This is a genomic window from Massilia sp. Leaf139, from assembly GCF_001424165.1.
Classification (GTDB): Bacteria; Pseudomonadota; Gammaproteobacteria; order Burkholderiales; family Burkholderiaceae_D; genus Telluria.
Window position 1 is genome coordinate 57,672 of sequence record NZ_LMOJ01000025.1, and the last position, 230,038, is coordinate 287,709.

195 protein-coding genes, 5 tRNA genes, 2 pseudogenes and 1 riboswitch (2 of these 203 only partly in view) are annotated in these 230,038 nt (G+C 65.1%); of the genes and pseudogenes, 120 read left to right on the forward strand and 82 right to left on the reverse strand.

The annotated features are described in order from the left end of the window. Positions 1–103 carry the end of a N(5)-(carboxyethyl)ornithine synthase gene (locus ASF77_RS18040; protein ID WP_056342445.1) on the forward strand. It extends 887 nt beyond the left edge of the window, so 103 of the gene's 990 nt are visible here — the last part of the coding sequence; the start codon falls outside the window, past its left edge; its stop codon occupies positions 101–103. 4 nt (positions 104–107) lie between these two features. Here ASF77_RS18040 and ASF77_RS18045 read toward each other — a convergent pair whose 3' ends face one another. From ASF77_RS18045 to ASF77_RS18110, 14 genes are all read right to left on the reverse strand, one after another. Beyond that, entirely contained in the window at positions 108–1,352 is a 1,245-nt protein-coding gene (locus ASF77_RS18045) for a glycosyltransferase (protein ID WP_056342447.1), read from the reverse strand. Between the two features lie 19 nt (positions 1,353–1,371). Then, entirely contained in the window at positions 1,372–2,460 is a 1,089-nt protein-coding gene (locus tag ASF77_RS18050) for a polysaccharide deacetylase family protein (RefSeq protein WP_229445485.1), read from the reverse strand. Positions 2,461–2,634: 174 nt separating this feature from the next. Next, entirely contained in the window at positions 2,635–3,993 is a 1,359-nt protein-coding gene (locus tag ASF77_RS18055; RefSeq protein ID WP_056342452.1) for a putative O-glycosylation ligase, exosortase A system-associated, read from the reverse strand. A 139-nt stretch (positions 3,994–4,132) separates the two neighbouring features. Continuing rightward, positions 4,133–5,311 (reverse strand): glycosyltransferase family 4 protein, encoded by a 1,179-nt coding sequence (locus ASF77_RS18060; RefSeq protein WP_056342455.1) that lies wholly within the window; start codon positions 5,309–5,311, stop codon positions 4,133–4,135. After that, a complete protein-coding gene (locus ASF77_RS18065; RefSeq protein ID WP_056342458.1) occupies positions 5,308–6,525 on the reverse strand; it encodes a TIGR04063 family PEP-CTERM/XrtA system glycosyltransferase in 1,218 nt (405 codons plus the stop codon). Before ASF77_RS18065 ends, ASF77_RS18060 begins: the two co-directional genes overlap by 4 nt. A gap of 25 nt (positions 6,526–6,550) precedes the next feature. Then, the gene (locus ASF77_RS18070) at positions 6,551–8,500 is read right to left on the reverse strand and encodes an XrtA/PEP-CTERM system amidotransferase (RefSeq protein ID WP_056342460.1); all 1,950 of its coding nucleotides are present in this window, start codon (positions 8,498–8,500) and stop codon (positions 6,551–6,553) included. Beyond that, positions 8,485–9,681, reverse strand: a complete 1,197-nt coding sequence (locus ASF77_RS18075) for a TIGR03088 family PEP-CTERM/XrtA system glycosyltransferase (RefSeq protein WP_056342463.1) — start codon at positions 9,679–9,681, stop codon at positions 8,485–8,487. Before ASF77_RS18075 ends, ASF77_RS18070 begins: the two co-directional genes overlap by 16 nt. A gap of 3 nt (positions 9,682–9,684) precedes the next feature. Next, complete coding sequence (xrtA, locus tag ASF77_RS18080) at positions 9,685–11,217, reverse strand: exosortase A (protein WP_229445486.1); 1,533 nt, start codon at positions 11,215–11,217, stop codon at positions 9,685–9,687. Further along, a complete protein-coding gene (locus tag ASF77_RS18085; protein WP_082493880.1) occupies positions 11,217–12,476 on the reverse strand; it encodes a TIGR03087 family PEP-CTERM/XrtA system glycosyltransferase in 1,260 nt (419 codons plus the stop codon). Before ASF77_RS18085 ends, xrtA begins: the two co-directional genes overlap by 1 nt. Further along, the gene (locus tag ASF77_RS18090) at positions 12,473–13,357 is read right to left on the reverse strand and encodes an XrtA system polysaccharide deacetylase (protein ID WP_056342469.1); all 885 of its coding nucleotides are present in this window, start codon (positions 13,355–13,357) and stop codon (positions 12,473–12,475) included. Before ASF77_RS18090 ends, ASF77_RS18085 begins: the two co-directional genes overlap by 4 nt. Then, the gene (locus tag ASF77_RS18095) at positions 13,354–14,400 is read right to left on the reverse strand and encodes an XrtA/PEP-CTERM system-associated ATPase (protein WP_056342472.1); all 1,047 of its coding nucleotides are present in this window, start codon (positions 14,398–14,400) and stop codon (positions 13,354–13,356) included. Before ASF77_RS18095 ends, ASF77_RS18090 begins: the two co-directional genes overlap by 4 nt. Positions 14,401–14,413: 13 nt before the next feature. Then, positions 14,414–15,967 carry a TIGR03016 family PEP-CTERM system-associated outer membrane protein gene (locus tag ASF77_RS18100; RefSeq protein ID WP_056342475.1) on the reverse strand — a complete coding sequence of 518 codons (1,554 nt, stop codon included), beginning with the start codon at positions 15,965–15,967 and terminating at the stop codon, positions 14,414–14,416. Next, complete coding sequence (locus ASF77_RS18105; RefSeq protein WP_056342478.1) at positions 15,948–17,000, reverse strand: XrtA-associated tyrosine autokinase; 1,053 nt, start codon at positions 16,998–17,000, stop codon at positions 15,948–15,950. The genes ASF77_RS18100 and ASF77_RS18105 overlap by 20 nt, the downstream gene beginning before the upstream one ends. A 47-nt stretch (positions 17,001–17,047) precedes the next feature. After that, on the reverse strand, positions 17,048–18,559 hold the full coding sequence (locus tag ASF77_RS18110; RefSeq protein WP_056342480.1) for an XrtA system polysaccharide chain length determinant: 1,512 nt from the start codon (positions 18,557–18,559) through the stop codon (positions 17,048–17,050). Positions 18,560–18,946: 387 nt separating this feature from the next. Between ASF77_RS18110 and ASF77_RS18115 the strand changes: the two genes are divergently transcribed. From ASF77_RS18115 to pepA, 7 genes are all read left to right on the forward strand, one after another. Next, on the forward strand, positions 18,947–19,729 hold the full coding sequence (locus ASF77_RS18115; RefSeq protein ID WP_056342484.1) for a serine protease: 783 nt from the start codon (positions 18,947–18,949) through the stop codon (positions 19,727–19,729). 130 nt (positions 19,730–19,859) lie between these two features. Further along, a complete protein-coding gene (locus ASF77_RS18120; RefSeq protein ID WP_082493882.1) occupies positions 19,860–20,507 on the forward strand; it encodes an XrtA/PEP-CTERM system exopolysaccharide export protein in 648 nt (215 codons plus the stop codon). A gap of 205 nt (positions 20,508–20,712) precedes the next feature. Next, the gene (locus tag ASF77_RS18125) at positions 20,713–21,342 is read left to right on the forward strand and encodes a hypothetical protein (RefSeq protein WP_156648937.1); all 630 of its coding nucleotides are present in this window, start codon (positions 20,713–20,715) and stop codon (positions 21,340–21,342) included. Between the two features lie 33 nt (positions 21,343–21,375). Continuing rightward, positions 21,376–21,693: an HPr-rel-A system PqqD family peptide chaperone gene (locus ASF77_RS18130; RefSeq protein ID WP_056342491.1), complete on the forward strand. Its 318-nt coding sequence runs from the start codon at positions 21,376–21,378 to the stop codon at positions 21,691–21,693. Further along, on the forward strand, positions 21,687–22,604 hold the full coding sequence (locus ASF77_RS18135; protein ID WP_056342494.1) for an HprK-related kinase A: 918 nt from the start codon (positions 21,687–21,689) through the stop codon (positions 22,602–22,604). The genes ASF77_RS18130 and ASF77_RS18135 overlap by 7 nt, the downstream gene beginning before the upstream one ends. Then, the gene (locus ASF77_RS18140) at positions 22,601–23,689 is read left to right on the forward strand and encodes a nucleotidyltransferase family protein (protein ID WP_056342496.1); all 1,089 of its coding nucleotides are present in this window, start codon (positions 22,601–22,603) and stop codon (positions 23,687–23,689) included. The genes ASF77_RS18135 and ASF77_RS18140 overlap by 4 nt, the downstream gene beginning before the upstream one ends. 201 nt (positions 23,690–23,890) lie before the next feature. Further along, positions 23,891–24,745: a flocculation-associated PEP-CTERM protein PepA gene (gene pepA / locus ASF77_RS18145; protein WP_082493883.1), complete on the forward strand. Its 855-nt coding sequence runs from the start codon at positions 23,891–23,893 to the stop codon at positions 24,743–24,745. 215 nt (positions 24,746–24,960) lie between these two features. Here the strand turns inward: pepA and ASF77_RS18150 are convergent, their stop codons facing one another. From ASF77_RS18150 to ASF77_RS18175, 6 genes are all read right to left on the reverse strand, one after another. After that, a complete protein-coding gene (locus ASF77_RS18150) occupies positions 24,961–26,040 on the reverse strand; it encodes a nitroreductase family protein (protein WP_056342500.1) in 1,080 nt (359 codons plus the stop codon). Then, on the reverse strand, positions 26,037–26,924 hold the full coding sequence (locus tag ASF77_RS18155; RefSeq protein WP_056342503.1) for a ThiF family adenylyltransferase: 888 nt from the start codon (positions 26,922–26,924) through the stop codon (positions 26,037–26,039). The genes ASF77_RS18150 and ASF77_RS18155 overlap by 4 nt, the downstream gene beginning before the upstream one ends. Before the next feature lie 133 nt (positions 26,925–27,057). Further along, positions 27,058–27,831 carry an N-acetyltransferase gene (locus ASF77_RS18160; protein WP_229445487.1) on the reverse strand — a complete coding sequence of 258 codons (774 nt, stop codon included), beginning with the start codon at positions 27,829–27,831 and terminating at the stop codon, positions 27,058–27,060. A 128-nt stretch (positions 27,832–27,959) separates the two neighbouring features. Further along, positions 27,960–30,728, reverse strand: a complete 2,769-nt coding sequence (gene prsT / locus ASF77_RS18165) for an XrtA/PEP-CTERM system TPR-repeat protein PrsT (RefSeq protein ID WP_056342507.1) — start codon at positions 30,726–30,728, stop codon at positions 27,960–27,962. A gap of 258 nt (positions 30,729–30,986) precedes the next feature. Then, positions 30,987–31,295: a hypothetical protein gene (locus tag ASF77_RS18170; RefSeq protein ID WP_056342510.1), complete on the reverse strand. Its 309-nt coding sequence runs from the start codon at positions 31,293–31,295 to the stop codon at positions 30,987–30,989. A 98-nt stretch (positions 31,296–31,393) separates the two neighbouring features. Beyond that, entirely contained in the window at positions 31,394–33,871 is a 2,478-nt protein-coding gene (locus tag ASF77_RS18175) for a TonB-dependent siderophore receptor (protein WP_229445488.1), read from the reverse strand. Positions 33,872–34,110: 239 nt separating this feature from the next. On the opposite strand from ASF77_RS18175, the gene ASF77_RS18180 reads away from it, so the two are divergent. The 5 genes from ASF77_RS18180 (at position 34,111) to ASF77_RS18200 (ending at position 40,740) form a co-directional block, all read left to right on the forward strand. Continuing rightward, positions 34,111–35,121, forward strand: coding sequence for a LacI family DNA-binding transcriptional regulator (locus ASF77_RS18180; RefSeq protein ID WP_056342516.1), 1,011 nt, complete (start codon positions 34,111–34,113; stop codon positions 35,119–35,121). Between the two features lie 99 nt (positions 35,122–35,220). Continuing rightward, on the forward strand, positions 35,221–37,563 hold the full coding sequence (locus ASF77_RS18185) for a glycoside hydrolase family 65 protein (RefSeq protein WP_056342519.1): 2,343 nt from the start codon (positions 35,221–35,223) through the stop codon (positions 37,561–37,563). Then, complete coding sequence (gene pgmB / locus ASF77_RS18190) at positions 37,560–38,201, forward strand: beta-phosphoglucomutase (RefSeq protein WP_056342520.1); 642 nt, start codon at positions 37,560–37,562, stop codon at positions 38,199–38,201. Before ASF77_RS18185 ends, pgmB begins: the two co-directional genes overlap by 4 nt. Before the next feature lie 32 nt (positions 38,202–38,233). Then, positions 38,234–39,484 (forward strand): sugar MFS transporter, encoded by a 1,251-nt coding sequence (locus tag ASF77_RS18195; protein WP_056342524.1) that lies wholly within the window; start codon positions 38,234–38,236, stop codon positions 39,482–39,484. A gap of 56 nt (positions 39,485–39,540) precedes the next feature. Further along, the gene (locus ASF77_RS18200; protein ID WP_229445489.1) at positions 39,541–40,740 is read left to right on the forward strand and encodes an NAD(P)/FAD-dependent oxidoreductase; all 1,200 of its coding nucleotides are present in this window, start codon (positions 39,541–39,543) and stop codon (positions 40,738–40,740) included. A gap of 30 nt (positions 40,741–40,770) precedes the next feature. Here ASF77_RS18200 and icmF read toward each other — a convergent pair whose 3' ends face one another. The 3 genes from icmF to ASF77_RS18215 all read right to left on the reverse strand — a co-directional run bounded on the left by icmF (position 40,771) and on the right by ASF77_RS18215 (position 48,935). After that, positions 40,771–44,067 carry a fused isobutyryl-CoA mutase/GTPase IcmF gene (gene icmF / locus ASF77_RS18205; protein ID WP_056342529.1) on the reverse strand — a complete coding sequence of 1,099 codons (3,297 nt, stop codon included), beginning with the start codon at positions 44,065–44,067 and terminating at the stop codon, positions 40,771–40,773. A gap of 199 nt (positions 44,068–44,266) precedes the next feature. Beyond that, positions 44,267–47,824, reverse strand: coding sequence for an indolepyruvate ferredoxin oxidoreductase family protein (locus ASF77_RS18210; protein WP_056344081.1), 3,558 nt, complete (start codon positions 47,822–47,824; stop codon positions 44,267–44,269). Between the two features lie 178 nt (positions 47,825–48,002). Further along, positions 48,003–48,935 carry a LysR substrate-binding domain-containing protein gene (locus ASF77_RS18215; protein WP_056342532.1) on the reverse strand — a complete coding sequence of 311 codons (933 nt, stop codon included), beginning with the start codon at positions 48,933–48,935 and terminating at the stop codon, positions 48,003–48,005. 123 nt (positions 48,936–49,058) lie between these two features. Between ASF77_RS18215 and ASF77_RS18220 the strand changes: the two genes are divergently transcribed. After that, entirely contained in the window at positions 49,059–50,279 is a 1,221-nt protein-coding gene (locus ASF77_RS18220) for an HD-GYP domain-containing protein (protein WP_056342535.1), read from the forward strand. Positions 50,280–50,283: 4 nt separating this feature from the next. Here ASF77_RS18220 and ASF77_RS18225 read toward each other — a convergent pair whose 3' ends face one another. Further along, positions 50,284–51,324, reverse strand: a complete 1,041-nt coding sequence (locus tag ASF77_RS18225) for a GGDEF domain-containing protein (protein ID WP_056342541.1) — start codon at positions 51,322–51,324, stop codon at positions 50,284–50,286. A 351-nt stretch (positions 51,325–51,675) separates the two neighbouring features. Between ASF77_RS18225 and ASF77_RS18230 the strand changes: the two genes are divergently transcribed. From ASF77_RS18230 to ASF77_RS18285, 12 genes are all read left to right on the forward strand, one after another. Beyond that, on the forward strand, positions 51,676–51,864 hold the full coding sequence (locus tag ASF77_RS18230; RefSeq protein WP_056344084.1) for a Flp family type IVb pilin: 189 nt from the start codon (positions 51,676–51,678) through the stop codon (positions 51,862–51,864). A gap of 54 nt (positions 51,865–51,918) precedes the next feature. After that, entirely contained in the window at positions 51,919–52,449 is a 531-nt protein-coding gene (locus tag ASF77_RS18235; RefSeq protein WP_056342544.1) for a prepilin peptidase, read from the forward strand. 102 nt (positions 52,450–52,551) lie between these two features. Then, on the forward strand, positions 52,552–53,982 hold the full coding sequence (locus ASF77_RS18240; RefSeq protein WP_056342547.1) for an ATP-binding protein: 1,431 nt from the start codon (positions 52,552–52,554) through the stop codon (positions 53,980–53,982). Next, the gene (gene cpaB / locus ASF77_RS18245; RefSeq protein WP_056342549.1) at positions 53,979–54,836 is read left to right on the forward strand and encodes a Flp pilus assembly protein CpaB; all 858 of its coding nucleotides are present in this window, start codon (positions 53,979–53,981) and stop codon (positions 54,834–54,836) included. Before ASF77_RS18240 ends, cpaB begins: the two co-directional genes overlap by 4 nt. A 24-nt stretch (positions 54,837–54,860) precedes the next feature. Then, a complete protein-coding gene (locus ASF77_RS18250; RefSeq protein ID WP_082493884.1) occupies positions 54,861–56,408 on the forward strand; it encodes a type II and III secretion system protein family protein in 1,548 nt (515 codons plus the stop codon). A 9-nt stretch (positions 56,409–56,417) separates the two neighbouring features. Continuing rightward, positions 56,418–56,690, forward strand: coding sequence for a hypothetical protein (locus ASF77_RS18255; RefSeq protein ID WP_056342552.1), 273 nt, complete (start codon positions 56,418–56,420; stop codon positions 56,688–56,690). A gap of 65 nt (positions 56,691–56,755) precedes the next feature. After that, positions 56,756–57,931 carry an AAA family ATPase gene (locus tag ASF77_RS18260; protein WP_056342555.1) on the forward strand — a complete coding sequence of 392 codons (1,176 nt, stop codon included), beginning with the start codon at positions 56,756–56,758 and terminating at the stop codon, positions 57,929–57,931. Positions 57,932–57,948: 17 nt separating this feature from the next. Continuing rightward, positions 57,949–59,295 (forward strand): CpaF family protein, encoded by a 1,347-nt coding sequence (locus tag ASF77_RS18265; RefSeq protein WP_056342557.1) that lies wholly within the window; start codon positions 57,949–57,951, stop codon positions 59,293–59,295. 33 nt (positions 59,296–59,328) lie between these two features. Beyond that, on the forward strand, positions 59,329–60,306 hold the full coding sequence (locus tag ASF77_RS18270; RefSeq protein ID WP_056342560.1) for a type II secretion system F family protein: 978 nt from the start codon (positions 59,329–59,331) through the stop codon (positions 60,304–60,306). 9 nt (positions 60,307–60,315) lie between these two features. After that, the gene (locus ASF77_RS18275; protein WP_056342564.1) at positions 60,316–61,254 is read left to right on the forward strand and encodes a type II secretion system F family protein; all 939 of its coding nucleotides are present in this window, start codon (positions 60,316–60,318) and stop codon (positions 61,252–61,254) included. Between the two features lie 16 nt (positions 61,255–61,270). Next, positions 61,271–62,401, forward strand: coding sequence for a tetratricopeptide repeat protein (locus tag ASF77_RS18280; RefSeq protein ID WP_056342567.1), 1,131 nt, complete (start codon positions 61,271–61,273; stop codon positions 62,399–62,401). 97 nt (positions 62,402–62,498) lie between these two features. Further along, positions 62,499–62,810: a BON domain-containing protein gene (locus ASF77_RS18285; protein ID WP_056342571.1), complete on the forward strand. Its 312-nt coding sequence runs from the start codon at positions 62,499–62,501 to the stop codon at positions 62,808–62,810. Positions 62,811–62,823: 13 nt separating this feature from the next. On the opposite strand, the gene ASF77_RS18290 is transcribed toward ASF77_RS18285, so the two are convergent. The 8 genes from ASF77_RS18290 to petA all read right to left on the reverse strand — a co-directional run bounded on the left by ASF77_RS18290 (position 62,824) and on the right by petA (position 68,557). Next, a complete protein-coding gene (locus ASF77_RS18290) occupies positions 62,824–63,591 on the reverse strand; it encodes a GIN domain-containing protein (RefSeq protein WP_056342574.1) in 768 nt (255 codons plus the stop codon). Positions 63,592–63,730: 139 nt separating this feature from the next. After that, positions 63,731–63,937: a hypothetical protein gene (locus tag ASF77_RS18295; RefSeq protein WP_056342576.1), complete on the reverse strand. Its 207-nt coding sequence runs from the start codon at positions 63,935–63,937 to the stop codon at positions 63,731–63,733. A gap of 275 nt (positions 63,938–64,212) precedes the next feature. Beyond that, positions 64,213–64,288: transfer RNA gene (locus ASF77_RS18300), tRNA-Thr, on the reverse strand. 27 nt (positions 64,289–64,315) lie between these two features. After that, positions 64,316–64,801: a ClpXP protease specificity-enhancing factor gene (locus ASF77_RS18305; protein WP_056342580.1), complete on the reverse strand. Its 486-nt coding sequence runs from the start codon at positions 64,799–64,801 to the stop codon at positions 64,316–64,318. Between the two features lie 225 nt (positions 64,802–65,026). Then, positions 65,027–65,638 (reverse strand): glutathione S-transferase N-terminal domain-containing protein, encoded by a 612-nt coding sequence (locus tag ASF77_RS18310; RefSeq protein WP_056342583.1) that lies wholly within the window; start codon positions 65,636–65,638, stop codon positions 65,027–65,029. A gap of 98 nt (positions 65,639–65,736) precedes the next feature. Then, complete coding sequence (locus ASF77_RS18315) at positions 65,737–66,498, reverse strand: cytochrome c1 (protein ID WP_056342587.1); 762 nt, start codon at positions 66,496–66,498, stop codon at positions 65,737–65,739. Positions 66,499–66,525: 27 nt separating this feature from the next. Continuing rightward, positions 66,526–67,941: a cytochrome bc complex cytochrome b subunit gene (locus tag ASF77_RS18320; protein ID WP_056342590.1), complete on the reverse strand. Its 1,416-nt coding sequence runs from the start codon at positions 67,939–67,941 to the stop codon at positions 66,526–66,528. A gap of 1 nt (position 67,942) precedes the next feature. Further along, positions 67,943–68,557: a ubiquinol-cytochrome c reductase iron-sulfur subunit gene (gene petA, locus ASF77_RS18325; RefSeq protein WP_056342593.1), complete on the reverse strand. Its 615-nt coding sequence runs from the start codon at positions 68,555–68,557 to the stop codon at positions 67,943–67,945. Positions 68,558–68,876: 319 nt separating this feature from the next. Between petA and mscL the strand changes: the two genes are divergently transcribed. Genes mscL through ASF77_RS18345 form a run of 4 tightly spaced genes read left to right on the forward strand, consistent with a single transcriptional unit; the run spans position 68,877 to position 71,600 of the window. After that, positions 68,877–69,311 (forward strand): large conductance mechanosensitive channel protein MscL, encoded by a 435-nt coding sequence (gene mscL / locus ASF77_RS18330; protein ID WP_056342596.1) that lies wholly within the window; start codon positions 68,877–68,879, stop codon positions 69,309–69,311. 35 nt (positions 69,312–69,346) lie between these two features. After that, positions 69,347–70,495 (forward strand): Do family serine endopeptidase, encoded by a 1,149-nt coding sequence (locus ASF77_RS18335; RefSeq protein ID WP_056344089.1) that lies wholly within the window; start codon positions 69,347–69,349, stop codon positions 70,493–70,495. A 20-nt stretch (positions 70,496–70,515) separates the two neighbouring features. After that, positions 70,516–71,208 (forward strand): DUF2461 domain-containing protein, encoded by a 693-nt coding sequence (locus ASF77_RS18340; protein ID WP_056342599.1) that lies wholly within the window; start codon positions 70,516–70,518, stop codon positions 71,206–71,208. Positions 71,209–71,219: 11 nt separating this feature from the next. Further along, positions 71,220–71,600 carry a hypothetical protein gene (locus ASF77_RS18345; RefSeq protein WP_056342602.1) on the forward strand — a complete coding sequence of 127 codons (381 nt, stop codon included), beginning with the start codon at positions 71,220–71,222 and terminating at the stop codon, positions 71,598–71,600. A gap of 40 nt (positions 71,601–71,640) precedes the next feature. On the opposite strand, the gene ASF77_RS18350 is transcribed toward ASF77_RS18345, so the two are convergent. The 5 genes from ASF77_RS18350 to ASF77_RS18370 form a co-directional block, all read right to left on the reverse strand. Beyond that, positions 71,641–72,654, reverse strand: coding sequence for an NAD(P)H-dependent glycerol-3-phosphate dehydrogenase (locus ASF77_RS18350; protein WP_229445490.1), 1,014 nt, complete (start codon positions 72,652–72,654; stop codon positions 71,641–71,643). 26 nt (positions 72,655–72,680) lie between these two features. Further along, the gene (locus ASF77_RS18355; RefSeq protein WP_056342610.1) at positions 72,681–73,124 is read right to left on the reverse strand and encodes an SH3 domain-containing protein; all 444 of its coding nucleotides are present in this window, start codon (positions 73,122–73,124) and stop codon (positions 72,681–72,683) included. A gap of 141 nt (positions 73,125–73,265) precedes the next feature. Continuing rightward, positions 73,266–73,727, reverse strand: a complete 462-nt coding sequence (secB, locus tag ASF77_RS18360; protein ID WP_056342613.1) for a protein-export chaperone SecB — start codon at positions 73,725–73,727, stop codon at positions 73,266–73,268. 145 nt (positions 73,728–73,872) lie between these two features. Further along, on the reverse strand, positions 73,873–74,136 hold the full coding sequence (grxC, locus tag ASF77_RS18365) for a glutaredoxin 3 (RefSeq protein WP_056342617.1): 264 nt from the start codon (positions 74,134–74,136) through the stop codon (positions 73,873–73,875). Between the two features lie 32 nt (positions 74,137–74,168). Further along, positions 74,169–74,579, reverse strand: a complete 411-nt coding sequence (locus ASF77_RS18370) for a rhodanese-like domain-containing protein (protein ID WP_056342620.1) — start codon at positions 74,577–74,579, stop codon at positions 74,169–74,171. Positions 74,580–74,706: 127 nt separating this feature from the next. Between ASF77_RS18370 and gpmA the strand changes: the two genes are divergently transcribed. The 16 genes from gpmA (at position 74,707) to ASF77_RS18450 (ending at position 90,801) form a co-directional block, all read left to right on the forward strand. Beyond that, the gene (gpmA, locus tag ASF77_RS18375) at positions 74,707–75,453 is read left to right on the forward strand and encodes a 2,3-diphosphoglycerate-dependent phosphoglycerate mutase (RefSeq protein ID WP_056342623.1); all 747 of its coding nucleotides are present in this window, start codon (positions 74,707–74,709) and stop codon (positions 75,451–75,453) included. A 3-nt stretch (positions 75,454–75,456) separates the two neighbouring features. Further along, positions 75,457–76,884 (forward strand): murein hydrolase activator EnvC, encoded by a 1,428-nt coding sequence (locus tag ASF77_RS18380; RefSeq protein WP_373961937.1) that lies wholly within the window; start codon positions 75,457–75,459, stop codon positions 76,882–76,884. A gap of 8 nt (positions 76,885–76,892) precedes the next feature. Continuing rightward, positions 76,893–78,371, forward strand: coding sequence for a S41 family peptidase (locus tag ASF77_RS18385; RefSeq protein ID WP_056342626.1), 1,479 nt, complete (start codon positions 76,893–76,895; stop codon positions 78,369–78,371). Between the two features lie 181 nt (positions 78,372–78,552). Next, positions 78,553–79,314: a molybdopterin-synthase adenylyltransferase MoeB gene (locus tag ASF77_RS18390; RefSeq protein ID WP_056342629.1), complete on the forward strand. Its 762-nt coding sequence runs from the start codon at positions 78,553–78,555 to the stop codon at positions 79,312–79,314. Between the two features lie 172 nt (positions 79,315–79,486). Further along, on the forward strand, positions 79,487–79,939 hold the full coding sequence (gene gspG / locus ASF77_RS18395; protein WP_056342632.1) for a type II secretion system major pseudopilin GspG: 453 nt from the start codon (positions 79,487–79,489) through the stop codon (positions 79,937–79,939). 8 nt (positions 79,940–79,947) lie between these two features. Further along, a complete protein-coding gene (locus tag ASF77_RS18400; protein ID WP_056342635.1) occupies positions 79,948–80,457 on the forward strand; it encodes a GspH/FimT family pseudopilin in 510 nt (169 codons plus the stop codon). After that, a complete protein-coding gene (gene gspI / locus ASF77_RS18405) occupies positions 80,454–80,834 on the forward strand; it encodes a type II secretion system minor pseudopilin GspI (RefSeq protein WP_229445491.1) in 381 nt (126 codons plus the stop codon). The genes ASF77_RS18400 and gspI overlap by 4 nt, the downstream gene beginning before the upstream one ends. Further along, positions 80,831–81,436 (forward strand): type II secretion system protein J, encoded by a 606-nt coding sequence (locus tag ASF77_RS18410; RefSeq protein ID WP_056342638.1) that lies wholly within the window; start codon positions 80,831–80,833, stop codon positions 81,434–81,436. The genes gspI and ASF77_RS18410 overlap by 4 nt, the downstream gene beginning before the upstream one ends. Further along, positions 81,436–82,614, forward strand: coding sequence for a type II secretion system minor pseudopilin GspK (gspK, locus tag ASF77_RS18415; protein WP_082493885.1), 1,179 nt, complete (start codon positions 81,436–81,438; stop codon positions 82,612–82,614). The genes ASF77_RS18410 and gspK overlap by 1 nt, the downstream gene beginning before the upstream one ends. Positions 82,615–82,631: 17 nt before the next feature. Continuing rightward, complete coding sequence (gspL, locus tag ASF77_RS18420) at positions 82,632–83,837, forward strand: type II secretion system protein GspL (RefSeq protein WP_082493886.1); 1,206 nt, start codon at positions 82,632–82,634, stop codon at positions 83,835–83,837. Beyond that, positions 83,834–84,355 carry a type II secretion system protein GspM gene (gene gspM, locus ASF77_RS18425; protein WP_056342641.1) on the forward strand — a complete coding sequence of 174 codons (522 nt, stop codon included), beginning with the start codon at positions 83,834–83,836 and terminating at the stop codon, positions 84,353–84,355. Before gspL ends, gspM begins: the two co-directional genes overlap by 4 nt. Beyond that, on the forward strand, positions 84,352–85,125 hold the full coding sequence (gene gspN / locus ASF77_RS18430) for a type II secretion system protein N (protein ID WP_056342644.1): 774 nt from the start codon (positions 84,352–84,354) through the stop codon (positions 85,123–85,125). Before gspM ends, gspN begins: the two co-directional genes overlap by 4 nt. Further along, positions 85,125–87,443, forward strand: coding sequence for a type II secretion system secretin GspD (gspD, locus tag ASF77_RS18435; protein WP_082493887.1), 2,319 nt, complete (start codon positions 85,125–85,127; stop codon positions 87,441–87,443). The genes gspN and gspD overlap by 1 nt, the downstream gene beginning before the upstream one ends. A gap of 7 nt (positions 87,444–87,450) precedes the next feature. Beyond that, entirely contained in the window at positions 87,451–88,872 is a 1,422-nt protein-coding gene (gspE, locus tag ASF77_RS18440) for a type II secretion system ATPase GspE (RefSeq protein ID WP_056342647.1), read from the forward strand. A 13-nt stretch (positions 88,873–88,885) separates the two neighbouring features. Beyond that, the gene (gspF, locus tag ASF77_RS18445; RefSeq protein WP_056342650.1) at positions 88,886–90,106 is read left to right on the forward strand and encodes a type II secretion system inner membrane protein GspF; all 1,221 of its coding nucleotides are present in this window, start codon (positions 88,886–88,888) and stop codon (positions 90,104–90,106) included. 11 nt (positions 90,107–90,117) lie between these two features. Further along, positions 90,118–90,801 carry a type II secretion system protein N gene (locus ASF77_RS18450; RefSeq protein WP_056342652.1) on the forward strand — a complete coding sequence of 228 codons (684 nt, stop codon included), beginning with the start codon at positions 90,118–90,120 and terminating at the stop codon, positions 90,799–90,801. 39 nt (positions 90,802–90,840) lie between these two features. Here the strand turns inward: ASF77_RS18450 and ASF77_RS18455 are convergent, their stop codons facing one another. Then, positions 90,841–91,572 (reverse strand): helix-turn-helix domain-containing protein, encoded by a 732-nt coding sequence (locus ASF77_RS18455; RefSeq protein WP_056342655.1) that lies wholly within the window; start codon positions 91,570–91,572, stop codon positions 90,841–90,843. Between the two features lie 253 nt (positions 91,573–91,825). Between ASF77_RS18455 and ASF77_RS18460 the strand changes: the two genes are divergently transcribed. Beyond that, a complete protein-coding gene (locus tag ASF77_RS18460) occupies positions 91,826–93,478 on the forward strand; it encodes a hypothetical protein (protein ID WP_156648938.1) in 1,653 nt (550 codons plus the stop codon). Positions 93,479–93,552: 74 nt separating this feature from the next. Here the strand turns inward: ASF77_RS18460 and ASF77_RS18465 are convergent, their stop codons facing one another. The 10 genes from ASF77_RS18465 to ASF77_RS18510 form a co-directional block, all read right to left on the reverse strand. Then, positions 93,553–93,753, reverse strand: a complete 201-nt coding sequence (locus ASF77_RS18465) for a hypothetical protein (RefSeq protein ID WP_056342660.1) — start codon at positions 93,751–93,753, stop codon at positions 93,553–93,555. A gap of 23 nt (positions 93,754–93,776) precedes the next feature. Beyond that, the gene (hslU, locus tag ASF77_RS18470) at positions 93,777–95,114 is read right to left on the reverse strand and encodes an ATP-dependent protease ATPase subunit HslU (RefSeq protein ID WP_200934204.1); all 1,338 of its coding nucleotides are present in this window, start codon (positions 95,112–95,114) and stop codon (positions 93,777–93,779) included. A gap of 15 nt (positions 95,115–95,129) precedes the next feature. Next, the gene (gene hslV, locus ASF77_RS18475; protein ID WP_056342662.1) at positions 95,130–95,666 is read right to left on the reverse strand and encodes an ATP-dependent protease subunit HslV; all 537 of its coding nucleotides are present in this window, start codon (positions 95,664–95,666) and stop codon (positions 95,130–95,132) included. A gap of 132 nt (positions 95,667–95,798) precedes the next feature. Continuing rightward, on the reverse strand, positions 95,799–97,097 hold the full coding sequence (locus ASF77_RS18480) for a hypothetical protein (RefSeq protein ID WP_056342665.1): 1,299 nt from the start codon (positions 97,095–97,097) through the stop codon (positions 95,799–95,801). 235 nt (positions 97,098–97,332) lie between these two features. Next, positions 97,333–97,782 (reverse strand): RNA polymerase-binding protein DksA, encoded by a 450-nt coding sequence (gene dksA, locus ASF77_RS18485; RefSeq protein ID WP_056342667.1) that lies wholly within the window; start codon positions 97,780–97,782, stop codon positions 97,333–97,335. A 206-nt stretch (positions 97,783–97,988) separates the two neighbouring features. After that, positions 97,989–99,053: a GTP-binding protein gene (locus tag ASF77_RS18490; protein WP_056342670.1), complete on the reverse strand. Its 1,065-nt coding sequence runs from the start codon at positions 99,051–99,053 to the stop codon at positions 97,989–97,991. 119 nt (positions 99,054–99,172) lie between these two features. Further along, complete coding sequence (gene xerC / locus ASF77_RS18495) at positions 99,173–100,102, reverse strand: tyrosine recombinase XerC (protein WP_056342680.1); 930 nt, start codon at positions 100,100–100,102, stop codon at positions 99,173–99,175. Between the two features lie 11 nt (positions 100,103–100,113). After that, entirely contained in the window at positions 100,114–100,776 is a 663-nt protein-coding gene (locus tag ASF77_RS18500; RefSeq protein ID WP_056342684.1) for a DUF484 family protein, read from the reverse strand. A 111-nt stretch (positions 100,777–100,887) separates the two neighbouring features. Further along, entirely contained in the window at positions 100,888–102,165 is a 1,278-nt protein-coding gene (locus ASF77_RS18505) for a porin (RefSeq protein ID WP_056342687.1), read from the reverse strand. Positions 102,166–102,419: 254 nt separating this feature from the next. Further along, complete coding sequence (locus ASF77_RS18510; protein WP_056342690.1) at positions 102,420–103,475, reverse strand: porin; 1,056 nt, start codon at positions 103,473–103,475, stop codon at positions 102,420–102,422. A 467-nt stretch (positions 103,476–103,942) separates the two neighbouring features. On the opposite strand from ASF77_RS18510, the gene ASF77_RS18515 reads away from it, so the two are divergent. Next, positions 103,943–105,643: a tetratricopeptide repeat protein gene (locus tag ASF77_RS18515; protein ID WP_082493888.1), complete on the forward strand. Its 1,701-nt coding sequence runs from the start codon at positions 103,943–103,945 to the stop codon at positions 105,641–105,643. 210 nt (positions 105,644–105,853) lie between these two features. Here the strand turns inward: ASF77_RS18515 and dapF are convergent, their stop codons facing one another. The 3 genes from dapF to ASF77_RS18530 are packed head-to-tail and all read right to left on the reverse strand — an operon-like array spanning position 105,854 to position 108,675. After that, positions 105,854–106,717, reverse strand: coding sequence for a diaminopimelate epimerase (dapF, locus tag ASF77_RS18520; protein WP_056342693.1), 864 nt, complete (start codon positions 106,715–106,717; stop codon positions 105,854–105,856). A 9-nt stretch (positions 106,718–106,726) separates the two neighbouring features. Next, positions 106,727–107,590, reverse strand: a complete 864-nt coding sequence (locus ASF77_RS18525) for a lipid A biosynthesis acyltransferase (RefSeq protein WP_056342696.1) — start codon at positions 107,588–107,590, stop codon at positions 106,727–106,729. Then, entirely contained in the window at positions 107,587–108,675 is a 1,089-nt protein-coding gene (locus tag ASF77_RS18530) for a lysophospholipid acyltransferase family protein (RefSeq protein WP_267875210.1), read from the reverse strand. The genes ASF77_RS18525 and ASF77_RS18530 overlap by 4 nt, the downstream gene beginning before the upstream one ends. Here ASF77_RS18530 and metK point away from each other — a divergent pair. From metK to metF, 4 genes are all read left to right on the forward strand, one after another. Continuing rightward, positions 108,628–109,794 carry a methionine adenosyltransferase gene (metK, locus tag ASF77_RS18535; protein ID WP_056342701.1) on the forward strand — a complete coding sequence of 389 codons (1,167 nt, stop codon included), beginning with the start codon at positions 108,628–108,630 and terminating at the stop codon, positions 109,792–109,794. The genes ASF77_RS18530 and metK overlap by 48 nt on opposite strands. A 274-nt stretch (positions 109,795–110,068) precedes the next feature. Further along, positions 110,069–110,142: riboswitch (S-adenosyl-L-homocysteine riboswitch) on the forward strand. A gap of 28 nt (positions 110,143–110,170) precedes the next feature. Then, positions 110,171–111,598: an adenosylhomocysteinase gene (gene ahcY, locus ASF77_RS18540; protein ID WP_056342703.1), complete on the forward strand. Its 1,428-nt coding sequence runs from the start codon at positions 110,171–110,173 to the stop codon at positions 111,596–111,598. A 90-nt stretch (positions 111,599–111,688) separates the two neighbouring features. Continuing rightward, on the forward strand, positions 111,689–112,042 hold the full coding sequence (locus ASF77_RS18545) for a phage holin family protein (RefSeq protein WP_056342707.1): 354 nt from the start codon (positions 111,689–111,691) through the stop codon (positions 112,040–112,042). Next, entirely contained in the window at positions 112,029–112,856 is an 828-nt protein-coding gene (gene metF, locus ASF77_RS18550) for a methylenetetrahydrofolate reductase [NAD(P)H] (RefSeq protein WP_056342710.1), read from the forward strand. The genes ASF77_RS18545 and metF overlap by 14 nt, the downstream gene beginning before the upstream one ends. A 66-nt stretch (positions 112,857–112,922) precedes the next feature. On the opposite strand, the gene ASF77_RS18555 is transcribed toward metF, so the two are convergent. After that, on the reverse strand, positions 112,923–113,669 hold the full coding sequence (locus ASF77_RS18555) for a hypothetical protein (protein ID WP_056342713.1): 747 nt from the start codon (positions 113,667–113,669) through the stop codon (positions 112,923–112,925). A gap of 165 nt (positions 113,670–113,834) precedes the next feature. Next, positions 113,835–114,425 carry a 5-formyltetrahydrofolate cyclo-ligase gene (locus ASF77_RS18560; protein ID WP_307181844.1) on the reverse strand — a complete coding sequence of 197 codons (591 nt, stop codon included), beginning with the start codon at positions 114,423–114,425 and terminating at the stop codon, positions 113,835–113,837. Between the two features lie 195 nt (positions 114,426–114,620). On the opposite strand from ASF77_RS18560, the gene ASF77_RS18565 reads away from it, so the two are divergent. The 6 genes from ASF77_RS18565 (at position 114,621) to ASF77_RS18590 (ending at position 122,073) form a co-directional block, all read left to right on the forward strand. Continuing rightward, positions 114,621–116,663: a lytic transglycosylase domain-containing protein gene (locus ASF77_RS18565; RefSeq protein WP_082493890.1), complete on the forward strand. Its 2,043-nt coding sequence runs from the start codon at positions 114,621–114,623 to the stop codon at positions 116,661–116,663. A gap of 22 nt (positions 116,664–116,685) precedes the next feature. Then, a complete protein-coding gene (locus ASF77_RS18570; protein WP_056342720.1) occupies positions 116,686–117,648 on the forward strand; it encodes a complex I NDUFA9 subunit family protein in 963 nt (320 codons plus the stop codon). 23 nt (positions 117,649–117,671) lie between these two features. Beyond that, positions 117,672–118,391: a glutathione S-transferase family protein gene (locus ASF77_RS18575; RefSeq protein ID WP_056342723.1), complete on the forward strand. Its 720-nt coding sequence runs from the start codon at positions 117,672–117,674 to the stop codon at positions 118,389–118,391. Between the two features lie 2 nt (positions 118,392–118,393). Continuing rightward, on the forward strand, positions 118,394–119,668 hold the full coding sequence (locus ASF77_RS18580; protein ID WP_056342727.1) for a multifunctional CCA addition/repair protein: 1,275 nt from the start codon (positions 118,394–118,396) through the stop codon (positions 119,666–119,668). Positions 119,669–119,745: 77 nt separating this feature from the next. Beyond that, positions 119,746–121,323 (forward strand): DAHL domain-containing protein, encoded by a 1,578-nt coding sequence (locus ASF77_RS18585; protein WP_056342730.1) that lies wholly within the window; start codon positions 119,746–119,748, stop codon positions 121,321–121,323. 90 nt (positions 121,324–121,413) lie between these two features. Then, positions 121,414–122,073, forward strand: a complete 660-nt coding sequence (locus ASF77_RS18590) for a GNAT family N-acetyltransferase (protein WP_056342733.1) — start codon at positions 121,414–121,416, stop codon at positions 122,071–122,073. 138 nt (positions 122,074–122,211) lie between these two features. On the opposite strand, the gene ASF77_RS18595 is transcribed toward ASF77_RS18590, so the two are convergent. Further along, complete coding sequence (locus ASF77_RS18595; RefSeq protein WP_056342738.1) at positions 122,212–122,724, reverse strand: Lrp/AsnC family transcriptional regulator; 513 nt, start codon at positions 122,722–122,724, stop codon at positions 122,212–122,214. Between the two features lie 184 nt (positions 122,725–122,908). On the opposite strand from ASF77_RS18595, the gene ASF77_RS18600 reads away from it, so the two are divergent. From ASF77_RS18600 to ASF77_RS18610, 3 genes are all read left to right on the forward strand, one after another. After that, a complete protein-coding gene (locus ASF77_RS18600) occupies positions 122,909–126,469 on the forward strand; it encodes an indolepyruvate ferredoxin oxidoreductase family protein (protein ID WP_056342740.1) in 3,561 nt (1,186 codons plus the stop codon). A 178-nt stretch (positions 126,470–126,647) separates the two neighbouring features. Continuing rightward, the gene (locus ASF77_RS18605; protein WP_056342744.1) at positions 126,648–128,249 is read left to right on the forward strand and encodes a S41 family peptidase; all 1,602 of its coding nucleotides are present in this window, start codon (positions 126,648–126,650) and stop codon (positions 128,247–128,249) included. 125 nt (positions 128,250–128,374) lie between these two features. Further along, positions 128,375–130,147 (forward strand): M14 family metallopeptidase, encoded by a 1,773-nt coding sequence (locus tag ASF77_RS18610; RefSeq protein WP_056342746.1) that lies wholly within the window; start codon positions 128,375–128,377, stop codon positions 130,145–130,147. Positions 130,148–130,265: 118 nt separating this feature from the next. Here the strand turns inward: ASF77_RS18610 and ASF77_RS18615 are convergent, their stop codons facing one another. Together ASF77_RS18615 and ASF77_RS18620 are read right to left on the reverse strand one after the other, a co-directional pair. Then, the gene (locus ASF77_RS18615) at positions 130,266–131,024 is read right to left on the reverse strand and encodes a LytTR family DNA-binding domain-containing protein (protein WP_056342748.1); all 759 of its coding nucleotides are present in this window, start codon (positions 131,022–131,024) and stop codon (positions 130,266–130,268) included. Then, positions 131,024–132,130, reverse strand: a complete 1,107-nt coding sequence (locus tag ASF77_RS18620; RefSeq protein WP_056342751.1) for a sensor histidine kinase — start codon at positions 132,128–132,130, stop codon at positions 131,024–131,026. The genes ASF77_RS18615 and ASF77_RS18620 overlap by 1 nt, the downstream gene beginning before the upstream one ends. A 144-nt stretch (positions 132,131–132,274) precedes the next feature. On the opposite strand from ASF77_RS18620, the gene ASF77_RS18625 reads away from it, so the two are divergent. Continuing rightward, on the forward strand, positions 132,275–134,365 hold the full coding sequence (locus ASF77_RS18625; RefSeq protein WP_056342755.1) for a TonB-dependent siderophore receptor: 2,091 nt from the start codon (positions 132,275–132,277) through the stop codon (positions 134,363–134,365). A gap of 18 nt (positions 134,366–134,383) precedes the next feature. Here ASF77_RS18625 and ASF77_RS18630 read toward each other — a convergent pair whose 3' ends face one another. Then, complete coding sequence (locus ASF77_RS18630) at positions 134,384–134,905, reverse strand: histidine phosphatase family protein (protein WP_056342758.1); 522 nt, start codon at positions 134,903–134,905, stop codon at positions 134,384–134,386. A gap of 19 nt (positions 134,906–134,924) precedes the next feature. On the opposite strand from ASF77_RS18630, the gene ASF77_RS18635 reads away from it, so the two are divergent. Next, a complete protein-coding gene (locus ASF77_RS18635) occupies positions 134,925–135,557 on the forward strand; it encodes a GNAT family N-acetyltransferase (RefSeq protein ID WP_229445493.1) in 633 nt (210 codons plus the stop codon). 53 nt (positions 135,558–135,610) lie between these two features. Here ASF77_RS18635 and ttcA read toward each other — a convergent pair whose 3' ends face one another. The 3 genes from ttcA to ASF77_RS18650 are packed head-to-tail and all read right to left on the reverse strand — an operon-like array spanning position 135,611 to position 137,749. Beyond that, a complete protein-coding gene (gene ttcA, locus ASF77_RS18640) occupies positions 135,611–136,534 on the reverse strand; it encodes a tRNA 2-thiocytidine(32) synthetase TtcA (RefSeq protein WP_056342761.1) in 924 nt (307 codons plus the stop codon). Then, positions 136,531–136,929: a dihydroneopterin aldolase gene (locus ASF77_RS18645; RefSeq protein ID WP_056342764.1), complete on the reverse strand. Its 399-nt coding sequence runs from the start codon at positions 136,927–136,929 to the stop codon at positions 136,531–136,533. Before ASF77_RS18645 ends, ttcA begins: the two co-directional genes overlap by 4 nt. A gap of 31 nt (positions 136,930–136,960) precedes the next feature. After that, the gene (locus tag ASF77_RS18650; RefSeq protein WP_229445494.1) at positions 136,961–137,749 is read right to left on the reverse strand and encodes an SDR family oxidoreductase; all 789 of its coding nucleotides are present in this window, start codon (positions 137,747–137,749) and stop codon (positions 136,961–136,963) included. A gap of 55 nt (positions 137,750–137,804) precedes the next feature. Here ASF77_RS18650 and ASF77_RS18655 point away from each other — a divergent pair, with 55 nt between their 5' ends. The 4 genes from ASF77_RS18655 (at position 137,805) to ASF77_RS18670 (ending at position 143,396) form a co-directional block, all read left to right on the forward strand. Continuing rightward, complete coding sequence (locus ASF77_RS18655) at positions 137,805–138,953, forward strand: class I SAM-dependent methyltransferase (protein WP_056342766.1); 1,149 nt, start codon at positions 137,805–137,807, stop codon at positions 138,951–138,953. Between the two features lie 114 nt (positions 138,954–139,067). Next, a complete protein-coding gene (locus ASF77_RS18660; RefSeq protein ID WP_056342768.1) occupies positions 139,068–139,991 on the forward strand; it encodes a J domain-containing protein in 924 nt (307 codons plus the stop codon). A 167-nt stretch (positions 139,992–140,158) separates the two neighbouring features. Continuing rightward, positions 140,159–141,781, forward strand: a complete 1,623-nt coding sequence (locus ASF77_RS18665) for a response regulator (RefSeq protein WP_056342771.1) — start codon at positions 140,159–140,161, stop codon at positions 141,779–141,781. Positions 141,782–141,812: 31 nt separating this feature from the next. Then, on the forward strand, positions 141,813–143,396 hold the full coding sequence (locus tag ASF77_RS18670) for an HDOD domain-containing protein (protein WP_056342774.1): 1,584 nt from the start codon (positions 141,813–141,815) through the stop codon (positions 143,394–143,396). Here the strand turns inward: ASF77_RS18670 and ASF77_RS18675 are convergent. Further along, positions 143,359–146,613: an EAL domain-containing protein gene (locus ASF77_RS18675; protein WP_056342778.1), complete on the reverse strand. Its 3,255-nt coding sequence runs from the start codon at positions 146,611–146,613 to the stop codon at positions 143,359–143,361. The two genes, ASF77_RS18670 and ASF77_RS18675, sit on opposite strands and share 38 nt — an antisense overlap. Positions 146,614–146,835: 222 nt before the next feature. Between ASF77_RS18675 and ASF77_RS18680 the strand changes: the two genes are divergently transcribed. The 21 genes and pseudogenes from ASF77_RS18680 to sodC all read left to right on the forward strand — a co-directional run bounded on the left by ASF77_RS18680 (position 146,836) and on the right by sodC (position 164,709). Further along, a tRNA-Tyr gene (locus tag ASF77_RS18680) sits at positions 146,836–146,920 on the forward strand. A gap of 38 nt (positions 146,921–146,958) precedes the next feature. Continuing rightward, positions 146,959–147,032: transfer RNA gene (locus ASF77_RS18685), tRNA-Gly, on the forward strand. 36 nt (positions 147,033–147,068) lie between these two features. Further along, positions 147,069–147,143 (forward strand) — tRNA-Thr (locus tag ASF77_RS18690). 77 nt (positions 147,144–147,220) lie between these two features. Next, positions 147,221–147,340, forward strand: a 120-nt coding sequence (locus ASF77_RS18695; RefSeq protein ID WP_017452634.1) for a GTP-binding protein, incomplete at its 3' end; no start/stop codon positions are given. A 33-nt stretch (positions 147,341–147,373) separates the two neighbouring features. Then, the coding region (locus ASF77_RS24995; RefSeq protein ID WP_229445527.1) for a GTP-binding protein at positions 147,374–147,708 on the forward strand (335 nt) is incomplete at its 3' end. A 2-nt stretch (positions 147,709–147,710) separates the two neighbouring features. After that, a pseudogene (locus ASF77_RS18700) lies at positions 147,711–148,461 on the forward strand (elongation factor Tu); the annotation flags it as partial. Position 148,462: 1 nt separating this feature from the next. Then, a pseudogene (locus ASF77_RS24710) lies at positions 148,463–148,702 on the forward strand (elongation factor Tu); the annotation flags it as partial. 111 nt (positions 148,703–148,813) lie between these two features. Then, positions 148,814–148,889: transfer RNA gene (locus ASF77_RS18705), tRNA-Trp, on the forward strand. 36 nt (positions 148,890–148,925) lie between these two features. Beyond that, complete coding sequence (gene secE, locus ASF77_RS18710) at positions 148,926–149,315, forward strand: preprotein translocase subunit SecE (protein ID WP_056342782.1); 390 nt, start codon at positions 148,926–148,928, stop codon at positions 149,313–149,315. Continuing rightward, positions 149,315–149,944, forward strand: a complete 630-nt coding sequence (gene nusG, locus ASF77_RS18715; RefSeq protein WP_056342785.1) for a transcription termination/antitermination protein NusG — start codon at positions 149,315–149,317, stop codon at positions 149,942–149,944. Before secE ends, nusG begins: the two co-directional genes overlap by 1 nt. Before the next feature lie 115 nt (positions 149,945–150,059). Then, positions 150,060–150,491, forward strand: a complete 432-nt coding sequence (gene rplK, locus ASF77_RS18720; RefSeq protein WP_056342788.1) for a 50S ribosomal protein L11 — start codon at positions 150,060–150,062, stop codon at positions 150,489–150,491. Further along, positions 150,491–151,186 (forward strand): 50S ribosomal protein L1, encoded by a 696-nt coding sequence (gene rplA, locus ASF77_RS18725; RefSeq protein WP_056342791.1) that lies wholly within the window; start codon positions 150,491–150,493, stop codon positions 151,184–151,186. The genes rplK and rplA overlap by 1 nt, the downstream gene beginning before the upstream one ends. A 278-nt stretch (positions 151,187–151,464) precedes the next feature. Further along, complete coding sequence (rplJ, locus tag ASF77_RS18730) at positions 151,465–151,989, forward strand: 50S ribosomal protein L10 (protein ID WP_056342793.1); 525 nt, start codon at positions 151,465–151,467, stop codon at positions 151,987–151,989. A gap of 69 nt (positions 151,990–152,058) precedes the next feature. Then, positions 152,059–152,433, forward strand: coding sequence for a 50S ribosomal protein L7/L12 (gene rplL / locus ASF77_RS18735; RefSeq protein WP_056342796.1), 375 nt, complete (start codon positions 152,059–152,061; stop codon positions 152,431–152,433). Positions 152,434–152,719: 286 nt separating this feature from the next. Beyond that, positions 152,720–156,829, forward strand: coding sequence for a DNA-directed RNA polymerase subunit beta (gene rpoB, locus ASF77_RS18740; protein WP_056342799.1), 4,110 nt, complete (start codon positions 152,720–152,722; stop codon positions 156,827–156,829). A gap of 113 nt (positions 156,830–156,942) precedes the next feature. Then, the gene (gene rpoC, locus ASF77_RS18745) at positions 156,943–161,184 is read left to right on the forward strand and encodes a DNA-directed RNA polymerase subunit beta' (RefSeq protein WP_056342802.1); all 4,242 of its coding nucleotides are present in this window, start codon (positions 156,943–156,945) and stop codon (positions 161,182–161,184) included. A gap of 137 nt (positions 161,185–161,321) precedes the next feature. Next, positions 161,322–161,825 (forward strand): arsinothricin resistance N-acetyltransferase ArsN1 family B, encoded by a 504-nt coding sequence (locus ASF77_RS18750; RefSeq protein WP_056342805.1) that lies wholly within the window; start codon positions 161,322–161,324, stop codon positions 161,823–161,825. A gap of 19 nt (positions 161,826–161,844) precedes the next feature. Beyond that, a complete protein-coding gene (locus ASF77_RS18755) occupies positions 161,845–162,408 on the forward strand; it encodes a cysteine hydrolase family protein (protein WP_082493891.1) in 564 nt (187 codons plus the stop codon). Positions 162,409–162,537: 129 nt separating this feature from the next. Further along, a complete protein-coding gene (locus tag ASF77_RS18760; RefSeq protein WP_056342810.1) occupies positions 162,538–162,771 on the forward strand; it encodes a type II toxin-antitoxin system Y4mF family antitoxin in 234 nt (77 codons plus the stop codon). After that, positions 162,771–164,069 carry a type II toxin-antitoxin system HipA family toxin gene (locus ASF77_RS18765; RefSeq protein WP_082493892.1) on the forward strand — a complete coding sequence of 433 codons (1,299 nt, stop codon included), beginning with the start codon at positions 162,771–162,773 and terminating at the stop codon, positions 164,067–164,069. Before ASF77_RS18760 ends, ASF77_RS18765 begins: the two co-directional genes overlap by 1 nt. A 109-nt stretch (positions 164,070–164,178) precedes the next feature. Next, positions 164,179–164,709, forward strand: coding sequence for a superoxide dismutase family protein (gene sodC, locus ASF77_RS18770; protein ID WP_056342816.1), 531 nt, complete (start codon positions 164,179–164,181; stop codon positions 164,707–164,709). A 153-nt stretch (positions 164,710–164,862) separates the two neighbouring features. Here sodC and ASF77_RS18775 read toward each other — a convergent pair whose 3' ends face one another. The 3 genes from ASF77_RS18775 to ASF77_RS18785 form a co-directional block, all read right to left on the reverse strand. Further along, positions 164,863–166,497 carry a M28 family peptidase gene (locus tag ASF77_RS18775; protein WP_056342819.1) on the reverse strand — a complete coding sequence of 545 codons (1,635 nt, stop codon included), beginning with the start codon at positions 166,495–166,497 and terminating at the stop codon, positions 164,863–164,865. Positions 166,498–166,587: 90 nt separating this feature from the next. Next, entirely contained in the window at positions 166,588–168,888 is a 2,301-nt protein-coding gene (locus ASF77_RS18780) for a M28 family peptidase (RefSeq protein WP_082493893.1), read from the reverse strand. 114 nt (positions 168,889–169,002) lie between these two features. Further along, positions 169,003–169,671: an energy transducer TonB gene (locus tag ASF77_RS18785; RefSeq protein WP_156648942.1), complete on the reverse strand. Its 669-nt coding sequence runs from the start codon at positions 169,669–169,671 to the stop codon at positions 169,003–169,005. 309 nt (positions 169,672–169,980) lie between these two features. Between ASF77_RS18785 and ASF77_RS18790 the strand changes: the two genes are divergently transcribed. The 5 genes from ASF77_RS18790 (at position 169,981) to ASF77_RS18810 (ending at position 176,549) form a co-directional block, all read left to right on the forward strand. Next, the gene (locus ASF77_RS18790; RefSeq protein WP_229445495.1) at positions 169,981–170,628 is read left to right on the forward strand and encodes a response regulator transcription factor; all 648 of its coding nucleotides are present in this window, start codon (positions 169,981–169,983) and stop codon (positions 170,626–170,628) included. Continuing rightward, positions 170,628–171,497, forward strand: coding sequence for a hypothetical protein (locus ASF77_RS18795; RefSeq protein ID WP_082493895.1), 870 nt, complete (start codon positions 170,628–170,630; stop codon positions 171,495–171,497). The genes ASF77_RS18790 and ASF77_RS18795 overlap by 1 nt, the downstream gene beginning before the upstream one ends. Before the next feature lie 56 nt (positions 171,498–171,553). Beyond that, the gene (locus ASF77_RS18800) at positions 171,554–173,023 is read left to right on the forward strand and encodes an ATP-binding protein (RefSeq protein WP_229445496.1); all 1,470 of its coding nucleotides are present in this window, start codon (positions 171,554–171,556) and stop codon (positions 173,021–173,023) included. Positions 173,024–173,052: 29 nt separating this feature from the next. Continuing rightward, positions 173,053–174,741 carry a M14 family zinc carboxypeptidase gene (locus ASF77_RS18805; protein ID WP_056342838.1) on the forward strand — a complete coding sequence of 563 codons (1,689 nt, stop codon included), beginning with the start codon at positions 173,053–173,055 and terminating at the stop codon, positions 174,739–174,741. Positions 174,742–174,866: 125 nt separating this feature from the next. Next, positions 174,867–176,549, forward strand: a complete 1,683-nt coding sequence (locus ASF77_RS18810) for a PQQ-dependent sugar dehydrogenase (protein ID WP_056342841.1) — start codon at positions 174,867–174,869, stop codon at positions 176,547–176,549. 172 nt (positions 176,550–176,721) lie between these two features. Here the strand turns inward: ASF77_RS18810 and ASF77_RS18815 are convergent, their stop codons facing one another. The 3 genes from ASF77_RS18815 to ASF77_RS18825 all read right to left on the reverse strand — a co-directional run bounded on the left by ASF77_RS18815 (position 176,722) and on the right by ASF77_RS18825 (position 180,298). Continuing rightward, positions 176,722–178,542, reverse strand: coding sequence for a DUF885 family protein (locus tag ASF77_RS18815; RefSeq protein ID WP_056342844.1), 1,821 nt, complete (start codon positions 178,540–178,542; stop codon positions 176,722–176,724). Positions 178,543–178,554: 12 nt separating this feature from the next. Continuing rightward, complete coding sequence (locus ASF77_RS18820; protein ID WP_056342847.1) at positions 178,555–179,688, reverse strand: branched-chain amino acid ABC transporter substrate-binding protein; 1,134 nt, start codon at positions 179,686–179,688, stop codon at positions 178,555–178,557. Positions 179,689–179,812: 124 nt separating this feature from the next. After that, positions 179,813–180,298 carry an Lrp/AsnC family transcriptional regulator gene (locus ASF77_RS18825; RefSeq protein ID WP_056342850.1) on the reverse strand — a complete coding sequence of 162 codons (486 nt, stop codon included), beginning with the start codon at positions 180,296–180,298 and terminating at the stop codon, positions 179,813–179,815. Between the two features lie 147 nt (positions 180,299–180,445). Here ASF77_RS18825 and ASF77_RS18830 point away from each other — a divergent pair, with 147 nt between their 5' ends. From ASF77_RS18830 to ASF77_RS18845, 4 genes are all read left to right on the forward strand, one after another. Further along, positions 180,446–182,008: an aminotransferase class V-fold PLP-dependent enzyme gene (locus tag ASF77_RS18830; protein WP_056342853.1), complete on the forward strand. Its 1,563-nt coding sequence runs from the start codon at positions 180,446–180,448 to the stop codon at positions 182,006–182,008. A 184-nt stretch (positions 182,009–182,192) separates the two neighbouring features. Continuing rightward, positions 182,193–190,829 carry a GH36-type glycosyl hydrolase domain-containing protein gene (locus ASF77_RS18835; protein WP_229445497.1) on the forward strand — a complete coding sequence of 2,879 codons (8,637 nt, stop codon included), beginning with the start codon at positions 182,193–182,195 and terminating at the stop codon, positions 190,827–190,829. Then, positions 190,829–191,686, forward strand: a complete 858-nt coding sequence (locus ASF77_RS18840) for an outer envelope protein (protein WP_373961967.1) — start codon at positions 190,829–190,831, stop codon at positions 191,684–191,686. The genes ASF77_RS18835 and ASF77_RS18840 overlap by 1 nt, the downstream gene beginning before the upstream one ends. Before the next feature lie 140 nt (positions 191,687–191,826). Continuing rightward, positions 191,827–193,515: a CehA/McbA family metallohydrolase gene (locus ASF77_RS18845; protein WP_162244871.1), complete on the forward strand. Its 1,689-nt coding sequence runs from the start codon at positions 191,827–191,829 to the stop codon at positions 193,513–193,515. Positions 193,516–193,575: 60 nt separating this feature from the next. On the opposite strand, the gene bfr is transcribed toward ASF77_RS18845, so the two are convergent. Then, the gene (gene bfr, locus ASF77_RS18850; protein ID WP_056342858.1) at positions 193,576–194,046 is read right to left on the reverse strand and encodes a bacterioferritin; all 471 of its coding nucleotides are present in this window, start codon (positions 194,044–194,046) and stop codon (positions 193,576–193,578) included. A 90-nt stretch (positions 194,047–194,136) separates the two neighbouring features. Continuing rightward, entirely contained in the window at positions 194,137–194,349 is a 213-nt protein-coding gene (locus ASF77_RS18855) for a bacterioferritin-associated ferredoxin (protein ID WP_056342863.1), read from the reverse strand. Between the two features lie 222 nt (positions 194,350–194,571). On the opposite strand from ASF77_RS18855, the gene ASF77_RS18860 reads away from it, so the two are divergent. The 4 genes from ASF77_RS18860 to ASF77_RS18875 all read left to right on the forward strand — a co-directional run bounded on the left by ASF77_RS18860 (position 194,572) and on the right by ASF77_RS18875 (position 197,637). Then, entirely contained in the window at positions 194,572–194,829 is a 258-nt protein-coding gene (locus ASF77_RS18860; RefSeq protein WP_056342865.1) for a FeoA family protein, read from the forward strand. A gap of 3 nt (positions 194,830–194,832) precedes the next feature. Beyond that, complete coding sequence (locus tag ASF77_RS18865; RefSeq protein ID WP_056342868.1) at positions 194,833–196,710, forward strand: ferrous iron transporter B; 1,878 nt, start codon at positions 194,833–194,835, stop codon at positions 196,708–196,710. A 1-nt stretch (position 196,711) separates the two neighbouring features. After that, entirely contained in the window at positions 196,712–196,969 is a 258-nt protein-coding gene (locus tag ASF77_RS18870; protein WP_056342870.1) for a DUF6587 family protein, read from the forward strand. Positions 196,970–197,097: 128 nt separating this feature from the next. Further along, complete coding sequence (locus ASF77_RS18875; RefSeq protein ID WP_056342874.1) at positions 197,098–197,637, forward strand: transposase; 540 nt, start codon at positions 197,098–197,100, stop codon at positions 197,635–197,637. 56 nt (positions 197,638–197,693) lie between these two features. Here ASF77_RS18875 and ASF77_RS18880 read toward each other — a convergent pair whose 3' ends face one another. Further along, positions 197,694–198,548, reverse strand: coding sequence for a DUF72 domain-containing protein (locus ASF77_RS18880; RefSeq protein ID WP_056342877.1), 855 nt, complete (start codon positions 198,546–198,548; stop codon positions 197,694–197,696). Between the two features lie 64 nt (positions 198,549–198,612). After that, positions 198,613–200,190: a methyl-accepting chemotaxis protein gene (locus ASF77_RS18885; RefSeq protein ID WP_082493896.1), complete on the reverse strand. Its 1,578-nt coding sequence runs from the start codon at positions 200,188–200,190 to the stop codon at positions 198,613–198,615. A gap of 204 nt (positions 200,191–200,394) precedes the next feature. Between ASF77_RS18885 and ASF77_RS18890 the strand changes: the two genes are divergently transcribed. The 3 genes from ASF77_RS18890 to ASF77_RS18900 are packed head-to-tail and all read left to right on the forward strand — an operon-like array spanning position 200,395 to position 202,262. Beyond that, a complete protein-coding gene (locus ASF77_RS18890; protein ID WP_056342883.1) occupies positions 200,395–201,066 on the forward strand; it encodes a glutathione S-transferase in 672 nt (223 codons plus the stop codon). A 6-nt stretch (positions 201,067–201,072) separates the two neighbouring features. Continuing rightward, positions 201,073–201,849, forward strand: coding sequence for a 5'-3' exonuclease H3TH domain-containing protein (locus ASF77_RS18895; RefSeq protein ID WP_056342886.1), 777 nt, complete (start codon positions 201,073–201,075; stop codon positions 201,847–201,849). Between the two features lie 17 nt (positions 201,850–201,866). Further along, entirely contained in the window at positions 201,867–202,262 is a 396-nt protein-coding gene (locus ASF77_RS18900) for an ANTAR domain-containing response regulator (protein WP_056342890.1), read from the forward strand. Here ASF77_RS18900 and ASF77_RS18905 read toward each other — a convergent pair. Beyond that, positions 202,249–202,986: a GAF domain-containing protein gene (locus ASF77_RS18905; protein ID WP_056342893.1), complete on the reverse strand. Its 738-nt coding sequence runs from the start codon at positions 202,984–202,986 to the stop codon at positions 202,249–202,251. The two genes, ASF77_RS18900 and ASF77_RS18905, sit on opposite strands and share 14 nt — an antisense overlap. Before the next feature lie 230 nt (positions 202,987–203,216). Between ASF77_RS18905 and ASF77_RS18910 the strand changes: the two genes are divergently transcribed. Then, the gene (locus ASF77_RS18910; RefSeq protein WP_056342896.1) at positions 203,217–205,031 is read left to right on the forward strand and encodes an EAL domain-containing protein; all 1,815 of its coding nucleotides are present in this window, start codon (positions 203,217–203,219) and stop codon (positions 205,029–205,031) included. 89 nt (positions 205,032–205,120) lie between these two features. Here ASF77_RS18910 and ASF77_RS18915 read toward each other — a convergent pair whose 3' ends face one another. The 3 genes from ASF77_RS18915 to ASF77_RS18925 all read right to left on the reverse strand — a co-directional run bounded on the left by ASF77_RS18915 (position 205,121) and on the right by ASF77_RS18925 (position 208,649). Then, on the reverse strand, positions 205,121–206,812 hold the full coding sequence (locus ASF77_RS18915; protein ID WP_056342900.1) for a methyl-accepting chemotaxis protein: 1,692 nt from the start codon (positions 206,810–206,812) through the stop codon (positions 205,121–205,123). A gap of 225 nt (positions 206,813–207,037) precedes the next feature. After that, on the reverse strand, positions 207,038–208,150 hold the full coding sequence (gene mnmA, locus ASF77_RS18920) for a tRNA 2-thiouridine(34) synthase MnmA (RefSeq protein ID WP_056342903.1): 1,113 nt from the start codon (positions 208,148–208,150) through the stop codon (positions 207,038–207,040). Between the two features lies 1 nt (position 208,151). Continuing rightward, positions 208,152–208,649 (reverse strand): NUDIX hydrolase, encoded by a 498-nt coding sequence (locus ASF77_RS18925; RefSeq protein WP_056342906.1) that lies wholly within the window; start codon positions 208,647–208,649, stop codon positions 208,152–208,154. A 248-nt stretch (positions 208,650–208,897) separates the two neighbouring features. Between ASF77_RS18925 and ASF77_RS18930 the strand changes: the two genes are divergently transcribed. The 3 genes from ASF77_RS18930 to ASF77_RS18940 are packed head-to-tail and all read left to right on the forward strand — an operon-like array spanning position 208,898 to position 211,853. Beyond that, positions 208,898–210,010, forward strand: coding sequence for a Re/Si-specific NAD(P)(+) transhydrogenase subunit alpha (locus tag ASF77_RS18930; RefSeq protein ID WP_056342909.1), 1,113 nt, complete (start codon positions 208,898–208,900; stop codon positions 210,008–210,010). An 11-nt stretch (positions 210,011–210,021) separates the two neighbouring features. Continuing rightward, a complete protein-coding gene (locus ASF77_RS18935; protein WP_056342911.1) occupies positions 210,022–210,381 on the forward strand; it encodes an NAD(P) transhydrogenase subunit alpha in 360 nt (119 codons plus the stop codon). Next, the gene (locus ASF77_RS18940; RefSeq protein WP_056342914.1) at positions 210,378–211,853 is read left to right on the forward strand and encodes an NAD(P)(+) transhydrogenase (Re/Si-specific) subunit beta; all 1,476 of its coding nucleotides are present in this window, start codon (positions 210,378–210,380) and stop codon (positions 211,851–211,853) included. The genes ASF77_RS18935 and ASF77_RS18940 overlap by 4 nt, the downstream gene beginning before the upstream one ends. 170 nt (positions 211,854–212,023) lie before the next feature. Here ASF77_RS18940 and ASF77_RS18945 read toward each other — a convergent pair whose 3' ends face one another. From ASF77_RS18945 to ASF77_RS18960, 4 genes are read right to left on the reverse strand one after another with little or no spacing between them, the layout of a single operon-like run. Beyond that, positions 212,024–213,238 carry an FAD-dependent monooxygenase gene (locus tag ASF77_RS18945; protein WP_056342918.1) on the reverse strand — a complete coding sequence of 405 codons (1,215 nt, stop codon included), beginning with the start codon at positions 213,236–213,238 and terminating at the stop codon, positions 212,024–212,026. After that, complete coding sequence (gene pepP / locus ASF77_RS18950; RefSeq protein WP_082493897.1) at positions 213,238–214,569, reverse strand: Xaa-Pro aminopeptidase; 1,332 nt, start codon at positions 214,567–214,569, stop codon at positions 213,238–213,240. Before pepP ends, ASF77_RS18945 begins: the two co-directional genes overlap by 1 nt. After that, positions 214,566–215,285, reverse strand: a complete 720-nt coding sequence (murU, locus tag ASF77_RS18955) for an N-acetylmuramate alpha-1-phosphate uridylyltransferase MurU (protein ID WP_056342921.1) — start codon at positions 215,283–215,285, stop codon at positions 214,566–214,568. The genes pepP and murU overlap by 4 nt, the downstream gene beginning before the upstream one ends. Positions 215,286–215,302: 17 nt before the next feature. After that, positions 215,303–216,361, reverse strand: a complete 1,059-nt coding sequence (locus tag ASF77_RS18960; RefSeq protein WP_056342926.1) for an aminoglycoside phosphotransferase family protein — start codon at positions 216,359–216,361, stop codon at positions 215,303–215,305. Between the two features lie 95 nt (positions 216,362–216,456). Between ASF77_RS18960 and ASF77_RS18965 the strand changes: the two genes are divergently transcribed. The 5 genes from ASF77_RS18965 to ASF77_RS18985 all read left to right on the forward strand — a co-directional run bounded on the left by ASF77_RS18965 (position 216,457) and on the right by ASF77_RS18985 (position 222,429). Continuing rightward, complete coding sequence (locus ASF77_RS18965; protein ID WP_056342928.1) at positions 216,457–218,679, forward strand: LPS-assembly protein LptD; 2,223 nt, start codon at positions 216,457–216,459, stop codon at positions 218,677–218,679. 45 nt (positions 218,680–218,724) lie between these two features. Beyond that, positions 218,725–220,131, forward strand: coding sequence for a peptidylprolyl isomerase (locus ASF77_RS18970; protein WP_056342931.1), 1,407 nt, complete (start codon positions 218,725–218,727; stop codon positions 220,129–220,131). A gap of 10 nt (positions 220,132–220,141) precedes the next feature. Continuing rightward, entirely contained in the window at positions 220,142–221,224 is a 1,083-nt protein-coding gene (gene pdxA, locus ASF77_RS18975) for a 4-hydroxythreonine-4-phosphate dehydrogenase PdxA (RefSeq protein ID WP_056344127.1), read from the forward strand. Then, positions 221,225–222,001: a 16S rRNA (adenine(1518)-N(6)/adenine(1519)-N(6))-dimethyltransferase RsmA gene (gene rsmA / locus ASF77_RS18980; RefSeq protein ID WP_056342934.1), complete on the forward strand. Its 777-nt coding sequence runs from the start codon at positions 221,225–221,227 to the stop codon at positions 221,999–222,001. It abuts the gene before it with no gap. 236 nt (positions 222,002–222,237) lie between these two features. Next, positions 222,238–222,429: a hypothetical protein gene (locus ASF77_RS18985; protein ID WP_056342937.1), complete on the forward strand. Its 192-nt coding sequence runs from the start codon at positions 222,238–222,240 to the stop codon at positions 222,427–222,429. 171 nt (positions 222,430–222,600) lie between these two features. Here ASF77_RS18985 and ASF77_RS18990 read toward each other — a convergent pair whose 3' ends face one another. Both ASF77_RS18990 and ASF77_RS18995 read right to left on the reverse strand, forming a co-directional pair. Continuing rightward, positions 222,601–223,242, reverse strand: coding sequence for a hypothetical protein (locus ASF77_RS18990; RefSeq protein ID WP_056342940.1), 642 nt, complete (start codon positions 223,240–223,242; stop codon positions 222,601–222,603). Positions 223,243–223,259: 17 nt separating this feature from the next. Further along, positions 223,260–223,853 (reverse strand): hypothetical protein, encoded by a 594-nt coding sequence (locus ASF77_RS18995; protein WP_056342943.1) that lies wholly within the window; start codon positions 223,851–223,853, stop codon positions 223,260–223,262. A 231-nt stretch (positions 223,854–224,084) separates the two neighbouring features. On the opposite strand from ASF77_RS18995, the gene ASF77_RS19000 reads away from it, so the two are divergent. Together ASF77_RS19000 and hrcA are read left to right on the forward strand one after the other, a co-directional pair. Next, positions 224,085–224,801 carry an HAD family hydrolase gene (locus ASF77_RS19000; RefSeq protein WP_056342946.1) on the forward strand — a complete coding sequence of 239 codons (717 nt, stop codon included), beginning with the start codon at positions 224,085–224,087 and terminating at the stop codon, positions 224,799–224,801. A gap of 64 nt (positions 224,802–224,865) precedes the next feature. Continuing rightward, positions 224,866–225,888: a heat-inducible transcriptional repressor HrcA gene (gene hrcA / locus ASF77_RS19005; RefSeq protein WP_200934205.1), complete on the forward strand. Its 1,023-nt coding sequence runs from the start codon at positions 224,866–224,868 to the stop codon at positions 225,886–225,888. Positions 225,889–225,983: 95 nt separating this feature from the next. On the opposite strand, the gene fur is transcribed toward hrcA, so the two are convergent. After that, the gene (gene fur, locus ASF77_RS19010; RefSeq protein ID WP_056342952.1) at positions 225,984–226,415 is read right to left on the reverse strand and encodes a ferric iron uptake transcriptional regulator; all 432 of its coding nucleotides are present in this window, start codon (positions 226,413–226,415) and stop codon (positions 225,984–225,986) included. Between the two features lie 136 nt (positions 226,416–226,551). Between fur and ASF77_RS19015 the strand changes: the two genes are divergently transcribed. From ASF77_RS19015 to leuS, 5 genes are all read left to right on the forward strand, one after another. Further along, the gene (locus ASF77_RS19015; protein WP_082493898.1) at positions 226,552–227,148 is read left to right on the forward strand and encodes an outer membrane protein assembly factor BamE; all 597 of its coding nucleotides are present in this window, start codon (positions 226,552–226,554) and stop codon (positions 227,146–227,148) included. Positions 227,149–227,155: 7 nt separating this feature from the next. Further along, the gene (gene dapB, locus ASF77_RS19020) at positions 227,156–227,965 is read left to right on the forward strand and encodes a 4-hydroxy-tetrahydrodipicolinate reductase (RefSeq protein WP_056342955.1); all 810 of its coding nucleotides are present in this window, start codon (positions 227,156–227,158) and stop codon (positions 227,963–227,965) included. 2 nt (positions 227,966–227,967) lie between these two features. Then, positions 227,968–228,294, forward strand: coding sequence for a barstar family protein (locus ASF77_RS19025; RefSeq protein WP_056342959.1), 327 nt, complete (start codon positions 227,968–227,970; stop codon positions 228,292–228,294). Positions 228,295–228,322: 28 nt separating this feature from the next. Continuing rightward, a complete protein-coding gene (locus ASF77_RS19030) occupies positions 228,323–229,015 on the forward strand; it encodes a transglycosylase domain-containing protein (protein ID WP_056342962.1) in 693 nt (230 codons plus the stop codon). Positions 229,016–229,130: 115 nt separating this feature from the next. Beyond that, positions 229,131–230,038, forward strand: the start of a protein-coding gene (leuS, locus tag ASF77_RS19035) for a leucine--tRNA ligase (protein ID WP_056342964.1). 1,747 nt of this gene lie beyond the right edge of the window; the window shows 908 of its 2,655 coding nt (coding positions 1–908); the start codon lies at positions 229,131–229,133; its stop codon lies off the right edge, out of view.

A 230,038-nucleotide genomic window follows, 5' to 3' on the forward strand; every position in this document is an offset into this window, starting at 1 on the left:
GGTGCTCAAGCCGGCGATCTGCATCCACAACGGCCATATCGTCGACCAGCGCATCAACGCGTGCGAACTTCGGTTCGCACGCCGCTTTTGTTTTCACGTCTAACTAATCAGGCCGCCACGCTGTCGAACACCGCCGCCAGCTGGCGCGCCCGGTGCGCGCGCGAGGAGCGCTCCATCAATTCGGCCGAGGCCACATGCGCCGTGCCCGCGCGCAGGCGCGCCAGGAAGACTTCCAGGCGCGCCGCGATCTCGCCGACGTCGTCGATCGTGGCCATGTCATGAAAGCCGCCGGCGCCCAGCACGCGCGCCGTCTCGCCCTCGTGATCGACCAGCCCGAAGATCGGCTTGCGGGCGCGGAAGTACTCGTAGACCTTGGCCGGAATCTGGTTGTTGAAGGGCGTACCCTGGAACAGCAGCAGGCCGTCGGCGTCCGCCATCTCGGCCAGGGCCTCGCGGTAGGGCACCGGCGCGGCGGAGACCGCGATGTCGGCGACGCCGTACCGTTCGATCATGGCGGCGATCACGGGCACATCGCCGGGTGCGCGCAGCACCACGCGCAGGCTGGCGGCGTCGATGGCGCCGGCGGCCTTCAGGCGCGCCAGCGCGTCGAGGAAGGGCGCCGGGTTGCGCCCGGTGCCGTACAGCACACCGCTGTGCACCAGGGTCAGCGGACGGCCGGCGACCGGCGCCGGCGGCGCACCGAGCTCCAGCGGCCCGAAGGCGTCTTCCTCGTAGCCGTTTTCGATCACGACGAATTTTTCCGGCGCGACCTCGGGGAAGCGCGCACGGTAGGAGTCGAGCGCACCCTGGGTCGTAAACACCGCCCTCTGGCAGCGCAGGATGGTTTGCCGCTCGATCCAGGCGTAGGCGCGGCGCTGGCCCTTGTGGAAGGGATGGGCCGGCTGCACCATCGGGTCGCGGAAATCGGCGACCCAGGGCAGGCCGGTCAGGCGGTGCAGGGCCAGGCCGATCAGGTGCGCGGTGGCGATCGGAAAGGTCGACCAGATCACGCGCGGACGCTGGGCGCGGACCATCGACAGGCCGGCGGGAATCGCGCCCAGGCACCAGGTGATCCAGCGGTCGGGCAGGGCGCTCGCCATCAGGTAGCGGCCGCGCCAGCCCATGTGGCGCTTGGCGTCGAGCGAGAACGCCCGGCGCACCGTCAGTCCGGCGGGAATGCTGGCCAGTTGCGAAGGGTGCTGGGCGTCATAGACGTTGGGCTGCACCGTCAGCACCATCGGTTCCCAGCCGCTGCTGGGCAGATGGCGCGAAAAACTGAGACTGCGCTGGATGCCGCTGCTGCCTGCCTGCGGCGGGAAATGAAATGCGATCAATAACGCACGCTTGTGCATGTTGCTATCCTTGTTGCTTTTATCTTGGTTGCCGGTTGCCGAGCGCCATCCAGCTCAGGAGGCGCAGGCCGAAGCGCAAGGGCGTGCGGTCCCAGGGGCGGCTGCGCGGCAATTGGAACCGGTCCTGGTCGCCGGTGATGGCGCCCACGGCGGTGGTGAAGGCGGCGAAGAAGCCGGCCTGGCGCACCATCTCGACATGGCGGCCGTCGTAGTCCTGCCCGACCTTCCCGTTGGGGTAGGCGAACAGGCGCACCGGCTTGCCGATCAGGGTTTCCAGCTGGGCCTTGCCGGCAACGATCTCGGCGCGTGCGCTGTCGTCGTCGAGGCTGGTGAGGATCGGGTGCGAGATGGTGTGCGCGCCGATCTCCACGCCATTGCCGTCGAGCGCCGTCAGCATGTCCTGGGTCAGCATCAGGGCGTCGTGGTGCATCCCGCTCATGCGGTCGAGGCGCTCGACCAGGCGGTCGCGTTCCACCGGCGGCAGGTATTTGCCGGCCTCGGTCAGGCGCAGCGCGGTCTGCTTGCGTGCTTCCAGCGTATCGAGGGGATAGGATTCGAGGCCGATGTCGGTGAGGTCGAGGGCGCCGTTCGGCAGCGACTGCACCGCGTGAATGATGCGGTCGTTCCACATGTTGCCGGCGTCGGCGCCAATGAAACCGCTGGTCACGAATACCGTGGCCGGCAGCCCGAACTTGCGCAGGATCGGCAAGGCCAGGTCGTGCACGGAACGGTAGCCGTCGTCGAAGGTGATGCAGACGGTGCGCGGCGGCAGGCGGCCTTCGTCGAGCGCGCGCAGCGCATCGTGCAGCGACATGACATTGAAGCAGTCGGCCAGCAACGCCATCTGCCAGTGGAAGGCGGCGACGTCGGGTTCGGTGTCGAGCAGCGGATCGGGCCGGGCCAGCACGCGGTGGTAGTTCACCACCGCCAGGCTGGGCTGGCGCGAGAACAGCCGGATGGCGCTGCCGGTCATGCGCAGCAGTACCGCGCTGAGCCAGTTGTGTCGATTCGGGAAATTCATCGGAGCGGCCGCACTCCCGGCTGCGCCGCCTGCGCGCGCGCGGCCCGGACAGCTGTGCAGCAGCTCGTCGCTCGGTGGGGCAGGCATGGGATGTATGGGTTCATCAAATTCACGGGCTAGCGGTCATGGGTGCCAGGCCGGCGCTGGCCTGCCCGACACGGGGCCGGGATCGTCTCGAACTCAACAGTAATTGCCAATCATACACAGAACGGCGGCCGGGTGGCCATACTCCTGCATATTCGGCGGCGTCGGCGCCTCCCCTCAGGCCACCAGCCGCTGCCCCGGCGCCGGTGCCGCCAGCGGCCGCGAGGCCGTCGCAGCAAGCGGCGCCACGCTGGCCAGCAGCCGCGTTTCCAGCACCACGACCAGGCCGAACAGCGCGAACAGGAGGTCGAAATACGCCAGGCTCAGGGCGGCGCCGCCGACGGCGAAGGCGAAGATACTCAGCTGCACCATGGTCGCCGCCAGCGGCAGCCAGGCCGGCGCACCGGCGCGCCTTGCCTTGCGCGCAACCTTGCCGGCCTTTAGGAAGCCAAGGGTCAGGAAGCTCAGGTACAAGGCCAGGCCGACGAAGCCGTGGTCGCCCATCACCTGGAAATACACGCTGTGCGCGGCGCGCGCGTAGCTCGTGTTGGGCAACTCGGTGCCGGTGTAGAACCAGGAATAATCGAAGAAGCTCTTCGATAGCTCGGTCCAGACCGGGAAATACTCGAGCGACTTGAAGCCGCCGCCGAAGAAGGGGTGCTCCATCGCCATGATGAAGCTCAGCTTCCAGGCCACCACCCGGCCCATGAAGGAGCCGTCCTCGCCTGCCGATGCGATCGAGTCGACACGCGCCACGTAGTCCTCCGAGACATAGAACGAGGCGCCGATGACGAACACGGCGATCAGCACCCCCAGCAGCAGCTTGCGGTCGCTTTTCAGGAACATGTAGGCGCCCAGCGCGAGCATGGCGACCAGGCCCCCGCGCGACTGGGTGCCGATGACGCCCAGGGCGAGCAGGCCCATCGTGCCCAGCAGCGCCAGGTTCAGGATGCGCGACTGCTTGCCGTATTCCATCCACAGGTAGTAGCACAGCGGCAGCGTCATGACGAAGGCCAGCGCCAGTTCGTTGCGGTCGCCCAGCACGTGGCCGGACATGCCGACGATGTTGTGGCCGCCGCCGCTGGCGAGGAATTTCAGCGTTTCCAGGTCGGCATAGAAGCCGACCGACAGCACCACGCACCACAGCACGAAGTCGAAGTGCAGCTTGTCCTTGATGACCAGTACCACGAACACGAACAGCGTCACCACCTTGGCGAAGCGGCTCCAGATTTCCCAGGACAGATCCGGATTGCCGATCGAGGTCATGGTGCTGCCCACCGTCCACAGGAAGAAGGCCAGTACCAGCATGCCGAGCCCGGTGAACTGGATTTTCGGCTTGTGCTTCCAGGCCAGGTAGCCGACGATGGCCACCGCGGCGAACAGCAGGTTGTAGCGCGGGACGGAGGCAATGCCATAGACCCAGGCGTTCGGGAAGAACAGCGCCGTCCAGAGACACATGCCGACGGCGATGAAGGGCCGCTGCGCCATCGCATACAGCATGACGGGCAGGACAACGAGCATGACGAGGTCACGCATCGCCTTGCTTCCCTTCGCGCGCGGCCTTTTCTTTTTGCTTTTCCTGTTTCAGCGCCCACAGGCACAGGAAGCTCACCGCCAGCAGGTCAAGCGCCCACAATAATGATTCCATCGCATCCGTCCATTTTCATCGTCACATTTACGTCAAGCAGGCGACCGCCTTGGCGCGCGCGGCCAGCACGCGCTCGAACAGGCGGATCTGGCCCGCGGTCGTATCGTCCCAGCTGAAGCGCTCGGCATAGCGGCGCGTCGCGCCGCGGTCGGGGTAGTGGGCGCGCAGCGCGTTCACCGCGTCGGCGACACCCTGGTAGGTCCGTTCCGCCATCAGCACACCGGCGTCGGGCGAGGCCACGACCTCGGGCGTGCCGTAGACGCGGCTGGCCACGACCGGGGTGCCGCAGGCCATGGCCTCCAGCAGCACGTTGGCCCAGCCCTCGCGGCTCGAGGACAGCACCAGCGCGTCGGCCGCGCCGTAATGATCGCGCAGCTGCGCCTGCGGCACCGCGCCCAGGAAAGTCACGCGCTCCGTCACCTTCAGGTCGCGCGCCAGCTGTTCGAGCTTGGCGCGATCGGGGCCGTCGCCGGCCAGCACCAGGCGCACGCCCGGCAGCAGGGGCAGGGCGCCGATGATCAGATCCTGCGCCTTGACCGGTACCAGGTGGCCGACCGCGAGCAGGGTGAACATCGCGTTCGGCGTGCGCTCGATCGGGCGGAACAGCTGCAGGTCGACGCCGTTACGCAGCGAGACCACGCGCTCGGCATCGACGCCCAGCGCCACCACCTCGTCGCGCAGCGCGTTGCACACCGTGATCACGGCGTCGGCGCGCTGCGCCGCCCAGGTGATCATCCGGCGCGGCAGCGGGTATTGCGGGAACAGCGTGATGTCCGAACCCCGTGCCGTGATCACCAGCGGCTTGTTGAAGTAGCGCCCCAGCATGGCGGCGGCCACGCCGTCCGGATAGAAATAATGGGCGTCGATCAGGTCGAAGTCGTAGCCTTCGTCGATCATGCGCGCGATCGCCGGCTTCACCGCCTGCGCCAGCAGCAGCGGCGACAGGTTCATGCCGACCTTTGGGATGGTCGGGTAGCGCGGGTGCGCCACTGGAATCCCGTGGCGCACCTCGTGGCGCGGCGCTTTCGCAAAGCGCGCGTAGTTGCCGAAGCGCGGGTTGGTCGAGGGGAACCAGGGCACGGGCGCCACCACGCGCGATTCGACCCGGCCGCTCGCCACCAGGTGGCGCAGGCGGGTTTCGACGAAGATCCCGTGGCCCGGCTTTTCGCTGTTCGGGAACAGGGTACTGAAGGTCAGGATCTTCATGCCGCCTTCAAACCCGTCAGGCGGCCATAGATGTTCTTGTAGCGCGCCACGCTCACCGGCCAGTTGCGCTCGGTCTCCACGTATTCGCGCCCGGCCAGGCGCAGCGCCGGCCACTTGGCCTGGGCGTCGAGCAGGTCACCGACCTTCAGCGCCAGCGCGCTCGGATCGTCCGGCGCGAACAGGATGCCGGTCTTGCCGTCGGTGATCAGCTCGCGGTGGCCGCCGACGCTGGACGCAGCCAGGATGCGGCCCTGCGCCATCGCTTCCAGCGGTTTCAGTGGCGTCACCAGGTCGGTCAGGCGCATCGACAGGCGCGGATACACCAGCACGTCGAGCAGGTCGTAGTATTTCTGCACCTGGTCGTGCGGCACGCGGCCCGTGAACACGACCTTGTCGGCGATGTTCAGGTCTTTCGCCAGCTGGCGCAGCTGGGCATCCTGCGGCCCGCCGCCGACCAGCAGCACGCGCAGGTCGGGCGCGCGGGCGCTGAGGGCCGGCACCGCGCGCAGCAGCACGTCCAGGCCCTCATAGGCATAGAAGGAGCCGATGAAGCCGATCAGGCGGTGCCCCTGCAGGCCGAGCTGGCGTTTCAGATCCTGGTCGGCTTCGCCGCCGACGGCGAACTTGTCGATGTCGACCGCGTTCGGGATCACGGTGACCTTATTCGCCGGAATGCCGCGCTCGACGATGTCGCGGCGCAGGCCTTCGCAGATCGTGGTCACCGCGTCGGCGCGTTTCAGGGCATGGGTTTCCAGCGCGCGCGTCATCTTGTAGCGCAGGCCGTTCTCGGTGCTGGTGCCGTGGTCGACCGCGGCGTCCTCCCAGAAGGCACGCACCTCGTACACGACCGGGATGCCGAACTTGCGGCCCGCGCGGATGGCGGCGATCCCGTTCAGGCAGGGCGAGTGGGCGTGCAGCACATCGGGCTTGATCTGCGGGATGATCTCGCTTAAGCGCTTTTCCAGGCCCTGGATCACTTCCAGCTGGTTCAGCACCGGCAGCTTCGCCAGCGCGCCGGTCGACTTCGCGGTGCGATAAAAGTGCAGGCCGTCGGCCGTTTCTTCGCGCAGGTCGTTGCCGCCCTGGTGCTTGGAGCCGGTGACGTGAAAAGTCTCCCAGCCGAGCGCGCGCTGCTCGCGCAGGATCGAGGCGGTGCGGAAGGTATAGCCGCTGTGCAGCGGGATCGAATGGTCGAGGACGTGAAGGACACGCATGGTATGTTCCGAATTCTGATACTTGTTAAGCGGCGGTGGCGATCAGGGGGCTGGCCTGAGTAACGCGGGTGGCACTGTCGGCGCCGTTCTTGCGCAGGAAGGCTTCGAACATCAGCACGGCCCACAGCGCGGTGCTGTGATCCTTGGTGCCGGCCAGGTGTTCGTCGATCATCTGCTGCATGTAAGCGGGATTGAAAATGCCGGTGTCGAGCAGCACGGGATTGAGCACCGCCGCCTTCATCGAGTCGCGCAGCGGGCCGCGCAGCCAGGACGCGAGCGGAATCGAGAAGCCCATCTTCTTGCGGTACAGGATGTCATCCGACAGGTAAGGCTGCAAGGCCTTCTTGAAGATGTGCTTGCCCTCGCCGTTGCGCAGCTTGCTCGACGACGGCAGGCCGGAGACCCACTCGACGAACTTGTGGTCGAGCAGCGGCACCCGTACTTCCAGCGCGTGCGCCATGCTGGCGCGGTCGACCTTGGTCAGGATGTCGCCCGGCAGGTAGGTCTTCATGTCGATGTACTGAGTGATCGACAGCGGATCGTCGGTCGGCGCGTTGGCCGCGTGGCCGCGCATCACCTCGACGGCGCGATAGCCCTGCAGCTGGCTGCGGAAACCTGGCGAGAACAGCTGGTCGCGCACGCGGTCGACCAGGATCGACACGCCGTGGAAGTAGCCGTCGGTCAGATCGCGCGCCAGCGCTTCGAAGGTGGTCTTGGCGCGGAAGATGCGCGGCGCCCAGTCGGCCTTCGGATAGGCCTTGCCAAGGAAGCCGAACACGGGTTTGCGCAGGGCCAGCGGCAGCATCGAGCGCACCTGCTGCTCGCCCATCGCCATCCGGTAGCGGCGGTAGCCGGCAAAATTCTCGTCGCCGCCGTCGCCCGACAGCGCCACCGTGACGCGCTTTCGCGCCAGTTCGCAGACGCGGTAGGTCGGAATCGCCGAGCTGTCGGCATACGGTTCGTCGTACAGGCCGGCGAGCAGGTCGACCAGGCCGTAGTCGTCCTTGTCAACGGTGTCGCACTGGTGGTTGGTCTTGTACTGCTCGGCCACCTGGCGCGCGTAGGTCGATTCGTCGAAGGCCGGGTCGTTGAAGGCGATCGAGCAGGTGTTCACCGGGCCCTTGTTCAGGCCGGCCATCATGGCCACGATCGCGCTCGAGTCGACGCCGCCGGAGAGGAAGGCGCCGAGCGGCACTTCCGCTTCCAGCTGGCTCTCGACCGCTTCGCGCAGGCGCACGATCAGCTCTTCGCCCATCTGCTGTTCGGACATCGGTGCGTGCGGCGTGAAGGGCACGTCCCACCAGCGTTTCGGTGTCGCGTTCGCCGCATTCGCGCCGACCTTTAGGGTCAGCGAATGGCCCGGTTCGAGTTTGAACGCGTCCTTGAAGATGGTGCGCGGTTCCGGCACGTAGCCGTAGGCGAAATATTCCTCGACGGCGCGCGGTTCGATCACGCGCGGCAGTTCCGGGAAGGACAGCAGGGATTTCAGTTCCGAGCCGAACACGAAGGTGCCGTCCGGGAGGAAGGCGTAATGCAGCGGCTTGATGCCGAGGTGGTCGCGCGCCACAAAAAAGGTTTGCTTGTTGCGGTCCCAGATGGCGAAGGCGAACATGCCGCGCAAGTGCTTGACGCAGTCTTCTCCCCACTCCTCCCAGGCGTGGACGATGGTCTCGGTATCGGATTTAGTCGCGAAGGTGTAGCCGAGGGCGGTCAGCTCTTTGGTCAGTTCGCGGAAGTTGTAGATCTCGCCATTGAACACGGTGACGACCGAGCGGTCTGCGTTGAACAGCGGCTGCTGGCCGGCGGCCAGGTCGATGATCGACAGCCGGCGGTGGCCGAAGCCGACGCCCGGTTCCAGGTAGACGTCGCCCTCGACGGGGCCGCGGTGGAACTGGGTCTGGTTCATCCGCTGGAGGACGGCGCGGTCGAACGAGCGCGCGCCGCGCGGGTCAAAAATGCCTACGATTCCGCACATGGTTGGGTGATTTCTTTAAAAGTTGTCTTGGAATTGCACAGCTGGCCGTACAGGGCCGTATAGGCGCCGACCATGGCTGCAACGCTGTAATGGCGCTCGATCGTTTCGCGCGCGGCGGCGCCATGGGCGGCCACGCGTGCCGCATCGTCCACGTACGCGGCCAGGGCATCGGCCAGTGCCTGCGGGTTGGAGGCCGGCACCAGGGCGCCGTTGACGCCGTCCTGCACCACTTCCGGAATGCCGCCGACCTGCGTCGCCACCACCGGGCGGGCGCAGGCCATGGCCTCCAGCAGGGTTACCGGCGTGCCCTCGGCGATCGAGGACAGGGCGAACAGGTCGAAGCTGCGCATCAGTTCCGGAATGTCGTTGCGCGCGCCCGGGAACCAGACCAGATCCGCCACGCCGGCCTCCTGCGCCTTTTGTTCCAGGCGCGCGCGCAGCGGGCCGTCGCCGACGACCGCCAGGCGCAGGCCGTTGCGGGCTTCCGGACGGCGTGCGCACAGCAGGGCAAAGGCGGCGATCAAGGTCGCCTGATCCTTGACGTCCTGCAGGCGGCCGACGGTGCCGATCACAAATGGGCGAACAGCATCAGTCGCCCACGGCGTCGAGGCGACCGGCAGCTGCGGCGCGTAGCGCACGGTGTCGACGCCGTTCATGATCAGTTCGAGCTTCGGGGCCGGAATGTTGACCACGTTTTGCAACCAGCGCGCCAGGTCGTGCGAGACCGGCACATAGCGGTCGATGAAGGGCACCAGTGCGCGCCGGAGAAAATTGTGCTTGCGGTTCAGGCCCTGCGGGTCGCTGGCGTCGCGTCCGTGCTCGGCGTGGATGCGCACCGGCACCCCGGCGGCCCAGGCCGGCACGGCGTATTCGGCGCAGGCGAAGTTATAGGTGTGCAGGATGGCCGGGCGCAGCTTGCGCAGCAGCTTGAACAACTGGACGTGGATGCCCAGGCCCAGGCCCGGCTGCTTGTGCAGCGCGAACAGCGCCACGCCGGGCCGCGTGATCTTGTCGGCAAAGGCGGTGTAGTCGGTCAGGCAGACGATCGCGTGGCGGTAGCGTTCCGGCGGCATGTGGTTGATGCAGTCGACCAGCAGGGTTTCCAGCCCGCCGAAGTCGAGCCGGTAGATCAGGTGCACGACCAGTGGCGTTTGCACTGGCCGGTTCTTCGTGACAGCCATGGTTCAGTGTTCCCGTGCCGCCTCGAGCGTTGCCTGCAGCGGCGCCAGGTTCGCTGCCAGGAAGGTGCGCAGCGCGGCGCGCGCAGTGTCCGCCTGCTCGCCGACCGGGGTGGCGACCATCAGGGCGGCGCCGTCGTCGCCGTGCATCATCAGCTTGGCTTGCGCCTGGCGCAGTTTGCCGAGGTAATCGTTGGCGATGAACTGGCCGTCGACCCAGGTCCAGTGCCAGACCAGGTAGTTGCCGTCCGGGCCCTTGACGCGGGTTTCGCGCAGCGCCAGCTTCCGGCCGCCGATCTCTTCCAGGCGGCCGCTCGAGCCGACCTGCTGGAACTTGGCGTCGCGGTTGTCGACCCGGTTGACGGAGCTGATCAGGCGCTTGCCCGGGCCCTGGTTGCGGTAGTACAGCACGTTCAGGTGAATCGGTGCGCCGGCGGCCGTGTACCGGCCGCCGAGGGCGGCGTCGGGCGCCAGGAATTCGGGCTTCCAGGCCGCTTCCCCGCTCGGGGTGCTGGCCAGGCGCGCGCCGTCCAGGCGCACCGGCGCCGGATTGTAGGACGCCTTGTCGCTGACGACGCCGAGGGCCGGCCAGAGCGCGGCCACCAGCAGCGCGGCGATGGCCACGCCGGTGATCGGACGCGCCGCCAGCGCACCCGCCGGGCGGCCAGCGACGGCGGCGGCGGCGGGCGCCGCGTCGTCCTCGCGCCAGTAGCTGCCGATCCAGAACATGATGAACATGACCAGGCCGAAGAACAGCCAGCCGTAGATCAGGTGGTCGACGCCGGTCGCCAGCTCCATGCCGCTCATGTGGCCGATCATGACGATCATATAGGCGCGCAGGCCGTTGGCGACGATCGGCACCACGATCGACAGGCCGATGAACAGCGCGCGCCGGGTGGTCGAGCGGTAGCTCAGGTAGGCGTACAGGCAACCCAGCGTGATCGACGAGATCAGGTAGCGCACGCCGCTGCAGGCTTCGACCACCGACCAGTTGCCGGTCGGGAGTTCGAACATGGTGCCGTTGCGCAGCACCGGAATGCCGGTGGCGCGCACCATGGCGATCGTGAAGTCGGCCGTAAAATTGATCAGGGGCTGGACGAACACTTCGCCGAAGGGCACCGCGAACAGCAGGAACAGCAGCGGGAAGGCCAGCGCGCCGGCCAGGCGCCGGCCCAGCACGGCCAGGGCCACGACCGGGAACATGGCGACGAAGGCGTATTGCATGACGACCTGCACCTCGCCCGCGCGCGCCAGCAGCCAGCCGGCGCCGCACAGGGCCAGCACGGCCAGGGCCGGCCAGTAGGGCACGGCCGGGATGCGGCCGAACACTTCGCGCCGGCGCCAGATCAGCCACAGGCTGATCGGCACGATGGCGTAGCCGTGGGCGAAGGTTTCGGAGCTGTTCCAGACCGCGACCATCGAGGCGGCCGTGCTCCAGTACAGCAGCAGCAGCGCCACGCAGGCGGCGACGAGGATGCCGATCTTCGGCACCGACAGGCGGCCGGGCGCTGCGCCGGCCAGGGCCGGATGTTCGTTCATCAGCATTCAAACCTCGCTTCGATCGGGGACAGGTGGGCGGTCCAGCTGTAGCGGCGCTCGACGCTGGCGCGCGCGGCCTGGCCCATGCTCGGGTGGGGAGTGCGCAGCAGCTCGATCACGCGCTCGGCATAGTCGGCGGGCGCGTCGACGACGACCAGCTCGCGGCCATTGACGGCATCGATGCCCTCATAGGCCTGGGGCGACGCGACCACCGGACGGGCCATCGCCATCGCTTCGAGCACCTTGTTCTGGATGCCGCGCGCGATGCGCAGCGGGGCCACCGCGGCGACGCAGTGGGCGAGATACGGCCGCACGTCGGGCACGGTGCCGGTGACGACGATGCCTTCGCCCGCCAGCGCCTGCACTTCCGGCGCCGGACGCGAGCCGACGATGTAGAAGCGCGCGCCCGGCACGGCGGCGCGCACGCGCGGCAGCACGTGCTCGGCGAACCATTTCACCGCATCGATGTTCGGCCAGTAGTCCATCGCGCCGGTGAACACGAGCGCCTGCTCGCCGGCGGCATACGGATTGTCGTAGGCACGCAGCGGGCTGAAATACTCGGTGTCGACGCCGTTGCTGAAGTGGCCGATCTTGCTGCGGCTTTCCGGCGCCAGCGTGCGAAACAGTTCGGCCTCGGGGCCCGAGACGAACAGGGACGCGTCGAATTCATTGGCGACCTTGCGCTCGTAGTCGAGCAGGCTCTTCGCCTCGTGGCGGTACACCCAGCTCATCGGCCACTTCTTCTTTTCGGCGTACTGGCGCCATTTGTCGGAGTCGACGTCGCAGAAGTCGATCACGCGGCGCGCGGCCGGGAAGTCATCGGCGTACTGGGCCATCACCGAGCAGAAGGTCATCACGCGCGCGATGCCCTGCTGGCGCATGGTGCGCGCCACCCAGCGTTTCATGCCGGCGTCGCGATAGTATTCGAGCGACAGCGATTTGCCCGTCGCCAGCGCCTTCACGCTGCGCAGCTTGCCCTTGAGCGGATCGAGCTTGACGAAATGGCTGCTGGCGCACAGCGCCTCGACCGCCGGCACGTGCTGCCAGTCGTCGGCATCGTCCACAAAGGTCGCCAGGTGCACCCGGTACTTCGTCGCCAGGTGCTTGAGCAGGTTGTACGAGCGGATCTTGTCGCCCTTGTTCGGCGGGTAGGGGATGCGGTGCACCAGCAGCAGCAGATCCGGCTTGGCCGCCTCGGCTTCCTCGGCCTGATCTGCGGCCAGCTTGCGCTGCAACGCGCCCTCGATGATCGAATTCATGGCTTGTTCAGGAAAATGCGATCCATCCGGTCCCACGCGAAATCGCGGGCGAGGGCGGCGATTCGCCCTTCCGTGCGCGCGATATTGATGTAGTGGCGGAAGCGCGCCTTGGCGCCCAGACCCTCCGGACGCGGCTGGCCCGGGTCGACTTCCCACGGATGGAAGTAGAACAGGGCCGGCTCGTTGTCCATCTCGTTGACACGCTTGACCATCCAGCGCGACAGCGCATACGGCAGCAGGCGGAAGTAGCCGCCGCCGCCGGCCGGCAGTTTACGGTTGCCCAGCATGGCCGTCGTGATCGGCACTTCCAGCAGGCCGTCGGGGCCGTTCGGATAGAAGGCGAAGCGCGGCGCGTCCGGCATGCCGTAGTGGTCGTGGGCGATCGGGTAGATGCTCGAGCTGTAGCGGTAACCCGCTTCGGTGAGGGCGTCGAGCGCCCATAGGTTGCCTTCTCCGATCGAGAAACTCGGGGCGCGATAGCCGAGCACCTGCTGGCCGCCGATGTCTTCCAGCAGGGCCTTGGCGCTGCGGATGTCGTTGTCGAATTCGGCGCGGCTCTGGTCCGAGGCGCGCAGGTGGCCGTAGCCGTGGCTGGCCAGTTCGTGGCCGGCGGCGACGATGCGGCGCACCATCTGCGGATAGCGTTCGGCGATCCAGCCGAGGGTGAAGAAGGTGCCCTTGACGTCGTTCTTCTCGAACAGGGCCAGGATGCGCTCGATATTCGCCTCGACGCGGCATTCGCGCGTCGGCCAGCTCTCGCGGCTGATGTAGGGCGCAAACGCCGAGACCTGGAAATAGTCCTCGACGTCGCAGGTCATGGCGTTGCGAATGCGCTCGCCCGGCTGGCGCTGCGGCCGGGCTGCGGGAGTCTGCATCTTCATTCCGGGGTATCCGCGTGGTGGGTCGCCTGCACGCCGTTCTGCGGGTTGGCGACGATTTTCTTCAGGATCGACAGTACCGAGACGATCGATTTTTCGAGGCGCATCATGCGTTCGTCGAGCACTTCGGCGCTGGCGCGGCGTTCCGGCATGCCGCCCATGCCGTCGGCGAGGAGCTGTCCATCCAGACCTGCGCCGATGCCGGCGGCCGGGGTGCCCATCACTTCGGGCAGCTGGAACTCTTCGCTGAGGTCGGCGATCACGGTCTGGATGTGGCCCTCGTTGAACTCGTGCAGTTCTTCCAGGTAGCCCATCAGCAGCACGCGGTCGAGCAGGGTATTGGTCTTGCGCGGGATTCCGCCGGTGTAGGCGTAGATGGCGGCGTGGGCGCCGTCGTCGAACGCCGGGTCGCCGTTCCAGCCGACCGTGTGCAGGCGGTGCTCGATGTAGGCGCGCGTTTCCGGCGCATCCATCGGGCCCAGGTGGTAGCTGGCGATGACGCGCTGGCGCAGTTGCTGCATGCTCGGGCTGTGCAGGGTGCCGCGGAACTCGGGCTGGCCGAGCAGGAAGGTCTGCAGCAGCGACTTGTCGTCGGTCTGGAAGTTCGACAGCATGCGCAGTTCCTCGACCGTCTTCGGGTTCAGGTTCTGCGCCTCGTCGATGACGAGCAGGGCGCGCTTGCCCTGGCGGTCGACCGTATGCAGGAACTGTTCGAGGCGGGTGAGCAGGTCGGTCTTGCTGGCGCCCTCGTACGGCAGGCCGAAGGCCGAGACCACCATGCGCAGGGTGTCGTCCGGATCGAGGTGGGTGTTGACGATGTGGGCGGCGACGATCTGGTCGGAAGGCAGTTTATTGAACAGGTTGCGTACCAGCGTCGTCTTGCCGGCACCGACTTCGCCGGTCACGACAATAAAACCTTCTCCCTGCGACAGGCCATATTCGAGATAGGCCATGGCGCGCTTGTGGCCCTTGCTGCCGAAGAAAAAGTGCGGGTCGGGGCGCAGCTGGAAAGGCTTGGCGGTAAATCCATAATATGCTTCGTACATCGTGTCACTCCGCTTAAAGCTGGGCTGAAAGGGTCGCGCTGACCGCGTTTTCCGTGTAGCGCGAGCCGCCGAACAGGGCGCGGTCGCCGCGCGCGTGGCGCAGTTCGACGACGCCGAGCAGATTGCGGCTGAAGCGGCGCGTCAGCGACAGGCGCAGGCTCTGCTGGTCTTGCTCGATACTGGTGGTGAGCGAGCGGTCGCGCGTTGCCAGCAGCGTCGCCGAGGCACTCGACAGTGCGTTCAGGCGGTAGCTGTGCGAGGCGCTCAGGCCGAACTGGCGCACATTGTCGTTGAGCGCGAACAGCTGGCTGCCGAGCAGGCCGCTGTCGGCTTCGCCCGAAGACAGCGCGAGCCGCTCGGTGGCAAAGGCCGACACGACCGAGCTGTGGGCGCGCATGTTGAAGGCGAACGAGGCCTGCGCCTGCTTCTGGCGGAAGTAGCGGTTGGTCAGGTAGTTCACCTCGTCCGCTAGGCTCGACGGCAAGCCAGTGGCGCGCAGGTAGGCTTCGATCGCCTGGCGCCGCGCGAACGGATCGGGAATCGTCACGGCGAACAGCGAATCGAGCAGCGAGGCCGTGTCGACCGCCTGCGGCAGCGCGAACTGCTGGCGCGTGGTCGTCACCGAATCGGCATACCCCAGGCGCCAGACCGTGTGGCGGCTGCGGTGCGAGGCTGCCAGCGAGCCGGTATTGCCCAGGTAGTGGCGCCCGGCGCTGAGCTCGACCGAGGTACGCTGCGACGGATTCCAGCCGAAGCCGGCCGACCAGCTGGCGCCGGACGTGCGTCCGCCCAGTGCCTGGTAGTCGTAGCGGTCGTAGCCGGCGCTGGCGGTCAGGCGCAGCGTGCGGTGCACGCGGTAGCTCAGGCCCAGCAGCGCGTTTTCCGACGAGGTGTCGCCGAACTCGTCGGTCGTCACGTCCTGGCGCGCATAGCGCAGGTTCCAGCCGATGTCGCGCCAGGCGCGGCCGCTGCCGAGGTCGAAGATCACGCCGTCGGCGCTGCTGTTGCCGAACACCGAATTGTCGGTCTTGGTGCTGTCGTGGGTATAGCGCAGCGTCGCCGCGGCGAAGTTGCCGAAGCGCCGCGTCAGGTAGGGGCTGATGCGCCAGGTCGAGACGTCGGTGGTGTTCTCGTCGCTGAAGCCGTTGGCGCTGCGCGGGCCGAAGGCCGACACCGCGCGCGAACCGGCGCTGGCGAAGGCGTCGACATACAGCAGCTCGTCGACCACCTTGAGGCGGCCGTTGGCGTCGTACTGGCTGTTGTTGCTGCGCGTGCCGATGGGTTCGCCGCCGCTGTACTTGTAGAACGAGGCACGCGCGCGGGCGCTCAGCTGCACGCGCGAATTCTGGCCGAGCACGGTAATGCCCGGCGTCGCTTCGGTGACCCACTCGGCCTGCTTGTTGGCGTCGCTCTGGAGGGCGACGTTATCGGTATAGGTTTCGGTCAGCGACAGCGAAGGCGTGACTTTCCACTGGGCCTGAGCCGGCAACGCCACCATCAGCAAGGCTGCCAGCGGCGCCAGCCGCGGCAGGCGTGCCGTGTTGCGCTTAGCCGTAGTGATAGTCATACGTCTCTTCGATCCCCGGGATGTCCCGCGCCTTGTTATAGATGAGGTTGACATTGCTGCAGCCTTCCAGCTGGCGCAGCGCTTCCTTGACGGCGTGCTGGGTCGTGCCCTGGGCCTCGACCACCATCACGATCTGGCCCATGTGACCGGCCAGCACGCGCGATTCGCTCGTCAGCAGCAGCGGCGGCGAATCGAAGATGATGATGCGGTCGGGATAGCGGTGCGCGATCTCGTTGACCAGGTTGCTCATCGTCGAGCTGGCCAGCAGTTCGGTCGCGCGCGGCGTGCTGGTGCCGGCCGGCAGGATGCTAAGGGTGTCGACATTCGTGCGCAGCATCACGTCCGACAGGTCGAGCTTGTCGTCGACGAGGATGTCCATCAGGCCGCGCTGGGCCGGCAGGCCGAGCGTGCGCAGCACCGACGGACGGGCGACGTCGGCGTCGACCAGCAGCACCGTGTGGTCGAGTTCCATGGCGATGCTCATGGCCAGGTTGATCGCGCAATACGTCTTGCCTTCGCCCGGCAGCGAGCTGGTGATCATGATCAGGTTGTTCGGGCGGCCTTGGGTGTTCTCGCTGAAGGCCTGCTTGAGCAGCGGGCGCTTGATGACGCGGAAGTCTTCCAGCAGGCCGGTGCGGCCGCTGGCGGCGGTGACCATGCCGGCGTCGCGCATGCGCGCCAGGTCGAGGTCGACCTTGCGCACGCCCGGCTTCGGTGCCGTCTTGCGCGGCGTAGCGACGCCTGGCGTAGCGACGCGCGGCGTGGCGACGCCAGGTGCTTCGGTGCGGGGCAGCTCGGCGCGCGCTGCCGCTGCTGCGGCGGCGACGCTCGGGGCGGCCGGGGCAGCGGCGGGCGCAGTGACGGCCGGCGCTTCCGCGCGTGCGGCCGGTGCCGCGGGCGCGCTGTGGACGGCGGCGGCCGGCGTCTGCGCTTCGAGGACGATGGCCTGGCCGTCGTGCTCGACGACGGCGGGGGGCGGGGCCGCTGCGCGGGTCTGGTCAATGCGGCTTGCCGCTTTTTCGATAATGCTCACGTTCGCTCCTAATATTGTGCGTTACGGCGTCAGGCGCTTTAGCCTGCTCAAGCGCTGGCGCGCGCCAGCATGGTGGCCATCCCCACGGCATAGGCGCCGATCAGCACCAGCACGGCGGCGCCGACGCCGACCAGGCGGCGTTTGCGCAGCACTTTCTGGCCGTCCGTCCAGTGCATGTTGATCGAACCCAGCACCGGGAAACCGGTCACGTCGCGCAGCGTCGCATGGCTGAGGAAGGTCGGGCGCACCTGGCTCATCAGGAAGGCGCCGATCAAGCCTGCGGCCAGGGCCAGCGCGAACACGCCGGAGAACAGGGCCAGGCGGTTCGGGCCACTCGGCTTGGTGGCGGCCAGCGGCGGCTCGATCACGCGGAAGGACAACATGTCGGTGGCCGAGGTCAGGTCGCCCGACAGCTTGGCCTGCTCGCGGCGCTGCAGCAGTTGCTGGTAGTTTTCGCGGTTGACCGTGTAGTCGCGGTTCAGCTGCACCAGCTGGGCCTCGATTTCCGGCGCCGTTGCGCTCTGGCTGCGCAGGGTCGTCACGCGGGTCTGGTATTCGTTGACGCGGGCGCGCAGGGCGGCAACGCGCGATTCGGCATCCGACAGCGACACGCTCAGCTGCTGCATCATCGGGCTGGCGGCGGCGTTCGGATCCGGACGGCCCTTCTTCATCTCTTCCTTCTTTTGCGCCTGCAGCTGGCCGACCAGACGGCGCGTGGCGATGATGTCCGGGTGTTCCTCGGTGTATTGCAGGCGCAGGTTGTCGAGGTTTTTCTGGGCGGCGGCGATGCGGCTTTCCAGTTCCGGGTCGACCATGCCGCCGCCTTCCTTGCCGCCGCCGGTCATGCGGCGACGGATGGCGTTGCGCGACTGTTCCGCTTCGGCCAGCTCCAGGCGCGCCTGGCTCAGCGCGTCGGTGGCGGAGGCCACGCGGGCGCTCCAGTCGCCGCCTTCGCGCGGCAGCAAGCCCATGTTCTTGATCTTGAATTCCTTCAGCGCATTCTCGGCCGCGGCCAGCTTCTCTTCATAGCTCTTGATCTGGTCGTCGATGAACTGCACCGCCTTGTCGGAATCCTGCTTCTTGCCGCCGAAGCTGCCTTCCACGAAGATCGTCAGCAGCGACTGCACGACGTCCTTGCCCAGCTTGGCATCGGTCGAGGTATAGCTGATGGTGTAGATGTCGTCGCGCTCGGTGCCGGCGATCTTGATCTTCTTCATCAGATCTTCGACCATCTTTTCCTTCTCGGCGCTGTTGGTCGCCTTGACGTCGAGGTCGGTGTCGCGCATGACGCGTTCGACGTTCGGACGGCTGATCAGGGTCTGGCGCATGAACATCACCTGCTGATCCAGGTTGGGCAGGGTGGTCATGCCCGACAGCAGGGGTTTCAGGATGCTCTGGGTGTCGACATACACCCGGGCCGAGGTTTCATAGGTGTTCGGCAAGCGCAGCACGATGGCCCAGCCGATCAGTGCCACCAGCCAGGCGATGGTGACCGCATGCCAGCGGTATTTACCAAGGGCCTTGAGGAAATTCAGGATTAGGGCTTGTATTTCTGCCATCTCGTCAGTCTCGCCATGAACGCCCGGCGCTCGGCCAGGCGGGAACAATCACAAAAGAACACGCATCATCGCTTGTAGTTTGTGCAATTGCAATTGCGTGTCGGAAAATTGTGGTAATAAAGGCGCCGGTTAGCACCCGTTACAACACAAATGCCGGCATGCAATGTCAAATTCCGCTGCCGCCCATCCCTTTCAGCGTTATTATTGCCGCCGGACAAGCTAAAACAGTGAAAATGTTGCACTTCATCAAGCATGAGGTGGGGAGCAAATCACTGTCGCCAGAGAAGTCCGACAGTAGCTTTGCGTAACATCAAGCTGTTGTATTGTAATGTTTAATTTGCAAAGAGGCCTGCACGATTGATTCCTATTCGAAATAGTGAATGCCACATGATCAAGTGGCCACGACGACGCCGCGCGCTTGCCGCCGGCCTCGCATTGGCGGCCCTGGCAGTTGCCCTGCCGGCACGCGCCGATGGCCTGGTGCGCACCATCGCCGCCATCAAACCGGCCATTGTCGGCGTCGGCAGTTTCCTCAAGACACGCAGCCCCTCCGTGATGTTCTCGGGTACGGGCTTTGCCGTGGGCGACGGCCTGAGCATTATTACCAACGCCCATGTCGTGCCGATGACACTCGATACCGAGAAGATGGAAACGCTGGGCGTGGTGGTCGGCGCTGGCCAGGATTTCCGTTTCCGCGCGGCGCGCCTGGTGGCGCTCGACCGCGCCCACGATCTCGCCCACCTGCGCCTGATCGACGGCCCGCCGCTGCCGGCGCTGGCCATCGGCGATTCGAACGGCGCCGCCGAAGGGCAGGCGCTGGCGTTTACGGGCTTTCCGCTCGGGATGGTGCTGGGCCTGAACCACGTCACCCACCGCGCCACGCTGTCGGCGATCACGCCGATCGTGATGCCGTCGATCAGTTCGCGCCGCCTGGACGCACGCGCGATCACCCAATTGCAGCGCGATCCCATGAAAATCTTCCAGCTCGACGGTACGGCCTATCCCGGCAACAGCGGTAGCCCGGTGGTCGACGTCGAGAGCGGCGCCGTGCTGGGGGTCATCAATATGGTATTCGTCAAAGGGCTGAAGGAAACGGCGATCACCAGTCCCAGCGGAATCTCGTATGCGATCCCCGCCCGGTATGTGCAGGAACTGTTGCAGCAAAAGTGAAAAGAAATTATTTCAATCGTGCACGCCTTTCGCGGAAGCATGATTGAGATACAATATTCCCGTTTTGATGGCTAAATAACAATTTTTGATTTGCTATAACAACAGCCTGGCACTGCCGGTCGCTGCTGTCATGAAGGGGAATGACGTGAGCAAGATCTCGACGAATCTGACGAAACTGGCCCTGGCCACCGCCTGCGCCCTGGCCGTTTCCGGCTGCGCGATGTGGAACAAGCCGCCGGCGCCTTCGGCCGCCGCCATGGCCGGCGCCGCGCCTGCCGATTACCTGATCGGGCCTGGCGACTCCGTCAACATCATCGTCTGGCGCAATCCCGAGGTGTCGATGTCGGTGCCGGTGCGTCCGGACGGCAAGATCACGACTCCGCTGGTCGAAGACCTGCCGGCCGCGGGTAAAACCTCGACCGAACTGGCACGCGACATCGAAAAGGCCCTGGCCAAGTTCATCCAGCAGCCCGTCGTCACCGTTGTCGTGACCGGCTTCGTCGGCAATTACGGCGACCAGATCCGCGTGATCGGCCAGGCCGCCAAGCCGCAAGCGCTGGCCTACCGCCGCGACATGTCGCTGATGGACGTGCTGATCGCCGTCGGCGGTGTCACCGAATTCGCCTCGGGCAACCGCGCCAGCGTCATCCGCAACGTCGGCGGCAAGCAGGAAAAACTGAACGTGCGCCTGGACGACCTGATCAAGGACGGCGACATTTCGGCCAACATGCCGATGCGCCCGGGCGACATCCTGGTGATCCCGGAAAGCTTCTTCTAAGCGAATTTGACTGTCGGTTTTTCTTACAGCGGCGCCTGCGGGCGCCGTCGCTTTTGGGACTTCCAACTGACAGTGCAGGGCTAAGTGCTTGATTCGTTGTTGCATTTAGTCAACGAATGATTCTTGGTATGAATTTTGCTATGCTAGTAAAAGCCCCGATGCCTGTATGGGTGTGGCATACTTTCTAGACTCAGGAAACATGTTTATGGATCAAGAACAAAACCCTCCCCAGTCATCCGACACCCAGGCCACGCCTCTTCCTCCTCTTGACGCGAAGGGTTTGGCGCGGCGCCGCTTCACCCGTGCCGGCGCCGGCGCGACCGGTGTTATCCTGACGCTGCAGAGCCAGCCGGCAATGGCGACCTACGGCAAATGCGTGTCGCCGTCCGGTTTTACGTCGCTGTCGATGGGAACGAGCCTGAATCCGCTGCGCTCCTGCCTCAGCAATGAAGATCCGCAATACTGGGAAAATAACCGCACCCGCTGGAACTCGCGGGCATTTGCCAATCCGGACGTCAAGTTCATCAAGGTATTTAATTGTCCAGGCAGTTACAGCGGCCTGGCCAACATCTCCTTGTACGACGTGCTGGCCCGTGAAAAGCAAAGCGTCAAAAACGCCGATCCGAGCGGTATCTCGCGCCTGTGCATCGCCGCCTGGCTGAATGCGCGCGTGACCCAGCAGGGCAACCCGGTGCTGTCGCCGGAACGCGTCGTCGATATCTGGAACCAGTACGCCGGCAAGGGCTCGTTCACTCCCGGGCCGAAGATGAAGTCCTGGTCGCGCACCACGATTTTCGACTACCTGCGCACGACCTTCCGTACCAACGGCTACTAGTTCCGCTTCCGCTTCCGCTTCTGATCTGACCGCATGAGTTGCTCCGTCATATGGCGCCTGGCCCCCGGCCAGCGCCTGCTGCACCGCTGCTGGGACGGCGAATGCGTCATCTATAACGACTTGTCGGGCGACACCCACCTGCTCGACGATTTCACTTTCGAACTGCTGCGCCTGCTGCAAGCGGCGCCGCAATCGGCGCCGGCGCTGGCGGCCGCGCTTGGCCTCGATCCGGAAGACGCCATCCTGCCCGTGCGCCTGGACGACCCGGATCCCGACGCCGAGCGCTCGTTGCTGGGCGGCGCCCTGGCCGAACTCGGCGCGCTGCACCTGGTCGAAGCCCAGGCATGCTGACGGTTGCCCAACTCGGCCAGGAGGCCGTGGCCGCCCGCCTGCGTGGCGCCGGGCTGCGCCTGCAGACCGGCCCCTTCGTGGCCTGCATCCACAGCAGCTTGCCGGCCCTGGCCGTGGCGCTGGAGCGGATGTATGGCGCCTATCCCTTGATGGACGCCGACACGCCGGCCGATTTCGACGTGCTGCTGCGCAGTCCGCGCGGCTTGCGCCGCCTGATCAAGCCGCAAGTCTATTTCCATTACGACGGCCTGGCGCCTTTCCAGCCGCTGCCGCTCGATCAAACTTATCCCATGTTCGAATGGGCGATGAACTGGTGCATCTCGAACCACGCCCATTCCTGGCTGGTGATCCACGCCGCCGTGGTCGAGCGCGAGGGCGCGGCCGTCATCTTGCCGGCCCCAGCGGGCTCCGGCAAAAGCACCCTGTGCGCGGCCCTGGTGGCGCGCGGCTGGCGTTTATTGTCCGACGAATTGACCCTGATCCGGGTCGACGATGGCCGCATCGATCCGGTGCCGCGTCCGGTCAGCCTGAAAAATGCCTCGATCGACGTCATCCGCGCCTGGGCGCCCGGCATGCACCTGTCGCCGCCGGTCACCGACACCCTGAAGGGAACAGTGGCGCACCTGCGCGCGCCCGACGCCAGCGTCGCCCGGGCCCACGAGCCGGCCCGGCCGGCCTGGATCGTCTTCCCGAAATGGCGCGCCGGCGCGCCGGCCGAACTGGCGCCGGTGCCGCAGGCGCGCGCCCACCTGCGTCTGGCAGAGAACGCCTTCAATTACAGCCTGCTGGGCGCCGCCGGTTTCACGACGGCGGCGCGCACCATCGAGCAGACCCGCACCTTCGATTTCAGCTACGGCACCCTCGACGACGCCATGGACGTGTTCGAGCAATTGCTGGCGGGGCGCCGATGACGGCCTTGCCCCTGCTGACCCGGGTATTGCGCGATCCGCCGTCGATGGCGGCGCTGGACGCGCCCGGCTGGGAACTGCTGCTGCGCCAAGCGGGGGCGGCCGACATGGGCGCCACCTTGTCCCTGCTGGCCGAGGAGCACGGCTTGCTGGCGGCTCTGCCGGCGCGCGTGCAGCGCCGCCTGGCCTGGTCGCGCACGGCCTGGGAGCGCCATACGCAGGCGGTGCGCTTCGAGGTGCAGCAGGTGCAGCGCGCCTTGCACACGACCGGCCTGCCGCTGATCCTGCTCAAGGGCACGGCCTATGTCGCGGCCGGGCTGCCGGCGGCAGCGGGACGCCTGTTTTCCGATATCGACCTGCTGGTGCCGAAAACCGCGTTGGGCGAGGTCGAAAGTGTATTCATGCTGCACGGCTGGGCCTCGAGCCACCACGATGCTTACGACCAGCGCTACTACCGCGAATGGATGCACGAGCTGCCGCCGATGCAGCACATGCGCCGCGGCACTGCCGTCGACGTCCACCATGCGATCCTGCCGGAGACGGCGGCCGTGCGGCCGGATCCGGCGCTGCTGCGCGCCGCTGCCCGTGCCGTCCCTGGACTGGAGGGCGTGCAGGTGCTGGCGCCCTGCGACATGGTGCTGCACAGTGCCACCCACCTGTTCTATGAAGGCGAGTTCAAGCACGGCCTGCGCGACCTGTTCGACCTGCACCGGCTGATTTGCCATTTCGCGGCCACGGAGCCCGGTTTCTGGCAGGCGCTGCCGGCACGCGCGCGCCAGCTGGAACTGGGGCGTCCTCTGTTTTATGCGCTGCGCTACTGCGCACAGCTGCTCGGCACACCGGTGCCGGCGGCGACGCTGCAGGAGGCGCGGGCAGGGCAGCCGCCTCATCCCCTGCTGGCGCTGATGGACGGATTGTTCCGCACGGTGCTGCGGCCTCCTCTGCCCGGAAGCGCCGGCGCGCTCGGCCCCGTGTGCGAGGGATTGCTCTATATACGCGGCAATTGGCTGCGTATGCCCCCCCTGATGCTGTCGCGCCATCTGTTCCAGAAAGCTTTCTTGTCTCCTCGAAATGTTAAATCTTCTTAGGAAACATGTCTAAAAAGCATTATAATTCCTATAAGAATTTTTTGTGAAAAAATGCTGTCGGCATTTTTTACACATCAGTTGAGGGGACTCTAAGGATGAGCAATAAGTAATTGATTCCAAAGCATTTAGTGATGCTGGCACGGTGCTTGCTACAAGGAGGATGTGTTTGCCCACACCATCAACTAAGCGAGGAATTGAATTATGAAATTTGTGAAGAAACTGGCTTGCGCCGCAGCTGTTGCAATGACCTTCGCCGGTAGCGCCAATGCTGCCACCGTGATCAACGACTGGGTCTTCAATCCGAACGGCGGCGGCTTCGCAGCTGGCCAAACCGTCAACGAATACCTGGACGTGAACGGCAACGCTTTCATCCAGATCAACCCAACCGGCGGTTCGAGCTTCTCGTTCACCGAACACGCTGTGTTCAACATCAAGCAAGCGGACAGCAACGGCCAGGACTTCGACGACAATTTCGCTGGCGGCAATATCTCGGCTACCTTCCAGGCAACCGGCACCGGTAACTTCAGCGGCGCGTTCACCTTCACCGGTGGCACCATCAAGATGTACCAGAACGAAACCAACCAGTACTCGACGACCAACGGCATCTATGGCGCCAACCTGGGCAACGAAATCGCTGTCTTCACCGTGATGGCCGGCGGCGGCGGTCTGGTCGATGCCAGCGGCTCGCCAACCAACAACGGTCAAGTCACCGTGTACGCACGTGCCGAAAAAGGCGCACTGGACGCAGGTTACTTCTTCCGTGAAAACGGCGACGACCTGTCGATGGAATCGATCATGGCCTTCGCGTTCACCAACGCTAACACTGTTGGCAAGCCAACCGATACCCTGGTGAGCGAAGTCGCTTGCGAATACGCTGGCTTCACCGGCAACGGTTGCAACGGCCAAGCCTACGCCAACACCCCAGGCTACTTCTTCGTCAGCAACAACGGTCAGTTCAAGCTGGCTGAAGTGCCAGAGCCAGGTTCGCTGGCCCTGTTCGGCATCGCCATGCTGGGCGCTGGCGTCGTGAGCCGCAAGCGCGCGAAGAAGGCTTAATTGCCCTCTGAGCAGGCCTTGTAGTGAGAGAAAGAGCGGGCTTGCCCGCTCTTTCTCGTGCGAGACATTTTGTTGTAAATAAATTAAGACGCGAGTTGCTGGGCAAGCGCTGGCGATCACAATAACAAGATCTACCAGGTAGGGAAATGAAAGCAAAAAGCGGCGACGACCATCGGGTCATCGCCGCTTTTTTTACGGCCGCCGTTTTGGCGAACTCAGCTTTTCATCAGTTCGGCCAGCGGACGGCGCAGCGAGCGCGCCTGCGGCGCCGGGCCATAGCCGAGGCGGCCCATGTAGACCGGCGCCAGGGCGTCGGTGAAGATCAGGGCTTCGGTCTCGCGGCGGAGCGCTTGCGCGGCCTCGTTGAGCTTCGGCGTGGCCGTGAAGCGCGTCTGTTCGCGCGCGTATTTCGAGAAGATCAGCGGCGTCATCTCCGGCTGCATGTACAGGCCGAGCGTCGTCATCGTCAGCCAGAAGCGCTGCAGCGCGCGGCCGGCGGCCACGTAGTCGTCGATCGAGCGCGGTGCCGTGCGCGCCTTGAGCACGAAGTGGGCGGCGCAGGCCATGCCGGGCGCCAGATCCATCTGCAGGCGCGGCGCCCAGGTGCCCATCAGGGTATTGACGGTCGACATGCGGCGCCAGCTGACCATCGCCCATTTCATCAACTGCAGGGTCATGGCGTCGATGCCGAGGGCGCCGGTCGGCACCTTGTCGGGACTGTGGGTCGGATTGTTCCAGTCGATGATGCTGCGGTGGGTCTCGAAGGCTTCCGGCATCGTCAGGCGCAGGCGCGCGTTGTTGAACATCAGCTTGGCCGCCTGCCATTTCTCGCTGCGGCTCTCGAGCCAGGTCAGCGCATAGCCGGGGCCGACGGCCGCTTCCAGCACGCGCTTGTGTTCGGGCGTGAGCGGGGTCGTCTTCATCGGCCGGCGCTGCACCGTGCGCACGTTGATCACGTCGATCAGCGGGTCGCGCGCGATGGCCGGATCATGGGCAAAGCGGACGTCGAAGACCGGGTGCGTGTCGCGGCCTTCCGGACGGCGCACGATGTCGGCGCGCAGGCCGTGGCCGCTGGCGGCGATGGCGATCGTCTCGAGCAGGGTGCCGAAGGCGATCTGGCTCGGGTGGCCGTCGAGGTCGTAGACGCAATGGTCGCGCGTATCATAGGCGTGCACGGCCAGGTGCGCCGGCCCGGCGATCTCGAAGCGCCAGGTCTGCATGTTGTCGCCGCTGGGCGCCCAGCGCGCCAGGTCGAGGATCTGCTCGATCGTGCTCGCGTCGATGTTCTTGTTCATGCTGTCGCTCCCGCGGCGGCCAAGTCCTTGGCCAGTTGTTTCTTGCCAATCCGGATCATCAGGCGGTGCAGGGGATTTTTATTGCCGCCCGGACGCCAGGTACGCACCAGTTTGTTGCGGTAGGCATCGAACTGGATGCCCCAGGGCGCGGCCAGCACGCGGCCACGGCCCAGCAGGATTTTCAGGGCTTCGGTACCCATCACGCCGGCGCACAGCTGGCAAGCCATGATGGTCGAAGGGCCGCGCCGTTCGACGAAATTGACCGCTTCCGGCACCACCAGATACGGACGGTGCAGGCCGGCTGGCGCCAGGCCGACGACGAAGTGGACGGCCTTGTCCGTTTCCGGCAAATCCCCCCACTGGAAATATTCCTCGAAGGTCATCTGGCCCGGCAGGAAGTTGAGCAGGGCCGCGCCCATGCCCAGCGGCGCCACGGTGCTGGCGGGAATGCCGAGGCGGGCGCACAGGGCGAACGTTTTCTGGCGGATGTCGAAGGCGAAGAAGTCGAGCGCGTCGACATACATGTCGGCGCCTTCGAGGAAAGCGTTCAGGTTGGCGTCGTTGATGCCCTGCTCGAACATCTCGACTTCGCATTCGGGATTAATGTCGAGCAGCATGCGGCGGATGACCTCGACCTTCGGCTGGTTCAGGGTCGAGACCATCGCCCCGACTTGCCGATTGAAATTGGGTACGTCGAAGGTATCGAAGTCGGCAATGCGGAATTTCGTCACGCCCAGGCGCGCCAGGGTCAGCGCATGGACGCCGCCGACGCCGCCGCCACCCGCAATCGCCACCCGCTTGCTGCGCAAGCGCGCCTGCTCCTCCCGCGTTACCCAGCCAATATTTCGGGAAAAAGCCTGCTCATAGCGGAATGGAGTGGTCATCGAGGGAATAAGACGGTGGACGGTGAATGACGGATGGCGAAAATTGGGCGCACATATCGGTGCAATTCGCGGCACATTTGCGCGGCGCCCGCCGGCACCGCCTGGGATGGCAATGCCGGCATGAAGCGGTGATTCAGGCTGCCTGGTGTTCGTCGATGCGGCGCAGGCGGTTGATGATACCCTGCTCTTCGCGCGGGGAGAAGAAATACGGGTAAAACGAGCGCTCCGTGGCCGCTTCGCTGAAGGTGCCGCCGTGCTTTTGAATCTGCTCGGTGACATACGCCAGCTCGATGCGCAGCAGGTAGGCCGGCGCATTCACGCGCGGATTGTCCTTCAAATCGCCTTCGCGCTTGAATCCGAGCATATGCTCATAAAAACGGCGATGGCGCGGATTGACTTCGATGACGATATCGGTGCAATCGTGGATATCGCGGGCGTAGATCACCGCCAGGTGAAACAGGTTGGCCAGCGAGGTTTTCGAGCGCACCGTCGGGTCGAACGCGAGCTTGGTGAATTCACAGAGCTTGGCGCCGCGGGCACGGTGCGCGTCGAGTTCTTCCTTGAAAATCTGGTCGGCCATCAGGCCAATCGGCGAATCGATACCGAGCGTCAGGGTGCCTACCACTTCGCCTTTGTCGGTGGCAGTCAGGGTGATGCGATTGGGATCGTCGCTGAACTGGTGCGTGCCAGCATAGCCGCGCCAAGCATACATCTTGTTGACCAGCATGCTGGCCGAATTGCGTCCTTTCGCCGTATCGGTAAGCCGGATTCCATATGAATCTTGGTTCACGATAACATCCTCTAATTCTGAGTTCGCTATATTATCGCGATCCTCTGACACATGAGCGTTCGATAGAAATTCGACAGTACGTTCGTCTAGTTCCTTCACTTCGTCGGGATTCGTCATCGCGGTACACCTTCGTTCTGGGACGCCGTCCGAAACGGGCGGCGTCTTTTTTTGGCCTATGCCGCGCTTTTTTCCATCAGGCGAAAAGCGCGGGCCTGTTGATTTTATTTATTTTAAATAGTAGACGCTTATAACGTTTTTAGCAACGAACGGGCCTCTTCCAATTGGGCGAAGGGCTGGTTCTGCGCGACCAGGGTTTCCAGTTCCTTGCGCGCGCCCGTTTTATTGCCCGATTTATGCAGGGCGACCGCCAGGTGATAGCGGATTTCCGGCGTCGCCGCCGGCGTGGCGGCGGCTTTTTGCAGCAATTCCAGGCCGCGCTGGGTATTGCCCTGTTCCACCAGCATCCAGCCCAGCGTATCCATCACCGCGGGATTGGTGCCGGCGACCTTGAATGCCTGTTCGGCCGTCGCCAGTGCGCGCGGATCGTTCTGCTGCTGGTAGGCCCAGGCCAGGTTGTTGAGCGCCGCGCCATTGTTCGGCATGCGCTTGACGATCCCTTCCAGCAGGGCCGCGGCCGGCTTGTACTGCTTGGCCGCCAGGTGCGACTCGGCCATGTACATCGCCACTTGCATGTCTTCCGGGTGCGCCTTGGCCCACTGGGCGACGCGCGCGTTCGCTTCGGCCTCCTTGCCGGCCTGCCTGAGCGCCTGCGCGGTGCGCAGCAGCACGGCGCCCGACTTGGTGATGGCGAAGGCCTTGTCGTAAGCGGCGGCGGCCAGCGCCGGTTTCTTGAGCGTCTGCTGCAGGTCGCCCTCGAGCAGGAAACCGATCGGCGAGCCGGGCACGTCCTGCTGCATCTGGCGCGTCAGGGCCAGAGCCTCGTCGTGGCGGCCGCGGCGCATTGCCAGTTCGACCTGGGCCACGCGTGGCTGCGGCATGTTCGGCGCCAGGGCGCTGGCCTTTTTGAGCGATTCGGCGGCGCCGGCATCGTTCTTCAGCTCGCTCTGCACCTGTGCCAGGCGGATCTGCGCCTGCGGCGACTTCGGCGCCATGTTGACCAGCTTGCTGTAGCTGTCGAGCGCGCCCTGCTGGTCGGCGTTCGCAATCTGCGCCTGGCCCAGCAGATCCATCAGGTCGGGATTGGTCGGGTTCGATGCCTGGAACTTGCGCGCCAGCGTCAGCGCCTTCTTTTCCTGCTTGGTGGCCAGGTAATGGTGGCCCAGCTTGAGCACCGGTACGATCGCATCCGGATTCTCGGCTTGCGCTTTTTCCAGCCAGGTGGTGGCTTCTTCGGGACGCTTGTCGAGCATGGCCAGTTCGGCCAGCGCGCCCATGGCGCCGAAATTCTTCTTGTCCTGTTCCAGGATCGCTTCGAAGCGCTTGCGCGCCGCTTCCGGCTTCTTCTCGATCAGATCCAGCTTGGCCAGGCTGGCCGCCGCCGGGAAGAAGTTCGGCTTGACCTGCAAGGCCTTCTCGAAGGCAGCGCGCGCACCCGCCACGTCGCCCTTGTTGATCAGCACGTTGGCCTTGAGGTTATAGGTCTGCGGTTCATCCGGCTTGAGGGTCTCGAGCTTGGTGACCGCGGCCAGCGCCTTGTCGTAGTGTTTCAGGCCGAGTTCGGCCTGAACCAGCGCCGACAGCGCGGCTTCCGACTTCGGATCGAGTTCGGTGGCACGTTCCAGTTCGGCGATGCCCTTGGCGGCTTCGCCCTGCTGCAGGCGCGACATGCCGAGCGAGGTGCGCAGCACGGCCACGTCCGGCGCCAGCTGCGTCGCCTTTTCGAGGTAAGTCGTGGCCTTGCCGAAGTCGCGCGCCTGCATGTAGGACTCGCCGGCCAGGGCCAGCAGTTGCGGATCCTTCGAATCGGTGAGTGCCGGCGCCAGCATGGCGGCGGCGTCGGCCGGCTGCGCATTCTTCAGCATCGCCTGCGCCATCAGCTTGCGCGCATAGACGTTGTCCTTGTCGATTTCCAGGTATTTGCGCAGGTGCATCTGCGCCTGCTCGGGCGCGTTCAGGTTCAGCTCGACTGCACCGGCCAGCAGCACGCTCGGCATGTGGTTCGGCGCACTTTTGAGGATGCGCTGGAGCGCTTCGCGCGCTTCCTTGTTCTTGCCTTCACTATGGTCGAGCAGGGCCTGGCCGTAGGTGACGAGCAGGCTGTTCGGCGCGCGCTTCTGGGCGGCCCCGATTTCGGTGCGCGCTTCGGCGAACTTCTTCTGGTTGATGCGAATGAAGGCCTTTTCCAGGTTGGCGTTGCGGTCTTGCGGACGCAGGGCCAGTACCTTGTCGAAGGCAGCCAGGGCTTCCTCGGGCTTGTTCAGGCCGCGCAGCATGCCGCCCTGGAACATCCAGACTTCCGGATTCTTGCTGTCTTTCGCGATCGCCTCGGCAACATAACGCTGCGACGCGGCCGGGTCGTTCTTGACCAGGGCATGGCGCGCCAGGCCGGTCAGCGCCGCACCGCTGTTCGGATCGAGCGCCAGCGCCGCATCGTAGGCGGCCTTGGCGCCGTCGGCGTCGCTGGTAGCGAGCAGGGCGTCGCCGCGCAGCGCCAGCAGGGGTGCGGATTTCGCGACCAGCTCGGGCTTGAGTTCTGCCAGCATTTCCTTGAACTCGCCTTGGGCCTGCATGGCCCGGCCCAGCAGCGGCAGCGTACGCGCTGGCGCCATGCCGAGGCTGGCGGCCTTGCGCAATTCCTTGGTGGCCGATACCGCATCGCCCGTTTCCAGGTACAGCGCGCCGAGCTGCAGACGCGCCTCGGCGTCCTCCGGGCTCTTCGCCACCGCATTCTTGAGCTGAATCAGGGCCGCCTTTTCGTCGCCCTTCTGTTGGTATTGCTGGGCTTCGGCCAGCAGGCTGGCGGTCGACTGGTCGCGGTTGCAGGCGGTCAGGCCGCCCAGCAGCAGGGCGCCCGAGACGACGGCGGTGGTAAATTGGATCTTGGTGCGGGACATGGCTTCCTCAGGTTTGACATGCTGATGCCGACCGGGAGACACCGGGCGACAAGTTTCCTAGCCAACAATAATACCTCAAGGAACAGATTAATTACCGCACAATCGGCCCACCGTTGTAGACAAGCGATTTCCTGTCAGAACTAAAACACGGTGGGCGGACTCTGGACGGCCCCGTCCGCCAGCTTGCGCCGTGTCCGCCTGATTTTCCACGCTTATTTCAGAGCAATGTTCGAAGGCAATTTGCCAGAGCAGAAAACGCTAGTCGTCGCGCTTGCGCAGGCGTGCAAGCAGGGCTTCGACATCCTCGCCCACGGGCAGGCCGTGGCGCCGCAGCAACTGGATATGCAGCACCATGTTTTCGAGCACGAGCTTGGCCGACACCGCCAATAAGGTCAGCAGGCGATCCTCGGTGCTGAAGTTCTCCATGGCCGCCGCCATCTCGCACAGGTGACTCGCGACCAGTTCGCGCAGCTCGTCCTCGGCGAAGGGCAGGTCGGCAAAATCGATCGGGTCTTCCAGCTCGACTTCGCGCATCAGGGCGGCCAGGTCTTCGGGCTTGATCGGCATGCGAGGCTCCGTGGATGGATGAGGTATGTCCATTCTAGGGCAGGCATAAAAAAGGGAGCGGCAAGCCGCTCCCCAAGCCGGGTGTGACCTTGTAAAGCTTAGAAGCGGTACAGGAGCGAGGCTTCCACCGCACGGCCGAAGATCGGACGGGCGTTGATCGGGCCGCTGCTCTGGGCGCCGGTCAGGCGCGAGTTGCCCTCGGTAAGGCCCAGTTCATCGGTCAGGTTGGTGGCACTGACGCGCACTTCCCACTTGTCGCTGATGTTGAACAGCGCGCCCAGGTCGAGCGTTTTATAGGACGGCAGGTAGGACAGGTTCTGCTGGTCGGCCCAGCGGTCGCCGATGTAGGTGTAGGCGCCGTACAGCTTGAGAGCATTGTCGCCGAGCGGGATGCGGTAGCTTGGCGTGAAGCGGAACTGCAGGTTCGGCTGGCGCTGCACTTCGTTGCCGGTGATCGAAGGATTGTCGCGGTATTCCGACTTCTGGTAATTGCCCGACAGGCTCAGCTGCAGGTTCTTCAGCGGACGCAGCGCCAGCTCGGCCTCGATCCCGTGGCCACGCGAACCGCTGACGGAATACAGCACGTCGCCGTTCACGGTCAGCTGCTGGAACGAAATGCCCGAGAACTGCGAATAGAAGGCGTTGATATAGGCGCTATACAGCGGGTTCGCGGTCTTGAAGCCGACTTCGTATTGCTTCACTTCCGGCGTCGGGATGCGGTTGCGGTCGTTCAGCACGGCCTGCGAGCCGGCATTGCGCATGTCGTCGAAATAGATGAAGGTATGGCCGCTGTTGGCGCGCAGGAAGACGCTCGAATCCTTGGTCAGCTTGTAGATGCCGCCGGCGGTGAACGAATTGACGCTGTCGGTGCGCTCGAGCGGCGTGTAGGGGCCGGCCGCGATCGAGGTGCCGTTGTTATACACGGTCAGCGGATTGTTGTCGGTGTCGCCGGTCACCAGACTGGAGATGCTGGCTTCGACTTTCTGGCGCTCGCGGCGCACGCCGGCGTCGACCCGCAGGCGGTCGCTGATTTTCCATTCGTCGGCGATGAACAGGGCCAGGTTGCGGCCGGTGTAGCTGGCCTGGGGCGCGTAGTTGACGTTGCCATCCTTGCCGTTGCGCGACACGATGACGCCGTTGTTCAGGCTGACATTGATCAGGCGCGCGTTCGGGGTTGCCGTCATCAGGTGGCTATTGCCCAGGTACCACTCGTCATGCGAGCGGTAATCGGCGTAGTAGCCGCCCACGGTCAGGGTGTGGCCCGGGAAGACTTCGCGGCTGACGCGCAGTTCGTCGGTGAACGAGCTCAGCTGCTTTTCCACCGACCACAGGCCGGCCTGCACCACCTGCTGGTTCGGAGCGACGACGCCACTACCGTTCACATAGGTCATGCTGCCCGAGGTGGCCGCTGCCAGTGGATTGTGGGTTGCATTGGCGGCCGCCAGGTAGGCGGCGGCCGTCACCGGGTTATTACCAGTGAACATGGCGATCGTATTCAGGTCGCCGCTGAAGTAATTCGCCTTGTTCGACACGTCCCAGCCGCCGAGCTTTTGCTCGTAGTCCGCGCCCCAGACGGTTGCCTTCATGCCGCGGCCATCGGCCAGGTCGCGCTCGAGCGTGCGGCCCGGCGCCGCTTCGATCGTGAAGCGGCGCATTTCGTTGCTCATCAGGGTGCCGGTGAGCGCGTCGAAGCCCGGGAATTCGCTGATGCTGCGGCCGTTGTTGCTCGAAATGAGGGGCACGCCCGTATAAAACGCGTTCTTTTCGTCGGTCGAGCGCACATAGAAGGTCGCTTCGCCGCCATCGAGCTTGCGGGTCAGCGTCGCGGTCAGCTGGCCGCCGTCATCGGCCTTGAATTGCGGATCGCGCACGCCCTGGCCCTGGCGGTAGAAGCCGCCGATGGTGCCGTACCAGCCGTCGGAAATCTTGCCGCCGATGAAGACGTCGCCGCGGCGCAGCTTGCCGGTGCCGGTGGTCAGGCGGATCGTACGCTCGGGGGTATCGTCACCCTTTTTCAGGATGAAGTTCATCGTCGCGCCCGGCTGGCCGACCGAATAGATCGTGCTCGGGCCGCCACGCAGCACTTCCACGCGCTCGATGGTGTCGTCCAGGCGGAAGGCCGACGTGCCTTCGAAGAAGGACAGCACCGGCACCGGATACACCGGGTTGCCGTTCAGCTGGATCGAGACATACGGCGAATCGCTGCCCGACGGGAAGCCGCGCACCTGTACGTTGGCGCCCGACTGGCCGCCGGTCGCTTCCGCGTACACGCCCGGCACCAGCTTTAACACGTCGGCGGTGCTGCTCGGCGCGGCCGCTTTCAGCTGCTCTTCGCTGGCGGTGGTGATGGAAAACGCCGTGTCGATCTTGCGCGTGCCGGACGCCGAGGCGGTACCGGTGACGACGACTTGCTGGATTTCCTGGGTAACCGCGGCATTGGCCGCATCTTGCGGCGCCGGGCCGGCCTGGCCGGCGGCCTGGGCCTGGCCGACCAGGGTCAGCACGGCCAGCGCGACCGAGGACAGCACGAACTGCTTGGACTGGTTCATGGTATTGCTCTCTTTATTATGGTTCAAAATCCGTCTCCTGGACATGCGTACCCGTGGACTGCCGGGTCGTTGAACGCTCTCTGTCACAGTGCTTGTGTTTGGTGCATTGGCGGGCCAGGCTGGTGCATGGACTCCTCAATATGTGTCATTGAAACAAGGAATGATATCGATGTCAATAAAATTGTTATCGATGTCATTTCGCATTCCGCTGGCATTTAAATCTGTCATAATTTGCTGCAGAGCTGTTTTCCATCACCAAATACCGAATGGCGACCAACAAAATTTCAAAGCGCGGCAGCGAAGCCGGCATGACCATGGAAGACCTGGCAGCCTTGGCCGGGGTCTCCACGATCACGGTGTCGCGCGCGCTGCGCAACAGCCCGCTCGTGACCGAGAAGACCCGCGAGAAAGTGCGCCGCGTCGCCGAAGAGCAGGGCTACCGCCTGAACATCAGCGCGCGCAACCTGCGGATGGGGCGCAGCATGTCGGTGGCGGTCGTCGTCGAGATGACACCCGTAAAAGGGCGGCCGATGTCCGATCCGTATCCGCTGGCGCTGCTGGGCGGGATCACCGAAGAATTGACGACGGCCGGCTACACGGTCGTGCTGACTTCGCGCCAGCTGCTCGACAGCGCGCCGGTGCGCGGCGCCGACGGCATGATCCTGCTGGGGCAGGGCTCGCACGGCGAAGCGGTGAAGGTCTTGCAGAAGGCCGGCCTGCCGCTGGTCGTGTGGGGGGCGCCCGAGGCGTCGGAATCGTATGTGGTGGTCGGCAGCGACAACCACGCCGGTGGCGCCAGCGCCGCGGCCCGCTTCATCGAACAGCGCCGGCGCAAGCTGGTCTTCCTGGGTGACGTCGACCACGCCGAAGTGCAAAGCCGCTGCGCCGGCTTCATCGAGGGCATGCGCGGCCACGGCAGCGTCCACATCGTGCGCCCCAAGGCGTTTACCTTCGAAGCCGGCTTCGACTGCATGAGCACGCTGTTGAAAAAGAAGGGTCTTGGGGCCGTCGACGGCGTCTTCGCCGCCAGCGATCTGTTGGCGATGGGCGCGATCCGCGCGCTGGCCGAGCAGGGCCTGCGCGTGCCGGACGCTGTCTCCGTGATCGGCTACGACGACACGCCCGGCGCGGCCAGCTTCGTGCCGCCGCTGACCAGCGTGCACCAGGACTTACGCGACGGCGGGGTGCTCCTCGGCCGCAAGATGCTGGCGCTGCTGAACGACGAGCCGGTTGCCTCCGAAACGCTCCCGACCAGGCTGATCGTGCGCCAGACCTAGATTTTTTATCCGCTTCATTTTTGCAAACCGGTGTCCGCCCCTGCGGACGCCTGCTTTGTTTCGACTTCGATCCACCGTTATCCGTTTTGAGGACTCGCCGTGCAGCCATCCGACAGCCCAACCCATTCCCTTCCGCTCGACCCCTGGTGCATCCGCGAGACCGCGTTCGAGACGGGCGCCCACTTCCTGCGCGAGACCCTGTTCGCCCTCGGTAACGGCTACATCGGCCTGCGCGGCACCGGCGAGGAGGGTTATACCGGCCCGGCCGGCAGCTCGCTCGACGGCACCTACCTGAACGGCTTTTACGAGTCCGAGCCGATCGTCTATCCGGAAGCCGCCTTCGCGCTGGCGAAAACCAACCAATTCATGCTGAACGTGCCGAACGCGAAGGGCGTCACGATCGAGATCGACGGCCAGCGCTTCGATCCGCTGGCCGGCGCGCTGGCGAACTACGAACGGGTGCTCGACCTGCGCACGGGCGTGCTGGTGCGTTCGCTGGAGTGGTCGGCGCCGGACGGCAAGCGCATTGCTTTGCGCAGCCGCCGCGTGGTCTCGTTCGCGAATAAACACCTGTTCGCGATCGAAGTCGCGCTCACGCCGCTGAATTTCACGGGCACGATCACGCTGTCGTCGTTCATCGACGGCGCCGTCAAAAACCAGGAAGCGGGCGACGATCCGCGCGTCGGCTCGGCGGTGTCGGGGCCGGCCTTGAAGACGATCTCCGTGGAACAGGACGGTGCCTTTTCCGCTCTCGTGCAGCGTACCCACAACAGCGGTTTCATGCTGGTGAGCGCGATCGAGACAGTGGTCGACGGGCTTGATGCGACTGCCTGGCAGGAAGGGCAGCGCGCCGGCCAGCGCTTCGTGTGCGCCGCCGTCGAAGGCGAGACGCTGCGCCTCGTGAAATACGGCAGCTATCACTCTTCGCGTGACTATCCGGAAGGAGAACTGCTGTCGCGTGCCCGCGAGACGCTGGCCGCCGCGCGCGCCGCCGGCTTCGACGCCCTGTGCGCATCGCAGGCGGCCTATCTGGCCGACTTCTGGGCCGGCGCGGATGTCGAGATCGCGGGCGACAACGCGCTCCAGCAAGGCATCCGCTTCAACGAGTACCACCTGCTGCAATCGGTCGGGCGCGACGGCCGCACGAATATCGCGGCCAAGGGCGTCACCGGCGAGGGCTACGAGGGCCACTACTTCTGGGACACCGAGATCTACATCTTCCCCTTCTTCCTGTACTCGAAGCCGGAGATCGCGCGCAAGCTGCTGGAATACCGCTACGCCGGCCTGGGACAGGCGCGCGAGCGCGCACGCCAGATGTCCCATGCGACGGGCGCGCTGTACCCATGGCGCACCATCGCCGGCAGCGAGTGCTCGGCGTATTTCCCGGCCGGTACCGCGCAGTACCACATCAATGCCGACATCGCGTATTCCATCAAATCGTATTACGAGGCGACGAACGACCTCGATTACATGGCGCAGGCGGGCCTCGAGATCGTGCTGGAGACGGCGCGCATCTGGATCGGCATCGGCAGCGATGACCGCGAAGGGCGCTTCTGCATCAACGAGGTGACGGGCCCGGACGAATACACGGCGCTGGTCAACAACAACTACTACACCAACGCGATGGCGCGCATGCACCTGCGCTTCGCCGCCGACATGGCCGACCTGCTGCGGCGCGAGAGAAGCGACGATTTCGCGCGCGTGGCCGGCATCACCGGCGTCACCCTGGAGGAAGTCGCCGCCTGGCGCGACGCGGCCGACCGCATGCACCTGCCCTACGACGGCAGCCTCGGCATCCATGCCCAGGACGACAACTTCCTCTCGAAGAAGCGCTGGGACTTCGCCAACACGCCGAAGGAGAACTATCCGCTGCTGCTGAACTACCACCCGATGGTGATCTACCGCCACCAGGTCTGCAAACAGGCCGACGTGGTGCTGGCGCTGCTGCTCTTGTCGAACGAGTTCTCGATCCACGATAAACGGCGCGACTTCGACTACTACGAAGCCGTGACCACCCACGATTCCTCGCTTTCGTCCTGCATCTTCAGCATCATCGCCTCCGAGGTCGGCTACCACGACAAGGCCTACGACTACTTCATGGAGACGGCGCGTCTCGATCTCGACGACACCCACGGCAACACCCATTACGGCGTGCACACGGCAGCCATGGCCGGCACCTGGATGGGCGTGGCCTACGGCTTCGCGGGCATGCGCGTCTCGGACGGCGCGCTGCGCTTCGCGCCGACGCTGCCGACCCAGTGGCAGCACTACCAGTTCAAGATCCAGCTGCGCGGCGCCCAGCTGCAGGTGCGCATCACGCCGCAGGCGGCCGAGTACACGCTGCTGGCGGGCGAGCTGCTCGATTTCACCCACCTCGGCCAGGAGGTGGTGCTCACCCGCGCGGCCCCGAGCGCCCGCATCCCGATGGAGGCACAGGCATGAGCACATTCAAGGCGGTCATTTTCGATCTCGACGGCGTCATCACCGACACCGCTCACTATCACTACCTGGCCTGGAAGGCGCTGGCCGAATCGGAAGGCGTGCATTTCGATCACGCCTTCAACGAAAATTTAAAGGGCGTCGACCGCATGGGCTCGCTGAACCTGATCCTGGCGGGTTCCCCGAAGACGTATTCGATCGAACAGAAGCTGGCGCTGGCCGAGCGCAAGAACCGCCAGTACGTGGAACTGATCGCGACCATGGGCCCGGCCGACCTGCTGCCGGGCGCGATCGACGCGCTGGCCGCCGTGCGCGCCGCCGGGCTGAAGATCGGCCTGGCCTCGGTCAGCAAGAACGCGTTTACCGTGCTCGATCGGCTCGGCATCCGCGACCGCTTCGATTACGTGGTCGACGCGGCGCTGATCGCCAACAGCAAGCCGCATCCGGAGATTTTTTTGAATGCGGCGGCGGCGCTGGGCGTGGCGCCGGGCGACTGCCTCGGCGTGGAGGATGCGGTGGCGGGCGTGGCCTCGATCAAGTCGGCGGGGATGTTCGCGCTCGGTGTCGGCAGCCCGGAGGTGCTGACCCAGGCCGACCGCGTGATCCCGAACCTGCTCGCATTCCGCCTCGACGATTACTGACACGCCCATCATTATAAAAAACGGGAGACAGCGTGAAAAACCAGCGCATTCTATTGGCTTTGTTCCTGATCTACTTCGTCTTCGCGATCCTGCTCAACAGCGTCGGCACGGTGATCCTGCAGGTCATCAACAACTACGGCGTCAGCAAGTCGGGCGCTTCCATCCTGGAAGCCTTCAAGGATCTGCCGATCGCGGTGGTGTCTTTCCTGGTCGCCTCCTTCCTGCCGCGCCTTGGCTACAAGAATGCGATGCTGGTGGGCCTGGCGATCGTCAGCGCGGCCTGCGTCGCCATGCCGCTGCTGCCAGGCTTTGCCACCGCCAAGCTGCTGTTCCTGTGCGTGGGCGTGGCCTTCGCCCTGGTCAAAGTGTCGGTGTATTCGACGCTGGGGCTGATCGCCACCGATCGCCGCCACCACGCCAGCATCATGAATACGCTGGAAGGGGTGTTCATGGTCGGCGTACTCAGCGCCTACTGGGTGTTCGCCCACTTCATCGACTCGAGCAATCCGCAGTCGCAGAGCTGGCTGCAGGTGTACTGGGTGCTGGCCGGCCTGTGCGCGCTGACCTTCGTCCTGCTGCTGACCACCCGCTTCGACGAAAGCGACGCCCAGCTGCCGCCCGGGCGCAGCCGCTGGGAAGATTTCACCGCGATGTTCAAGCTGTTTTCCAAGCCGCTGGTGTGCGTGTTCGTGCTGACGGCTTTCCTGTACGTGCTGATCGAGCAGAGCGTGGGCACCTGGCTGCCGACCTTTAACAACGAAATCCTGAAGCTTCCCGCGGCGATGAGCGTGCAGGTGGCCAGCATCTTCGCCGCCTGCCTGGCGCTGGGGCGCCTGTCCGCTGGCGTCATCATGCGCAAGGTGCACTGGTACACGGTGATGAACGGCTGCGTGATCGGGATGGCGGTCGTGGTGCTGCTGGCGCTGCCGCTGACGCGCGATCTCGCCATCGACGCGAACGTCAGCTGGGCCAACGCGCCGCTGGCGACCTTCCTGTTTCCGCTGATCGGCCTGTTCATGGCGCCGATCTACCCAGGCATCAATTCGGTCATGCTCAGCTCCCTCCCGAAGAACCAGCACTCCTGCATGACGGGTTTATTGGTCATCTTCTCGGCGCTGGGCGGCACCACCGGCTCCTTCATTACCGGCTACGTCTTCGGCAATTTCAGCGGTCACTTCGCGTTCTATCTGACGCTGGTGCCGATCACGCTGGTGCTGATCACCCTGTTCTTCTTCCGGCGCCAGGTCGAGCGCAGCGGCGACGCGGTGGCGCAGGCAGCGTAGTCCCGCTTTTGCGGCGGCGCCGGGGCAGGGGCGCCGGCCTGCTCTAGAATGGCATGATGATGCCAAATAGCAACCCTCTCAGCATTGGAATCGTCGGCGCCGGAACCGCCGGCCTGGCGGGCGCGATCGCCCTGGCCCGTGCCGGCCACGCGGTGACGGTCTTCGAAAAGCACGCCTCCCTGAGCCCGCTCGGGGCGGGACTGCTGATCCAGCCGCAGGGCATTGCCGCCCTTGACGCGCTGGGCGTCGGCGCCGCCTTCCATGCGGCCAGCGTGCCGGTCACGCGCCTGCTCGGCACCTCCCACCGCGACTGGATCCTGGTCGACATTCCGTATGACGAGCGCGAGGCGCGCGGCGTAAGCCGGGCGGCGCTGTCGCAGGTGCTGGTTGAGGCCGCGCTGGCGCTGGGCGTGCGCCTGCGCTATGGCTGCAAGGTCGACAGGATCACGGTCGAAGGCGCGCGCGCCAGCGTGCATGCGCCCGATACCTCCAGCTTCGACCTGGTCGTGATCGCCGACGGCGCGGCCTCCAGCTTGCCGGCCCAGGTCGGGCTGTCGGTCGCTTCCACCGTCTATCGATGGGGCGCGCTGTGGGCGATGTTCGATGTCGCCGACTGGGAGGGCCAGGCGCTGCTCGAGCAGCGCTATCGCGGTACGCGCCAGATGTTCGGCCTGATGCCGACCGCGCGCGTGGACGGCAAGTTGCGGCTGTCGATGTTCTGGAGCCTGCCTTGCGCCGATTACGCCGTCTGGCAGGCGCGCCCGCTGCAGGAGTGGAAAGACGAACTGCGCGCGCTCTGGCCGCAGGCGGCGCCCGTCATCGACCAGATCGTCCGGCACGAGCAGTTCACGCTCGCCACCTACCGCCACGCGCGCGCCAAACGGCTGGCCGACGGGCCGGTGTGCGTGATCGGCGACGCGGCGCACGCGATGAGTCCCCAGCTCGGCCTGGGCAGCACGCTGGCGGTGCAGGACGCGCTGGCGCTGGCGAACGCCGTCTGCCGCCATGGCCCGATCGCCGGCGCCGCTGCCTATTCAAAAGAGCGCCTGTGCGCCGTGCGTAATTACCAGATGCTCAGCCGCGTTCTCACGCCATGCTTCCAGGCCGCCGGCAGTGGCCTGTGGCGCGACCTGATGTTCGCGGCCGGCTTGAAGCTGCCGGGCATCCAGCGGCTGATGTATCGCAGCATCGCCGCGCCGGTGGCGGCGGATAAAAAAATCCCTCCGGACGCCGTGGAGGCGTTGCGGAGGGAGTGAGCCAGCCGTCTTGCGGCGGCTGCGCAGCGATTACATATTGCGGCGGTACTGACCACCCACCTCGAACAGCGCCGTGGTGATCTGGCCCAGCGAGCAGACGCGCACGGCGTCCATCAGCTTCTCGAACACGTTCTGGTTGTCGATCGCCGCCTGCTGCAGGGCTGCCAGCGCGGTCGGTGCTTCTGCCGCGTGGCGGGTGTGGAAGTCTTCCAGGCGCGTCAGCTGCGACTGCTTTTCGTCGTCGGTCGAACGGGCCAGTTCGATCGTGGCCGGGGCTTCCGCGCCTTTCGGGTTGCGGAAGGTGTTGACGCCGATGATGGGCAGCGAGCCGTCGTGCTTCTTGTGCTCGTAGAGCATCGACTCTTCCTGGATCTTGCCGCGCTGGTAGCCGGTTTCCATCGCGCCCAGCACGCCGCCGCGTTCGGCAATGCGCTCGAATTCCTGCAGCACGGCTTCTTCGACGAGATCGGTCAGTTCGTCCATGATGAACGAGCCCTGGTTCGGGTTTTCGTTCTTGGCCAGGCCCCATTCGCGGTTGATGATCAGCTGGATCGCCAATGCGCGGCGGACGGATTCGTCGGTCGGCGTGGTGATCGCTTCATCGTAGGCGTTGGTGTGCAGCGAGTTGCAGTTGTCGTAGATCGCGATCAGCGCCTGCAGCGTGGTGCGGATGTCGTTGAAGTCGATCTCCTGCGCGTGCAGCGAGCGGCCCGAGGTCTGGATGTGGTACTTCAGCTTCTGCGAGCGGTCGTTGGCGCCGTACTTGTCGCGCATGGCGATCGCCCAGATGCGGCGCGCCACGCGGCCCAGCACCGTGTATTCCGGATCCATGCCGTTCGAGAAGAAGAACGACAGGTTCGGTGCGAAATCGTCGATGTGCATGCCGCGCGCCAGGTAGGCTTCGACGAAGGTAAAGCCGTTCGAGAGCGTGAAGGCGAGCTGCGAGATCGGGTTCGCGCCGGCTTCGGCGATGTGGTAGCCCGAGATCGACACCGAGTAGAAATTGCGCACCTGGTGGTGGACGAAATATTCCTGGATGTCGCCCATCACCTTCAGCGAGAACTCGGTCGAGAAGATGCAGGTGTTCTGGCCCTGGTCTTCCTTCAGGATGTCGGCCTGCACCGTGCCGCGCACGTTGGCCAGCACCCATTCCTTGATCTTCTGCGCTTCGTCGGCGGTCGGCTGGCGGCCGTTGTCCGCCACGAACTTGTCGATCTGCTGGTCGATGGCGGTGTTCATGAACATCGCCAGGATCGTCGGCGCCGGGCCGTTGATCGTCATCGAGACTGACGTGCTCGGGCTGCACAGATCGAAGCCGTCGTACAGCACCTTCATGTCGTCCAGGGTCGCGATCGAGACGCCCGAGTTGCCGACTTTGCCGTAGATGTCCGGACGCAGGGCCGGATCGGCGCCGTACAAGGTCACCGAGTCGAAGGCGGTGGACAGGCGCTTGGCGTCCATGCCGGTCGAGACCAGTTTAAAACGCTTGTTGGTGCGGAAGGCATCACCTTCGCCGGCGAACATGCGGGTCGGGTCTTCGCCTTCGCGTTTGAAAGCGAACACGCCGGCCGTGAATGGGAAGGAGCCGGGCACGTTTTCCAGCATCAGGAAGCGCAGCACTTCGCCGTGGTCTTCGAAGCGCGGCAGCGCCACCTTGCGGATGGTGGTGCCGGACAGGGTTTTTTGCACCAGTTTGGTGCGGATTTCCTTGTCGCGGATTTTGACGACGTAATCGTCGCCGGCATAGGCCGCCTGCATGTCGGGCCACATGGCCAGCAGCTTTTTCGAACCGGCGTCCATCGCGTTGTCGCGTTCGGTAATCAGGTCGTCGAGCACCACTTCGCGGTTGGCGGCGGCCAGCATGCGCTTGGTTTCGCTCAGCTGCTGGCGTTCGCGCGCCAGTTTCACTTGTTTCGCCGTGTTCTTGTGGTAGCCGCGCACGGTGTCCGAGATCTCGGCCAGGTAGCGCGCACGGCTTGGGGGCACGATCACGTTCTTGCCGCTCGAGTGCTTTTGCTCGGGCACGGCCAGCTTCGACGGCGCGACCTGCAGACCCAGTTCGGCCAGCTTCGGCAGCAGGCCGTGGTAGAGGGCGGTGACGCCGTCGTCGTTGAAGCGCGAAGCTTGGGTGCCGAAGACCGGCATCTGATCCGGGCTTTGCGACCACAGTTCGCGGTTGCGCTGGTACTGCTTTGCGACGTCGCGCAGCGCGTCCTGGGCGCCCTTGCGGTCGAATTTATTAATCGCGATGAAGTCGGCGAAATCGAGCATGTCGATTTTTTCCAGCTGCGAGGCGGCGCCGAATTCCGGAGTCATCACGTACATCGAAGCGTCGACGTGCGGCACAATCGCCGCGTCTCCCTGGCCGATGCCGGAGGTCTCGACGATCACGAGATCAAAACCGGCGACCTTGCAGGCGGCGATCACGTCCGGCAGCGCGTGCGAAATCTCGGAACCCGCTTCGCGCGTGGCCAGCGAGCGCATGAAGACGCGCGCCTGCCCGTTCCACGGATTGATCGCGTTCATGCGGATGCGGTCGCCCAGCAGGGCGCCGCCCGACTTGCGGCGCGACGGGTCGATCGAGATCACCGCGATGTTGAGGCGGTCGTTTTGGTCGAGGCGGATGCGGCGAATCAGTTCGTCGGTCAGCGAGGATTTGCCGGCGCCGCCGGTGCCGGTGATGCCCAGCGCCGGCACTTTCAACGTATCGGCCGCTTCCACGATCTGCTTGCGCAGTTCCGGATCGGCTTTGCCGTTTTCCAGCGCCGTGATCAGCTGGGCCAGCGGGCGGTGGCGCTCGGCGATGTCGCCCGAGTCACCCACCTTCAGCGCATCGATGGCGGTCGGCGCGTAAGGGGAGAGGTCGATGTCGCAGGCTTCGATCATCGAGCGGATCATGCCTACCAAACCCATGCGCTGGCCGTCTTCCGGGCTGAAGATGCGGGCGACGCCATAGGCGTGCAGTTCTTCGATTTCGCTCGGGACGATCACGCCGCCGCCGCCGCCGAAGACCTTGATGTGGGCGCCGCCGCGCTGGCGCAGCAGGTCGATCATGTATTTGAAGTATTCGACGTGGCCGCCCTGGTAGCTGGAGATGGCGATGCCTTGCACGTCTTCGGCCAGGGCCGCGGTGACGACGTCGTCGACCGAACGGTTGTGGCCGAGGTGGATGACTTCGACGCCGTTCGACTGCAGGATGCGGCGCATGATGTTAATCGAAGCATCGTGGCCGTCGAACAGCGACGCGGCGGTGACGAAGCGGACCTTGTTGGCGAGCTTCGGCTGCTCCGGCAGCTCGAGCTTGGCGGCGGTGGTGATGTCGTTCATGGGGTTCCTTCAGGAAGTCGGACGCGGACAGGTTCGATTTGTACGGTATATGACGTTAACGTTAACGTCAAGTTTGGGATGTTCGACGGGTGTACCGCGTGGGCACGGGGCGCCCGATGAAACCGTGGGCGAGGCCATTGGCCTCGCCCACCCCTACGTAGGGTGGGCGCCCTGTGCCCACGCGGTACACCGTCAACAATTACGCGGCGCGTTTCTTGACGTTGCCGCTGAGCAGCTCAGCCTTGCGGACACGGAACGCCTCGACCGCCTTTTCCTTCACGTGGCCAAAGCCGCGAATCTGTTCCGGCAGATTCGCCAGCTCGACGGCGGTGGCATGCGAAGCGGCGTTCAGGGACGGCAGCAGGGTGTCGATCATCTGGCGGTACTCGACGATCAGCGCGCGCTCCATCTTGCGCTCGGCGGTGTGGCCGAACACGTCGAAGGCGCTGCCGCGCAGGCCTTTCAGTTTCGCCAGCACTTTGAAGGCGCCCAGCATCCACGCGCCGAATTCCTTCTTCACCAGCTGGCCCTTCGCATCCTTCTTCGCGAACAGCGGCGGCGCCAGGTTGAACTTGAACTTGAAGTCGCCTTCGAACTGCGATTTGACCTGCTCCAGGAAGCGGCCGTCGGTGTACAGGCGCGCCACTTCGTATTCGTCCTTATAGGCCATCAGCTTGAAGTAGTACTTCGCGACCGCCAGCGACAGTTTATTACCGAGACCCGCCGCCGTTTCGGCTGCGCGCACGCGCTCGACCAGTTCGGCGTACTGGCCGGCATAGGCCGCGTCCTGGTAGGCGGTCAGTGCTTCGACGCGCTTCTTGATGACGGTGTCGAGGCTTTGCGGCAGCTGCACCAGCACGGCCTGGGTCGGCGTCGCGGTCTTTTCGACGCGCTTGAAATCGACTGCGGCGCGGCGGCCCCACATAAAACTCTTCTTGTTGGAGGCGACGGCGACGCCATTGAGTTCGATCGCGCGCATCAACGATGCTTCGGTGAGCGGAATGCGGCCCTTCTGCCAGGCGTAACCCATCAGGAACAGGTTGGTGGCGATCGAGTCGCCCATCAGGGCGGTGGCGAGTTTGGTCGCGTCGACGAAGTCGGCGCCAGTCTCGCCGCCGACGGCTTCGACGATCAGGCCGCGCACGTCCGCCGCCGGGAACTGCCAGTCGGCGTTCTGGGCGAAGGTGCCGGTCGGTTGCTCGTGCAGGTTGACGATGGCCAGCGTGCGGCCCGGACGCATTTTCGAGATCGCATCGGCCGCGCCGGTGGTCAGCATGTCGCAGCCCAGCACCAGATCCGCTTCGCCGGTGGCGATGCGCTGGGCGCGCAGGCGCTCCGGCGTCGCGGCGATTTTCACGTGCGAGGTGACGGAGCCGTTCTTCTGGCTCATGCCGGTCATGTCCAGCACCGAAGCACCCTTCGCTTCCAGGTGCGCGGCCATGCCCATCAGCGCGCCGACGGTGATCACGCCGGTGCCGCCGATGCCGTTGATGAGGATGTTGTACGGGTGCTCGACACTCGGCAGGGTCGGTTCGGGCAGAGCGCCCCAGCCGTCATCGCTGTCGCCTTTGGTGACGCCGGCCTTGCTTTTCTTGAGCGTGCCGCCTTCGACGGTCACAAAACTCGGGCAGAAACCCTTGGTGCACGAATAGTCCTTGTTGCAGGACGACTGGTCGATGGTGCGCTTGCGGCCGAAGTCGGTCTCTTTCGGCAGGATCGAGACGCAGTTCGACTGGATGCCGCAGTCGCCGCAGCCTTCGCAGACGGCTTCGTTGATGACCATGCGTTTCGGCAGATCCGGGAACTCGCCCTTCTTGCGACGGCGGCGCTTCTCGGCGGCGCAGGTCTGGTCGTAGATGATGACGGAGACGCCAGGCAGATCGCGCAGTTCGCGCTGGATGGCGTCCATCTCCTTGCGGTCGTGCAGGGTAACCAGGGCTGGCAGGGCGCTGCGATCGGTGTAACGCGACAGGTCTTCGGTCACCAGGGCGATGCGTTTCACGCCTTCGGCAGCCATCTGCTGGGCGATCATCGGCACCGAGGTCTGGCCGTCGACCGGCTGGCCGCCGGTCATGGCGACGGCGTCGTTGTAGAGAATCTTGTAGGTGATGTTGACCTTGGCCGACACCGCGGCGCGCACGGCCAGGTAGCCCGAGTGGAAATAGGTGCCGTCGCCCAGGTTCTGGAACACGTGCGGCACTTTCGAGAACGCGGCCTGGCCGATCCAGGGCGCGCCTTCGCCGCCCATGTGGGTGGTCAGCTTGTTCATCTCCGGGTAGATCGAGGTTGCCATCACGTGGCAGCCGATGCCGGCCAGCGCGAAGGAACCGTCCGGCACCTTGGTCGAGGTGTTGTGCGGGCAGCCGGAGCAATAAAACGCTGGGCGGAACGGGGTGGTGATCGCCTTTTGCAGCACGGCGTCTTTCGCATCGAGGAAAGCGAGACGGGCCTTGATCAGGTCGCGCGTGGTTTCGTCGGTGACGAGGCGGGCGATGCGGCCGGCGATCACGCGCGCCACTTGCGCCACCGAGAAGTCGGCCTTCGGCGGCAGCAGCCAGTCGCCGCGCGGCGCAACCCATTCGCCCTTGTCGTCGAATTTGCCGATGATGTGCGGACGCACGTCGTCGCGCCAGTTGTACAGTTGTTCCTTCAACTGGTATTCGACGACCTGGCGCTTTTCTTCGACCACCAGGATTTCGTCCAGGCCTTGCGCGAATTCGCGCACGCCTTCCGGTTCCAGCGGCCAGATCATCGCGACCTTGAACAGGCGCAGGCCGACTTTCGCGGCCATGGCTTCGTCGATGCCCAGTTCTTCCAGCGCTTCCAGCACGTCGAGGTAGGATTTGCCGGAGGCGATGATGCCGAGCTTGGCGTTCGGGCTGTCGATCGTCGTGTGATTCAGCTTGTTTTCGCGGGCGTAGGCCAGGGCCGCGTAGATTTTATAGTCCTGCATCAGCGCTTCTTGTGCGCGCGCTTGCTGGCCCAGCGGCACCGAGGACAGTTTGGTATTCAGGCCGCCTTCGGGCATGGCGAAATCCTGCGGCAGTTTGACTTGCACGCGGTGCGGATTGGCGTCGACCGAGGCGCTCGATTCGACCGTGTCGGCCAGCGCTTTAAACGCGACGGCGCAGCCCGAGAAGCGCGACATGGCCCAGCCGTGCACGCCCAGATCCAGGTATTCCTGCACGTTGCATGGATACAGCACAGGGATCATGCAGGCCGAGAAGATGTGATCCGACTGGTGCGGCAGGGTCGAGGAATAGGCGCCGTGGTCGTCGCCGGCGACCAGCAGCACGCCGCCGTTCTTGGCAGTGCCGGCATGGTTCATGTGTTTGAAGACGTCGCCGCAACGATCGACGCCCGGGCCTTTGCCGTACCACATGGCGAACACGCCGTCGTATTTCGTCGGGCCGATCAGGTCGACCGTTTGCGTGCCCCAGACGGCAGTCGCGGCCAGGTCTTCGTTCACGCCCGGCACGAACTGCACGTGGCTCGCTTCCAGGTGACCCTTCGCCTTCCACAGGGTTTCATCCAGGCCGCCCAGCGGCGAGCCGCGGTAGCCGGAGACGAAGCCGGCAGTGTTCAGGCCGGCCGCGTCGTCGCGCTCACGCTGCATCATCGGCAGGCGCACCAAGGCCTGGATGCCCGACAAGAAGATGTTGCCCGATTTCGCGGTGTATTTGTCGTCGAGGGTGACGGTGGTCAAACGGGACGGGACAGCATCCTGCGCGGCTTGCGGCGCGACGGTATCGGGCATGACGGACTCCATGGGTATTCGAGGGATCCCGCCTTGGTTGCCGCGCCGGGTAGGGGCGGGTTCGAAAGCGGGCAGGTGATCGGCCAGTCGGGTCGATCGGGCGCGTGGAGTGTATGGCCTTCCCGCTAACAGGGGAAATAGGGATTGCGGATGGGGGTATAAGAAAAAATGATGGCAGTTATTCACGCAAGCGTGCGCCGGGCCAGCCACCATTTGCACACAGCATTTCGGTGACTTGCCGTACCAAGCGGCTGATCGCCGTCGCCGCGTTCGTCAGTGGGATATTACGCGAGGCGCAGAGGGTGACGCTGCGGCGGATCGGCGGGTTGTCAACCGGAGTAGCGGCGAGTAACCCGCTTTCGATCTCGGCACGCAGCGGCGCCAGCGGCAGCAGGGTGGCGCCCATGTCGGCCAGCAGGGCCGATTTCAGGATCGCGATCGAATTGATTTCGATCAGGTTGGCCAGTGCCAGGCCCGCGTTCGCGGCCGCCTGCTCGATCAGCGGGCGCACGCCGTGCTGCTGGGCCGGCAGGATCAGGGTCGTGCCGAGCGCCCCGCCCAGCGCGATCGCCGCTTCCCGCGGTTTTAAAGCGGAATCGGCGCGGCAGATATACATCAGGTCTTCCTCGACCAGGGGTGTCGCTTCGAAGCCGCCGAGCTGGCCATCGTCGAACAAGACGGCGAGGTTCAGGCGTCCCGATTTCAATTGTTCGGTCAGGCTACCCGAGATCTCTTCGGTCAGTTGCAGGGTGATTTCCGGGTAGGTGGCGCGGGCGGCGGTCAGCAGGGGCAGGGCCAGCGCGCCGGAAATGCTGTGGGGCAGGCCGAGCGTGACGCTGCCGGAAGGACGCGTGGTCGACTGGGTGACGGCCGAGCGCGCATCGGCGACCTGTTTCAGGATGGCCTGGGCGTGCTCGTAAAAAATTTTGCCGGCATCGGTGCTGAGGACGCCGTGGGCGGAGCGGTGCAGCAGCTGGGCGCCGAGTTCTTCTTCCAGTTGCCGCAACTGCTGGGTCAGCGCCGGCTGGGCCACGTGCAGCACCAGCGCCGCGCGCGAGAGCGAGCCGTGGTCGACGATGGCAACAAAATAACGGAGTTGTCTTAATTCCATCAAGTACTATTTTGTGCCTGGTTGCAACACTTGAATGACGAAAAGTTTATGTACGGAAATGGAATTGCTATACTTCCCAGTCCGTCGTGGTGGCGGAGATTAACATATCGCTGGACTGTCGCAATGCTTAAGAAAATCGATTCCTCCCAGCTTCGCGTGGGCATGGCCATCCACGACCTCGACTGCGGCTGGATGGAACACCCGTTTGTGCGCGCCAGGTTCGTCCTCAGCAGCGAAGACGAAATCCGCAAGATCACCCGCGCCGGTATCCGCAATGTCGTCATCGATTGCGCCAAGGGGCTCGACGTGGCGGAGGCGCCGACCCTGGCCGAAGCCCAGGCCAAGACCGAAGCGGAAGTGACGGCGATCGCCAGTAAACTGGTGAAACCGGTGCGCGCCACGCTCGGCGACGAGATGCAGCGCGCGGTCGGCATCCGGCGCCAGGCCGTCAACCTGGTGCGCACGGTGATGCAGGACGCGCGCCTGGGCAAGGCGGTCGAGATGGAAAACGTCTCGCCGGTCGTGACGAACATCACCGAATCGATCCTGCGCAATTCCGGCGCCTTGCTCAGCCTGATGCGCATCAAGACCAAGGACGACTATACGTTCCTGCATTCGGTCAGCGTCTGCACCTTGCTGGTGGCCTTCTGCCGTTCGCGCGGCATGGACGACGAAACGATTTATCAGGCCGGCGTGGGCGGCCTGCTGCACGACACCGGCAAGGCGCTGGTGCCGGACACCATCCTGAACAAGCCGGGGCGCCTGACCGACGAAGAATTCGCGATCATCAAGAAGCACCCGCGCGACGGTTACGACCTCCTGCGCCAGACGCCGGAGATTGGCGCCATCCCGCTCGATATCACCTTGCACCACCACGAGCGGCGCGACGGCAGCGGTTATCCTGAAATGCAGAACGAGAGCGAGATCAGCGAGCTGGCGCAGATGGCGGCGATCGTCGACGTGTATGACGCCATCACCTCGGATCGCTGCTACCACAAGGGCATGTCGGCGGCCGATGCGCTGCGCAAGATCTACGAGTGGAGCAAGTTCCACTTCAATCCGGCGCTGACCCAGGAATTCATGCGCTGCGTCGGTATTTATCCGGTCGGCACGATGGTGATGCTGGAGTCGGGACGCCTGGGCGTGGTGGTCGAACCGCACGAAAGCAATCTGCTGACGCCGAAGGTGAATGTGTTCTTCAACACCAAGAGCCAGATGTACATCCGGCCGGAGCTGCTCGACCTGTCGCGCGCGCTCGGCTTTGGCGGCGGCGACAAGATCGTGCGTCACGAGTCGCCGGATAAATGGCGCGTCGATCCGAACAAATTCCTGTTGGTGGCCTAAGCGCTCAGAAAAACTCGGCGGTGTCGTTCGAGGTTACGGTCTGCAGCAAGCCGCGTTCGACCAGTTCGTTGTAATGACAAGCTTGATTGCGGCCATGGGTCTTGGCATAGTACAAAGCCTGGTCGGCATGGCCGAGCGTGACGACGGGCGAATCGTAGGGACTGATGCTGACGAAACCCACGCTCACCGTCACTTTCCCCACCTGGGGGAACTGGTAAGACTCGACGTTGCCGCGGAAGCGGTCGATGATGCGGCGCGCATGTTTCAGCGTCGTCGAGCGTAACAGCACCACGAATTCCTCGCCGCCGAAGCGGAACACCCGATCCTGGGCACGGAACGAGGCCTGCAATTGGTTCGCGATCAGGATCAGCACTTCATCCCCATACAAGTGGCCGAAGGTGTCGTTCACCATCTTGAAATGATCGACATCGACAACGGCCAGCCATCCCTTTTCCTCCCCCTGGCTGCAGCGCCGTTCTGGTTGGCCCGGCAGCGGCGGCTCCGGTTCGGCCGGGCTTTGCAGCATGCGCGCGAGCTGGTCTTCGAAGGTCTTGCGGTTGAGGAGGCCGGTCAGCGAATCGCGTTCGCTGTAGTCGAGTAAATTCTGGAAATTGCGGTAGACCCCGACGATGCCGGCAACCATGTGGATGGTCGCGGCCGGGAAGGGCGCGTCGCGCACGATTTCGAGGCAGGTATCGGCCTTGTCGCCGAACCAGATCGGCAGCCACAGGGTACGGGTACAGCCGGGGCCGCAGGCTTCGGCGCTGGCATCGTGGCGCGCCAGGCAGGCTGCCAGTTCCGGATAGGCGTCGAGCGGTTGGCCGGGCGTGCCGTTGTCATGCAGGTCTTCGACGCGGGCACTGCCGAGGGCACTGATCGTGGCGCGCACCCGCACATACTGGCGAGCGCCGACCGTGGAGATGGATAACACCCGCGTTTGCGCGGCAGCGGCCAGTTCCTGCACTGCCGCGACTACCGAGATGTCGAGCATCGCATGGTCGCGGTGGCCGGTCATGTCCACCATGTGTTTCAGAAGGGAATCCATGTCATTCTCAGAAATGTAATCAACCCGCCACTGCATCTCCTAGGCTGGCGTCAGATGCCAAATTTCCTAAGAGCAAGCGAAACAGGATAATCCTTTTTTGTTATCCGAGCAATATTTGCGCTCGATTTTTTGGCGATATCGGCGGCGCATCCAGACGAATGCGATCTGGCTCAATGTTTTCACGAGGTAATTAATTCCGTAGGGAAAACTTGCTAGTAGTCAACTTGCTGCAAGGCATCATCTCCTATAGTGAACTCACTGCAGCGGAAACGACAAAGCGAAGTTGGCAGCGTCAAGGGAAGTTCCAGCCGTTGCAGGGTTGTTCTTATAAACCACCATATGGAGTTTTACATGAAAACGATCTTTACCGCTGTGCAAGCTTTCATCGCTGACGAAGACGGCGTGACTGCCATCGAGTACGGCCTGATCGCTGCCCTGGTCGGTGTTGGTGTGGCTGTCGCTGCAAAAGCACTGGGCGAAGGGATCAGCGATACGTTCGACAACGTGGTGAGCCGCCTGTCCGCCGCTATCGGTAGTTAATTTGGCTTAACCCTCCGGATCGCAATCCGGAGGGTTTTTTCATGGAGCCCGATCATGCCGATTTCCACCTGGCTCGACTTGTTCTTGATTCTCCTTGTCGTCAGCGCGGCCGTGACCGATCTGGCAATCCGCAAAATTCCGAATCTCTTCCTGCTGCTTGCCTGGTGCGCTGCGCTTGGCCTGCGGCTGTGCGATACCGCGCCCGCCAGCGGCCTTGGCCATGCCCTCGGAGGTGCGTTCATCGGCTTCGCGCTGTTCCTGCCCCTGTACGCGGTACGTGGCATGGCAGCGGGCGACGTCAAATTGATGGCCACGGTCGGCCTGTTTCTCGGCCCCGCTACGACAGCGACAGCCTGCATCCTGACCTGGTGCGTCGGCGGCGCGATGGCGCTGGTGATGATCCTGTTTACACGACGCTGGTCGGACGCCTATGCCAACCTGCGCGGCCTGTTGCGGCCCATGCTGTTGCGTGTCGAAACGCCAGCCCCGGCTGCGATGACCCGACCTAGCGTCGGTTCAATGCCTTACGGATTCGCAATCGCGCTGACCACCTTATGGCTGTTGGCACAACGTCATCTTTCGTGACCGTAACCGCTTGCTGCGCCTCAATGGCCAGCAAGACCCGGTCGCTAGAATGAATTCAATGTCCCGAGGGAATGTGCCCTCGTGAACGCAAGGAGAGTTGCCATGAGTGAAACGCTGTCTTTCGCAGCGTCTGCGGCGGTTTTCGGTACATCACCAGCTGCGCCCGCAATGCCGCCGGGCGAGCTGGAGATCGCGGCGATCTTGCCGCGTCAACCGCGCACCCTCAGCGATACCGGACTCGACTTGCGGCTGGTGTCGGCTCTCGTGCTCAAAACCTTGCATGTGACCGGCCGCGCGCCGTTGCCGCTCTTGTCCGGGAAGCTGCGCCTGTCCGTCAGCGTGCTGCGCGAAGTGCTGACTGCGATGACGGTCGACCAGCATGTCGAAGTGGCCTGGTCGGGCGATTCCGACATCGACGTGCAATACCAATTGACCGCCATCGGCCAACGCGTCGTGCTCGACTGCCTGGCGAAGTGCGCCTATGTCGGGCCGGCGCCGGTCACGCTGGACGCATATCGCGCGATGGTCGAGCGCCAGTCGCTGCGCCGGCCGGTGCTGCGCCATCCGGGCCGGCAGGGTGGCTGCCCGTCTTCGTCCCTTTGTGGATCGACTCCGGCCGCCCTGGCCGCCATGCTGGCCGACGACGGCCTCGATCCGGCCCAGCGCGAGCTGCTCGGCGCGGCCTTGCATGCACAACGTCCGCTGCTGCTGCACGGCCCGACCGGTTCCGGCAAGACGACGCTGGCGCGCAAGCTGGCGCGTCTGCTGCCAGGCGCGGTGGCAGTGCCGCACGCGATCCTGATCGGCGACCGCATCGTCCCCTTTCACGATCCACTGCGTCATCCGGCGCCGCTGCCGCTCGGACGCCATGAGGAACGGCGCAGCTGCGATGCGCGCTGGGCCATCTGTCAGCGCCCGCTGGTGCACGTGGGCGCAGAGCTCGACGCAGCCATGCTGCGGCTGCACGCTGACCCGGTTAGCGGCATGCATCACGTACCTCTGCAGCTGCAGGCCAACAACGGCATCCTCGTCCTCGACGATATCAGTGGCCGCGTGCCAGTGGGCGAGCTGCTCCCGGCCCTGCTGGGCATGCTCGATGGTGCGCCGGCCCGCCTGGGCGCGGGAGGGCACGGAGAGACCATGCCATTCGACGCGATGCTGGTGCTCGTCACTAACCAGGCACCGGCCAGCGTGTTCGATCCCGCGCTCCTGCGCCGCATCGCTTATCGCATCGGTTTCGGGGCACTGGCCGAGCTGGCCTACCGCGCATTGATGCGCCGTGCCAGTCGCCTCAACGGCATCGACTGCGACGAGACCGTGATCGACCACCTGGTCACGTGTCTGCACCGCGCCAGCGGCACGCCGCTGCTGGCCTGCTATCCGCACGAGCTGCTCGGCCGTGTGCTCGATTTTGCCGGGTTCGCCGGCACCGAACCCCGCCTGACGATCGCTGCCCTGGAGCAGGCGTGGAACAGCATCTGCACCAACGGCAGCGCCCCGGCCCCGTGCCTCGTCGCAGGAATCGAACCATGAAAAACAAGCGCGCCCTTGTCGTGATGGCCATCGCCATCTTGTTCGGCCTGACCGCCGTGATCCTTGCTTCACGCTGGCTGTTGCTGCAACCGACCACCAGTGCCGGACATATCGTGGTCGCGGCGAGCGATATCAATCTCGGGCAGCGCCTGACGCCGGAGATGGTCAAGCTCGCCGAATGGCCTGCCGACAGCATGCCCAAGGGTGCCTTCAGCGATCCGGCGAAACTGGCTGGCCGGGTGCTTAAAAGCAGTGTCCTGGCCGGCGAACCCGTGAGCGAAGCGAAGCTGGCACCGGCCGGCACGCTCGGCGGCCTGTCAGCCCTGATCACCGAAGGCAAACGCGCGATCACGGTGCGCGTTAACGATGTCATCGGCGTGGCCGGTTTCACGCTGCCGGGGAACTATGTCGACATTATCGTCAGCACCGAAAAGGATCCTGCGCCAGACAGCAACGCACGTGAACAGAGCATTTCGAAGATCGTACTCGAACGCATCCTCGTGCTGGCGGTCGCACAGGAAGTCAACCGCGACGAGACCAAACCACGTGTGGTGAATGCCGTCACGCTCGAGGTCACGCCGGAACAGGCGGAAAAGCTCGATCTGGCACGCAGTGTCGGCACGCTGTCGCTGGCGCTGCGCAACCAGGTCGATCCGCAATCGGCTCAGACCGAGGGAGCGACCAAGCTGACCCTGCTGCCGGTGGCGGCACCGAGTGTCAAGCCGCAGGCACCGAAACCAGTCGTGGCGCGCCGCCCGGAAAAACCCACGGTGCACCGGGTTGCTACGCCACCCGTGCGGCGCAATTGCGTCACCGTCATCAACGGCCTGCATTCCTCGCAAGAGTGCCTCTGACCCCTTTACCGTTCAGGTGAAATCATGAACACCAGTTCAAAACCGTCCGCCTACTCCGTCCATCCGCGCGTCGGCCTGGCTTGCCTGTTGCGCCAGTGCGCGCTGGGCGGCGCCGCCCTCGCCCTGGCCGGCGCCGCGCACGCGGCACGCCTGAATCCCCAGGCCGATGCGGCGCCTGCCGCCGGCGAACGTAATCTTGCCGGACCGCGCTGCAGCGGCGAAGCGGCGCGCCCTGCGCAGGTCGCGCTGCAGATGGGTAAATCGACGCTGATGCGCTTGCCAGAAGCCGTCCAGAACCGTAGCGTCGGCAACCCGGAAGTCGTGCAAGCGATGCTGGTGTCGCCCGACACGATGTATATCGCCGGGGTCGACGTCGGTACCACCAATATGATCATCCAGGGCCGCAGCGGCTTGTGCAGCGTGCTCGATATCACGGTCTCGATGGATCCGAGCGCGCTCCAGGCAACGCTCGCTGCGGTCATGCCCGAAGAAAAGGATATACGGGTACTGGCCGCCGCCGACTCGCTGGTGCTGAGCGGTACCGTCTCCGATGCGTCGGCAGTCGCTCGTGCCGCCGAGCTGGCTACCGCCTACGTGCGCCGTCCGCTCCGTCCGCTCGGTGCCGTACCGAAGGAGCTGGCGCCCAACGCGGCTGATTCCGCAGCCAGCCCTGCCGGCAATGCCAGCCTACGGGTGGTGAATATGCTCGCAGTGGCCGCGCCACAGCAGGTACAACTCGAAGTCAAAGTCGCCGAAGTGTCGAAAAGCCTCCTCGAAAAGCTCGAAACCAGCGTTAGCTGGAGCTTTTTTGGTACCAGCAGTTGGGCAACCGCACTGGCCACGAACTTCCTGAGTGGCAGCTTGAGAGCCGGATTGGCCTCGGGGCGCCAGAACGGTAACGGTTATGGCGTCGCTGCCCAGACCCAGGATAGTTTGGTGCGCGTATTGGCCGAGCCGAACGTCATGGCCATCAGCGGCCAGGAAGGCAGCTTCCTGGCTGGCGGCAAGTTTTATATTCCGGTCGCGCAGGAGAACAACCGTGTCACGCTGGAAGAAAAGGAGTTCGGCGTCGGCCTGCGCTTTACACCGACCGTGCTCGCCGGCGGACGAATCAACCTGCGCGTCGCACCCGAAGTATCGGAGCTGTCGCGCGAGGGAATCGGCATCAATGCCTTCGGCAATTCCGGCGGCGCGATCCTCCCGGTCGTCACTACGCGCCGCGCCAGCACCACGGTGCAGTTATACGATGGCCAGAGCTTCGTCATCGGAGGCCTCATCAAGAGCAATCTGGTGACCGGTCTGAAAGGACTCCCGGGACTAGGCGAAGTGCCGGTGCTTGGTGCGCTGTTTCGCAGCACCGACTTCCAGCAGGATCGCAGCGAACTGGTTTTCGTGATCACGGCGCGCTTGGTCAAGCCGCTGACGGCAACCGGATACACATTGCCGACCGATGGCGTGGATGCCCCATCGCGTGCCGCCCTGATGCTCGGTGGCCGCCTTGAAAGTACGGCAAAACCGCCGCCGCCCAGCGCGCGCACGGGCCAGAGCGTCGACGGATTCGAACTCAAATAGGAGGCGGCAATGACAACTAGGACAATCGCAGGAATCGCGGCCCTGCTGCTGCTACAAGGCTGTTCGACGGCGCCGCGCTTCGATAAGAACTTCGGCGAGTCGGTACGTGCCAACCTTGCTGCGCAAACGATCGATCCACGCGCAGCAGCCAATACCAACCCTGCCACTGGCATCGACGGGGCGGCGGCGCGCGCGGCGCATGAGCGCTACCAGCGTTCCTTCACTCAGCCCGACAACGCAGCCAATGCACCGCTGCTCAAGACGCTGGGCAGCGGTCGGTAAACCGGCCGGCGCCTGATCGCAATTGTTCCTTCATTTTCCACTCCAGCGCCTCTACGAGGATCGTCATGAAAGCCCTTTTGATCAGCCGCGACAGCCTGCTGTTTGCCGAGCTCGCCTCCCAGGGCGCGGCACGGGTGCCGCCGCTGAACGTGGCCAACAGCCGTGTATCGATGCGCGAAGCGCTCGATCGGCCATTGGGCGAGGCACCGGGCGTGGTGATTGTCGATGCGGGCGAAGGTGCACTTGACGACGCCGACCTTCTCGAACGGATGGCGCGCCAATATCCGGAAGCGCAGTTCATGCTGCTCATCGGCGAGCATCAGCCGGAATTCCTGATTCGCGCGATGCGTGCCGGCATACGCGAAGTGCTGCAGCTGCCACTGGTGCATCGTGCCTTCCACGAGGCGATGGATCGCATCGCTACCGCTGCCGGCGTCGCCCAACTGCGCGAGGGCAAAGTGCTTGCCTTTATCGCCTGCAAGGGCGGTAGTGGTGCAACCTTCATCTCGACCAACTTCGGCTATGCGCTGGCTACGTTGGCTGAAAAAAAAGTACTGCTGATCGACCTGCACGGCCAGTTTGGCGACGCCGCCTTGTATGTCTCCGACCAAAAACCGGCCATGACGCTGTCCGATGTATGCGAGCAGATCGCGCGCATCGACGGCCCTTTTCTCGACTCCTGCCTGGTGCACGTCACGCGCGGCTTCGGCGTCCTGGCCGCGGCCGACGACCCGTCGCAAACGAAGGAAGCCAAGCCGGAACACATCGACGCCATCCTGCGCGTGGCACGTCAGCATTATGACTACATCGTGCTCGATGTCGGGCGCCAGATCGACGCCGTCTCCCTGCGCGCGCTCGACAGCACCGATACGATTTATCCGGTTCTGCAGCTGGCGCTGCCCGACATTCGCGACGCACGCCGCCTGCTCGACATCTTCCGCTCGCTCGGCTATCCGCTCGATACGATCCGCCTGATCGTCAACCGCTACGAGAAAGGCGGCCGCCTGCGCCTGCCCGACCTGCATGCGGCGCTCGGTTGCGAGGTCGTGCATACCGTGCCGAACGATTACGTCGCTGTCACCGATTCGGTCAACCAGGGCGTCCCGGTGCTCGAACTGGCGCGCGCCAGCGCGGCGGCGCGCAGTCTGGCCGATCTGGTCGAGCTGGTCACCGCGCGGCGTGCTCCCGAAACCCGTGGCTTGCTCGACCGCCTGTTCGGGCGCGGCGAAGCCGACTATTGATTTGCAAGGAGAATCCCATGTCGCTGCGTGAACGCCTCTCCCTGTCGGATGATGACCGCAAGGCCGGCGTGCTCCCGGCCGATGCCGGCAACGCGGCCTATCAGGAACTGAAAAAGATGATGCACCAGATGATCCTCGACCGGATCGACCTGGAACGCCTCAAGCGCCTCACCGCCGAGCAGTTCAAGCATGAACTGGCATTACTCATCCAGCGCATCATCGAGGAAGAGCGCATCGTCCTCAACCAGCATGAGCGCCACAATCTCGTACTCGACATCCAGCACGAAATGCTTGGCTTCGGGCCGCTCGAGCCCCTGCTCAACGACCCGACAGTCTCGGATATCCTCGTCAACACAGCCAGCCGCGTGTACGTCGAGCGCCGCGGGAAGCTGGAGATGACCGACATCAGCTTCCACGACAATGCCCACCTGATGAAGATCATCGAGAAGATCGTCTCGCGGGTGGGCCGGCGTGTCGACGAATCGAGCCCGATGGTCGACGCCCGTCTGCCCGACGGCTCGCGTGTAAACGCGATCATTCCACCTCTTGCCATCGACGGCCCGATTTTGTCGATCCGGCGTTTCAGCGCCACGCCGCTGACGGTGCAGAATTTGCTCGAGTACAAAAGCATGACGCCGCCGATGATCCGGGTGCTGCAAGGTCTCGGTATCGCCAAGATCAACATCCTGATCTCGGGCGGCACCGGCAGCGGCAAGACGACGCTGCTCAATCTGCTGTCGGGCTTTATTCCCGCGAACGAGCGCATCGTCACCATCGAGGACGCGGCCGAACTGCAACTGCGCCAGCCGCACGTGGTGCGACTGGAGACCCGGCCGGCCAACATCGAAGGCAAGGGTGAAGTCACGCAGCGTGCGCTGGTAAAGAATGCACTGCGTATGCGGCCGGATCGCATCATTCTCGGCGAAGTGCGCGGCCCGGAAGCGCTCGACATGCTGCAGGCGATGAATACCGGCCACGAAGGCTCACTCGCGACGATCCACTCAAACACGCCGCGCGACGCGTTGTCGCGCCTGGAGAACATGGTCGGCATGGCCGGCGTGAGCCTAACCCCGCGTGCGATCCGCCAGCAGATCTGCTCGGCGGTGACGGTCGTGGTGCAGGCCTCGCGCCTGATCGACGGCGGCCGCAAACTGGTCAGCATCCAGGAAATCACCGGCATGGAAGGGGACATCATCTCGATGCAGGAGATCTTCCATTTCGAGCAAACCGGCGTCGACCGCGACGGCAAGGTGCTCGGCCATTTTTCCGCCACCGGCGTGCGTCCCCGCTTTGCCGACCGCCTAAAGATGTACGGCGTCGAAATCCCCGACGACACCTTCGACCCCGACCGCATCTTCCAATGAACTCGCAGGCCGTGCCTGCAGTGGAGCCGCACCATGGATCTGCTTTTCTACAGCTTCACCGTCTTCCTGTTCGCCGCTGTGATCCTGCTGATCGAGGGCGTCTATCTGTGGTGGTCGAGCACCCACGGCAAGGCGGCGCAACGGATCGCACGCCGCTTGCAGGTCATGTCTGGAGGACTGGGGCGCTCGGGCGAGCGTATCTCGATTCTCAAGCAGCGCCGCTTCAGCGCGCACGACGGCTTCGATCGCTTGCTGCACAAGATCACGCCGCTGCAGCGCCTCGATGCCTTGCTGGTGCAGGCTGGCAGCGCGCTGACGGTCGAACGCTTCCTAGGCTACTCGCTGGCCGCCTTCCTGCTGATCCTTGTCGTAAGCATGCGCTGGCCGCTGCCATTCGCGTTGCGCCTCATCTTGGCGCTGCCGGCGCTTGCCATTCCTTATATCCTGGTGCGGCGCGCGCGCCGGCGGCGTTTGCATCGCATCGAACATCAGCTGCCCGACGCCGCCGACTTCATCGCACGCGCCCTGCGTGCCGGCCACTCGTTCACCAATGTGCTGCAAATCGTCGGCAACGAACTGCCGGAACCGCTGAGCAGCGAGTTTCGCCTGGCGCGCGAGGAAATCAACTACGGCGTTCCGATGGGCGAAGCGCTGCACAACATGGCGGCGCGCATTCCGCTTACCGATTTGCGTTACCTGATCATCGCCGTCCTGATTCAGCGCGAGTCGGGCGGCAACCTGGCTGAAATCCTCGGCAATATCAGCACCATCATCCGCAGCCGTTTGAAACTCGTGGCGCAGGTGCGCGTGCTGTCGGCCGAGGGGCGCATGTCGGCCTGGATTCTGGGTGTGCTGCCGTTTGCCGTGATGCTGGTGCTTACTCTGCTCAATCCAAGCTACGTAAGTCTGCTGTGGATCGACCCGAGCGGTGTGCGCCTGCTGTGGTACGCGGCCGGCATGATCCTGTTCGGCGTCATCTGGCTGCGCAAGGTCATCCGGATTCGCATTTAAGGAGGCGCAATGAATGCCGCACAATTATCGTTCCTGCTGATCGTTTTCGGCATCGTTTGCGCCCTGGCCTGGCTGGCGATGGTGCTGTTCGCACCGGTGGCGCTGCGTACCCGCTTGCGCCGCTTCATCGGCAAGTCCGATGCGACCCAGCTCGAGGCCGACGGCTGGGTCGAGCGGGTCGCCAAGGTGACCCAGCCGCTGACCAAGCTGTCGATTCCGGAAGAGGGCTGGGAAAAATCGGCGCTGCGCACCCGCTTCATGAATGCAGGCTGGCGCAACCCGTTTGCGCCGACCCTGTTCTTCGCAGCGAAGACGGCGCTGGCATTGCTTGGCCCGGCCGTGATCGGCGTGCTGGTGGCAAGCGCCGTGATCGTACTGTCGGGCGTCCACCTCCTGTTCCTGCTGCTGCTGACGGCCACCGTCGGCTACTACATGCCGAACGTGAGCCTGAATCACATTGCGCGGCGGCGTCAGCGCGAGATCTTCGAGACCTTGCCCGATGCGCTGGATCTGCTCACCGTCTGCGTCGAGGCGGGCCTGAGCCTGGAGCGGGCGTTCGTCAAAGTGGCAGGCGAAATCCATATCAAAAGCGTGACGCTGGCGCAGGAACTGCAGCTGGTACTCATGGAAATGCGCGCGGGGTTCAGCAAGGAGCGGGCCTTGCGCAATTTCGCCTTGCGCAGCGGCGTCAGCGATGTCGATACCCTGGTCGCCATGCTGATCCAGTCAGAGCGCTTCGGCACCAGCGTCGGCGACTCGCTGCGCGTGTATTCGGAGAACCTGCGCTACAAGCGGCGCATGCTGGCCGAGGAGTGCGCCGCCAAGATCGGCCTGAAGCTGCTGTTCCCACTCATCTTCTGCATCTTCCCGACCTTGCTGATGGTCTTGCTGGGGCCGGCCGGAATCCAGCTCGGCCGCACACTTGGCGCTGTCAACGGCGCACCCTGAACCGAGGAGAGTTCCCATGCAACCCCGTCGCATCCTCAAGAAAATCTCGGTACTGTGTGCCGGTGCGCTGTTAATCGCCTGTGCCGACATCGCGCGCCAGCCGGCCCCTTTGCCCGCCGCCGCAGCCGGTGTCGATGTCGATCGCACCTATGACCAGGGACGCCAGCATCACCTGGCCGGACGCTATGGCGACGCCGTTGCGGCCTACCAGGCAGTGCTTGCAACTGCGCCGAAGCATGTCCGCGCACGCAACGCGCTGGCCGCGGCCTTCGCACGGCAGGGCGATTTTGCCCGCGCGATTCCCATCTGGCGTGCGCTCACCGAGGAGCTGAAACCGGGCGTCGGGCCCGATGGCGCCTATCTGTTCGCCAACCTCGGCTATGCCTATCTGCTGGGCGGCGACCTGCAAGCTGCCGTGACGGCGCTGGAAAAAGCCTGCGTGCTCGACCCGCTCGATCACCGGGCCTGGAACAACCTCGGCGAAAGCCTGCGCCGTCTTGGCCAGGGCGAGCGTGCCGCGCTCATGTTCCGCCAGGCCGAGGCGCTGCGCGACCACGATTTCCGGGGCGATTACGCAGCCGCCGGCGGTACCGCGGTGGCGGCAATCAAGGCCGCCGTCGCCAGTCCGGTACGGCCCGACAACGGCTGGGCAGCGACCGAAGTGCGCACGGCGGCCGACGGTACGCTCGAACTGCTGCGTGCGCCGGCGCACAGTGCTCTCGCGGCTCGCGCACCGCAGCCGGCACCGGCCCCATTGGCGCCGCGCCCACGGCTCGACCTCGTGCTGCTCGAGATCCGCAATGGAAATGGGGTCACTGGCATGGCGCGCTCGCTGTCGCACCGGGTGGTGGGCAACGGCCTGCAGGTAACCCGGCTGAGCAACGAGAAAGGTTTTCAGGTACGACGTACCCGCATCGAGCACCATCCGGATTTCCGCGCCGCCGCCGAACGGTTGGCCCAGCGCCTTGGCGATCGCCAGACCGGACGTTTCGATTCTGTCCAGATCGTCCAGGTCGACCATTGCAAGCCGACCGACATGCGTCTGATCCTCGGTCAGGACTTGGCGCGCGGGCAATTGGTACTCCGTCCTGCTTTGCCTGAAAACCAGGTCATGGCAAGCACGGCTTTAGCTGCCAAGGCACCTTGACCCGGACGTCAGCCCGGCACCTTTGTTACGTATCAAACGCTGGCCGTGCGCCCACCCGAAAATGGAAAGATATTCTTCATTTCACGGGAGCGTTGCCATGAACATTGCACAGCGTTTCACCTCGATGCTCGCCGCCTTCATGCTGTTCCTGCTGGTTGGCTGTGCGCCGACCAGCACGCGCGAAGGTACCGGTGAATACATCGACGACACCGTCATCACCAGCAAGATCAAGGCGGCCTTTGCCGCCGATCCCACCGTCAAGGCCACTGAGGTCAAGGTTGAAACCTTCAAGGGCACGGTGCAGCTGAGCGGCTTCGTCGAATCGCGCGAGAGCGCCCAGAAGGCAGTGCAAATCGCGCGTCAGGTCAAGGGCGTCAAGGAAGTGCGCAACAACACTGTCCTGAAATAGCCGCACGCTTCGCTTAGCGCCAGCTGACCTTGCCCATGCCGCCCGTCGTTGCGTTGCGCTGCGCCGGCTTGCCGTAGACCGTCGCCGATCCCATGCCGCTGAGGTTCAGGCTTGCCGCCGAGCTCGCGTAGACGGTTGCGCCGCCGAGACCGGTCATATCGAGATTCACGGTTTCGGCACGCAGCTTTTCAGCGTCAAGATTGCCGACACCGGCCAGGGTCGCGCGCAGGGCACGGGTTTGGCCCGTGACGGCGAGCTGGCCGGCGCCGCGCAGCGCCAGATCCATGCGTTCTGCCTTGCCGGCATCGATGGTCAGGCTGCCGACGCCGCCAAGCCGGGCGTCGACATTGCGGTAATTGCCGTTCAGCGTGACGGCTCCGGCGCCATCGAGTGCCAGGACGATTTTCTCGCCCTTGAAGCCGCTAACGGTGCTGGCGCCGACACCCTCCGACACGAACTCGGCAAGATTCGGCACGACCAGTTCGGCGCGCAGCTTCGGGTTGTGGCCGAGCGTGTAATTGTTGCGGCGTTCGGTGCCGATCTCGAGCGTCGTTCCCTGCTGCTCCGTCGTTACGCGCGCGACGTCGGCGCGTTCGCCCGAGATCACGAGCGACGGCGTGGCGCCCTGGCGCACGACCAGATCCACCACACCATCGAGCTTGACGCGCGTAACGCGCGCATCGACCGTGCGCGCTTCCCGCACGACATCGGCCGCAAGGGCAGTGCCCGCGCTCAGGGCGAGCGTTGAAATCATCAGGGTGGTGCCGAGCAGTTTGTTCATGATTGTCTCCGTCATCGAGTGGATGACGCGACTATAGAGACGGAACATGGTCGCGGCGCGTCTCTTGCGACGGGCTGCACAATCAGCGGAATAAAAGGTCGAAACGCAGGTGAAGCAGATCGCCTGCACACTCGTACAGTCAACGGCGCAGGGCGCGCCTGATCAGCAAACCCGCGCCCGCCAGCGACAGCACCACTACCGCCAGCGCCGCCCACCCTTCGTAGGCGTGGATCAGGTGCGCCGTATGATCCTCATGCACCTGGGCGGGCGTCGCCATGAGGGTGGAGGCAAGAATTGCGAGCAGGATCGCCATGAGCGGGGCCAGGCGGCGCGGTAACGGAGTCATGATGGTTCCTTATTCAGTCGGACGCGACGGTGGCGCGTATTGATTCGGCGATGTCAGCGGGCGACGATCCGATTATTGAATAAGGCTCAGCAAGAAGCATGCCGCACACTGCGCCCTGCTGGAAACCTGCATGGCGCCCCACGATGGTGAACCCAGGCGGGGAAAAGCGCGTTCATGGGGAGAGGGCATAAAGAAATTGGAGCAAAACGCGCCCCAAAACAAAAAGCCCAACCGGTGAAGGTTGGGCTTTCTGATAAACACCTGCTTGGCGATTCTGGTGCCGGCTGCCGGTTTCGAACTGGCCACCTGATGATTACAAATCAACTGCTCTACCAAATGAGCTAAGCCGGCGTAATCTGTACGGCAGGAATTATAACGCTATTTGATTCGAGTCAGCGTCGGGCGGCCGCCTTTTTTCGGGGGCTCGTCGTCCCCGTCGGGCGAATGCGACATCTCCGCCGCTGGCGCTTCGCTGGCACGGTCAGGAACGGCCGACAGGGTCGGTGCGCCGCTCGCCGTCTCTTCGGCCGTGGCCGCCATTTCGGCTGCCGTGGTGCTGACGTCGAAGGCCATGCCCTGGCCATTTTCATTGGCGTAAATGGCCAGTACGTTTTGCACTGGCACGTAGATCTCGCGCGAGACGCCGGCAAAACGGGCGCGGAAGTGGATCGCGTCGTTGTCCATCTTGAGACCGGACGTGGCGCCGTAGCTGATGTTCAGGATGATCTCGCCCTTTTTGACGTATTCCATCGGCACCGTCGTGGCCGAGTCAACCTTGACTGCGAGATAGGGCGTGAAACCGCTGTCGGTGCACCATTCATAAAGGGCGCGCAGCAGATAGGGCTTGGTGGAGATGTCAGACATGTGCAGATGAGATAAACAATGATCCGTCAATGGGTTGGCGAACGGATGCGCCATTGCCGCCACATGCGGTGCGTCCGCGCGAGCGCCGGCAAACGCGTGTGGAACGTACAAATGCAAGATGCCAGCTTACTGCGGAACGTCAAACGACGGCGCAAGACTGGCACCAGGAAGAAGCGCGCCGATGGTACCGCCGTGCTGCGGACGGCACCCTCGGCGAGACGCGCTTTAGCGGCGCATCACCTTTTCCGACGGCGTCAGCGCCTCGATATAGGCAGGGCGCGAGAAGATGCGCTCGGCGTACTTCATCAGCGGCGCGGCGGTCTTCGACAGTTCGATGCCGTAGTGATCCAGACGCCACAGCAGCGGCGCGATCGCTACGTCGAGCATCGAGAATTCGTCGCCCAGCATGTATTTGTTCTTCAGGAACAGCGGCGCCAGCGTCGTCAGGCGGTCGCGGATTTCAGCGCGGGCCTTGTCGTGGGCCTTTTCGTTCGTCTTGTTGCGGTCGCTTTCGAGGACGTGCACGTGGACGAACAGTTCCTTCTCGAAGTTGAACAGCATCAGGCGGGCACGGGCACGCATCAGCGGATCGGCCGGCATCAGTTGCGGATGCGGGAAGCGCTCGTCGATGTACTCGTTGATGATGTTCGATTCGTACAAGATCAGTTCGCGCTCGACCAGGATGGGCACCTGGCCGTACGGATTCATCGTCGAAATGTCTTCCGGCTTGTTGAACAGGTCGACATCGCGCACTTCGAAGTCCATGCCTTTTTCGAACAGGACGAGGCGGCAGCGTTGCGAGAACGGGCACGTGGTGCCGGAGTAGAGAACCATCATGGTTGGTCGTTCCTTAAGAAACAAAGGGGTGAAGCGCCGAGCGACTCACCCCGAATAATAATTGCCCGTATTATAGCCAAGCGGGCAATGAAAACGAATTACTTCAGATTTTTCCAGTAGGATTCGTTCAACCGCCAGGCCAGGAAAGCAAATACTGACAGGAAAATCAGCACGATAGCACCGAGTTTCTTGCGCGTGCCTTGCGCTGGCTCAGCCATCCAGCTGAGGTAGGCAACCAGGTCGGCTGTCGCGGTGTCGAAGTCAGTAGCGGACATCGTTCCCGGCGCGACCTGCTCCCAGCCAGCGAAGGTGTGAATCTTCTTGCTGGCGTCGTGTGGATCGACCGCTTCGACCATTTTAGGCGTACGCACGCCCTGCAGCTGCCACATCGCGTGCGGCATGGCCACGTTCGGCACCACCATATTGTTCCAGCCGGTCGGGCGAGTATCGTCCTTGTAGAAGGTGCGCAGATAGGTGTACAGGTAGTCGGCGCCGCTGCCCGCTGGCGACGATTTGGCACGCGCAATCACCGACAAATCCGGCGGCACCGCGCCGAACCAGGCCTTGGCGTCTTCCGGGCGCATGGCCGTCTTCATCAGCTCGCCCACTTTGTCGGCGGAGAACAACAAATTGGTCTTGATCTGCTCTTCGGACAGGCCGAGGTCGCGCAGACGGTTGTAGCGCATCGACGCGGCCGAGTGGCAGTTCAGGCAATAGTTGACGAACAGCTTGGCGCCGTTTTGCAGCGACGCCATGTCGCTGCGTTCCGGTGCGCGGTCGAGCGCGAAGCCGCCTTCGCTCGCGAATACCAGTCCCGGCACCAGCGCCAGGACTGCAATCAGTTTCTTGGTGAAGTTCATGGTTGTCCTTAAGCTTGAGTCCGTCGATCAATGCGGATGGAAGGTCACGCGCGTCGGCACCGGCTTGAACCGGCCGGCGGCGCTCCACCACGGCATCAGGAGGAAGAAGCTGAAGTACAACAGCGTGCACACCTGGGAAATCAGGGTATAGGCCGGCGTCGGCAGCTGGGTACCGAGATAGCCGAGCGCGACGAACGACAGGCCGAACAGCCAGTACACCCACTTGTGCCAGTCCGGACGGTAGCGGATCGAACGCACCGGCGAGTGATCCAGCCACGGCAGTGCGCCGATGATCACGACCGACGAACCGAACAGCACCACGCCCCAGAATTTCGCTTCCAGCACCTGCGGCAGCATGCCGATGATCAGGAGCAGGGCGATGACCGCGATCGCGACCTTGGCCTTGAAGGACAGGCGCGACTTCATCCAGATGAAGACCACGTATAGGGCGATGGCCGCCATCAGCACGTACATGAAGTCGGCCGTGGTCGCACGCAGCACCGAATAGAAGGGCGTGAAATACCAGGTCGGCGCGATGTGCGGCGGCGTCTTCATCGAATCGGCCGGAATGAAGTTGTTGTACTCGAGGAAGTAGCCGCCCATTTCCGGGGCGAAGAACACGACCGCCGAGAAAATCAGCAGGAACATCGACACGCCGAACAAGTCCTTGGTCGTGTAGTACGGGTGCGACGGAATCGCGTCGAGCGGGTGACCGTCCGGGCCGATGTGTTCCTTGACTTCGATGCCGTCCGGGTTGTTCGAGCCGACTTCGTGCAGCGCGATCAGGTGCGCCGCGACCAGGCCCAGCAGCACCAGCGGCAGGGCGATGACGTGGAAGGCGAAGAAGCGGTTCAGGGTGGCGTCCGAGACGACGTAGTCGCCGCGGATCCAGAGGGACAGATCCGGGCCGATGACGGGAATCGCACCGAACAGATTGACGATCACCTGGGCGCCCCAGTACGACATCTGACCCCAAGGCAGCAGGTAGCCGAAGAAGGCTTCGGCCATCAGGCAAAGGAAGATCGCGAAACCGAAGATCCAGATCAATTCGCGCGGCTTGCGGTAGGAACCGTAGAGCAGGCCACGGGTCATATGCAGGTAGACGACGATGAAGAAGGCCGACGCGCCGGTCGAGTGCATGTAGCGCACCAGCCAGCCCCACGGCACTTCACGCATGATGTATTCAACCGAACCAAAGGCGAGATTCGCATCCGGTTTGTAGTGCATCGTCAGGAAGATGCCGGTCACGATTTGCAGCACCAGGATCAGCATCGCCAGCGAGCCGAACAGGTACCAGATATTGAAGTTTTTCGGGGCGTAGTACTTGCCCCATTGGTCGTTCCACAGCTTCGACAGCGGGAAGCGATCGTCGACCCAGGCCAAGGCCTTGTGGCCGGCCGGCGCGTTGGCCGGCAATTTGGTTTCCTTGAATGCGGCGCCCATGTTATGCCTCGCCTTTCTCGTCTTTGCCGATCACGATCTTGTTGTCGGACAGGTACATGTAAGGCGGGATGTCCATGTTCGTCGGGGCCGGTTTGTTCTTGAACACGCGGCCGGCCAGGTCGAAGGTGGAGCCATGGCAGGGACAGAGGAAGCCGCCGTGCCAGTCGTCGGGCAGGTTCGGCTGCGGCCCTTCGCTCAGGCGCGAGGAGGGCGAGCAGCCCAAGTGCGAGCAGATGCCGACGGTGACCAGCACCTCTTTATGCTCGGGACGGGCGCGGAATTCGTTCTTCGCGTAGGCCGGCATGTCGAGCTGGAAGATTTTTTCGGAGTTCGGATCGGCAACGAGTGCGTCGTTCTTCGGCAGGCTGGCGAGCATTTCCGGCGTGCGGCGCAAAATCCACACCGGCTTGCCGCGCCACTCGACCACCTTCATTTCTCCCGGCTTGACGTCCGAGATATCCACTTCGACCGGAGCGCCGGCAGCTTTGGCCCGCTCGGACGGTTGGAAGGTACTAACCAGCGCACCTGCCGTGGCAACACCGACGACGCCGCCCGCCGCACATGTCGCGACGAGCAAGCCGCGCCGGCCTGAATCGACCTGCTTTTCATTACTCATACCAACCCCACTCCGTGAAATTACGAATCTTGAGAATCAATTAAGAGCTTGCAGCAACACAAAATTATATGTGAATGGCAATCTTTATTGGAGAAAAAATATTGGGTGTGCGGCGGCGCTGGAATGAACGTCCCGCAAGGCCCGCATGCGCAGGCGGTTTGGCCTGGCGCACGGAGCAAACCGAAGGTAGCGGCCGGGGGAGCGCGGCGTCATCCCGGCCGATTGCACGAGGCTGGTACGGCAGGGCGAGCGCGCGCGGATGCAGGGCGCATGCGGTATCATCGTTTTAGATGAATCGATAACCCAAAAGGAGAGCGCGATGTCGATGATGAATGAATTCAGGCAATTCGCAATGCGTGGCAACGTCGTCGATCTTGCCGTCGGGGTGATCATTGGCGGCGCATTCGGGCGCATCGTCGATTCCCTGGTTCAGGATGTCATCATGCCGCCGATCGGTAAATTGTTTGGCGGCCTGGATTTCGCAAATTACTATATACCCCTGAATAACCAGGGAACCAGCCTGGCATTGGCGGAGGCGAAAAAAGCCGGCGCGGTGATCGCGTACGGCAATTTCCTGACGATCCTGCTGAACTTCATTATTCTCGCGTTCATCATCTTCCAGATGGTGCGCCTGATGAACCGCATGCGCGAACGCATCGTCCCTACCGAGGCCGCCGCGGCGCCGGCCACGCCGGAAGACGTGCTCCTGCTGCGCGAAATCCGCGACTCCCTGCGCCGACCACCGGAACAGTGAAAGACGACATCCAGCTCCTTCGCCCGGCCACGCCGCTGCGTCGGCTGTGGCTGCTGTTCGCCCAGGTGGTGACGGTGGCCCTCGCCCTGTATTTTGTGGTGGCGGCCCTGCGCCCGGACTGGCTGGCACGCGCGCCCGTGCAGGTGCCGGTCGGCCCCGGCGCACGCACGGTGCCGGTGCTGCAGGCCCAGGCCGGCGCGGTGGCCGAAAGCTATCGCGAAGCCGCTGGGCGGGCGATGCCGGCCGTGGTGAACATCCTCACCAGCAAGGCCTCGCGCGAAGCCCATCCGATCCTGAAGGATCCGTTTTTCCGGCGCTTTTTCGGCGACCGCCTGCCACCCCAGGAACAGATGTCGAGCCTGGGCTCGGGCGTGATCGTCAGTAACGAGGGCTATATCATCACCAACTTCCACGTCGTCGAAGGGGCCGACCAGATCGAAGTCGGCCTGGCCGACGGGCGGAAAGCGGCGGCGCGCATCGTCGGCACCGATCCGGAAACCGATCTCGCCATCCTCCGCATCAGCGAGCGTAACCTGCCGGTGATGGTGCTGGGCGAGCCGGACGAGGCCCGCGTCGGCGACGTGGTGCTGGCGATCGGCAATCCTTTCGGCGTCGGGCAGACCGTCACCATGGGCATCATTTCGGCCATGGGGCGCAACAATCTGCACATCAACCATTTCGAGAATTTCATCCAGACCGACGCGGCCATTAATTTCGGCAACTCGGGCGGGGCATTGGTCGATACCAACGGCAACCTGCTCGGCATCAATTCCGCCATCTATTCGCAAACCGGCGGCTCGATCGGCATCGGCTTCGCCATCCCCGTCTCCACCGCACGCAACGTGCTCGAGTCGATCATCAAGCACGGGCAGGTGGTGCGCGGCTGGATCGGCATCGAATCGCAGGACATCACCCCCGAGCTGGCCGACAGCTTCGGCCTCGGGCGCCAGAGCGGCGCCATCATTGCCGGCGTCGTGCGCAACGGCCCGGCCGACCGTGCCGGCGTGCGCCCGGGCGACATCTTGCTCGCGGTCGAAGGCGCAACGGTAAAAAACACGGGCGACATGCTGAACCTGGTCGCCCAGCTAGTGCCCGGCGCCAAGGCGCGTTTAAAACTGATGCGCCAGAACCGTGAGTCGACGGTCGATGTCACTGTCGGCAAGCGCCCCCGTCCTTCCCCATAATTTTACTTTTCGGATTTTCCATGCACCTGCGTGACTTGACGCAATTTCTTAGCGAGCTCAGCGAAAACAACACCCGTCCCTGGTTCATCATGAACAAACCGCGCTACGACATCCTGCGCGAAGAATTCCAGGTCGTGGTCACCGAACTGATCCGTGAATTGAGTACATTCGACCGCCAGATCGCTGGCGTCGATCCGAAAAAGGCGATGTTCCGCATCAACCGCGACATCCGCTTCTCGAACGACAAAACCCCCTATAAAACCCGCTTCTCGGCTGGCATCACGCCGAACAACAAGCGCCGTCCGAGCGAGGGCGGCGGCTCGACCTATTATTTCCAGATCGACGGCAATGGCACCCTCGGCATCGGCGCCGGCGAATACCTGCCCCCGGCCGCGCGCCTGAAAGCGATCCGGGAACACGTGGTCAACGATGCGACAGGTTTTACGAAAGTGTTAAAGAATAAACACCTGCGCGCGACCTATGGCGACCTGCTCGATGAAGACAAGCTGCAGCGTCCCCCAAAAGGCTTCGACCCGGCGCACCCGCATATCGAGCACATCAAGCTGAAAAGCTTTTTCGTGTGGACGGAACTGCCGCTCAAGGTGAACGATCCGGACGAGCTGGTGCCGCGGCTGGCGCGCGGATTCAAGGATGCTTTCGCGCTGGTGACCTGGCTGCGCGAAGTGCCGCATACAATCGAGGAAACTGAATAAGAGGAGGCGACATGGCCTTGCAACACGCAGCATCAGGCGAACGGATCGCCTTGCAACGCGGCGAAGACGACATCGCCAATTTCACGTCGATCGCGCTGGCGAAGACCGAGCACATGGAACTCATCCGGCTGATCGTCCCGAAGGACAAGCCGATGCCGGAACACCGGGTCGAAGGAGAGGTCACGCTGCTGTGTCTGGAAGGCGAAGCGGTGGTCGACGCCCACGGCAGCAGCGTCGTGCTGCGTCCGAACGAGATGCTGTATCTGATCGGTGGCGAACCGCACGGCATTCGCGCCAACCAGGATGCGGTGGTGCTGATGACGATCTTATTGGGGCCGGTGCGTACCGGCGGGCCGACGCATACGAACGCCGGCGCAGGGCCGGACAAATAGGGCGCGTTGCGAGGGTGCGCTTTGCTCACCCTCTGCGCTATCAAGCCAGTTCATTCCTCGGATCGCGCGCCAGCAACTGCTTCGCCATCTCCGCCGCGTCATAGCCGTCGAACAGCACCGCCGCCACCGCATTCGTGATTGGCATGTCGACCCCGAGTTTCGCCGCCAGATCGCGCACCGCTTTCGAGCAGGGCACGCCCTCGGCCACATGACCGAGTTCGGCCACGATCGTCTCCAGCGGCTTTCCTTGCGCCAGCGCCAGGCCGACGCGGCGGTTGCGCGACAAATCGCCGGTGCAGGTCAGGATCAAATCTCCCATCCCGGTCAGCCCCATGAAAGTGCTGGCCTGGCCGCCGAGGGCCATGCCCAGGCGCGTGATCTCGGCCAGGCCGCGCGTGATCAGGGCCGCGCGCGCGTTCAGGCCGAGGCCGAGGCCGTCGGCGGTGCCGGTCGCGATGGCCAGCACGTTCTTCACCGCGCCACCCACTTCCACGCCCACCACATCGTCGCAAGCATATACCCGCAGGTTGCCGCCGTGAACGGTGGCGACGACGCTGTCGCGCAAGGCCCTGGAGGTGGAGGCCACCGCCAGCGCGCAGGGCAGGCCGCGCGCAACTTCCTGCGCGAACGAGGGGCCGGACAAGGCTGCGCCGGGCACGGCGTCGCCCAGCACTTCGCGCACCACCTGGTGCGGCAATAAACCGGTGCCGTATTCGAATCCTTTACAAAGCCAGACGACATTCGGAATCGCGCGTCCTTTCAACTGCTCGAGGAGCGGACGCAGGCCGGCCACCGGACAGGCCGCAATCAAGAGCGGCGCCTCGTCGGGATCGGCATCGAGCACGTGCGCCAGGGCCGCCTCGAAATCGGCCGTCAGGCGCAGGCTGGCGGGCAAGGGCTGGCCCGGCAGATAGGTCGTGTTCTCGCGCGCCGCCTCGGTGGCGGCCATCTGGTCGGCATTGCGGCCCCAGAGCAGCACGTCGTGGCGGGCGGCCACCGCGATGGCGACTGCGGTGCCCCAGGCGCCCGCGCCGAGAACAGTGATCTTGTTCATTTTCTTGGTTTCTTGCATGGTTAGATTCAGATGCCCCAGACCTCGGCCGCGCGCACGAAGCCGGCGATGCCATCCTCGTGCCGTACGCGCACCCAATCACCGGCCTGCGGCTCGCCCAGTTCCAGCAGCACGCCCTTGTCGGCGGTCATGAGGATGGCAGCCTGCTCGTCGGGCGCGGCGCGTACCTTGGCCGATCCCGCCTTGACGACGACATTGCGGCGCGTCGACAAGCCTTTCGACTCCGTCCAGGCCAGCTCGCCGTCGGCGTCGCGCACCTTGACCCAATCGCCATAGCGGGCGACGACCTCGACCGGCATGCCGCGCGGCGCGATGTAGCGCTTCATCCCCTTGACCGAGGGCGCGTCGTACAGCACCACGGAGGGCAGGCCGACAGAGCGGAAGTCGGCGCCGCAAGCCTGGGCGCATGCCAGCATCAGCAGCACGGCGGCGGAGAATCGGAAATGGATCATGAGGAGCCCCGGCTCGGTAAAACCAGACGCCAATATGGCAGGAAGGGCATCCGCACCGCGCTTCGATGTCGAAGCGCGGCAAGAATGCCCATCACAATTTCCGGCCGGCCCGGCAAAGCCGAGCGGCCGAACTGATACGACTTAGTTGGCTGGCGCGGCTGCGGCGGCTTCAGCCATCGCCTGGCGGCGCTGCTGGTAGAACACTTCGAAGTTGATCTCGGCCAGGTGCACCGGCGGGAAGCCGGCACGGGTGATCACGTCGGCGATGTTCGCGCGCAGGTATGGGTACACGATGTTCGGGCAGCCGATGCCCAGCAGCGGATCCATCTGGTCGGCAGGAATGTTGCGTGCCTCGAAGATGCCGCCTTGCTTGCCTTCGACCAGGAAAGCGACCTTGTCCTTGACCTTGGCGGTCACGGTGATCGTCACGGTCGATTCGTAGATGCCATCGGCGATTGCTTCAGCGCCAACGTCCAGCGAGACCTCGATGGTCGGGGCTTCCTGCTCGAGGAAGATGGCTGGGGAGTTTGGTTGCTCCAGCGACATGTCTTTCAGGTAGACGCGTTGGATTTGGAAGACTGGTTGCAGATTTTCGTCGGACATGGAACGCTTTCGTTATGAAGTAAGAGGGACGGCAAAGCGCCGCCCCCGTGCGGCTTGGAGTCAACGCAGCGGCAATTGTATCAAAATCAATTTGGATGCAATACTCCCGCGGGGCGCCTTTTTGGGCCGCCCTCGTCGCCCCGCCTCACTCCCCCTTGAGCAACGGATCGAGCCGCCCCGCCTGATCCAGCGCATACAGATCGTCGAAGCCGCCGACATGGGTCTCGCCCACATAGATTTGCGGCACCGTGCGGCGACCGGTCTTTTGCATCATGATCTGGCGCTGTTCCGGGTCGAGGTCGACACGGATACGCTCGATTTCCGTAACGCCCTTCGCTTCGAGCAGGCGCTCGGCGCGGACGCAATACGGGCAGCTGGCGGTGTGATACAGAACAACGTGGGCGCTCATGATGGTTCCTTCCTGTCTTGACTATCTTGAATTTACTTGCTGATTTTGGTGCTCGGCAAACCGGCAGCCGTCCAGGCCGTCATGCCGCCGTCCAGGCTCAGTGCGTCGTCGAAGCCGGCCGCCTTGAGTTGGCGCACGGCCTTGTCGGCGCGGGAGCCGGTCTGGCAGATGACGACCAGGGTACGGCCTTTCGACTTTTCCAGTTCGCCGATGCGATTACTCAAGTCTGCCAGCGGAATGTTTTTCGCGTCGCGCACGTGGCCGGCAGCAAATTCATCGGCGCTGCGGACGTCGAGCAAGGTGGTCTTGCCACGGTTGATCAGCTGGGTCACCTGCAGCGCGGTCGCGCGGCGGCCCTTCGGCGCCAGGGCTGGCCACAGCAGCGCGCCACCGGAAACGACGGCAATGGCGACGATGAAGATATTATCGAGGATGAATTTCACAAGGCTTCCAATGGTTGAATGCAATCCGCGCATTATAAAATAGAAGCCGGACAGGAATATTTTTGACGCCCGATCGGTTGCCGCGGGTGTCTTCGCACGTTTTCTCATACTTAGTAAAGAAGGGCTTATGTACAAAATCGTATTCATGCGCCATGGCGAATCCACCTGGAACCTGGCCAACCGTTTCACCGGCTGGGTCGACGTCGATCTGACCGAAAAGGGCATCAATGAAGCGAAGAATGCCGGCCGCGCGCTGCGCGAAGCGGGCTTTGCCTTCGATCTGGCCTATACCTCGGTACTGAAACGCGCAATCCGCACGCTGTGGCTGGCACTCGACGAGATGGATCAGATGTACCTGCCGATCAAGAACGACTGGCGCCTGAACGAGCGTCACTACGGCGCCCTGCAGGGCCTGGACAAGGGAGAAACGGCTGCCAAGTACGGCGACGAGCAGGTGCTGGTCTGGCGCCGCAGCTACGACACCCCGCCGCCAGCCCTCGAAGAATCGGACGACCGCGTGTCCTTCAACGACCCGCGCTATGCCGGCCTGCCGAAAGCGCAGATCCCCCTGACCGAATGTTTGAAAGACACCGTGGCGCGCGTGATGCCGGTCTGGGACGAGGAAATCGCGCCGGCCATCCGTTCCGGCAAGCAGATCCTGATTTCGGCCCACGGCAACAGCCTGCGCGCCCTGATCAAGATGCTCGACAACATCAGCGACGCCGACATCGTCGGCCTGAACATCCCGAACGGCCAGCCGCTGGTATACGAACTCGATGAAGATCTGAAACCGATCCGCCACTACTACCTGGGCGACCAGGATGCGATCGCTGCAGCGGTCGCGGCCGTGGCGAACCAAGGGAAGGCGAAGTAAGTCTTGCGCTTCCCTATCAAGAAGGTAGCCGCCAGCGCCTTGCTGTGCGGCTTGCTCGCCGTGTCCGCGGCAGGTACTGCCGCGGCCGCCGCCAAGCCCACCGAACGCAGCCGCCAGAAGGCGGCGGCCGAGGCCCAGCGCGCCGGTATCCAGCAAAAGCTGACGGCGCTCAAAAAAGAAATTAGCCGCACCGAGAGCGAAAAAGAAGACGTGGCCGACAACCTGGCCGAGTCGGAAGAGGCGATCTCGAACGCCAACCGCGCCTTGCGCGACCTGGATCAGGAGACGCAGGACACCAACGTGCGTCTGCAAAGTCTCGCCACCGAACAGGAACGGCTGGCACAAACAATTGTTTTACAAAAAAAACAATTGTCTAGTTTGCTGCGCGAGCACTATGTCGCGGGCAATGAAGACCGCATGAAACTGCTGCTCTCGGGCGACAACCCGAACCGCATCAACCGCGACCTGCAAATGATGGCCTACGTATCGCAGGCCCAGGCAAAACTGCTGGCCGCGCTGAACGCGAACCTGGCGCAGGTCGAGCAGAACCGCGAAAAGGTCGAGAACGCAAAAATCGAACTCGAAGAAATCGCCGAGGAACAGCGCGACCAGAAGGCCGTGCTGGAAAAGGAAAAAGCGCGCCGCGCCGCCTTGCTGAACGATCTCTCGAGCAAGCTGGCGGTACAGCGCAAGCAGGCCGACAGCCTGCAGCGCGACGAACAGCGCATGAGCGGCCTGGTCGACCGGCTGACACGCTTGATCCGCGAGCAGGCCGAAGCCGAGCGCAAGCGCCAGGAAGCCCTGGCCGCCGCGCGCGCCAAGGCCAAGGCCGAAGCCGAAGAGGCGGCGCGGGCGCGGGCCCAGGCGCGCGCCGCCGCCCGCGCCGAGCGCGAACGCCTGGCGCGCGAAGCGGCCAAGGCCGGCAAGCCGGCGCCGAAACCGCTGCCGCCGGAACCGGAAGAACCGAAGGTGGCCGAGCAGCCGCGGGAAGAGCGCGCGCCGGACATTTCGCTCGCGCCCGCCGCCCCGGCCGGTGCTTTTGCCGCCATGAAGGGACGCTTGAACGCGCCCGTCAGCGGCAACGTCGTGGCCCGCTTCGGCGCCAAGCGCGGCGGCGACGGCCCGAGCTGGAAAGGCATGTTCATCAAGGCACCGGAAGGCACCGAAGTGCGCGCCGTGGCCGTGGGCAGGGTGGTGCACTCGGGCTGGATGCGCGGCTTCGGCAACCTGATCATCGTCGACCACGGCGGCGACTATCTATCGATCTACGCCAACAACCAGACTTTATTAAAACGCCTGGGCGACGCGGTGCGCGCGGGCGAGCCGATTGCGAGCGCGGGCAACACCGGCGGTAACGAAGAATCAGGGCTATACTTTGAGCTCAGGCATCTGGGTAAGGCCTTCGATCCGGCAAGCTGGGTCAAATTCTAGGGGCAGCGATGGGCAACAAACTGAAAAGCATGGGCCTGGTCGGCCTCGGGATGGTGGCCGGCGTGGCATTGACGGCACAGGTCTCGGCCTGGGCGCAGAAGGGCGAAGCGGGCCCGCTGCCGCTGGACGAACTGCGCCAGCTGGCCGATGTCTTCGGTCTCATCAAAAGCGATTACGTGGTGCCGGTCGAGGACAAAAAACTCTTGTCCGACGCCATCGGCGGCATGGTCGCCTCGCTCGACCCGCATTCGGTCTACCTCGACCAGAAGTCCTACCGCGAGATGCGCGAAAGCGTGCAGGGTAAATTCGTCGGCATCGGCATCGAAGTGGCCGCCGAAGACGGCTACGTAAAAATCGTCTCGCCGATCGAGGATTCCCCGGCCTACCGCGCCGGCATCAAGGCGGGCGACCTGATCACCCGCATCGACAATGTTCCGGTGAAGGGCCTGGCGATCGACGACGCCATCAAGAAGATGCGCGGCAAGCCCGGCAGCAAGGTGACGCTGACGATCGCCCGCCGCGGCGAGGATCGTCCCTGGGTGGTGCCGGTGGTGCGCGAGGAAATCCGCGTGCTGAGCGTCAAGGCCAAGATGGTCGAGCCCGACTACGCCTGGGTGCGCATCAGCCAGTTCCAGGAAGCGACGCTGGAGGAGCTGGCGACCAAGACGCAAGCGCTGTACGCCGCCAATCCGAATATCAAGGGCCTGGTGCTGGACCTGCGCAACGATCCGGGCGGCCTGCTGCCGGGTGCGATCGGCGTCTCGACCGCCTTCCTGCCGAAGGAAGAGCTGATCGTCTCGACCAAGGGCCAGTTGCCCGACTCGAACCAGAATTACTATGGCCGGCGCGAATTCTATGCGCCGCGCGGCGCCGACCCGCTGGCGAAGCTGCCGGCGGCGCTGAAAACCGTGCCGTTGGTGGTGCTGGTCAACGGCGGCTCGGCCTCGGCCTCGGAAATCGTCGCCGGCGCCCTGCAGGACTACAAACGCGCCATCGTGATGGGCAGCCAGACCTTCGGTAAGGGTTCGGTGCAAACCCTGCGTCCGCTGTCCGCCGATACCGCCATCAAATTGACCACCGCGCGCTACTACACCCCCAAGGGGCGGCCGATCCAGGCCAGCGGCATCGTGCCCGATTTAAAGGTGGAAGAAACGGCGGAGGGCGACGGCCTGAATGCCCTGCGCGTGCGCGAAGTCGACCTGCAGCGCCACCTGACCGGCGAAAACGAAAAGCCGGGCGCGGCCGCGGCGAAAGATGCACGGGACGGCGCCGAGCAGCGCCAGCGCGCACTGGCCCTGCTGAAAAACCGCAAGCCGCTGGAACTGGGCGGCAAGGACGATTTTCAGTTGGCCCAGGCCCTGAACCATTTCAAGGGCTTGCCAGTCAAAGTCGCCGCGCCGGAAGCGGAGGAAGTGACGCCGCCGGCGCCGAAGGAATTACCGGGCGCCGAGACGAAACCGCCTGAACTCAAAGGCTCGAAGAAATAAGATAGGGTGGACGGCTCGACCCAGGCGCATGCGCGCCTGCGGCGCCGATGCCGTCCACGTGTCCAAGCACCACGTGAAACCTCGCGTCCGTATCGGCACGGGTTGAACGCGTGGACGGCGCTGGCAGCGCGGACGATCACGCGATTCGGTAGAGCCGTCCACCCTTACGTCACGATCCCCGATGAACGACCAACAATTGCTGCGCTATTCGCGCCACATCCTGCTCGACGAGATCGGTATCGAAGGCCAGGTCCGCCTGCTGGCGGCGCATGCCCTCGTCATCGGCGCCGGCGGCCTCGGCTCTCCGGTAGCGCTGTACCTGGCGGCAAGCGGCGTCGGCCAGATTACCCTGGTCGACGACGACGCGGTCGATCTAACCAATCTGCAGCGCCAGGTGATGCACACGACAGGACGCATCGGCACCCCCAAGGTCGAGTCCGGCCGCGCGGCTTTGCGCGACATCAACCCCGAAGTGCATATCACGGCCTTGTGCGAGCGCGCCGACGAGGCGCGCCTGCGCGAACTGGTACGCACGGCCTCGGTCGTGCTCGATTGCAGCGACAACTTCGCCACCCGCCATGCCCTCAATCGCGCCTGTGTCGGCGCCGGCGTGCCGCTGGTGGCGGGCGCGGCAATCCGGTTCGACGGGCAATTGTCCGTCTTTGACATGCGGCGCGCCGATTGCCCCTGCTATGCTTGCGTCTTCCCCGAGGACAGCGGCTTCGAGGACGTCGCCTGCAGCACGATGGGGGTGTTCGCTCCCCTGGTCGGGATCGTCGGCGCCGTGCAGGCGGCCGAGGCCTTAAAGCTGATCGTGGGCATCGGCACCCCACTGGCGGGACGGCTGCTGCTGCTCGATGCACGGGCCATGGAATGGACGGAAATCCGCGCCGCACGCAATCCAGGCTGTTCTGTCTGCGCGGAAAGACCTGCGCACGGCTGAGAAAGCACGCGGGTTTGCTCTGCAATACAATGGCGCACCGCCGCGGGTGGCTGTTGCCGCCATTCGGCCTTATACTAAGGAGCGCGCCTAGTCAGATCCCATGAGCAGATCCCATGGCCGTATTCCATTAGACGCTCCAGTTCCGTTCCGATCCACCTTACCAAGATTGACTATGCAGATCGTTTCGCACCGCGCAGTTGGCCGGCGTCTCGCACGCGGCTTCACCCTCGTTGAAATCATGGTTGTCGTGGTCATCATCGGCATTCTCGGCGCGCTGGTCGTGCCGAAGCTGCTGGGCCGTACCGGCGAGTCGCGCGTGGTCGCGGCCAAGACCGACATCGCCACCCTGATGCAGGCCCTGAAACTCTACAAGCTGGACAACCAGCGCTATCCGACCACCGAGCAGGGCCTGCAAGCCCTGATCGCCAAGCCGACCTCGGGCCCGTCCGCGAACGGCTGGAAGGAAGGCGGCTATGTCGAGAAACTGCCGAAAGACCCATGGGGTAATTCGTACCAGTACCTGTCGCCCGGCCTGCACGGCGAAGTCGACATCTTCTCGTTCGGCGCCGATGGCCAAGCCAGCGGCGAGGGCGAAGACGCCGACGTCGGCTCCTGGCAGCAATAAGGCCCATCATGGCTGGCGTCGCGCCGCCGCGCCACATTCGCAGGGCCGCCGGTTTCACCTTGGTGGAAATCCTGGTCGTGATGGTCATCATCGGCATCACGCTCGGGATGGCCTCGCTCAACGCGATTCCGAGCCCGCGCCAGGATCTCGAAAACGAGGCCAAACGCCTGACCCTGCTGCTGCAACTGGCACGTGACGAAGCCATCGTGCGCAACCGGCAAGTGGCCTTCGAAGCGACGCCCGACCGCTACCGTTTCCTGGTGCGCAACGACACCGGCTGGACACCGATGAACGAGGACGATTTATTGCGCGAACGGCCGTTCAAGAATGCACCGGTGCGCCTGCTGCTCGATCCGCCGGCAGCCGGCATCGGCGGCGACACCATGCGCGTCACCTTCGGCCGCGAACCGGTCGACAAACCTTTTATTTTGACCCTGGCCAGCGGCAACAACAGCGTCGGCATCCGCGCCGACGGCGTCGGCCATTTCACGGTGATCGAACCGGGGGAGCAGCAGTGAGCCGCCGTCCGATCGCCGCCGGATTCACCCTGCTCGAAGTGCTGGTCGCGCTCGTCATCGTCGGCACCGCGCTGGCGGCCGGCCTGCGCGCCGTCGGCAGCCTGGCCTCGAACGGCGCCAGCCTGCGCGCCTCGATGATGGCGACCTGGTCGGCCGAGAACCGCCTGGTGCAGATCCGCCTCAACCGCGAATTCCCCGAAGTGGGCAAGCGCAGCTATGCCTGCGGACAGGGCGATCTGAAACTGATGTGCACCGACGAGGTGCTGGTCAGCCCGAATCCGCAGCTGCGCCGCGTCGAAGTCTCGGTCTACGACATGGACAACCCGAACCGCCGCATCCTGAAACTCATTCAGCTCGTGCTGAGGCCGACCTCATGAAGACGGCACGCGGCTTTACCCTGGTCGAACTCCTGGTCGCGATCGGCATCCTCGCCATGGTCGCCGTGCTCGGCTGGCGCGGGCTGGACGGCATCGTGCGGGCGCGGGTGGCCCTGACCGACCAGATGGAAATGACGCGCGGCATGCAGCTGGCCTTCGCCCAGCTGCAAAGCGATTGCGAGCACGCGGTCGACGCCACCATGCTCGGACGGCGTCCCTTCCTGCTCCAGGCCGAGAACCGGATCACCCTGGTGCGCACCGTGTTCAACGAAAACGAACCGGCGCGCCTGCAGGTGATCGCCTACCGCCTGGTGGACGGCCAGCTGATGCGGCGCGAATCGAGCGCCACCCGTGACCTGGTCGAGCTCGACGCCTTGTGGCGCGCTTCGATCAGCGATACCGACCCGACGCCGCCGGTGACGCTGCAGGGCGGCGTGCAGTCGATGGGTGTGCTCGTCTGGCAAAACAATACCTGGAAGCCGCAGCCGGACATGACGCCGGGCGGCACGCCCACGAGTCCGATCACCGGCGTGCAGGTGGTGCTGGCGGCGCGCGGCTATCCGCAGCCGCTGACCAAGTCCTTCCTGCTGGGGAGCATCTGATGCGTTCGATCGTGCGCATGCAGCGCCAGCGCGGCGTCGCCGTCATTACTGCTTTGCTGCTGACCACGTTGGCGATCTCGATTGTCGCCAGCCTGTTCTGGCAGCAGCAGGTGCAGGTGCGCTCGATGGAAAACCAGCGCTTGCACCTGCAGACGCGCTGGATCCTGCGTGGCGCCCTGGACTGGTCGACGCTGGTGCTGCGCCAGGACGCCTACGACAATCCGCGCTACACGGCGCTGACGCACGTCTGGGCCACCCCCCTGGCGGAAACCCGGCTCGACCAGTACATTGAACGCGAACGGGTCGAAGGCGAGGTGTTCGACGCGAGTCTTTCCGGCAACATCATGGATGCCACCTCGCGTTACAATCTGCGCAATCTGGCGCGCCGGACGGGTAACGGCGCCGTGATCGACGCGGCCAACCTGGCGATCTTCCAGCGCCTGCTGACCAACCTGCAGATCAATCCGGCGCTGGCCAAGACGGCCGCCAACCTGATCGCGGGCAGCCAGCCGGCGGTTGTGGCCGCCGGCACGGTCGACCCGATCACGGGGCAGGAAGTGGGCGGCGAGGAACGCGACCCGAACGACGAGGCCGCTGGGCAGGACGGCGCCGCGGCGGCCGAGGGCGGCGGCTCGATTGCGCCCGGCACGGTACCCAAAGGTGTGGCCGGCGTTGCGGATGCGGGCGGCGGCGCTGGCGATGGCGGGGATGGAAGCGATGGCGCCCAGGCCGCCTCGATTCCGGTCTCGCGCACGGATCTGGGCACGCCGATCAAATTCCTCGAAGTCGAGGATTTATTGGCGGTGCGCGGCTTGACGCCGGAAATGCTGGCCAAGCTGCGTCCCTACATCATCGTGCTGCCCGATCGCACGCCGGTCAATGTGAACACGGCGTCGGCCGAAGTGCTGGCGGCGGTGATCCCGAATTTTTCGCTGTCGGAAGCGAACGCCTTATTGGCACGGCGGCGCAACATCCCCTGGGACGATATTGGCAAGTTCCAGAACGAAATTTCCGGGCGCACACCGGTGGCCGATTCGATCAGCGTGAAAAGCGACTGGTTCCTCGTGAACAGCCGCATCCGCCTCGACCGGGCGACATTGAATGCGCAGTCGCTGATCCAGCGTAGCGCCAATCCGATCGGCGGCGGCGTCAAGGTGGTTTGGGTTCGTCAAGACTAACAAGAAAGCGAGACGGTTTGACTACACTTTATATCCGGCATCCGGCGCGCGCAGAAGGAGAGGGCGCGCCATGCCGCTTCGCCGTCGTCGGCGACGGCGGCACCATCGAGCAGCAGGGAGAAGGCGCGCTGCGCACCCTCACCGATATCGTCGCCAACCGCCGCGTCGTACTGCTGCTGGCCGGCACCGACGTCAATCTGCTGGCGCTGCAGATGCCGCCGCTGACCGGTGCGCGCCTGCGCGCCGCCTTGCCGGGCTTGGTCGAGGAACACATCCTGGGCGACCCGGCCGACTGCGTGCTGGTCGCCGGCCCCGCCGCCGCCGACGGCACCCGGCCGGTGGCGGTGGTGGCGCGCGACTGGCTCGAGCCGCTGGTGCGCACGCTGCTGGCGCAGGGGGCGCGCAGCGTCGTCGCCCAGCCGGCGCAACTGTGCCTGCCGCTGCAGCCGGGCGGCGTCAGTGCCGCCCTGAACGGCAGCGAACTGCTGCTGCGCCAGGGGCAATTCGCCGGCCTCGGCCTGGCGCTCGATGCCAATCCGGCCAGCGCCCTGCAAACGGCGCGCGCCCTGGCCGGCGACGCGCCGCTCACTTTATATCTGCCGCGCGAACAGCTGGGCGAATACGGCGTGCTGCTGGCCGAAGCCGGCCCCGGCACGGTGCTGGAAGCCGACGACTGGGCCCACTGGATCGCCGGCGCGCGCAGCACCAGTTTCGATCTGGTGCCGGGCCTGGGCAGCGCCGGGGCGCGCCAGACCGACTGGCGCCGCTGGCGCGTACCGATCGCGTTGGCCTTCCTTGCCGTCGTCGTCAACCTGGCCGGCATCAACATCGAATGGCTGCGCCTGCGCGGCGAAGCCGAGGCCGTGCGCAAGCAGATGGCGCAGACCTTCCAGTCGGTGTATCCGAACCAGCCGATGGTCGATCCGGTGGCGCAGATGCGCCAGGGAATCGCGCGCGCCCAGGCCGGCAGCGGCCAGATCGGCGCGGACGAATTCATCTACCTGGCCGGCGCGCTGGGCGACGCCAGCCGCGAATTGCCGCGCCCGCCCGGAATTTCCTCAATCGAATACAAGGAACGCGTGTTGCGGGTACGGGTCAAACCGGAAACGGTCGACCCCGCCGCACTGCGCCAGCTGCAGGCGGCGCTGTCCGCGCGCAGTTTGTCTTTGGAAGCACCCGCACCCGACAATTGGCTGGTGCGCAGCACGGGAGCCAAGCCATGAGTCTGGTCAGTACTGTCGGCCGGGCGCGCGAACGCGCCACCGGTTATTGGGTCGCACGCAGCGAGCAGGAGCGCCGCTACCTGGCCGCCGGCTTCGGCGTCGTCCTGTGCGCGCTGGTGTATATCGGCCTGATCGAACCGGCCGTGGAGGGCCGCGCCCGCTTGCAGCGTTCGCTGCCCGAGCTGCGCCAGCAAGCGGCCCAGCTCGCCGGCATGGCCACCCAGGCGCGCGCGCTAGCGGGCCAGGCGCCGGTGCCGGTGTCGCCGATGACGCGCGAAAGCCTGATGGCCAGCCTGAGTGCGCGCGGCATCACGCCCGGCTCGCTCACGCTGACCGGAGAATTCGCGCGTTTGCAGGTAACCGGCGTATCCTTCGCCAATTTGGTGTCATGGCTCGATGCCCAGCGCCGCGAAAACCGCATCGCCGTGCAGGAAGGCAGTTTCACCGCCCAGGATCCGGTCGGGCAGGTCGACGCCAACCTGACGCTGCGCCAGGATAACGGGACCGCTGCCCGATGAGGCGGGGCCTCGGTTGGCTGGTCGTGGTCGCTCTGGCGATCGCGCTGACGATGTTCGCCTTCTTGCCGGCCAGCTGGCTCGGCACGATGGTCGAACGCCAGACCGGCGGTCGTTTGACTCTCGGGGATGCGCAGGGTACGCTCTGGAACGGCTCAGCCTTTGTGGGCGGAGCGCCGGGCGAGGGCGGGTCGGTGACGCCGCTGCTGCCGGGACGTTTTACCTGGCACTTGTCGCCGCTGGTGCTGTTCGGGCGCGTGGACATGCGGCTCGAAAATCCACAGGCGCTGGCGCAGCCGGTGCAGGTCACGGGCAGCTGGTCGCAGTGGCAGGTGAGCGAAGGACAATTGCTGTTGCCGGCGGAAGGGCTGGCCGGGCTGGGGGCGCCGCTCAACACGCTGGTGCCCACGGGCGTGATCCGGCTCTCGTGGAACCGGCTCGACCTGACGCGCCAGCCGAACAGTGTGGCGGTGACCGGACGCACGACCCTGACGATGAGCGATATGGGTTCGCGCATGGCGCCCGTCAAGCCGCTCGGCAGCTACGAGATGATGATGGACTGGCGCGGCCAGCAAGCCGACCTGGTGTTGCGCACGGTGCGCGGCGCCTTGCTGTTGTCGGGAAATGGAACACTGCAAAATGGGCGCCTGCGCTTTTCAGGGCAAGCGTCGGCCGCCGATGGCTACGAAGAAACCTTGGGCAACATGCTCAATCTTCTTGGCCAGCGCCGCATGGTGAACGGTAAAAACATAATCGCATTAGAGTTCAGATAATGAAAACATCCTTCCGTAGCACCCCCGAATTCTCCGCAGTGCGCTCGACTTCGCATCCGGCCCTGCGTCGCATTGCGGCCGGGGTCATGTTGTGCTGCGCGGTGGCCACGGCCTTGCCGCCGGCGCCCGCATTCGCCCAGGAAAACGCCGCCGCCTTGTCTTTCGTGAACGCCGACATCGAATCGGTGATCAAGGCCGTCGGCCACTACACGGGGATGACCTTCATTATCGATCCGCGTGTCAAAGGCACGCTGACCCTGGTGTCGGAAAAATCGCTGACCAAGAGCCAGGCTTTCGGCCTGCTCACCTCCGCCCTGCGCCTGCAGGGCTTTGCCGTGGTGACCACCGGCGAAGGCTATGCCAAGGTGGTGCCGGAAGCCGAGGCCAAGCTGCAATCCTCGCCGACCCAGGTCGGCAAGCGCGGCACCCGCGTGCAGGGCGACCAGATCGCCACGCAAATCTTCCACCTGTCGTATGAATCGGCGGCCAACCTGACGGCCGTGCTGCGTCCGCTCATCTCGCCGAACAATTCGATCATGGCCAATCCGGGCAACAATAGCCTGGTCATCACCGACTACGCCGACAACCTGCGCCGCCTGTCGCGCATCATTGCCGCGCTCGACGCGCCGGTGGCGGCCGACCTCGACGTGGTACCGATCCGTAACGGCATCGCCAGCGACATCGCCACCCTCGTCTCGCGCCTGATGGAACCGGCCGCCGGCGGCGACTCCGGCCGCGTCACGATCCTGGCCGACGCCCGCACCAATTCGGTGGTGGTGCGCGCGCCTTCGCAAGCCCGCGCCAACCTCGCCAAATCGCTGATCGCCAAGCTCGACCAGGCAACCAGCGAGAAAGGCAATATCCACGTCGTCTATCTGAAAAATGCCGACGCCAGCAAGGTGGCGCAGACGCTGCGCGCCGTCGTCTCGCAGGATGCCTCGGCGGTGCCGGTGCAGCAGCAGGGCACGGCGGGCGGCTCGATCCAGGCTGGCGCCGCGGGCGGCACCGGTGGCGGCCTGGGCGGCGGCCAGCAGGGCCAGCAAGGCCTCGGCGCCGGCGGTTCCAGCAGCAACTACAGCCAGCAGGGCCAGGCCACCGCCGGCGGCGCGGGCGGTGGCGCCGGTTCCGGCTTCATTCAGGCGGACGCGTCCACCAACAGCCTGATCATCACGGCGCCAGATGCGATCTACCGCAACCTGCGCGGCGTCATCGACCAGCTCGACGTGCGCCGCGCCCAGGTGTATATCGAGGCGCTGGTGGTCGAGATGAACACGACCAAGGCGGCCGAATTCGGCGTCCAGTGGCTCGGTTTGTCGGGCAGCGACACCAGCAAATACCGGGTCGGCGCGATCCAGGGCTTCAAGTCGAACAGCGCCAACAACATCGTCAACCTGGCCGCCGCTGCGCGCGCCGGCGTCACCGGCGAAAGCGGCCCGCCGTCGCTGCCGGGCCTGACCCTCGGCATCTTCAAGCAGATCAACGGCGAGCTCGGCCTGGGCGCCGTGGCCAGCGCGCTGGAAAACGAAGGCGCGGCGAATGTGCTGTCCACGCCGAACATGATCACCCTCGACAATGAGCTGGCGACGATCAAGGTCGGCCGCAACATCCCGATCCTGACCGGCTCGTTCACGACGGCCGCCAGCGGCTCCACGAATCCGTTCCAGACGGTCGACCGCAAGGACATCGGCCTCTTGATGAAAGTGCGTCCGCAGATTTCCGAAGGCGGCGTCATCAAACTGTCGATCTACCACGAAAATTCCGACATCGACGAAACCCTGGATCGCCCGGAAGGCATCGTCACGACCCTGCGCGCGATCGAGAGCAATGTCCTGGCCGACGATGGCCAGATCATCGTGCTGGGCGGCCTGATTTCGGACGACGAAAACCATCAGCAGGAGAAGGTACGCGGCCTGGGCGACATCCCGGTGCTGGGCAACCTCTTCAAGTACCGCACCCGCACCCGCGAAAAAACCAACCTGATGGTCTTCCTGCGTCCGGTCGTGGTGCGCAGCAAGGAGCAGAACAACAGCATCTCGCTCGACCGCTACGAATACATGCGCGCCCTGGGCGTGACCACCCAGCCGCAAGACGATACCGTCCTGCTGCGCAGCCTCGGCGCGCCCGAACTGCCGCCGCTGACCAACGGCCAGCCGCCTGCCGGCGGCACCATGGCCACCCAGCCGCCGCCGGCCCCGCCGCCGGTGCGTCCGGGCGCGGCCACCGGCGCTGGCGTAACCCAGCCGGCCGCGCCGCAATCCCAACAGAACCAGGCGCCCGTGCCCCAATTCCGCCCGGTGACGCCGCCGAACCAGAAGTGATGCCATCATGACCAACCTGTTGCCTTACGCCTTCGCCCGCGATCACGGGGTGTTGGCGCGCACTGGCGATGACACTGGACAGAGCGTCGAAGTGCTGGTGTCCAGCAGCACGCCGCCGGCCGCCATCGCCGAGGTCTCGCGCCGCTTCGGCCGCATCAGCTTGCGCCGTCTCGACCGCAGCGAACTCGACGATGCGATCGCCGCCGCCTATGCCTCCGCCGGCGGCGACGCCAGCCAGGTCGCCGACGAATTCGACGCCGACCTCGACCTGACGCGCCTGCTGCAAGACGTGCCGGCCATCGAAGACCTGCTCGAATCGTCCGACGATGCGCCCGTCATCCGCATGATCAATGCCCTGCTCACCCAGTCGCTGCGCGAAGGGGCGTCCGATATCCACATCGAACCTTTCGAGCAAACCTCGGTCGTACGTTTTCGTATCGATGGCGCCTTGCGCGACATCGTGCGTCCACGCAAGGGTATCCACGCCTCCCTCATCTCGCGTATCAAGATCATGTCGCAGCTCGACATCGCCGAAAAACGCCTGCCGCAGGATGGCCGCATCACGCTGCGCGTGGGCGGCAAACCCGTCGACGTGCGCGTCTCCACCTTGCCGACCGGCCACGGCGAGCGCGCCGTGCTGCGTCTGCTCGACAAGGAAGCGGGCCGCCTCGACCTGTCGCACCTGGGCATGAGTCCCGATCTGCTGCCGCAGTTCGACAAATTGATCAATCAGCCGCACGGCATCGTGCTGGTCACGGGCCCGACCGGTTCCGGCAAGACCACCACGCTGTACGCGGCGCTGTCGCGTCTGAATGCCTCGACCACCAACATCATGACGGTGGAGGATCCGATCGAGTACGACCTGAACGGCGTCGGCCAGACCCAGGTCAACGCCCGCATCGACATGACCTTCGCGAAAGCCCTGCGCGCCATCCTGCGCCAGGATCCGGACGTGATCATGATCGGCGAGATCCGCGACCTGGAAACGGCGCAGATCGCCGTCCAGGCTTCCCTCACCGGCCACCTGGTGCTGGCGACCCTGCACACCAACGATGCCGCCGCGGCCGTCACCCGCCTGCTCGACATGGGCATCGAACCCTTCCTGCTGTCGTCGTCCCTGCTGGGCGTGATGGCGCAGCGCCTGGTGCGCAAACTCTGTTCGCACTGTAAGAAGAGCGACGGCGTGCACTGGCACGCGGTCGGCTGCGAGCGCTGCGGCCATACCGGCTACCATGGCCGGGTCGGCGTCTACGAGCTGCTGCAAACGGACGAGGGCATTCGCGCCCAGATCCACAACCAGGCCTCCGAGGCGGAAATCCGCGCCGCGGCCCAGGCCAGCGGCATGCGCACCATGCGCGAAGACGGCGAGCGCTGGCTGCGCGACGGCACCACGACGCAAGCCGAGTTGCTGCGTGTAACAAAAGACTGAGCAAGGATCAAGGATGCCGGCATTTCGCTATGAAGCTGTCGACGCGGGCGGCGCCACCAAGAAGGGTGTCGTGAATGCCGACAGCCCGCGCGCCGCGCGCGCCGACTTGCGCGTGCAGGGACTGACGCCGCTGAACGTCGAGGCGATTGCCGCCCAGGTCGACGCCAGCGGCGTTACCCGTTCCCGCGGCTTCGGCGAACGCCTGTCCTCGGTCGAGCTGGCGCTGTTTACGCGCCAGATGGCCAGCCTGCTGGAAGCGGGGCTGCCGCTCGAACAGGCATTTACCGCGCTGCTGGAACAGGCCGAAAAGCCGTATCTGCGTGACCTGATCGCCTCGATCCGCGCCGAAGTCATGGGCGGCATCGCTTTTTCGGATGCCTTGTCGCACCACCCGCGCGATTTCGATCCGATCTACCGCGGCCTGGTCTCCTCGGGCGAGCAGATCGGCCAGCTGGCGCGCGTGCTGTCGCGCCTGGCCGACTACATCGAGCGCCGCAATTCGCTGGTGCAGAAGGTACGCCTGGCGTTTACCTATCCGGCCATCGTCACCGTCGTCGCCTTTGCCATCGTTATTTTCCTGCTCACCTATGTGGTGCCGCAGATCGTGTCGGTGTTCGCCAACACCAAGCAGAAGCTGCCGCTGCTGACGGTGCTGATGCTGGCCGTGTCGGACTTCATGCGCGCCTGGGGCATCGTGCTCGGGATCGCCCTGGTGGCCGCCTGGTTCGCCTGGCGCCGGGCGCTGCAAAACCCGGCCCTGAAACGGCGCTGGCATACCTGGCTGCTGACGGCGCCCGTGTACGGCAAGTTCGAACGCAGCCTGAACACGGCCCGCTTCGCCAGTACGCTCGCGATCACGACCGGTTCCGGCGTGCCCATCCTGCGCGCTCTCGACACCAGCCGCGATACCTTGTCGAACGTCGCCATGCGCGAACTGGTCGAACAGGCGACCGCCAGCGTGCGCGAGGGCATCAGCCTGGCGCGGGCGCTTTCCGTGCAAAAACATTTTCCGCCGATGCTGGTGCATATGATCCGCGCCGGCGAAATCACCGGCGAACTGCCGGCCATGCTGGAACGCGCGGCCAATTCCCAACAGGCCGACCTCGAGCGCCGCACGCTGACCATTGCCGGCCTGCTCGAGCCGGTGCTGATCCTGGCCATGGGCCTGGTGGTGCTCCTGATCGTGCTGGCGGTCTTGATGCCGATCATTGAAATCAACCAGCTGGTGCGCTAACAAGGAAACCGATGAAGCGTCTGCCTCTCTTATTTACACTGCTTGCCCTGATCTTCCTGGCGGTCTCGGCCACCTACTGGGGCATGCAACTGTATAAACCGGTGCAACGGCCCATCGCCGCCGCCGCGCCTGCCAGCCTGCCCGAGCCTTCGCCGGAAGCGGCCGCCACGCTCTTCGGCGGGCAGCCGGTGGCGAATGTCGCCACCAATTACCAGCTGACGGGCATCGTCGCCGCCGGGCGCGACAGCGTCGCCATCATCGTCGCCGACGGCCAGCCGCCGAAAGCCTTGAAAGTAGGGCGCGAACTGGCGCCCGGCGTCAGCATCAGCGAAGTGCATGCGCGTTATGTCATGCTGTCCGAGGGCGGCGTCATGAAGCGTATCGACCTCGCGCCCGACACCAAGCCAGCCATTGCGCTGTCGGGCGGCGCCGTGCCGCCGATGCCGATGCCGCCGCAGCCGACGGTCGCTCCGGCCGGCGCCATGCCGACGACCGAACCGCAGACGGCGCCGGGCGCCATCCAGAGTCCGCCGCCACCTGGGGAAGTTAATCCGGTTGTGCCGCAGGGACAGGAACCGCCTCAGGAAGGCCCACCGGCCGACATCGCGCCGCCACCGCCTAACCAGCCGCAAATGCCGCAGCCGACCCGCTCGATGGGCAGCCCGGTCAGCGGCGACGCACCCGTGCTGCGCTGATCTTTACGCCGCGCACGCCCGTGCGCGACGTCCCTGCTGTCAGCGCCGCAGCTTCGTAAACGCCGCGAACTCCCACGACCTGAAGCCCACCAGCAAGGTCATCCCCTCGCGCTCTTGGGCCGGCAGGCGCCGGTCGTTGCGGTGCAGCCGCGTCAATTCTCCCGCCAGTTGATGGATCTTCTGTGCCAGCTCGGCCGCGCTGGCGGCCGACAGGCGCGCCGGTAGGCACATCAGCGTCTCGCCGGCGCCGTCGAAACGGCCGGCAAAATAATCCGGCACGATCTGCTCGCGGAAATAATGCTGCACCGGCCCGTCCGGCAGCCAGTGGAAGGCGTTCGATACACGCAGCGTGTAGCGGTTCAGCGGACGCAATTCGATGATGCCGAGCCGGTCGAGTTCGACCAGGCAGCCGATGCACTCGGCCTCGGTCAGGCGATAGGTCTCGACGATCTGCTCCATGCTCCAGTAACCGAGGCAGCAGATCGCCACCAGCAGCAGGCGCGGCTTGGCGACCAGCGCCGTTTCCTGGGGCAGGGTCAGGGCGTCGGGCTGGGCGCGCGCGTCGGCGGCGCCGCGCAGCACGTCCTCGAAGGCGATGCCGGCCGCCTGGCAGATCTGCGCCAGGCGCGACAAGGGCATGTCTTTCTGTCCAAACATGCGCTTGACGCTGGACTCGCTCATGTCAATGCGTTCGGCCAGCGTTTTATAGGTCAAATTCGCCGCGCGCAGCTGGGCGCGCAGCACGTCGACGATCTGCTCGGGTGAGCTCATGGATTTCCTGTACTCGGCAATGGGCGGCGATCAATGTACAGGCGAATGGTCAAAGCGGCAAGACGCCGCGCGCCCGATTTCCCCTTCCACCCCGGCTTGACCAAAACGAGCTCAGCGCGAAAAAAGTTCCATTAGATTGATGAAGGTTCGATCTTGGCGAACCGACTCGCGCACTACCCTTGCGCATTGAATCGGCGCATCGCTACGCGAACTGGGTTATTCCATCAACAAGCAGCGTGCAAAGGAAATGGTCATGTCAAACAATCAGATTCAACTGCCTGGAATGATTACTCCGGCCGGTTCCATGCAGGAGGGGGAGACGGCGGTCTCGGCCACCTTCGCACAGACCACGCAACCGGCACGCCCAGCCGCCGTGCGCCGTGTGTTCGGCGCAGCCACGCCGCAACCCGAACTCAGCGGAAGCGGATTTACGTACCGCCATGACTGGGGCAGCCGGCGCGGCCAGTGGGTGCTGCGGCTGGACTGGCCCGATGTCGGCCCGCGTTCGCAGGTGTTCGTGTCGGTCGGCGAAGGCGTCGCAGGCGGGACGGACGCCGGCAAGTTCATCGGCGCGGCGCGCTACACCGTGCACAACGTGGCGCCGCGCGCCGGCGGCGTCGATATCTGGGTCAACATCGAGTGGGAAGCGGACATTCCGCTCTATGCCGACTACCTGGTGGTGAACCCGGGCGACGTGGGCGGGCGGACGGTGCAGATCACCGTGCAGCGCCACGGCACCGTGGCCCTGAGCGACGCCGATGCGGATCGGATCCTGGCCGACATGGGCACCATCCTGCAAAGCGACGATTCCCCCGCCGACGTCGCCACTCCAGTTCAGTTCGTACGCAACGGGCCGGTGCAGGTGCTGCCGCCAAACGTGCCGGCGACGATCCAGACCGAGGCCGACCTGCTGGCGCTGCTCAATGCCGGTTCCGGTGTCAAGATCGTCGAGGCCATCCGCTGGTGCGGCGGCCCCGGCGGCTCGATCATCGGCTGCGCTCCGCTCGGCAGCCCGACGGTCAACCTCGCCGCCGTGCGTTTTACCGCCAACCAGGAAGGATTGATCTGGGTGCACGAGTATGGCCACAATGCCGGCCTCGGGCACCGCACCGACGACCCCCGCGCCGTCATGTATCCGAGCGTCGGCGTTGACCATAACGTGGTCAACGAGGCCGAGTCGGCCAGCTTTCTGACCGGCCCGGTGGCTGCCCGCGGCGCGCCCATGGCCTCGAGCTGCTCGCTGGGCGCGGCGATCCAGCCGCCGCAGGATGTGCGCGCTTTCGTCTCCCAGCACTGGATCCAGGGCATTCCCTACCAGGCCGCTTCGCAATACACGGAGGAGGACGCCAAACTGCTGCTGGAGTGGCTGGTCGACGAGCCGGAAAAGCACGAGGAATTTCTGCCGGAGATCGTGACCACGCTCGGCTTCATCGGCAGCGAGATTGCCGCGCAGCCGCTGATCGACTTCGTGCAGCAGCCACGCGCCAGCCGCGCGACCTTCAATGCGAAGAACGCGGCGCTGATCCACTTGGGCGACCTGATCAACAAGTCGGGCAGCCAGGCCGCCCTCGACTTCATCACCAGGGTCGCCACCGACCGCGAGATGGCGAAGCAGCTGGCGGTGCACCGTTCCGCCATCGCGGCGGCCGAAGCGGCGGTGGCCGGTATCGACGCGCGCAATCTCGAGTCGCTGGCGGCCGAACTGGCCGTCTCGGCGACCTTCGGTCTGGCGCTGGCGGGCAAGGCCGAGTCGGAGGGGACGCTGATGGGTTTGATGAAGAATGCGACCGCCTTCCCCGCCGTGAAGGTGGCGGCGATGGAGGCGGCCGTGCTGTCGCAGAAGATGCGCAGCCAGGGGCAGGAAACGTATTACAGTGCGAAGTGCGAAGGCGGGCAGCAGCAGTAAGCAGCGAATGTGTCCGGATTGACGTGCAGTGCAGGTAAGGGGCGAGTCCTTCTAGCGAAGGACTCGCCCCGTTTTCAATCGTCTTCGGGAACCAGCGGCAGCTTTTTCAGCAGCCGCTTGCTTGCCTGCCGCTCGTTGGAGAGCGGCTTGGCGTGCGCCCCCGCCGATCGCGCCTTGGCCAGGGCCGCGATCGGATTACGCGGCTTGCCCGGTTGCTGGGCCGGTTGGGCGCGCAGCATCATTTTCTGCCGCGTCGCGAGTGCCTTGTTCGCCATCGCTTTCTCCTTGACTGACTGCCTTAGAGCACGTAGCGCGACAGGTCTTCGTTGGCCGACAGCACGTCGAGCCGCTCGTTGACATAGGACGCGTCGATCGTGATCTGTTTATCCTGCGTGTCGCTGGCGTGGAACGAGATTTCCTCGAGCAGCTTTTCCATCACCGTGTATAGCCGGCGCGCGCCGATGTTCTCGGTGCGCTCGTTGACGGCAAAGGCGATCTCGGCCAAGCGGTGGATGCCGTCTTCCGAGAAGGTCAATTGCACGCCCTCGGTGCCGAGCAAGGCTTCGTACTGCGTCGTCAGGCAGGCATCGGTGCTGGTGAGGATGCGCTTGAAATCGTCGATCGACAGCGATTCGAGTTCGACCCGGATCGGGAAGCGGCCCTGCAGCTCGGGAATCAGATCCGACGGCTTAGCGAGGTGAAACGCGCCCGAGGCGATGAACAGGATGTGGTCGGTCTTGATCATGCCGTATTTCGTGTTCACCGTCGTGCCTTCGACCAGCGGCAGCAGGTCGCGCTGCACGCCGGCGCGCGACACATCGGCGCCGCCGTGCTCGGAACGGGTCGCGATCTTGTCGATCTCGTCGAGGAAGACGATGCCGTTGTTCTCGACGTTATGGATCGCCTTTTGCTTCATCTCGTCTTCATTGATCAGGCGTGCCGCTTCTTCCTCGGCCAGCACCTTCATCGCTTCCTTGATCTTCATCTTGCGCGTCTTCTTGCGCGCGCCGCCAACCCCGGCGAACATCGACTTGATCTGCTCCGTCATCTCTTCCATGCCGGGCGGGGCCATGATTTCCATCTGCGGCGGCGCATCCGCCACTTCGATTTCGACCTCGCGCTCGTCGAGCGAGCCTTCGCGCAGGCGTTTTCTAAACGTCTGGCGCGTGCTGTCGCCTTCCTTGGCCTCGGCCGTGGCACTGACGTTGAAACCGAAGTCGCGCGCCGGTGGCACCAGGATGTCGATGATGCGGTCTTCGGCCGCGTCCTCGGCGCGTTGCTTCACCTTCTTCATTTCGCTGGCGCGGGTCTGCTTGACGCCGATGTCGATCAGGTCGCGGATGATGGTGTCGACGTCGCGCCCGACATAGCCGACTTCGGTGAACTTGGTCGCTTCGATTTTAATGAACGGCGCGTCCGCCAGCTTCGCCAGGCGGCGCGCGATTTCCGTCTTGCCGACGCCGGTCGGGCCGATCATGAGGATGTTTTTCGGGGTGATCTCGTGGCGCAGGGGCTCATCGACCTGCTGGCGGCGCCAGCGGTTGCGCAGGGCGATGGCGACGGCGCGCTTGGCTTTACCTTGGCCGACGACGTGCTTGTCCAGTTCCGAGACGATTTCGAGGGGAGTCATGTTCATGGGTATGCGCGCCGGTCAGTCCAGCGTTTCGATGATGTGGGACAGATTGGTGTAGATGCACAGCTCGCCGGCGATGGTCAGCGCTTTTTTCACGACCTCGGCTGGCGGCAGATCCGTGTTTTCCTGCAGCGCCTTGGCCGCCGACTGGGCATAAATGCCGCCGGAACCGATGGCACCGATGGCGTCCTCGGGCTCGAGCACGTCGCCGTTGCCGGTGATGATCAGCGTGACTTCCTTGTCGGCCACCAGCAGCATCGCCTCGAGCTTGCTCAGCATGCGATCGGTGCGCCAGTCCTTGGCCAGCTCGACGGACGAGCGCAGCAGGTTACCCTGGTGCTTTTCCAGCTTCGCTTCGAAACGGTCGAGCAAGGTGAACGCGTCGGCGGTAGCGCCGGCAAAGCCGCACAGCACCTTCCCCTGATAGAGTTTGCGCACCTTGCGCGCCGAGCCCTTCATGACGACGTTGCCCAGCGTGACCTGGCCATCGCCGCCCAATGCGACCTTCTCGCCGCGCCGCACGCTCACAATGGTGGTACCGTGAAATTGTTCCATATCTGCCTCATGATTAACTAGCCCACCGCACTTGGGGGTGTTGCATAAAATTGCAAGACAGATCACCGGCCAACGCGGCAATAGTTAAGACACTCTTAATGTTTACAGAAGTAGGTAAGACGGCCTTAATTCTTAATACTTGTGGGCATACAGGCGCGCGCAGTCGCTGTAGTTCAGCAGGCGCAGCAGGGCCGCCACCAGGTGGTTCAGCTCGCGCAGTTCGATCCGGCGTTCATCTATAGCAAGCCGGCGCAGGCTCCCATGCAGCTCGCCCGCCGCGCCGAAACCGATGCGCACCAGACGTGCGCAGTCGAGCACGACCGGGCCGGCCGGATCGAGCGCCGCATAGGCCTCGAGCGCCGCCAGTAAGGCGTGGGTGTCGCCGTCGACGATGGCCGGCAGCATGAAGCGCTGTTCCGCCGCCGGGCTGGCGCTGCTGCTGGCGCTACGGCTGCCTTTAGGCAGCGGTTCGAACGAGGGTGGCGACACTTCGAAGGTGACGCAGTAATCCATCGCCGTTTCTTCGAAATCCTTTTCGCGCTCCAGCAACTGCAGCAGTTCGAGCAGCAGCAGCCAGGGCGATTCTCCACTACTGCGCTCGCCGATGGCCAGCATCGGCCGCAGCACGGCCAATAAAGCGTCGGCGTCGGCCAGCACGATCTCGCGCCCGGCCGTACGTAACCCCTGTAGCGCGCCTAGCACGGCGCCGCAACCTTCGCGGGTGGCGCCGGTCACGCCGCCGAAGTCGATGCGTACCGGAGAACCACCGCTGGCGAGCAGGGCTTGCAGGCGCAGGCCGGCATCGGCGTCGAGAATGCCATTGAAACGGACGGCCGGCGCGATCCCGGCGAGATCCTGCGCCGGGGCGGCGCGCGGCAAGCGGTCGATGAAGGCGGGCGGCGAAGTTTCGAAATGACTGGCGTAATCGATCGCGATATCGTCGAACTCGGCTTCGCGCCCCGCGGCCTGGTACAGGTCGAACAGCATCCACCAGGGCTGGCGCTCGGTACGGCCGAGATCGCGCAGGCTGTCGCGCAGCATTTGTTCGGCAACGGCTCCCTGGCCGTTGGCGTACAAGATGGCGCTTTCCTCGACGACAGGGGCACTGGCCGGCGCCGCGGCGGCATCGGGCTGGTCGGCCTGGACGAGGAGTTCGATGTCGAGTTCGGTGTCGCCGCCGTCGTTGAGGGTTGTTGCCGCCGCCGCGGGCGCGCGCCGCGTGCTGCCCCAGCGCGCCTCGGCGTCATCGAAGAAGTCGGTCGTCATCGCCAGTTCGATGGCGTCGATCTTGGCGGCGGTGGCGCGCGCGATTTCGCGCTGGCGTTCGCGGTCGGCGTCCTGCGCCAGACGCGCACCCTCGTCGGCGCGTGGAGGCGCCACCGGCGCCGCGGCCGGTTCGGGTTTCTTCTTTAGGAAGGAAAATATACCCACGTCATCCTGTCGATCATGCGGCGCAGCGGCGTTCGCAAGCGCTCATCCATGACGGTAGCATGGACGCGCGCGCGGCGCCCTGCGCACACGTGCGCCCACGCAAAGCCTGTGCGGGCCGATGCTAGTGTATCCCATGGGAAAGTTTTTGGCCGCACGAAGGGCGGCGAACAGGGCGCAGAAAAGAGAAAAGCATGCGGCGAACGCATGCTTTTTTGGGTGAGGCGTGATCGAAGGATCAGTCGCCGTAGAGCTTTTGCTTCAGTTCGCGGCGCTGCTGGGCTTCCAGCGACAGCGTAGCGGTCGGGCGCGCGATCAAGCGCGGAATGCCGATCGGTTCGCCGGTTTCTTCGCACCAGCCGTAGTCGCCGCCGTCGATGGCGGCCAGCGATTGCTGCACCTTCTTGAGCAGCTTGCGCTCGCGGTCGCGGGTGCGCAGCTCGAGGGCGTGTTCTTCCTCGATGGTGGCGCGGTCGGCCGGATCGGGAACCAGCACGGTCTCGCGCAGGTGCTCGGTAGTCTCGCCGGCGTTTTTCAGCAGCTCTTTCTCGAGCTGCTGCAGGCGATCCTTGAAGAACGCGAGCTGGGCCGGGTTCATGTAGTCCTCTTCGCCCATCGCCCGAATTTCTTCTTCCGTCAAGAGTCGGTCTTCGGCCTGAGCGGCATTCGGTTTCGTTGTTTTAGTCATGACTTCACTTACCTTCGATACGACAGAGGTTTTCATTTTATCAGCTAGCTCAGCCGTAGCACCCGAACTCAAGGGTGCGCGCCCTTGCTGCTGCCATGACGGCCCGTACGATCCGCCGTCTACGCTGTCCGGGGGACAGCGGTCACTCGACGATACCCTTCACAACCTTGACGCGGAGGCAATGGGTACCGCTAAACCGGGATAGTTTATACCAAACATTGTTCCAATCCGCGGATAAATACGTCTTTTGGTAAATTTTTACCAATAAACACCATTTTGCTGCCGCGGGGCTCATCAAGCCCCCACTTTGCGCCCAGGTCGCTGCCCATGATTTGATGCACGCCTTGGAACACGACCTTGCGTTCCGCCCCCTGCATCGACAGCACGCCCTTGTAACGCAGCATGTTCGGCCCGAAGACTTGCACCATGCTGCCCAGGAATTGATCGAGCCGCTCCGGATCGAAAGCACGCTCGGACTTGAAGACGAAGGCGGCGATGTCGTCGCTGTGGTGGGCGTGATGGTGGTCGTGCGCGCAGGCCTCGGTATGCACGTGGCCGTGCTCGTCGCAATGCGCATGATCGTGATCGTGATCGTCATCGTGAGCATGTTCCTCGGCCTGCAGGAAATCCGGATCGAGTTCGAGCTTGTCGTTCAAATTGAAGCCGCGCAGGTCGAGCACCTCGGCGATCGGCGCGCGGCCGAAGTCGGAGGTCGAGATCGGCGCGCGTGGATTAATCCGTGTCAAACGCATTTTGAGTGTTTCCAGGGCGTCGCCATCGATCAAGTCCAGCTTCGAGAGCAGGATCTTGTCGGCAAAACCGACTTGGCGCTGGGCTTCCTCGTGGCGGTCGAGCTGATCCATCGCATGGCGCGCGTCGACCACGGTCACCACGGCATCCAGCATGTAGTTGGCGCCGACTTCCTCGTCGACAAAGAAGGTTTGCGCCACCGGGCCCGGATTGGCCAGACCCGTCGTTTCGATCACGACGCGGTCGAACGCGATGTCTCCCGCCTCGCGCTTTTGCGCCAGTTTCGTCAGGGCCACGACCAGGTCGCCGCGGATGGTGCAGCAGATGCAGCCATTGTTCATCTCGACGATCTGCTCGCCGCTGTCCTGCACCAGGATTTCGTTGTCGATATTTTCTTCGCCGAATTCGTTCTCGATGACGGCAATGCGCAGGCCGTGTTCCTCGCGCAGGATGCGGTTGAGGAGGGTGGTCTTGCCGGCGCCGAGGAAGCCGGTGAGGATGGTGGTCGGGATCGGTGACATGGTTGCTCGCGGTTCGGGCCGGCTACTAGCGGCGTGGGGAAGCCGAAGATTATGCCGTAATTTGCAATCTGCCACCATCAACCGCACTGGCCTTTGCGCCAGCTCAGGCGAACCTTTGTCTACTTCGCTTTCGCTCGCGGATGCGCTCGGTCATACACGGCGGCAAGATGCTGGAAGTCGAGCGCGGTGTACACCTGGGTCGAAGTGATGCTGGCGTGGCCCAGTAATTCCTGCACGGCGCGCAGGTCGCCGGAGGATTGCAGCAGGTGGGAAGCGAACGAATGGCGCAGCACGTGCGGGTGCACGTGTAATGGCGAGCCGGCTTGCAGCGCATAGGTTTTCAGGCGCTGCTGCACCACGCGCGGACTGATGCGGGTGCCGCGGTTCGACAGGAACAGGGCGGGGCTGCCGTCCTGCGCAGATGGACGCACGGCGAGCCAGGCGGCAAGCGCTTCCCGCGCCGGGCCGCCAACCGGCACCCGGCGCATTTTATTGCCCTTGCCGGTGACTACGACCTCATTCTCGGCCGCGTCGAACCAGCCGAGCGAGGCGCTGCCCTCGGCATTGGTGTAGGTCAGATCGAGTCCCGCCAGTTCCGACACCCGCAGCCCGCTCGAATACAGCAGTTCGAACATGGCGCGGTTGCACAGCTCGGCCGGTTCCGGATGGCCGTGGCGGTTCGCTTCCAGCAGCTGCACGGCGGCATCGACCGCGAGCGCCTTCGGTAGGGTTTTCGGGCGGCGCGGGGCGCGCACGCCCTCGACCGGGTTGGCGGGCAGCGTCATCTGGCGCGCCAGCCAACCATAAAAACCGCGCCAGCCGGACAGCTTGCGGGCGATCGAGCGCGCTTCCTGGCCGCCGGCGTGCAGGCGCGCAGCGAAGCGGCGCATGTCGGCATGGGTCAATGTCGGCCAGTCGTCGTGCCCGGCCAGCTCGCGCAGTTCGGCCAGATCGCGCTGGTAGGCGGCGATCGTGTGCTCGGACAACTGGCGCTGGGTGGCTAGTTCGCGCAGGTAGCGCCCGGCCCAGTCTTCGCGCCCGGCGTCCATTTACTTTCTCCTCAGGCGCGCAGCGGCGCCAGGGCGGCGCTGGCGGACTGGCCCAGCTGCACCAGGAAATCAGTGGCCATCATCGGGCTGAAGCGTGCGACATCGGGCGAGCCCATGACGAGCAGGCCGAAGGTGGCGCCCTCGCTGGTAAGCGGCAGCAGCACGGTCGAGCGCACATTGTCGGCGTCGTCGAGCCAGCGCACGGCCTCGAAATCCTTGTTCGGGCCGCAATACGGTGCGCGCAGGCTGGAGGCGAACAGGCGCGCATCCTCGGCGACGTTGTTCGCAAACCAGCTATCAGCGTGTTCCGCGCCCACATTCCACAGGCGCAGCGTGGCCTGCGGCACGCCGAAATGGGTGATCAAGCCGTCGACCAGATCGCGCGCCATGGCCGCGCCGCCGGCGGACTTCAGCAGCGCCAGGTGCCAGGCATGGAAACGGTTCAGGATGACGGTGTTGTCGGCGGCCGTGCGCATCAGCTCGGCCAGGCGCAGCTCGAGCGCGTTGTACTTGGCGCGCATGACTTCCATCTGGCGCTCCTGCAGCGACACGGCTTTTCCGGTCAGCGGGCTCGAAAGTTTGACTTCGCCCAGCAGGCCGGCATGTTCTTCGAAAAAGCGCGGGTGGTCGGCCAGGTATTGGGCGACGGCGGCGGAGTCCAGGGTGACGGTCATCGGTAATCTTGCAAGAAATAAGGTGTGCGCAATTCTACCGCAGTGGGACAGGGCGATAGAACCAAAAAGGGCGCCCGCAGGCGCCCTCTTGGCTGGATGACCGCAGTGCGATCAGAAGCGGTGACGCACGCCGATCTGCAGGGCGCGGCCGTCTTCACCCGGAGCGCGGGTAAAGCCGCCCGGGGCACCCGAGATACCTGGCGAATATTGCGCTTCGTTCTCGTTCTTGATCGCCGACGCGGCGATGTAGACGTCGGTACGCTTCGACAGGAAGTGGTCGTAGCCGAGTGCGAACATGTCGGCATCGCTGTTCGATGCGGTACGGTCGTTCTGGTGCGCATATGACGCCATGATGCGGCCGCTGCCCAGCTTGTAGTGCAGGCCCAGCTGGTAGCTCTTGGCATCTTGCTGGGTGTTGGCGTTGATCGCACGCGTAAACACCTCGCGCAGGGCGTTCTGATTCGCGGCAGGAATGCCCAGGGCGGTCAGCTGCGGCACGACAGCCTGGTTCCAGCCACCGACATAATCGGCCATCAATACCGAGTTGGTATTACGCTGGCTGTGGAAGCCGGCGAAGAACTTGAACTGGTTCAGGGTGTACGAACCGCCGACGGTGGTGGTGCGCAGGCTTGGACGGTTTTGCTGGTCGTAACCGTGGTTGTAGCCGACGCCGACGTCGAAGCCGTTCGCCTTGTAGGTGATCGCGCCTGCACGGAACTTGTTGTAACGGCCGAGGTAGCCCGAATTGCGCGCGCCGTACATGATCGAGCCGCCCAGGCCCGATGGCAGGGCGATACGGTACTGGATCGCTTCCTGCGAGCGGATGTCCGCGCCCAGGGCGGTAAAGCCGGCGGTGCCCCCGGTGACGTGGCCCCAGGTGCCGACCATGCCCGACTCGAACGCGTCGGCGGCGGCGAAGACTTCGTAGCCCGGGGTGTACATGCGGCCCAGCATCACGGCGCCGACAGGGGTGATCAGGCCGACCATCGCGGTACGGTCGAACAGGGCGTTTTCCGGGTTGACTGCCGGCGCGCCTGGACGCTGGATGACGTTGCGCAGACCCTGCACGATCGGTGCGGGGATCGCCTGCATGCCGCGCGTCAGGTACAGGCCAGGATTGTCGTTGACCAGGGTAGGCTGCTGGGTACCGGTGTCGAGTTCGATACGCGCTTCCAGGTTGAAGATGGCCTTGAAGCCATTGCCGATTTCTTCACTGCCCTTGAAACCGATGCGCGAGCCGTCGGCGCCGCCGCTGACGAGCTTGGTCGGGCCGCCTTTTTGCCACAGGACGCCGGCGTCGGCGATACCGTAGATCTGGACACTGGATTGGGCCAGGGCCGGGAGGGCGAAGCACGAGCCGATCAGGCCGGCGATCAAACATTTGTTCATTGAATCTCCACTATTGTTTAGCTTTTTGAAGCTTAAAAATTCCGCCTTGCGAATATGCCATTGGCGCCCCGCACTGTACACACAACTGCCGGAGCGCGACAGGAACAGTGGCAAAAATACAACAGCAAATGCGTGCGCCTTCCTGGATCGCAACGATAGGCGGTTCTCAAGGCATCGGGACAGATAAAAAAAGCGGGAACCGTTGCCGGATCCCGCTTCCATGGTCAAGCCTGTTGGACTTTCGCCCGGTCAGCTTAGAACGAGTGGTTCACGCCCAGGTCGTAGTAATTGACCGTGCCGCGTGCAGCATTGTTCGGCGCAGCCAGTGCGCTCTTCTTGCGCGATGCGTCGACGTACACGTAGGTGCGCTTCGACAGGCTGTATTCGTAGCCCAGCGACATTTGCTTGGTCTTGGCGGTGATGCCGTCCGGATCCTTCTGGCCAATACCGGCCAGGATCTTGCCTGGGCCCATGGTGTAGTTCGCGCCCAGCACCCATGCCTTGGTCTTCGGATTGATACGGAAGGTGTTTTCCTGATCCTGGCGGGTAGCCAGTGCCATCAGTTTCAGTTCCGGGGTCACGTTGAAGGCAGCGCCGACCGACATGACTTTGGTTTCGACGGCGTTACGCTCGTAGCCGCCCATCAGTGCCAGTGGGCCGTTGTTGTAGGTGGCCGTGATCGAGAACGGGTTGGCCGATGCTTGCGCGCCTGCCAGGTAGGTGGCGCCGCCGCCGGTGCCGATGACGGCACGGCCGCCCGCGCCGGCGCCTTCTTTCGAGGCGATCGCGGCGTTGACCTGGAAGCCGCTCGTGACTGGCGAGTTGTACCAGATGGCGTTCGACCAGCGGTTGTTCGAATACTGGTTTGGCTCCAGCGGCGCCGAGTTGTAGCCGGCAACGGCGACGTCGGTGTAGAAGCCGCCCTGGGTCGGCACTGCGTGCCATGGCTCGAAGGCGCCGACGGTTTCCTGGTACGGGGTCAGGCCGCGACCGATGCGCACCATACCGAAGTCACCTTGCAGGCCGACGCGGCTCTGGCCCTGGAACAGGGGACGCACGCCGTTTTCGACGGTGCCGGTGTCCGGCTCGTAACGGATTTCCAGTTGGAACAGTGCCTTCAGGCCGTTGCCCAGATCTTCGGTGCCCTTGAAGCCCAGGGTGTTCGACGAGCGCTTGCCGATCGACAGCGACTGGTTGGTCTGCTTCTGGATGCCTGCATCCAGGGTGCCGTAGATTTGCACGGCGGTCTGCGCCTGGGCAACACCGGCGAAGGCGCCGACGAGTGCAACTGCCATCAGAGATTTTTTCATTTATTCGTATCCTTAGAAGATGAATCGGAATCCAAAGAGCGTTGAGACTTTGTTTGCTGAACACTCGGACGAGTGAACCTTAATGGCTTAACGCGTCAAGATTGCCGGATTGGTTAATTATGGCGGTTGGAGTTGGTGGAAAGCCAATTTAACCAATCGTGCTGTTGTATTTTCGAAACGCCCGAGCCCGTCTCACGCCCCCATTTCGCGCTTGATGCACTGCAAGGTAACGGAGTTCCGCATCGTTTCGGTGCGCTTGTTCGATATCAAGCATTGGGCGGTTCGGGAAGTTTGGCCCTCCCTGCTGGCTTAGACTTTTCCTTGAACCGATGGGTGTGGGCGCGATTTCGGAAGTTCTTGTATATTGGCAACTTTACCAGCGACAGCCTTCCCGTCGTGGTCTTCCGCCGATCCCGCCGTATCGCGTCCGTATCACCACGCCTCCAATCAACTGACGAAGACGACCGATGGCTAATCGTGAAGAACTGGCGATCATTCGTGGCGCCCGCAGCGGCCGCGCCGACGCGCAGCTCGAACTGGGCAAGCGCTACCTGTTTGGCAGTGCCGGCTTGCCGCGTAGCCTGCCGACCGCGCTGCACTGGCTCGACCGGGCGGCGCGCCAGGAGTGCGCCGAGTCATGTGAACTGATCGGCAGCCACATTCCGCTCGACCTGGCGCGAGCGCATGCAACGCCGCTGGCGCCATGGTACGAACGCGCCTATGACCGCGGCAACGTCCGCGCCGGACTGGTGCTGGCGCAACTGCTGCTCGAGGACGGCCGCGCCGTGCCGGATGCGCTGCGCAGCAAGGCCCTGCGCGCCCTCGAGGAGGCCGCGCGCGCCGGATTCGCCGAAGCGCAATGGCTGCTGGCGCGCCGGCCCGACATCGCCGCCACCATCAACACGGCCGGCACCGCCGTGCCCAGCCCTGCTGCGGCGCAGCAAGCCGCGGCGCCGACACGTCCGGCGCAGGCGCCCGAGCGGCGCGCGCTCGAGCGCACGGCTCCGTCCGCAACCGACCCAGCCGCCGCGTCGAGCCAGCCGTGGCTGCGCCGGGCGGCCGATAACGGCCTGGCCGAGGCGCAGTTCGCGCTGCTCGAGCAAAGCTGGGCCGCCGAGGCCTGGCAGGACTATCTCGCCCGTTCCCTGCCGCTGGCGCGCACGCTGGTGGAAAGCGGCGGCGGCAAGCATACCCGGCGCCTGGCGCCCGGCGAAGTCACGCTGCTGTCGCGCACCGCGCGCCTGCTGGCCGACGGCAAAGGCGGCGTCGAGGCGGGCAGCGATGAAATCCACGCATTCTGGGAGCTGGCCGCTGCCGAGCACGATCGCCACGCCCAGCTGGCGATCGGCCTGTGGTATGCCCGCATGCAGGTCGACGGCGCCCGGGTGCAAGGCGGCAGCAGCGCGGCCAACTTCAAAAAGGCGATCCGCTGGCTGCTGCTGGCAGGCGAGCAGGGCCTGGCCGAAGCCTGGTATGCCCTGTCGCGCATTTACCTGAAACCCGAGTTCTCGCAACGCAATGTCGCCGATGCCCAGCGCTACCTGGAACGGGCGGCGGAAATGGGCTACGAGGTCGCGCAGCTGGAGTGCGGCCACAATGCCTGGCGGGCGCGCCGCGAAAACGAAAGCAACGATGTGCGCGCCGTGTTCTGGCTCCAGCAGGCCGCGGCCCAAGGCAATGCCGAGGCCGCAGCCGCCATCCGCAAGATCGCGCCACGGCCCGACGACGCCCAGCATACCGAAACCGGGGCGCTGCTCGCTTGCGTCGGCGACTTGTCCGCCTACCCCTTATTGGCGGCGCGGCTGGAACTGGCGGCCCTGTTCGGCCTGACGCGTGCCGAGACACTGCTGCTCGACGTGGCCGCGGCGGATCAGGGACATTGCCTGGTCATCGATATTCGGGCCAGCTATGGCCGCAGCAAGCGTCGCCTTGTCATGGTCGAGACGGCCCAGGAACGCCAGGCGCTCGACCGCATCGTGCGGTTGTTCGAGAATGTCGATTGCGGGCCAGGTGGCCCCGAAGGCAATTACCGTCAGCGCCTGTACCGGCTGCGGACCCTGATGGCCGATGCCGCCATGGCCGGCAGGATGCTCGACGACGGCGAGGGCGGGTGCCTGCCTGCCGTGCCGCCGGATCGTGGCAACGCTTCCTATGGCATGGCTGCCTGAACGGCACCCTGCAGGACTAGGCACTTAGCGGTACCACGGTAGGCACTGCCGGTCAGGCTCGGAGCGGTGGCACTCATACTTGCCGGCGGCTGGTCATTGATAAGCGGGCAGGGATGATCGGCTAGTGACAGCCGGCCACGCAGCGCACGGCGCGATCCGCCGCCGTCCACCGTCGCCGTCCGCCGCCGTCTGCCATCCTCCGCCCTTTCTTTAAATACTGATTTCGCCCTCGAACACCGTGACGGCCGGGCCGCTCAAATAAACCGGTTCGCCTTCGCCAGCCCAGGCGATCGACAATTCCCCGCCGCGCGCCGAGACCCGTACCGGCGAATCGATCAGTCCACGCCGGATCCCGGCCACGACCGCCGCGCAGGCGCCGGTGCCGCAAGCCAGGGTTTCGCCGGCGCCGCGCTCGAAGACGCGCAGTTTGATGTGGCGACGGTCAAGGATCTGCATGAAGCCGGCATTCACGCGCTTCGGAAAGCGCGGGTGATGTTCGATCTGCGGGCCCAGTTCCGCCACCGGCGCCGTGTCGACGTCCGGCACCGTCTGCACCGCGTGCGGGTTGCCCATCGAGACGACCGATACCGGGATGCCAAGCGGCGCCCCCGCATGGTCGACATCCAGCGGCCACAGCAGGTCGCGTCCCTCGGGTACGCCGTCGAGCCCCTGGCTATCGAAAGGCACCGCGGCCGGCTCGAGTACCGGGGCACCCATGTCCACGGTCACGCTGCCGTCGGCTTCCAGGCGCGGCGCGATGATGCCCGACATGGTCTGCACGCGGATGCTGCGTTCGCTGCTGAGCCCCTGGTCGGCGACGAAACGGGCGAAGGCGCGCGCGCCGTTGCCGCATTGTTCGACCTCGCCGCCATCGCTATTAAAAATGCGGTAGCGGAAATCGGCGCCGGCGATTGTCGGCCGTTCCACGATCAGGATTTGATCGGCGCCGACGCCGAAGCGGCGGTCGGCCAGACGGCGCCATTGTTCGGTGCTGAAATCGATCTGCTGGCGAATGGCGTCGATCACGACGAAATCGTTGCCCGCGCCCTGCATCTTGGTGAACTTGAGTTTCATGCGTTTTATTTAATCGTAGAGCGAAGGCTGGCCCGGCGGGCGGGTTTTAAAACGTTTATGCGTCCAGAAATATTCGGCGGGCGCTTCGCGTACCCGGTCTTCGATGAACGCGTTCATGCGGCGGGTGGCCTCGATCATGTCGTCGCCAGGATAATTTTCCCAGGCAGGATAGAAGCGTACGCGCCAGCCCTGGTAGTTCGGCAAATACGTCGCAATCACCGGAATCACCTTGGCGCCGGTAGTGGCGGCGATCCGGCCAAGCGCCGTCAGGGTGGCCGCCGGCACGCCGAAGAAGGGGACGAACTCGGCGTCCTTTTCTCCGAAATCCATGTCCGGCAGCATGAAATAGGGCAGGCCGTCGCGCAGCGCGCGCAGGATCGGCTTGATGCCTTCCTTGCGCGTCACCAGCCGCACCGGGCCGTAGCGTTCGCGGCCATGGCGCAGCAGCTTGTCGAAGGCGGCGTTTTTTTGCGGCACATACATGCTGCACACCGGGATCACGCGCGACGCGACACCGGCCACGTCCAGGCAGACGAAATGCGGGCAGAGCAGGATGGTCGGCCCCGCTTCCATGGCCGCCTGCGGCACCGCGCCTTCGACATGGATGAGTTGACGTACCCGGGCTTCGGGTGCCCACCACAGGATCGAACGTTCGAAGATGCTGCGCGAATAGGCCCGGAAATGCTGGCGCGCCAGGTCGCGCCGGGCCGCTTCCGACAGTTCCGGCATGCACAGGCGCAGATTGGTGAGCGTGATGTGGCGGCGCTTGCCGAGCACTAAAAACAGCAGGCTGCCGATGGCTTCGCCGAAACGCCCGAGCACGGGCAGTGGCAGCCAATGCAGCAGCCACAGGAAGGCGATCAAGATCCTCATGCCACGGCCTCGGCCTGTGGCGCAGCCACGCCTTCCGGTTGCTTATAGCGGTTATAGCTCCAGAAATACTGGGCGGGACAACGTGCGATCAGGGCTTCCATCGCCCGGTTGATGCTGGCCGCCTGCTCGGCGGGGCTGCCCGACAGGTCGCCCTCGAAGGGCACGAAGCGCACGACATAGCCGTGCCCCTTGGGCAGGCGCTCGGCATACACCAGCAGGATGTCGGCGCGCCCGAGCTGGGCAAGTTTCGCCGGCAGCGTCATCGTGTAGGCGGGGCGGCCGAAGAAGGGCGCCCAGACGCCTTCGCCTTCCTGCGGCACCTGGTCTGGCAGCAAGCCGATCGGCTGGCCGCCTTTCAGGGTTTTCGCCAGAATGCGCACGCCGGACAGGTTGGCCGGCGCCAGGTGCAGGTTGTGGCGCGCACGCGCCCCTTCGACCAGGGGTTTCAGGGCGTTTTTCTTGGGCGGGCGGTACATCACCGTGAGCGCCGTATGCAGCGCGATCTGCTGGGCGGTCATCTCGAAACAGCCCAGGTGTGGCGTCAGGAATACAATCCCGCGGCCGGCATCGAGCACGCGCTGCACCATCTCCCAGTTCTCGACCGTGGCATGACGAGCAACCCGCTCCGGCTTGCCGCACCAGACAAAAGCGAGCTCGACGATGGCTTTACCCGCCTCGGCAACGGCGGCGCGGCGCTGGGCGCCATAGCCCGCCAGCGCCAGGTTGGCATCCAGGCGGCGCCGGTACGAAGGGGAGGACAAATACACCAGCCAGCCGAGCATGCTGCCGAAAGCATGCAGCATGCGTAGTGGAAAGACGGACAACACTCTGAATAAAATAACTAGCATGCGCTTGATCGCGGTCGAGGGACAAAGCGAGCCCCTGCGCCAAAAATTTCTTAAAGGAGCGTAAAATACCACTTTACGCAGGATCCGCCGAGTTAATAGACAACTTGCGAAGCGGAATATAAATGTCGCTAAAGCGTCGCAGGCATCGGTTGCTGCGGCAGTTTTTTGATCACAGTAACTGGAGCCTTCATGTCCAACGATTATCTCTTTACTTCCGAATCCGTCTCGGAAGGCCACCCCGACAAAGTCGCCGACCAGATCTCGGACGCGATCCTCGACGCCATCCTCGAGCAGGATCCGCGCGCGCGCGTCGCCGCTGAAACGCTGTGCAACACCGGCCTGGTCGTGCTCGCCGGCGAGATCACCACCCACGCCAACGTGGATTATATCGGCGTCGCCCGCAACACCATCAAGCGCATCGGTTACGACAACACCGACTTCGGCATCGACTACAAAGGTTGCGCCGTCATGGTCTGCTACGACAAGCAGTCGCCGGACATCGCGCAAGGCGTCGACGAAGGCGCCGGCCTCGACCTCGACCAGGGCGCCGGCGACCAGGGCCTGATGTTCGGCTATGCCTGCGACGAAACCGCCGAGCTGATGCCGGCCGCCATCCACTACGCACACCGCCTCGTCGAGCGCCAGTCGCAATTGCGCAAGGATGGCCGCCTGCAATGGCTGCGTCCGGATGCGAAGAGCCAGGTCACGCTGCGCTATGTCGACGGCCGTCCGGTCTCGGTCGATACCGTCGTGCTCTCGACCCAGCATCACCCGGACGTCTCGCACTCGCAGATCGAGGAAGCGGTGATCGAGGAAATCATCAAGCCGATCCTGCCGCGCGAATGGCTGCAGAACACCAAATACCTGGTCAACCCGACCGGCCGTTTCGTCATCGGCGGCCCGCAGGGCGACTGCGGCCTGACCGGCCGCAAGATCATCGTCGACACCTACGGCGGCGCAGCCCCGCACGGCGGCGGCGCCTTCTCCGGCAAGGATCCGTCGAAGGTCGATCGCTCCGCTGCCTACGCCGCGCGCTATGTGGCCAAGAACGTCGTCGCGGCTGGCCTGGCCCGTCAATGCCAGGTGCAGGTCAGCTACGCCATCGGCGTTGCCCGTCCGATCAACATCACGGTCTACACCGAAGGCACCGGCGTCATCCCGGACGAGAAAATCGCCCAGCTGGTGATGGAACATTTCGACTTGCGCCCGAAAGGCATCGTGCAAATGCTCGACCTGCTGCGCCCGATCTATGCCAAGTCGGCCGCCTACGGCCACTTCGGCCGCGAAGAGCCGGAGTTTACGTGGGAGCGCACGGACAAGGCGGCGCTGCTGCGCGCGGAAGCCGGCCTGTCGTAATGCAATAAAGCGGCCATCAGCTCAGAAGGCTGATGCCGCTTTTAGGGTGGGCACTTGTGCCCACGCGGTCGTGCCGATGCATACCGCATATCGTTCGCAGATCGGAAACGTCGCTTTCCGATACCATCGCCGCGACGATCCATGCGCCGTACCGCTTGGGCTTGGCGAGCCCACCCTACAAGATCGCTCCGCGCTTCATTGTTGCAACCGCACAAATGCCCCGGAAGCATTGACCACGCCCCTGCCAGTCTCGCCCAGACGTGCTAAACTTCTGAATTCCGAGGAGCGTTGCGACGAAAAGATTCCTTTTCGCCAGGCTCGGATATCTCAACACTGCGCTCACGTTACTTTTTTCAACCATTGAAAGGAGGGCGTGATGAGCGCCGTACTGAAAACCACCCAAGACTTCCACATCGCCGACATCTCCCTGGCCGCCTGGGGCGAGAAGGAAATCCGCATCGCCGAAACCGAAATGCCGGGCCTGATGGCAATCCAGGAAGAATTCGCCGCGGCCCAGCCCCTGAAGGGCGCGCGCATCACCGGTTCGCTGCACATGACCATCCAGACCGCCGTGCTGATCCGCACGCTGGAAGCGCTCGGCGCGCAAGTGCGCTGGGCCTCGTGCAACATCTATTCGACCCAGGATCACGCGGCCGCCGCGATCGCCGCCGTCGGCACGCCGGTGTTCGCCGTCAAGGGCGAAACCCTCGATGAATACTGGGAATACACGCACCGCATCTTCGAGTGGCCGAACGACGCCGCCGGCAATGCCGTGTACTCGAACATGATCCTCGACGATGGCGGCGACGCCACCCTGCTGCTGCACCTGGGCGCGCGCGCCGAGACCGACATCTCGGTGCTCGACAAGCCGGGTTCGGAAGAAGAGATCTGCCTGTTCAACGCCATCAAGGGCCGCCTGAAAGCCGATCCGCACTGGTATTCGAAGCGCCTGCCGGAAATCCTCGGCGTGACCGAAGAAACCACGACCGGCGTGCACCGCCTGTACCAGATGCACCAGGAAGGCAAGCTGGCCTTCCCGGCCATCAACGTCAACGATTCGGTCACCAAATCGAAGTTCGACAACCTGTACGGCTGCCGCGAATCGCTGGTCGACGGCATCAAGCGTGCGACCGACGTCATGATCGCCGGCAAAGTGGCCGTCATCGCCGGTTACGGCGACGTCGGTAAAGGTTCGGCCCAGGCCATGCGCGCCCTGTCGGCGCAAGTGTGGGTTACCGAAATCGATCCGATCTGCGCCCTGCAGGCGGCAATGGAAGGGTATCGCGTCGTGACGATGGATTACGCGGCCGAGCACGGCGACATTTTCGTCACCTGCACCGGCAACTATCACATCCTGACCGAAGCCCACATGCTGCGCATGAAGGATCAGGCGATCGTCTGCAACATCGGCCACTTCGACAACGAGATCGATGTCGCCTCGCTGAAGAAATATCAGTGGGAAAACATCAAGCCGCAAGTCGACCACGTCATCTTCCCTGACGGCAAACGCATCATCCTGCTGGCCGAAGGCCGCCTGGTGAACCTGGGTTGCGGTACCGGCCACCCGTCCTACGTGATGAGCTCGTCGTTCGCGAACCAGACCATCGCCCAGATCGAGCTGTTCGCCAACACGGCGAACTACCCGGTCGGCGTCTACACGCTGCCGAAGCACCTGGACGAGAAGGTCGCGCGCCTGCAGCTGAAAAAGCTCAACGCCCAGCTGACGGAATTGACCGACGAGCAAGCCGCCTACATCTCGGTGAAGAAGGAAGGTCCGTACAAGCCGGATCACTACCGTTACTGATCGACGCTGATCGATCACGCGTAGACCATCTACGGGCGCAGGCGCGTCCGTAGGTCTCCATAACAAGAAAACGCACCACGAAAGCTGAACATGCGCCTGCTCCTGACCTGGCTGATCAACGCCGCCGCCTTGATGGCCTTGCCCTACCTCATGCATTCCGTGTCCGTCAGCAATGTCGGTACCGCCCTGATCGCCGCCCTCGTGCTGGGCCTGGTCAACACGCTGATCCGCCCTGTGCTGGTCTTGCTGACCTTGCCCGTTACGCTGTTGTCGATGGGGCTGTTCATCCTGGTCATCAATGCCATCCTGTTCTGGCTGGTGTCGCACTGGGTGGATGGGTTCGAGGTCGCCGGCTTCTGGTCAGCCTTCCTGGCAGCGATCCTGTACAGCGTGATTTCGTGGGCGCTTTCTTCCTTGCTCCTCAAAGACGATGGAAAACCATAATTTCAGCATCGAGTTTTTTCCGCCGAAGACGCCGGAAGGCGCGGAAAAGCTGCGCGTCACCCGCCGCAAGCTCGCCGAACTGAACCCGACTTATTTTTCGGTCACCTTCGGCGCCGGCGGCTCCACCCAGCAAGGCACGCTCGATACCGTGCTCGACATCATGGCCGACGGCCACCTCGCCGCACCGCACCTGTCCTGCATCGGCGCCACCCGCGCGTCGATCCGCACCATCCTGCAGCAATTCCAATCCCAGGGCATCCGCCGCCTGGTGGCGCTGCGCGGCGACTTGCCGAGCGGGTATGGCGGCGCCGGCGAGCTGCGCTATGCGAACGAACTCGTCGAATTCATCCGCGCCGAGACCGGCGACTGGTTTCATATCGAAGTGGCGGCCTATCCGGAAGTGCATCCGCAAGCGCGCTCGCCCCAGGACGACCTGCTCGCGTTCGAACGCAAGATCAAGGCCGGTGCGAACGCCGCGATCACCCAGTATTTCTACAATGCCGACGCCTATTTTCAATTCGTCGACAACGCGCAGAAACTGGGAATCGAGGTGCCGATCGTGGCCGGCATCATGCCGATCACGAACTACACCCAACTGATGCGCTTTTCCGACATGTGCGGTGCCGAGATCCCGCGCTGGGTACGGTTGAAACTGGCGAGTTTCGGCGACGACAGCGCCTCGATCAAGGCCTTCGGCCTGGATGTGGTGTCGAGCCTGTGCGAACGCCTGCTGGCGGGCGGCGCGCCCGGCCTGCATTTTTACAGCATGAACCAGGCGGCGGCGACCACCGCCATCTGGCAGCGCCTGGTGTAACGAACTTGATGTACTGGCACGGCCGCTCCGATCGCCGATAAGGGATCGAGGCCGGCCCGTTTTAATTTAAAAACTCAGGTGGTAATGCAGTTGCAGCGAGCGGGCCCGGGCCCGGTCGAGATCGAGCTTGTCCGACTGCAGCATCAAACGCAGATTGCCCACTTCCAGTCCGATTCCGGCGCTGTCGAAACGCGTCTCCACATTCGCGCGCACGGTCAGCCAGCCGAAACGGCGCGACACCGAGAAGGTCGGCACCGTCTCGCCCGCATAACGCGCCACCTGCACGCTCGCTCCCCAGTCCTGGTAGCGGTAATCGAGCGCCGCGGCCGTGTAGCGCGGGATCCTGAAACTGCGCTCGACCTGCTGCTTGCGCCCGCTCAGCAGGGGCTGGTAATTGATGTAGCCGTTCTCGTCGTAGCTGGTCGCATTCGAATTGGGCGACTCGGTATTCACGGGCAGGTTGTTCCAGCGCAGCCGGCTGGCGAGATCTTCGGCCTGCAGGCGCAGCGTCCAGGCGTCCAAGAGCGGCAGCGTGGCCGCCAACGACAGCCCGGCCCCGGAGGCGCTTGGCGCTTCGCCCATGAACGGGTAGGTCATGCGGTTGTCGGCGTCGACGTGGGTGGCGACGGCTTCATACACGTCGGTGCGCGGATAGCCGAGCGTGCCCGCCACGCTGCGTTCGCGCAGGCGCTGCTTGCCGTACACGGCGCCGCTGAGCGCGATGCTGCTCGCGCGTCCGCCGATGCGCGGGCCGTCGATACTGTAGCCGATGCGCAGCCCTTGCGCCTGCCAGGCGAAATAGCGCGCCTGCAACCTAAAACTGGCGGGCGGCGCGTGCGGCGCGCCCCGTGTGCGGCACTTACTGTTGCAAAGTTGCAATTGTAAGGAGCGGTACAGGGCGCTTGCGTTACGGAAAATCAGCAGGGACGAGCCGGTCATCGTGAAAAAGCGACAGGCTCGGCGTGCGGGTGCGGGCTGTCAGTCAGCGGCCGTCAGCTCGGTAATGACGGTGTCGAGCGGCACGTCGTGGACATCGGCATCGAAGTCCGCTTGCTGACAGGCATAGGCGATACCGAGCGTGAGCGGCCGTGGGGCCGGAGCCAATGTGCGGTCATAAAAGCCGCCGCCATAGCCGAGCCGGTAGCCCTGTTCGTTGAACCCGAGGCAGGGCACGAGCAAGGCCGGCGGACGCGCCACCGTGCGTAGGTTCAGTGGCACCGCCACACCCATCGTGTCGAGCACCAGGGCTTCGCCCGGCGTCCAGGCGGCAAAGGCCAGCGGCGCGTGGCGCTCCACCACCACCGGCAGCGCCAGCCGGGCGCCTTCGCGCGCCAGCGCTTCATAGGTGTCGCCCAGGTTCGGCTCCCCGCTCAGAGGCCAATAGACCGCCAGCAGGGACGGGCGATGATGGCGCCACCAGGCCAGCACCTGGGCGCCGATGCGCTCGTCGCGCTCGCGCTTGCCTGGGCCGTCGAGGCTGGCGCGCAAGGTTTTTAACTCGCGCCGCAGTGCCGCCTTGGCGGCTTTGGCCTGCTGCGCCGGATCGTCGGGAAGGCCGGCGCCAGGCAGCGTTTGTTGTTTCTGCGCATCTTCTTGTGCAGCACGCGCTGCGGCCGCGCTGCCAGCCGCGAGCGCCTCGGTCTCATTCGCAAGCGATGGGTGCGGGATGGTGTTCGGGTTGCCTGCGGCCCCTGTTTCGCTAGCCTCGGACGCTGGTCGCGCAACGGATGCGCATGGTATTCTTGATTTGCCGGTCATGGTTCGATGAAGGGTTTAAACGCTGTGTTTTTGCTTCCGAAGAATTTTCTAGCCGGCGCCGTGCTTGCCGCGGCCAGTGCTTCCGTACTGGCCGAAGCGCCTGCGGCGATCGAGTCCGCTGTGCCGCCGGTGCCAGGCGCCGCCACTGTCCCTGCAAGTCCCGCAGTCGCCCCTGCCTCCGCCCCTGCCAATGAGGCGTCACGCGCCGACGACGACAATTTCCTGCTGCTGCGCGAAGCGGCGCGCCAGAACGACAGCGCGCGCGCCAATGCGCTCGCCTCGCGCCTGCCCAACTACGTGCTGGCGCCTTACGTCGACTATTATCGTCTCAAACCGCGCCTGCGCGAGGCGGGCGCGGACGAAATCCGCGCCGTCCTGCAGCGTCACCAGGGCACGGCCGTGGCCGAGCGCCTGCGCACCGACTGGCTGCTCGAACTCGGACGTGCGCGCGACTGGAACAATTTTGACCGCGAACTGGCAGGAGCGGCGCGCAGCGACGATCTGCAAGTGCGCTGCTACGCGCTGCTGGCGCGCGCCGCGCACGGCGAACGCGTGATCGACGAGGCGCGCGGCCTGCTGGTCAACCCGCCCGCCTATGGCGAAGGCTGCGCGGCGCTGATGGCGCAACTGGCACAAACGGGTCAACTCAGCCAGGAAGAATTGCTGGCCCAATTGCGCCTGGCAGGCGAGATGAGCGCCACCGGCCCCTCGCGCCGCATCGCCCAGTTGCTCGGCGCCTCCGACACGCGCGCGGCGCAGGCGGTCGACGTGCCGGCCGTCGCCATGGCGCGTGGCATCGGCACCACCCGCGCCGAACGCGAGATCTACCTGGTCGCCCTCGGCCGCATGGCGCGCACCAGCCTGAAGCTGGCAGTGATCGCCCTGGACAAAAACAGCAGCAAGCTCGCGCCCGAGGAGCGCGCGATCGGCTGGGCGAATGTGGCGCTGGCCGCCTCGATCGTGCTGGCGCCGGAGGCTTCGGAGTACTGGCGCCGGGCCGAAGGCGCGCCGCTCACCAACTTCCAGCGTGAATGGAAAGCGCGGATCGCCCTGCGCCGCGGCGACTGGAAGACAGTGGCCGCCACCATCGACGCCATGCCGTCTCCCTTGCGCGACGAATCGGGCTGGGTCTACTGGCTCGGGCGCGCCTATGCGCACGGGGGCCGGCGCGAGGATGCCGACGCCCTGTACCGCCGCATCGCCACCCCCAACAATTTCTATGGCCAGCTGGCGCTGGAGGAACTCGGCCAGCTGGTGACGACGCCGCCGGGCGCGCTGCCGGTGACGCTTGATGAGGTCAACCAGGTGGCGCAACTGCCGGCGCTGCGCCAGGCCATGAAGTTTTATGCACTGGGCCTGCGCGCCGAGGGCAACCGCGAATGGAACTGGGCCACGCGATCGCTGAGCGAGCGCCAGCTGCTGGCCGCGGCCGACTACGCGCGCCGCAACAACATGCTCGACCGCATGGTCGAGACCTCGCTGCGCACCCGCACCGAACTCGATTTCAACCAGCGCTTCCCGGCGCCGCACAACGAGATCCTGCAACCGACGGCGAAGGGCCTGGCGCTCGACACTGCCTGGGTATATGGCCTGATCCGCCAGGAATCGCGTTTCATTTCCGACGCCCGCTCCGGCGTCGGCGCCTCGGGCCTGATGCAGGTGATGCCGGCCACCGGCAAGTGGGTGGCGGCCAAGATCGGCCTCACCGACTTCGTGCACAGCATGCTGACCGACCTGCGCACCAATATCACGCTGGGCGCCAACTACATGAACATGGTGTTGGAGAACAATGGCGGCTCGCAGGTGCTGGCCACCGCCGCCTACAACGCCGGCCCGGCCCGCTCGCGCACCTGGCGCGGCGTGCTCGAAGCGCCGATGGAAGGCGCGGTGTTCGTGGAGACGATTCCCTTCTCCGAGACCCGAACCTATGTGCGCAACGTGATGTCGAACGCTACCAACTACGCGGCCCTGTTCGAGAAGCGTCCTCAGTCGCTGAAAGCTCGCCTGGGGACGATCACGCCACGCACGGGCGCCGCCGGCCTACCTTAACCTTCACCGAAGGAGGAACCCCATGCGCGACCCGAACGTGGTGGTATTTGGCGGTTCCGGCTTCATCGGCAGCCACCTGGTCGCGCTGCTGGCGCAGGAAAGCATCCCGGTGCTGCTGCCGACGCGCCACGCCGCGCGCGTGCGCCACCTGACGACGCTGCCCGGCGTCGACGTCGTCGAAGCGAACATCCACGACGACAGCACGCTGCGTCAATTGCTGCAGGGGCGCACGGCGGCAATCAACCTGGTCGGCATCCTGCACGGCAGCCGCGCCCATCCGTATGGCCCCGAATTTCGCCGCGCCCATGTCGACCTGCCGCGGCGCATCGTCGAGGCTTGCGTGGTGGCCCGCGTGCCGCGTTACCTGCACATGAGCGCCCTCGGCGCGAATGTCAACGGGCCGTCGATGTACAGCCGCTCCAAGGCCGACGGCGAACTGGCCGCGCGCAGCCATCCCGAAGTGGCGGCGACCATCTTCCGGCCCTCGGTCGTATTCGGCCCCGGCGACCATTTCCTGACCATGTTCGCCAGGCTGCAGCGCCACCTGCCGCTGGTGCCGCTGGCCTGCGCCTCAGCCGCTTTTCAACCGGTGTATGTCGGCGACGTCGCCACCGCCTTCCTGCACGCGCTGCGCGACAACCACGCCAGCCACCAGGTCTACCAACTGGCCGGGCCGACTACCTATACCCTGGCCGAGCTGGTGCGCCTGAGCGGGCGCTATGCCGGCTGCGAGCGCCGCATCGTCGAGCTGTCGCCAGGCCTGGGACGGCTGCAGGCGCGCTTCTTCGAAGCGCTGCCGGGCGAGCCCATCCTCACGCGCGACAACCTCGACTCGATGACAGTCGATAACGTACTGGCGCCGGCGATGCGGGACTTGACAGCGGCTTCACTGGGAATCAAGCTCACCCCGCTCGAAGCGGTCGCGCCGCACTACCTGGCGCCGACCGAGCCGCTCGACCGCCTGCGCACCCGCGCCGGACGCTAACCGACCTCATCAATCAGGAAGCCATGCAGACCATCGAACTCGACCCGACCCTTTCGACTACGCTCGACCATGCGCGCCAACCCGGTCTGACGCTCGTCATCGGCAACAAGAACATCTCCTCCTGGTCGATGCGGCCCTGGGTGGCGGCGGTCGCGTTCAACATTCCGTTCACCGAAGTGCGTCTGCTGCTCGATCAACCCGACACCGCCGCCAAGATCGCCGCCTATTCGCACGCCGGCCGGGTGCCGGTGCTGCTGGCGGGCGAGATGACGATCTGGGATAGCCTTGCGATCTGCGAATACCTGGCCGAGCAGTTCCCCGACAAGCACATGTGGCCGCAGGATGTGGCCGCGCGTGCGCTGGCGCGCTCCATCACGGCCGAGATGCATTCCGGCTTCGCGGCGCTGCGCAACGACATGTCGATGAACATCCAGGCACGCTTGCCGGGGCGCGGGCGCACGCCGGGCGCCCAGGCCGACATCGGCCGCATCTGCGAGATCTGGGAAGACTGCCTGGCGCGCTTCGGCCACCGCGGCTTCCTGTTCGGCGACTTTTCCATCGCCGACGCCTTTTATGCGCCCGTGGTGATGCGCTTTACGACCTATGGCGTGGCGCTGGCGCCGGCGCTGCAGGCCTATTGCGACCGCATGCTGGCCCATCCCGCCGTGGCGCGCTGGGTCGAGGAGGCGATGCGCGAGACAGACCCGACGCCGCTGCACGACGCCGACCTGCCGCGCGCATGACGATGCGCATCTACGTCGTCGGCGGCGCCGTGCGCGACGATTTACTTGGCCTGCCCGTCAAGGACCGCGACCACGTCGTCGTCGGCGCCACGCCCGACGAGATGCTGGCGGCCGGCTTTCGCCCGGTGGGCAAGGATTTCCCCGTCTTCCTGCATCCCGACACCCAGGAAGAGTACGCACTCGCGCGCACTGAGCGCAAAACCGCGCCCGGCTACCACGGCTTCGTGTTCCACACCTCGCCCGCCGTCACGCTGGAAGAGGATCTGATCCGGCGCGATCTGACCATCAACGCCATGGCGCGCGGCGCGGACGGCGCCATCGTCGACCCCTACGGCGGCCAGCGCGACTTGCAGGCGCGGGTGTTCCGGCATGTATCGGAGGCCTTCGCCGAGGACCCGGTGCGCATCCTGCGCCTGGCCCGTTTCGCCGCGCGCTTCCCCGATTTCACGGTGGCCGACGAGACCCTGCGCCTGATGCGACAGATGGTCGAGGAGGGCGAAGTCGACGCCCTCGTGCCCGAGCGCGTCTGGCAGGAGCTGGCGCGCGGCCTGATGGAGAAGCACCCGTCGCGCATGCTGGCCGTGCTGCGCGACTGCGGCGCGCTGGCGCGCATCATGCCCGAGCTCGACGCCTTATGGGGCGTGCCCCAGCCCGAAAAGCATCATCCGGAAGTGGACACCGGTGTCCACATGATGCTGGTGATCGATGTCGCGGCAGAGGCGGATTATTCGCTGGCGGTGCGCTTCGCCGCGCTCATGCACGACCTCGGCAAGGGCGTCACGCCGGCCGACAACTGGCCAGCGCACCACGGCCACGAAGGCATGGGCACGAAACTGATTACCGCCCTGTGCAAGCGCCTGAAGGTGCCCAACGATTGCCGCGACCTGGCGCTCATCACTGCGCGCGAACACGGCAATGTGGCGCGCGCCTTCGAGCTGCGCGCCAACACCATGGTGACCCTGTTCGAACGCTGCGACGCCTTCCGCAAACCCGAGCGTTTCGCCGACATGCTGCTGGCCGCCGAATGCGATGCGCGCGGGCGCGGCGACGCGCATCACCCGCTGCGCACGCGCCCCTATCCGCAGCTGCCCTTCCTGCTGGCCGCGCTGGCGGCGGCACGCGCCGTGAATGCCGGCGAGGTCGCGGCCGCCTGCGGCGAGGACAAGGCGCGCATCCCCGAAGCCGTCCACCACGCGCGCGTGACCGCTGTCTCGCAGTGGGTTTATAGTGCGGAGGGCGCCGAGGCGTATGCAGAGAGCGCAGGCGGCGCCGGCTGACCTGCCCGCGGCCGCGTAATTGTTACAAGAAGTACCATGTACGTGGGTGTCGCTAGCGGTTTTGCTATGCTCCTTCCATGAGCAGATTGTTACAACAGACGGACAGGGTCTTCGCGGTGCTGATGCGCCGCCTCGAAGACATGGGGCCGCGCCAGCGCCTGCGCTATGGCGCGCTGGCCGCACTGGCGCTGGTCGCGCTGCTGGCTTTTCTTTACACCCGCACCACCGGCGTCGACGTCGACACCCAGAACCGCGTGATGTTCGACCTGCACGAGCTGCAGCAGGTCGACGCCGAATGGGATACGAACCTGCTGCGCGCCCACATCGGCAGCAACGTGGCGGACGCGCGCCTGGCTGCGCCACTGCCGCACATCGACGAGCTGACCGCGCGCCTGGCCGAGGCGCTGCCGATGACGCGCGGGCGCGGCGCGCGCCAGGCGCATGCGTCCCTGGTCGCGGCGCTGCGCATCAAGACCGGACTGGTGGCGCAGTTCCGTACCCTGAACCCCCCGCTGCGCGCGGCCCTGCTGTCGCTGCCGCCGGCGCTGGCCGACCTCAAGACGGAACTGGGCGGCATCGAGGGCGCGCTGGCGCCGGGACGCATCGTCGTGCGCCTGGACGCGCTGCTGAACGATTTATTGGCCGACACGCTGCGCTACAACCTGGCGCCGACGCCCGCGCTGGCGCGCCGCATCGAGGGCAACCTGGCGCAGATCGAGGATCAGAAGGAGCGCTTCTCGCTGGCCGTCAACGAGCAGATCGCCGCCCTGGCGCGCGACACCCGCACCATCCTCGCCAACCGTCCGCACGAAAACGAGATCGAGGCCCGCATCGCCGCCCTCGACACCGGAGAAGCGATGGCGCGCCTGGGGCGTGAACTCGACCGTTCGTTCCAGGCCGAGGTGCTCGAACGCCAGCGCTACCGCGGCTTCCTGTTCGCCTATTCGATCCTGCTGCTGGCTTTATTGGCCTACGCCGGCTGGCGCCTGCGCCGCAGCTACCGCATCATCAACGACGTCAACCGCCGCCTCTCCGCCGCCAACGACACCCTGGAACACCGCGTCGCCGAGCGCACGGCCGAGCTGGAAGAACAATCGGTCAAGCTGGCGCGGCTGGCCCAGCACGACAGCCTCACCGGCCTGGTCAACTATGGCCAGCTGACGCGCCTGCTGGAACTGGCGCTGGTACGCGCCGCGCGGCGCGACAGCGTGGTGGTCACCATGTTCATCGACCTCGACGGTTTCAAGGGCGTAAACGATACCTGGGGCCACGCCACGGGCGACCTGGTGCTGCAGCTGGTCGCGCGGCGCGTGCAGAAAGTGCTGCGCGCCGAAGACATCCTGGCGCGCCTGGGCGGCGACGAATTCGTCGTCATGCTCGAAGGCGTCGGCAGCCCCGAGGGCGCGCTGCGCATCGCGCGCCTGGTGCTCGATCAGATCGAAGGCATCAATGAGGCCGACGGCAACCCGGTCTCGATCTCGGCCAGCATCGGCATCGCCAGCGCGCGCGGACGCGCCGGGGCGGAGTGGGGCGCGGCGGCCCTGCTGGCCGATGCCGACAAGGCGATGTACGCCGCCAAGCAGGCCGGCAAGGGCACGTTCATCATCAGTCAGAACGCGCAATGGGGCGGCGACAGCGGGCCTGGCCTGCCGTGATCCGCAGCGGCGCGCACAGCCGGCGCCGGCGCCGGCGTCAATATGCCGCTTCCGCTACAATGGTGCGGTGCACAAAATAGATCGACAACCATGCCTGACAATTCGATAAGCAACTGGTTCGCCAGCCTGGCCGGTACCAGCGCGCGTCCCTCGGTGTTGGTCAAGGCGCTGAGTCAACGCGACCGGCGGCGCATGCTCAGGCATTTCCTGGCGCTCGACGACGGCGACCGCCTGCTGCGCTTCGGCACCGTGCTGCCCGACGAGCAGGTGCGCGCCTATGTGGAAAAAATCGATTTTTCGCGCGACATCGTGTTCGGCGTGGTCAGCCGCGGCTTTCAGCTGGTCGGCGTCGGCCACCTCGCCTTCGCGCCGCCCGAGCCGGGGCGTGCCGGTCAGACCGTCAAGGAGCGCGTAGCCGAATTCGGCGTGTCGGTGTCGAAATCCGCGCGCGGACAGGGCGTCGGCTCGCGCCTGTTCGAGCGCGCCGCCATCCACTGCCGCAACAGCGACATCGACACCCTGTACATGCAGTGCCTGTCGAGCAACCGCACGATGATGCACATCGCCAAAAAGGCGGGCATGGAGATCAAGCGCGAGTACGGCGAGGCCGACGCTTACCTGCACCTGCCGCCGCCGAGCCCCGGCAGCGTGATGCGCGAGGCGCTGGAAGAGCAGTTCGCGGTGATCGATTACACCGTGAAAGCCAATGCGCGCGCGGCAATGAAGTGGTTCATGCCGCGCAAACGGTAGGGTGGACGGCTTCGCCGTCCACGCGTTCAACCGGCTTCGGAAACCTCGCGTCGGATCACCCGTACGTTGAACGCGTGGGCGGGAGACCCGCCCGGTGAAACCGTGGTCGAGGCCATTGGCCTCGACCACCCCTACAATTCACCGTCCTGCATCCCCAATCGGCAGCGCCGTCGTCTCCTTGATCCTCTGCAGCGCAAAACTCGACTTTACATCCAGCACCGACGGATGGCGCAACAAGGTCGCCATCATGAAGCGCGAAAAATGGTCCATGTCTTCCACGTGGACGCGCAGCAGGAAATCCATTTCCCCCGTCATCGCATAACAGGCCACCACTTCCGGCCAGGCCGCCACCGCCTGCGCGAACTCGAAGCGTGGCGACGTCGCCGGCACGCGCGAATTGGCCGGGCCTTCGCTGTGCTTTTCCAGGCGCACGTTCACATAGGCCAACAGGCCGAGGCCGATCTTGTCGGGGTCGACCAGCGCCACGTACTGGCGGATCACGCCGGCTTCTTCCAGGCGCTTGATGCGGCGCAGGCAAGGGGAGGGCGACAGGTTCACGCGCTCGGCGACATCCTGGTTCGAGAGGCGGCCATCGGCCTGCAAAATCTCCAGGATCTTGCGGTCGGTTTTGTCCAATTCTATCTTTGACATAAATTTCCCTAGGGCTGACCAGATCCGCAATTTTATTGCGCAACTGGCGAGTTGGGGGGAATTGATTGGTATTTAATGCTGGAGGCACAAGAGTATAGTGTCGCAGATTACGGAGGAGACATCTCCGTCGCGGCGTGACGAACAATAACAAGCGCGCCGACCCCAACCCAACGGAGACCCATCAATGAACGCACCCCTCGACCGCTCCCAGCTGCAACCATCGCAACCGGAGCACGAGATCACGCTCGACGACAAGTGGACGCTCGAGCGCGGCCGCGCCTTCATGACCGGCACTCAAGCCCTGATCCGCCTGCCGATGCTGCAGCGCGAGCGCGACGTCAAGGCCGGCCTGAACACCGCCGGCTACATCACCGGCTACCGCGGTTCGCCCGTCACCGCCGTCGATCAGACCGCGATGAAGGCGAAGAAGCACCTGGAAGCCCACCACGTCAAGTTCCACCCTGGCATGAACGAAGACCTGGCGGCGACCGCCGTCTGGGGCACCCAGCAAACGAACCTGTACAAGGACGCGAACTACGACGGCGTGTTCGCCATGTGGTACGGCAAGGGCCCAGGCGTCGACCGTTGCGGCGACGTGTTCAAACACGCCAACAACGCCGGCTCCGCCAAGAATGGCGGCGTGCTGGTGCTGGCCGGCGACGACCATGCGGCCAAATCCTCGTCCACCGCGCACCAGTCGGATCACATCCTGACCCACTGCGGCATTCCCGTCCTGTACCCGTCGTCGGTGCAGGAATACATCGACTTCGGCCTGCACGCCTGGGCCATGAGCCGCTACACGGGCCTGTGGGTGTCGATGAAATGCGTCACCGACATCATCGAGTCGGGCGCCGTGGTCGACCTCGATCCGGATCGCGTCCAGATCGTCACCCCGACCGACTTCGAACTTCCTGAAGGCGGTCTGAACATCCGCTGGCCGGACGCCGTCCTGGATCAGGAAGTCCGGATGAGCAACTACAAGTGGTACGCGGCCCTGGCCTATGCGCGTGCCAACAAGCTCAATAAAATTATCTGGGACAGCCCGCAGCCGAAGATCGGCATCATCACCGCCGGTAAAAGCTATGTCGACACGCGCCAGGCGCTGGCCGACCTCGGCATCGACGAGCAGGCGGCGCGCGACATCGGCCTGCGCCTGTATAAGGTCGGCATGACCTGGCCGCTCGAGTCCGAGGGCGTGCACAAATTCGCGCGCGGCCTGGACGAGATCCTGGTGGTCGAAGAAAAGCGCCAGGTGATGGAATACGCGCTGAAGGAAGAGCTGTATAACCTGCCGGACGGCGAGCGTCCGCGCGTGGTCGGCAAGTTCGACGACACCGGCGAATGGCACAACAAGAACCGCACCGGCCATGGCGACTGGCTGCTGCCTGCGACCTATGAGCTGAACCCGGCGCAGATCGCGCGGGCGATTGCTTCGCGCATCTCGCATTACTGCGCCGGCCACCCGGTCGAGCAGCGCGTCAAGGAACGCATCGCCTTCCTGGAAAACAAGGAGCTGGTGCTCAAGAACATTCCAGCCAAGGCCAATCCGGAAACCGACCGCATCCCGTACTTCTGCTCGGGCTGCCCGCACAACAGTTCGACCAAGGTGCCGGAAGGCTCGCGCGCCATGGCCGGCATCGGCTGCCACTACATGGTGCTGTGGATGGACCGCGAAACCTCGACCTTCACCCACATGGGCGCCGAAGGCACGACCTGGATCGGCCAGTCCCCATTCACCAGCGAAAAGCACGTGTTCGTGAACCTGGGCGACGGTACCTACTTCCACTCGGGCATCCTGGCGATCCGCGCGGCGGTGGCCGCCAAGGTGAACATCACCTACAAGATTCTGTACAACGACGCGGTCGCCATGACCGGCGGCCAGAACGTCGACGGCCCGCTCGATCCGGGCATGATCACGCGCCAGATCGCGGCCGAAGGCGTGAAACCGATCATCGTCGTCACCGACGAGCCGGAAAAATACCCGAGCGACTACGCCTGGGCCGAAGGCGTCACCGTGCGTCACCGTTCCGAGCTGATGGACGTGCAAAAGGAATTGCGCGAAATGCCGGGCGTGACCGCCGTCATCTACGACCAGACCTGCGCTTCGGAAAAGCGCCGCCGCCGCAAGAAGGGCGAATTCCCCGACCCGGCCAAGCGCGCCGTGATCAACGAAGCCGTCTGCGAAGGCTGCGGCGATTGCTCGGTGCAGTCGAACTGCCTGTCGGTCGAGCCGCTGGAAACGGAACTGGGCCGCAAGCGCCAGATCAACCAGTCGTCCTGCAACAAGGATTTCAGTTGCGTCTCCGGCTTCTGCCCGAGCTTCGTCACCGTCGAAGGCGGCGGTCTGAAAAAGCCGAAGAAGGCCGCCGTTGCGACCAACGACGCGCCTCCTAGCCTGCCTGCACCGCGCATTCCGTCGGTCGACACCCCGTTCGGCATCCTGGTCGCCGGCGTCGGCGGCACCGGTGTCGTGACCGTCGGCCAGATCCTGGCCGTCGCCGCCCACGTCGAAGGGAAAGGCGCGATCGTGCTCGACCAGAGCGGCCTGGCCCAGAAGGGCGGCCCGGTGATGTCGCACGTGCGCCTGGCCCAGCACCAGTCGGATCTGCACTCGACCCGCGTCGGCACCGGCAGCGCCGATCTCGTGATCGGCTGCGACCAGATCGTCGCCGCCAGCCGCGATGCGCTGAGCCGCATGGGCGAAGGCCGTACCTGGGCCGCCGTCAACTCGACCGGCGCCACCACGGCCGCCTTCGTGAAAAATCCGGACTGGCAGTTCCCGGCCGAAGGTTCGCGCGGCGCCATCGTGCAAGCCTGTGGCGTGGACAACGTCGACTTCGTCGACGCCGGCCAGATGGCGACCGCCCTGATGGGCGACGCGATCGCCACCAACATGTTCATGCTCGGCTACGCCTTCCAGAAGGGCCATGTGCCGCTGCTTGAATCCTCGCTCATGAAGGCCATCGAACTGAACAACGTCTCGGTCGCCTTCAACAAGGCCGCCTTCAACTGGGGCCGCACCGCCGCCCACGACCTGGCCTCGGTGAAACGCGTCACGACCCCGGCCAAGGTGGTCGAGTTCAAGCGCGCCCAGACCCTGGACGAGCTGGTCTCCCGCCGCGTGGAATTGCTGACGGCTTACCAGAACGCCGGCTATGCCGCCCAGTACAAGGCTTTTGTGGATCAGGTGCGCGCTGAAGAAGCCAAGCTTGGCAAAGGCACGCGCCTGACCGAAGCCGTGGCCCGTTACTTCTACAAGCTGATGGCCTACAAGGACGAATACGAAGTGGCGCGCCTGCACACGGATCCGGCCTTCAAGGAAAAGATCGCCAACATGTTCGAAGGCGACATCACCATCAAATACCACCTGGCGCCGCCGCTGCTGGCCAAGCACGACAAGGAAGGCCGCGCGCTGAAGAAGGAATACGGTTCGTGGATGCTGGGCGCCTTCGGCGTGCTGGCTAAACTGAAGGGCCTGCGCGGCACCCCGTTCGATGTGTTCGGCTACAGCGCCGAGCGCAAGACCGAGCGTGCTTTGATCGGCGAATACCGTGCGACTGTCGGCGCGCTGCTGCCGAAGCTGACGAACGAGAACCTGGCGCAAGCCGTGGCGATCGCCAGCATTCCGGAAGACATCCGCGGCTACGGCCACGTGAAGGAGCGCCACCTGAAGGCGGCCAAGGCGAAGGAAGCGCAATTGATCGCCGCCTTCCACGCGCCGACGGGTCTGACGCACGCCGCCTGATCTACCCGCCTTGCATCACTTTTCGCGCCAGGCCCGGCTTCCAGCTGGGCCTGGCGTTGTTGTTTTGCGGCATTAAAAATTTATTTTTCAAAAATTTGCCAAGGGCAAGGGTGCAGCCTTCTCAAAGCGGCAGGCTTGTCTTACTCTTGGCCCATAACTTGTCTCCGAACCATCGCTCATGAAATCGTTCATCTCCCAAGACGGTCGCCTGACCGCATCGCTGCGCCTGCTTTGCAGCGCCTTCGTCGCTGCCTCGCTGCTTACCGCCTGCGGCGGCGGCGGCGGGTCGCCCGGCACCCTGACGGGTACGACACCGCCGGTGACGGGAACGACGCCCCCCGTGACCAGCCCGGACGGGGCCGAGCCGGACGTCGCTACCCTGGGCGACGCCTTCAATACATACTGGAACCTGTGCGCCAAGCCGCGTACCGGCATCGACCCCTATACCGGCAAGCCCTATCCCGACCGCCAGGGCACCCTGCGCGATGAGCTGACCTTCCTGCGCGCCTGGACGCACCAGAACTACCTCTGGTACAACGAAGTCCCGAGCGGCATCAAGATGGCTGACTTCACCAACCCGATCGACTATTTCGACAAGCTCAAGACGCCGGCCACGACGCCCTCGGGCGCACCGAAAGACCAGTTCCACTTTACCTACGCCTCGGCCGAGTGGGACAAGCTGACCAATTCGGGGATCGAACTGGGCTATGGCGTGACCTGGAGCAGCGCCGGCCCCACCGCGCCGCGCACCTGGAACGTGTCGATCGTCGAACCGGGCTCGCCGGCCGCCGCCGCCGGCCTGCGCCGCGGCGACCAGCTCACCGTGATCGACGGCGTCGATTTCATCAATGCCAGCGACACCGCCTCGGTCGAGAAGATCAATGCCGCGCTGTTCCCGGATACCCCGGGCGAGTCGCACAGCTTTACCTTTAAGCGCGGCACGGAAACCCTGGCCGTTACCATGCAGGCCAAGGACGTGACGGCGACCTCGGTCAAGCACACCAAAGTCATCGACACACCGAACGGCAAGGTCGGCTATTTGAGTTTCGAGAACCACAACGCGGTCGCCGAGCGCCAGCTGATCGACGCGTTCAACACGCTCAAAACGGCCAACGTCAACGGCCTGGTGCTGGACATGCGCTACAACGGCGGCGGCCTGCTCAACATCGCCGCCGAACTGGGCTACATGATCGCCGGCCCCAAATCGCAGGGCCAGGTGTTCGAGCGCCTCGTCTACAACGACAAGATCGAAGCCAGCCAGGCCTCGCAGGTGATCCGCTTCGAGCCGACCGCCTACGGCTTCGCAGCCGGCGCCGGCACGGTGAACAAGGGCACGCCGCTGCCGACCCTGACCCTGAACCGCGTCACCATCCTGACCACCGACGGCACCTGCTCGGCGAGCGAGGCGGTGATCAATGCGCTGCGCGGTGTGAACGTGCAGGTCGACGTGATCGGCGCCCAGACCTGCGGCAAGCCGTATGGCTTCACGCCGGTGCCGAACTGCGGCACGACCTATTTCTCGATCGAGTTCAAGGGTGTGAACGCCCAGGGCTTCGGCGACTATGCCGACGGCTTCGCGCCGACCTGCGCGGTGGCCGACGACCTCACGCGCGAACTGGGCGATACGAGCGAGGCGCTGCTGTCGACCGCGCTGAGCTACCGCGCCACCGGCGTCTGCCCGGCCCAGAACCGCACGTCGGCCCAGGCGATGGCCTCCATGGCGCGCAAGCTGGTGCGGCCGCCGGTTTCGCAGATCGCGATTCATACGCGGGCACGGTAAGCCGGCAGGCAGCATCCGGGTACGACAAAGCGCCGCCTTCGGGTGGCGCTTTGTCGTTCGGGAGGGGCAAACGCGACTATAATTTTCCGCTTTGCCCCTTCATTCAATCTGCCGGAGCTTCCTTGATGATTCGTTCTGCGTTACTGCTTGCGCTGCTCGCCGCCTTGCCCCTGTCCGCTTCCGCCAACGCGGCCGCTTCCAACCTGACGACGGTCTCGGAGCGCTCCGGCTTCCAGGCCACGGGCCGCTACGACGAAGTCGTCAAGCTGTGCGCAGCCTTCGCCAAGGCCTATCCGAAGGAAGTCAAGTGCGTCGAGTTCGGACGCACGCCGGAAGACCGCCCGATGCTGGCGCTGGTCGCCACCCGCAGCGGCGCCTTCACGCCGCAGGCAGCCAATAAACAGGGTATCCCCGTCACCCTGATCCAGGGCGGCATCCACGCCGGCGAGATCGACGGCAAGGATGCCGGCTTCCTGGCGCTGCGCGAGGTGCTGGAAAACCGCCTGGCCAAGGGCGCTCTCGAGAAGCAGGTGCTGCTCTTCGTCCCGGTGTTCAACGTCGACGGCCACGAGCGCTTCCAGAAATGGAACCGCCCGAACCAGCGCGGCCCGGTCGAGATGGGCTGGCGCACGACGGCCCAGAATTTCAATTTGAACCGCGATTACGTAAAAGCCGATTCGCCCGAGATGCAGGCCATGCTGACCCTGGTGAACGCCTGGGATCCGCTGACCTATGTCGACCTGCACGTCACCAACGGTGCCCAGTTCCAGCACGACGTCTCGATCCAGGTCGAACCCGTGTACTCAAGCGATCCGGAGTTCCGCAAGGCCGGCCTGGCGCTGCGCACCAACATCATCGCCGACATCGCCAAGCTCGGCTCGACCCCGCAGTCCTACTACATGTCGTTTGCCAAGAACGATGATCCGCAATCGGGCTTCGTCGATGGCGTTTCCGATCCGCGCTTCTCGACCGGCTATTTCCCGCTGCGTAACCGCATGGCGGTGCTGGTCGAAACCCATTCGTGGAAGGACTACCCGACCCGCGTGCGTGTCACCCACAACACCGTGATCTCGGTGCTGGAGCAGGTGGCGAAAAACGGCAAAGGGTGGCAGGCCGCCGCGCTCGCCGCCGATGCACGCGCCGCGCGCCTGGCCGGCATGCCGGTTGCGCTGACCTACAAGACCCTGGACACGCCGAAGATGGTCGACTTCAACGGCTACGCCTATACGCGCACGCCGTCCGACGTCTCCGGCATCCTGATGACGCGCTACGACGAAACCAAGCCGCAGGTCTGGCGCGTGCCGCTGCGCGAGGACGTCGTGGCCGACCTGGAAGTGGCGGCGCCGCGCGCCGGCTACATCGTCCCGAGCGCGCACGCGGCCCTGGTCGCCGCCAAGCTGCGCCAGCACGGCATCACCTTCCGCAAGCTCGACAAGCCTTTGGAGGGCTTCGCCAGCGAGACCTTCCGCGCCGACAAGGCGACGTTCGGCGCCACCTCCTTCGAATCGCACCAGCGCCTGACGGTCGAGGGCAGCTGGAAGAGCGAAGCGCGCAACGTCGGCCGCGGCGCGCTGTTCGTGCCGATCGCCCAGCCGAAGGCGCGCCTGGTGATGGCGATGCTGGAGCCGCAGGCGCCCGACTCGCTGCTGGCCTGGGGCATGTTCAACAACGCCTTCGAGCGCAAGGAATACATGGAAGAGTATGTCGCCGAAGACGTCGCGCGTGAACAGATGGCGGCCGACCCGCAGGTGGCCGCCGAATTCAAGCGCCGCCTCGAGCGCGACCCGGCCTTCGCCAAGAACGCGCAGGCGCGCCTGGAATTCTTCGCGCGCCGCCATGCGTCGTGGGACGAGCGTTTGAATCTGTATCCGGTGTTGCGCACGAACGTGGCGCCGTAAAGCCAGGACGGCGCAGTTCGCGTCGTCTATCCATAGGGTGGGCTCTCGAGCCCACGCGGTACAAGGCTAGCATTCCGATTGCGCGTCTTGCCATCCCGCGTGGGCACAAGTGCCCACCCTACAAAAGCAACTCGCGTACCGCCGTTACATACCGCTCGCTCACCGGCACCTCGGCCCCACCCCGCAAGCGCAGCAGATAACTCCCATCCCCCACCACGCTTAAACCCGCCGCCTGCGTTCTGCGCACGATCACCCCGCGGTGCACCCGCAGAAACTGCGCCGGATCGAGGTGCTCTTCCAGCCGGCTCAGCGCCACCCGGTGCAGCGGCGACCCGGCCGCCGTATGCAGCGCCACATAATTGCCCTGCGCCTCGCACCAGTCGATGTCGGCCACCCGCACCTGGTCGATCCGTCCGACCGAGCGCACGCTGATCTGCTCGAGGTAGGCCGGGCCCTCGGCATAGGCCGCGAGCGCACGGCCATAGGCGCCGCGCTGGCGCCCGGCCAGCAGCAGCGCCGTCCGTTCGACGGACTGCCCCAGGCGCGCATCGTTCAGCGGTTTCAGCAGGTAGTCGAGCGCGTGCACCTCGAAGGCCTCGATCGCATGCGTGTTATGGGCGGTTACGAACACCACCAGCGGCGGCTCACTCATGCACGCGAGTTCGCGCGCCAGCAACAGGCCCGATTCGCGCGGCATCTGGATGTCGAGGAAGAGCAGGTCGATGCGGCAGGCCGCCAGCTTTTCGCGCGCCCGCGCCGCGCTGTCGGCCTCGAAGGCGAGCTGCCAGCCAGGGTGCGCCTCCATCGCCAGGCGCAGGTTATTCCGGCCGGGCTCCTCGTCGTCGACGATGGCGTAGCGGATCGGCGCGCCCTCCATCAGTCGCGCAGCGCCAGCGGCAGGCTGATCTCGGCGAGGAAGCGGCGGCCCTGCTGCTCGGTGCGCAGCGAGGCGCGCGCGTCCAGCAGCGCCAGGCGCGCCCGCGTATTGGCCAGGCCCAGGCCGGTGCCGGGATTGGGCGAGCTGTAGTCGCTGACCGGGTTCATCACGCGGATCAGGAGTTCCCTGGCCGTGCGCTCGAAGGACAGGCGGATGTCGCCCGGGCCATCGTGGCAATCGAGGTCGTGGCGTAGCGCGTTCTCGATCAGCGGCTGCAGCAGCAGCGGCGGGCATTCGCCGCGCCTGACTTGTTCGTCGTCGCCGTCGATCGCGATGCGCAGGCGCGCGCCGTAGCGCAGGCGCTGCAGGGCGAGGTAGTCGCGCACGAAACCGAGTTCCTCTTCGATGGTCGCCCGTTCGCGCTGGGTGGCCGACAAGGCATAGCGCAGCAGGTCGGACAGGCGTCCGATGCCGGCCAGGGCGTCGGGCTTGTCGCCGGCGCGCACCAGGGCGCTGATGGCGTTCAGGGCGTTGAAGATGAAGTGCGGTTCGAGCTGCGCGCGCAGCGCCAGCATGCGCTGCTGTTCGAGCGCCAGATACAGGTTCAGGTTTTCGGCTTGCGCTTTGGCGAAGGCGTCGCTGCGGGCGCGCGCCTCGCGGTGGTTGCCGATCGCGACCATGGCGACGAAGGTGCCCGTCATCCAGGAGGTCTCGCTGAAGAAGGTCATCTTGCCCATCTTCGTCAGCTCGTTCCAGCCGGAGGCGAGGGTCAGCGTCTCGCCGCGCAACAGTACGTCGGCGCAGGCGAGGAAGAACCACTCCAGTGGCATGAACAGCAGCACCAGGCCGGCGTACACGCGCCATGTGGTGCGGCGCTCGAGAAACAGGGCGGGGCGCCGCGCCAGCACCAGGCTGAGCGCGCTGCTGAGCGCCATCATCGGCAGGTGGCCGACCCACCATTCGCGCAGGATGAGGGCATACACGGCTTCGTGCTTGTGCGCGATGCGATCGGTGTACATGCCGAGCGCGCCGGCGGCGCACAGGGCCGTCCAGAAGGCGACGTGGTAACAAATCGTGCGCGCGGTCTTGTGTGCTGTCGGGTTCATGGTGCGCCGAGTATAGCAGCGCGGCAGTGGGTAAAAACGGGACGGCCCCGGCCTTCGTCACAGGCATCCGGCGCTTCGTCACACGGCACCCGCAGGGGCGGATGGCCCTCCTAGAATCGGCGCTCCTTCACCTCGTCCGCCGCCATGAAATCACTGTGCCTGTTGCTGTTGCTGTCCTCGTTATCGTTCGTTGCGGCGCAGGAGGAGGCGCCGGCCCGCGTCGAGGTCAAAGGCGCGGCCGGGCGCGAGGACGGGGCTCCCGCCCGGCGCGTGGTCGGGCGCGCCGAGATCGCCGCCTATGGCGACGGCAACCTGGCCGATGTGCTCAGGCGCCAGGGCGGCGTCTCGGTGGTCGGCAGCGAGGTGCGCATGCGCGGGCTCGGTAGCGGCTACACCCAGATCCTGGTCGACGGCGAACTGGTGCCGCAAGGGTTTATGATCGATGCGATCTCGCCCGAGCTGGTCGAGCGCATCGAGATCGCGCGCAGCCCGACGGCCGACCGCAGCGCGCAGGCGGTCGCCGGCAGCATCAACATCGTGCTGCGCAAGCGCGGCGGCACGCGGCGCGAAGACAAGGTCTCGAACGGCTTCCAGCGCGGCGAATGGAGCCCGTCGGTCTCGGCCCAGGCGGGCGGCAAGCGCGGCGACCTGTCCTGGACGATGGGTACGACCTTCGATCGCAGCGTGCGCATCGACGGCATCCGCACCGACGAGACGGTCGAGGGCGCCGCCGGCATGCAAGCCGCGCGCCGCTTCACGGAAGCGGGACGGGCGCGCAGCAATCGCTTCAATCTCGCGCCACGCCTGAACTGGGCCTTCGACAACGGCGATACCCTGGGCTGGAACCTGCTCGCGGGCCTGATGCGCGCCCGTGGCGCGACCGGCGAGCGCGAGGAGACGCTGCTGGGCGAAGCGACGGCCTATCCGGCCAGCTTCGCCACGGTGGCACAACGCGGTACCACCTTGCGCAGCGATCTGGCCTGGGCGCACCGCTTCGCGGGCGCCGGCAAGATCACGGTCAAGGCCGTGGCCGACGGCAGCCGCCAGCGCAATGCCTATCTGTTCCTCGGCACCGCGGCCGACGGCGCACCCGGCCTGGCGCGGGTGGTGGCCTCGGGCGCGCAGGAGCGCACGGCCAGCCTGAACGGCAAATACCTGGCGCCCTTCGGCGCCGCGCACAGCCTGGGCCTGGGCTGGGACGCCAGCCGCACGACGCGGGCCGAACAGCGCAATCAAACGGACAGCTTCGCCGGCGCCGCGGGCAGCGTGCGGCTGCAGGACTACACGGCGCGGGTCGAGCGCCTGGCGCTGTTCGCCCAGGACGAGTGGACGATCTCCGACGCCTTCGAGGGCTATGCCGGCCTGCGCTGGGAGGGACTGCGCACCGGCACCGATGGCGCCGATCTGGCGCGCGTGGCGAGCACCAGCAGCGTGGCCAGTCCGGTGCTGCAGCTGCTGTGGAAGCTGCCCGCGAAACAACAGCTGCGCCTGGCGCTGGCGCGCACCTACAAGGCGCCCTTGACCCGCAACCTGGTGCCGCGCCGCTACACGATCAATAACAACAACGGGCCGGCCAATCCCGACGTCGAGGGCAATCCGGCGCTGCGCCCGGAACTAAGCTGGGGCATCGATCTCGCCTGGGAACGGCCGCTCGGCCAGGCCGGGTCGGCCAGCCTGTCCGCCTATGCCCGGCGGATCGATGCGGTGACGACGCTGCAGCTGTACCGCGACGGCGCCAGCTGGGTGCAGCGTCCGGTGAACAATGGCGAGGCCGAGGCCGCGGGCATCGAGCTCGACTTGAAGTCGCCGCTGTCGGTGGGGCCGCTGGCCTTCGCGCTGCGCCTGAACGCCGCGCGCAACTGGTCGCGCGTGCGCAGCGTGCCCGGCCCGGACAACACGCTGGCCGAGCAGGTTCCGTTCACGCTCAATGCCGGCATCGACTACCGCGCCGGCATGTGGGATGCGGGCGCGAACCTGAATGTCCGCGGCGGCGCGGCCAGCCGTTCGATGGATGGCGCAGCCATCTACTATCGGGGCCGGGTGGCGCTGCTCGATCTGTATTGGACGCGCAAGCTCGACGCGGGCTGGCGCATGCGCATCGGCGTGGCCAATGCGCTCGGGCGCGGCCAGCGAAGCGGCACCGCCTGGCGCGACAGCGGCGGGAATGCGGTCACCCGGATGCTGGATTGGGAGGGCATGGCCAGCATCCGCGTCGGCATCGAACGCGCCCTGTAAAGGCGCGCAGATGGATGCTTATTGCGCGGCGCCGGCCGCCGGCAGGGAGGTGAACAGCACGGTGGTGACGGCGGCGTTCGCGCCGGGGATGAGTTGATACAGCCGGTCGTATTCGTCGTCGCCGATGTCCGCGCCCGGCTGGCCGCCGAACAGGCGCACCAGTTCAGGCAGCGTGTTCGAGTGACCCACCACCAGCACCGGGCCGCTCAGGGTTTTCACGGCCGCCACCAGCGCCTGCGGCGTTTTCGGGTCGTATAGCTGCACCGTCAGGCCCCTGGTCTGTGCCAGCGGCTGCGCGGTCTGGCGCGTGCGGTTGGTGGGCGTACTGAAGATGTGGGCGATGCCGGTTTTATTCAGCATCACCGCGATGTTCTGCGCGCGCTGCCGGCCTTGCGGCGTCAGGTCGGGATCCTTGCCTTCCGCCGCTTTTTCGCCATGGCGTACCAGGTAGATCATGGAGGGCTCCGCAACCGCGGCGCCGGGCGCCAGCAGCGAAACGAGGAGGGCGCAAACGCCGGACAGGCGCGCGAACAGGGACATGAGTGATCCTTGAAATGGGGTGACAGAACGTGAACTTACCATAGGCGGCAGGGGAGCGGCAGCATCGGCCGATGGCGCCGCCGCGCTCTTCAGTGCTACGCTGTGCGCCAAGCACCTCACCGAACCGGGAACGCCCTTGACGACCGTCCTGCAAACCGCACGCCTGCGCCTGCGCCACATGGAAGCGGGCGACGCCGCCTTCATGCTCGGCCTCCTCAACGACCCTGCCTGGCATCGCTACATCGGCGACCGCGGCGTGCGCACGCTCGACGCCGCACGCGACTACATCCTGGCCGGGCCGGTGGCGATGGTGGCGCGCTACGGCTTCGGCTTTTACGTCGTGGAGCGGGAGGAGGACGCTTGTCCGATCGGCGTCTGCGGCCTGGCCCAGCGCGATTTCCTCGACGACGTCGACATCGGCTACGCCTTCCTGCCGCAGTACGGCGGCCAGGGCTATGCGCTGGAGGCGGCCCGGGGCGTCATGGCGCATGCGGCCGCACTCGGATTGCGGCGCGTCGTCGCCACCGTACGGCCGGACAATGCCGCCTCGATTCGCCTGCTTGAAAAACTCGGCCTGCGCTTCGAGCGCAGCATCGTGGCGCCGGACACGACGCGCGAGTTGCAGCTGTTCGGCATCGACATCGACGGCTGACGTAAAAAAAACGGCAGCGTAGGCACGCTGCCGTTTTGATGAAGCGCGACGATTTACAGCTGTGTCAGCGAAATCGTGTTCGGCGCCGGCGTCGAGCACGGCTCCTCGTCGAAGGCGATGTCGCCCAGCGGATTGGGCACGCCATCCGTCTTCAGGTCGACGAAGCCGAACAGGTTGCGGTCCTGCAGGTGCGAGGGCACGACCGTCGACAACGACGAGAACACGTTGTCCACGCGGCCCGGATGCGTCTTTTCCCAGCCGCGCAGCATGGCCTTGATCTGCTTCCTCTGCAGGTTTTCCTGCGAGCCGCACAGGTCGCAAGGAATGATCGGGAAACCCTTTACTTCGGCATAGCGCTCGGTGTCGGCTTCCTTCACATAGGCCAGCGGGCGGATCACCATGTGCTTGCCGTCGTCCGACACCAGCTTGGCCGGCATGCCCTTCAGCTTCCCGCCGAAGAACATGTTGAGGAAGAAGGTCTCGAGGATGTCGTCGCGGTGGTGGCCCAGGGCGATCTTGTTGCAGCCGAGTTCGTCGGCGACGCGGTAGAGGATGCCGCGGCGCAGGCGCGAGCACAGCGAGCAGGTGGTCTTACCCTCCGGGATCAGGCGCTTGACGATGGAATACGTGTCCTGGTTCTCGATGTGATACGGCACGCCGAGTTTGTCGAGATAGGCCGGCAGCACCTCGGCCGGGAAGTTCGGCTGCTTCTGATCCAGGTTCACCGCGACGATGTCGAAGTGGATCGGCGCGCGCTCGCGCAGCGTCATCAGGATGTCGAGCAGGGCGTAGCTGTCCTTGCCGCCGGACAGGCAGACCATCACCTTGTCGCCGTCTTCGATCATGTTGAAGTCGCCGATCGCCTGGCCGACCAGGCGGCACAGGCGTTTATGGAGCTTGCCGTTTTCGTAGGCGATCTTTTCCAGCTTCTTCGCATCCGCACCGTCGGCGGGCAGGTCGTTGAGTACTGCACTCATGCTTCTTCCTTAATTTGAAACACTTCCACGCCGACGCCTTCGCAGTCGGGATACACGTCCGGCTTCATCGTCGACACGCGCGCAGCACGCACCCGCGGGTGGGCCAGCATGGCGCGCACGACGTCGTCGCACAGGGTTTCCTGCAGGTGCACGTGGCCCTGCGCCATGCGCTGGGCGATGGTCTCGCGCATGAAATCGTAGTCGACGACTTCGTCCAGATGGTCGGCGGTCGGGGTCGATTCGGCCAGCGGGATGTACAGGTCGACGTTGATCAGGACGCGCTGTTCTCCCTTTTTCTCGAAGTCGTGCACGCCGATGTTGATCATCACTTCGTAATTGCGCAGGAACAGCCGGCGGCAATCGCGCAAGCTCGGGTGGGTCAGGGCGGACAGCATAAGAAAAGCCTTCGTCAGTTTTGATTCGGTGTTATTTGGTAAGGAACATCACGTCGCGCGCCAACGGCACCAGGTGCTGGCCGCCGTCGACCACCAGCGTGGTGCCGGTGAGGGCGCGCGCCGAAGCCGCATACACGACGGCGCCGGCGATGTCCTCGGGGGTCGAGGAACGGTTCAGGGGCGTTACCGTGTGCGCCTTGTTAAAACCTGCCTCGTCCTGGTCGCCCGACACCAGCGTGATGCCGGGCGCGACGCCGACGATGCGCACCGTTGGCGCCAGCGCCTGGGCCAGCATCTTGGTGGCGGTGTCGAGGGCCGCTTTCGACAGCGTGTACGACAAAAAATCCGGGTTCAGATTGTACAGTTTCTGGTCGAGCAGGTTGATCACCACGGCTTGCTCGTTGTGCGGCGTCGCCGCGTGCAAGGCCTGCGCCAGCAGCAGCGGTGCAGTCAGATTCGTGCTCATGTGCGCCGCCAGCAGGCCCGGCGAAAACGTGGTGGCGCTGTCGTATTCGAACAACGAAGCGTTATTCACAATACAAGAGACGCGGCCGAGTGCCTCCGCGGCGCGACCGGGCAGGGCGCGCACCGCCGCCTCGTCGCCGAGGTCGCCGGGCAGCAGGGCGGCACGCCGGCCGAGCGCGCGGATCGCGTCGGCGGTCTCGTTCGCCTCGCGTTCGGAATGGCGGTAGTGGACGCCGATGTCCCAGCCGGCAGCGGCCAGGCCGAGGGCGATGGCGCGTCCGAGGCGGCGCCCGGCGCCGGTCACGAGCGCGACCCGGGCTGGATCATCGCCGGTGGGAGGCATGATGTGCGTCATAGTGTCTGCATTGGCTGAAATTGTTGATCCCTGCCGATCTGGCTACAATGCCGGGATGTCCTTACCCCTTCCCGACAGCGACGCGCTGGCCGCGTCCCACGCCTTGCAACAGGAAATTGCCACCGCCATCGAAACTGCGGGCGGCGCCATTCCCTTCTCGCGCTTCATGGAGCTGGCGCTGTATGCGCCCCGGCTCGGCTACTACAGCGGCGGCGCGTCCAAGCTGGGCGCCAGCGGCGATTTCACGACCGCGCCCGAACTGACTCCCCTGTTCGGCCAGGCGCTGGCACGCGCGGCAGCCGCTATTATCGCCCAAAGCGCGCCCAACATCATCGAATTCGGCGCCGGCACCGGCAAGCTGGCGCGCGACGTCCTCACCGCCCTGAGCGAAGAGGGTGTGCACGTCGACAGCTACACCATCATCGAACTGTCGGGCGAATTGCGCGCGCGCCAGCAGGAAGCATTGAAAGATTTTCCGCAGGTCGCGTGGCGCGACGGTTTTCCGGAGAACTTCAGCGGCGTGGTGCTGGCGAACGAGGTGCTCGACGCCATGCCGGTCGAGCTGGTGCTGAAAACGGCCGACGGCTGGCGCCGCCAGATGGTGACGGTCGAGGATGGCCGTTTTACGTATGTGCAGGCGCGGCTGAACGCCGACCTGGCGGCCCAGCTGGCGCGCCAGATTCCGGAGGCCGACGCGCTGCCGCAGGGTTATCTGACCGAACTTCACCCGGTCGCCTGCGGCTTCATGGGCTCGCTGGCATCCATGTTCCAGGGCGGCAAGGGCGCGGCGATCCTGATCGATTACGGCTTCCCGGCGCACGAATACTATGTCGACCAGCGCAGCGGCGGCACCTTGATGTGCCATTACCGCCATCACTCGCATCCGGAACCCTTCTTTCTGCCAGGCCTGCAGGACATCACCGCCCACGTCGATTTCACGGCCATGGCGCTGGCGGCCCAGGATGCCGGACTGCCGGTGCTGGCGTACACGAACCAGGCCGGCTTCCTGCTCGCTTGCGGCATCGGTGACCTGCTATTACGTACGGATCCCAACGATGCCGTCCGTTATTTGCCACAGTCGAAAGCCGTACATAAACTCGTAGCGCCAAGCGAAATGGGAGAATTGTTCAAGGTGCTCGTTGTCGGCCACGAGGTAGAGCTGCCGGATGCAATCGTGCGAGCCGATCGCAGCAGTCGTCTGTAGACTAATTGACAACTTGCGCCGGGGATACAAACCCGGCTATGCTGTACCGGTTGGGTTGCTCGAACGCCTCCGGAGAGCGGCAACCCGACCTGAACCTGCACGCGGCACACATTCATGGCCAAGATTCACACCCATTACGATAACCTGAAGGTGGCGCGCGGCGCGCCGCAGGAAGTCGTGCGTGCGGCCTACAAGGCGCTCAGCCAGAAATACCATCCCGACAAGAACCAGGGCGACGAAAAGGCCGCCCGCATCATGGCGATCGTCAACACCGCCTACAACATCCTGTCCGACCCGGTCCGCCGCAAGGAGCATGACGAGTGGATCGCGGCCGAGGAATGGGAAGTCGAGTGGCTCGAGAGCAGCGGCGAAGAGGGTACACCGCCCCGTCCGCGCGGCGAAAACTGGGAAACCCCGGCGCCGACGCGTAACCGCCGCCGCATGCTGCGCGAACCGCGCTGGTGGCTCGGCATGCTCGGTGGTGCGGCCATCGGCGCCGTGTGCGCGCTGGTGCTGGTGCAGCAGCCGTGCCTGCTGCCTGCGGCCCTGGCCTTCACCGCCAAGCCGGAAACCATCGCCCCCGTGACCTCGGTGCCGGCGCCCGATCCGGACGCCTGGGCCATCCCGACCGGGGCCAAGACCCCGCCGGCCGTCGTCAAGGCGCTCGCCGTCACCCAGCTGATGGTGCCGGCGCGCCAGCCCGAATGCGACACGGATCTTGCCACGCCGGCCGCGCCAAACGGCGAAGCCTGGCCGGATCAGTCCGGCTACATCCCCGGCTACCCACTCGGCAACAGCGGGCGCGAGATGACGGTGGTGGTCGACAACAGCGCCAACGCCAATCCGGTGTTTGTGAAAATCTTCGACCTCGAGCGCCGCTCGAACGTGCGCCACGCCTATGTGCTCAGCAACGGCATGCTGACCATCGACGGCCTGGCGGCCGGCAAGTACGAGGTGCGCTACCAGAACATCGTCAGCAGCAGCGCGCGCGCCGAGTGCAGCAACCGTGCCGCGCGCCGGGCCGACGCCGGTTTCTGAACCGAACGGCGCCGTCCAAATCTCACCAACTGTTGCTTTTTCCCATCTGCAACCGGCTTTTCCGCAAGTCACCATCCAATTCAGGTATTTTGTTCCCTCGACGTAATATACTCGTCGAGCAGCGGCCAGCGTAGCCGCGACCAGCGCCGGCCTGAACGGAAATAGCCATGAACGAATTAGACGGCCTCACCGCCCTGCTCATCGAGCCCCATTCGGGCATGCGGGCCAATATCCACAGCATGCTCAACATGTGCGGCCTGACCCGCATCGAGCACGCCAGCAGCGCCAACCAGGCGGTGAAACAGCTGACCCTGCGCAGCTTCGACCTGGTGCTGTGCGAATACGACCTCGAAGGCGGCCAGGAGGGCCAGCAACTGCTGGAAGACCTGCGCCACCATAAGCTCATTTCGCTGGCGACGATGTTCTTCATGGTCACCGCCGAGGGCGACTACGGCAAGGTCGTCAGCGCCGCCGAACTCGCGCCCACCGACTACATCCTGAAACCGTTCACGGCCGACCGCTTGCTCGAACGTATTGCGCGCGCTTTGGAGAAGCGGAACGTCTTCCTGCCCGTCTACCGCCTGATGGAGGCGGGCGCCCAGCACGAGGCGATCGAGGCCTGCATCGCCGGCGAAGCGGCCCATCCGCGCTACACGGTCGACTTCCTGCGCCTGCGCGCCGAACTGCACCTGTTCCTGGGCGAGGCCGATCAGGCCGAACCGATCTACCGCCAGCTGGCCGAGAGCAAGGCGATCGCCTGGGCCCGCCTCGGGCTGGCCAAGACCCTGTACCTGCGCGAGCAGTACGAGGAGGCCGGCGCGCTGCTGACCGAGCTGGTGCAGACCAACACGAATTTCGTCGACGCCTATGACTGGCTGGCGCGCACCCATACGGCGATGGGCGAACTCGCCCAATCGCAGCAGGTGCTGGGACGCGCCGTCGCCGTCTCGCCGCATGCGGTGCGCCGTTTGCGCACGCTGGGCGAAGTCGCCTTCGAAGCGGGCGACGACGAGACCGCCGAAAAAGTGCTGAAACAGGTGGTGGCGAAAGCAAAATATTCGGAATTCCGCGACCCCGAAGACCACGTGAAACTGGTGCGCACCCTGGTGCGCAAGGGCGATCCGGTGGCGGCCGCCTCGGTGATTCGCGACCTCGACCGCTCGATGGGCGGCAAGACCCACGCCGACGCCTGCAGCGCGATCTCCTCGGCACTGCTGCACGAATACACGGGCAACCAGGAGCGCCTGCTGCAATCGCTCGACGCCGCGGTGGCGGCCAGCCGCGATTTACCCGGCATGTCGGCCGATCTGAAGCTCGAACTGGCGCGCAGCTGCCTGGCGCACGACAAGGCCGATGGCGCCACTAGCCTGGTGCGCGACGTCATGCGCAATGCCGCCGACGCCGGCGCGATGGATCGCGCGATGAGCGTCATGGCCCAGGCCGGGCACGCCGAACTCGGCACCGCGCTGGCCCAGGAAACGCGCCAGCACGTGGTCGACCTGGTCTCCGGCGGCGCCGAACGTGCGCGCAGCGGCGACTATGCCGGCGCCGTCACCCTGATGCAGGAAGCGGCCCAGCGCATGCCGGGCAATCCGCAGGTGGCCTTCAATGCCGCGCTGGCACTGCTGCGCTGCCTGGAGCACACCGGCTGGGACGACAAGCTGGGCATGCAGGCGCTGGCCCAGCTGGCGGCCGTGCGCCGCCTCGATCCGCGCAATCCGAAGCTGGCCGCGCTCACGGCGCTGCACCAGAGCGTTCTCAAGAAATACAAGAAGACCCATAAATCATAGAGCGCACGCGCCAGGAAAGCGGTAACTCCAGATGTCAGCAACAACGATCGCGCCGCTTGATGAAGGCGCCACCCGCCGCGTGCGCGCGGCACTCATGCAAAAAGTGAACGGCGACGAAGAGATGTTCGCCCTGGGCGGTTCGATCGCGCGGGTGATCGAACTGGCCGATTCCGACGAGCCGGGCCCGCACGATCTCGCCTATTTCGTCCTCTCCGACGTCGCACTGACCCAGCGCATCCTGCGCCTGTCGAACACGATCCGCTACCGCACGGTGTCGGGCACCGCCGTGACCACCGTCTCGCGCGCGATCGCGCTGCTCGGTTTCGACAACGTCAAAACCACGGCGCTGGCGATGCTGCTGGTGGATACCCTCGACAACGGCGCCCATGCCGGCAGCGTGCGCGTCGAACTGGAAGCGGCCCTGTGCGCCAGCCTGGTGGGGCGCGAAATGGCGAGATTGTCCTTCTACCAGGGTGCGGAAGAGGCGGCCATCGGCGCCCTGTTCAAGAACCTGGGCCCTTTGCTGGTGGCTTCGCACGAACACGAGCGCTACCGCGAAATCAACCAGCTCATTAATCAGGCGAATGCGCAGGCGAATGCGCAGGCGAATGCGGGCGCCCGCTACACGCCGGCGCAGGCCTCGCAGATGATCCTCGGCTGCAGCTACGACACCTTGTCCGCCGCCGTGCTGGCCGAATGGAAGATCCCGGACGTGATCGTGCGCGCCCAGGCCACGCTGGCGCCGGGGCCATTGAAAGTGGCCGGCAGCCGCGCCGAATGGATGCGGCAAGTCGCCGCCTTCAGCCTGGACGTGGCGCGTCTCCTGGGCAAGAGCAGCGACCCGGCCGCCACCCCGGAAGCGCGCGCGCTGCTGGCGCGTTACGGCGCCGCCTTCGAGATCGACGCCGCCGGCCTGAAGCGCCTGTTCACGAACGTGAACGAGGGCATGCAGGGCCTGATGGAAAGCATGAACCTGCAGCCGCTGCCGAAGGAAGCGCCCGACACCGGCGCCGGCCTGCCCGACGTGCTGATGCTGGCCACGCTCGACGCCGGCGAGGAGGACGAAGGCGCCTGGCCCAGCGGCAAACCGAAGAACGCGCGCGAGCTGCTGCTGGCCGGCGTGCAGGACGTGACCCAACTGCGCGCCGCCGGCCGCGCGCGGGTGAACGACGTGATCCTGGCCGTGCTCGAAACGCTGTACAAGGCGCTCGGCTTTCGCTTCGCCACCGTTTGTTTAAAGGATGCGCGCGCGGGCCAGTACCGCGCCCGCGTCTCCTTCGGCACCGACCAGGCGCGGGTGCAGGCCGGCTTCGCCTTTCCCGCGGCGGCAGGCGGCACGCGCGACCTGTTCGTGCTGGCGATGGAGAACGACGCCGACCTGATGATCTCGGATGCCGCCAGCGTCAAGATCCGCGAACTGCTGCCGTCCTGGCACCGCACGCTGCTGCCGGATGCGAAGAGTTTTATCGTGCTGCCGCTCGTGGTGGGCAAGGCGCAGCTGGGCTTTTTCTATGCCGACCGCGCGGTAGTCGCGCCGGAAGGCGTGCCTCCCGACGAGACAGCCATGATCCGCGCCCTCAAGCGTCAGGTACTGGCTGCACTTGCCGCCGGATGAATTCGCGGAATTCGCTCGCCGGCATCGGGCGCGCGAACAGGTAGCCCTGGGCTTCGTCGCCTTGCTTGTCGCGTAGAAAACCCCATTGGGCCTCGGTCTCGACGCCTTCGGCCACCACGGTCAGCCCGAGCGAATGGGCCAGGCCGATGGTGGCGGCGACGATCACGGCGTCGTTCGGATTGTGCTCGATGTCCTTCACAAAACCGCGGTCGATCTTGATGCGGTCGATCGCGAATAGTTTTAAATACGACAGCGACGAATAGCCGGTGCCGAAGTCGTCGATCGCCAGCTTGAAGCCGCGCGTGCGCAATTGGCGCAGCAGCTGGCGCGTCGCTTCCGGGTCGCGCATCGCCGCCGTTTCCGTGATCTCGAGTTCCATCAGCGACGGATCGATGCCGTGGTGCGCCACCAGTTCGTCCAGGCGCGAGAGCAGGGAGGAACCCGAGAACTGGCGTGCCGACAGGTTCACGGCCAGGCGCAGGTCTTCCAGGCCCTCGCGCTGCCATTGGGCGAGCAGGGCCATGGTCTGGCCCAGCACCCAGTCGCCGAGCGGCACGATCATGCCGCTTTCCTCGGCCACGGGAATAAAACGGCTCGGCTCGACGCTCCCCAGTTCCTGGTCGTTCCAGCGCAGCAGCACCTCGGCGCCGATCACGCGTCCGGTCTCGAGTTCGACCTGCGCCTGCAGGTACAGCTCGAACCCCTCGGCGTGCAGTGCGCCCCACATGCGGTTTTCCAGCAGCAGGTGTTCGTGGGTGGCGGCATTCATCTCGGGCGAGAAGAACTGGAAATTGCCGCGTCCCTCGCGCTTGGCCGCGTACATCGCCATGTCGGCGTGGCGGATCAGGGTCGAGGCATCCTCGCCGTCGTCCGGGAACAGCGCCACGCCCACGCTGCAGCCGCTGTGGGCGGTGGAACCGTTCAGCTGGTAGGGCTGCGACAGCGATTCGACCACGCGCACGGCTACGGTGGTGACGCTGTCGGGGGTCAGCGGCCCGGCCAGCACGATGATGAATTCGTCGCCGCCCAGGCGGGCAAGGGTGTCAACTTCGCGCAATAAATCCTTCATGCGTTCGGCGGCGCCGACGAGCAGCTTGTCGCCGGCCGCGTGGCCGAGCGAATCGTTGATCTTCTTGAAATGGTCGAGGTCGATGAACAGCACCGCGGCCGGCTCGTTATGGCGGCGCGCCAAGGCCAGCTGCTGTTCCAGGCGCACGTTCAGCGCGAAGCGGTTTTCCAGGCCCGTGAGAGCGTCGTGATGGGCCAGGCGGTAGATGCGTTCCTGCGAGCGCTGCTGCTCGGTAAGGTCGCGCAGGATGCAGACAAAGAAGGCTTCGCGCCCCATCAGCACCGGCGCCACCGAGATCGACAGTGGTACGGTTTCGCCGCGCGCGTTGCGGCCTTCGAGTACGCAGTCCTCGGGCGGGGCGGTGGCCAGGCGCGCCAGTTCGGCGCCGGCGTCGCCGCCCGGGCCGGGATTGGGCACCAGCGCGCCGAACGACAGGCCGATGAGATGCTGGGGCGGATAGCCGAACAGGCGTGCCGTGGCCGCGTTGGCCGACACCAGGATGCCGGCCGCGTCGACCGTGATGATGGCGTCGGCCGCGTTGTCGAGGATCGCTTCCAGGCGCGCTTCGCGGTCGCGCAGGCGCGCCGTGCGGTCGGCCACCTGCTCTTCGATGACGGCGCGCTCGCCGCTGATGAGCAGCATCAGGGCGCCCAGCATCCCGGTCAGCAGCAGGCCGGCCGACAGCACGCTCCAGCTGGCCGCACCCGTCTCGGCGTCCATATAGGCCGCCGTCGGCCGGAAACTGAGCTGGTAATTGCGTCCGGCGAAGGAGAGGCCGACGCGGTAATCGTCGCGCTGCGGCTGGCCGAGGCTGCCCGCCACCGGCAGCGCCGCACCGTCCGTGACGTCGACCATGGCGGCATGGAAGCCATCGAAACCGGAGCGCGCGACCGCCTGCTGCAGCAGGCGCTCGGCATTGAGCACGAACACCAGCACCCCGGCCGGCGGCCCCGCTCCTTCGCCCACCGCGCGCAGCAAGGCGATGCCCAGCTGCGGCGTCGACAGCAGGGTGAAGGGCTCCGAGGCGACCGGCCTGCGCGTTCCCATCGCCTTGGCCGCCACCGCCGCCCGTCCCGGCGCGGCCAGGAAATCGACGCCGCGAATCCGGTTGTTCTCCGGCGGCCAGGTGTAGAGCACGGGCAGGTAGCGCTCGCGCTGGCCGGCCGGCGCCAGGCTGCCCGCCTGATCGTCCAGGATGCCGGCGAACTTCGGATCGACCGTGCGCCGCACCCAGTCTTCGAAGCCGGCGCGCTCGGCTTCCTGCACCGGCACCGCCCAGTTCACGCCCTGGATCTCGGCGCGGCCGTCGGCGTAGCCGCTGCCGATGCGCAGGAACTTGTCGCGCGCGAGGATGTGTTCGGTGTCGGCCAGCGTGCGCGCAAAGGTACCGACGAAGCGCACGTGCTCGTTGAATTCGGCCTGCAGCACGTCGGCCGTCTGCTGCGCCTTCAGGCGATAGGGCTGCAGGTGCTGCTCGTGTTCCCAGCCGAGCGCGAGGCGGTAGATCGACACGACCGACAGGCTGGCCAGCAGCAACGGCAGGGCGACCAAGGGCGCACGCCTGCGCCACAGCCGGCGCGGCGAGCCGCAGATGATCCAGCACAGCGGTGCGGCCAGCAGCACGCCCAGCGTGTCGCCAGCCCACCAGGCGAACCAGAAGCGCAGCTGGGCCACTTCCTCGAAGGCGCCCAGCGCGTACAGCGTCGGCACCGAGATGGTCGCGCTGGTCAGGCAGATCACCGGAGTAAGCAGGAAGTACACCATCACGTCGTGGCCGGAGTCGATCGCCGGCCGCATGCGGCGCCGGAACTGGCTGGCGCCGAGCCAGGCCTGGAGCAGGGCGCCGAGCGCGCCGACCAGCGTGGCGAACACGGCGGCCGCGGTCGACAGGGCGGGATTGTGGATGTGCAGGGGGAAAGCGGCCAGGCCGGCGCCGATGGCGACCGCGGGCAGCACGCGCATGCCGCCGGCGGTGGCCAGGGCCAGGCCGACACCGGCGGGCGGGAACAGGGGCAAAGCGTAGCCCGCCGGCAGCGCGAGCCAGTTGTTGATGAGGCGCATCGCAAGATAGACCGCGATGATCGAGAGGCTGGCAACGAGGATCTGCGGCCAGCTCCAACGGGGGTAGTGGGGCGCCTTGCTGTCCATGTGCGGGGAGTATTTACATGCCTGAGGCATACAGTACCGCAGCGGGCGCTCAGGCGGCGCGCCACTCGTCGACGGCGCCTTGAAAAAAGAACCTTGCAGATTCCTACCCCCTACGGTTACAATCACGCCCCGAAGCAACGCTGCTATTTGAGCCAGGCCAAGAAGGTTGGCAAAAATAGTTGACAGCATGTTGAGCTTGCTTCATACTCTGCGGTTCTTCGCGGTGGGGTGGCCGAGTGGTTAAAGGCAGCAGACTGTAAATCTGCCCTCTCTGAGTACGCTGGTTCGAATCCAGCCCCCACCACCAAATGAAGATGTCGTGAAGTCGAATTGAAGTTGTACCTCGCGGGTGTAGCTCAATGGTAGAGCAGAAGCCTTCCAAGCTTACGACGAGGGTTCGATTCCCTTCACCCGCTCCAGTAAATGCGCTGCAGTCTGTGCGGTGCAAACAATAAGCCCTTGTAGCTCAGTGGTAGAGCACTCCCTTGGTAAGGGAGAGGCCACGTGTTCAATCCACGTCAAGGGCACCAGAATTTAAAACGGCAGTGCGCTGTACTCGTCCGTCAGGTGTGCCTGGTAATTCTCAAAATATCGTTAGGAGTCTCAAATGGCAAAAGGTAAATTCGAACGGACCAAGCCGCACGTCAACGTCGGCACCATCGGTCACGTTGACCACGGCAAAACCACCCTGACGGCTGCAATCGCAACCGTTCTGTCGAAGAAGTTCNGGTAATTCTCAAAATATCGTTAGGAGTCTCAAATGGCAAAAGGTAAATTCGAGCGGACCAAGCCGCACGTCAACGTCGGCACCATCGGTCACGTTGACCACGGCAAAACCACCCTGACGGCTGCAATCGCAACCGTTCTGTCGAAGAAGTTCGGCGGCGAAGCTAAAGCATACGACCAGATCGATGCGGCTCCAGAAGAAAAAGCACGCGGCATCACCATCAACACCGCGCACGTCGAGTACGAAACCGCAGCGCGCCACTACGCGCACGTCGACTGCCCAGGCCACGCCGACTACATCAAGAACATGATTACCGGTGCAGCGCAGATGGACGGCGCGATCCTGGTGTGCTCGGCCGCTGACGGCCCNNAGCTGCTGGAACTGGTCGAAATGGAAGTGCGTGAGCTCCTCTCGAAGTACGAGTTCCCAGGCGACGACCTGCCAATCATCAAGGGTTCGGCACGTATGGCGCTGGAAGGCCAGCCAGGCGAAATGGGCGAAGAGTGCATCACCCGCCTCGCCGACGCACTGGACAGCTACATCCCGACGCCAGAGCGCGCTGTYGACGGCGCCTTCCTGATGCCAGTCGAAGACGTGTTCTCGATCTCGGGTCGCGGCACCGTCGTCACCGGTCGTGTCGAGCGCGGCATCATCAAGGTCGGCGAAGAAATCGAAATCGTCGGCATCATCGAYACCGTCAAGACSACCTGCACCGGCGTGGAAATGTTCCGCAAGCTGCTGGACCAGGGTCAAGCTGGCGACAACGTCGGTCTGCTGCTGCGCGGCACCAAGCGTGAAGACGTCCAGCGTGGTCAGGTTCTGGCCAAGCCAGGCTCGATCAAGCCGCACAACCACTTCACCGGCGAGATCTACGTTCTGTCGAAAGATGAAGGCGGCCGTCACACCCCGTTCTTCAACAACTACCGTCCGCAGTTCTACTTCCGTACCACCGACGTGACCGGCTCGATCGAGCTGCCAGCGGACAAAGAAATGGTCATGCCAGGCGATAACGTGTCGATCACCGTCAAGCTGATCAACCCGATCGCGATGGAAGAAGGCCTGCGCTTCGCAATCCGCGAAGGCGGCCGTACCGTCGGCGCCGGCGTGGTTGCCAAGATCATNGAAGGCGGCCGTCACACCCCGTTCTTCAACAACTACCGTCCGCAGTTCTACTTCCGTACCACCGACGTGACCGGCTCGATCGAGCTGCCAGCGGACAAGGAAATGGTCATGCCAGGCGATAACGTGTCGATCACCGTCAAGCTGATCAACCCGATCGCGATGGAAGAAGGCCTGCGCTTCGCAATCCGCGAAGGCGGCCGTACCGTCGGCGCCGGCGTGGTTGCCAAGATCATTGCCTAAGTAATAAAGTAGTTTGTTGTACCGAAGAGGTGGTGCCAACCACCTCTTCAAAAACATTCGACGGCATGCGCGCGTATGCTGTAGAATGCGCGATTCAGCTGAAGTCTTCGTAGGGGTGTAGCTCAATTGGCAGAGCGTCGGTCTCCAAAACCGAAGGTCGCGGGTTCGATTCCCTCCGCCCCTGCCACCGAATTCTGGTGCGCAGCACCGAAAGTAAAGAAGAATGTCTAATCAATCCGTGCAAACCGTTAGCACCTCGAATGACAAGTTTAAGGTGGCCCTGGCGGTGGTTGCCGCGATTGCAGGCGTAATCGGGTTCTTTTACCTGAAAGGCCAAAACAAACCAGCCTTCGTCGCCGCCGGCGCACTTGTGGCTGGTTTAGTTTTTGCTGTCCTGCTTTTGTGGACGTCCACTTCCGGTCGTGAATTCCTGAACTTCGCCAAAGAGTCCGTTCGCGAAACCAAGAAAGTCGTCTGGCCTACCCGCAAGGAAGCAACCACGATCACCATGATCGTCTTTGCTTTTGTCGTCGTCATGGCGATCTTCCTGTGGGGCACGGATAAGCTGTTGGAATTCCTGCTGTACGACCTGGTCCTGGGGTGGAAACAATGATGAACGAAAATGTGCAAGACAACGTGCCGGACGAAGTTCCGGCATCTGACGCTGGCGCCCCGGCTCAAGACGCTGCTCCCCTGAGCGTCCCGGTCAGCAACAAGCGCTGGTACGTCGTTCACGTCTACTCCGGCATGGAAAAGAGCGTCATGCGCGCCCTGACCGAGCGCATCGAGCGCGCCGGCATGAGCGAGCAGTTCGGCCAGATCCTGGTGCCGACCGAAGAAGTCGTGGAAGTCAAGAATGGCAGCAAATCGGTTACCGAGCGCCGCTTCTTCCCTGGCTACGTGCTGGTCGAGATGGAAATGACCGACGAGACCTGGCACCTGGTGAAAAACACCAGCAAGGTCACCGGCTTCATCGGCGGGAAATCGAACAAGCCGACCCCGATCCCAGCGCGCGAGATCGACAAGATCATGCAGCAGGTGCAGGAAGGCGTCGAAAAGCCACGGCCGAAAGTGCTGTACGAAGTGGGCGAGCAAGTCCGCATCAAGGAAGGCCCGTTCACCGACTTCAACGGCAACGTCGAGGAAGTGAATTACGAAAAATCGAAGGTGCGTGTGACTGTCACCATCTTCGGCCGCGCAACTCCGGTGGAACTGGAGTTCGGGCAGGTAGAAAAAGTTTAAAACGCAATAATCGGAGCGTCGCAGCAGCAAGGCGGAATCCGGTAAGAGGAGCCCCGCCGAGCCGGTAGTAGCGTAGCGGTGGGGCGCTACTACTCAAAGCAACCAAGGAGCCATCATGGCCAAGAAGATTATTGGTTTTATCAAGCTGCAAGTGCCGGCTGGTAAAGCAAACCCATCCCCACCGATCGGCCCAGCACTGGGTCAGCGCGGTCTGAACATCATGGAGTTCTGCAAGGCGTTCAACGCCCAGACCCAGGGTGTCGAGCCAGGCATGCCGATCCCAGTCGTGATCACCGCGTTCGCCGACAAGTCCTTCACCTTCGTGATGAAGACTCCACCGGCAACCTACCTGATCAAGAAAGCCGCCGGCATCACCAAGGGTTCGCCGAAGCCACATACCGACAAAGTCGGTACGCTGACCCGTGCCCAGGCTGAAGAAATCGCAAAAACCAAGCAGCCGGACCTGACCGCTGCCGACATGGACGCCGCAGTGCGTATCATCGCCGGCTCGGCACGTTCGATGGGCATCACGGTGGAGGGTCTGTAATGGCTAAGCTGTCCAAGCGCGTCAAAGAAATGAAAGCGAAAGTCGACCGTAACAAGGTCTACGCCTTCGACAACGCAGTGTCGATCGTCAAGGAATTCGCAACCGCCAAGTTCAACGAATCGATCGACGTCGCGATTCAGCTGGGCGTGGATCCGAAGAAGTCGGACCAAGTCGTCCGCGGTTCGGTCGTCTTGCCAGCAGGCACCGGCAAGACCGTGCGCGTCGCCGTCTTCGCTTCGGGCGACAAGGCTGAAGCTGCACGTGCAGCCGGCGCCGACATCGTCGGTATGGAAGACCTGGCCGAGCGCGTCAAGGCCGGCGACATGCCGTTCGACATCGTCATCGCTTCGCCAGACACCATGCGTATCGTCGGTACCCTGGGCCAGATCCTGGGCCCACGCGGCCTGATGCCTAACCCGAAAGTCGGCACCGTCACCCCTGACGTCGCCAACGCGGTCAAGAACGCCAAAGCCGGTCAGGTCCAGTACCGTACCGACAAGGCAGGCATCATCCACGCAACGATCGGCCGCAAGTCGTTCGCTGACGCCGACCTGCAAGCCAACCTGGCTGCACTGATCGACGCACTGAACAAGGCCAAGCCGGCCACGTCGAAGGGCGTGTACCTGCGCAAGGTCGCGATCTCGTCGACCATGGGCGCAGGCGTCCGCGTCGACCACGCTTCGCTGGCTGCCTAAGCTTCAGTAAAGAATCAAGTCCCCGCAAAACATTAGCGGGGCGCATCTTTGGGCTGTCGGAGCAAGAACACCGCTCCGGCAGGCAATCAAAGACCGTTGGGCCGAAGGCAGAGGTTGAGCCCGAGGTTAATAGACCACCCAACGCAGATGGTGTACCCGAACAAGTTTTGTAGTCCATGCTGCGTGAATTCATCCGCGTTAGTTTGACTTCTTAACTTCGGACGCCGTGTTCGAACCGATGCAAACGCTTTTGTTTGCATTAATTAAGGAGATTGACCGTGGGTCTTAATCTGAATGACAAAAAGGCCGTCGTCGAAGAAGTGAGCGCGAAAGTAGCAACCGCGCAAACGATCGTCGTAGCCGAGTACCGTGGCATCCAGGTTAGTCACTTGACGAAACTCCGTGCAGCCGCGCGTTCGCAGGGTGTGTACCTGCGTGTTCTGAAGAACACGCTGGCACGCCGCTCTGTCGAAGGCACGCAGTTTGCCCCACTGGCTGACGCCATGACCGGTCCGCTGATCTACTCGATCTCGGACGACGCCGTTGCAGCAGCGAAAGTCATCAACGACTTCGCCAAAACCAACGACAAGCTGGTCGTGAAAGCCGGTAACTACGCAGGTAAGCAGCTCGACGTAGCTGGCGTGACCGCGTTGGCAAGCATCCCGAGCCGTGAAGTCCTCATCGCCCAGCTGCTGGGCGTTATGCAGGCACCGGTGTCGGGCTTCGCACGAGTTCTGGCTGCAGTCGCAGCACAAAAAGGCGAAGGCGCCGCTGCTCCGGCAGCGGAAGCCACCGAAGCGTAATCGCTTCGCGACTTTCTGTTCAAGTAGAACTAACCCTGTACTACACACACAATATATTTGGAGTTTCAAATGGCAATTAGCAAAGAAGAGTTCCTGGACGCAGTTGGCGCAATGTCGGTCATGGAACTGAACGACCTGGTCAAGGCTTTCGAAGAGAAGTTCGGCGTGTCGGCAGCTGCAATGTCGGCTCCGGCAGCTGGCGGCGGCGCTGCTGCTGCTGCAGTCGAAGAGCAGACCGAATTCAACCTGGTTCTGACCGAAGTCGGCGCGAACAAGGTCGGCGTCATCAAGGCCGTCCGTGAAATCACCGGTCTGGGTCTGAAGGAAGCCAAAGACGTCGTCGACGGTGCACCGAAGGCCGTGAAAGAAGCCATGCCAAAAGCTGACGCTGAAGCCGCTAAGAAGAAGCTGGAAGATGCAGGCGCCAAGGCCGAGCTGAAGTAATCAAAAGCAATGGGCATCGCAAGGTGCCCAAAGCCGGAGTCAAAGCTTGCAAGCCCCGTCGGAAGGCGGGGCTGCGGCTTTGGCTCTTTTGTCGTCCCTGCCGCAAACGCATCACCGTCGTATCGCAGCACCGCAACACAGAACACGCAGTACGCAAAATCGTAACACAGCAGTAGCCTGTCCTTTTCATCTGGCGGAACAGTAAGAGACTTGAGGCCTTGTATGTGGTCGCTCCACCACTGGCAATCTCTGAATTCTCATCCTTTCTGTCACTCACGGAGTGTCCATGCACTACTCATTTACTGAGAAGAAACGCATTCGCAAGTCGTTCGCGAAGCGCGCCAACGTTCACAACGTTCCATATCTTCTGGCTACCCAGCTCGAATCCTACGAGAACTTCCTGCAGGCGGACGCCGGTCCCACCGTCCGCAAGAACGAAGGCCTGCAGTCGGCCTTCAGCTCGATCTTCCCGATCGTGTCGCACAACGGCTTCGCGCGTCTCGAATTCCTCTCTTACGTGCTGGGCGACCCCGCCTTCGACGTCAAGGAATGCCAACAGCGTGGCCTGACCTTCGCTTCCCCGCTGCGCGCCAAGGTGCGTCTGGTGATCCTGGATAAGGAATCGCCAACCAAGCCGGTCGTCAAGGAAATGAAAGAGCAGGAAGTGTACATGGGCGAACTGCCGCTCATGACCGCCAACGGTTCGTTCGTCATCAACGGTACCGAACGCGTGATCGTCTCCCAGCTGCACCGTTCGCCGGGCGTGTTCTTCGAGCACGACCGCGGCAAGACGCACTCGTCGGGCAAGCTGCTCTTCTCGGCACGTATCATTCCTTACCGCGGCTCGTGGCTGGACTTCGAGTTCGACCCGAAAGACATCCTGTTCTTCCGCGTCGACCGCCGCCGCAAGATGCCGGTGACGATCCTGCTGAAGGCCATCGGCATGACGCCGGAACAGATCCTGGCGAACTTCTTCGTGTTCGACAACTTCAACCTGCGCTCGGAAGGCGCGGAAATCGAATTCGTGTCCGAGCGACTGCGCGGCGAAGTCGCGCGCTTCGACATCGTCGATCCGAAGACCGGCAAGACCCTCGTGACGAAGGACAAGCGCATCAATGCCAAGCATGTGCGCGACATCGAAGCGGCCGGCATCAAGGCCATCTCGGTGCCTGAAGACTACCTGATCGGCCGCATCGTCGCCCGCAACATCGTCGACGCCGACACCGGGGAGATCATCGCCTCGGCCAACGACGAGCTGACCGACGAGCTGCTGGGCAAACTGCGCGACGCCAACGTCGACGCCATCCAGACCCTGTACACGAACGACCTGGACCAGGGCGGCTACATCTCGCAGACCCTGCGCACCGACGACACCGCCGACCAGATGGCCGCGCGCGTGGCGATCTACCGCATGATGCGTCCTGGCGAACCGCCGACCGAAGAGTCGGTCGAAGCCCTGTTCAACGGCCTGTTCTACAGCCCTGAGCGCTACGACCTGTCGGCTGTCGGCCGCATGAAGTTCAACCGCCGCATCGGCCGCGATGAGCTGACCGGGGCGATGACGCTGTCGAACGAAGACATCCTGGCCGTGATCAAGATCCTGGTCGAGCTGCGCAATGGCCGCGGCGAAGTCGACGACATCGATCACCTGGGTAACCGCCGCGTGCGTTGCGTGGGCGAACTGGCCGAAAACCAGTTCCGCGCCGGCCTCGTGCGTGTGGAGCGCGCCGTCAAGGAACGCCTCGGCCAGGCCGAAGCGGACAACCTGATGCCGCACGACCTGATCAACAGCAAGCCGATCTCGGCCGCGATCCGCGAATTCTTCGGTTCGTCGCAGCTGTCGCAGTTCATGGACCAGACCAACCCGCTGTCGGAAATCACGCACAAGCGTCGTGTTTCCGCCCTCGGCCCTGGCGGTCTGACCCGCGAGCGTGCAGGCTTCGAGGTGCGCGACGTGCACCCGACCCACTACGGCCGCGTCTGCCCGATCGAAACGCCTGAAGGCCCGAACATCGGCCTGATCAACTCGCTGGCTCTGTACGCCCGCCTGAACGAGTACGGCTTCCTGGAAACCCCGTACCGCAAGGTCGAAGGTTCGAAGGTCACCGACAAGATCGACTACCTGTCCGCCATCGAAGAAGGCCGCTACATCATCGCCCAGGCGAATGCAGCGATCAACGGCGAAGGCCAGCTGGTCGACGAACTGGTCTCGGCTCGTGAAGCCGGCGAAACGATCCTGGTCTCGCCAGAGCGCATCCAGTACATGGACGTGGCGCCTGGCCAGATCGTCTCGGTCGCAGCCTCGCTGATTCCGTTCCTCGAGCACGATGACGCGAACCGTGCACTGATGGGCGCGAACATGCAGCGTCAGGCCGTGCCTTGCCTGCGTCCTGAAAAGGCCGTGGTCGGTACCGGTATCGAGCGCACCGTCGCGGTCGACTCGGGCACCACCGTGCAGGCCGTGCGTGGCGGTGTCGTCGACTACATCGACGCGGGCCGTGTGGTTATTCGTGTCAACGACGACGAGGCGCAAGCCGGCGAAGTCGGTGTCGACATCTACAACCTGATCAAGTACACCCGTTCGAACCAGAACACCAACATCAACCAGCGTCCGATCGTGCAGGTTGGCGACCGCGTTGCCCGTGGCGACGTGATCGCCGACGGCGCATCGACCGACCTGGGCGAACTGGCCCTGGGTCAGAACATGCTTGTCGCGTTCATGCCGTGGAACGGCCTGAACTTCGAGGATTCGATCCTGATCTCGGAAAACGTCGTCAAGGACGACCGTTACACCTCGATCCACATCGAAGAGCTGTCGGTCGTCGCCCGCGACACCAAGCTCGGCGCGGAAGAAATCACCCGCGACATCTCGAACCTGGCTGAAAACCAGCTGGCGCGCCTGGATGAGTCGGGCATCGTCTACATTGGCGCGGAAGTGACCGCCGGCGACGTGCTGGTCGGTAAAGTCACGCCGAAGGGCGAGACCCAGCTGACGCCGGAAGAAAAGCTGCTGCGCGCGATCTTCGGCGAAAAAGCATCGGACGTGAAAGACACCTCACTGCGCGTGCCTTCGGGCATGGTCGGCACCGTGATCGACGTGCAAGTGTTCACCCGCGAAGGCATCACCCGCGACAAGCGTGCACAGCAGATCATCGACGACGAGCTGAAGCGTTTCCGCCTGGATCTGAACGACCAGATGCGTATCGTGGAGGGCGACGCCTTCCAGCGTCTGGAGCGTATGCTGGTGGGTAAGGTCGTCAACGGCGGTCCGAAGAAGCTGGCGAAGGGCGCGGTCATCACGTCCGAATACCTGGCCGACCTGGACAAGTTCCACTGGTTCGACATCCGCCCTGCGGACGACGAATCGGCGAACGCCCTGGAAGCGATCAAGGAATCGATCAACGAGAAGCGCCACCAGTACGACCTGGCCTTCGAAGAGAAGCGCAAGAAGCTGACGCAAGGCGACGAGCTGCAGCCTGGCGTGCAGAAGATGGTCAAGGTCTACCTGGCCGTCAAGCGCCGCCTGCAGTCGGGCGACAAGATGGCGGGCCGCCACGGTAACAAGGGTGTGGTCTCGCGTATCGTGCCGGTGGAAGACATGCCGTTCATGGCGGACGGCCGTCCGGCCGACGTCGTGCTGAACCCGCTGGGCGTTCCGTCGCGTATGAACGTCGGTCAGATCCTGGAAACCCACCTCGGTTGGGCGGCCAAGGGCCTGGGCTGGCGCATCGGCGAAATGCTGGCGGCGCAAGCGAAGGCGCAGGATCTGCGCGTCTTCCTGGAAAAGATCTACAACGAAACCGGCCGCAAGGAAGACCTGGACAGCTTCAGCGATGAAGAAATCCTGAGCCTGGCGCACAACCTCAAGAGCGGCGTGCCGTTCGCGACGCCGGTGTTCGACGGTGCCCACGAAGAGGACATCCGCCGCATGCTGGATCTGGCCTTCCCGGACGACATCGCTGCCCACCTGGGCATGACGCCGTCGAAGAACCAGGTCACGATGCACGATGGCCGCACCGGCGAAGCGTTCGAGCGCAAGGTCACCGTCGGCTTCATGCACATGCTGAAGCTGCACCACCTGGTCGACGACAAGATGCACGCGCGTTCGACCGGTCCGTACTCGCTGGTGACGCAGCAGCCGCTGGGCGGTAAAGCCCAGTTCGGTGGCCAGCGCTTCGGTGAGATGGAAGTGTGGGCACTGGAAGCCTACGGCGCGTCCTACGTGCTGCAGGAAATGCTGACGGTGAAGTCGGATGACGTGAATGGCCGTACCAAGGTATACGAGAACCTGGTCAAGGGTGACCACGTGATCGACGCCGGCATGCCTGAATCGTTCAACGTGCTGGTCAAGGAAATCCGCTCGCTGGGTATCGATATCGACCTCGAGCGTAACTAAGAAGGTAAGGGAAGGGGAGCCTTTCCCTTTCCCGTATTACCCGATTGGTTTGGGACGCGCTGCTGCAAAGCGCGCGTTCCGAAATAGAAATTTAGTCACCTCTGGAGTGATACATGAAAGCACTGCTCGATCTATTCAAGCAAGTACAGCAAAATGAAAGCTTCGACGCCATCAAGATTGGCCTGGCGTCGCCCGAAAAAATTCGTTCGTGGTCGTTCGGTGAAGTCAAGAAGCCCGAGACCATCAACTACCGTACCTTCAAGCCGGAGCGTGACGGCCTGTTCTGCGCCAAGATCTTTGGCCCGATCAAGGATTACGAATGCCTGTGCGGCAAGTACAAGCGCCTGAAGCACCGCGGCGTCATCTGCGAAAAGTGCGGCGTCGAAGTCACGCTCGCTAAAGTGCGCCGTGAGCGCATGGGGCACATCGAACTGGCCTCGCCGACCGCGCACATCTGGTTCCTGAAGTCGCTGCCGTCGCGTCTGGGCATGGTGCTCGACATGACGCTGCGCGATATCGAACGCGTCCTGTACTTCGAAGCATATGTGGTCACCGATCCTGGCATGACCCCGCTGAAGAAGTGCCAGATCATGTCGGAAGACGATTACGCCGCCAAGTACGAAGAGTACGGCGACGACTTCACCGCCTACATGGGCGCCGAAGGTATCCGTGAACTGCTGCGCTCGATCGACATCCACCGCGATGCCGAAGCCCTGCGCGTGGAACTGAAGGAATCGAAGTCCGAAGCGAAAATCAAGAAATACGCCAAGCGCCTGAAAGTGCTCGAGGCGTTCCAGCGTTCGGGCATCAAGCCTGACTGGATGATCATGGAAGTGCTCCCGGTTCTGCCGCCGGAGCTGCGTCCGCTCGTCCCGCTGGATGGCGGCCGTTTCGCGACCTCCGACCTGAACGACCTGTATCGCCGCGTCATCAACCGTAATAACCGCCTGAAGCGCCTGATGGAGCTGCGCGCGCCGGAAATCATTACGCGTAACGAAAAGCGCATGCTGCAGGAAGCGGTCGACTCGCTGCTGGACAACGGCCGTCGCGGCAAAGCGATGACCGGCGCCAACAAGCGTCCGCTGAAGTCGCTGGCTGAAATGATCAAGGGTAAGGGCGGCCGTTTCCGTCAGAACCTGCTGGGCAAGCGCGTCGACTACTCGGGCCGTTCGGTCATCGTGGTCGGCCCGCAGCTGAAACTGCACCAGTGCGGCCTGCCGAAGCTGATGGCCCTGGAACTGTTCAAGCCGTTCATCTTCAACAAGCTCGAACTGATGGGTCTGGCAACGACCATCAAGGCGGCGAAGAAACTGGTCGAAATCCAGGAACCGGTGGTCTGGGACATCCTCGAGGACGTCATCAAGGAACACCCGGTGATGCTGAACCGTGCACCAACCCTGCACCGTCTCGGTATCCAGGCGTTCGAGCCGGTGCTGATCGAAGGTAAAGCGATCCAGCTGCACCCGCTGGTCTGCGCGGCGTTCAACGCCGACTTCGACGGTGACCAGATGGCAGTCCACGTGCCGCTGTCGATCGAAGCGCAGATGGAAGCGCGTACCCTGATGCTGGCGTCGAACAACATCCTGTTCCCGTCGAACGGCGAGCCGTCGATCGTGCCGTCGCAGGATATCGTGCTGGGTCTGTACTACGCGACGCGCGAGGCGATCAACGCCAAGGGCGAGGGCATGCTGTTCCCGGACGTGTCGGAAGTCATCCGCGCGTACGACAACAAGGAAGTCGAACTGGCGACCCGCATCACCGTGCGTATCGTCGAATTCCCGAAGAACGCCGAAGGCGACTTCGACCGTACCGTCACGCGCTACGAGACCACCGTCGGCCGTGCGATCCTCTCCGAGATCCTGCCGAAAGGCCTGCCGTTCTCGGTGCTGAACCGCGCGCTGAAGAAAAAGGAAATCTCGAAGCTGATCAACACGTCGTTCCGCAAGTGCGGCCTGCGTGCGACCGTCGTGTTTGCCGACAAGCTGATGCAGTCGGGCTTCCGCCTGGCGACGCGCGCCGGTATCTCGATCGCCGTCGACGACATGATGATCCCGGACGTCAAGAAGGGCATGATCGCGACCGCTGAAGCGGAAGTGAAGCAGATCGAGCAGCAGTACGCTTCGGGTCTGGTCACCGCCGGCGAGCGTTACAACAAGGTCGTCGACATCTGGGGCAAGACCTCCGATGAAGTCGGCAAGGCGATGATGGATCAGCTGAAAGTGGAACCGGTCACCAAGCGTGACGGCACCGAAGGCACCCAGGAATCGTTCAACGCGATTTACATGATGGCCGACTCGGGCGCCCGTGGTTCGGCAGCCCAGATTCGCCAGCTGGCCGGTATGCGTGGTCTGATGGCGAAGCCGGACGGCTCGATTATCGAAACGCCGATTACCGCGAACTTCCGCGAAGGCCTGAACGTGTTGCAGTACTTCATCTCGACGCACGGCGCCCGTAAGGGTCTGGCCGACACCGCGCTGAAGACCGCGAACTCGGGTTACCTGACCCGCCGCCTGGTCGACGTGACCCAGGATCTGGTGGTGATCGAGGACGATTGCGGCACCAGCAACGGCACGCACATGAAGGCGATGGTCGAAGGCGGTGAAGTCATCGAGCCGCTGCGCGACCGTATCCTCGGCCGCGTCGCCGGTACCGACATCGTCAATCCGGAAACGCAAGAGACCCTGTACGAAGCCGGCACGCTGCTGGACGAAGACATGGTCGAAGAGATCGAACGCGTCGGCATCGACGAAGTGAAGGTGCGTACGCCGCTGAACTGCGACACGCGCTACGGCCTGTGCGCCAAGTGCTACGGCCGTGACCTCGGCCGCGGCATGCTGGTCAACAGCGGCGAAGCGGTCGGTGTCGTGGCAGCACAGTCGATCGGTGAGCCGGGTACCCAGCTGACCATGCGTACCTTCCACATCGGTGGTGCGGCATCGCGTGCGGCAGTGGCCTCGTCGGTCGAAGCCAAGTCGAACGGCACGGTGCGCTTCACGGCGACCATGCGTTACGTCACCAACGGCAAGGGTTCGCAGATCGTCATCTCGCGTTCGGGCGAAGTCCTGATCACGGACGACCACGGCCGCGAGCGCGAGCGCCACAAGGTGCCGTACGGCGCGACCCTGATCGTCAAGGACGGCATGCAGGTGAAAGCCGGCACCGCCCTGGCAACCTGGGATCCGCTGACCCGTCCGATCATTACCGAGTACGCCGGTACGATCCGCTTCGAGAACGTGGAAGAGGGCGTCACCGTCGCTCGCCAGGTCGATGAAGTGACCGGTCTGTCGACCCTGGTCGCGATCGATCCGAAGCGCCGCGGTTCGGGCAAGGTGCTGCGCCCGCAGGTGAAACTGCTGAACGACGAGAACCAGGAAGTCAAGATCGCCGGCACCGAACACGCCGTGACGATCGGTTTCCAGGTCGGCGCGCTGATCATGGTGAAGGACGGCCAGGCTGTTTCGGTGGGTGAAGTGCTGGCACGTATCCCGACCGAATCGCAGAAGACCCGTGACATCACGGGTGGTCTGCCACGCGTTGCCGAACTGTTCGAAGCACGTTCGCCGAAAGACGCGGGCATGCTGGCCGAAGTCACCGGTACGGTTGCCTTCGGTAAGGAAACGAAGGGCAAGCAGCGTCTGGAAATCACGGACATGGACGGCAACAAGCACGAGTTCCTGATCACCAAGGACAAGCAAGTGCTGGTGCACGATGGCCAAGTCGTGAACAAGGGCGAGATGATCGTCGACGGCCCGGCCGATCCGCAGGACATCCTGCGCCTGTTGGGTATCGAAGCGCTGGCCCGTTACATCGTCGACGAAGTGCAGGACGTCTATCGTCTGCAGGGCGTCAAGATTAACGACAAGCACATCGAAGTCATCGTGCGCCAGATGCTGCGCCGCGTCTCGATCGTCGAAGCCGGCGACACCGACTACATCGTCGGCGAGCAGGTGGAGCGTTCGGAGCTGCTGGAAGAGAACGATCGTATGGAAGCCGCAGGCAAACTGCAAGCGACCTACGAGAACGTGCTGCTGGGTATTACCAAGGCATCGCTGTCGACCGATTCGTTCATCTCGGCCGCATCGTTCCAGGAAACCACCCGCGTGCTGACCGAAGCGGCGATCATGGGCAAGCGCGACGGCCTGCGCGGCCTGAAGGAAAACGTCATCGTCGGCCGCCTGATTCCTGGCGGTACCGGTCTGGCATTCCACCGCGCCCGCAAGGAGAAGGAAGTGTGGGAGGCGGAAGAGCGCCAGGCACTGCTGCAGCAGGAGAAGGCCAATATGGCTGCCGAACTGCAGGCGATGGAAGACCAGGCTCAGGCGCAGACGACTGAGCATCACGGCGACGCTGAGTAATCAGTAGCTAGCTGAACAAGAACGGCACCTTCGGGTGCCGTTTTTTTCGTCCGTACGAATCGTTAGCTCCTCGGCTCGAAGCGCGTTACCATGGCCGTAGTTGCCTATCGAACATCCTTTGACGAGCTTGCTCCGCAATGACATCGACCAGAACGATCCGCCCCGCCACTGTCCACGATGCCGAGCGCATCTGCACCATCTACAACCACTACATCGCGACGACGACGATTTCGTTCGAAGAGGAACCGGTCACTCCCGCCGACATGGCCCAGCGCATTGGCGACGTGCTTGCTGCACATCTGCCTTGGCTCGTCATGATCGAGGATGACAAGCTGATCGGCTACGCCTACGCCACCAAATGGCGCGTGCGCGCCGCCTATCGCTTCGCCGTCGAGAGCTCGGTCTATCTTGATCCGGACTATGCCGGCAAGGGCGCCGGCACGGTGCTGTATGAGGCCCTGCTGGCCGAGCTGCGCGGGCGCGATCTGCACCTCGTCATCGGCGGTATCGCGCAGCCGAACGAAGCGAGCGTGCGCCTGCACGAGCGGCTGGGTTTTACCAAGGTGGCGCACTTCAGCGAAGTCGGACTGAAATTCGGGCGCTGGATCGATGTCGGCTATTGGCAGCTGAAACTCAACTGATTGCATAAAGGTGGAACACGTGAACACACCCTGCCTCATCATCATCGATATGCAGAAGGGCATGGCGAATCCCGCTGCCGGCAGCCGCAACAATCCGCAGGCGGAGGACAACATCGCCCGGCTCTTACACGCCTGGAGAACCGCCGGCGCCGAAATCGTGCACGTGCGTCACATCTCGCGCTCGTCGGCCTCTCCCTTCGCGCCGGGCCAGGCCGGGGTCGAGTTCCAGGATGCCTTGCAGCCGCTGCCGCACGAGCACGTCGTCGAGAAGAATGTACCGGATGCTTTCATCAATACCGGACTGGAACGCTGGCTGCGGGTACGCGGGATCGACGCGCTCGTGCTGGTCGGCGTCAGCACCAATAATTCGGTGGAGGGCAGTGCGCGCACGGCCGGCAATCTGGGATTCAAGACGACGGTGGTCGCCGATGCGAGCTTCGCTTTCGCCATGCGCGACTATGCCGGCGTGCAGCGCAGCGCGGACGAGGTGCATGCGATGGCGCTGGCGAACCTGGACGGAGAATATGCGGCAATCAAACATACGCAAGCCCTCCTCGAACGTCAGCCATATGCGGCGTCATGAATGTGAGCGCTCCCTCACTTTTTCACAATGGATGACCGCTAAATAAGCAAAAGTGAGCGATCCCTCACTTTTAAGACTTGTTAGGATTCCCAGTGCTAAAATGTGAGTGATCCCTCACATTGGATGCATATGAACAGTCTGGAACAACCCACCAAATTGAGCTCGACCGCCGAGTTGGGCGAGCTGGTTCGGCAGATTCGCAAGGAACAAGGGCTGACCCAGCTCGATGTCGCCGGACTTGCTGGTCTCAGCAATCGTTTTGTCATCGACCTCGAGCGCGGCAAGGAAACGCTGCAGATCAAGAAGGTGCTCGACGTGCTGAGCCTGCTGGGGGTGGAACTGAGCGCCAGGAAGAAAGTCTGATGGCGACGCGCGCTCCCGTCCCCAGGGCCTTATGGGTCTACGGCCCCGACGGGTTGGTGGGCACGCTCCACAATACCGAACCTCTCGCGTTTTCCTACAGCGAAGCGTGGATGGCGACGCCAGGCGCGGCGCCGATCCACCCCGAGCTGCCGCTCGCCGGCGGCATGCTCGATTCTCCGTATGTCGCCGCCTTCTTCGAGAATCTCCTGCCCGAGGGAGATCAGCGCACCGCCATCAGCATGCGCGAACAGGTCAGTACTGTTTTCGGCCTGTTGGCCCGGGTGGGCGGCGAGAGCGCGGGGGCGTTCACGCTGGTGCCCGAAGGAGAAACGCCGCAGGCGCCGGTCTACCAGGCGCTGAGCTGGGAACAGGTGCGCGTGCTGGTGCACGACGATGGCGCCCAGTCCGACGAGCGCAAGGCCATCGAGCGAGCCGCGCAAGACATGCCCAAGCCGCGCATATCGATGTCGGGCGCGCAGTTCAAGATGGTGCTGTATCTCGACGCGGCGGGCAATCCCTTCCGTCCGATGGGCAATGCGCCGTCCACGCACATCCTGAAACCCGATATCCAGCGCCCCGACATCAAGGCCTTTGCCTCGTCTGTCAACGAGGCCATCGTGATGCGCGTGGCCGTCCTGTGCGGCTTGCCGACCGCGCCCGTCACCTACCAGACGGTCGCGCAAGCCTGTCTGGTCGAACGCTACGACCGCGTGCGCCAGGCCGACGGCACGCTGCGCCGCCTGTGGCAGGCTGACTTCTGCCAGCTGCTAGGCGTGCCGTCGGGCGTGAAGTACGAGCACGAAGGCGGGCCGACCTTCAAGGATTGCTACGACAAGCTCGCCCTGTCGGTGCAGCCGGCGGTCGACCGGCGCCATCTGCTGCGCTGGCTGTTCTTCAATCTGTGTGTGGGGAATAACGACTCACATGCCAAGAACATCGCCTTGCTCGCCACGCCGCAGGGACTGCGCCTTGCACCGTTCTATGACCTGATGTGCACCCGGATTTATCCCGGGCTCTCGAACCACTTCGCGTTCGCGATTGCGGGCGAGTCCGAGCCGGGCCAACTCACCGACGCGCATCTCGCCGAGCTGGCCAGATCGCTGGGTGTCAACGTGCGCTACCTGCAAAAGCTGGCGCTCGAGGTCGCGCAGCATGTCATCGAAGCGCTTCCCGCAGCCGCCGCCGAGATCGGCTCGGGCCTGGATTTCAATAACGCGGTCATGGCCGAGCGGCTCACGCAGCGCATCACGTCCATCGCGACGCGGATGGCCAAGCGCTTCGCGGGCACGGAGCGCTAACGCAGCCTTGCCGGCAAGCGCCAGCCGGGCTCCCTTATCGTTCCGAATGTTCTACACTCGGCGGTGGAGTTGGTCTCGTTCAAAAACCGGATGACTGAAAGGAAGTGACATGAAAGCTCAATGGATCTGCGCGCTGGTGCTGAGTTCGACCTGGGCCGCGGCGGCCGTGCATGCGGCCGAGATGAAGGCGACGATGAATGCGGTGTCGGACGCTGGCGTCGGCCAGTCGGGCGGCACGGTGACCATCAGCGAAACCAAGTATGGTCTCGTGTTCACCCCGGCGCTGACCGGCCTGCCGGCGGGCGTGCATGGCTTCCACGTGCACGAGAACGGCAGCTGCGACACGAACCAGAAGGATGGCAAGCCGGTGCCGGCGGGCGCAGCGGGCGGGCATCTGGATACGACCAAGAGCAAGAAGCACGGGCTGCCGTGGGGCGATGGGCATATCGGCGACCTGCCGGCGCTGTATGTGGAGAGCGCCGGGGCGGCGAACAATCCGGTGCTGGCGCCACGCCTGAAGAAGCTGGCGGACGTAAAAGGCAAGGCGTTGATGGTGCACGCGGGTGGGGATAATCATGCGGATCATCCGGCGCCCTTGGGCGGTGGTGGGGCGCGGATTATGTGCGGGATTATTCAGTGAAATAAGATTTCATCGGCAAACGCCGGCGAAATAATATTTCAACATTTGCAGGTGTTCCGGAGCGTGCCATCTGCATAGGCCGTACCGCGTGGGCACGGAGTGCCCACCCTACAAAAACAAACCGGCCGGTCAAAGATGACTGGCCGGTTTCGTTTACTTCGCCGCGGCGCGGATCTTGCCGAAGGCGTCGCCCGCCTTCCACTTCGGCATGGTCGGCGAATCGGCCACCATGCGGCCCAGGTTCAGCGTGAACTGCGCCTGCTGCACCATGCCGGTCAGATCCCAGCTCGGATCGTATTCGTCGTTCACCTGGTGGTAGCGCGCGCGATAGGCTTTCGCTTTGGCGTTGTTCGCCTCGACGTCACGCACCCAGGCGCTGCCGCCGCCGACCGAGAAGGCGGGGATACCGGCCTTGGCAAAACTGAAGTGATCGCTGCGGAAGTAGCCGCCGGCCAGATCCGGCTTCGCTGGCGCCACCGTCAGGCCCATGGCTTTCGCCGTGGCGGCGGCCATCGCGCCCAGGTCCGTGCGCTCGCTGCCCTGCACGCCGATGTCTTTCGCCTCGCCGACGAAGTTCAGGCTGTCCAGGTTCAGGTTGGCGGCGGTCTTCGCGGCCGGCCACAGCGGACGGGCGGCGTAGGCGGCACTGCCGAGCAGGCCCTGCTCTTCGGCCGCCACCCACAGGAACATCTGCGAACGCTTGGCCGGGTTGCGCGAAGCTTCCTGCGCCATCGCCAGCAGGCCCGCCGTGCCCGAGGCATTGTCGACGGCGCCGTTGAAGATGGTGTCGCCTTCCGTCCCTTGCTTGCCCATGTGATCCCAGTGGGCGCTGTAGATGACGACTTCGTCCTTCAATTTCGGATCGGTGCCCGGCACGACGCCGGCCACGTTGTACTCGCTCAGCGTACGGATCGCCGCGCGGGTCTCGCCCTTTACGCGCGCGTTCAGGGTGACCGGCTTGAAAGCCTTGTCTTCGGCTGCGGCGCGCAGTTTATCGAGATCCTGGCCGGCTGCCGCGAACAGCTTGCGTGCAGCGGCGTCGGTCAGCCAGCCCTGCATACCGGTGCCGAGGTCGGCGTCGGCGAGCTGGAAACGCTCGGCGGCGGCCCAGCTGTTCTGCACCACGCTCCAGCCGTAGGAGGCCGAGGCGTCGGTGTGGATCAGCAGGACGCCGGCCGCGCCCTGGCGCGCCGCTTCCTGCAGCTTGTACGTCCAGCGGCCGTAGAAGGTGAGGCCGGCGCCATTGAAGCGCTTCGGCTCCGCGGCGGTCGGCGCCGGGTCGTTGACCGTCATGACCAAAATCTTGCCCTTGGCGTCCAGGCCCTTATAGTCGTTCCAGCCTTCTTCGGGCGCGGTGATGCCGTAGCCGACGAAGACCAGTTCCGCATCCATGCTGTGCTCAGGCTTGGCGTCGCCCGGCGCCCAGACCCAGTCGGCGCCGAAGTTCAGCGGCAGCGCCTGGCCGCCGGCGACAATCGCCACATTGCTCTGCTGCGGCAGCGGACGCACGCCCGCGATCTTGACCTCCTGGCGGAAGCTGGTGCCGTTCGCGGGCTTGAGGCCCGCGGCCAGCGCCTGCGCTTCCAGATAGGCGACGGTCAATTCTCCGCCGCGCTGGCCGGTGCCGCGGCCCTCGAGGGCGTCCGAGGCGAGGAAGGACAGGTGGCCGCGCAGCGGCGCTTCCTTGACGACGGCGGCGGGCGCCTTCGGTGCGGCATGCGCGGGATAAGCGACGGCCAGGCTGCTGGCGAGGGTGGTGAGGACGACGGCGGAGACGATCTTGTGCATGGAATCCTGCTGCGAAGTTGATAGAGGCGTTGATGGAGGCGCACGCGCGGTGCGCGCAACATTGTAGTCCATGCGTGTCGTCCGAGCGCCCTAATAAAACCACAGCGTATCGGCCGCGATCGAGCGCCCGCTCTGCGGGATCAGCGCGGCCGCCGGCCGCGCCGGCAGCAGTCCTTCGGGCACCCCGGGCAGCACCTCCTCGATGCGCACGTTATAGATCGGATCGGACAGCACCGCGATCCGGAAGCGCAGCAGGCTGTCCTCCATCCCGTACAAGGTCACGTTCAAGGTCTTGGCTTCCTTGTCGAGTAGGGTGCGTCCGTTGAGCGTCACCCGCGTCGGGCGCGCGCCGTTGATTTGCAGGCGAATCTCCGGCGCCCGGTTCTCAGACACCAGCGTGAAGTCGGCATGCCGGGTCGCTCCCCTGGGGTAGTGCAGGATGCGCGTGAGGGGAAACTTCAAGCCGTCGCGCGGCGCCCAGGCGTACCACTGGCGCGGGCTCTCCCAGCCGAACACGTTCACGAAGACATGCGGCTCTTTCAGGTTGGCGAACAGTTTCTTGCCCCAGTCGTCGAGCAGCCCGTCCGGATGGAGCCAGTAGGCGTCCCAGCTCGGCATGTCCTTGTAATACACGAGCGCGTCCGCGCGCAGCGGTGGCGCTTCGCTGAATTCGGCGGCGCCGCCGGCCAGCACCAGGCCGACCAGGCCGGCCGCCAGCAGCGGACGCACGGCATAGCGCCGCGTGTACACCAGCAGCGGCGTCGCCACGGCAAGCAGCAGCATCAGCATCGCCACTGGCAGGTTCATGCGGCTGGGGGAGAGCACCATGAAGCTGTCGCGCAGCGCCGGCGGCACGAGGAGCACGGCCGGCAGCACGCCGGCCAGCAGCACGAGCAGGCGCGCCGCCGGCGGCCATGCCGCAACCCGGCGCGCATGCAGTACGGCGAACGCGGCCAGCGCCGCCAGCAGCGGCCACGCGACCAGGTAGGCGGCGCCGGGCGCAAGCCAGCTAGCCAGCAGCAGCACCAGCACCAGCGCGCCCAGGCCGATAAGCATCGGCGCCGCTAGGCCCGTCGCCCGCTGCAACAGGCGCTGGCCGGCGATGTAGCCGGCGGCGCACAGCGCGCACACGGCCGCCAGGTAGAGCAGGGCATGCGGCCCGTGCGTCGGCGCTGCCGGATTCCACACGCGGTGCAGGCCGGGCGCGTGCAGCCACAATTGCCAGGCCAGGATACCGAGCGCCACCGCGAGCGCGGGCACGACGAACAGCGCCTGCGCCAGCGCGACCCAGTCCAGGCCGGCGCGCCGCGCCGCGATGCAGGCACCCGCCAGCAGCAGGCAGGCCAGGCCCGTCATGGGCCAGACCAGCGCGGCGCCGTAGTGCACCGTGCCGACCAGCGGCAGCGCGAAGACTACCCGGCCGGTCGACGGCTGCGGGTCGATGCGGGCGGCGCCGAATGCATCCGCCAGGCGCAGCATCGTTTCTCCCATCTGCTGCAGCGTGGCGCGCTCGAAGCGCTGCGGCGTATCCAGCGCGCGCTCGCGTCCGAACGGACGGCCGGTGTGCGCGAACTGCAGCACCGGCACGCCGAGACGATCGAGGGCGCCGAGGCGCAGCGCGCCAGGAGCGAGCTGGTGGATCTCGTGCATCAGCGACGAGCCGGAAATATCAGGCGCCGCACGCAGCCAGCCGCCGATCGCGGCCGCATTCGCATCGAACGTGTTGTAGAGCGTGAGCGGCCCGCCGCTGCCGCCGCTGTCGAAGCGCAGCGCCAGTCCGACCTCGCGTGCCCACGGATGCTGCTCGGCGAAGGCCTGCATGCCGAGGCTGCCGACCCGCTCGCCGTCGGCGAACAGCACGATGATGTCGTTCGCCAGCGGCGCACCGGCGCGCAGCGCGCGCAGGGTTTCGAGCAGGGCCGCCACCGGCGCCGCGTCGCTGGCGCCCAAGGTGGCGGGAGCGCTGTCGAGGTGCGCCGCCAGCAGCAGGCTGGATCGGCGCGCGCGCTCGGGCGCCGTGCCCGGCAGGCGCACCAGCACGTTGTGTACCACGCCCATCGTCGCTTCGACGTTGGCGTTGTAGTCGAGGTAGTTCTTCTGCACGAGGGCGCGCTGCACCTGCGGCTCCAGGCCCAGGGCGCGCAGGCGATCCAGCAGCCAGGCACGCGCCGCGTGGTTGGCGCTGCTGGCGATCGGACGCGGCGCGCGCGCCAGCGCCTCCAGGTCGGCGCCGGCGCGCGCGGCCGAGAACTGCGTCGCTGGCGCATTCACGGGCGCGGGTGCGGGACGCGGCACCTGACCGGAGTGCAGCACCAGCCAGGCCAGGGCGGCGATCAAAACAAATGCCGCGGCGAGACCGGCGCGGGAAGGCTGGACTGAATCGGAGAACATGGAACCGCATCCTTTTCGTAATAAAAGGCCGAACGGGAGCCTGCCGGGCAAAACGCAGGCACAAAAAAACCCGCCAGGCTGAGGGGTGGCGGGGTTGAAACGGAAAAGTAGAACTTAGTCGAGCGTCCAGACGTAGGCGATCTGTCCCCAGCCGGCTTCGGGCACGCCGTTGTTCATCGCCGGCTTGAATTGGCACAGGCTAAGGGCGCTCACCGCGGCGCGGTCGAGTTCTCGCGAGCCGCTCGACTTCTTGATGCGCGAATCGGTCACGCGGCCGTCGGCACCGACCAGCAGCGCCAGCGTCACCGTGCCGGTCTCGCCATTGCGCGCCGCGCTCGCCGGATAGTTCGGCTTGACGCAGCCGTCGGCATCGGCCAGCACCGCGCTGCGCATGGCGCCGCTGTTGGCCGAAGGCGTGGTCGGCTGGGGCGCCACTTCGGCCTGGGCCGGCTGCGCCCGCTCCTGCACGGGCGGCACCTCGGTCGTGGTCTGCAGCGGGTTGTCCATGGGCGGCGGCGGCACGTCGACCTCGAGCTTCGGCACCACGATCTGCGGCGGCGCGACTTTCGGCGTGACGGTCGGCGGCTCCGGTGGCGGCTCGGGCGGGCGCACCGGTTCCGGTGTCATGAAGACGGTGAAGTCCTGGGGCAGGGACGGCATCGAGATGACCTTGTTGTTCATCATGTTGACGACACCGACGGCGATCAGGGCGTGCAGGCCGGCGACAAGGGCGAACTTGCCGGCCTTGCTGCCGCCGTCATGGGGCATGGATGAGAAGTGCATGGCGATCTCCTTTGTTGTCGTGCCCCGCCGCATGGAACGCGGGGCCTTTTACTGTCGGAAGTGCTGCCGTTTTCTAAAGCGTAGAAACAATATATGCCATGAGATAGCAATTAGTAAAGCGTTTTCTTGGTAATTGTGAATGCCAGACGGGGTTGCGGGGGAGCATTGGCGCCCCCGCTGCGAGGCAAGCAACCCCTCGCCTCGGGGCGCGTTGTATGAAATAATCCTCCCAGGCCCAATGATCATTCTGTCCATTGGCACACATAGCTGCCAGTCATTGGTAAGCAGATGTAAGGAACGGAGACTAGAGTGAGCAAGCAACAACCCATCCGCGTCATGCTGGCCGACGACCACCCGATCGTGATGACGGGCTTTGCGATGTCGCTCGCGGCCGAGGGCATGGACGTCGTCGCCCAGGCGCGCACCCCCGAGGAAGCAGTGGCGCTGTACGCCCAGCACAAGCCCGACGTCGTCGTGCTCGACATCCGCTTCGGCACCGAACTGACGGGCCTCGACGCCGCGCACAACATCCTGCGCGCCGACCCGCAGGCCAAGGTGGTCTTCCTCAGCCAGTTCGACCAGGACAGCCTGATCAAGGAAACCTACCGCATCGGCGCCCACGCCTTCGTCACCAAGGATTGCGACCCGGCCGACCTGGCCGCCGCGGTTCGCCAGGCCCAAGCCGGCAAGCTGTACTTCCCGCCGCAGATCGCCGAGCGCCTGGCCAGCATCGCCGTGCGCGGCGACGTGTCGCCCCAGTCGCAGCTCGATGAGCGAGGCCTCGAGATCTTCAAGCTGATGGCCGAGGGGTTGACCAATGGCGAGATCGCCGAGAAGCTGAACCTGTCGACTAAAACCATCAGCAACACCAGCCAGTCGATCAAGGAAAAGCTGGGCGTGGAGCGCCAGGCCCACATCACCAAGCTGGCCGTGAAATATGGCCTGATCCAGCCTTGATGCGCCTGCGCGCGCTGGCGGCGGGGCTCGCCTTCATCGCCAGCGCCGCCCTGGCCGCGCCGCCGGAGACGCCCGGCTACCGCTTCCAGATCGTCACCGGCGACACCAGCGGCACCACCACCCGCATCGCCGAGGATTTGTATAAACGCCTGGTGCCGACCTTCGCCGCCTTCCGCACCGAGCTGGCCCAGCGCCGGCGCCTGGTGCTGGTCGCCATCGGCCCGGACGCGCTGCGCCAGGCCGCCGCGCGCCGCTGCGATTGCGTCGTCATCGCCACCTTTACCTCGAGCCAGGTCTGGCGTTCGATCGTCGCGGATCTGCCGCCCGCGCGCGCGAAGGGGATGACGGCGGTGTATGCCGAGCCGGCGCCCGCCGACCAGGTGCGACTGGCCACGCTGCTCTACCGGCGGCCGGTGCGGGTGGCGGCCATTCTCGGCCCCGAGACCGGCTTCCTGCTGCCGGCGCTGGCCGGCCAGGCCGAGGTGTTGCAGGCCAAGCGCGACGACGACGTCGGCGACCTGCTGGCGCGCACCGGCCGCAGCGAGGTGCTGCTGGCGCTGCCCGACAGCGCCATCTACAACCCGGAAAACATCCGCAACATCCTGCTTTCGACCTACCGCCGCAAGCAGGGCGTGATCGGCTTCTCGGCCGACATGGTCAAGGTCGGCGCGCTGGCCACGACCTATTCCGACATCGAGGACATCAACGCCCAGGCGGCAGAGATGGCGGCGCGCTTCGTCGCCACGGGCGAGCTGCCGCCGCCGCAGTTCCCGCATTACTTCCGCACCGCGATCAACGAGGGCGTCGCCCGCTCGCTCGACATCGCCGTGAGCGAGGAGGCGCGCCGCTTTGCGCGCGCGCGGCCATGAGCCTCCCTGGTTGGCCGAGTTTGCAATTTTGGCGCAGCTGGAGCATCGGCCTGCGCATGGCCTTCATTACCATGCTGCCGGTGGTGTTCCTGTTCACCGCCTTCGTTTGGTATTCCTGGTACGCGCACCGCGCCCAGGTGGCCGAGGAGCTGTCGGAGCGCGGCCGCATCCTGGCGCGCGCGCTGGCCGAGACCAGCGAGTACAACGTCATTTCCGGCAATCTCACCGACCTGCGTCTGACGATCAACGGCCTGGTGCAGTCGGATAGGAGCATCTTCCGGGTCGACGTGGTCGACGCCGCCGGCAAGCGCGCGCTGCGCGTGACCTCCGAGACGGCGCAGGACGCCGAGCCGCATTACTACGAAGCGCCGATCCGCAAGCAGGTCGTCTGGATCAACCTGTTCACGGACAACGGCACTCCGCACGTCTCGGCCTCGAGCGACGCACGTCCGCCCACGCTCACCACTGAGATCGTCGGCGCGGTGCAGGTGCGCATGTCGCCCTCGAACATGCTGGACAAGCAGGCCAGGCGCTTTCGCATCGAGCTGGCGATGGCGGCGCTGGCCTTGGTGGCGAGCGGCGTGCTGGCCTGGGTGCTGGCGCGCTCGCTGACCATGCCGCTCAAGGAAGCGATTGGCGCGCTGCGTGCCATCCGCGGCGGCCAGTACCGGGTCGAGCTGCCGGTGACGACCGGCGGCGAAGTCGGAGAATTGCAGGCCTCGATCGGCGAGATGTCGGTCGCGCTCGACCAGTCGACTCAGGATCTGGAAAACAAGGTGGCTGCGCGCACGCGCGACCTGGTCGAATCGCGCAACGAGGCGCTGCGCGCCGACGCCGACAAGAGAAAACTGATCCAGAAGGTCAACAGCATCATCGAGGACGAGCGCAAAAGCATCGCTGTCGAGATCCATGACGAACTGAACGCCTCCCTGATCGCCGTGCGCCTGGAAGCGCAAAGCATCGGCATGCTGGCCAATAAAGCCCAGCCGGGGGCGGAAGTCGAGGAGATCCGTAACAAGGCGCATGCGATCACCAAGCTCGCGCTCGACCTGTACGCCAACGGCCGGCGCCTGGTGCGGCGCCTGCGGCCCGAGGTGCTCGACATGCTCGGCCTGCACGGCGCGGTCGAGGAGATGCTGCGCCATTACGAAAGCGCCGCCTGCCGCTTCTCCTTCCATTCGGACGGGGATTTTTCGAAGCTGGGCAACGAGCTGGCTATCTCCGCCTACCGCATCGTGCAGGAAGCGCTGTCGAACATCATGAAGCACGCCGGCGCCACGGCGGCCGAGGTGACGCTGGTGCTCGACGCCGCCGGCGGCCTGCTGCGCATCGAGATCGAGGACAATGGCCAGGGCTTCGACCCGGCCAGCAGCTCCGAAGGCATCGGCATCATCGGCATGCGCGAGCGCGTGTATGCGCTGCGCGGCACGATCGCCGTGCGCTCGGCGCCGGGGCGGGGCACGACCCTGGCGATTGCGCTGCCACTGGATGGGTTGCCACCATCGGGCGCATCTGCGGTATCGTAGCGGCTTGGCTCAACCTCCCCGCATCCATCATGTCGAACGCATTGAAGACTCCCTACGAACTGGGCAACCAGAACCAGACCACCACCCATGCCGAGTGCATCGCCTGGTATGAAGACCTCGCCCGCCGCTACCCGTCCGTGCTGTGGTTCGACATGGTCGGCATCTCGGACGCGGGCCTGCCGATCCACGCCGGCGTGGTCAGCGCCGACGGGGTCTTCGACATCGCGTCGATCAAGGCGGCGAAGCGTCCGGTCTTCTTCAACAATAACGGCATCCACCCGGGCGAACCGGAAGGCGTCGACGCCTGCATGGCGCTGGTGCGCGATTTCTGCACCCAGCCCGAGCGCCTGGCCGCGCTGGGCCAGACCGTGTTCCTGTTCGTCCCGCTGTACAACGTCGACGGCAGCATCAACCGCGCCGACACCTCGCGCGTGAACCAGGATGGCCCGGAGCAGTTCGGCTTCCGCGGCAACAGCCGCCACCTCGACCTGAACCGCGACTTCGTCAAGTGCGACACCCTGACCGCGCGCGTCTTCAACCACCTGTTCACGGCCTGGGATCCGGACGTGATGGTCGACACCCATACGTCCAACGGCGCCGACTACAGCTACACCATGACCCTGATCCACACCCAGGCCGACAAGCTGGGCGGCGAGCTGGGCGCCTTCCTGACCGGCACCATGCTGCCTGCGATCTACGCCGACATGGACGCGCGCGGCTGGCCGACCTGCCCGTATGTGAACCCGGTCAAGGACAGCCCGGATCACGGCATCGCCGAATTCCTGGAGACGGCGCGCTTCTCGACCGGCTACGCGGCCCTGCACCACACGATCGGCTTCATGCCCGAGACGCACATGCTCAAGCCCTTCAAGGATCGTTATGAGTCGATGCGCGCCCTGGTCGAGTCGGCGCTGGCCTTTACGGTGGCGCACGGCGCGCACATCCAGGAACTGCGCCGCGCCGCCCGCGCGCTAGGCCGCACCCGTGCCGAATGGCCGATCCACTGGGTCATGGACGAAGAGAACACGGCCACGTTCCGCTTCAAGGGCTACGAGGCCAAGTACAAGCCGAGCGTGCTGGGCGACTATTCGCGCCTGTACTACGACCGTTCCAGCCCGTGGGAGCGCGACATCGCCTACTACAACCGCTTCCAGGCCGACGTGACGGTGCGCGCACCGAAAGCCTACGTCATCCCGCAGGCCTGGTACGAAGCGATCGAACTGCTGGAACTGAACGGCGTCGAGCTGGAACCCGTAGAAGAAGACCGCATGCAGGACGTGGCCTACTACCACATCGCCTCGGTGACGTCGCGCCCGAACGCGTATGAAGGCCACCTGTTCCACGACGACGTGCAGCTGGAGAAGCGCCGCGCCAGCGTGCTGCTGCGCGCCGGCGACCTGATCGTCCCGCTCGACCAGGATCGGGCGCGCTACATCGTCGAAACCCTGGAGCCGCTCGCCCACGACAGCTTCTTCCGCTGGGGCTTCTTCAACAGCGTGCTGGAAAAGAAGGAAGCGTATTCGGACTACGTGTTCGAAGACGAAGCCGAACGGCTGCTGCGCGACGAGCCGGCCCTGGCCGCCAGGTTCGCCGAGTGGAAAGCCGCCAATCCGGCGCTGCTGTCGAACCAGGAAGCCGTCCTCGACTTCATCTTCGCCAACTGCGACAAGTACCGCGAACCCGAATGGCGCCGCTATCCGGTGTTCATGATCGAATAAGGATCGGCGACGCGTCCTGTAGGGTGGGCTCTCCGAGCCCACGCGGATCAAACATACCAATAACAGGGCAGGCAACAGCCCCACAAACGCATGGATCCCATGCGTCGAACAATCACGAACACCCAATGAAAATTTACGTCCCCGCTGTGATCGCCTGCCTGGCCCTGTCCGGCACAGCGATTGCCGCCCCCACCGTCGGCCAAACCTATTTCGAACAAAACTGCGCCAGCTGCCACACCGTCGATTCAGCTTTGTCCTCGCGCGCCGGCCCCGGCCTGTTCAACGTCATCAACCGCAAGGCCGCCGGCGTCCCCGGTTTCAATTACACCGACGCCCTCGCGAAAGCCGGCGCGGCCGGCAAGACCTGGACGCGCGAAGAACTCGACGTCTTCCTGCGCGACCCGAACAAGGACGTTCCCGGCACCGCCATGCCGATCGGCGTCGCCGATCCCAAGCAGCGCGCCGCCGTGATCGACTACCTCGCCACCCAGAGCGGCAAGGCGGCCGCACCGGCAGCCGCCGCGGGGGCCAAGACCGCCGCCGGCGACCGCGCCGCCTGGACGCTCGACAAACCGGGCGACCTGCACCACATCAAGCCGACCGACCTGGTCGCCCCCTTCGCCAGCGAAAGCGCCGGCAACGGCCCGAAGCTGTCTGCGCGTCCCGACGGCGCCATGCCGGCCGTCCCCAAAGGTTTCAAGGTCGGCATCTACGCCGAAGGCCTGGGCAAGCCGCGCCTGCCGCTGCGCGCGCCGAACGGCGACATCTTCCTGTCCGAAGCGGCCAAGGGCCAGATCACGGTGCTGCGCTCGAACGGCGGCGACGAGGCCGAGACAAGCAGCGTGTTCGCCACCGGCCTGTCGCGCCCTTACGGCATGGCGCTGTGGCCGGCCGGCCTGAACCCGCAATACCTGTACGTCGCCAACGTCAACTCGGTGGTGCGCTTCCCCTACAGCGTGGGTGACCTGAAAGCGAAGGGCGAGCCGGAAGTCGTCGTGGATAAAATCAGTGACACCAGCGGCGGCCACGTCACGCGCACGATCGCGTTCTCGAAGGACGGCAAGACCATGCTGCTGTCGGTCGGCTCGGCCACCAACATCGCCGCGAAAATCGGCGCGACGCCGCCGCAGCCGCTGGCGCAATGGGAAGCAAAATATGGCGTCGGCGCCGCCTGGGGCGAAGAGACCGAACGCGCCGCCGTGCTGGCCTTCGACGTCGATGGCCGCAACCGCCGTCCCTTCGCCAACGGCCTGCGCAACTGCGTCGGCATGATCGTGCACCCGGCCACGGGCGACCTGTACTGCAGCGTCAACGAGCGCGACGAACTGGGCGACAACCTGCCGCCCGACTACATCACGCGCGTCAAAAAGGACGGCTTCTACGGCTGGCCGTGGTACTACATCGGCGCCAACGAAGAGCCGCGCCTGAAGGGCATCCGCCCTGACCTGAAGAACAAGGTGATCGTGCCCGACACCCTGATCCAGTCGCACTCGGCGCCGCTCGGCATGGTGGTCTACCAGGCCCCGAAGGGCGCGAAATTCGCCTTTCCGAAAGAGTATGAGGGCGAGATCTTCCTCGCCCTGCACGGCTCCTGGAACCGCGGCATCCGCACCGGCTATAAGGTCGTGCGCGTGATGATGAAGAAGGGCGTGCCGACCGGGCAGTACCAGGATTTCATGACCGGCATGGTGCTGAGCGACCGCGACGTCTGGGGCCGTCCGGCGGCGGTGGAAGTCGCAGCGGATGGTGCGCTGCTGGTGGTCGATGACGGCGGCGGGGTGGTGTGGCGGATCACGCCGGAGAAGTGAAGCAGTGCGCTTGCGGGCCGGTGTCAGCCTCGACGCCGGCCGTATGGTGGACGGCTCTGCCGTCCACGCGTTGACTTGGCCTGAAATCTGTCGCGGCCGATTAGCCGTCCGTTGAACGCGTGGACGGGGAACCCGTCCACCCTACGTCGTACCGGTCAGGTCGATAAGCGCTTTACTTGGTCGCCGCGATCCAGCGATCCACCTTCTTCTCCAGCAGCGCCAGCGGCAGCGTCCCTTCGCCCAGCACGATGTCGTGGAAGGCGCGGATGTCGAACTTCGAACCCAGCTGGCTTTCCGCGCGGCGTCGCAGTTCCATGATTTTCAGGGAGCCGATCTTGTAGCCCAGCGCCTGGCCCGGCCAGATCATGTAGCGTTCGATCTGGGCGCGCGAATCCGCCTCGCTGTAGCCGAGGGTCTCGCTGAAGTACTTGATCGCCTGCTCGCGCGTCCAGCCCTTGGTGTGCAGGCCGGTGTCGACCACCAGGCGCGCGGCGCGCAGCATTTCGTCGTTCAGGTGGCCGAAATAATCTTCCGGCTTGTCGAACAGGCCCATGTCCTTGCCCAGCGTCTCGGCGTACAGCGCCCAGCCTTCGGTGAACGCATTGTTGCCCCCAAAACGGCGGAAGTTCGGCAGGCCCAGTTCCTGCACCAGCGCGATGTGGAAGTGGTGGCCCGGCTGGCCTTCGTGCAGGTACAAGGTGACCATGCCGGTGCTGCCATATTGCGTCGGATCGTTGACGACCGACCAGAACACGCCCGGACGGGTGCCGTCCACCGCGGGCGGGGTGTAGTGATCCGAGGCGGTGGCGCGGCTCAGTTCAGGTTCGAGGCGCAGGTCGAGCGGCGATTTCGGCATCAGGTTGAACATCGACGGCAGCTTGGTGCGCAGTTGCGCGTCCAGCTTGCGGTAGACGTCGATGACTTCCTGCTCGGTCTTGAAGGGTTTGAATTTCGCCTGCTGCGAGACCCAGGCCGGCAGGCCGGCCGCCGGCCCCGTGTAACCCATCTTCGGGCCGATGCGGCCGTATTCTCCCTGGATGCGCGCGACTTCCTTCAGGCCGATCTCGTGGATCGCTTCCGGTTTCAGGTCGGTCGTGGTCTGGCTGGCGACGCGCACCTGGTACCAGGCGGCGCCGTTCGGCAGCGCGTTCCATCCGCTGCTGGTGCGCGTGGCCGGCAGGTATTCGTTCTCGATGAAGCTCGCCAGGCGGCCCAGCGCCGGATTCAGTTTACCGCCGACGGTGTCGGCATACAGCTCGGTCAGCGCGCGCTTGTCGGCGTCCGAGAAGCCGACCGGGAAGTTCTTCACCGGCGTGTAATAGATGCTGGCCTCGGGCGAGGCCGCCACCAGCTGCTTGAACTGGGGCAGGGCCGACAGCATCACCGGACGCGGATGGACGATGCCGCGTTTCATCCCCTCGCGCATGTTGGCGATCGCCTGGTCGACCCAGGGGCCGAGCTGCGCCAGGCGGCTGGCGTAGGCGCGGTAGTCCGCGGTGGTGGTCAGCGGCTGCGCGCCCTGGCCGCTGGCGTAGTTCGCCAGCGTGACCGGCATGCTGTCCATCTGGTTCAGCGGCAGCAGGTGCTCGGGGAAGGGCTCGAAGCGCAGCGCAATGCCCAGCTCGTAGTCGAGGATGTCGTAGCTGGTCTGGTCGCGCAGGCTCAGCTGCGCGCGCTTGATGGCGTGCAGGCGCTTCTGGAACGATTTATATCGTGCAAACTGTTTAGTCCGTTCGCTCGGCGCGATCGACATGCCGATCTGGTCGATGAAGCGGTTGTCGCCGCTTTCGCTGCTTGATACCGGATCGAAACGCGCCAGCGCATCGTAGTACGCATCGGCGAGGGTGTTCAGCTGCTTGCCGGCCTGGGTGTTGATCGTGGCCTGCTTGGCCGGTGCGGTGGCCTGCGCGGTGGCCTGGTCGGCGGCTGCTGCCGGTGCGCAGGCGATGAGGGCGGCCGCCGCGAGGGCGCCGAGCTTGAGAATGCGGGTCATATCCTGAAATCCTTAGTAGCTGGCCAGTGGCGCCAGGGCGCCGTTCTTGAACGTGTAGACGGTGACGGCGGTCTTCTTGAGGTTGCCCTTGTCGTCGTAGCCGTAGCTGCCGACCACGCCCTGGTGCGTGAGGGTGCGCATTTGTGCGGCGACCGCCTTCGGATCGAGGCTGTTGGCCGCCTTCATCGCCTGGGCGATGAACATGGTCTGGTCGTAGAAGGAGGGCGCGTACACGTCCGGCTCGCGCTTGAAGCGTTCCTTGTATTTCGCCAGGAAGGCCGGGCCGTTCGGCTGCTTGGCGATGATGGCGCCGGCCTGGGCGCAGCGCACGTTCTCGCCGACGGCGGCGCCGCCGAGCTTGGCCATCTCCGGGCTGCACAGGGTGTCGCCGCCCAGCAGCGGCACGTTCAGGCCGAGCGCCTTCATCTGGCGTACCATCGGTGCGGCCTGCGGCGCGTAGCCGCCGAAGAAGATGGCGTCAACTTTCTTAGCGCGCAGCGCGGTGAGGATGGCAGCGAAGTCGCTGGCCTTGTCGTTGGTGAACTCGTGGCCCGCGACCTTCATGCCGGCCGCCTGCGCCTGGCGCTTGAATTCGGTGGCGATGCCGGTGCCGAAGGCGGTGCGGTCGTCGATCACGCCGACATTCTTGAGCTTGAGTTCGCGCGCGGCGTAGTTCGCCATCGCGCCGCCGACCTGCGAATCGCTGGCCACGATGCGGAACACTCCTGGGTAGCCGCTCTGCGTGATTTTCGGGTTGGTGCCGACCGTGGACATTAGCGCGCCGGCGTCGTTGTAGACGCGCGAGGCTGGAATCGCGACGCCCGAGTTATATGGGCCGAGGACGAACCGGATGCCGCCGTCGACCAGCTTTTGCGCGACCGTCACGCCTTGCTTCGGGTCGCCGGCGTCGTCTTCCGACTGCAGCTCGAAGCGCAGGGTTTTATTCGCAACCTTGATCTTCTGGACGTTGAGTTCCTCGATGGCGAGGCGCACGCCGTTTTCGTTGTCCTTGCCGGCAAAGGCGTTCGCGCCCGAGAGCGGGCCGGTCACGCCGATCTTGACGCTTTGTTCCTGCGCCTGCGCGGCAAAGGAGGCGCACAGCAGCGCGGCGAGCGCCAGCGGCGCCATGTTCATTTTTGATGGCATCAGCCTGTCTCCGATTGAATGACGAACGGGCGCCATCATCGCACGAATCAGCGCGGCAGTGCAGTCGGCTCAGGCAGCAATCAGGCAGCACTCAGGCAGCACTCAGGCAGCACTCAGGCAGCACTCAGGCAGGCAAGCCGTGCGCGATCAGCTCCAGCGGCAGGGCGGTAGTGCACTTGATCTGCTCCATCGAGAAGGCCGACGACACGCCGCTCAGTTGCGCGGTCTTGATCAGCTTCTTGTAGAAGCGGTCATAGCCGGCGATGTCGGTCGTGGCGACCTTCAGCAGGTAGTCGACGTCGCCGCTCATGCGGTGAAATTCCAGCACTTCAGGCAAGGCGACGACGGCGGCGGCGAAGCGTTCCAGCCATTTTTCATCGTGTTCGGTGGTGCGCACGCTGACGAACACCGTGACCGGCAAGCCGACCTTCTGGCGGTTGACGATGGTGACGCGGCTTTCGATATACCCCTCTTCCTCGAGGCGCTTGACGCGCTTCCAGCAGGGGGTGCTGGACAGGCCGACCTTCTCCGAAAGCCCCGAAATCGACAGTGTCGCATCGGCCTGGAGTGCAGCCAGAATGGCACAATCAAACTTGTCTAGTGAATTCATTTTAGTTTTTCGTCACTAATAGAACAAACATGCTAAAAACAGTGTTTTACCTAGCTAATTTAGAACGTGCGCTTCGCCATTGGTTTGTAACATATTGCTTAACAATAACACGATCTGCTTCTGTGTTTACGTTTTTCGCAATTTATTATGACGACTGAAATCTACCTCGACGCTAACGCGACTTCCCCCGTCCTGCCCGCCGCCATCCAGGCCGCGCAAGCGACCCTGCTGCAGTGTTTCGGCAATCCCAGCAGCAGTCACGCGGCTGGCCTGCGCGCGCGCGCCGTGCTCGACGAGGCGCGCAGCCGTGCACGCCGGGTGCTCGGCGCCGGCGCCGGACGGCTGATGTTTACCAGCGGCGCCACCGAAGGCATCGGCACCGCCGTGCTATCGGCCTTGTGCGCCGTGCGCGAACGGCGCGCCGCCGGACTGTCCTGCGGTGACTTGCTGCTGTACGGCGCGACCGAGCACAAGGCCGTGCCGGAAAGCCTGGCGCACTGGAACACGCTGCTCGGCACTGGCCTGCGCCTGCAGGCCTTGCCGGTCGGCGCCGACGGCCGCCACTGCCTGGCTACCTTGCGCACGCTGGCGCCCCATACCGCCTTCCTGTGCACGATGGCCGCCAACAACGAGACCGGCGTCGTGTCCGACCTGGATGGCATCGCGGCTGTGCTGACTGAAACGGGCAGCGCGGCTTTATGGATGGTCGACTGTGTGCAGGCGCTCGGCAAGCTGCCGCTGGCGCTCGAACACACCCGTATCGATTACGCGCCGGTTTCCGGCCATAAACTGTACGCGCCGAAGGGAATCGGCATGCTGTATGTGCGCGAGGGCGCACCGTACACGCCGCTGATCTGCGGCGGCGGCCAGGAAGCGGGCCAGCGCTCGGGTACCGAGAACATGGCCGGCATCGCCGCCCTGGGCGCCGTGCTTCGTGCGTTGGAAGAGGGGACGACCTTCCGCAGCCATGCGCAATTGACGGCCATGCGCGAGCGGCTGGCCGCCAGCCTGCGCGCCGCCTTTCCCGCCATCGTCTTCAACGCGCCCTTCGAACACGCGCTGCCGACCACGCTCAACTTCACCGTGCCCGGCATCTCCGGCAAGACCCTGCTCGACCTGTTCGACGCCGCCGGCGTGCGCGTCAGCGCCGGCTCGGCCTGTTCGGCCGCGAAGACTGCCCCGAGCTACGTGCTGCTGGCGATGGGACTGGATCCGGAGCGCTGCGCGCATGCGGTACGCATGTCCTTCGGGCCGCTGGCGGACGATGCCTTCATCGACGCAGCCTGCACGCGCATCGCCCGCTGCGCCCAGGCCCTGGCGGCGCCGCCGCCGGCGCGCTGCCCGGTAACGGGATCGGGGGAGTCGCCGCTTCCAAAACCCGCATGCACGGCAAGCCCGGCGCCATGCGACCTGGATGCCGGCGAACTGGCCGGCTTTCTCGACGCGCATCCGGACGCGCTCCTGGTCGACGTGCGCGAAGCCTGCGAGCATGCGCTCGGCACGCCGCGCCTGCACGGGCGCGCTGCCTACAGCCTTCCGCTGTCGCGCCTGCCGGAGCACGCCGCCTGGCTCGGGCGCGAAGCACGCCCGCTGCTGTTCTTCTGCCGCAGCGGCAGGCGCAGCGCCCAGGCGGCACGCTTCGCCCAGGAGCTCGGGCACGCCAATGTGCGCCACCTGGCCGGCGGCCTGGCCTTGCTGCCGCCGCATTGATGCCGCCACATTGATGCCGCCGCATTGATGTCGTACTAATGTCCCGCCCATTGCAGGCGCACATGCGGCGCGCCTGCAACCTTCCGTTGACTCCGTTCGTCAACGCACAGTCTCCCACCGGATGAGGTTTTAGCATGGCCTGGCCGTGCGCCGTGTTCGCGCACGCTCATCACCGAGGCTCCTGTTGAACGACGATTTGCATACCAAGGCCGACGCGCCGCGCGCGGGGTACGTGCCCGTCCGCGCCGCCAGCGCCGCGGACGGTGCGCCTCTGCGCGCCGGGCACTTCGACGCGGCGCAGATGGCGCTGCATGGCAGCCGTCTCGCCGCCCAGCACGTGCCGGCGCGCGCGGAAGCATCCGACCGTCTCCAGGCGCGGCTGGAAGACAACGCCGCCGCCATCGGCGCCGCCTGCGCCTCCCTCACGCGCGCCGAACACGGCGGCCTGGCCGATCCGTCCGCCACGCTCCTGCTCGACCATTACCACCTGGTCGACGAACAGATCCGCAGCGCGCGCCAACACCTGCCGCGCGCCTGCGGCACCACGCTGCCGCATGTGGCCGGGCCGACCGTTCAGGCCGGCGCCCCGCGCATCCACCAGCTGGCGCTCGACTGCGTGGCGTATTCGGACGGCCTGCTCGCCGAGGACAGCCTCGCGGGTTTCGTCGCCGCCTACCAGGAGAACGCAGCGCTCACCCTCGGCGAACTGGGCGCCTTCCCGACCATGCTGCGCCTGGCGCTGCTCGAAAACCTGCGCCGCCTCGCCGTGCGCCTGGCCGAACGCCTGCACCAGCGCGGCCTCGCCGCCGACTGGGCCGGACGAATGATGGAAGCGGCCGAACACCGAGCCGGCGACCTGATCCTGCTGGTGGCCGACATGGCGCGCGCCGTCCAGCCGCTCGATGCCGCCTTCGTCGCGGCCCTGGCGCAGCGCCTGCAGGGGCAGGGCGCGCCGCTGGCGCAAGTGCTCGACTGGATCGGGGTACGCCTGGCCGACGCTGGCCTGACGCTCGATGCGCAGCAGCAGCGCGACGAGGAGGAGAGCTCGCTCGACGCCGTCTCGCTGGCCAATAGCCTGGCCAGCCTGCGCCTGGTCGAGCGCATCGACTGGAGCGCCTTCCTCGAGGCGGCGAGCACGGTGGAGCGGACATTGCGGCGCGATCCGGCCGGCGTCTACCCCGCCATGGACGCCGCCACACGCGCCCACTACCGCCAGGCCGTCGCAGGCCTGGCGCGCGCGAGCGGCCGCAGCGAAGACGAGATTGCGGCCGAGGCGCTGGCGCTGGCCGCTGCCCAGCGTACGAGGGACGGCACTGGCGACGCGCGCACCGGCCACGTCGGCCATTACCTGGTCGGCGCCGGCCTGGCGACGCTGCGCGCCCGGCATCCGCTCGCTACCGGCATGCTGCCTGCACTGCGGCGCGCGGCGCGGCGCCGGCCGCTGCTGGCCTATCTCGGCGCCATCGGCGGCTTCACCCTGCTGTTCACGGTGGCACTGGTCGTGCATGCCTACCAGGCAGGGGCAGGCGCCTCGCTCCTGCTGGCGCTGGGGCTGCTGGCCGCATTCGGCGCCAGCCAGCTGGCCGCGACACTGACGGGCATGATGGCCGCCCGCCTGGTCAAAGCGCGCCCACTGCCGCGCATGGATGTCGGCGCCGGCATTCCGCAGGAGGCGCGCACCGTGGTCGCGCTGCCGGCGCTGCTGCAGGACAGCGCCGGCATGCGCGCGCTGTGCGAGCGGCTCGAAGAAAGCTATCTTGCCAACCGCGATCCGCAGCTGCGCTTTTGCCTGCTCACCGATTTCGCCGACGCGCCCGAGCAAACGGTGTTGGGCGACGCCGAGCTGCTGGAAGAACTGCGGGCCGGCATCGCGGCGCTGAACGAACGCCATGACGAAAAGCCCTTTGTGCTGCTGCACCGTCCGCGCGTCTGGAGCGCCAGCGAGTACGCCTGGATCGGGCGCGAGCGCAGGCGCGGCCAGCTTGCCGATCTCAACGCCTACCTGCGCGGCGGCGCGCGCGAACGTTTTATTGTGGCCGAGGGCGCGGCCGATGCCCTGGACGAAGTGCGCTACGTGATCGCGCTCGACGCCGGCACCCGGCTGCCGATGGACAGCGCGCGCCGCATGGTGGCGGCCATGCTGCACCCCCTGAACCGGCCGCTGTTTGAATCCGCCGGCCGCCGCGTCGTCGCCGGCCACGCCTTCCTGCAACCGCGTACGGGCAGCGCGCTGCCCGCGGAGGGTGCCTCGCGCTACCAGCGCTTATGCGGGGCCACGTCCTGCGGCTGCGCCGAATCGACCCTCTACCAGCACCTGTTCGGTGAAGGCGCGTCAAACGGCAAGGGCATCTACGAGGTCGACGCATTTACCCGGGTGCTGGACGGACGCCTGCCCGACAACACCGTGCTGTCGCACGAGCTGCTGGAGGGCTGCTACCTGCGCAGCGGGGTACTCGACGATGTCGAGCTGGTCGAAACCTGCCCGCCTCACTACAGCGACGAGATCGCACGCCGCCACCGCGGCATCCGCGGCGACTGGCAACTAACGGGCTGGCTGCGTGCGCGCGTGCCGGCGCGGGATGGCGGGTTGGAACCCAATCCGCTGACGCCGCTGGCGCGCTGGAAGCTGGTCGACGCGCTGCGCCGCAGCCTGGTGGCGCCGGCGCTGATGGCCATGCTGGTGCTGTGCTGGGCGCGCCTGCCGGGGCCGGCCTTCTGGAGCGCGGCCGCGCTGTCGGTGTTCTTCCTGCCCGCCTTCATCCGCATGGGCGTCGGCCTGGCCGACAAGCCGCACGGCATGCTGTGGCGCCAGCACCTGTCCAACTGGGCGCACGACGCGGCCAACGTGCTCGCGCACGCGGTGCTGAACATGGCCTTCCTGCCGCACGAAGCCTGGTACAGCCTGCACGCGATCGCGCGCACCGGCTGGCGCATGCTGGTCTCGCGCCGGCGCCTGCTGCAGTGGCGGGCTTCGCATCTGGTGCGCGCCAGCACCGATGTCGAATCGGCGTGGCGCAGCATGTGGTTCGCGCCGCTGCTGGCGGTGGGCGTGGCGGTGCTGCTGACCTTCCTGCACCCGTTCGCCCTGTTCGCGGCGGCGCCGCTGCTGCTGTTGTGGTTCCTGTCGCCTTTGCTGGCCTGGTGGCTCAGCCTGCCGTTCGAGCCTGCCGCGCCCGCGCTGTCGGCCGCGCAGACGCGTTTCCTGGCGACCCTGGCGCGCCGCACCTGGCGTTATTTCGAGGACGTGGTCGATGCCGCCACCAACTGGCTGCCCCCGGGCGGCCTGCAGGAGCTGCCGCAGCCGGCCATGGCGCACGCGACCTCGCCGACGGCCATCGGCCTGTCGCTGCTGGCCAACCTGACGGCCTGGGACTTCGGCTTCATCCCGCAGGCGACCGTGCTGGCGCGGGTGCGCGCCGCCTTCTCCAACATGGCGCTGCTGGAACGCCATCGCGGCCATTACTATGCGGCTTACGACACGGACACGCTGGCGCCGCTGCAGCCGCTGCGCGTCTCGACCGAGGACAGCGGCAACCTCGCCGCCTACCTGCTGACCCTGGGGGCCGGCCTGGAACGGCTGGCCGACGCGCCGGTCGCCAGCCTGCGCAGCCTGGACGGCTTGCGCACCACTTTCCAGGTGCTGGAAGCGCATGCGCAGGGCGCGCCGCGACAGGTGCGTAAAGCCCTGGACGCCTGCCGCGACGCCCTCGAGCCCGAGCGCTGCCGCAGCGGCGACACCTTGCCCGGCCTGGCCGATTGCCTGGGCGCGGCCGTGCGCGCCGCCTCGATGCTGACGGCCACGCTGCCGCCGGATGCGGACGTTCTGCTGCGCGACTGGGCGGTGCGCCTGGATGCGGATTGCCGCGCGGTGCAGGAAGACCTGCTGGCGCAGGCGCCATGGATGCGCGCCGTACAGGAATATGTGCTGGACGCCAGCCTGACGCGCATCCCGACCCTACGCGAACTGGCGGGCTTTGCCATGCCCGCCTCCGGCAAGGGCGACGCCGAACAGGCGCTGGCGCAGATGGTGGAAGAGGGCGCCGCCACAGCCAGGGAGCGCCTGGCCGAGATCGAGACCCTGGCCGCCTGCGCGCGCGAGTTCGCCGACATGGACGTTGGCCTGCTGTTCGATCCCGAGACAAGGCTGCTGGCAAGCGGCTACGAGGTCGGCGCCGAGCGGCGCGAAGCCGGCGCCGTCGAAATGCTGGCGTCCAGCGCGCGCCTGGCCAGTTTCGTCGGCATCGCCCACGGCCAGCTGCCGCAGGGGCACTGGTTCGCGCTGAAGCGGCCCCTATGCTATCTCGACGACACCCTGCTGCTGCAGTCGCAGACCGGCGCGCTGGGCGACTACTTGCTGCCGCGGCTGGTGATGCCGGGCTACCGTAGTTCGCTGCTCGAGCGCGCCTGCCGGGCGATCGTGCGCGTGCAGATCGACGCGGCGGCGCGTTACGCCATCCCCTGGGGCATGTCCGACTCCGGCTACAACAGCCTGGACGGCGCGCAGCAGTACGCAAGCCGCGCCTTCGGCGTGCCGGGCAGCGGCATCGTGCGCGGGCAGGGCGACGAGCGCGTGGTCGCGCCCTACGCGTCGCTGCTGGCGCTGATGGTGGCGCCGGAAGCGGCCTGCGCCAACCTGGAGCGCATGGCCACGCTCGGCGCCATGGGCGCCTACGGTTTTTACGAGGCCCTCGATTACACCCCGGCGCGCCTGGCGCACGGCCAGCGCCAGGCGCTGGTGCGCGCCTACCGTTCGGATCACCAGGCGGTTGGGCTACTGGCCTTGTCGTATTTGCTGCACGCGGCGCCGATGCAGGCGCGCTTCGCGGCCGACCCCGAACTGCGCGCCGCGCTGCCGCTGTTGCAGGAACGGATGCCATCCAGCGGCGCCTTCGAGGCCGCGCCGTTCACGCGCCAGGCCGGCGGCGGGGCGGCGGCCACAGCGCAGCCGCCCGTGCGAACGGTCACGCGCGCCGGCCTGGCGCAGCCGCAGGTACAGCTTTTGTCGAACGGCCGCTACCAGGTAATGGTCACCAGCGACGGCGCCGGCTACAGCCGCTGGAACGGCCTGGCATTGACCCGCTGGCGTGCCGACGCCACCAGCGACAACTGGGGCCTGTTCTGCTACCTGCGCGACCTCGACAGCGGCGCTGTGTGGTCGAGCGCATGGCAGCCGACGCTGGCCCAGCCCGATCACTACGAAGCCACCTTCCCGGCGGGGCGCGCCGGGTGGCTGCGGCGCAACCACGGCATCGAGCTGTGCACCGAGATCGTCGTGCCCCTGGATGACGACGTCGAGCTGCGCCGCACGCGCATCCGCAACCTGTCCGAGCGGCCGCGCCGCATCGAAGTGACGAGCTATACCGAGCCGGTGCTGGCGCCGGGCGCCTTCGATGACGCCCATCCCGCCTTCAGCAAGCTGTTCGTGCAGACCGAGATCGTCGCCGCGCAGAACGCCATCGTGTGCACGCGCCGGCCGCGCGACGAGCGCGAAGCCACGCCCTGGCTGGTGAGCGCGCTGGCGCTGCACGGCGTTGCCGGCGGCGCCACCACTTTTGAGACCAGCCGCGCCGATTTCATCCGGCGCGGCAGAGAGATCGCACTGCCGGCGGCGCTGACCGAGACCACGCCGCTCGACGGCGCCGCCGGCGCCGTGCTCGACCCGGCGCTGGCGATCCGGCGCAGCATCGATCTCGCCCCCGGCGAGGAAGTCACGCTGGATCTGCTGCTTGGCGTGGCGGAGAATCGCGACGCCGCGCTGGGCCTGGCCGCCAAATACGGAGAGCGTTCCTGCGCCGACCGCGCCTTCGCGCCGGCGCCGCTGCAGGCCCCGTCGCCGCTGCGCGAAGCGGATGCGGCCCTGTATGCGCGCCTGGCCGGCGCCGTGCTGTACCCGCAGCGCGCATTGCGTGCCGACCAAGAAATCATCGCGCGCAACCGGCGCGGGCAATCGGGCTTGTGGCCGTATGCGATCTCGGGCGACCTGCCGATCGTGCTGGCGCGGATCGACGACGCCGCCGGCCTGGCGCTGGCGCGCGAGCTGCTGGCGGCGCATGCCTGGTGGCGCGAACGCGGCCTGGAAGCCGACCTGGTGCTCTGGTGCGGCAGCGGCGGCCAGCCCTCGCTGCACACGCAATTGGTGGAGGCGATCGGGCCCGGCCTGACGGGCGCCGCGGGCGGCGTCCACTTGCAGGTGCTGGAGCAGGTGCCGGAAGACGACCAGGTCTTGTTGCAGGCGATCGCCCACGTCGTACTGTCGAGCGCGCGCGGCTCCCTGATGGAACAGCTGCAGCGCGCGCAGGCACAGTCGGCGCCGGTGCTGCCGAACCTGTTGCCAGCCGTGGTGCCGCCGGACGATGTCCCTGCAGCCGTGCCACTCTCGGCGCTCCTGCTCGACAACGGCATCGGCGGCTTCAGCCAGGACGGGCGCGAATACCTGATCCGCATCCGCCCCGGCCAGCCGACGCCGGCGCCCTGGTCGAACGTGCTGGCCAGCCCGCGCTTCGGCTCGGTCGTCTCCGAAAGCGGCCAGGCGTACACGTGGTGCGAGAACGCGCGCGAACTGCGGCTGACGCCCTGGGACAACGACCCGGTGCGCGACCGCGGCGGCGAGGTGTTTTATCTGCGCGACGAAGCGACAGGGGTGGCATGGTCGCCGACGGCGCTGCCCGCGCCCTCGGGCGGCGACTACCTGACGCGCCACGGCTTCGGCTACAGCGTGTTCGAACACAGTGCGCACGGCATCCACTCCGAGCTGACCAGTTTTGTCGCGCTGGACGCGCCGCTGAAATACGCGGTGCTGCGGGTGCGCAATGACGGCGCGGCGCCGCGGCGCCTCTCGGCCACCGGCTATGTCGAATGGGTGCTGGGCGAACTGCGCGCGGCGTCGAGCATGCACGTGGTGACCGAGCGCGATGCCGCCAGCGGCGCGCTGCTGGCGCGCTCGGCCTGGAACAGCGACGATGCCGACCGCGTCGCCTTCTTCCATGTCGATGCCGAAGATGCTGCCTTTACCTGCGACCGCATGGAATTCATCGGCCGCGGCGGCAGCCTGGCACAGCCGCAGGCGCTGCGCCGCAGCGGCCTGGCGGGCAGCCTGGGCGCCGCGCTCGACCCGTGCGCGGTGCTGCAGGTCGCCTTCGAACTGGCGCCGGGCGAACGCAAGGAGCTGGTGTTCATGCTCGGCGCCGCCGAAGGCGAAGCCACGGAGCTGATCGCGCGTTACCGGGGCAGCGTGGCGGCGCGCGCGGTGCTGGAACAGGTGCACGCGTATTGGGAAGAGACGCTCGGCGCGGTGCACATCGAGACGCCCGACCCGGCGCTCGACGTGCTCGCCAACGGCTGGCTGGTGTATCAAGCCATTGCCTGCCGCATGTGGGCGCGCGCCAGCTACTACCAGGCCGGCGGCGCCTTCGGCTTCCGCGACCAGCTGCAGGACGCCATGGCGCTGGTGCACACGCGCCCGCAACTGCTGCGCGAACACCTGCTGCTGTGCGCCGCGCACCAGTTCGTCGAGGGCGACGTCCAGCACTGGTGGCTTCCGCCCTCGAACCGCGGCGTGCGCACGCGCTGTTCCGACGATTTGTTGTGGCTGCCGCTGGCGGCCTGCCGCTACGTGCGCGCCACCGGCGATTTCGCGGTGCTGGGCGAAGCGGCGCCCTATCTCGAGGGGCGCGCGCTGGAAGAGGGCGAGGAATCGTATTTCGACGCGGCGCGCGTGGCCGATGGCGGCGGCGATTTGTACGAACACTGCGTGCGCGCGATCCGCCACAGCCTGCGCTTCGGCGAGCACGGCCTGCCCCTGATCGGCAGCGGCGACTGGAACGACGGCCTGGATCGGGTCGGCACCGGTGGGCGCGGCGAGAGCGTCTGGCTGGGCTTTTTCATGATCGAGGTGCTGCGCAATTTCGCCGAGCTGGCCGACCGCCGCGCCGACTACGGTTTTGCGACTACCTGCCGCGCGGCCGCCCAGGCCCTTGCGACTCAGCTGGAAAACCATGCCTGGGATGGCGAATGGTACCGGCGCGCCTGGTTCGACGACGGCACGCCGCTCGGCTCGAAAGACGGCGGCGAGTGCCGCATCGACCTGGTTTCGCAGAGCTGGAGCGTGCTGTCGGGCGCGGCCGGCGCCAAGCATGCGGCTAGCGCCATGGCAGCGGTCGAGGCGCGCCTGGTGCGGCGCGAAGCGCGCCTGATCCAGCTGTTCGATCCGCCCTTCGAAGGCGGGAGCCAGCATCCCGGCAGCCTGGAAGCCTATGCGCCGGGCCTGCGCGACAACGGCGGGCAGGCCACCCACGCCGCGCTCTGGGCCGCGATGGCCTTTGCGCGCATGGGCGACGGCGAGCGCGCCTGGGAACTGTTCGACATGCTCAACCCGGTGCGCCTGGCCGCCACGGCCGAGGATTGCCGGCGCTACCGCCTCGAGCCCTACGTGGTCGCGGGCGACGTGATCGCGAGCGCGCCGCATATCGGGCGCGGGGGCTGGAGCTGGTACACTGGCGCCGCCGGATGGATGTACCGGCTGATCGTCGAATCGCTACTCGGCATCGAGCGCATCGGCGAGCGGCTGGTGCTGGCGCCGCGGCTGCCGCGCGGCTGGCCGGGCTTCACGCTGCGCTACCGCTACCGTTCCTCTAGCTACGCGATCGAAGTACGCACGGGCGATACCGCCGCACTGCTGGTCGATGGCGTCGAGGTCGGCGGCGATACGGTGCGTCTGCTCGACGACGGCGCGGCGCACCGCGTCGAATTGCAGCTCGCGCCCGGACACGGCGCCCCGTATTGCGCGAACCACGAACAACCTCAGTCGAAGACGATCACATGATGAACAAGACCCTGCTGGCCACTGGCGCCACCCTCCTGCTGTCCTGCGGCGCCGCCAACGCGGCCGACTGGAGCGATACCTCGATCAGCTGGCGTTACGGCACCCGCTTCGCCGAGCCGTACAATCCCGAGCACATCAAGAAGCACATCTTCGCGCTGACCCACGCCAGCGGCTACAAATACGGCAGCAATTTTTTCAACGTCGACCTGCTGCAGTCGGATAAGACCGACCCGGCCTCGCTCACGCAGAACGAAGGCGCGCAGGAAGCCTATGTCGTCTACCGCCACACGCTCGACATCGGTGCCCTGCGCGGCGCCGAGATGCGCTACGGCCCTGTAAAAGGCGTCGGCCTCACGCTCGGCTTCGACTGGAACACCAAGAACGACGTCGGCTACAACTCGCGTAAACGCATGCTGGTCGCCGGCCCGACCCTGATGTGGGACGTCCCGGCCGGCTTCCTGAACACCAGCATCCTGGTGCTGCGCGAATCGAATGCGCCGAGCGGCGCCTTTCCGCCGATCGCCAACGTGAACGGCCGCTACACCTACGACACCCACGCCGCGCTGGCGGTGAACTGGGCCATTCCGCTGGCCGAGCGCCTCGCCTTCGAGGGCTACGGCATGTTCATCGGCGCCAAGGGCCGCGACGAAGTGGGTTTTGGCACCGGCGCCGAGACGAATATCGACATGGCGCTGATGTACGACCTGGGTTCCCACTTCGGCCAGCCGAAGAACCGCTTCCGCCTCGGCCTCGAATACCAGTTCTGGAACAACAAGTTCGGCAACACCCGCGCCACCACGGGCGGACGCGGCCAGCGCGCCAGCACGCCGATGGTGCGCGCGGAGTACCATTTCTAAAGCGCGAAGCGGGAAGGGGCGGCCGCTGCACCCGGCTGCCCCACCTTGGTTGTCCTTATGTCAAAAAATATATAGTTATTAGCAACTAATGCGCCGCCTCGCGCAAGCGACTGACATGATGCAATTGCAACAATTGCATCATGAAAACCTACCTCTCTACCCCCTCCGGGCTCGCCCCGCTCCTGCTTCTGCTGCTGTTGTGCTGCTGCGCCCCCGGCGCGTTTGCGGCCGTCGACGAACACAGCGAATTCGAAGCCACCCTGCACGCACCCTACCGGGCGCCCGACCTCGCAAAAGGCGAGGCGCGCACGTTTACGCTCGCCTTCGATTATCCGAACGCGCGCCAGGCGCAGGTCGTCGAATGGCAGCTGGAACTAATCTCGCCGCGCGGCGTCGTCGTGCGCCGCTGGCAGGACAGCACGCCGCTGGCCGACAAGCCGGTCTCGGTCGCGGTGCCCTGGTCGGGCCTGGACGCCGGTCGGCTGGCCGCCGGCATGTACGGGGTGCGCCTGCGCGCGGGCAGCCGCGATGCGGCCTCCAGCGCACCCTCGGCCGACGTGCACGAGCAGGTCTGGCAGATCGAGATCGGCCCGGCGCAGGCGCCCGTACTGCCGCGCTTCGCGCCTTTGCCCATGGGCCGCACCGGCCAGGCGGGCGCCGCACCGGCCACGGCGGCGTTGCCCTTCACCGTCTACCTCGGCAACCTGCACAGTCAAACGAACCACAGCGACGGCGGCGCCGAACTGTCCGACTGCAAGGGCGCGCAGGAGCCTCTGACGGCGAAGTACGGCCCCGACGCCGCTTTTACGTATGCCCGTGCGCACGGACTCGACATCCTCGTCGCCTCCGAACACAACCACATGTACGACGGCTCGGACAGCACCCGGCCCGACACCGATCCGGCCGTCCCGAAAGCTTTGTTCCGCCAGGGCCTGGACATGGCGGGCGCCTTCAATGCCGCGCACCCTGACTTCCTCGCCGTGTACGGCATGGAGTGGGGCGTCATCAACAAGGGCGGCCACGTGAACATTTTCAATAGCGAGCAGCTGCTGGGATGGGAAACGAACGGCAAGGGCGAATTGCTGGCCGACGTCGCCACACCGCGCAGCGATTACGCCGCCCTCTACACCCTGATGCGTGAACGCGGCTGGGTCGGCCAGTTCAACCATCCGGCGACCAGCGGCCAGTTCAGCGTGAACGGCGTGGCGCTCGGCTACACGCTAGATGGCGACGAGGCGATGGCCCTGTGCGAGGTCGTCAACAGCACCGCCTTTTCCGTCAACGACAGGGAAGGGGAGACCCGGCGCAGCAATTACGAGGCGGCCTGCAACAAGATCCTCGAGGCCGGCTTCCATGTCGCCTTCAGCACCAACCAGGACAACCACTGCGCCAACTGGGGCACGGCCTATACCAACCGCACCGGCGTGCTGATCCCGAACGGCAGCGCCTTGAGCCAGGCCAGCTTCGTCGAGGCGTTAAAGGCGCGGCGCGTGTTCGCGACCATGGACAAGGGCTCGCAACTGATCCTGACCGCGAACGGCCGCATGATGGGCGAGCGTTTTACGAACAGCGGGCCGCTGACGCTGACGGCGAACTTCGCCAGCACGAGCGGCAAGCAGGTGGCGACAGTGGCGATCATGGAAGGGGTGCCGGGACGCGGCGGGATGGTGACGCAGATGGCGAGCGAGGCGAACGTGACTTTTACGCCTTCAATCGGCGCGCATTTCTATTATGCGAAGGTAACGCAGGCGGACGGCAACATCCTGTGGTCGGCGCCGGTGTGGGTAACCCAGGAGGCCGGCGGTAGGGTGGTCGGCTCCACCCGCTAGAGTGCATACCCGCGCCGCCCACGCGTAAGGTGTGAACAGCGGCGCAGGCAGAAGCAAGCTTTATTCGGCCATCTGGCTCTGCAGGTAGTTCTGGATCCCGATCTTGACGATCAGGTCTAGCTGGGTCTCGAGCCACTCGATATGCTCTTCGGTGTCTTCGAGGATGACGAGCAGCAGGTCGCGCGACACGTAGTCGGCGGCGGCTTCGCAGGCGGCGATGCCTTCCTTGACGGTCAGCTGGGCGGCGCGCTCGAGTTTCAGGTCGGCGGCCAGCATCTCTTCCGTGTTTTCGCCGATCAGCAGCTTATGCAGGGCCTGCAGGTTGGGCAGGCCGTCGAGCATCAGGATGCGGTCGATCAGCTTATCGGCGTGCTTCATTTCGCCGATCGATTCGTCGTATTCTTTTTTGCCGAGCTTGAAGAAGCCCCAGTGGCGGTACATCCGCGCGTGCAGGAAGTACTGGTTGACGGCGGTAAGCTCGTTGGTCAGCTGCGCGTTGAGCAGCCGGATGACGTTGGGATCGCCCTTCATGGTGTGCCTTTGTTATGTGTGTGCGTTGCCGCAATCATAGCAAAGGGCGAACGCGCGCGCCGGAAAGCCGGCGGCGGGGAAGAAACGGAATTACGCGGGTTGCGAAGCGCGGAAACTCAGTTCGGTGACAACGGTCTTGCTGTCGAGCGCTTCGTGCAGCACTTCGCGGGCGTAGCTGATGCACTTGCCGCAGTCGGTACCCAGGCCGAGTTCGGCGCGCAGTGCGGCGATCGAGGTGATGCCGAGGTCGACCGCCTGGCGGATTTCACGGTCGGAGATGTTGTTGCAGACACAGACGATCATCGAAGCAGTCCCTGGAAAGTTCACCCGAGTTGTCACTCAAATAATGAGAATCGTTCTCATTCGTGTTCTATTCTGAGGAAAATTTTCGACGGGCGCAAGCGGTTTTGTCGTGTAATCGATCTGCAAATAGAAATAATTCGCATTTAGGTTTATGATGCTAGTATCTGTCTCATCAGCGCTACATATCACCGCTACATCAGCGCCACACACCGGAACGCCGCCATGACTCTAGTCCCCACTTTGACCACACTCGACGCCCTCAAGGCGGGACAGAGTGCGACCGTGATCCACCTCGCGCCGACCGCGAACGGCGGCCAGGACGTGCCGCGCCGCCTGATGGAACTGGGCTTCGTGCCGGGCGAACGCATCCGCATGTTGAAACGCGGACTGCCGGGCGGCCCGGTCGCGGTGAAAGTTGGCGAGTCGACCTTCGCCCTGCGTAAATTCGAGGCCGCGCTCGTCTCGATCCAGCCGGAATAATCGATGGGTGTCATGGAACAGCAGGTGGCGACGCGCTCGCCCCTGATCGCTTTACTCGGCAATCCGAACTGCGGCAAAACGGCCCTGTTCAACCGTCTCACCGGCGCGCGCCAGAAGGTCGCCAACTACGCCGGCGTCACCATCGAACGCAAGGAAGGCAGTTTTACGTCTCCCGCCGGGCGCGCGTTGCGCGTGCTCGACCTGCCGGGCGCCTATAGCCTGTCCGCCCAGACGCCCGACGAAGCCATCACGCGCGACGTTGTCGCCGGCCTGCGCGCCGGTGAAACGGCGCCGGATGCCATCGTCTGTGTCGTCAACGCCACAAACCTGCGCCTGAATTTGCGCCTGGTGCTGGAAATCCAGCGCCTCGGCCTGCCGATGATCCTCGCGCTGAACATGGTCGACGTGGCCAAGAAACGCGGCATCGAGATCGACACGGCCAAGCTCTCGCAGGAACTAAACATGCCGGTGGTCGAGACCATCGCCATCCAGGCCGGCGGCGAGGGCGCGCTGCTGGACGCGCTCGACCGCATGCCGCTCGAACGCGTGCAGCCGAAACCGCTGGCCGCGATCGACGCCGTGCCGGTCGAAGAGACCCAGCGCGAAGTGCGGCGCATCCTGGATGCGACGACCAACTACGCCCACGACAAAGGCAATCTGTCGGAAAAGATCGACCACGTCATCCTGCATCCGCTGGCCGGGCCGATCCTGCTGGCGGCGCTGATGTTCATCATCTTCCAGGCCGTGTTCAGCTGGGCCGAAGCGCCGATGGACTTCATCACCGGTACCGTCGAGGGCATCGGCGCCTGGATCGGCGACGCCATGAGCGAAGGCCCGCTGCGCAGCCTGATCGTGGACGGCATCATCGCCGGCGTCGGCGGGGTGCTCGTGTTCCTGCCGCAGATCCTGATCCTGTTCTTCTTCATCCTGATCCTGGAAGACGTCGGCTACCTGCCGCGCGCGGCTTTTCTCCTCGACCGGATGATGGGCGGCGTCGGCCTGTCCGGCCGCGCCTTCATTCCGCTGCTATCCTCGTTCGCCTGCGCGATTCCCGGCGTGATGGCCGCGCGCACGATCCAGAACCCGCGCGACCGCCTGGTGACGATCATGATCGCGCCGCTGATGACCTGCTCGGCGAGACTGCCCGTGTACGCACTGATCATCGCCGCCTTCATCCCCGCACGCGAAGTCGGCATGTTCAACCTGCAGGGCCTGGTGCTGTTCGCGCTGTACGCGCTCGGCATCGTCAGCGCGATGGGCGTGGCCTGGTACATGAAGCGCCGCAGCGGCAGCGGCCAGCATCCGCTGCTGCTGGAACTGCCGGCCTATCACTGGCCGCACCTGCCGACGCTGGCGCTGGGCCTGTGGGAACGCGCCAAGATCTTCCTGATGCGCGTCGGTACGCTGATCCTCACCCTGATGATCCTGCTCTGGTTCCTGTCGAGCTTCCCGGGCGCGCCCGAAGGCGCGACGCAGCCGCCGATCTACTACAGCGTGGCCGGCATGCTGGGACGCGCCCTGGCCGTGATCTTCGAGCCGATCGGCTTCGGCTGGCAGATCTGCATCGCCCTGGTGCCCGGCATGGCCGCGCGCGAAGTGGCGGTCGGCGCACTCGGCACCGTGTACGCCCTGGCCGGTTCCGGCGACGAGGTCGCCAATACGCTGGGCCCGCTGATCGGCGGCTCCTGGTCGCTGGCGACCGCCCTGTCGCTGCTGGCCTGGTACGTGTACGCGCCGCAGTGCATCGCGACCCTGTCGGTGGTGCGCCGCGAAACCGGCAGCGCAAAATATGCCTGGATGATGGCCGGCTACATGTTCGCCCTTGCCTACATCGCCTCCTTCATCACCTACCGCATCGCGCTGGCGCTCGGCGGAGGCTGACATGTGGCAGGAACTCGTCGTCGCGCTGGCCGTCCTTGTCGCCGCCGTCTACGTCGGCGCCAAGTACCTGCCCGCGGCCTGGCGCATCCGCATCGTCAACCGCCTTTCGCGCGGCGGTACGGACTCGAAACTGGTGCGCTGGCTGGATACGGCGGACAGCTGCGGGGGCGGGTGCAAGAGCTGTAATACCTGCGAGACGGACGAGCCGGCGCCGACAGTGTCGGATGGCCGTCGGGTGATCAAGATTCACAAAAAGTAGGGTGGGCACTTGTGCCCACGTCGTCTCACCCTGGGCACATGGCGCTGCCGCCGGCACTCCGCTTCCGGTGCGTTCCGATTGATCCAACACATCCATGCCTGCATGACGCCGCATTACGATGCCGCACCATGTCACGGTACCGCCGCCTGCTCACAGGTTCCACCTATTTCTTTACGGTCGTCGCCCACCGCCGTCGTCCCATCTTCTGCAACCCGCTCATCCGTACGAACCTCGCGCACGCAATCCGCTTCGTTCGCGGTATTCGGCCGTTCGTCATCGACGGCTGGATTCTGCTGCCCGATCACATGCATTGCATCTGGACGCTTCCGGAGGGCGATACCGATTATTCGACGCGCTGGGCTACGATCAAACGCCACGTGTCGAGCAGTTCGGCTCGCGTGCTAGCCGATGCGGCGTTGTCCACGCCTTCACGCCAAAAAAAGCGCGAGTCGACGATCTGGCAGCGCCGCTTTTGGGAGCATCAGGTACGGGATGAACGCGATTTTGAAAGGCACATGGATTACATCCATTTCAATCCGGTCAAGCATGGGTACGTGCAGCAAGTCGTCGATTGGCCGCATTCGACGTTTCATCGGTATGTGCGGGAAGGGGTATATCCAATCGATTGGGGTGGGACGCCGGATATCGCCGGCATGTTGATCGAATAGGCACCGTGGTGTGCGGAAGGATGACCGCGTGGGCACAAGTGCCCACCCTACAAACCTTATGTATTCGATCCATCGAGCGAATGGGAAATCCCCAGCGCCGCCATCAAGCGCTGCGCATCATACGGCGCATGCACCTTGATATCGTTATCGAAGTAGCAGTACACATCCCGCCCATCCATGCTCCAGGCGCGGATGCGGGCGGCCCAGCGGGCGATGGCCTCGTCGTCGTAGCCGCTGGCATACAGCTCCTTGTCGCCGTGCAGGCGGATGTAGACGAAGTCGGCCGTCACGTCGTCCATGTAGGGGAACTTGCCGGCCGTGTCGGCCACGACGAGGGCCACGTTGTACCTGCGCAGCAGAGCCAAAAAACGCGGGTCGCGGAAGCTCTCGTGGCGCACCTCGAGCGCGTGGCGCATCGGCCGCCGCGCGTCCATGCCGAGAAAGACCTTGCCCTCCATGCGTGGCTGGTACTGGCGCGCCAGCGCGAGTGCGCTTTCCGTGTCCTGCGGCAGGATGCTGAGGAAGTGTTCGAAGCGCTCGGGGTCGAAGCGCACCATCTCCGGGAACTGCCACAGGAAGGGGCCGAGCTTTTCGCGCAGCGCGAACACGCCCGAGGCCAACACGTTCGCCAGCGGGCCGTCGATCTCCTTCAATTTGAGCATGTGGGTGATGAAACGGTTGCCCTTCACCGCGAACAGGAAGCCGGGCGGCGTGGCCGCGTACCAGGCGGCGTAGCTCTCGGGGCGCTGCAGTGAATAGAAGGAGCCGTTGATCTCGATCGTCGGCAGCTGGCGCGAGGCATAGTCGAGCTCGCGCGCCTGCGCCAGCTTGGGAGGATAGAACTTGCCGCGCCAGGGCGCGTAGCGCCAGCCGGAGATGCCGATGTGAATTTTTCCGCCAACGGTGCCCATGCCGTCATCATAGAGCGCAGCGGCGACTGGCACGGTGCGCTGCCGAACCGTGCCGAGTCAGTCTCTAGGCCGCCAAGAGAAGGCGCGGCTCGCTCGCCGCCACCTTGAACACCCCGACCACCTCGGCCAGGCGCTCGGCCTGCAGGCGCATCGCCTCGGCCGATGCCGCCGCTTCCTCGACCAGGGCGGCGTTCTTCTGGGTCACGCCGTCCATTTCGGCGATCGCCCGGTTGACCTGGCCGATGCCCGCTTCCTGCTCTTCGCTGGCGGCCGTGATCTCGGCGATGATGCCGTTCACCTGGCGCACGCTGCTGACGATCTCGCCCATCGTCGTGCCGGCGCTGCGCACCAGCGCGCTGCCGGCGTCGACGCGCTCGACCGAGGCGTCGATCAGGCCCTTGATTTCCTTCGCGGCCGCGGCCGAGCGCTGGGCCAGCGTGCGCACTTCGCCGGCGACGACGGCGAAGCCGCGTCCCTGCTCGCCGGCGCGGGCCGCCTCGACGGCGGCATTCAGGGCCAGGATGTTGGTCTGGAAGGCGATGCCGTCGATGACGCCGATGATGTCGACGATCTTGCGCGACGAGTCGTTGATCGCTTCCATCGTGTGCACCACCTGCTGCACGACCTCGCCGCCGCGCACGGCCACGTCGGCGGCCGATGCCGACAGGCGGTTGGCATGGCGCGCGTGTTCGGCATTCTGCTGCACGGCGCTAGTGAGCTGCTCCATCGACGAGGCGGTTTCTTCGAGCGAGGCGGCCTGCTGCTCGGTGCGGCTCGAAAGATCGTGGTTACCGGCCGCGATCTGGTTCGAGGCGCTGGCGATCGCGTGGATGCCGACGTCGACCTCGCCCACGATCCGGCCCAGGCTGCCGTTCATCTCGCGCAGGGCGTCCAGCAGGTGTGCCGTCTCGTCGTGGCCGCGCACTTCGATGACGGCGGTGAGATCGCCCGCGGCCACCGTGCGCGCCACCGTCACGGCGCGCGAGAGCGGGGCGGCGATGCTGCGCGAGAGCGACAGGCCGAACAGCATCAGCACGCCTGACAGGCCGAGCGTCGCGGCCGAGAACCACAGCACGCGCGGCCAGAACACGGCGCCGACGGTGTCCATGTAAACGCCCGACCCGATCACCCAGCCCCAGCCTTCCACGCCTTTTACGTACGACACCTTCGGCACCGGCGCGTCCTGGCCCGGCTTGGGCCACATGTAGGCGACGTAGCCGGCGCCGTCCTTCCGTACGACGTCGACCGCGACCGAGAACAGGCGCAGGCCGTTCGGGTCGGCGACCGCGCCGACGTCGGTGCCGTCGAGTTCCGGCTTGAGCGGGTGCATCAGCATGCGCGGCCCCATGTCGTTGACCCAGAAGTATTCGGAGCCGCTATAGCGCAGCGCTTTCAAATCCGCCAGCGCCGCCGCCTGCGCCGCCTCCTTCGGCACGCTGCCGCTGTCGGCCGCCTGGCGGTGGCGCTCGACGACACCAACCGCCACCTCGACCGCCTGGCGCACGCCATGGGCGCGCTCGTCGAGAATCAGGGTACGTTCCGAAATGAGAAAACCTGCTGCAACGATCGCCATGCCGAGACCGGTGCTGAAGGTCAGCAGGCCGAGCTTCTTGGCGATATTCAAGCGAGAAAAAATTTTCATGAGAAGTGGGAGCGAAGTGGGCGCCTGCGCGGGTACTGCATTGGCAGGAAAAGAATGTCGAATTTGACGACGGAGTGGAAAACGGATGGGGATTGTAGAATCCATATTTCCAAAAGACAATACATATTGTCAAAATTGCGCATGCCTTTTTGTAACAGCACAACAGTGCTAAGCTAGCGCTCCTTCTTTTCCGCCGACGCCGCCATGATCATCGTCCACCACCTGAACAACTCGCGCTCGCAGCGCATCCTCTGGCTGCTCGAAGAACTGGGCCTGCCCTATGAGATCAAGAAATACCAGCGCGACCCAAAAACGATGCTGGCCCCGCCCGAACTGAAGGCTGTGCATCCGCTCGGTAAATCGCCCGTGGTCAGCGATGGCGACACGGTCGTGGCCGAATCGGGCGCGATCGTCGAATACCTGATCGAGCGTTACGGCAACGGGCGCTTCGTGCCGGCCGCCGGCACGCCCGAAAAACTGAAGTACACTTTCTTCCTGCACTTCGCCGAAGGGTCGGCCATGTCGCCGCTGTTGATGAAGCTGGTGTTCGACCGCATCGAGAACGGCCCCATGCCCTTCTTTGCCAAGCCGATTGCCCGCACCATCGCGCGCAAGGTCAAGGAGACCCTGGTGAACCCGAACATCAAAAGCCAGCTCGACTACCTGGAATCGGAACTGGCTACGCGCGACTGGTTCGCCGGGAACGAACTGACCGGCGCCGACATCCAGATGAGTTTCCCGCTGGAGGCGGCGGCGTCGCGCGCCGGCCTCGGTGCGCAATACCCGCGCCTGACCAGCTTCCTGGCGCGCATCCATGCTCGCCCAGCCTATGCGCGCGCCCTGGAACGCGGCGGCAAGTACGATTACGCAAGGTAGACACGCATGGCCAAGCTGCTCGCGATCGACGGACTGAACATCGTGCGCCGGGTCTACGAAGCCAGCCCCGAGCCCGATTCGGATTTAAAGGCCAGCATCGCCCTGCGCCACGCGTTCTCGTCGTTCCGCAACCTGCTGGAGGTGCACGCGCCGACCCATGTGCTGGCCGCCTTCGATTACGGCGGCCAGACCTGGCGCCACGCGCTGTATCCGCGCTACCGCGAGCACCGTGCGCCGATGCCCTCGGTGCTGCGCGAAGCGCTGCCGGAATTCCAGGAGCGCCTGCGCACGGCCGGGGTGCCGGTGGCGATGCTGCCCGAGGTCGAGGCCGACGACGTCGTCGCCACCTGCGTCATGCGCTGGCTGAACGAGAACCGGGGAGAAGCGATCGTCGCCACCACCGACAAGGATCTGCACGTGCTGATCGCGCACGGCGCGCTGGTGTGGGATCATTTCAAGAACGAGTGGCATGATGACGCCTGGGTGCGCAACAAGTTTGGTGTAGCACCCGAGCTGCTGCACGATCTATTGGCGCTGATGGGCGACGCCACCGACGGCGTGCCGGGCGTGTCGAAGATCGGCATGAAGACGGCGGCGCGCCTCCTGAACGCCTACGGCAGCCTGGACGCGGTGATGGCCGGTGCCGGCATCCTCAAGACACCCCTGGGCGAGCGCCTGCGCGCCGAGCGCGATATCCTGTATCTGTCGCGCCAGCTGGTGGAGCTGAAAACCGACGTGCGCCTGGGCGTGACCTGGAAGATGCTCGCCTACGACGCACATTAGAGAAGAAGGACTGGGCCATGCTCAAGGCAGTGATTGTCGATTCGAACGCGGTTTCGCGCGGCTTGTTGAATACCGTGCTGACGGACGGCGGCTACGAGGTCGTCGCCCAGGCCCACACCGGCCACAACGCGCTGGTGCAGGCGGCGAAATACCGCCCGCAGCTCATGTGCATCGCGCGCGAACAGATCGAGGACGGCAGCAACGTCGTCGAGCACTTGCGCGCGAACCTGCCGAAGACGCTGGTGTTCATGGTCTCGGGCACGCTCGACGCGCCGACGATCGAAGCGGCGCTGGCGCGCGGCGTGCACGGCTTCATCGTCAAGCCCTTCCGGGCCGACGCGGTCCTGAAGACCATCCGCAATACGGTGATCGCCGTGGTGCGCAAACAGCAGGCCGGCGCTAGCGGCGCCTGATTTCCTCGGCGGCGATCGCCGTCAACTCTTCCAGCGCCCGCATCTCGCGCTCGCGCAAGCGGCGCGGCTCGCTGTCCATCACGCACAAGGCGCCTAATTTAAAACCTTCGCGGCCGATCAGCGGGAAGCCCGCATAGAAGCGCACATGCGGTTCGCCCACCACCAGCGGATTGTGCCGGAAGCGTGGATCGAGCAGGGTGTCGGGCACCACCAGCGGCCCCTTGCCGGCGATCGTGTGGCTGCAAAAGGCGTCTTCGCGCGCCGTCTCGGGCAGCGCGAAGCCGATGCGCGACTTGAGCCATTGGCGGCGCGCCGTGACCAGCGACAGCAGCGCCACCGGGCAGTCGGTCACCTGGGTGGCGAGCCAGGTCAGGCGATCGAACACGGCTTCCGCGTCGCTGTCGACCAGGCCTGTCGCGCGCAGGGCGTTCAGGCGCGCATGTTCGCGCCCGGGCAGGAGGCAATTGGAATCGGGCAGGAAGTCGGCCGGGTCGGTGACATGGCCGGCGCCGTCGAGTTGCCCGCTGCGTCCCGCACGTGCACGCAGCAGCGTGCTGAGGTCGGAAAGCAGCACGCGCCGGTGTCCGCCGGGCGTTTTCCAGGCCGGCAGCACGCCCTGCTCGATCCATTGCTGGGCCGTGCTGACGGCGATGCCGAGCAGGCGCGCCGCTTCGCGCGTCGTCAGGATCGGGTCGTCTCCGTCGTCGGAGTGGGATGAACGCATATTCTTATTCCACGTACGCAATAACTGCTGAGCATTTTACTTGAGTAACTAGATAAAATGCCGGATTTGATGATGCCATACAACAATAACTTTGTTTATTGGCTACAAAACCCTGTATTTACGTGTTAAATCGGATCATTTAAGTTGACTCAGGGAAATTTGACGATCAAAATAGATGTAATAATCATTTTCGTCATATCTATCGGTTCGCGCCGGTTAGGGTTCCACACATGAGTCAACATCCGCCGGCCCAGCTGGAAGCAGCCCGCCTCGACGCATTGCGCAAGCTCGACCTGCTCGATACGCCCCCCAACGAGGCCTTCGACCGCATCGTGCGGATGGCTGCCCAGCTGTTCGGCCTGCCGATCGCGGCGGTGTCGCTCACCGATGTCGACCGCCAGTGGTTCAAGTCGCGCGTCGGCGTCGACCATTGCGCGATTCCGCGCGAGAAGGCGCCCTGCGCCCACGTCGCCGACACCTGCAGCATGCTGGTCATTCCCGACCTGCTGGAGGAACCTTTTTACCGCGACAGCAATCTGGCCGCCACCGGGGTGCGTTTCTATGCCGGCGCGCCGCTGATGACGCGCGACGGCTTCTGCCTGGGCGCGATGTGCGTGCTCGGCACCGCGCCGCGCGAGATCAGCGCCAGCGAGCGCACCGGCCTGGCCGACCTGGCCGCGATGGTGATGGCGCAGATCGAATTGCAGCATGCGATGGGCCGCGTCGATCCGGTCAGCGGCGTCCCGAACCGCAACCAGTTCGTCGACGACCTGAGCGACCTGGCGATCGAGCGTCCGGACGGCGAGGCGCGTCTGGCGGCGCTGGTGAGCCTGGCCACGCCCGAGCAGATCAGCAGCGCGGTGCGCGCGATGGGCGCCGGCTTCGTCGACGACATCGTCTGCGAGGCGGCGCGCATGCTGCGTGCGGCGCTCGGCCCCTCCTGCAAGCTGTACCACGTGGCGCCGACCCAGTTCGCCTTCCTGGCCGAGCCTGGCACGGATCTGGCGCGCTTTTGCGACTGGCTCGCCGCCTGGGTCGCGCTGCGCGCCGACACCACCACCGCGCGCTTCGTCACCACCGCCACCGTCGGCGTGGCGCCCTTCGCGATCGGCCGCAGCGACCCTTTCGAACTGCTGCGCGACATGTACAGCGCCGCCCATGACGCCATCGAAGGCTCGCACCGGGTGCGCGTGTTCTCGGCCGAACAGAATGCCGCCTTCATGCGCCGCTTCCGGATCGCCAACGAATTCGGCGCCGCGCTCGAGGACGACAGCCAGTTGCGCCTGGTGTTCCAGCCGAAGATCGAGCTGGCGACCGGACGCTGCATCGGCGCCGAAGCGCTGCTGCGCTGGCGCCACCCGGTGCTGGGCGAAGTGTCGCCGGGCGAATTCATCCCCGTGATCGAGCAGACTTCGCTGGCGCGTGCGACCACGCGCTGGGTGCTCGAGCGCGCCTTGCGCCAGCTCGCCGCCTGGCGCCGTGCCGGCCTGGTGACGCAACTGGCCGTGAACGTGTCGGCCGTGAATCTGCTGGAACCGGATTTCTGCGCCCACGTGCTGACGCGCCTGCGCGCGCACGACTTGCCGCCGGAAGCGCTCGCGATCGAGATCACCGAAAGCGCGCTGATGAGCAACCGCACGCTGGCGGCGGCAACGCTGGAAGCGCTGACGGCTGGCGGCGTGCAGCTGGCGATCGACGATTTCGGCACCGGCTACAGCAGCCTGGCCTACCTGCAGAGCGTGCCGGCGAAAGTCGTGAAAATCGACCAGAGTTTTGTTCGCGACCTCGACCGCGACGAGCGCAAGCGCGCCCTGGTTGCCACCATGATCAAGCTCTCGCACGACCTGGGACAGCTGGTCGTGGCCGAAGGGGTGGAGACGGCGACGGTGGCGCGCTTCCTCACCGGCGCCGGCTGCGACCAGGTGCAGGGCTACCTGTACGCGCGCCCGATGGCGCCGCAGCAGTTCGAGGAGTGGATCTGCGCCGAATGGACGCTGGTGCGTCCGCGCAGCGCCCGCCCGAGCGAGGCCCTGGCCGTCGCGTAGCGCATCCGCACCACCAAACAAAAACGGCGCACCGTTATTGACGGTGCGCCGTTTTTGTTTGGTGCGGCCAGCGCCGCATCAGGTCTTCCTTAAAACTCTTCCCAGCCGTCGATGCCCGTGGTGGCCAGCTGCGCTTTGCGCGCCGGCGCGGCCTTCGGTGCAGGCTTGGCGAGGGCGGTGCGCACAGGAGCGGCCGGCGCCTGGCGCGGCGCGGAGGCGGCTGGCGCCTGACCCTCGGTGCCGGTGCGGAACACGGCGACCGTGGTTGCCAGCGCGGCGGCCTGGCTGCGCATGGCGTCGGCGGCGGCCGAGGTTTCCTCGACCAGGGCGGCGTTCTGCTGGGTCACCTGGTCCATCTGGGTGACGGCCTGGTTGATCTGCTCGATGCCGGCGCTTTGCTCGCGGCTGGCGGCGCTGATCTCGCCCATGATGTCGGTGACGCGGCGGATGCTGGCGACGATTTCCGTCATCGTCTCGCCAGCTTCTCCCACCAGGCGGCTGCCGTCGCCGACCTTGTCGTTCGAGTCCTTGATCAAGTCCTTGATGTCCTTCGCGGCGGCGGCCGAGCGCTGCGCCAGGTTGCGCACCTCGGAGGCGACGACGGCGAAGCCGCGGCCCTGTTCGCCGGCGCGCGCCGCTTCCACGGCCGCGTTCAGCGCCAGGATATTGGTCTGGAAGGCGATGCTGTCGATGACGCCGATGATGTCGGCGATGCGGGTCGACGAGGCGTTGATCGCTTCCATCGTGCCCACCACTTGGCGCACCACGTCGCCGCCGCGCTCGGCGACCTGCGAGGCGGTGTCGGCCAGGGTGCTGGCCTGGCGCGCGTTTTCCGCGTTCTGCTTCACGGTCGAGGTCAGCTCTTCCATCGACGAGGCGGTTTCCTCGAGAGCGCTGGCTTGCTGCTCGGTGCGTGCCGACAGGTCGAGGCTGCCCGCCGCCACCTGCGACGAGGCCGAGGCGATCAGGTCGGTGCCGTTGCGCACCGTCGAGACGGTGGTCGTCAGGCTGTCGTTCATCTTCTTGAGCGCGCCCAGCAGCTGGCCCAGTTCGTCACGCGTGGTGACCTCGATGCGGCTGGTGAGGTCGCCGGCGGCCACCGTTTCGGCGATGGCGAGGGCGCGCGCGACCGGCACCGTGATCGAGGAGGTGATGCGCCAGGCGATGAAGGCGGCCAGCGCGAAGATCACGGCCGACAGGGCGATCATCAGCTTGACCGTGTTGTCGTAGGTCTGTTCGGCAGCGGCGACAGCTTTGCCGGCCAGGTCATTCTGCATCTGGATCTGGCCACCAAGCACCTTGCGGTACTCGCCCAGCATCGGACGATAGTCGCTCACGAGGAAGGCCGAGGCGCCGGCGATGTCGTCGGCGCCGATGCGGCGCAGCAGCTCGTCCTGGGCGGCGACGGCTTTGGTATTGTAGTCGAGGCTTTGCTTGAGCAGTGCCTTGCCCTGTTCGCTCACGATCACGCCTTGCAGCTTGGTATAGATGGCATCGATGGCGGCGCGCGCCTTCTCGATGTCGGCGGCCTGCGCCTTGCGGTCGGCGGCATCGCTGTTGAGCATCATGTTGCGCAGCGCGATCGAGATGTTGTTGACTTCGGTGAGGACGTCGTTCGATGCCTCGATCTTCGGCATGTAGTTGTTGACGATGATCTCAGTATCGGCATTGATCCGGCCCAGCATGGTGGTGCCGAACAGGACGATAACGAGCAGGAAAGAGCAAAGGATGCCGAAGCCGGCGAAAAGCCGGGTACGGACGCGCAGGTCTGAAATATTCATGATCGACGTTGTAATGGTTGTCTCGAAGCGGTGAACAAATTCATTATGTAAATTTGCCGTATGGAAACTAGGTTAACGTCGAACCTTGGTTAAACTCAATACCTGTGCAGAAAAAATGCCGATTTTTTCGATTTCTGTGGCGAATGCACCATAAAGGTGCAGTTGTATAGGCAAAAAAAGACCGGCAAGCTGCCGGTCTTAGCATGCAAAGTCTGGCGACGGCTGTCAGCCGTTCACCGCGCTCGCACCATCGATGATGCCCCCACCGAGGCAGATGTCGCCATCGTACAGCACGGCCGACTGGCCCGGCGTGACCGCCCACTGCGGATCGGTGAAATCAAGCGCGAAGCGATCCAGGCCGTCGGCCGTCACTTGGCAGGCCACGTCGGCCTGGCGATAGCGCGTCTTGGCCGAGAGCAGGCCAGGGGCGGGCGGCTCGCCGGCGACCCAGCTGGCCTGGCCCGCTTCCAGCCTGCTCGAGAGGAGCCACGGATGGTTGTGGCCCTGGACGATGTACAGGGTGTTGGTCGCGATGTCCTTGCGCGCGACGAACCACGGCTCGCTCGTGCCGTCGGCATTCTTGTGCGATTTCAGGCCGCCGATGCCGATGCCCTTGCGTTGGCCCAGCGTGTAAAAGGACAGGCCGATGTGTTCGCCCACGACCTGCCCATTGTCCAGCTTCATCGGGCCCGGTTTATGGGACAGGTAGCGGTTCAGAAAATCGCGGAACGGACGCTCGCCGATAAAACAGATGCCGGTCGAATCCTTCTTGGCCGCGTTCGGCAATTTCAGTTTTTCGGCGATCTTGCGCACTTCCGTCTTCGGGATTTCGCCCAGCGGAAACAGGGATTTCGACAACTGCGCCTGATTCAGGCGGTGCAGGAAGTAGCTCTGGTCCTTGGTATGGTCGAAGGCTTTCAGCAGCTCGAACTTGCCGGCGGCGTTTTCGCGCACGCGCGCGTAGTGGCCGGTCGCGATCAGGTCGGCGCCCAGCTTCATCGCATGGTCGAGAAAGGCCTTGAACTTGATCTCGGCATTACAGAGGACGTCCGGGTTCGGCGTGCGGCCGGCCTGGTATTCGCGCAGGAATTCGGCGAACACGCGATCCTTGTATTCGGCAGCAAAATTCACGGCTTCGATGTCGACGCCGACCACGTCGGCCACGCTGGCCGCGTCGATCCAGTCCTGGCGCGTCGAACAGTATTCGGAATCGTCGTCGTCTTCCCAGTTCTTCATGAACAGGCCGATGACCTCATATCCCTGTTCCTTCAGCATCCAGGCCGCGACCGAGGAGTCGACGCCGCCCGACATCCCGATCACGACTTTTTTCTTGCTCATATCAGTTTTTTTCAGTTGCCAGTGTCTCTTCGAACACCGACGGGTGGGTGTACAGCAGGGCCAGGTCGGTGCGCCGGCCGGCCAGGTAATCGTCCACGCACTGGAGGACGATCGGGCTGCGGTGACGCTCGCTTGAGGCCGCGATTTCGTCGCGCGTCATCCAGATGGTGCGCAGGATGCCGTCGTCGAGGGGCTGGTCATACTGCCTGCCGGCCGTACCGCAGAAGGTGAAGCGCAGATAGGTGATGTCGGCATTGCGCGACTTCGAGTAATAGCGCGACATGTACATGCCGACCAGGCCGGTTGGGATGAATTCGTGGGCCGTCTCTTCCATCGATTCGCGCACGACCGCCTGCTCCAGCGACTCGCCCGGGTCGAGGTGGCCGGCCGGCTGGTTCAGCTTGATGCCTTCGCTCGTCTCTTCCTCGATCAGGAGGAAACGGCCATCGCGTTCGATGATGGCGGCAACGGTGACTGACGGTCTGAAGGTATGGGTCATGCGCGTCCTCGACAAATGAGCCGATATTCTACAGCGCTCCTCAAAGCGTTGCTTGCAAGTACCTGTGCAGTGCAACAAAAAAGCCCCAATTGCGACAATTTGATACGGAAAACGTGGTCAATATGTCCCATCTGTATCACATTCCACCCAGTGCGCATGCGGCTGGCCGAGGCAGCTCGACGTAATGACAAATGGTCTATGTTTACGTGTTAGATTGTGAACAGAACACCAACATGAAGGAGGGATGCATGAGAATCGGCATTCCGGCCGAAACACGGCCGGGCGAGACCCGCGTAGCGGCAACTCCGGAAACAGTGAAAAAACTGGCAAGCAAACACCAGGTCGTCGTGCAGTCCGGCGCCGGGATTCACGCCGCCATCCTTGATGAAGCCTATGCCGCAGCCGGCGCCACCCTCGGCAGCGCGGACGAGGCCTTCGGCGCCGACATGGTGCTCAAAGTGCGCGCCCCGAACGAGGCCGAACGCGGGCGCATGCGTCCCGGCGCGGTCGTGGTCGGCATGTTGAATCCCTTCGACAGCGCCAACATCGCCGCCATGGCCGCCAGCCGCTTGAGCGCTTTTGCGCTGGAAGCGGCGCCGCGCATCACCCGCGCGCAATCGATGGACGTGCTCTCGAGCCAGGCGAACATCGCCGGCTACAAGGCCGTCATGCTGGCGGCGAACACTTATCAGCGCTTCATGCCGATGCTGATGACGGCCGCCGGTACCGTGAAAGCGGCGCGCGTCTTGATCATGGGCGTCGGCGTGGCCGGCCTGCAGGCGATCGCCACCGCGAAGCGCCTGGGCGCCGTGATCGAAGCCTCCGACGTACGCCCGCCGGTCAAAGAGCAGGTCGAGTCGCTCGGCGCCAAATTCATCGACGTTCCCTTCCTCACCGACGAAGAGCGCGAGATCGCGCAAGGCGTCGGCGGCTATGCGCGGCCGATGCCGGCCGACTGGATCCGCCGCCAGGGCGAACTGGTGCACGAACGGGCGAAACTGGCCGACATCGTCATCACCACCGCCCTGATCCCGGGACGCGCGGCGCCGATCCTGATCAAGGAGGAGACAGTGGCGGCCATGAAACCGGGTTCCGTGATCGTCGACATGGCGATCGAGCAGGGCGGCAACTGCCCGCTCACGGAGCTGGGCAAGACGGTCGTCAAGCACGGCGTCCACATCATCGGCGAGCCGAATCTGGCAGCGCTGGTCGCGGCCGACGCCTCGGCCCTGTACGCGCGCAACGTGCTCGACTTCCTGAAGCTCGTCTTCGACAAGGAAGACAAGTTTCATATCGACCTCGAGGACGAGATCGTGCGCGCCACGCTGCTTTGCCACCAGGGCGAAGCCTTGCGGACATAAAGGAGACGAACATGGACATCAGCCACACCATCATCAACCTGATCATCTTCGTGCTGGCGATCTACGTCGGCTACCACGTCGTCTGGACCGTCACGCCGGCGCTGCACACGCCGCTGATGGCGGTCACCAACGCCATCTCCGCCATCATCATCGTCGGCGCCATGCTCGCCGCCGGCCTCACCGAAGGCGTCCTCGGACAGACCATGGGCACGGTGGCCGTGGCGCTGGCCGCGGTGAACGTGTTCGGCGGCTTCCTCGTCACCCAGCGCATGCTGGAGATGTTCAAGAAGAAGGAACCGAAACGGTCCGCCGATGCGGCTGCCGCCAAAGCCGCGCCGGAAGCGTCGATCAAGCAGAAGGAGACGGCATGAACTACATCAGCATGAATGTGGTCACGCTGCTGTACCTGGTAGCCTCGGTCTGCTTCATCCAGGCTTTGAAGGGGTTGTCGTCGCCGTCGTCTGCCCGCATGGGCAATACCTTCGGCATGGCCGGCATGGCGATCGCGGTGGCCACCACCATCGCCCTGATCTTCAAAATGCAGGCGGAGTTCGCGGCATCGGACGCGGCCCGCACCGGCGGTGGCATGGGCTTCCCGCTGGTGCTGTTGGGCGTGGTGGTCGGCGGCGCGATCGGCGCCTATGCGGCAAAGAAGGTCGAGATGACCAAGATGCCGGAACTGGTCGCGGCCATGCACTCGCTGATCGGCCTGGCGGCGGTGTGCATCGCCGTGGCCGCCGTCTCCGAACCCTGGGCGTTCAATATCGCCGAACGCGGCGGCGCGCTGCCCTTCGGGAACCGGCTGGAACTGTTCATCGGCACTTTTGTTGGCGCCGTCACCTTTTCCGGCTCCGTGATCGCCTTCGGCAAACTCTCGGGCAAGTACAAATTCCGTTTGTTCCAGGGCGCACCGGTGCGATTCAAAGGCCAGCACATCCTGAACCTCGTCATCGCGATCGCCCTCATCGCGCTCGGCCTGGTGTTCTGCTTTTCGGATGCGGTGGAGCCGGCCTGGACGCCCTTCGTCATCATGGCCGCGCTGTCCTTCATCCTCGGCGTATTGATCATCATCCCGATCGGCGGCGCCGACATGCCGGTGGTGGTGTCGATGCTGAACTCGTATTCGGGCTGGGCGGCGGCCGGCATCGGCTTCTCGCTGAATAACTCGATGCTGATCATCGCCGGCTCGCTGGTCGGTTCGTCGGGCGCGATCCTCTCGTACATCATGTGCAAGGCGATGAACCGCTCCTTCTTCAACGTCATCCTCGGCGGCTTCGGCGGCGAGGCGACGGCGGCGGCCGGCGGCGCGCAGGAACAGCGTCCGGTGAAATCCGGCTCGGCGGAAGACGCCGCGTTCATCTTGCAGAACGCCGAATCCGTGATCATCGTCCCCGGCTACGGCCTGGCCGTCGCGCGCGCCCAGCATTCCGTGAAGGAGCTGGTCGATAAACTGACGGAACATGGCGTCAACGTGCGCTACGCGATCCACCCGGTGGCGGGCCGCATGCCGGGCCACATGAACGTGCTGCTGGCCGAAGCCGAAGTGCCTTACGACCAGGTGGCGGAGATGGAAGACATCAACGGCGAATTCGGCCAGACCGACGTGGTGCTGGTCTTGGGCGCGAACGACGTGGTGAACCCGGCCGCGAAGGATCCGAAATCGCCGATCGCCGGCATGCCGATCCTCGAGGCCTATAAAGCGAAGAGCATCATCGTGAACAAGCGTTCGATGGCCTCGGGGTATGCGGGGCTGGACAACGATTTGTTCTACATGCCGAACACGATGATGGTGTTTGGCGATGCGAAGAAGGTGATCGAGTCGATGGTGAAGGCAGTGGAGTAAAAACGGTTTAGAGCGCCTAACAAAACAAAGCGACGCTCGCTTTGCGAGCGCTGCCATGGCTGCGTTGCAGCGCCTTGCCGTACCTTTGTACTGTCTTCGGCGCTGCGCCTTGCCCTGACAGTTTTGTTAGGTGCTCTTAGTCGTTGGTAGGGTGGCACTGCGTGCCCACCCTACAAAACCTTATGCGGCAGCAGCGCCGACCCGCCGCGCCGCCCGTACATCATGAGTTCCCCCAGCAGCGTGCGCGCCGGCTTCACCGCGTCCAGTGCCGCCAATCCCAGCCCGAGCACCGACTGCAGCGGCCCACTGCCGACAAAGGCGCGCGCCATGGTGTCGGTCAGGGCGATGGTCAGCTGGCGATCCTGGCTGCGCTCGTCCAGGAAGCGGCCGATGCCTTCCGGCCCCGGACAACGCGCCAGCAATCTTGCCAGCACGGCGGCGTCGCGCAGGCCGAGGTTCAGCCCTTGCCCGGCCACCGGATGCAGGGTCTGCGCCGCGTTGCCGATGGCGACCGTGCGCGTGGTGGCGTGCGCTTCGGCGTTCAGGCCGAGGGGGTAGGCGAAGCGTGGCGACACTCTGGTAAAACGGCCCAGGCGCCCGCCGAAAGCTTCGCCCAGCTCGGCCAGGAAGCGGGTCTCTTCCATCGCCTGCAGGGCCTCGGCGCGTTCCGGCGCCACGCACCAGACCAGCGCGTATTGCAAGCCGTCGGCGCCTTCCTGCGGCAGCAGGGCCAGCGGGCCTTCGTCCGTAAAACGTTCGAAGGCGCGGTGCGCGATCGGGCTGCTGGTGGCGACGCGCGCGATCACGGCGCTCTGGCCGTAATCGCGGGTGCGGCTCTTGTCTTCCTGCTGGCCGAACACGCCGCCTTCGGCGCCGACCGCGACCTGCGCCGTGACCGTGCGGCCGTCGTCGAGCGTCAGCGCCACGTGCTCGCCGGTCTCGTCAAGAGCCAGCACGCGCGCCGGCCGGAGCACCCGCACGCCGGCGCGGTCGACCGCGCGCGCCAGCGCATCGACCACCTCGCCGTAGCGCGTGACATAGCCGAGCGCATCGAGCCCGTGTTCGCTGCGGTCGAGCAGGCTGCGCCCGAGCTGGCCGCGGCGCGAGACGTGGATGGTGTGGATCGGAGTCGATGGAAATGGCCAGGCGCCGACTTCTTCGAGCAGCTGGCGGCTGCCCCAGGCCAGCGCGATCGAGCGCGGATCGGAAATCGACTGGCCCAGCGCGCGCGCGTCGATCAGCGCGATGCGCGCACCGGCCACGCCGCGCCGCGCCAGCAGGGCGGCCAGGGCCAGGCCGACCGGGCCGGCGCCGCAGATCGCCACGTCGACGTCGACGCCGGCATGGCTGTCGACCGCGGCCGCATTGTCCTTGGATTCTTCCATCATCGCTCCGCCATCAGGGTTTCGATCTCCTGCACCGTCTTCGGCGCGCCGCCCGACAGCACGCGCGCTCCGCTCGCATCCACGATGACATCATCCTCGATGCGGATGCCGATGTTCCAGAAGCGTTCCGGCACGTTCGGGCCGGGGCGCACGTAGATGCCCGGTTCGACGGTCAGCGCCATGCCCGCCAGCAGCGGACGCGATGGCTTGCCCGCCGCGTTCAGGTCGCGGTAGCTGCCGGTGTCATGCACGTCCAGCCCCAGCCAGTGGCCGGTGCCGTGCATGTAGAAGGGAGTATAAGCGCGCTCGGCCAGGACGTTGTCCACGTTGCCCCAGGTCGCCCGGTCGAGCAGGCGCAGGTCGAGCATGCCTTCGGCCAGCACGCGCAGCGCCGCCTCGTGCACGTCACTGTAAGGGCGGCCCGGCACGATGGCCTGCAAGGCCGCTTCCTGGGCGCGCAGCACCAGTTCGTACAGCAGCTTCTGCGGCTCGCTGAAGCGGCCGTTGACGGGGAAGGTGCGGGTGATGTCGGAGGCGTAGCTGTCGAATTCGCAGCCGGCGTCGATCAGCACCAGGTCGCCGTCACGCGTCTGCGCGTTGTTGGCGCTGTAGTGCAGGATGCAGGCGCTGGCGCCGCTGGCGACGATCGGCGTGTAGGCCGGGAACTGGGCGCCCTTGCGGCGAAATTCGTAGAGCAGTTCGGCTTCGAGTTCGTATTCGAACATGCCGGGACGGGCCGCGCGCATCGCGCGCACGTGGGCGCCGGCGGCAATCGTCGCGGCGCGCAGCATCAGCGCCTGCTCGCTCTCGTCTTTGATGAGGCGCATCTCGTCGAGCAGGGCCAGCAGGTGCTTGGTACGCGCGGGCGCCGTCACGCCGCTGCGCGCCTGGGCGCGCACGGCCTTGAGCCAGCCGGCCACTTGCGCGTCGAAGGCAGCACTGTGCGCATGCGCATAATAGAGGGCAGGAACGTCGGCCAGCAGGCGCGCCATCTGCGCATCGAGTTCGCCGATCGGATAGGCCTCGTCGACACCGAAGGCGTCGCGCGCGGCGGCCGGGCCGTAACGAAAACCGTCCCAGATCTCGCGCTCGACGTTCTTCTCGCGGCAGAACAGGATCGACCGCGCCGGCGTATCGCCCTGGGCGGCGATGAGCACCAGCACGCTTTCCGGTTCCATGAACCCGGTCAGATAATAAAAATGGCTGTCGTGGCGATAGGGGTAGTCGCTGTCGCTGTTGCGCGCCACTTCCGGAGAAGTGGCCAGCACCGCCACCGCGCCCGGCTCCATGCTTGCTGCCAGGCGTGCGCGGCGGGCGGCGTAGGCCGTCACGCGCCGGCCCTCTTGCCCATCGGCGCGTTCAATTCTTCCAGCTGCTCGACGGTGCCGACGTTCACCCAGGGGCCGTGATACAGCTCGCCGCCGACGCGTTTCTGTTCGATGAACTTGCGCATCAGGGGGCCGAACTTCAGGAAGTCGCCGGCCTTGACGCCTTCGAACATCTCGGGACGGTAGACGCCGATGCCGGCGAAATTCCATTTCGGCTCGCCCTCGTTCGACAAGGTGTACATGTCGAGGCCGAAGTCGCCGTTCGGGTTGTGCCACGGGTTCGGCGTCAGGTACAGCCAGGCGATGTCGCGCTTGTCGAGCGGGATCGGCTGGCCGACCATGTCGAGATCCGGCAAGGCTTCCAGGGCCTGGGCGAAATCGAAATAGGGCGCGTAGATGTCGCCCGACACGGCGAGGAAGGGGGCATCGCCCAGCAGGTGCAGGGCGTTGGCGATGCCGCCCGCCGTCTCCAGCGGCGTCGGCTCGTGCGAATAGACGATGCGCGCGCCGTACTGGCTGCCGTCGCCCAGTTCTTCCTCGATCATGTGGCCGAGGTGCGAGTGGTTGATGACGATGTCGGTGATCCCGGCGCGCACCAGGTTCAGCACATGCCAGGTGATGAGCGGGCGGCCGCGCACTTTCAGCAGGGGTTTCGGGCAGGTGTCCGTCAGCGGACGCATGCGCTCGCCGCGGCCGGCGGCGAAAATCATGGCTTTCATGGGCTTCTCGAAATGGCTTAGAAGGTGTAGCCGACCTGCGGTGCCTTGTCCTCAAAGGAATCGAGCAGGCGGATCAGCGGCTTCAGTTCGGTGTAGCGGAAGGCGGTCTTGCGCACGTAATCCATCACGGTCGGCAGGTCGCCCATGTAGATGGCCTTGTTGTCGCGGTAGTTCAGGCGGCAGAAGATGCCGAGGATCTTCAGGTGGCGCTGCAGGGCCATGAACTCGAAGTCGCGGTAGAAGGCATCGATGTCCGGATTGACGGGCAGGCCGACCTGCTTGGCGCTTTGCCAGTAGCGCACGACCCAGTCCAGCACGATCTCTTCGTCCCACTGGATGTAGGCGTCGCGCAGGAGCGAGCCGAGATCGTAGGTGACGGGGCCGTACACGGCGTCCTGGAAGTCGAGCACGCCCGGGTTGCCCTGGTCGAGGAACATCAGGTTACGCGAGTGGAAGTCGCGGTGCATGAATACCTGCTGCTGCGCCAGCACGTTCGAGGTGATCGCTTCGAACACTTTATCGAGCTGGGCCTGCTGCTTCGCATCCAGCGTCACGCCCAGGTGGCGATTCAGGTACCACTCGGGGAACAGGTTCATCTCGCGCAGGACAAACGCGCGGTCGAACTCGGGCAGCACGCCCGGCTGGCTGTGCAATTGAAACTTGATCAGGGCGTCGACCGCGTCCGAGTACATGAAGGCGGCGTTGTCGGAATCGAGGCGGGCGAGATAGGTCGTGGTGCCGAGGTCGGACAGCAGCAGGAAGCCGCGCTCGACGTCGCGCGCGACGATTGCCGGCACGGTGACGCCGGCATCGGCCAGCAGGCCCTGGACGTGGATAAAGGCAGGCACGTTTTCGCGCTCGGGCGGGGCGTCCATGGCGATCAGGGTGTCGCCCAGCTTCGCGCGTAGTGCCGGCGCCACATCGAGGCGGAAGTAGCGGCGGAAGCTCGCGTCGGACGAGGCCGGACGGCGCGAGGCCACGTCCACCAGGTCAAGCGAACTCAGCCATTCGGTGAGGAGTGCAAGGCGTGCGTCCTGCTCGGCGGAAGTGGGGGAGTTTTGATACAAAGAAGACATGGAACGTCCAGCTGAAACCGGTTGAGAGGGCTAATTCCCATATAATAAGGGATTCAACCCAAAAAATCGCCCTTTATGGTGCAGCCACAGATTCCATGAGCTGGTTTACGGCCCTACCATTCCCGCGGCGGCGGGCAGTTGCCTTGTCCGCCCTCGTCACCGTGGCCTCGGGGCCGTTGCATGCGCAAGTCGCGCCGGCCACGTCCCATGCCGACGAACAAGACCTTCCCGTTACCGTGCGCGCCGAGGAAATCGGCGGCCGTCCGGATCGCGAAATCAATCTCAACCGCAACGTCGAAATCACGCGCGGCCAGTCCAAGCTCACGGCCGACACCGCCTGCTACCTGCTGGTGGAAGACGAGGTCACGGCCAGCGGTAACGTCAACATGTGGCGTTTCGGCGACCGCTACCAGGGCGACACGCTGCAGCTGAACATGTCCACCGGACGCGGCTATGTGACCAATCCGCAGTACAAGCTGCAGATGAACAATGCGCAGGGCCGCGCCGACCGCATCGATTTCCTTGGCGAAGACCAGGCCCTGGTTCAGGACGGCACGTACAGCACCTGCGAAGGGCCCGATCCGGACTGGTACCTGAAGGCGAGCACGCTGCGCCTCGATTCGGGACGCGACGTCGGCACCGCCGGCAAGACCATCATCTATTTCAAGGACGTGCCCATCCTCGGCACGCCGGCGCTGTCGTTCTCGCTGTCGGGCGCGCGCCGTTCGGGCTGGCTGCCGGCCACCCTCGGCTTCGGCTCGAAGGGCAAGTCCGAGGTCATGGTGCCGTACTACTTCAACATCGCGCCGAACCGCGACCTGACGGTCTACCCGCGCATGATGTTCGACCGCGGCCTGCAGCTGGGCGCGACCGCGCGTTATATCGGCGAAACCGGGCGCGGCCCGTACGGCGGCGAAACCCACATCGAGGCCTTGCGCGACGACCGCATCACCAAGACCGACCGCTGGCGCTTCGACTCGACCCACAACCAGACGCTGGCGCCGGGCTGGAGCTACGGCTGGAACCTGCACGGCGCTTCGGACGACGAATATCCGAGCGATTTCTCGCCGACGGTGGCCACCAGCGCCGAGCGCCAGCTGGTGCGCGACGTGTACACGGGCTATTCGTCCCAGTACTGGAGCCTGACCGCGCGCGCGCAGAACATCCAGGTGCTGCAGGAGCCGGCGGCGGTAGCCGATCCACGGCTGGCGATCCCGCGTCCCTACGACCGCCTGCCGCAAATTAATTTTCACACGGGCCGGTATGACGTGAAGGGCTTCGACTGGGCGATCGACGCCGAGGCGACGCGCTTCTCGCATCCGACCTTCGACAGCGGCAACCGCCTGCTGGCCGTGTCCCAGGTCAGCTATCCCTTCATCCGCCCGGGCTATTTCGTCACGCCCAAGCTGATGCTGCATGCGACCAAGTACAACATGGACAGCAGTGCGGCGCGCCCCGGCAACCTGTCGCGCACGCTGCCGATCTTCTCGGTCGACAGCGGCATGGTGTTCGAGCGAGACGCCAAGCTGTTCGGCAGCGCCACGACCCAGACCCTGGAGCCGCGCCTGTTCTACGTGCGCACGCCCTACAAGAACCAGGAAGACTTCCCGGTCTTCGATACGGCCGAGACGGGCTTCAGCTATGCCCAGCTGTTCACCGAAAACCGCTATATCGGCGGCGACCGCGTCTCCGATGCGAACCAGGTGACGGCTGCGCTGGTGTCGCGCTTCATCGAGCCGGACGGCGCCGAGCGCCTGCGCATGGCGATTGCCCAGCGCTTCTATTTCGACGAGCCGCGCGTCGGCCGTGAGAACAGCACCACCGGCATCGGCCGCTCGGATCTGCTGCTGGCGGCGTCGGGCCGCATCATCAATAACTGGAACTTCGACAGCAGCGTACAATACGATGCGAACGATAAAAGCGTGTTTGCCCAGAACCATGGCGTGCGCTGGACACCGGGCCCGATGAAGGTGCTCAATGCCGAGTACCGCTATGTGCGCGACAGCTTCCGCAATGCCGACGTTTCGGGCCAGTGGCCGTTGTCGAAGCGCTGGTACGGCGTGGGCCGGGTCAGCTACTCGCTGCGCGACCACAAGCTGCTCGACAGCCTGCTCGGTCTGGAGTACAAAGCCGATTGCTGGGTTTTCCGTCTGGGCGCGCAGCGCTTCGTGACGACGGCCCAGGCGACGTCGACGTCGACGTTCTTCCAGCTCGAGCTCAATGGCCTGTCGCGTCTCGGGGTGGGCAACCCGCTGGAGTCGTTTTATAAGAGTATTCCCGGCTATACGCGGCTGAACAGCAACGTCGGCCGTCCCTGACCGGGACACGGATGATTTTTGACCTGAATGAGTGCTTCCCAGACTATGCGTACTACCCGTTTGCATCACCTTAAGCTCGCAGCGGCGCTGCTGAGCGCGCTCACGGCCAACGCCGTCCTGGCGCAAGAAGCGAAGTCGGCCGCCGCCGCGCAGCCTGCAGCGCAAGCGCCGGCGGCGCCCGGCAGCGGTTTCCTGCCGCCGGCATCGAGCAGCGCCAATGTCATCGATTCGATCCGGGTCGTGGTCAACGACGAAGTCATCACCAGGAACGAAGTGCGCAACCGCGTCGGCCAGATCGTCCAGCGCCTGCGCTCGCAGAATGCCCAGCTGCCCTCGCAGGCCGATCTCGAACGGCAAGTCATCGAATCGATGATCGTCGAACGCGCCCAGCTGCAGATGGCCAAGGAGATGGGCGTGCGCGTCGTCGACCGCGAGCTCGACGCCGCCATCGGCCGCATCGCCGAAGGCCAGAAGATGTCGGTGCAGGACATGCGCAACCAGATGGAAAAGGAAGGCCTGACCTTCGCCCAGTTCCGCGAAGAGATCCGCAACGAGATCATGCTGCAGCGCCTGCGCGAGCACGAGGTCGACAGCAAGATCCAGGTGTCGGACGCCGAGATCGACACCTATCTCGCCGCCGAAAAGGCCGCCGCGGCCGAGAAGGTCGAGATGGATCTCTCGCAGATCCTGGTCGGCATCCCGGTCAATGCCACGCCCGAACAGATCGCCGCGCGCCGCGCGCGTGCCGACGAAGTCATGCGCCAGCTGCGTACCGGCGCCGACTTCGCCAAGATCGCCGCCACCTATTCCGACGCGCCCGACGCGTTGAAGGGCGGCGTGATCGGCTGGCGCGATCCGGATCGCCTGCCGCAGCTCATCTCCGACGAGCTGCGCAAGCTGAGCCCGGGCCAGGTCACCCCTGTCATCAAGAGCAATACCGGCTTCCACATCGTCAGGCTCAACGACAAGCGCAGCCAGGCCCAGGCCCAGGCGCCGCAGCAGGCGCTGGTGCAGCAGACCCGCGTGCGCCAGATCCTCATGAAACCGACGCCGGCCATGCCGGCCGCCCAGGTGAAAGCCAAGCTGGCCGAAATCAAGGCGAAAATCGAGAGCAAATCGGCCAGTTTCGAAGACATGGCGCGCCAGAACGGCCAGGACGGCACGGCCGCCAAGGGAGGCGACCTGGGCTGGATCGTGCCGGAAGACGTGGTGCCGGAATTCGTGACCGCGATGGACGCCCTCAAGCCGGGCCAGCTGTCCGACGTCGTCGAATCGCCTTTCGGCTTCCACCTGATCGAAGTCCTCGAACGCAAGACCGAAGACCAGAGCAAGGAAAAGGAACGCCTGCGCGCACGCCAGGTGATCCGCGAGCGCAAACTCGGCGAAGCCTTCGAGGACTGGGCGCGCGAAGTGCGCGACCGCGCCTACGTCGAGTACCGCGAGGAAGCCTGACGCCGTGGCCGTGCCGAAGATCGAGCGTCCGACGCTGGCCATCACCGTCGGCGAACCGGCCGGCATCGGACCCGAGATCTCGATCCGCGCGGCCTGGGCGCTGCGCGAGCAGGCCAACTGCGTGCTGGTCGGCGACGCTGCCTTTCTCGCGCTCACCGCCAGCCTGATCGATCCAAGCATCCGCCTGGCGGCGCTCTCGATCCAGGCGCTGCGTAACGGCGGCTTGCCGCATTTCGGCCGCGAGCGCATTGCCGTGGTCGACGTGCCGCTCGCGGCCCACGTCGTGCCCGGAACGCTCGACAAGGAAAACGGCCGCGCCGTGCTCGCCACGCTCGACCTGGCGCTGGAAGGCGTGCGCGCCGGCTGGTTCGACGCCATCGTCACCGCGCCCCTGCAAAAGAGCACGATCAACGAGGCCGGCGTCGCGTTTTCCGGCCACACCGAATACCTGGCCGACAAGACGGCCACCCCGCAAGTGGTGATGATGCTGGCCGGCCAGCCGGCAGATAATCAGCCGAATCTGCGTCAGCCCTACCTGCGTGTGGCGCTGGCCACGACCCACCTGCCGCTGCGCGCCGTGCCCGATGCGATCACGCAGGACGGCCTGGCGCGCGTGCTCGACATCCTGCACGCCGACCTGCGCGATAAATTCGGCATCGCCGCGCCGCGCATCCTGGTCACCGGCCTGAATCCGCATGCGGGCGAGAACGGCTACCTGGGGCGCGAGGAGATCGAGGTCATCGGGCCAAGCCTGGCGGCGGCACAGGCGCGCGGCATCGATGCGCGCGGGCCGTATCCGGCCGACACCCTGTTCCAGCCGAAGTACCTGCAGGACGCCGACTGCGTGCTCGCCATGTACCACGACCAGGGTTTGCCGGTGCTGAAGCACGCGACCTTCGGGCGCGGCATCAACGTCACGCTCGGCCTGCCCCTGATCCGTACCTCGGTCGACCACGGCACCGCGCTCGACCTGGCGGCCCGGGGGCTGGGCCTGGCCGACTGCGGCAGCATGGAAGAGGCGATCCGCGCCGCCATGGGCATGGTAGCTGCAAGTAAAGGCGCCAGCCGCGCCACACAATCAACGAAAGAGTAAATGAAACACGTAGCACGCAAGCGCTTTGGCCAGAACTTCCTGACCGATAATCACGTCCTCGGCAACATCATCGAGGCGATCGACCCGCGCCGCGGCGAGACGATGGTCGAGATCGGCCCTGGCCTGGCGGCGATGACGGCGCTGCTGCTCAAGGAACTCGACCACATGCACGTGGTGGAACTCGACCGCGACCTGGTGGCGCGCCTCGAAAAGGCCTATCCACCGGCCAAGCTGACGGTGCACTCGGCCGACGCCCTGAAATTCGATTTCGGCGCGCTGCCGGTGCCGGAAGGGAAGAAACTGCGCGTGGTCGGCAACCTGCCGTACAACATCTCGAGCCCGCTGCTGTTCCACCTGGCCGAATTCGCCGACCTGGTCGAAGACCAGCATTTCATGCTGCAGAAGGAAGTGGTGGAGCGCATGGTGGCCGAACCCGGCACCAAGGCCTACGGGCGCCTGTCGGTGATGCTGCAATGGCGCTACGACATGGCGCTGCTGTTCATCGTCCCGCCGACCGCCTTCGATCCGCCGCCCCAGGTCGACTCGGCCATTGTGCGCATGGTGCCGACCCGAAGAAAACTCGCCGTCGATGGCCCGACCCTGGAAGCCGTGGTGCAGAAGGCCTTCTCGCAGCGTCGCAAGGTCATTCGCAACTGCGTGGCGGGCATGTTCACCGAGGCGCAGCTGGTGGAAGCCGGCATCGATCCGGGCGTGCGCCCGGAAAACGTCAGCCTGGAGCAGTATGTGGCGCTGGCGAATATCCTGAAGCCGGTTTGATGTGGCGTGGGCTTTTGAGCCCACGTTACGGTGCGCTGGCGCCGTACTCCCTTTCGATACGCATCCCTGACGCGCTGCACAATCGCGTTATATCGCCATTTCCCGCGTTTCGTCGCGCCCTTTGCGCAGTTCGTCGCACGCCGATGGAAGGCGGGGAGGGTGATCGCTAAAGTACTCCCATCGACAGCCCGAACGCAGACGCGACAGGGCAACCATCCAACCGAAGGGAGCCTGAAATGAACGTCCTCAAACACATGGAAACGCTGTTCCTGGTCGCCGCATTCGCCGTGCTCGGCACGACCTACGCCAGCGCTGAGAGCTACAAGGCGCAGGTGCGCGCCGATACCATGGTCTCCGTGGGCAGCGAGAAGATGGCGGTCGTGAAGGTCACCGGCAAGCGCCTGGCGCCGGCCACCAAGTTTGGCTGATCCGAATCTGCGGAGCGCAGGCGAAAAAAAAGGCCCACCGTTGCGGGTGGGCCTAAATCCAATTCTTTTCTGAGGAGAGTTGGAGGAGACAGGTGCAATTATGCTGCGCTACAACATATACGTCTAATTTTCTTTCGGAATAATCGACATAGATGTTGTGAATGTCTCAAATCAGGCTGCCGCGGGCGGTCTGGCAGTACAGGTAACCACGATCGTTTTCACATCATCGTCCTTCATTTCGCCGACGCCGCCGCTGACCGTGCAGATCTCGTTCTTCGGCTGCGCCAGCACCGTCACACCGTAAGTGGTGCCATAGACGACGGGAGCGCCGAAGGTGAACTCGCCCGGATACGCATTGGTTGTCGTATTCTTGTTCGCGATAAACTGGTTGCCGCCGTTGTTCAGGATCAGGCCATCGGAGTTCAGGCCGGTGATCGTGCCGCCGATGGTATGGCTGGACAGTACGCAGTTGAACACGGCATTGATGACCGACAGCCGGCCGGCCGTTTCGGCAGTGCCGCCGCCCGGCTCGCATTTCTGGTGGTCGGGCTGCTTCTTGATGGTGACGTTGTAGGTATCGCCATAACTGAGCTGCTTGCCGAACTGGTAAGTCACGTTGCGGACGTTGCCCTTGTCGTCTTTGCCCAGCGGGCCAACCGGAAGGTCGTCGCTCAGGTTATTGGTCAGGATCAGGCCCGGATGCTCCAGGCCGGTCACCGTGCCGCTGATGGTAAAGTCCGAGGAGCCGCCGCCGCAGGCGGACAGGCCGGCTGCCAGGGTCAGCGCGCACAGCGCCAGAATCGATTTCTTCAAATTAACCTCCAGAATTATTAGACGCAACGCACGACGACATTGCCGACGTCGGTCTCGCGCATCGTGCCGGTCGCATTCTCGACGCTGCAGGTGCGTCCGTCCGGCTGCTGCAGGATCGCGATCCCGTATGGCAGGTCTTCCGTCACTTCGGCCATGGCGAAGCCTTGCGGATTGGTGCCGTTCGGCGTGATCGTCTGCTTGTCGGTGCCGTTCACCAGTACCAGGCCGGTCGCGCCGTTCAGGCCGACGATGTTGCCGCTGAGCTTGTGCGTGCGGATCTTGCAGTTCACGCGGATGGTGTTGATCGTGAAGACCGCCTTGCCGGTGCCGCGGGTAACGACGCAGTTGGCGATGCCGTCGACGTTCGGTGGCACGGCCTTGACTTGCACGTTGTAGCCGGAATCGGTCTCGACGCGGGTCGGGAAGAAGAATTCGCCGCCCGGAGGCGGCACCGGGAGGTCGTCGCCGCCATTATTGGTCAGCACCAGGCCGGCCTTGGTCACGCCGAATGCCTGGCCGCCGACGTAGACATCACCATCGCCGCCGCCGCAGGCGGACAGGCTGAGCGCGCATGCCAGCGCGATGCCGGCACGCAGGGGGGAACGAATCATAATTTCTCCAAAAAAGGGGAAGGGCAGGGCACGCAATAGCGAGGCGCCAGGCCGCATGGTAGAAGTTTGCCCATCATTTTAGAGCATTTGACAAGGGCCGGGCTCATTAGGCTTTGTATCACGGTGTAACCGGGCTGTCCTTTCGGCACTGCCACGGTTTCGCCATCCGTGCCGCGTTTGCATTTCGCCGCTGGCCTCGCTATGCTTGGCTCACCCATACGACCACCCGCGATGAAGCCTTCCACCCGCCGCCCCTGGCCCAAAGCCCTCCTGTTCGACCTCGACGATACGCTGTGGCCGATCGCACCCGTCATCGTGCAGGCCGAGCAGACGCTGTTCGCCTGGCTTGCCAGCAACGCGCCGCGCGTGGCCGAACGCTTCACCATCGACAGCCTGCGCCAGGCCCGCCTCGAATTGCTGGCGCGCCGCCCCGAATTCCAGCTCGACCTCGGCGCCCTGCGCCGCGCCGGCCTGGTGGCCGCTTTCGAACAAGCCGGCGAGGATGCCGACAAGGTCGAACTGGCGATGACCGAATTCTTCGCCGCCCGTAACGCCGTGATCCCCTACGACGACGTGCTGCCCGGCCTGCTGCGCCTGAAAGGGCGCGTGCTGATCGGCTCGGTCACCAACGGCAATGCCGACCTGCAGACGATCGGCCTGGCCCACCATTTCCACGTCTCGGTGGCGGCGCCCAGTTTCGGGCGCGCCAAGCCGGATGCCGCCATCTTCCACGCCGCCTGCGCCGCCCTCGGCGTGGCGCCCCAGGACGCGGTGCACGTCGGCGACGACCTTCTGCTCGACGTGCAGGGCGCCCAGCGCGCCGGCCTGCGCGCGGTCTGGATGAACCGCACCGCCAGCCGGCGCCACCTGGAAGAGGGCGTGCGGCCGGATGCGATCGTCGCCAATTTCGATGGATTGCTCGACTGGCTGAAGCGCGAGCACGCATGAGTCCACAGAGTGCGCTTGAGGGTGCATAATAGACGCGCAACCATTCTGCGCGCCACCAATCCCCATGCAACTTGAACCCCGAGCCCAAACCCTGCTGAAAGCCCTCGTCGAGCGTTATATTGCCGACGGCCAGCCGGTCGGGTCGCGTGCGCTGTCGAAAATATCGGGCCTCGATCTGTCGCCGGCCACGATCCGCAACATCATGGCCGACCTCGAGGAAATGGGCTATGTCGCCAGCCCACACACCTCGGCCGGCCGGGTGCCGACGCCGCGCGGCTACCGCCTGTTCGTCGACACCCTGCTGACGGTGCAGCACCTCGATGGCCAGCATGGCGTCGACGCCGAGCGCATGCGCCTATGTGTCCAGCAGCCGCAAAAACTCATCGCCAACGCGGCGCAGATGCTGTCCTCGCTGACGCAGTTCGCCGGCGTCGTGCAAAGCCCGCGCCGCGAATCCGTGTTCCAGCAAATCGAATTCCTGCGCCTGTCCGAGCGGCGCATCCTGCTCGTCATCGTCGACCCGCGCGGCGACGTCCAGAACCGCCTGCTGCTCACCGAGGTCGACTACACGCCGGCGCAGCTGGTGCAGTCGGCCAATTACCTGAACCAGAATTTCGCCGGCCTCACCTTCGACGAAGTGCGCAACCGCCTGACCGGCGAATTGCGCCAGCTGCGCGACGACATCGGCGGCCTGATGCAGACTGCGGTGGAGGCGGGCAGCGAGGCGATGGCCGAAGGCAGCGAGGAGATGGTCATCTCCGGCGAGCGTAATTTATTGTCGGTGTCCGACCTGTCCTCGAACATGAGTTCGCTGCGCCAGCTGTTCGAGATGTTCGAGCAGAAGACCGGCCTGATGCAGCTGCTCGACGTCTCCAGCAAGGCCGGCGGCGTGCAGATCTTTATCGGTGGCGAATCGAAGCTGGTGCCGATGGACGAAATGAGCGTGGTCACCGCGCCCTACGAGGTGAACGGCAAGATCGTCGGCACCCTGGGCGTGATCGGGCCGACGCGCATGGCCTACGAGCGGGTGATTCCGATTGTGGACATCACGGCGAAGCTGCTGTCCAACGCGTTGAGCAGTTCGTAGGGTAGGCGGAGAATCCGCCCACCCTACAGGTCTGTTTCGCGTTCCTGAACAAAAAACGGCGCCATCGGCGCCGTCGTTCATTGCGGATGGACGGATCAGCCGCCGCGATGCGGACAGGCCGGTTTGATGCAATGCCCGTAGATCGCCAGCGCGTGCTCGGCAATCTTGAAACCGCGTTCGGCCGCAATCTTGTTCTGGCGCGATTCGATTTCTTCGTCGAAGAATTCCTCGACATGGCCGCAATCGAGGCAGACCAGGTGGTCGTGGTGCGAGCCGGCGTTCAGTTCATAGATCGCCTTGCCGGTTTCGAAGTGATTGCGGTTCAGCAGGCCAGCCTGTTCGAACTGGGTCAGCACCCGGTACACGGTGGCCAGGCCGACGTCCATGTTCTCGGCCAGCAGGATCTTGTAGACGTCTTCCGCCGTCAGGTGCCGCACTTCGCTATTCTGGAAAATTTCAAGGATCTTCAGGCGCGGCAGGGTCGCCTTCAGGCCGCTCGCCTTCAGGTCGGTGGGACTGTTACTCATGTTTGTTACTCGTGAATGGGCGGAGTGCTTTATGATATAGCGTTTTGGATGCTCCCGCTTAAACGTTTTGAGGTTACTTATGCGTCACTTTGATGCCGATGTTCATCGCGTAGTCCGCCGTCCCCAGGCCCGTGCCATGCTCGCCGCGGGCCTGGCCTGCACGCTGCTGCTGTCCGGCTGCGCATCCTGGCGCAACCAGACCCGCCCGGCCGCACCGGTGAATACGTCCGCGGAGGCGCTGCAAAGCAATGCCGGCCTGTCGGCCTCGCTGGCCAATGCCGGTGCGCAAACGACCCAGGGCACCAAACTGCAGAAATTCCTGTGGATTTTCTCGCCCTACCGTCCGGACATCCAGCAAGGCAACTTCGTCTCGCAAGAAATGCTCAACCAGCTGAAGGTCGGCCAGACCCGCGAGCAGGTGCGCTTCCTGCTCGGCACGCCGCTCCTGACCGACATGTTCCACGCCAACCGCTGGGACTACCCGTTCTACCTGGCGCGCGGCAACGGCGAGCTGACCACCAGCCGCGTCACCGTCTTCTTCAAGGACGACGTGGTCGAGCGCTTCGAAGGCGGCAACTTGCCGACCGAGCGCGAATACATCGACCGCATCGCCGGCCCGGCCAAGAACGCGGCCAAGCAGGCGCAAAAGGCCGAAGCCGCCGCCACCGGCGCCGTCCGTCCGGTCGAGCCGTCGAAAGCGGCCACGCCCGCCACCTCCTCGAACACCCCGTAAGACTGTCATGACGCAACTGAAAATCGCGGTCGCCGGCGCCAGTGGGCGCATGGGCCGCATGCTGATCGAGGCGATCGCCGCCGCTCCCGACACCGTGCTGGCCGGCGCCCTCGACGTCGCGGGTTCTCCCTTCATCGGCCACGATGCCGGCGCCTTCTCGGGCCAGCTGACCGGCGTCGTGATCGAGTCGGATCTCGCGCGCGCGCTGGCCGGCGCCGACTGCCTGATCGATTTCACGCGCCCCGAAGGCACGCTGCAGCACCTGGCCTTCTGCGCCGCCAACAAGGTCAAGATCGTGATCGGCACCACCGGCTTCGACGACGCGGGCAAGGCGGCGATCGCCGCCGCCGCCGAACAAGTCGCCGTGGTCTTCGCACCGAACATGAGCGTGGGCGTGAACGTCACCCTGAAACTGCTGGAGATGGCGGCGAAAAGCTTCAACGAAGGCTACGACATCGAGATCATCGAGGCGCACCACCGCCACAAGGTCGATGCGCCTTCGGGCACTGCCCTGAAAATGGGCGAGGTCATCGCCGACGCCCTCGGCCGCGACTTGAAGGAATGCGCCGTTTACGGCCGCGAAGGTGTGACCGGCGAACGCGATCCGTCGACCATCGGCTTCGCCACCGTGCGCGGCGGCGACATCGTCGGCGACCACACGGTGCTCTTCGCCGGCACCGGCGAGCGCATCGAGATCACCCATAAATCGAGCAGCCGCGTGACCTACGCGCACGGCGCCCTGCGCGGCGCGCGCTTCATCGCCGACAAGGCGAACGGCCTGTACGACATGCAGGACGTCCTCTCTCTGAAAGGCTGACCATGGCAGTGGCAGAACTGAACGGCGCCGCGATCGTCAACGAAGCCTCGTTCCTGGCCGAGAGCCGGCGCGCGTTCGGCTTCCACACGGCCAGCGGCGACACCATCGACACCTGGGTCGATTGCCTGAGCTACCTGCGCGACGACGAGAACATGACCAAGTTCCGCCTGCAGCCGGACGAAGTCCTGGAAATCGTCATCACCGACAGCGCCGCCCTGCGCGCGCGCCTGCCGGATCTGGTCGACGAGATCGTGTTCTGCGTCGGCGGCATCAACGAGCGCTATGAGGATTACGGCGAGAAGCCGGCCCTCGAACTGGTATTGCGTTAAGCCGGGACGTGCTCTACCAACTTCCTTCATGACCCGGTTCGGCCGGGTGCTGCTGGCGCTGACCGCCACCGCCGCGCTGCTGCTGGCCTACCTCGCCATCGCCGCGTTCTGGGCCGCGTCCTGCGTCGACACGCTGCTGGCGCCCTATCCGGAAACGCAAAAGGCGCCGCTGTCACCGCTCCAGCTGGGCATCCTGCTGACGGTCGAAGACCCGGTCTTCTTTGTCCACCCCGGCTTGAGCCTGGCCGACGGCCAGGGCGCCGCCACCCTCTCGTCGGCCGTCGCGCGCGACCTGTTCCTGTACGGCGCCCCGTTGACGGGCGTGCAGGGCGGGATGCAGCGCTTCTACCGCGCCGTGTTCGACTGCTGCCGGAAAATCGATCTCGGCCGCGACACGATGGCGCTCGTGCTCGACGCCCACGCCTCCAAGCAGCAGCAACTGGCGATCTATACCGCAACCGTCTACATGGGACGGCACGAGGGACGGCAGCTGCGCGGCCTGGAAGCTGCGGCGCGCGCCTATTTCGGTAAACCCCTGGCGGCGCTCGGCACCGACGAATCGCTGGGGCTAATTGCCATGATCAAGGCGCCGAACGAATTTCATCCGCAACGCAACCCGGCCGCCTACGCGCTGCGCGTGGCCCGGGTGCGCGCCGTGCTGGACGGCCGCTGCCATGCCGACGGCTGGTTCGATACGACCTACGCGCACTGCAAGGTGTGATCAGGCCGGCGGCAAAATCGCCGTTTCCGCGCTTCGCCGCGGTGCAAGATGAACCAGTATAATGTTCTGCTAAAGCGTCCGCTTTCCACCTTCCCACATTCGTCCGCAGAACATCATGCAAGATAAATATAGTCCCGCCGAAGTTGAACAGGCCGCGCAGGCGTACTGGAAATCGATCGATGCCTATAAGGCGGTCGAGCACGATCCGCGTTTCCCTAAGGGTAAATACTACGCCTGCTCGATGCTGCCTTACCCGTCCGGCAAGCTGCACATGGGCCATGTGCGCAACTATACGATCAACGACGTGATGTACCGCTACCTGCGGATGAACGGCTACAACGTGCTCATGCCGATGGGCTGGGATGCCTTCGGCATGCCGGCCGAGAACGCGGCCATGGCGAACAACGTGCCGCCGGCCGAGTGGACTTATTCGAACATCGCTCACATGCGCGGGCAGATGGAATCGATGGGCCTGGCCATCGACTGGTCGCGCGAGATGACGGCCTGTAAGCCGGAATACTACAAGTGGAACCAGTGGATGTTCCTCAAGATGCTGGAGAAGGGCATCATCTACCAGAAGACCGGCACCGTGAACTGGGATCCGGTCGACCAGACCGTGCTCGCCAACGAGCAGGTCGTCGACGGCAAGGGCTGGCGTTCGGGCGCGCCGATCGAGAAGCGCGAAATCCCGATGTACTACGTCCGCATCACGGATTACGCCGATGAGCTGCTCGACTTCGTCGACAACAAGCTGCCGGGCTGGCCGGAGCGCGTGCGCACCATGCAGACCAACTGGATCGGCAAGTCGGTCGGCGTGCGCTTCGCCTTCCCGCACGTCGTCATGGACGATGCCGGTGAACTGATCAACGACGGCAAACTCTACGTCTTCACCACCCGCGCCGACACCATCATGGGCGTGACCTTCTGCGCCGTGGCGCCGGAACACGCGCTGGCCCAGCACGCGGCCAGGGACAATCCGGAACTGGCTGCCTTCATCGCCGAGTGCAAGCTCGGTTCCGTCAT

Bases quoted from the DNA above. Each gene is read 5' to 3' on its own strand.
- ASF77_RS18045 (WP_056342447.1), bottom strand. From the start codon at position 1,352: ATGCACAAGCGTGCGTTATTGATCGCATTTCATTTCCCGCCGCAGGCA.
- ASF77_RS18050 (WP_229445485.1), bottom strand. From the start codon at position 2,460: ATGCCTGCCCCACCGAGCGACGAGCTGCTGCACAGCTGTCCGGGCCGC.
- ASF77_RS18055 (WP_056342452.1), bottom strand. From the start codon at position 3,993: ATGCGTGACCTCGTCATGCTCGTTGTCCTGCCCGTCATGCTGTATGCG.
- ASF77_RS18060 (WP_056342455.1), bottom strand. From the start codon at position 5,311: ATGAAGATCCTGACCTTCAGTACCCTGTTCCCGAACAGCGAAAAGCCG.
- ASF77_RS18065 (WP_056342458.1), bottom strand. From the start codon at position 6,525: ATGCGTGTCCTTCACGTCCTCGACCATTCGATCCCGCTGCACAGCGGC.
- ASF77_RS18070 (WP_056342460.1), bottom strand. From the start codon at position 8,500: ATGTGCGGAATCGTAGGCATTTTTGACCCGCGCGGCGCGCGCTCGTTC.
- ASF77_RS18075 (WP_056342463.1), bottom strand. From the start codon at position 9,681: ATGGCTGTCACGAAGAACCGGCCAGTGCAAACGCCACTGGTCGTGCAC.
- xrtA (WP_229445486.1), bottom strand. From the start codon at position 11,217: ATGAACGAACATCCGGCCCTGGCCGGCGCAGCGCCCGGCCGCCTGTCG.
- ASF77_RS18085 (WP_082493880.1), bottom strand. From the start codon at position 12,476: ATGAATTCGATCATCGAGGGCGCGTTGCAGCGCAAGCTGGCCGCAGAT.
- ASF77_RS18090 (WP_056342469.1), bottom strand. From the start codon at position 13,357: ATGAAGATGCAGACTCCCGCAGCCCGGCCGCAGCGCCAGCCGGGCGAG.
- ASF77_RS18095 (WP_056342472.1), bottom strand. From the start codon at position 14,400: ATGTACGAAGCATATTATGGATTTACCGCCAAGCCTTTCCAGCTGCGC.
- ASF77_RS18100 (WP_056342475.1), bottom strand. From the start codon at position 15,967: ATGACTATCACTACGGCTAAGCGCAACACGGCACGCCTGCCGCGGCTG.
- ASF77_RS18110 (WP_056342480.1), bottom strand. From the start codon at position 18,559: ATGGCAGAAATACAAGCCCTAATCCTGAATTTCCTCAAGGCCCTTGGT.
- ASF77_RS18115 (WP_056342484.1), top strand. From the start codon at position 18,947: ATGATCAAGTGGCCACGACGACGCCGCGCGCTTGCCGCCGGCCTCGCA.
- ASF77_RS18120 (WP_082493882.1), top strand. From the start codon at position 19,860: ATGAAGGGGAATGACGTGAGCAAGATCTCGACGAATCTGACGAAACTG.
- ASF77_RS18125 (WP_156648937.1), top strand. From the start codon at position 20,713: ATGGATCAAGAACAAAACCCTCCCCAGTCATCCGACACCCAGGCCACG.
- ASF77_RS18130 (WP_056342491.1), top strand. From the start codon at position 21,376: ATGAGTTGCTCCGTCATATGGCGCCTGGCCCCCGGCCAGCGCCTGCTG.
- ASF77_RS18135 (WP_056342494.1), top strand. From the start codon at position 21,687: ATGCTGACGGTTGCCCAACTCGGCCAGGAGGCCGTGGCCGCCCGCCTG.
- ASF77_RS18140 (WP_056342496.1), top strand. From the start codon at position 22,601: ATGACGGCCTTGCCCCTGCTGACCCGGGTATTGCGCGATCCGCCGTCG.
- pepA (WP_082493883.1), top strand. From the start codon at position 23,891: ATGAAATTTGTGAAGAAACTGGCTTGCGCCGCAGCTGTTGCAATGACC.
- ASF77_RS18150 (WP_056342500.1), bottom strand. From the start codon at position 26,040: ATGAACAAGAACATCGACGCGAGCACGATCGAGCAGATCCTCGACCTG.
- ASF77_RS18155 (WP_056342503.1), bottom strand. From the start codon at position 26,924: ATGACCACTCCATTCCGCTATGAGCAGGCTTTTTCCCGAAATATTGGC.
- ASF77_RS18160 (WP_229445487.1), bottom strand. From the start codon at position 27,831: ATGACGAATCCCGACGAAGTGAAGGAACTAGACGAACGTACTGTCGAA.
- prsT (WP_056342507.1), bottom strand. From the start codon at position 30,728: ATGTCCCGCACCAAGATCCAATTTACCACCGCCGTCGTCTCGGGCGCC.
- ASF77_RS18170 (WP_056342510.1), bottom strand. From the start codon at position 31,295: ATGCCGATCAAGCCCGAAGACCTGGCCGCCCTGATGCGCGAAGTCGAG.
- ASF77_RS18180 (WP_056342516.1), top strand. From the start codon at position 34,111: ATGGCGACCAACAAAATTTCAAAGCGCGGCAGCGAAGCCGGCATGACC.
- pgmB (WP_056342520.1), top strand. From the start codon at position 37,560: ATGAGCACATTCAAGGCGGTCATTTTCGATCTCGACGGCGTCATCACC.
- ASF77_RS18200 (WP_229445489.1), top strand. From the start codon at position 39,541: ATGATGCCAAATAGCAACCCTCTCAGCATTGGAATCGTCGGCGCCGGA.
- icmF (WP_056342529.1), bottom strand. From the start codon at position 44,067: ATGAACGACATCACCACCGCCGCCAAGCTCGAGCTGCCGGAGCAGCCG.
- ASF77_RS18210 (WP_056344081.1), bottom strand. From the start codon at position 47,824: ATGCCCGATACCGTCGCGCCGCAAGCCGCGCAGGATGCTGTCCCGTCC.
- ASF77_RS18215 (WP_056342532.1), bottom strand. From the start codon at position 48,935: ATGGAATTAAGACAACTCCGTTATTTTGTTGCCATCGTCGACCACGGC.
- ASF77_RS18220 (WP_056342535.1), top strand. From the start codon at position 49,059: ATGCTTAAGAAAATCGATTCCTCCCAGCTTCGCGTGGGCATGGCCATC.
- ASF77_RS18225 (WP_056342541.1), bottom strand. From the start codon at position 51,324: ATGGATTCCCTTCTGAAACACATGGTGGACATGACCGGCCACCGCGAC.
- ASF77_RS18230 (WP_056344084.1), top strand. From the start codon at position 51,676: ATGAAAACGATCTTTACCGCTGTGCAAGCTTTCATCGCTGACGAAGAC.
- ASF77_RS18235 (WP_056342544.1), top strand. From the start codon at position 51,919: ATGCCGATTTCCACCTGGCTCGACTTGTTCTTGATTCTCCTTGTCGTC.
- ASF77_RS18240 (WP_056342547.1), top strand. From the start codon at position 52,552: ATGAGTGAAACGCTGTCTTTCGCAGCGTCTGCGGCGGTTTTCGGTACA.
- cpaB (WP_056342549.1), top strand. From the start codon at position 53,979: ATGAAAAACAAGCGCGCCCTTGTCGTGATGGCCATCGCCATCTTGTTC.
- ASF77_RS18250 (WP_082493884.1), top strand. From the start codon at position 54,861: ATGAACACCAGTTCAAAACCGTCCGCCTACTCCGTCCATCCGCGCGTC.
- ASF77_RS18255 (WP_056342552.1), top strand. From the start codon at position 56,418: ATGACAACTAGGACAATCGCAGGAATCGCGGCCCTGCTGCTGCTACAA.
- ASF77_RS18260 (WP_056342555.1), top strand. From the start codon at position 56,756: ATGAAAGCCCTTTTGATCAGCCGCGACAGCCTGCTGTTTGCCGAGCTC.
- ASF77_RS18265 (WP_056342557.1), top strand. From the start codon at position 57,949: ATGTCGCTGCGTGAACGCCTCTCCCTGTCGGATGATGACCGCAAGGCC.
- ASF77_RS18270 (WP_056342560.1), top strand. From the start codon at position 59,329: ATGGATCTGCTTTTCTACAGCTTCACCGTCTTCCTGTTCGCCGCTGTG.
- ASF77_RS18275 (WP_056342564.1), top strand. From the start codon at position 60,316: ATGAATGCCGCACAATTATCGTTCCTGCTGATCGTTTTCGGCATCGTT.
- ASF77_RS18280 (WP_056342567.1), top strand. From the start codon at position 61,271: ATGCAACCCCGTCGCATCCTCAAGAAAATCTCGGTACTGTGTGCCGGT.
- ASF77_RS18285 (WP_056342571.1), top strand. From the start codon at position 62,499: ATGAACATTGCACAGCGTTTCACCTCGATGCTCGCCGCCTTCATGCTG.
- ASF77_RS18290 (WP_056342574.1), bottom strand. From the start codon at position 63,591: ATGAACAAACTGCTCGGCACCACCCTGATGATTTCAACGCTCGCCCTG.
- ASF77_RS18295 (WP_056342576.1), bottom strand. From the start codon at position 63,937: ATGACTCCGTTACCGCGCCGCCTGGCCCCGCTCATGGCGATCCTGCTC.
- ASF77_RS18305 (WP_056342580.1), bottom strand. From the start codon at position 64,801: ATGTCTGACATCTCCACCAAGCCCTATCTGCTGCGCGCCCTTTATGAA.
- ASF77_RS18310 (WP_056342583.1), bottom strand. From the start codon at position 65,638: ATGATGGTTCTCTACTCCGGCACCACGTGCCCGTTCTCGCAACGCTGC.
- ASF77_RS18315 (WP_056342587.1), bottom strand. From the start codon at position 66,498: ATGAACTTCACCAAGAAACTGATTGCAGTCCTGGCGCTGGTGCCGGGA.
- ASF77_RS18320 (WP_056342590.1), bottom strand. From the start codon at position 67,941: ATGGGCGCCGCATTCAAGGAAACCAAATTGCCGGCCAACGCGCCGGCC.
- petA (WP_056342593.1), bottom strand. From the start codon at position 68,557: ATGAGTAATGAAAAGCAGGTCGATTCAGGCCGGCGCGGCTTGCTCGTC.
- mscL (WP_056342596.1), top strand. From the start codon at position 68,877: ATGTCGATGATGAATGAATTCAGGCAATTCGCAATGCGTGGCAACGTC.
- ASF77_RS18340 (WP_056342599.1), top strand. From the start codon at position 70,516: ATGCACCTGCGTGACTTGACGCAATTTCTTAGCGAGCTCAGCGAAAAC.
- ASF77_RS18345 (WP_056342602.1), top strand. From the start codon at position 71,220: ATGGCCTTGCAACACGCAGCATCAGGCGAACGGATCGCCTTGCAACGC.
- ASF77_RS18350 (WP_229445490.1), bottom strand. From the start codon at position 72,654: ATGAACAAGATCACTGTTCTCGGCGCGGGCGCCTGGGGCACCGCAGTC.
- ASF77_RS18355 (WP_056342610.1), bottom strand. From the start codon at position 73,124: ATGATCCATTTCCGATTCTCCGCCGCCGTGCTGCTGATGCTGGCATGC.
- secB (WP_056342613.1), bottom strand. From the start codon at position 73,727: ATGTCCGACGAAAATCTGCAACCAGTCTTCCAAATCCAACGCGTCTAC.
- grxC (WP_056342617.1), bottom strand. From the start codon at position 74,136: ATGAGCGCCCACGTTGTTCTGTATCACACCGCCAGCTGCCCGTATTGC.
- gpmA (WP_056342623.1), top strand. From the start codon at position 74,707: ATGTACAAAATCGTATTCATGCGCCATGGCGAATCCACCTGGAACCTG.
- ASF77_RS18385 (WP_056342626.1), top strand. From the start codon at position 76,893: ATGGGCAACAAACTGAAAAGCATGGGCCTGGTCGGCCTCGGGATGGTG.
- ASF77_RS18390 (WP_056342629.1), top strand. From the start codon at position 78,553: ATGAACGACCAACAATTGCTGCGCTATTCGCGCCACATCCTGCTCGAC.
- gspG (WP_056342632.1), top strand. From the start codon at position 79,487: ATGCAGATCGTTTCGCACCGCGCAGTTGGCCGGCGTCTCGCACGCGGC.
- ASF77_RS18400 (WP_056342635.1), top strand. From the start codon at position 79,948: ATGGCTGGCGTCGCGCCGCCGCGCCACATTCGCAGGGCCGCCGGTTTC.
- ASF77_RS18410 (WP_056342638.1), top strand. From the start codon at position 80,831: ATGAAGACGGCACGCGGCTTTACCCTGGTCGAACTCCTGGTCGCGATC.
- gspK (WP_082493885.1), top strand. From the start codon at position 81,436: ATGCGTTCGATCGTGCGCATGCAGCGCCAGCGCGGCGTCGCCGTCATT.
- gspM (WP_056342641.1), top strand. From the start codon at position 83,834: ATGAGTCTGGTCAGTACTGTCGGCCGGGCGCGCGAACGCGCCACCGGT.
- gspN (WP_056342644.1), top strand. From the start codon at position 84,352: ATGAGGCGGGGCCTCGGTTGGCTGGTCGTGGTCGCTCTGGCGATCGCG.
- gspD (WP_082493887.1), top strand. From the start codon at position 85,125: ATGAAAACATCCTTCCGTAGCACCCCCGAATTCTCCGCAGTGCGCTCG.
- gspE (WP_056342647.1), top strand. From the start codon at position 87,451: ATGACCAACCTGTTGCCTTACGCCTTCGCCCGCGATCACGGGGTGTTG.
- gspF (WP_056342650.1), top strand. From the start codon at position 88,886: ATGCCGGCATTTCGCTATGAAGCTGTCGACGCGGGCGGCGCCACCAAG.
- ASF77_RS18450 (WP_056342652.1), top strand. From the start codon at position 90,118: ATGAAGCGTCTGCCTCTCTTATTTACACTGCTTGCCCTGATCTTCCTG.
- ASF77_RS18455 (WP_056342655.1), bottom strand. From the start codon at position 91,572: ATGAGCTCACCCGAGCAGATCGTCGACGTGCTGCGCGCCCAGCTGCGC.
- ASF77_RS18460 (WP_156648938.1), top strand. From the start codon at position 91,826: ATGTCAAACAATCAGATTCAACTGCCTGGAATGATTACTCCGGCCGGT.
- ASF77_RS18465 (WP_056342660.1), bottom strand. From the start codon at position 93,753: ATGGCGAACAAGGCACTCGCGACGCGGCAGAAAATGATGCTGCGCGCC.
- hslU (WP_200934204.1), bottom strand. From the start codon at position 95,114: ATGAACATGACTCCCCTCGAAATCGTCTCGGAACTGGACAAGCACGTC.
- hslV (WP_056342662.1), bottom strand. From the start codon at position 95,666: ATGGAACAATTTCACGGTACCACCATTGTGAGCGTGCGGCGCGGCGAG.
- dksA (WP_056342667.1), bottom strand. From the start codon at position 97,782: ATGACTAAAACAACGAAACCGAATGCCGCTCAGGCCGAAGACCGACTC.
- ASF77_RS18490 (WP_056342670.1), bottom strand. From the start codon at position 99,053: ATGTCACCGATCCCGACCACCATCCTCACCGGCTTCCTCGGCGCCGGC.
- xerC (WP_056342680.1), bottom strand. From the start codon at position 100,102: ATGGACGCCGGGCGCGAAGACTGGGCCGGGCGCTACCTGCGCGAACTA.
- ASF77_RS18500 (WP_056342684.1), bottom strand. From the start codon at position 100,776: ATGACCGTCACCCTGGACTCCGCCGCCGTCGCCCAATACCTGGCCGAC.
- ASF77_RS18505 (WP_056342687.1), bottom strand. From the start codon at position 102,165: ATGAACAAATGTTTGATCGCCGGCCTGATCGGCTCGTGCTTCGCCCTC.
- ASF77_RS18510 (WP_056342690.1), bottom strand. From the start codon at position 103,475: ATGAAAAAATCTCTGATGGCAGTTGCACTCGTCGGCGCCTTCGCCGGT.
- ASF77_RS18515 (WP_082493888.1), top strand. From the start codon at position 103,943: ATGGCTAATCGTGAAGAACTGGCGATCATTCGTGGCGCCCGCAGCGGC.
- dapF (WP_056342693.1), bottom strand. From the start codon at position 106,717: ATGAAACTCAAGTTCACCAAGATGCAGGGCGCGGGCAACGATTTCGTC.
- ASF77_RS18525 (WP_056342696.1), bottom strand. From the start codon at position 107,590: ATGAGGATCTTGATCGCCTTCCTGTGGCTGCTGCATTGGCTGCCACTG.
- metK (WP_056342701.1), top strand. From the start codon at position 108,628: ATGTCCAACGATTATCTCTTTACTTCCGAATCCGTCTCGGAAGGCCAC.
- ahcY (WP_056342703.1), top strand. From the start codon at position 110,171: ATGAGCGCCGTACTGAAAACCACCCAAGACTTCCACATCGCCGACATC.
- ASF77_RS18545 (WP_056342707.1), top strand. From the start codon at position 111,689: ATGCGCCTGCTCCTGACCTGGCTGATCAACGCCGCCGCCTTGATGGCC.
- metF (WP_056342710.1), top strand. From the start codon at position 112,029: ATGGAAAACCATAATTTCAGCATCGAGTTTTTTCCGCCGAAGACGCCG.
- ASF77_RS18565 (WP_082493890.1), top strand. From the start codon at position 114,621: ATGAAGGGTTTAAACGCTGTGTTTTTGCTTCCGAAGAATTTTCTAGCC.
- ASF77_RS18570 (WP_056342720.1), top strand. From the start codon at position 116,686: ATGCGCGACCCGAACGTGGTGGTATTTGGCGGTTCCGGCTTCATCGGC.
- ASF77_RS18575 (WP_056342723.1), top strand. From the start codon at position 117,672: ATGCAGACCATCGAACTCGACCCGACCCTTTCGACTACGCTCGACCAT.
- ASF77_RS18580 (WP_056342727.1), top strand. From the start codon at position 118,394: ATGCGCATCTACGTCGTCGGCGGCGCCGTGCGCGACGATTTACTTGGC.
- ASF77_RS18585 (WP_056342730.1), top strand. From the start codon at position 119,746: ATGAGCAGATTGTTACAACAGACGGACAGGGTCTTCGCGGTGCTGATG.
- ASF77_RS18590 (WP_056342733.1), top strand. From the start codon at position 121,414: ATGCCTGACAATTCGATAAGCAACTGGTTCGCCAGCCTGGCCGGTACC.
- ASF77_RS18595 (WP_056342738.1), bottom strand. From the start codon at position 122,724: ATGTCAAAGATAGAATTGGACAAAACCGACCGCAAGATCCTGGAGATT.
- ASF77_RS18600 (WP_056342740.1), top strand. From the start codon at position 122,909: ATGAACGCACCCCTCGACCGCTCCCAGCTGCAACCATCGCAACCGGAG.
- ASF77_RS18605 (WP_056342744.1), top strand. From the start codon at position 126,648: ATGAAATCGTTCATCTCCCAAGACGGTCGCCTGACCGCATCGCTGCGC.
- ASF77_RS18610 (WP_056342746.1), top strand. From the start codon at position 128,375: ATGATTCGTTCTGCGTTACTGCTTGCGCTGCTCGCCGCCTTGCCCCTG.
- ASF77_RS18615 (WP_056342748.1), bottom strand. From the start codon at position 131,024: ATGGAGGGCGCGCCGATCCGCTACGCCATCGTCGACGACGAGGAGCCC.
- ASF77_RS18620 (WP_056342751.1), bottom strand. From the start codon at position 132,130: ATGAACCCGACAGCACACAAGACCGCGCGCACGATTTGTTACCACGTC.
- ASF77_RS18625 (WP_056342755.1), top strand. From the start codon at position 132,275: ATGAAATCACTGTGCCTGTTGCTGTTGCTGTCCTCGTTATCGTTCGTT.
- ASF77_RS18630 (WP_056342758.1), bottom strand. From the start codon at position 134,905: ATGTCCCTGTTCGCGCGCCTGTCCGGCGTTTGCGCCCTCCTCGTTTCG.
- ttcA (WP_056342761.1), bottom strand. From the start codon at position 136,534: ATGAGTGCAGTACTCAACGACCTGCCCGCCGACGGTGCGGATGCGAAG.
- ASF77_RS18645 (WP_056342764.1), bottom strand. From the start codon at position 136,929: ATGCTGTCCGCCCTGACCCACCCGAGCTTGCGCGATTGCCGCCGGCTG.
- ASF77_RS18650 (WP_229445494.1), bottom strand. From the start codon at position 137,749: ATGACGCACATCATGCCTCCCACCGGCGATGATCCAGCCCGGGTCGCG.
- ASF77_RS18655 (WP_056342766.1), top strand. From the start codon at position 137,805: ATGTCCTTACCCCTTCCCGACAGCGACGCGCTGGCCGCGTCCCACGCC.
- ASF77_RS18660 (WP_056342768.1), top strand. From the start codon at position 139,068: ATGGCCAAGATTCACACCCATTACGATAACCTGAAGGTGGCGCGCGGC.
- ASF77_RS18665 (WP_056342771.1), top strand. From the start codon at position 140,159: ATGAACGAATTAGACGGCCTCACCGCCCTGCTCATCGAGCCCCATTCG.
- ASF77_RS18670 (WP_056342774.1), top strand. From the start codon at position 141,813: ATGTCAGCAACAACGATCGCGCCGCTTGATGAAGGCGCCACCCGCCGC.
- ASF77_RS18675 (WP_056342778.1), bottom strand. From the start codon at position 146,613: ATGGACAGCAAGGCGCCCCACTACCCCCGTTGGAGCTGGCCGCAGATC.
- secE (WP_056342782.1), top strand. From the start codon at position 148,926: ATGTCTAATCAATCCGTGCAAACCGTTAGCACCTCGAATGACAAGTTT.
- nusG (WP_056342785.1), top strand. From the start codon at position 149,315: ATGAACGAAAATGTGCAAGACAACGTGCCGGACGAAGTTCCGGCATCT.
- rplK (WP_056342788.1), top strand. From the start codon at position 150,060: ATGGCCAAGAAGATTATTGGTTTTATCAAGCTGCAAGTGCCGGCTGGT.
- rplA (WP_056342791.1), top strand. From the start codon at position 150,491: ATGGCTAAGCTGTCCAAGCGCGTCAAAGAAATGAAAGCGAAAGTCGAC.
- rplL (WP_056342796.1), top strand. From the start codon at position 152,059: ATGGCAATTAGCAAAGAAGAGTTCCTGGACGCAGTTGGCGCAATGTCG.
- rpoB (WP_056342799.1), top strand. From the start codon at position 152,720: ATGCACTACTCATTTACTGAGAAGAAACGCATTCGCAAGTCGTTCGCG.
- rpoC (WP_056342802.1), top strand. From the start codon at position 156,943: ATGAAAGCACTGCTCGATCTATTCAAGCAAGTACAGCAAAATGAAAGC.
- ASF77_RS18750 (WP_056342805.1), top strand. From the start codon at position 161,322: ATGACATCGACCAGAACGATCCGCCCCGCCACTGTCCACGATGCCGAG.
- ASF77_RS18760 (WP_056342810.1), top strand. From the start codon at position 162,538: ATGAACAGTCTGGAACAACCCACCAAATTGAGCTCGACCGCCGAGTTG.
- ASF77_RS18765 (WP_082493892.1), top strand. From the start codon at position 162,771: ATGGCGACGCGCGCTCCCGTCCCCAGGGCCTTATGGGTCTACGGCCCC.
- sodC (WP_056342816.1), top strand. From the start codon at position 164,179: ATGAAAGCTCAATGGATCTGCGCGCTGGTGCTGAGTTCGACCTGGGCC.
- ASF77_RS18775 (WP_056342819.1), bottom strand. From the start codon at position 166,497: ATGCACAAGATCGTCTCCGCCGTCGTCCTCACCACCCTCGCCAGCAGC.
- ASF77_RS18780 (WP_082493893.1), bottom strand. From the start codon at position 168,888: ATGTTCTCCGATTCAGTCCAGCCTTCCCGCGCCGGTCTCGCCGCGGCA.
- ASF77_RS18785 (WP_156648942.1), bottom strand. From the start codon at position 169,671: ATGCACTTCTCATCCATGCCCCATGACGGCGGCAGCAAGGCCGGCAAG.
- ASF77_RS18795 (WP_082493895.1), top strand. From the start codon at position 170,628: ATGCGCCTGCGCGCGCTGGCGGCGGGGCTCGCCTTCATCGCCAGCGCC.
- ASF77_RS18800 (WP_229445496.1), top strand. From the start codon at position 171,554: ATGGCCTTCATTACCATGCTGCCGGTGGTGTTCCTGTTCACCGCCTTC.
- ASF77_RS18805 (WP_056342838.1), top strand. From the start codon at position 173,053: ATGTCGAACGCATTGAAGACTCCCTACGAACTGGGCAACCAGAACCAG.
- ASF77_RS18810 (WP_056342841.1), top strand. From the start codon at position 174,867: ATGAAAATTTACGTCCCCGCTGTGATCGCCTGCCTGGCCCTGTCCGGC.
- ASF77_RS18815 (WP_056342844.1), bottom strand. From the start codon at position 178,542: ATGACCCGCATTCTCAAGCTCGGCGCCCTCGCGGCGGCCGCCCTCATC.
- ASF77_RS18820 (WP_056342847.1), bottom strand. From the start codon at position 179,688: ATGCCATCAAAAATGAACATGGCGCCGCTGGCGCTCGCCGCGCTGCTG.
- ASF77_RS18825 (WP_056342850.1), bottom strand. From the start codon at position 180,298: ATGAATTCACTAGACAAGTTTGATTGTGCCATTCTGGCTGCACTCCAG.
- ASF77_RS18830 (WP_056342853.1), top strand. From the start codon at position 180,446: ATGACGACTGAAATCTACCTCGACGCTAACGCGACTTCCCCCGTCCTG.
- ASF77_RS18840 (WP_373961967.1), top strand. From the start codon at position 190,829: ATGAACAAGACCCTGCTGGCCACTGGCGCCACCCTCCTGCTGTCCTGC.
- ASF77_RS18845 (WP_162244871.1), top strand. From the start codon at position 191,827: ATGAAAACCTACCTCTCTACCCCCTCCGGGCTCGCCCCGCTCCTGCTT.
- bfr (WP_056342858.1), bottom strand. From the start codon at position 194,046: ATGAAGGGCGATCCCAACGTCATCCGGCTGCTCAACGCGCAGCTGACC.
- ASF77_RS18855 (WP_056342863.1), bottom strand. From the start codon at position 194,349: ATGATCGTCTGTGTCTGCAACAACATCTCCGACCGTGAAATCCGCCAG.
- ASF77_RS18860 (WP_056342865.1), top strand. From the start codon at position 194,572: ATGACTCTAGTCCCCACTTTGACCACACTCGACGCCCTCAAGGCGGGA.
- ASF77_RS18865 (WP_056342868.1), top strand. From the start codon at position 194,833: ATGGGTGTCATGGAACAGCAGGTGGCGACGCGCTCGCCCCTGATCGCT.
- ASF77_RS18870 (WP_056342870.1), top strand. From the start codon at position 196,712: ATGTGGCAGGAACTCGTCGTCGCGCTGGCCGTCCTTGTCGCCGCCGTC.
- ASF77_RS18875 (WP_056342874.1), top strand. From the start codon at position 197,098: ATGTCACGGTACCGCCGCCTGCTCACAGGTTCCACCTATTTCTTTACG.
- ASF77_RS18880 (WP_056342877.1), bottom strand. From the start codon at position 198,548: ATGGGCACCGTTGGCGGAAAAATTCACATCGGCATCTCCGGCTGGCGC.
- ASF77_RS18885 (WP_082493896.1), bottom strand. From the start codon at position 200,190: ATGAAAATTTTTTCTCGCTTGAATATCGCCAAGAAGCTCGGCCTGCTG.
- ASF77_RS18890 (WP_056342883.1), top strand. From the start codon at position 200,395: ATGATCATCGTCCACCACCTGAACAACTCGCGCTCGCAGCGCATCCTC.
- ASF77_RS18895 (WP_056342886.1), top strand. From the start codon at position 201,073: ATGGCCAAGCTGCTCGCGATCGACGGACTGAACATCGTGCGCCGGGTC.
- ASF77_RS18900 (WP_056342890.1), top strand. From the start codon at position 201,867: ATGCTCAAGGCAGTGATTGTCGATTCGAACGCGGTTTCGCGCGGCTTG.
- ASF77_RS18905 (WP_056342893.1), bottom strand. From the start codon at position 202,986: ATGCGTTCATCCCACTCCGACGACGGAGACGACCCGATCCTGACGACG.
- ASF77_RS18910 (WP_056342896.1), top strand. From the start codon at position 203,217: ATGAGTCAACATCCGCCGGCCCAGCTGGAAGCAGCCCGCCTCGACGCA.
- ASF77_RS18915 (WP_056342900.1), bottom strand. From the start codon at position 206,812: ATGAATATTTCAGACCTGCGCGTCCGTACCCGGCTTTTCGCCGGCTTC.
- mnmA (WP_056342903.1), bottom strand. From the start codon at position 208,150: ATGAGCAAGAAAAAAGTCGTGATCGGGATGTCGGGCGGCGTCGACTCC.
- ASF77_RS18925 (WP_056342906.1), bottom strand. From the start codon at position 208,649: ATGACCCATACCTTCAGACCGTCAGTCACCGTTGCCGCCATCATCGAA.
- ASF77_RS18930 (WP_056342909.1), top strand. From the start codon at position 208,898: ATGAGAATCGGCATTCCGGCCGAAACACGGCCGGGCGAGACCCGCGTA.
- ASF77_RS18935 (WP_056342911.1), top strand. From the start codon at position 210,022: ATGGACATCAGCCACACCATCATCAACCTGATCATCTTCGTGCTGGCG.
- ASF77_RS18940 (WP_056342914.1), top strand. From the start codon at position 210,378: ATGAACTACATCAGCATGAATGTGGTCACGCTGCTGTACCTGGTAGCC.
- ASF77_RS18945 (WP_056342918.1), bottom strand. From the start codon at position 213,238: ATGGAAGAATCCAAGGACAATGCGGCCGCGGTCGACAGCCATGCCGGC.
- murU (WP_056342921.1), bottom strand. From the start codon at position 215,285: ATGAAAGCCATGATTTTCGCCGCCGGCCGCGGCGAGCGCATGCGTCCG.
- ASF77_RS18960 (WP_056342926.1), bottom strand. From the start codon at position 216,361: ATGTCTTCTTTGTATCAAAACTCCCCCACTTCCGCCGAGCAGGACGCA.
- ASF77_RS18965 (WP_056342928.1), top strand. From the start codon at position 216,457: ATGAGCTGGTTTACGGCCCTACCATTCCCGCGGCGGCGGGCAGTTGCC.
- ASF77_RS18970 (WP_056342931.1), top strand. From the start codon at position 218,725: ATGCGTACTACCCGTTTGCATCACCTTAAGCTCGCAGCGGCGCTGCTG.
- rsmA (WP_056342934.1), top strand. From the start codon at position 221,225: ATGAAACACGTAGCACGCAAGCGCTTTGGCCAGAACTTCCTGACCGAT.
- ASF77_RS18985 (WP_056342937.1), top strand. From the start codon at position 222,238: ATGAACGTCCTCAAACACATGGAAACGCTGTTCCTGGTCGCCGCATTC.
- ASF77_RS18995 (WP_056342943.1), bottom strand. From the start codon at position 223,853: ATGATTCGTTCCCCCCTGCGTGCCGGCATCGCGCTGGCATGCGCGCTC.
- ASF77_RS19000 (WP_056342946.1), top strand. From the start codon at position 224,085: ATGAAGCCTTCCACCCGCCGCCCCTGGCCCAAAGCCCTCCTGTTCGAC.
- hrcA (WP_200934205.1), top strand. From the start codon at position 224,866: ATGCAACTTGAACCCCGAGCCCAAACCCTGCTGAAAGCCCTCGTCGAG.
- fur (WP_056342952.1), bottom strand. From the start codon at position 226,415: ATGAGTAACAGTCCCACCGACCTGAAGGCGAGCGGCCTGAAGGCGACC.
- ASF77_RS19015 (WP_082493898.1), top strand. From the start codon at position 226,552: ATGCTCGCCGCGGGCCTGGCCTGCACGCTGCTGCTGTCCGGCTGCGCA.
- dapB (WP_056342955.1), top strand. From the start codon at position 227,156: ATGACGCAACTGAAAATCGCGGTCGCCGGCGCCAGTGGGCGCATGGGC.
- ASF77_RS19025 (WP_056342959.1), top strand. From the start codon at position 227,968: ATGGCAGTGGCAGAACTGAACGGCGCCGCGATCGTCAACGAAGCCTCG.
- ASF77_RS19030 (WP_056342962.1), top strand. From the start codon at position 228,323: ATGACCCGGTTCGGCCGGGTGCTGCTGGCGCTGACCGCCACCGCCGCG.